Origin of the sequence: Micromonospora matsumotoense, from assembly GCF_900091525.1 — a bacterium.
GTDB lineage: Bacteria > Actinomycetota > Actinomycetes > Mycobacteriales > Micromonosporaceae > Micromonospora > Micromonospora matsumotoensis.
The window spans coordinates 112,723-340,612 of sequence record NZ_FMCU01000005.1 but is presented as its reverse complement, the minus strand read 5'-3'; the positions used below and the strand labels follow the sequence as shown (position 1 = coordinate 340,612).

General features: G+C 72.7%; 213 protein-coding genes, 1 tRNA gene, 5 pseudogenes and 1 riboswitch (2 of these 220 running past the window's edge). Of the genes and pseudogenes, 86 read left to right on the top strand and 133 right to left on the bottom strand.

The features are described 5' to 3' along the window. A protein-coding gene (locus GA0070216_RS13560) for an AfsR/SARP family transcriptional regulator (protein ID WP_141723072.1) crosses the window boundary here: on the bottom strand, positions 1-901 show its beginning. 1,997 nt of this gene lie to the left of the window's left edge; only the first 901 of its 2,898 coding nucleotides appear in the window; its start codon is at positions 899-901; its stop codon lies beyond the left edge, outside the window. A 299-nt stretch (positions 902-1,200) separates the two neighbouring features. Here GA0070216_RS13560 and GA0070216_RS13555 point away from each other — a divergent pair, with 299 nt between their 5' ends. After that, positions 1,201-2,346 carry a hypothetical protein gene (locus GA0070216_RS13555; RefSeq protein WP_141723071.1) on the top strand — a complete coding sequence of 382 codons (1,146 nt, stop codon included), beginning with the start codon at positions 1,201-1,203 and terminating at the stop codon, positions 2,344-2,346. Between the two features lie 325 nt (positions 2,347-2,671). Here GA0070216_RS13555 and GA0070216_RS13550 read toward each other — a convergent pair whose 3' ends face one another. The 3 genes from GA0070216_RS13550 to GA0070216_RS13545 form a co-directional block, all read right to left on the bottom strand. Continuing rightward, complete coding sequence (locus GA0070216_RS13550; RefSeq protein WP_176738951.1) at positions 2,672-4,567, bottom strand: tetratricopeptide repeat protein; 1,896 nt, start codon at positions 4,565-4,567, stop codon at positions 2,672-2,674. Positions 4,568-4,883: 316 nt separating this feature from the next. Next, entirely contained in the window at positions 4,884-5,264 is a 381-nt protein-coding gene (locus tag GA0070216_RS34515; RefSeq protein ID WP_176738950.1) for a hypothetical protein, read from the bottom strand. A 563-nt stretch (positions 5,265-5,827) separates the two neighbouring features. Beyond that, positions 5,828-7,042, bottom strand: a complete 1,215-nt coding sequence (locus tag GA0070216_RS13545; RefSeq protein WP_091244914.1) for a PP2C family protein-serine/threonine phosphatase — start codon at positions 7,040-7,042, stop codon at positions 5,828-5,830. A 135-nt stretch (positions 7,043-7,177) separates the two neighbouring features. Here GA0070216_RS13545 and GA0070216_RS13540 point away from each other — a divergent pair, with 135 nt between their 5' ends. Continuing rightward, on the top strand, positions 7,178-7,567 hold the full coding sequence (locus GA0070216_RS13540) for a DUF1304 domain-containing protein (RefSeq protein ID WP_091244910.1): 390 nt from the start codon (positions 7,178-7,180) through the stop codon (positions 7,565-7,567). A gap of 276 nt (positions 7,568-7,843) precedes the next feature. Here GA0070216_RS13540 and GA0070216_RS13535 read toward each other — a convergent pair. From GA0070216_RS13535 to GA0070216_RS13525, 3 genes and pseudogenes are all read right to left on the bottom strand, one after another. After that, positions 7,844-8,503, bottom strand: a pseudogene (locus GA0070216_RS13535) (potassium-transporting ATPase subunit KdpA); the annotation flags it as partial. 26 nt (positions 8,504-8,529) lie between these two features. After that, a complete protein-coding gene (locus tag GA0070216_RS13530; RefSeq protein WP_091244907.1) occupies positions 8,530-8,619 on the bottom strand; it encodes a potassium-transporting ATPase subunit F in 90 nt (29 codons plus the stop codon). 470 nt (positions 8,620-9,089) lie between these two features. Then, positions 9,090-10,625: a glycosyltransferase family A protein gene (locus GA0070216_RS13525; RefSeq protein WP_091244903.1), complete on the bottom strand. Its 1,536-nt coding sequence runs from the start codon at positions 10,623-10,625 to the stop codon at positions 9,090-9,092. Between the two features lie 383 nt (positions 10,626-11,008). On the opposite strand from GA0070216_RS13525, the gene GA0070216_RS13520 reads away from it, so the two are divergent. After that, entirely contained in the window at positions 11,009-11,437 is a 429-nt protein-coding gene (locus GA0070216_RS13520) for an ATP-binding protein (protein ID WP_091244899.1), read from the top strand. A gap of 218 nt (positions 11,438-11,655) precedes the next feature. On the opposite strand, the gene GA0070216_RS35450 is transcribed toward GA0070216_RS13520, so the two are convergent. Beyond that, positions 11,656-12,534 carry a DUF3152 domain-containing protein gene (locus tag GA0070216_RS35450; RefSeq protein WP_342670724.1) on the bottom strand — a complete coding sequence of 293 codons (879 nt, stop codon included), beginning with the start codon at positions 12,532-12,534 and terminating at the stop codon, positions 11,656-11,658. Positions 12,535-12,703: 169 nt separating this feature from the next. On the opposite strand from GA0070216_RS35450, the gene GA0070216_RS13510 reads away from it, so the two are divergent. Further along, positions 12,704-13,951, top strand: a complete 1,248-nt coding sequence (locus tag GA0070216_RS13510) for a DUF2786 domain-containing protein (protein ID WP_091244894.1) — start codon at positions 12,704-12,706, stop codon at positions 13,949-13,951. A 113-nt stretch (positions 13,952-14,064) separates the two neighbouring features. On the opposite strand, the gene GA0070216_RS13505 is transcribed toward GA0070216_RS13510, so the two are convergent. The 5 genes from GA0070216_RS13505 to GA0070216_RS13485 all read right to left on the bottom strand — a co-directional run bounded on the left by GA0070216_RS13505 (position 14,065) and on the right by GA0070216_RS13485 (position 17,813). Beyond that, a complete protein-coding gene (locus GA0070216_RS13505; RefSeq protein WP_091244891.1) occupies positions 14,065-14,583 on the bottom strand; it encodes a hypothetical protein in 519 nt (172 codons plus the stop codon). Positions 14,584-14,737: 154 nt separating this feature from the next. Then, entirely contained in the window at positions 14,738-14,911 is a 174-nt protein-coding gene (locus GA0070216_RS13500) for a CsbD family protein (protein WP_091244888.1), read from the bottom strand. Positions 14,912-15,053: 142 nt separating this feature from the next. Next, the gene (locus GA0070216_RS13495) at positions 15,054-17,330 is read right to left on the bottom strand and encodes a heavy metal translocating P-type ATPase (RefSeq protein ID WP_091244887.1); all 2,277 of its coding nucleotides are present in this window, start codon (positions 17,328-17,330) and stop codon (positions 15,054-15,056) included. A 14-nt stretch (positions 17,331-17,344) separates the two neighbouring features. Continuing rightward, positions 17,345-17,572, bottom strand: a complete 228-nt coding sequence (locus GA0070216_RS13490; RefSeq protein WP_091244883.1) for a hypothetical protein — start codon at positions 17,570-17,572, stop codon at positions 17,345-17,347. 34 nt (positions 17,573-17,606) lie between these two features. Next, the gene (locus GA0070216_RS13485; RefSeq protein ID WP_091244881.1) at positions 17,607-17,813 is read right to left on the bottom strand and encodes a heavy-metal-associated domain-containing protein; all 207 of its coding nucleotides are present in this window, start codon (positions 17,811-17,813) and stop codon (positions 17,607-17,609) included. Positions 17,814-17,906: 93 nt separating this feature from the next. On the opposite strand from GA0070216_RS13485, the gene GA0070216_RS13480 reads away from it, so the two are divergent. Further along, complete coding sequence (locus GA0070216_RS13480; RefSeq protein WP_091244878.1) at positions 17,907-18,206, top strand: metal-sensitive transcriptional regulator; 300 nt, start codon at positions 17,907-17,909, stop codon at positions 18,204-18,206. An 82-nt stretch (positions 18,207-18,288) separates the two neighbouring features. On the opposite strand, the gene GA0070216_RS13475 is transcribed toward GA0070216_RS13480, so the two are convergent. Both GA0070216_RS13475 and GA0070216_RS13470 read right to left on the bottom strand, forming a co-directional pair. Next, a complete protein-coding gene (locus GA0070216_RS13475) occupies positions 18,289-18,912 on the bottom strand; it encodes a DUF305 domain-containing protein (RefSeq protein WP_091244875.1) in 624 nt (207 codons plus the stop codon). Positions 18,913-18,982: 70 nt separating this feature from the next. After that, a complete protein-coding gene (locus tag GA0070216_RS13470; protein ID WP_091244873.1) occupies positions 18,983-19,621 on the bottom strand; it encodes a hypothetical protein in 639 nt (212 codons plus the stop codon). Positions 19,622-19,904: 283 nt separating this feature from the next. On the opposite strand from GA0070216_RS13470, the gene GA0070216_RS13465 reads away from it, so the two are divergent. After that, the gene (locus tag GA0070216_RS13465) at positions 19,905-21,248 is read left to right on the top strand and encodes a YibE/F family protein (protein WP_091244870.1); all 1,344 of its coding nucleotides are present in this window, start codon (positions 19,905-19,907) and stop codon (positions 21,246-21,248) included. Positions 21,249-21,414: 166 nt separating this feature from the next. Next, a riboswitch (cyclic di-AMP (ydaO/yuaA leader) is annotated at positions 21,415-21,546 on the top strand. 3 nt (positions 21,547-21,549) lie between these two features. Further along, the gene (locus GA0070216_RS13460; RefSeq protein ID WP_091244867.1) at positions 21,550-22,575 is read left to right on the top strand and encodes a coiled-coil domain-containing protein; all 1,026 of its coding nucleotides are present in this window, start codon (positions 21,550-21,552) and stop codon (positions 22,573-22,575) included. Between the two features lie 139 nt (positions 22,576-22,714). Here GA0070216_RS13460 and GA0070216_RS13455 read toward each other — a convergent pair whose 3' ends face one another. Further along, positions 22,715-23,470 (bottom strand): carbonic anhydrase, encoded by a 756-nt coding sequence (locus tag GA0070216_RS13455; protein WP_091244863.1) that lies wholly within the window; start codon positions 23,468-23,470, stop codon positions 22,715-22,717. 204 nt (positions 23,471-23,674) lie between these two features. On the opposite strand from GA0070216_RS13455, the gene GA0070216_RS13450 reads away from it, so the two are divergent. The 6 genes from GA0070216_RS13450 (at position 23,675) to GA0070216_RS13425 (ending at position 27,375) form a co-directional block, all read left to right on the top strand. Continuing rightward, positions 23,675-24,004 carry a helix-turn-helix transcriptional regulator gene (locus GA0070216_RS13450; RefSeq protein ID WP_091244860.1) on the top strand — a complete coding sequence of 110 codons (330 nt, stop codon included), beginning with the start codon at positions 23,675-23,677 and terminating at the stop codon, positions 24,002-24,004. A 386-nt stretch (positions 24,005-24,390) separates the two neighbouring features. Further along, positions 24,391-24,762 (top strand): hypothetical protein, encoded by a 372-nt coding sequence (locus GA0070216_RS13445; protein ID WP_141723069.1) that lies wholly within the window; start codon positions 24,391-24,393, stop codon positions 24,760-24,762. Positions 24,763-24,943: 181 nt separating this feature from the next. Further along, on the top strand, positions 24,944-25,741 hold the full coding sequence (locus GA0070216_RS13440) for a hypothetical protein (RefSeq protein WP_091245294.1): 798 nt from the start codon (positions 24,944-24,946) through the stop codon (positions 25,739-25,741). A 78-nt stretch (positions 25,742-25,819) separates the two neighbouring features. Beyond that, on the top strand, positions 25,820-26,182 hold the full coding sequence (locus GA0070216_RS13435) for a YkvA family protein (protein WP_245722473.1): 363 nt from the start codon (positions 25,820-25,822) through the stop codon (positions 26,180-26,182). Between the two features lie 46 nt (positions 26,183-26,228). Next, positions 26,229-26,654, top strand: coding sequence for a pyridoxamine 5'-phosphate oxidase family protein (locus GA0070216_RS13430; RefSeq protein WP_091244852.1), 426 nt, complete (start codon positions 26,229-26,231; stop codon positions 26,652-26,654). 118 nt (positions 26,655-26,772) lie between these two features. Further along, positions 26,773-27,375: a hemerythrin domain-containing protein gene (locus GA0070216_RS13425; protein ID WP_091244848.1), complete on the top strand. Its 603-nt coding sequence runs from the start codon at positions 26,773-26,775 to the stop codon at positions 27,373-27,375. Positions 27,376-27,427: 52 nt separating this feature from the next. Here GA0070216_RS13425 and GA0070216_RS13420 read toward each other — a convergent pair whose 3' ends face one another. The 3 genes from GA0070216_RS13420 to GA0070216_RS13410 all read right to left on the bottom strand — a co-directional run bounded on the left by GA0070216_RS13420 (position 27,428) and on the right by GA0070216_RS13410 (position 29,256). After that, positions 27,428-27,658, bottom strand: coding sequence for a ferredoxin (locus tag GA0070216_RS13420; RefSeq protein WP_091244845.1), 231 nt, complete (start codon positions 27,656-27,658; stop codon positions 27,428-27,430). Between the two features lie 19 nt (positions 27,659-27,677). Beyond that, the gene (locus GA0070216_RS13415) at positions 27,678-28,889 is read right to left on the bottom strand and encodes a cytochrome P450 (RefSeq protein ID WP_091244842.1); all 1,212 of its coding nucleotides are present in this window, start codon (positions 28,887-28,889) and stop codon (positions 27,678-27,680) included. Positions 28,890-29,073: 184 nt separating this feature from the next. After that, positions 29,074-29,256, bottom strand: coding sequence for an antitoxin (locus tag GA0070216_RS13410; RefSeq protein WP_091244839.1), 183 nt, complete (start codon positions 29,254-29,256; stop codon positions 29,074-29,076). A gap of 346 nt (positions 29,257-29,602) precedes the next feature. Between GA0070216_RS13410 and GA0070216_RS13405 the strand changes: the two genes are divergently transcribed. Beyond that, positions 29,603-30,772 carry an AI-2E family transporter gene (locus GA0070216_RS13405; protein ID WP_245722472.1) on the top strand — a complete coding sequence of 390 codons (1,170 nt, stop codon included), beginning with the start codon at positions 29,603-29,605 and terminating at the stop codon, positions 30,770-30,772. Positions 30,773-30,926: 154 nt separating this feature from the next. Here GA0070216_RS13405 and GA0070216_RS13400 read toward each other — a convergent pair whose 3' ends face one another. Continuing rightward, on the bottom strand, positions 30,927-31,583 hold the full coding sequence (locus tag GA0070216_RS13400; protein ID WP_091244834.1) for a dienelactone hydrolase family protein: 657 nt from the start codon (positions 31,581-31,583) through the stop codon (positions 30,927-30,929). Positions 31,584-31,705: 122 nt separating this feature from the next. Here GA0070216_RS13400 and GA0070216_RS13395 point away from each other — a divergent pair, with 122 nt between their 5' ends. The 3 genes from GA0070216_RS13395 (at position 31,706) to GA0070216_RS13385 (ending at position 32,831) form a co-directional block, all read left to right on the top strand. Then, the gene (locus GA0070216_RS13395) at positions 31,706-32,098 is read left to right on the top strand and encodes a MerR family transcriptional regulator (RefSeq protein WP_091244832.1); all 393 of its coding nucleotides are present in this window, start codon (positions 31,706-31,708) and stop codon (positions 32,096-32,098) included. Continuing rightward, on the top strand, positions 32,068-32,415 hold the full coding sequence (locus GA0070216_RS13390) for a thioredoxin family protein (protein WP_091244829.1): 348 nt from the start codon (positions 32,068-32,070) through the stop codon (positions 32,413-32,415). Before GA0070216_RS13395 ends, GA0070216_RS13390 begins: the two co-directional genes overlap by 31 nt. Before the next feature lie 236 nt (positions 32,416-32,651). Then, positions 32,652-32,831: a hypothetical protein gene (locus GA0070216_RS13385; RefSeq protein WP_091244826.1), complete on the top strand. Its 180-nt coding sequence runs from the start codon at positions 32,652-32,654 to the stop codon at positions 32,829-32,831. 130 nt (positions 32,832-32,961) lie between these two features. Here the strand turns inward: GA0070216_RS13385 and GA0070216_RS13380 are convergent, their stop codons facing one another. From GA0070216_RS13380 to GA0070216_RS13340, 9 genes are all read right to left on the bottom strand, one after another. Then, entirely contained in the window at positions 32,962-35,334 is a 2,373-nt protein-coding gene (locus GA0070216_RS13380; protein WP_091244822.1) for a glycoside hydrolase family 65 protein, read from the bottom strand. Continuing rightward, on the bottom strand, positions 35,331-36,080 hold the full coding sequence (locus GA0070216_RS13375; protein ID WP_091244820.1) for a beta-phosphoglucomutase family hydrolase: 750 nt from the start codon (positions 36,078-36,080) through the stop codon (positions 35,331-35,333). The genes GA0070216_RS13380 and GA0070216_RS13375 overlap by 4 nt, the downstream gene beginning before the upstream one ends. A 138-nt stretch (positions 36,081-36,218) precedes the next feature. Next, entirely contained in the window at positions 36,219-36,530 is a 312-nt protein-coding gene (locus tag GA0070216_RS13370) for a hypothetical protein (RefSeq protein ID WP_091244816.1), read from the bottom strand. A 147-nt stretch (positions 36,531-36,677) separates the two neighbouring features. Continuing rightward, positions 36,678-37,982, bottom strand: a complete 1,305-nt coding sequence (locus GA0070216_RS13365) for an ABC transporter ATP-binding protein (protein ID WP_091244813.1) — start codon at positions 37,980-37,982, stop codon at positions 36,678-36,680. Between the two features lie 134 nt (positions 37,983-38,116). Beyond that, positions 38,117-40,291 carry a bifunctional glycosyltransferase/CDP-glycerol:glycerophosphate glycerophosphotransferase gene (locus tag GA0070216_RS13360; protein ID WP_091244808.1) on the bottom strand — a complete coding sequence of 725 codons (2,175 nt, stop codon included), beginning with the start codon at positions 40,289-40,291 and terminating at the stop codon, positions 38,117-38,119. Between the two features lie 16 nt (positions 40,292-40,307). Continuing rightward, positions 40,308-42,308, bottom strand: a complete 2,001-nt coding sequence (locus GA0070216_RS13355) for a DUF5941 domain-containing protein (protein WP_091244805.1) — start codon at positions 42,306-42,308, stop codon at positions 40,308-40,310. Next, complete coding sequence (locus tag GA0070216_RS13350) at positions 42,305-43,045, bottom strand: ABC transporter ATP-binding protein (RefSeq protein WP_091244802.1); 741 nt, start codon at positions 43,043-43,045, stop codon at positions 42,305-42,307. Before GA0070216_RS13350 ends, GA0070216_RS13355 begins: the two co-directional genes overlap by 4 nt. After that, complete coding sequence (locus GA0070216_RS13345) at positions 43,046-43,873, bottom strand: ABC transporter permease (protein ID WP_091244798.1); 828 nt, start codon at positions 43,871-43,873, stop codon at positions 43,046-43,048. It lies immediately after the preceding gene. A gap of 59 nt (positions 43,874-43,932) precedes the next feature. Next, positions 43,933-45,303 (bottom strand): L-serine ammonia-lyase, encoded by a 1,371-nt coding sequence (locus GA0070216_RS13340; protein WP_091244794.1) that lies wholly within the window; start codon positions 45,301-45,303, stop codon positions 43,933-43,935. A gap of 312 nt (positions 45,304-45,615) precedes the next feature. On the opposite strand from GA0070216_RS13340, the gene GA0070216_RS13335 reads away from it, so the two are divergent. Next, a complete protein-coding gene (locus GA0070216_RS13335; protein ID WP_091244791.1) occupies positions 45,616-45,822 on the top strand; it encodes a PspC domain-containing protein in 207 nt (68 codons plus the stop codon). Positions 45,823-46,039: 217 nt separating this feature from the next. Here the strand turns inward: GA0070216_RS13335 and GA0070216_RS13330 are convergent, their stop codons facing one another. The 7 genes from GA0070216_RS13330 to pdxH form a co-directional block, all read right to left on the bottom strand. Beyond that, positions 46,040-46,807: a DUF4230 domain-containing protein gene (locus tag GA0070216_RS13330; RefSeq protein WP_091244787.1), complete on the bottom strand. Its 768-nt coding sequence runs from the start codon at positions 46,805-46,807 to the stop codon at positions 46,040-46,042. Between the two features lie 100 nt (positions 46,808-46,907). Then, positions 46,908-48,071, bottom strand: a complete 1,164-nt coding sequence (locus GA0070216_RS13325) for an acyl-CoA dehydrogenase family protein (protein WP_091244784.1) — start codon at positions 48,069-48,071, stop codon at positions 46,908-46,910. A gap of 32 nt (positions 48,072-48,103) precedes the next feature. Beyond that, positions 48,104-48,409, bottom strand: coding sequence for a type II toxin-antitoxin system VapB family antitoxin (locus GA0070216_RS13320; RefSeq protein WP_091244782.1), 306 nt, complete (start codon positions 48,407-48,409; stop codon positions 48,104-48,106). Positions 48,410-48,588: 179 nt separating this feature from the next. Further along, complete coding sequence (locus GA0070216_RS13315; RefSeq protein WP_091244779.1) at positions 48,589-49,191, bottom strand: nitroreductase family protein; 603 nt, start codon at positions 49,189-49,191, stop codon at positions 48,589-48,591. Positions 49,192-49,193: 2 nt separating this feature from the next. Then, complete coding sequence (locus GA0070216_RS13310) at positions 49,194-50,123, bottom strand: aldose 1-epimerase family protein (RefSeq protein WP_091244777.1); 930 nt, start codon at positions 50,121-50,123, stop codon at positions 49,194-49,196. A 68-nt stretch (positions 50,124-50,191) separates the two neighbouring features. Further along, positions 50,192-51,487 (bottom strand): MFS transporter, encoded by a 1,296-nt coding sequence (locus GA0070216_RS13305; protein ID WP_091244774.1) that lies wholly within the window; start codon positions 51,485-51,487, stop codon positions 50,192-50,194. After that, positions 51,484-52,113 (bottom strand): pyridoxamine 5'-phosphate oxidase, encoded by a 630-nt coding sequence (gene pdxH, locus GA0070216_RS13300; protein WP_091244770.1) that lies wholly within the window; start codon positions 52,111-52,113, stop codon positions 51,484-51,486. The genes GA0070216_RS13305 and pdxH overlap by 4 nt, the downstream gene beginning before the upstream one ends. Before the next feature lie 269 nt (positions 52,114-52,382). Here pdxH and GA0070216_RS13295 point away from each other — a divergent pair, with 269 nt between their 5' ends. From GA0070216_RS13295 to GA0070216_RS13280, 4 genes are all read left to right on the top strand, one after another. Then, positions 52,383-53,489, top strand: a complete 1,107-nt coding sequence (locus GA0070216_RS13295) for a citrate synthase 2 (RefSeq protein ID WP_091244766.1) — start codon at positions 52,383-52,385, stop codon at positions 53,487-53,489. Positions 53,490-53,868: 379 nt separating this feature from the next. Then, positions 53,869-54,996 carry a phosphoserine transaminase gene (gene serC, locus GA0070216_RS13290; RefSeq protein ID WP_091244763.1) on the top strand — a complete coding sequence of 376 codons (1,128 nt, stop codon included), beginning with the start codon at positions 53,869-53,871 and terminating at the stop codon, positions 54,994-54,996. Between the two features lie 189 nt (positions 54,997-55,185). Continuing rightward, positions 55,186-56,265: a septation protein SepH gene (sepH, locus tag GA0070216_RS13285; protein ID WP_091244757.1), complete on the top strand. Its 1,080-nt coding sequence runs from the start codon at positions 55,186-55,188 to the stop codon at positions 56,263-56,265. Between the two features lie 60 nt (positions 56,266-56,325). After that, entirely contained in the window at positions 56,326-57,312 is a 987-nt protein-coding gene (locus GA0070216_RS13280; RefSeq protein ID WP_091244752.1) for an aldo/keto reductase, read from the top strand. A 186-nt stretch (positions 57,313-57,498) separates the two neighbouring features. On the opposite strand, the gene thpR is transcribed toward GA0070216_RS13280, so the two are convergent. The 5 genes from thpR to GA0070216_RS13255 form a co-directional block, all read right to left on the bottom strand. Beyond that, positions 57,499-58,071, bottom strand: coding sequence for an RNA 2',3'-cyclic phosphodiesterase (gene thpR, locus GA0070216_RS13275; protein WP_091244748.1), 573 nt, complete (start codon positions 58,069-58,071; stop codon positions 57,499-57,501). Further along, on the bottom strand, positions 58,068-58,583 hold the full coding sequence (locus tag GA0070216_RS13270; RefSeq protein WP_091244743.1) for a hypothetical protein: 516 nt from the start codon (positions 58,581-58,583) through the stop codon (positions 58,068-58,070). Before GA0070216_RS13270 ends, thpR begins: the two co-directional genes overlap by 4 nt. Positions 58,584-58,762: 179 nt before the next feature. Then, on the bottom strand, positions 58,763-60,067 hold the full coding sequence (locus tag GA0070216_RS13265) for an MFS transporter (RefSeq protein WP_091244738.1): 1,305 nt from the start codon (positions 60,065-60,067) through the stop codon (positions 58,763-58,765). Between the two features lie 66 nt (positions 60,068-60,133). Continuing rightward, entirely contained in the window at positions 60,134-60,583 is a 450-nt protein-coding gene (locus GA0070216_RS13260) for a MarR family winged helix-turn-helix transcriptional regulator (protein ID WP_176738949.1), read from the bottom strand. Between the two features lie 124 nt (positions 60,584-60,707). After that, positions 60,708-62,186, bottom strand: a complete 1,479-nt coding sequence (locus tag GA0070216_RS13255; protein WP_091244735.1) for an NCS2 family permease — start codon at positions 62,184-62,186, stop codon at positions 60,708-60,710. Positions 62,187-62,275: 89 nt separating this feature from the next. On the opposite strand from GA0070216_RS13255, the gene GA0070216_RS13250 reads away from it, so the two are divergent. Beyond that, positions 62,276-62,533 carry a DUF2530 domain-containing protein gene (locus GA0070216_RS13250; protein ID WP_091244731.1) on the top strand — a complete coding sequence of 86 codons (258 nt, stop codon included), beginning with the start codon at positions 62,276-62,278 and terminating at the stop codon, positions 62,531-62,533. Positions 62,534-62,603: 70 nt separating this feature from the next. On the opposite strand, the gene GA0070216_RS13245 is transcribed toward GA0070216_RS13250, so the two are convergent. Then, positions 62,604-63,479 (bottom strand): DUF3027 domain-containing protein, encoded by an 876-nt coding sequence (locus tag GA0070216_RS13245; RefSeq protein WP_091244728.1) that lies wholly within the window; start codon positions 63,477-63,479, stop codon positions 62,604-62,606. 86 nt (positions 63,480-63,565) lie between these two features. On the opposite strand from GA0070216_RS13245, the gene GA0070216_RS13240 reads away from it, so the two are divergent. Together GA0070216_RS13240 and GA0070216_RS13235 are read left to right on the top strand one after the other, a co-directional pair. Then, on the top strand, positions 63,566-65,320 hold the full coding sequence (locus GA0070216_RS13240; RefSeq protein ID WP_091244725.1) for an MFS transporter: 1,755 nt from the start codon (positions 63,566-63,568) through the stop codon (positions 65,318-65,320). After that, positions 65,317-65,967 (top strand): futalosine hydrolase, encoded by a 651-nt coding sequence (locus tag GA0070216_RS13235; RefSeq protein ID WP_091244721.1) that lies wholly within the window; start codon positions 65,317-65,319, stop codon positions 65,965-65,967. Before GA0070216_RS13240 ends, GA0070216_RS13235 begins: the two co-directional genes overlap by 4 nt. A 99-nt stretch (positions 65,968-66,066) precedes the next feature. On the opposite strand, the gene GA0070216_RS13230 is transcribed toward GA0070216_RS13235, so the two are convergent. Next, complete coding sequence (locus tag GA0070216_RS13230; protein ID WP_091244717.1) at positions 66,067-67,077, bottom strand: GNAT family N-acetyltransferase; 1,011 nt, start codon at positions 67,075-67,077, stop codon at positions 66,067-66,069. 365 nt (positions 67,078-67,442) lie between these two features. Here GA0070216_RS13230 and GA0070216_RS13225 point away from each other — a divergent pair, with 365 nt between their 5' ends. Then, a complete protein-coding gene (locus GA0070216_RS13225; protein WP_425413150.1) occupies positions 67,443-68,576 on the top strand; it encodes a 1,4-dihydroxy-6-naphtoate synthase in 1,134 nt (377 codons plus the stop codon). On the opposite strand, the gene GA0070216_RS13220 is transcribed toward GA0070216_RS13225, so the two are convergent. Together GA0070216_RS13220 and GA0070216_RS13215 are read right to left on the bottom strand one after the other, a co-directional pair. Further along, positions 68,537-68,923 carry a cold-shock protein gene (locus tag GA0070216_RS13220; protein ID WP_091244711.1) on the bottom strand — a complete coding sequence of 129 codons (387 nt, stop codon included), beginning with the start codon at positions 68,921-68,923 and terminating at the stop codon, positions 68,537-68,539. The genes GA0070216_RS13225 and GA0070216_RS13220 overlap by 40 nt on opposite strands. Positions 68,924-68,951: 28 nt before the next feature. Then, positions 68,952-69,575 (bottom strand): HAD family hydrolase, encoded by a 624-nt coding sequence (locus GA0070216_RS13215; protein WP_091245282.1) that lies wholly within the window; start codon positions 69,573-69,575, stop codon positions 68,952-68,954. 84 nt (positions 69,576-69,659) lie between these two features. On the opposite strand from GA0070216_RS13215, the gene GA0070216_RS13210 reads away from it, so the two are divergent. Further along, positions 69,660-72,125 carry a helicase-associated domain-containing protein gene (locus GA0070216_RS13210; protein WP_091244708.1) on the top strand — a complete coding sequence of 822 codons (2,466 nt, stop codon included), beginning with the start codon at positions 69,660-69,662 and terminating at the stop codon, positions 72,123-72,125. 89 nt (positions 72,126-72,214) lie between these two features. Here GA0070216_RS13210 and GA0070216_RS13205 read toward each other — a convergent pair whose 3' ends face one another. Both GA0070216_RS13205 and GA0070216_RS13200 read right to left on the bottom strand, forming a co-directional pair. Further along, positions 72,215-72,475, bottom strand: a complete 261-nt coding sequence (locus GA0070216_RS13205) for a hypothetical protein (protein ID WP_091244705.1) — start codon at positions 72,473-72,475, stop codon at positions 72,215-72,217. Between the two features lie 142 nt (positions 72,476-72,617). Next, positions 72,618-73,508, bottom strand: coding sequence for a L,D-transpeptidase family protein (locus GA0070216_RS13200; protein WP_091244700.1), 891 nt, complete (start codon positions 73,506-73,508; stop codon positions 72,618-72,620). A 167-nt stretch (positions 73,509-73,675) separates the two neighbouring features. On the opposite strand from GA0070216_RS13200, the gene GA0070216_RS13195 reads away from it, so the two are divergent. Both GA0070216_RS13195 and GA0070216_RS13190 read left to right on the top strand, forming a co-directional pair. Continuing rightward, complete coding sequence (locus GA0070216_RS13195) at positions 73,676-75,355, top strand: DNA repair helicase XPB (RefSeq protein WP_091244697.1); 1,680 nt, start codon at positions 73,676-73,678, stop codon at positions 75,353-75,355. Positions 75,356-75,455: 100 nt separating this feature from the next. Further along, positions 75,456-75,752 carry a hypothetical protein gene (locus GA0070216_RS13190; protein WP_091244693.1) on the top strand — a complete coding sequence of 99 codons (297 nt, stop codon included), beginning with the start codon at positions 75,456-75,458 and terminating at the stop codon, positions 75,750-75,752. Positions 75,753-75,840: 88 nt separating this feature from the next. Here GA0070216_RS13190 and GA0070216_RS13185 read toward each other — a convergent pair whose 3' ends face one another. Then, positions 75,841-76,581, bottom strand: coding sequence for a hypothetical protein (locus GA0070216_RS13185; RefSeq protein ID WP_218108195.1), 741 nt, complete (start codon positions 76,579-76,581; stop codon positions 75,841-75,843). A gap of 110 nt (positions 76,582-76,691) precedes the next feature. After that, complete coding sequence (locus GA0070216_RS13180; protein ID WP_091244690.1) at positions 76,692-77,447, bottom strand: TIGR03089 family protein; 756 nt, start codon at positions 77,445-77,447, stop codon at positions 76,692-76,694. 242 nt (positions 77,448-77,689) lie between these two features. Between GA0070216_RS13180 and GA0070216_RS13175 the strand changes: the two genes are divergently transcribed. Together GA0070216_RS13175 and GA0070216_RS13170 are read left to right on the top strand one after the other, a co-directional pair. Next, positions 77,690-77,953, top strand: coding sequence for a hypothetical protein (locus tag GA0070216_RS13175; protein WP_091244687.1), 264 nt, complete (start codon positions 77,690-77,692; stop codon positions 77,951-77,953). A gap of 177 nt (positions 77,954-78,130) precedes the next feature. Beyond that, positions 78,131-78,412, top strand: a complete 282-nt coding sequence (locus tag GA0070216_RS13170; RefSeq protein WP_176738948.1) for an SCO0607 family lipoprotein — start codon at positions 78,131-78,133, stop codon at positions 78,410-78,412. Positions 78,413-78,678: 266 nt separating this feature from the next. On the opposite strand, the gene GA0070216_RS13165 is transcribed toward GA0070216_RS13170, so the two are convergent. The 3 genes from GA0070216_RS13165 to ligD (GA0070216_RS13155) form a co-directional block, all read right to left on the bottom strand. Then, positions 78,679-78,873, bottom strand: coding sequence for a hypothetical protein (locus GA0070216_RS13165; protein WP_091244681.1), 195 nt, complete (start codon positions 78,871-78,873; stop codon positions 78,679-78,681). A 112-nt stretch (positions 78,874-78,985) separates the two neighbouring features. Beyond that, positions 78,986-79,906, bottom strand: a complete 921-nt coding sequence (gene ligD, locus GA0070216_RS13160) for a non-homologous end-joining DNA ligase (RefSeq protein WP_091244678.1) — start codon at positions 79,904-79,906, stop codon at positions 78,986-78,988. Further along, positions 79,899-80,837: a non-homologous end-joining DNA ligase gene (ligD, locus tag GA0070216_RS13155; protein ID WP_091244676.1), complete on the bottom strand. Its 939-nt coding sequence runs from the start codon at positions 80,835-80,837 to the stop codon at positions 79,899-79,901. The genes ligD (GA0070216_RS13160) and ligD (GA0070216_RS13155) overlap by 8 nt, the downstream gene beginning before the upstream one ends. An 85-nt stretch (positions 80,838-80,922) precedes the next feature. On the opposite strand from ligD (GA0070216_RS13155), the gene ku reads away from it, so the two are divergent. Continuing rightward, the gene (ku, locus tag GA0070216_RS13150) at positions 80,923-81,963 is read left to right on the top strand and encodes a non-homologous end joining protein Ku (RefSeq protein WP_091244674.1); all 1,041 of its coding nucleotides are present in this window, start codon (positions 80,923-80,925) and stop codon (positions 81,961-81,963) included. 65 nt (positions 81,964-82,028) lie between these two features. On the opposite strand, the gene GA0070216_RS13145 is transcribed toward ku, so the two are convergent. Further along, a complete protein-coding gene (locus tag GA0070216_RS13145; protein ID WP_245722471.1) occupies positions 82,029-82,217 on the bottom strand; it encodes a pyridoxamine 5'-phosphate oxidase family protein in 189 nt (62 codons plus the stop codon). 154 nt (positions 82,218-82,371) lie between these two features. Between GA0070216_RS13145 and GA0070216_RS13140 the strand changes: the two genes are divergently transcribed. From GA0070216_RS13140 to GA0070216_RS13110, 7 genes are all read left to right on the top strand, one after another. Further along, positions 82,372-83,019: an FKBP-type peptidyl-prolyl cis-trans isomerase gene (locus tag GA0070216_RS13140; protein ID WP_245722470.1), complete on the top strand. Its 648-nt coding sequence runs from the start codon at positions 82,372-82,374 to the stop codon at positions 83,017-83,019. A gap of 142 nt (positions 83,020-83,161) precedes the next feature. Continuing rightward, the gene (locus GA0070216_RS13135; protein ID WP_091245278.1) at positions 83,162-83,986 is read left to right on the top strand and encodes an SCO6745 family protein; all 825 of its coding nucleotides are present in this window, start codon (positions 83,162-83,164) and stop codon (positions 83,984-83,986) included. Positions 83,987-84,290: 304 nt separating this feature from the next. Continuing rightward, positions 84,291-86,078 (top strand): hypothetical protein, encoded by a 1,788-nt coding sequence (locus GA0070216_RS13130; protein ID WP_091244666.1) that lies wholly within the window; start codon positions 84,291-84,293, stop codon positions 86,076-86,078. Next, positions 86,075-89,524 (top strand): AMP-binding protein, encoded by a 3,450-nt coding sequence (locus GA0070216_RS13125; RefSeq protein ID WP_091244663.1) that lies wholly within the window; start codon positions 86,075-86,077, stop codon positions 89,522-89,524. The genes GA0070216_RS13130 and GA0070216_RS13125 overlap by 4 nt, the downstream gene beginning before the upstream one ends. Positions 89,525-89,552: 28 nt before the next feature. Further along, positions 89,553-90,527: a hypothetical protein gene (locus GA0070216_RS13120; RefSeq protein ID WP_091244660.1), complete on the top strand. Its 975-nt coding sequence runs from the start codon at positions 89,553-89,555 to the stop codon at positions 90,525-90,527. A gap of 5 nt (positions 90,528-90,532) precedes the next feature. Continuing rightward, positions 90,533-92,416 (top strand): ABC transporter ATP-binding protein, encoded by a 1,884-nt coding sequence (locus tag GA0070216_RS13115; protein ID WP_091244657.1) that lies wholly within the window; start codon positions 90,533-90,535, stop codon positions 92,414-92,416. 4 nt (positions 92,417-92,420) lie between these two features. Next, on the top strand, positions 92,421-94,208 hold the full coding sequence (locus tag GA0070216_RS13110; protein ID WP_218108194.1) for an ABC transporter ATP-binding protein: 1,788 nt from the start codon (positions 92,421-92,423) through the stop codon (positions 94,206-94,208). Positions 94,209-94,210: 2 nt separating this feature from the next. Here GA0070216_RS13110 and GA0070216_RS13105 read toward each other — a convergent pair whose 3' ends face one another. Continuing rightward, positions 94,211-94,483 (bottom strand): hypothetical protein, encoded by a 273-nt coding sequence (locus GA0070216_RS13105; protein WP_091244648.1) that lies wholly within the window; start codon positions 94,481-94,483, stop codon positions 94,211-94,213. A 405-nt stretch (positions 94,484-94,888) separates the two neighbouring features. Here GA0070216_RS13105 and GA0070216_RS13095 point away from each other — a divergent pair, with 405 nt between their 5' ends. The 6 genes from GA0070216_RS13095 to GA0070216_RS13070 all read left to right on the top strand — a co-directional run bounded on the left by GA0070216_RS13095 (position 94,889) and on the right by GA0070216_RS13070 (position 98,898). Next, positions 94,889-95,080 carry a hypothetical protein gene (locus GA0070216_RS13095; RefSeq protein ID WP_091244640.1) on the top strand — a complete coding sequence of 64 codons (192 nt, stop codon included), beginning with the start codon at positions 94,889-94,891 and terminating at the stop codon, positions 95,078-95,080. Between the two features lie 422 nt (positions 95,081-95,502). Continuing rightward, entirely contained in the window at positions 95,503-95,721 is a 219-nt protein-coding gene (locus tag GA0070216_RS13090; protein WP_245722469.1) for a helix-turn-helix transcriptional regulator, read from the top strand. A gap of 10 nt (positions 95,722-95,731) precedes the next feature. Further along, the gene (locus GA0070216_RS13085) at positions 95,732-95,956 is read left to right on the top strand and encodes a helix-turn-helix transcriptional regulator (RefSeq protein ID WP_091244637.1); all 225 of its coding nucleotides are present in this window, start codon (positions 95,732-95,734) and stop codon (positions 95,954-95,956) included. An 83-nt stretch (positions 95,957-96,039) separates the two neighbouring features. Continuing rightward, positions 96,040-96,696 (top strand): HAD family hydrolase, encoded by a 657-nt coding sequence (locus GA0070216_RS13080; RefSeq protein ID WP_091244634.1) that lies wholly within the window; start codon positions 96,040-96,042, stop codon positions 96,694-96,696. 41 nt (positions 96,697-96,737) lie between these two features. Further along, on the top strand, positions 96,738-97,874 hold the full coding sequence (locus tag GA0070216_RS13075) for a glutathione-independent formaldehyde dehydrogenase (RefSeq protein ID WP_176738947.1): 1,137 nt from the start codon (positions 96,738-96,740) through the stop codon (positions 97,872-97,874). A gap of 10 nt (positions 97,875-97,884) precedes the next feature. Further along, entirely contained in the window at positions 97,885-98,898 is a 1,014-nt protein-coding gene (locus GA0070216_RS13070; RefSeq protein ID WP_091244630.1) for an NADPH:quinone reductase, read from the top strand. A 178-nt stretch (positions 98,899-99,076) separates the two neighbouring features. On the opposite strand, the gene GA0070216_RS13065 is transcribed toward GA0070216_RS13070, so the two are convergent. Further along, positions 99,077-100,726, bottom strand: coding sequence for a fatty acid--CoA ligase (locus GA0070216_RS13065; protein ID WP_091244627.1), 1,650 nt, complete (start codon positions 100,724-100,726; stop codon positions 99,077-99,079). 84 nt (positions 100,727-100,810) lie between these two features. On the opposite strand from GA0070216_RS13065, the gene GA0070216_RS13060 reads away from it, so the two are divergent. Then, complete coding sequence (locus tag GA0070216_RS13060) at positions 100,811-101,302, top strand: NUDIX domain-containing protein (protein WP_091244624.1); 492 nt, start codon at positions 100,811-100,813, stop codon at positions 101,300-101,302. A 278-nt stretch (positions 101,303-101,580) separates the two neighbouring features. Here the strand turns inward: GA0070216_RS13060 and GA0070216_RS13055 are convergent, their stop codons facing one another. Together GA0070216_RS13055 and GA0070216_RS13050 are read right to left on the bottom strand one after the other, a co-directional pair. Continuing rightward, a complete protein-coding gene (locus tag GA0070216_RS13055; protein ID WP_091244621.1) occupies positions 101,581-103,257 on the bottom strand; it encodes an MDR family MFS transporter in 1,677 nt (558 codons plus the stop codon). Positions 103,258-103,397: 140 nt separating this feature from the next. Continuing rightward, a complete protein-coding gene (locus GA0070216_RS13050) occupies positions 103,398-103,946 on the bottom strand; it encodes a type 1 glutamine amidotransferase domain-containing protein (RefSeq protein ID WP_091244618.1) in 549 nt (182 codons plus the stop codon). A gap of 197 nt (positions 103,947-104,143) precedes the next feature. On the opposite strand from GA0070216_RS13050, the pseudogene rfaE2 reads away from it, so the two are divergent. Together rfaE2 and GA0070216_RS13040 are read left to right on the top strand one after the other, a co-directional pair. Further along, a pseudogene (rfaE2, locus tag GA0070216_RS13045) lies at positions 104,144-105,919 on the top strand (D-glycero-beta-D-manno-heptose 1-phosphate adenylyltransferase); the annotation flags it as partial. A gap of 161 nt (positions 105,920-106,080) precedes the next feature. Further along, positions 106,081-106,953, top strand: coding sequence for a glycosyltransferase family 2 protein (locus tag GA0070216_RS13040; RefSeq protein WP_091244611.1), 873 nt, complete (start codon positions 106,081-106,083; stop codon positions 106,951-106,953). 173 nt (positions 106,954-107,126) lie between these two features. Here GA0070216_RS13040 and GA0070216_RS13035 read toward each other — a convergent pair whose 3' ends face one another. Genes GA0070216_RS13035 through GA0070216_RS13025 form a run of 3 tightly spaced genes read right to left on the bottom strand, consistent with a single transcriptional unit; the run spans position 107,127 to position 109,298 of the window. Continuing rightward, positions 107,127-108,254, bottom strand: a complete 1,128-nt coding sequence (locus tag GA0070216_RS13035) for a glycosyltransferase family 9 protein (protein ID WP_091244608.1) — start codon at positions 108,252-108,254, stop codon at positions 107,127-107,129. Positions 108,255-108,261: 7 nt separating this feature from the next. Continuing rightward, a complete protein-coding gene (locus tag GA0070216_RS13030) occupies positions 108,262-108,795 on the bottom strand; it encodes an Hsp20/alpha crystallin family protein (protein WP_091244606.1) in 534 nt (177 codons plus the stop codon). Continuing rightward, positions 108,792-109,298 (bottom strand): DUF2231 domain-containing protein, encoded by a 507-nt coding sequence (locus GA0070216_RS13025; protein ID WP_091244602.1) that lies wholly within the window; start codon positions 109,296-109,298, stop codon positions 108,792-108,794. Before GA0070216_RS13025 ends, GA0070216_RS13030 begins: the two co-directional genes overlap by 4 nt. A 148-nt stretch (positions 109,299-109,446) precedes the next feature. On the opposite strand from GA0070216_RS13025, the gene GA0070216_RS13020 reads away from it, so the two are divergent. Further along, positions 109,447-110,067 (top strand): pyridoxamine 5'-phosphate oxidase family protein, encoded by a 621-nt coding sequence (locus GA0070216_RS13020; protein ID WP_091244599.1) that lies wholly within the window; start codon positions 109,447-109,449, stop codon positions 110,065-110,067. Between the two features lie 37 nt (positions 110,068-110,104). Here the strand turns inward: GA0070216_RS13020 and GA0070216_RS13015 are convergent, their stop codons facing one another. From GA0070216_RS13015 to GA0070216_RS13010, 3 genes are all read right to left on the bottom strand, one after another. After that, positions 110,105-110,692: an HAD family hydrolase gene (locus tag GA0070216_RS13015; RefSeq protein WP_342670722.1), complete on the bottom strand. Its 588-nt coding sequence runs from the start codon at positions 110,690-110,692 to the stop codon at positions 110,105-110,107. A 124-nt stretch (positions 110,693-110,816) separates the two neighbouring features. Further along, a complete protein-coding gene (locus GA0070216_RS34510) occupies positions 110,817-110,969 on the bottom strand; it encodes a hypothetical protein (protein ID WP_176738946.1) in 153 nt (50 codons plus the stop codon). A gap of 190 nt (positions 110,970-111,159) precedes the next feature. Then, a complete protein-coding gene (locus GA0070216_RS13010; RefSeq protein WP_091244593.1) occupies positions 111,160-111,804 on the bottom strand; it encodes a TetR/AcrR family transcriptional regulator in 645 nt (214 codons plus the stop codon). A gap of 129 nt (positions 111,805-111,933) precedes the next feature. On the opposite strand from GA0070216_RS13010, the gene GA0070216_RS13005 reads away from it, so the two are divergent. Next, positions 111,934-112,491 (top strand): SRPBCC family protein, encoded by a 558-nt coding sequence (locus GA0070216_RS13005; protein ID WP_091244590.1) that lies wholly within the window; start codon positions 111,934-111,936, stop codon positions 112,489-112,491. A 122-nt stretch (positions 112,492-112,613) separates the two neighbouring features. Beyond that, a complete protein-coding gene (locus tag GA0070216_RS13000; protein ID WP_091244587.1) occupies positions 112,614-112,976 on the top strand; it encodes a hypothetical protein in 363 nt (120 codons plus the stop codon). Positions 112,977-113,034: 58 nt separating this feature from the next. Here the strand turns inward: GA0070216_RS13000 and GA0070216_RS12995 are convergent, their stop codons facing one another. The 4 genes from GA0070216_RS12995 to GA0070216_RS12980 all read right to left on the bottom strand — a co-directional run bounded on the left by GA0070216_RS12995 (position 113,035) and on the right by GA0070216_RS12980 (position 115,313). After that, on the bottom strand, positions 113,035-113,532 hold the full coding sequence (locus GA0070216_RS12995) for a hypothetical protein (protein WP_091244584.1): 498 nt from the start codon (positions 113,530-113,532) through the stop codon (positions 113,035-113,037). Next, positions 113,532-114,050, bottom strand: coding sequence for a SigE family RNA polymerase sigma factor (locus GA0070216_RS12990; protein WP_091244581.1), 519 nt, complete (start codon positions 114,048-114,050; stop codon positions 113,532-113,534). Before GA0070216_RS12990 ends, GA0070216_RS12995 begins: the two co-directional genes overlap by 1 nt. Positions 114,051-114,174: 124 nt before the next feature. Continuing rightward, positions 114,175-114,753 (bottom strand): hypothetical protein, encoded by a 579-nt coding sequence (locus GA0070216_RS12985; RefSeq protein WP_141723068.1) that lies wholly within the window; start codon positions 114,751-114,753, stop codon positions 114,175-114,177. Positions 114,754-115,239: 486 nt separating this feature from the next. Beyond that, positions 115,240-115,313, bottom strand: a tRNA-Thr gene (locus tag GA0070216_RS12980). 110 nt (positions 115,314-115,423) lie between these two features. On the opposite strand from GA0070216_RS12980, the gene GA0070216_RS12975 reads away from it, so the two are divergent. Beyond that, entirely contained in the window at positions 115,424-117,277 is a 1,854-nt protein-coding gene (locus GA0070216_RS12975; RefSeq protein ID WP_091244574.1) for a metallophosphoesterase family protein, read from the top strand. A gap of 102 nt (positions 117,278-117,379) precedes the next feature. Here the strand turns inward: GA0070216_RS12975 and GA0070216_RS12970 are convergent, their stop codons facing one another. Next, positions 117,380-117,850, bottom strand: coding sequence for a MarR family winged helix-turn-helix transcriptional regulator (locus tag GA0070216_RS12970; RefSeq protein WP_091244571.1), 471 nt, complete (start codon positions 117,848-117,850; stop codon positions 117,380-117,382). Between the two features lie 65 nt (positions 117,851-117,915). Between GA0070216_RS12970 and GA0070216_RS12965 the strand changes: the two genes are divergently transcribed. Next, positions 117,916-118,284 carry a VOC family protein gene (locus GA0070216_RS12965; RefSeq protein ID WP_091244568.1) on the top strand — a complete coding sequence of 123 codons (369 nt, stop codon included), beginning with the start codon at positions 117,916-117,918 and terminating at the stop codon, positions 118,282-118,284. A 61-nt stretch (positions 118,285-118,345) separates the two neighbouring features. On the opposite strand, the gene GA0070216_RS12960 is transcribed toward GA0070216_RS12965, so the two are convergent. The 6 genes from GA0070216_RS12960 to tmk form a co-directional block, all read right to left on the bottom strand. Continuing rightward, complete coding sequence (locus GA0070216_RS12960) at positions 118,346-119,206, bottom strand: PSP1 domain-containing protein (RefSeq protein WP_091244564.1); 861 nt, start codon at positions 119,204-119,206, stop codon at positions 118,346-118,348. A gap of 81 nt (positions 119,207-119,287) precedes the next feature. After that, on the bottom strand, positions 119,288-119,947 hold the full coding sequence (locus GA0070216_RS12955) for a hypothetical protein (RefSeq protein ID WP_091244561.1): 660 nt from the start codon (positions 119,945-119,947) through the stop codon (positions 119,288-119,290). Continuing rightward, positions 119,947-120,252 carry a hypothetical protein gene (locus GA0070216_RS12950; protein WP_091244558.1) on the bottom strand — a complete coding sequence of 102 codons (306 nt, stop codon included), beginning with the start codon at positions 120,250-120,252 and terminating at the stop codon, positions 119,947-119,949. Before GA0070216_RS12950 ends, GA0070216_RS12955 begins: the two co-directional genes overlap by 1 nt. Position 120,253: 1 nt before the next feature. Then, entirely contained in the window at positions 120,254-120,583 is a 330-nt protein-coding gene (locus tag GA0070216_RS12945) for a YbaB/EbfC family nucleoid-associated protein (RefSeq protein WP_091244555.1), read from the bottom strand. Positions 120,584-120,690: 107 nt separating this feature from the next. Further along, positions 120,691-122,010, bottom strand: a complete 1,320-nt coding sequence (locus GA0070216_RS12940; RefSeq protein WP_091244552.1) for a DNA polymerase III subunit delta' — start codon at positions 122,008-122,010, stop codon at positions 120,691-120,693. Further along, positions 122,010-124,076 carry a dTMP kinase gene (gene tmk / locus GA0070216_RS12935; RefSeq protein WP_091244549.1) on the bottom strand — a complete coding sequence of 689 codons (2,067 nt, stop codon included), beginning with the start codon at positions 124,074-124,076 and terminating at the stop codon, positions 122,010-122,012. The genes GA0070216_RS12940 and tmk overlap by 1 nt, the downstream gene beginning before the upstream one ends. 325 nt (positions 124,077-124,401) lie before the next feature. On the opposite strand from tmk, the gene GA0070216_RS12930 reads away from it, so the two are divergent. Continuing rightward, positions 124,402-125,610, top strand: a complete 1,209-nt coding sequence (locus tag GA0070216_RS12930; protein WP_091244545.1) for an alanine racemase — start codon at positions 124,402-124,404, stop codon at positions 125,608-125,610. A gap of 96 nt (positions 125,611-125,706) precedes the next feature. Here the strand turns inward: GA0070216_RS12930 and GA0070216_RS12925 are convergent, their stop codons facing one another. Beyond that, entirely contained in the window at positions 125,707-126,282 is a 576-nt protein-coding gene (locus GA0070216_RS12925; protein ID WP_091244542.1) for a TetR/AcrR family transcriptional regulator, read from the bottom strand. Between the two features lie 225 nt (positions 126,283-126,507). Here GA0070216_RS12925 and GA0070216_RS12920 point away from each other — a divergent pair, with 225 nt between their 5' ends. Then, positions 126,508-127,815 carry a D-arabinono-1,4-lactone oxidase gene (locus GA0070216_RS12920; protein WP_091244539.1) on the top strand — a complete coding sequence of 436 codons (1,308 nt, stop codon included), beginning with the start codon at positions 126,508-126,510 and terminating at the stop codon, positions 127,813-127,815. A 248-nt stretch (positions 127,816-128,063) separates the two neighbouring features. On the opposite strand, the gene GA0070216_RS12915 is transcribed toward GA0070216_RS12920, so the two are convergent. The 7 genes from GA0070216_RS12915 to GA0070216_RS12885 all read right to left on the bottom strand — a co-directional run bounded on the left by GA0070216_RS12915 (position 128,064) and on the right by GA0070216_RS12885 (position 136,852). After that, complete coding sequence (locus tag GA0070216_RS12915) at positions 128,064-128,744, bottom strand: DUF559 domain-containing protein (RefSeq protein WP_091244537.1); 681 nt, start codon at positions 128,742-128,744, stop codon at positions 128,064-128,066. Between the two features lie 151 nt (positions 128,745-128,895). Next, positions 128,896-131,769: a type I DNA topoisomerase gene (gene topA, locus GA0070216_RS12910; protein WP_091244534.1), complete on the bottom strand. Its 2,874-nt coding sequence runs from the start codon at positions 131,767-131,769 to the stop codon at positions 128,896-128,898. Between the two features lie 348 nt (positions 131,770-132,117). Beyond that, a complete protein-coding gene (locus tag GA0070216_RS12905) occupies positions 132,118-132,720 on the bottom strand; it encodes a hypothetical protein (RefSeq protein ID WP_176738945.1) in 603 nt (200 codons plus the stop codon). Beyond that, positions 132,711-133,253, bottom strand: a complete 543-nt coding sequence (locus GA0070216_RS12900) for a hypothetical protein (protein WP_091244530.1) — start codon at positions 133,251-133,253, stop codon at positions 132,711-132,713. Before GA0070216_RS12900 ends, GA0070216_RS12905 begins: the two co-directional genes overlap by 10 nt. Before the next feature lie 105 nt (positions 133,254-133,358). Then, on the bottom strand, positions 133,359-135,746 hold the full coding sequence (locus GA0070216_RS12895) for a sodium-translocating pyrophosphatase (RefSeq protein ID WP_091244527.1): 2,388 nt from the start codon (positions 135,744-135,746) through the stop codon (positions 133,359-133,361). 315 nt (positions 135,747-136,061) lie between these two features. Then, a complete protein-coding gene (locus GA0070216_RS12890; protein WP_091244524.1) occupies positions 136,062-136,499 on the bottom strand; it encodes an ATP-binding protein in 438 nt (145 codons plus the stop codon). Next, positions 136,496-136,852: an STAS domain-containing protein gene (locus GA0070216_RS12885; RefSeq protein WP_091244521.1), complete on the bottom strand. Its 357-nt coding sequence runs from the start codon at positions 136,850-136,852 to the stop codon at positions 136,496-136,498. Before GA0070216_RS12885 ends, GA0070216_RS12890 begins: the two co-directional genes overlap by 4 nt. A gap of 132 nt (positions 136,853-136,984) precedes the next feature. Here GA0070216_RS12885 and GA0070216_RS12880 point away from each other — a divergent pair, with 132 nt between their 5' ends. From GA0070216_RS12880 to GA0070216_RS12870, 3 genes are all read left to right on the top strand, one after another. Beyond that, positions 136,985-139,480: a DEAD/DEAH box helicase gene (locus tag GA0070216_RS12880; protein ID WP_245722468.1), complete on the top strand. Its 2,496-nt coding sequence runs from the start codon at positions 136,985-136,987 to the stop codon at positions 139,478-139,480. 166 nt (positions 139,481-139,646) lie between these two features. Then, positions 139,647-139,853 (top strand): hypothetical protein, encoded by a 207-nt coding sequence (locus GA0070216_RS12875; RefSeq protein WP_091244518.1) that lies wholly within the window; start codon positions 139,647-139,649, stop codon positions 139,851-139,853. A 46-nt stretch (positions 139,854-139,899) separates the two neighbouring features. Then, positions 139,900-140,478: an LURP-one-related family protein gene (locus GA0070216_RS12870; RefSeq protein ID WP_091244515.1), complete on the top strand. Its 579-nt coding sequence runs from the start codon at positions 139,900-139,902 to the stop codon at positions 140,476-140,478. A 95-nt stretch (positions 140,479-140,573) separates the two neighbouring features. Here the strand turns inward: GA0070216_RS12870 and GA0070216_RS12865 are convergent, their stop codons facing one another. From GA0070216_RS12865 to ssd, 7 genes and pseudogenes are all read right to left on the bottom strand, one after another. Further along, positions 140,574-141,065 (bottom strand): Rv3654c family TadE-like protein, encoded by a 492-nt coding sequence (locus tag GA0070216_RS12865; RefSeq protein ID WP_281190417.1) that lies wholly within the window; start codon positions 141,063-141,065, stop codon positions 140,574-140,576. Continuing rightward, on the bottom strand, positions 141,062-141,475 hold the full coding sequence (locus tag GA0070216_RS12860; protein ID WP_091244512.1) for a TadE family type IV pilus minor pilin: 414 nt from the start codon (positions 141,473-141,475) through the stop codon (positions 141,062-141,064). The genes GA0070216_RS12865 and GA0070216_RS12860 overlap by 4 nt, the downstream gene beginning before the upstream one ends. Further along, on the bottom strand, positions 141,472-141,651 hold the full coding sequence (locus GA0070216_RS12855; protein WP_091244508.1) for a DUF4244 domain-containing protein: 180 nt from the start codon (positions 141,649-141,651) through the stop codon (positions 141,472-141,474). Before GA0070216_RS12855 ends, GA0070216_RS12860 begins: the two co-directional genes overlap by 4 nt. A 27-nt stretch (positions 141,652-141,678) precedes the next feature. Further along, positions 141,679-142,404, bottom strand: a complete 726-nt coding sequence (locus GA0070216_RS12850; RefSeq protein WP_091244507.1) for a type II secretion system F family protein — start codon at positions 142,402-142,404, stop codon at positions 141,679-141,681. After that, positions 142,404-142,757, bottom strand: a pseudogene (locus tag GA0070216_RS36590) (hypothetical protein); the annotation flags it as partial. The pseudogene GA0070216_RS36590 and the gene GA0070216_RS12850, both read right to left, overlap by 1 nt. Before the next feature lie 824 nt (positions 142,758-143,581). After that, positions 143,582-144,787: a TadA family conjugal transfer-associated ATPase gene (locus tag GA0070216_RS12840; protein WP_091244504.1), complete on the bottom strand. Its 1,206-nt coding sequence runs from the start codon at positions 144,785-144,787 to the stop codon at positions 143,582-143,584. Continuing rightward, entirely contained in the window at positions 144,784-145,887 is a 1,104-nt protein-coding gene (gene ssd, locus GA0070216_RS12835; RefSeq protein ID WP_091244500.1) for a septum site-determining protein Ssd, read from the bottom strand. Before ssd ends, GA0070216_RS12840 begins: the two co-directional genes overlap by 4 nt. 434 nt (positions 145,888-146,321) lie before the next feature. Between ssd and GA0070216_RS35440 the strand changes: the two genes are divergently transcribed. The 5 genes from GA0070216_RS35440 to GA0070216_RS12810 all read left to right on the top strand — a co-directional run bounded on the left by GA0070216_RS35440 (position 146,322) and on the right by GA0070216_RS12810 (position 151,547). Then, positions 146,322-147,149: a VHL beta domain-containing protein gene (locus GA0070216_RS35440; RefSeq protein WP_245722466.1), complete on the top strand. Its 828-nt coding sequence runs from the start codon at positions 146,322-146,324 to the stop codon at positions 147,147-147,149. Between the two features lie 399 nt (positions 147,150-147,548). Next, a complete protein-coding gene (locus GA0070216_RS12825) occupies positions 147,549-148,352 on the top strand; it encodes an HAD family hydrolase (protein WP_091244497.1) in 804 nt (267 codons plus the stop codon). Between the two features lie 413 nt (positions 148,353-148,765). Next, entirely contained in the window at positions 148,766-149,659 is an 894-nt protein-coding gene (locus GA0070216_RS12820) for a hypothetical protein (RefSeq protein ID WP_091244496.1), read from the top strand. Then, positions 149,656-151,020, top strand: coding sequence for a methyltransferase family protein (locus tag GA0070216_RS12815; RefSeq protein WP_091244493.1), 1,365 nt, complete (start codon positions 149,656-149,658; stop codon positions 151,018-151,020). Before GA0070216_RS12820 ends, GA0070216_RS12815 begins: the two co-directional genes overlap by 4 nt. After that, the gene (locus GA0070216_RS12810) at positions 150,915-151,547 is read left to right on the top strand and encodes a TetR/AcrR family transcriptional regulator (RefSeq protein ID WP_091244489.1); all 633 of its coding nucleotides are present in this window, start codon (positions 150,915-150,917) and stop codon (positions 151,545-151,547) included. The genes GA0070216_RS12815 and GA0070216_RS12810 overlap by 106 nt, the downstream gene beginning before the upstream one ends. A gap of 44 nt (positions 151,548-151,591) precedes the next feature. Here GA0070216_RS12810 and GA0070216_RS12805 read toward each other — a convergent pair whose 3' ends face one another. After that, a complete protein-coding gene (locus GA0070216_RS12805) occupies positions 151,592-152,338 on the bottom strand; it encodes a Fic family protein (protein ID WP_091244487.1) in 747 nt (248 codons plus the stop codon). Between the two features lie 315 nt (positions 152,339-152,653). On the opposite strand from GA0070216_RS12805, the gene acs reads away from it, so the two are divergent. The 5 genes from acs (at position 152,654) to GA0070216_RS12780 (ending at position 162,074) form a co-directional block, all read left to right on the top strand. Then, a complete protein-coding gene (acs, locus tag GA0070216_RS12800) occupies positions 152,654-154,618 on the top strand; it encodes an acetate--CoA ligase (protein WP_091244484.1) in 1,965 nt (654 codons plus the stop codon). 224 nt (positions 154,619-154,842) lie between these two features. Then, on the top strand, positions 154,843-157,638 hold the full coding sequence (locus GA0070216_RS12795) for an immune inhibitor A domain-containing protein (RefSeq protein ID WP_091244479.1): 2,796 nt from the start codon (positions 154,843-154,845) through the stop codon (positions 157,636-157,638). A gap of 370 nt (positions 157,639-158,008) precedes the next feature. Beyond that, positions 158,009-160,402 carry an immune inhibitor A domain-containing protein gene (locus tag GA0070216_RS12790; RefSeq protein ID WP_091244475.1) on the top strand — a complete coding sequence of 798 codons (2,394 nt, stop codon included), beginning with the start codon at positions 158,009-158,011 and terminating at the stop codon, positions 160,400-160,402. A gap of 187 nt (positions 160,403-160,589) precedes the next feature. Further along, entirely contained in the window at positions 160,590-160,979 is a 390-nt protein-coding gene (locus GA0070216_RS12785; RefSeq protein ID WP_091244472.1) for a hypothetical protein, read from the top strand. Positions 160,980-161,141: 162 nt separating this feature from the next. Further along, positions 161,142-162,074, top strand: coding sequence for an alpha/beta fold hydrolase (locus GA0070216_RS12780; RefSeq protein ID WP_091244468.1), 933 nt, complete (start codon positions 161,142-161,144; stop codon positions 162,072-162,074). A gap of 34 nt (positions 162,075-162,108) precedes the next feature. On the opposite strand, the gene GA0070216_RS12775 is transcribed toward GA0070216_RS12780, so the two are convergent. Continuing rightward, positions 162,109-162,474, bottom strand: coding sequence for a hypothetical protein (locus GA0070216_RS12775; protein WP_091244465.1), 366 nt, complete (start codon positions 162,472-162,474; stop codon positions 162,109-162,111). Beyond that, positions 162,471-165,626: an SseB family protein gene (locus GA0070216_RS34505; protein WP_245722465.1), complete on the bottom strand. Its 3,156-nt coding sequence runs from the start codon at positions 165,624-165,626 to the stop codon at positions 162,471-162,473. Before GA0070216_RS34505 ends, GA0070216_RS12775 begins: the two co-directional genes overlap by 4 nt. Before the next feature lie 153 nt (positions 165,627-165,779). On the opposite strand from GA0070216_RS34505, the gene mycP reads away from it, so the two are divergent. Further along, a complete protein-coding gene (gene mycP, locus GA0070216_RS12760) occupies positions 165,780-167,000 on the top strand; it encodes a type VII secretion-associated serine protease mycosin (protein WP_091244462.1) in 1,221 nt (406 codons plus the stop codon). A 51-nt stretch (positions 167,001-167,051) separates the two neighbouring features. Here mycP and GA0070216_RS12755 read toward each other — a convergent pair whose 3' ends face one another. Together GA0070216_RS12755 and GA0070216_RS12750 are read right to left on the bottom strand one after the other, a co-directional pair. Beyond that, positions 167,052-167,345 carry a WXG100 family type VII secretion target gene (locus GA0070216_RS12755; RefSeq protein WP_091244459.1) on the bottom strand — a complete coding sequence of 98 codons (294 nt, stop codon included), beginning with the start codon at positions 167,343-167,345 and terminating at the stop codon, positions 167,052-167,054. A 25-nt stretch (positions 167,346-167,370) separates the two neighbouring features. Further along, positions 167,371-167,688: a WXG100 family type VII secretion target gene (locus GA0070216_RS12750; protein ID WP_091244456.1), complete on the bottom strand. Its 318-nt coding sequence runs from the start codon at positions 167,686-167,688 to the stop codon at positions 167,371-167,373. 242 nt (positions 167,689-167,930) lie between these two features. Here GA0070216_RS12750 and eccE point away from each other — a divergent pair. The 4 genes and pseudogenes from eccE (at position 167,931) to rarD (ending at position 171,878) form a co-directional block, all read left to right on the top strand. Further along, positions 167,931-169,791 (top strand): annotated as a pseudogene (gene eccE / locus GA0070216_RS12745) (type VII secretion protein EccE). Between the two features lie 126 nt (positions 169,792-169,917). Further along, positions 169,918-170,304, top strand: coding sequence for a phage holin family protein (locus GA0070216_RS12740; protein ID WP_091244450.1), 387 nt, complete (start codon positions 169,918-169,920; stop codon positions 170,302-170,304). 163 nt (positions 170,305-170,467) lie between these two features. Continuing rightward, on the top strand, positions 170,468-170,902 hold the full coding sequence (locus tag GA0070216_RS12735) for a GNAT family N-acetyltransferase (RefSeq protein ID WP_091244447.1): 435 nt from the start codon (positions 170,468-170,470) through the stop codon (positions 170,900-170,902). A 52-nt stretch (positions 170,903-170,954) separates the two neighbouring features. Beyond that, positions 170,955-171,878, top strand: a complete 924-nt coding sequence (gene rarD, locus GA0070216_RS12730; RefSeq protein WP_091244444.1) for an EamA family transporter RarD — start codon at positions 170,955-170,957, stop codon at positions 171,876-171,878. A 237-nt stretch (positions 171,879-172,115) separates the two neighbouring features. On the opposite strand, the gene GA0070216_RS12725 is transcribed toward rarD, so the two are convergent. Further along, on the bottom strand, positions 172,116-172,817 hold the full coding sequence (locus GA0070216_RS12725; protein ID WP_091244441.1) for an anti-sigma factor family protein: 702 nt from the start codon (positions 172,815-172,817) through the stop codon (positions 172,116-172,118). Further along, complete coding sequence (locus tag GA0070216_RS12720) at positions 172,814-173,308, bottom strand: sigma-70 family RNA polymerase sigma factor (protein WP_245722490.1); 495 nt, start codon at positions 173,306-173,308, stop codon at positions 172,814-172,816. Before GA0070216_RS12720 ends, GA0070216_RS12725 begins: the two co-directional genes overlap by 4 nt. 236 nt (positions 173,309-173,544) lie before the next feature. Between GA0070216_RS12720 and GA0070216_RS12715 the strand changes: the two genes are divergently transcribed. Then, positions 173,545-175,671 carry a PhoX family protein gene (locus GA0070216_RS12715; protein ID WP_091244439.1) on the top strand — a complete coding sequence of 709 codons (2,127 nt, stop codon included), beginning with the start codon at positions 173,545-173,547 and terminating at the stop codon, positions 175,669-175,671. A gap of 88 nt (positions 175,672-175,759) precedes the next feature. On the opposite strand, the gene GA0070216_RS12710 is transcribed toward GA0070216_RS12715, so the two are convergent. Continuing rightward, positions 175,760-176,542, bottom strand: a complete 783-nt coding sequence (locus tag GA0070216_RS12710) for an IclR family transcriptional regulator (RefSeq protein WP_091244435.1) — start codon at positions 176,540-176,542, stop codon at positions 175,760-175,762. A 158-nt stretch (positions 176,543-176,700) separates the two neighbouring features. On the opposite strand from GA0070216_RS12710, the gene GA0070216_RS12705 reads away from it, so the two are divergent. Further along, on the top strand, positions 176,701-177,912 hold the full coding sequence (locus GA0070216_RS12705) for an MFS transporter (RefSeq protein WP_091244430.1): 1,212 nt from the start codon (positions 176,701-176,703) through the stop codon (positions 177,910-177,912). On the opposite strand, the gene GA0070216_RS12700 is transcribed toward GA0070216_RS12705, so the two are convergent. The 20 genes from GA0070216_RS12700 to mqnC all read right to left on the bottom strand — a co-directional run bounded on the left by GA0070216_RS12700 (position 177,888) and on the right by mqnC (position 201,308). Continuing rightward, positions 177,888-178,970 (bottom strand): polyprenyl synthetase family protein, encoded by a 1,083-nt coding sequence (locus GA0070216_RS12700; protein WP_091244427.1) that lies wholly within the window; start codon positions 178,968-178,970, stop codon positions 177,888-177,890. The two genes, GA0070216_RS12705 and GA0070216_RS12700, sit on opposite strands and share 25 nt — an antisense overlap. A gap of 92 nt (positions 178,971-179,062) precedes the next feature. Further along, positions 179,063-180,616 carry an NADH-quinone oxidoreductase subunit NuoN gene (nuoN, locus tag GA0070216_RS12695; RefSeq protein ID WP_091244424.1) on the bottom strand — a complete coding sequence of 518 codons (1,554 nt, stop codon included), beginning with the start codon at positions 180,614-180,616 and terminating at the stop codon, positions 179,063-179,065. After that, on the bottom strand, positions 180,613-182,145 hold the full coding sequence (locus tag GA0070216_RS12690; RefSeq protein WP_091244421.1) for an NADH-quinone oxidoreductase subunit M: 1,533 nt from the start codon (positions 182,143-182,145) through the stop codon (positions 180,613-180,615). The genes nuoN and GA0070216_RS12690 overlap by 4 nt, the downstream gene beginning before the upstream one ends. Positions 182,146-182,209: 64 nt before the next feature. Continuing rightward, entirely contained in the window at positions 182,210-184,168 is a 1,959-nt protein-coding gene (gene nuoL, locus GA0070216_RS12685; RefSeq protein WP_091244418.1) for an NADH-quinone oxidoreductase subunit L, read from the bottom strand. A 12-nt stretch (positions 184,169-184,180) separates the two neighbouring features. Then, the gene (nuoK, locus tag GA0070216_RS12680; RefSeq protein WP_091244416.1) at positions 184,181-184,480 is read right to left on the bottom strand and encodes an NADH-quinone oxidoreductase subunit NuoK; all 300 of its coding nucleotides are present in this window, start codon (positions 184,478-184,480) and stop codon (positions 184,181-184,183) included. 115 nt (positions 184,481-184,595) lie between these two features. Further along, the gene (locus GA0070216_RS12675; protein ID WP_091244413.1) at positions 184,596-185,366 is read right to left on the bottom strand and encodes an NADH-quinone oxidoreductase subunit J; all 771 of its coding nucleotides are present in this window, start codon (positions 185,364-185,366) and stop codon (positions 184,596-184,598) included. Beyond that, positions 185,363-186,022 (bottom strand): NADH-quinone oxidoreductase subunit NuoI, encoded by a 660-nt coding sequence (gene nuoI / locus GA0070216_RS12670; protein ID WP_091244410.1) that lies wholly within the window; start codon positions 186,020-186,022, stop codon positions 185,363-185,365. The genes GA0070216_RS12675 and nuoI overlap by 4 nt, the downstream gene beginning before the upstream one ends. A gap of 1 nt (position 186,023) precedes the next feature. Further along, on the bottom strand, positions 186,024-187,376 hold the full coding sequence (gene nuoH / locus GA0070216_RS12665) for an NADH-quinone oxidoreductase subunit NuoH (RefSeq protein ID WP_091244407.1): 1,353 nt from the start codon (positions 187,374-187,376) through the stop codon (positions 186,024-186,026). Next, complete coding sequence (locus GA0070216_RS12660) at positions 187,373-189,799, bottom strand: NADH-quinone oxidoreductase subunit G (protein ID WP_091244404.1); 2,427 nt, start codon at positions 189,797-189,799, stop codon at positions 187,373-187,375. The genes nuoH and GA0070216_RS12660 overlap by 4 nt, the downstream gene beginning before the upstream one ends. 40 nt (positions 189,800-189,839) lie before the next feature. Further along, positions 189,840-191,156, bottom strand: coding sequence for an NADH-quinone oxidoreductase subunit NuoF (gene nuoF, locus GA0070216_RS12655; protein WP_091244401.1), 1,317 nt, complete (start codon positions 191,154-191,156; stop codon positions 189,840-189,842). Continuing rightward, positions 191,153-192,253, bottom strand: a complete 1,101-nt coding sequence (nuoE, locus tag GA0070216_RS12650) for an NADH-quinone oxidoreductase subunit NuoE (RefSeq protein WP_091244398.1) — start codon at positions 192,251-192,253, stop codon at positions 191,153-191,155. Before nuoE ends, nuoF begins: the two co-directional genes overlap by 4 nt. Beyond that, a complete protein-coding gene (locus tag GA0070216_RS12645) occupies positions 192,250-193,575 on the bottom strand; it encodes an NADH-quinone oxidoreductase subunit D (RefSeq protein ID WP_091244395.1) in 1,326 nt (441 codons plus the stop codon). The genes nuoE and GA0070216_RS12645 overlap by 4 nt, the downstream gene beginning before the upstream one ends. Continuing rightward, entirely contained in the window at positions 193,572-194,309 is a 738-nt protein-coding gene (locus GA0070216_RS12640) for an NADH-quinone oxidoreductase subunit C (protein WP_091244392.1), read from the bottom strand. Before GA0070216_RS12640 ends, GA0070216_RS12645 begins: the two co-directional genes overlap by 4 nt. A gap of 46 nt (positions 194,310-194,355) precedes the next feature. Further along, positions 194,356-195,033, bottom strand: coding sequence for a NuoB/complex I 20 kDa subunit family protein (locus GA0070216_RS12635; protein ID WP_091244389.1), 678 nt, complete (start codon positions 195,031-195,033; stop codon positions 194,356-194,358). A gap of 14 nt (positions 195,034-195,047) precedes the next feature. Beyond that, positions 195,048-195,413 (bottom strand): NADH-quinone oxidoreductase subunit A, encoded by a 366-nt coding sequence (locus GA0070216_RS12630; RefSeq protein WP_067300536.1) that lies wholly within the window; start codon positions 195,411-195,413, stop codon positions 195,048-195,050. A gap of 135 nt (positions 195,414-195,548) precedes the next feature. Further along, positions 195,549-196,823 (bottom strand): geranylgeranyl reductase family protein, encoded by a 1,275-nt coding sequence (locus GA0070216_RS12625; protein WP_091244386.1) that lies wholly within the window; start codon positions 196,821-196,823, stop codon positions 195,549-195,551. Between the two features lie 135 nt (positions 196,824-196,958). Continuing rightward, positions 196,959-197,180, bottom strand: a complete 222-nt coding sequence (locus GA0070216_RS12620; RefSeq protein WP_091244383.1) for a hypothetical protein — start codon at positions 197,178-197,180, stop codon at positions 196,959-196,961. A gap of 67 nt (positions 197,181-197,247) precedes the next feature. Then, a complete protein-coding gene (locus GA0070216_RS12615) occupies positions 197,248-197,958 on the bottom strand; it encodes a demethylmenaquinone methyltransferase (RefSeq protein WP_091244380.1) in 711 nt (236 codons plus the stop codon). A 300-nt stretch (positions 197,959-198,258) separates the two neighbouring features. Further along, positions 198,259-199,503, bottom strand: coding sequence for an LPXTG cell wall anchor domain-containing protein (locus GA0070216_RS12610; RefSeq protein WP_091244377.1), 1,245 nt, complete (start codon positions 199,501-199,503; stop codon positions 198,259-198,261). Positions 199,504-200,117: 614 nt separating this feature from the next. Then, positions 200,118-201,308, bottom strand: coding sequence for a cyclic dehypoxanthinyl futalosine synthase (gene mqnC, locus GA0070216_RS12605; protein WP_091244374.1), 1,191 nt, complete (start codon positions 201,306-201,308; stop codon positions 200,118-200,120). A 193-nt stretch (positions 201,309-201,501) separates the two neighbouring features. Between mqnC and GA0070216_RS12600 the strand changes: the two genes are divergently transcribed. Next, complete coding sequence (locus GA0070216_RS12600) at positions 201,502-202,635, top strand: Fic family protein (RefSeq protein ID WP_245722464.1); 1,134 nt, start codon at positions 201,502-201,504, stop codon at positions 202,633-202,635. A 286-nt stretch (positions 202,636-202,921) separates the two neighbouring features. Here the strand turns inward: GA0070216_RS12600 and GA0070216_RS12595 are convergent, their stop codons facing one another. After that, a complete protein-coding gene (locus GA0070216_RS12595; RefSeq protein WP_091244371.1) occupies positions 202,922-203,122 on the bottom strand; it encodes a DUF397 domain-containing protein in 201 nt (66 codons plus the stop codon). A gap of 7 nt (positions 203,123-203,129) precedes the next feature. Further along, positions 203,130-203,981 (bottom strand): helix-turn-helix domain-containing protein, encoded by an 852-nt coding sequence (locus GA0070216_RS12590; RefSeq protein WP_218108193.1) that lies wholly within the window; start codon positions 203,979-203,981, stop codon positions 203,130-203,132. 107 nt (positions 203,982-204,088) lie between these two features. Here GA0070216_RS12590 and GA0070216_RS12585 point away from each other — a divergent pair, with 107 nt between their 5' ends. Beyond that, positions 204,089-204,469, top strand: coding sequence for a hypothetical protein (locus GA0070216_RS12585; RefSeq protein WP_091244368.1), 381 nt, complete (start codon positions 204,089-204,091; stop codon positions 204,467-204,469). Positions 204,470-204,629: 160 nt separating this feature from the next. Here GA0070216_RS12585 and GA0070216_RS12580 read toward each other — a convergent pair whose 3' ends face one another. The 6 genes from GA0070216_RS12580 to paaA all read right to left on the bottom strand — a co-directional run bounded on the left by GA0070216_RS12580 (position 204,630) and on the right by paaA (position 209,376). After that, complete coding sequence (locus GA0070216_RS12580) at positions 204,630-205,259, bottom strand: hypothetical protein (RefSeq protein ID WP_141723066.1); 630 nt, start codon at positions 205,257-205,259, stop codon at positions 204,630-204,632. Positions 205,260-205,481: 222 nt separating this feature from the next. After that, positions 205,482-206,696: a 2Fe-2S iron-sulfur cluster-binding protein gene (locus GA0070216_RS12575; protein WP_091244364.1), complete on the bottom strand. Its 1,215-nt coding sequence runs from the start codon at positions 206,694-206,696 to the stop codon at positions 205,482-205,484. After that, positions 206,693-207,247 (bottom strand): PaaD-like zinc ribbon domain-containing protein, encoded by a 555-nt coding sequence (locus GA0070216_RS12570; RefSeq protein ID WP_091245242.1) that lies wholly within the window; start codon positions 207,245-207,247, stop codon positions 206,693-206,695. The genes GA0070216_RS12575 and GA0070216_RS12570 overlap by 4 nt, the downstream gene beginning before the upstream one ends. A gap of 25 nt (positions 207,248-207,272) precedes the next feature. After that, on the bottom strand, positions 207,273-207,998 hold the full coding sequence (paaC, locus tag GA0070216_RS12565) for a 1,2-phenylacetyl-CoA epoxidase subunit PaaC (protein ID WP_091244362.1): 726 nt from the start codon (positions 207,996-207,998) through the stop codon (positions 207,273-207,275). Continuing rightward, complete coding sequence (gene paaB / locus GA0070216_RS12560) at positions 207,995-208,306, bottom strand: 1,2-phenylacetyl-CoA epoxidase subunit PaaB (RefSeq protein ID WP_091244361.1); 312 nt, start codon at positions 208,304-208,306, stop codon at positions 207,995-207,997. The genes paaC and paaB overlap by 4 nt, the downstream gene beginning before the upstream one ends. After that, the gene (paaA, locus tag GA0070216_RS12555; RefSeq protein WP_091244356.1) at positions 208,303-209,376 is read right to left on the bottom strand and encodes a 1,2-phenylacetyl-CoA epoxidase subunit PaaA; all 1,074 of its coding nucleotides are present in this window, start codon (positions 209,374-209,376) and stop codon (positions 208,303-208,305) included. Before paaA ends, paaB begins: the two co-directional genes overlap by 4 nt. A 371-nt stretch (positions 209,377-209,747) precedes the next feature. On the opposite strand from paaA, the gene GA0070216_RS12550 reads away from it, so the two are divergent. Both GA0070216_RS12550 and GA0070216_RS12545 read left to right on the top strand, forming a co-directional pair. Continuing rightward, entirely contained in the window at positions 209,748-210,734 is a 987-nt protein-coding gene (locus GA0070216_RS12550; RefSeq protein ID WP_091244348.1) for a hypothetical protein, read from the top strand. Continuing rightward, entirely contained in the window at positions 210,734-211,681 is a 948-nt protein-coding gene (locus GA0070216_RS12545) for a serine hydrolase (protein WP_091244344.1), read from the top strand. The genes GA0070216_RS12550 and GA0070216_RS12545 overlap by 1 nt, the downstream gene beginning before the upstream one ends. A 160-nt stretch (positions 211,682-211,841) precedes the next feature. On the opposite strand, the gene GA0070216_RS12540 is transcribed toward GA0070216_RS12545, so the two are convergent. From GA0070216_RS12540 to GA0070216_RS12530, 3 genes are all read right to left on the bottom strand, one after another. Beyond that, on the bottom strand, positions 211,842-212,693 hold the full coding sequence (locus GA0070216_RS12540) for a menaquinone biosynthetic enzyme MqnA/MqnD family protein (protein WP_091244341.1): 852 nt from the start codon (positions 212,691-212,693) through the stop codon (positions 211,842-211,844). Between the two features lie 33 nt (positions 212,694-212,726). Further along, a complete protein-coding gene (locus GA0070216_RS12535; protein ID WP_091244335.1) occupies positions 212,727-214,169 on the bottom strand; it encodes an MFS transporter in 1,443 nt (480 codons plus the stop codon). Positions 214,170-214,320: 151 nt separating this feature from the next. Continuing rightward, entirely contained in the window at positions 214,321-214,902 is a 582-nt protein-coding gene (locus GA0070216_RS12530) for an ArsR/SmtB family transcription factor (RefSeq protein WP_091244332.1), read from the bottom strand. A 336-nt stretch (positions 214,903-215,238) separates the two neighbouring features. Between GA0070216_RS12530 and GA0070216_RS12525 the strand changes: the two genes are divergently transcribed. From GA0070216_RS12525 to GA0070216_RS12500, 6 genes are all read left to right on the top strand, one after another. Then, the gene (locus tag GA0070216_RS12525) at positions 215,239-217,326 is read left to right on the top strand and encodes a HelD family protein (protein WP_091244329.1); all 2,088 of its coding nucleotides are present in this window, start codon (positions 215,239-215,241) and stop codon (positions 217,324-217,326) included. Between the two features lie 217 nt (positions 217,327-217,543). Next, complete coding sequence (locus GA0070216_RS12520; protein ID WP_091244326.1) at positions 217,544-218,173, top strand: transporter; 630 nt, start codon at positions 217,544-217,546, stop codon at positions 218,171-218,173. Continuing rightward, positions 218,170-218,481, top strand: coding sequence for a winged helix-turn-helix domain-containing protein (locus tag GA0070216_RS12515; protein ID WP_091244322.1), 312 nt, complete (start codon positions 218,170-218,172; stop codon positions 218,479-218,481). The genes GA0070216_RS12520 and GA0070216_RS12515 overlap by 4 nt, the downstream gene beginning before the upstream one ends. Next, entirely contained in the window at positions 218,478-219,455 is a 978-nt protein-coding gene (locus tag GA0070216_RS36085; RefSeq protein WP_176738943.1) for an ABC transporter ATP-binding protein, read from the top strand. Before GA0070216_RS12515 ends, GA0070216_RS36085 begins: the two co-directional genes overlap by 4 nt. A 12-nt stretch (positions 219,456-219,467) precedes the next feature. Continuing rightward, positions 219,468-220,205: an ABC transporter permease gene (locus GA0070216_RS12505; RefSeq protein WP_091244319.1), complete on the top strand. Its 738-nt coding sequence runs from the start codon at positions 219,468-219,470 to the stop codon at positions 220,203-220,205. A 42-nt stretch (positions 220,206-220,247) separates the two neighbouring features. Beyond that, a complete protein-coding gene (locus tag GA0070216_RS12500) occupies positions 220,248-221,075 on the top strand; it encodes a VOC family protein (protein WP_425413149.1) in 828 nt (275 codons plus the stop codon). 3 nt (positions 221,076-221,078) lie between these two features. On the opposite strand, the gene GA0070216_RS12495 is transcribed toward GA0070216_RS12500, so the two are convergent. From GA0070216_RS12495 to GA0070216_RS12480, 4 genes and pseudogenes are all read right to left on the bottom strand, one after another. Next, positions 221,079-221,864: an ABC transporter ATP-binding protein gene (locus GA0070216_RS12495; protein ID WP_091244313.1), complete on the bottom strand. Its 786-nt coding sequence runs from the start codon at positions 221,862-221,864 to the stop codon at positions 221,079-221,081. A gap of 100 nt (positions 221,865-221,964) precedes the next feature. Beyond that, positions 221,965-222,999, bottom strand: a complete 1,035-nt coding sequence (locus GA0070216_RS12490; RefSeq protein ID WP_091245239.1) for a FecCD family ABC transporter permease — start codon at positions 222,997-222,999, stop codon at positions 221,965-221,967. A gap of 235 nt (positions 223,000-223,234) precedes the next feature. Continuing rightward, positions 223,235-224,173 (bottom strand): ABC transporter substrate-binding protein, encoded by a 939-nt coding sequence (locus GA0070216_RS12485; RefSeq protein WP_091244310.1) that lies wholly within the window; start codon positions 224,171-224,173, stop codon positions 223,235-223,237. A 358-nt stretch (positions 224,174-224,531) separates the two neighbouring features. Continuing rightward, positions 224,532-225,839, bottom strand: a pseudogene (locus GA0070216_RS12480) (M14 family metallopeptidase); the annotation flags it as partial. 204 nt (positions 225,840-226,043) lie between these two features. On the opposite strand from GA0070216_RS12480, the gene GA0070216_RS36080 reads away from it, so the two are divergent. Next, entirely contained in the window at positions 226,044-227,420 is a 1,377-nt protein-coding gene (locus tag GA0070216_RS36080) for a C39 family peptidase (protein WP_091244304.1), read from the top strand. Positions 227,421-227,675: 255 nt separating this feature from the next. On the opposite strand, the gene GA0070216_RS12470 is transcribed toward GA0070216_RS36080, so the two are convergent. Then, positions 227,676-227,890: the 3' portion of a DUF4229 domain-containing protein gene (locus GA0070216_RS12470; RefSeq protein ID WP_091244301.1), read on the bottom strand. The gene runs 58 nt beyond the window's last position; only the last 215 of its 273 coding nucleotides appear in the window; its start codon lies beyond the right edge, outside the window; the stop codon is at positions 227,676-227,678.

The window sequence follows — 227,890 nt, the reverse complement described above, 5'->3', positions numbered from 1 at the left end:
CCCCGGGCATCCCGGTCAGCACGACCACCTTTGCCTTACCACCGTCGGCAGCGAGGGCGTCCAACTCGTCCAGCAGCCCGGTGTTCCCGGTGTAGTCGGGCACGTCGTTCGGCAACTGCCGGGGCACCGGCACCGCCGCCCCGTCCACAGCGGCAAGGTGGTTTCTGGCCGGCGCACCGGGCAGGAGATCCGCGACGTCCAGCACAGGGTCAGTGCGCATCGTCCGGCGATAGCGGCGACGGTAGGCCATCAGAAAGTCGTGCGCATCGTAGGTACGACCGGCCGCGTTCAGGGCGGTGGCCCACAATCGGGCCAGGCCCTCGTCGAGCGGGTTCTCGATCAGCATCGGCTCCAGTCGGGTCAACACGCGGTTGTGTTGCCCGGTGGACAACTCGCTCTCCGCCAAGAGCTTCGCTGCCCTGAATTGCTTCTCCCGCATATCCCGCCGAAGGTGTTCGCACCGCGCGCCACGCAGGTCGGCAAGGGGGTCGTCCCGCCACAACTCGATCGCTCTGCTGAGCAGGGCGACACACCGATCATGTTGATCCCGACCAATTGCCTGCTGCGCCTCGGCGGTCAATCGCAGGAAGCGGTGGTAGTCAACCAACTCCGGATCAACGGTCAGCCGATAGGCGCCGGTTCCGGGCACCCGTACCAGGGCGTCCTGTAGGCCGACGGTTCGCAGGACCGCCCGCAACCGACTGGCCAGCGTGTAGAGCAGCGGGCGGCGGGCGTCGACACCGGAGCCCTGCCATAGAAATTCCACGATCGTCTCGATCCGTACCGGATCTCCGGCGTGATAGAGAAGGATGGCGAGCAGGCCGCGTTGCTTCGCCGCACCCAGCGGGATCGACCGCCCCTCGACTGTGAGTTCGGTAGGACCCAGAATCGAGAACTCCATCAGCACCGCCCCCGCATATTCTTGATCGACACCTGACTATTTAATTCTTGTTCCATCCGAGCAAGGTCATCAGATATTTCTACGTAGAGTCCAAAATCAGACATTCCACTTCCCAGCTCACTGCAAGGCCACTGCAAGGCGATCGGCAAGGTGATCCGCAACCAGCTCCTCGACGCTGAATCCCGTCCACATTCAGTGCAGGAGGGACACCAATGACGTCGCTGGAATGGCCATCCACCCCCGTCGGCATCGACGCCAACCGTTGGGTAAGCCGGGCGGGCTGCCGGACGGTGCTCGTGGTGACCCATACGATCGCGAGCTGCCAGCGGTTGCTGGACGTGGTCGAGTACGTCGAGAGCGACCCCCGGGTGCAGTTGGTCTTCACCGTGGCGCCGGACGTCTTCAACCATCAGGTGAAGGGGTTCCTCGACCGGCTGGGCGCGTTCGTCCTGCCCTGGCACCAGGCTGTCCGGGAGCGCTTCGACCTCGGCATCGCCGCCGCCTACGGCGGACTGCACCAACTGCACGCGCCCCTACTGGTGATGGCCCACGGCGCCGGACACGGCAAACGGGTGAGACCCGGGCCGTACGGCGGACCGGTGCTCGCGGACCCGCCGGTGTACGGCCTCGACGCGCAGCGGCTGACCCATGGCGGGCGGGTGCTCCCGACCGCCCTCGCCCTCTCCCACGACCACGAGCTGGACGTGCTGCGCCGACAGTGCCCGGAAGCGGTCGAGGCGGCGGTGGTCGTCGGCGACCCCTGCATCGACCGGCTCGTCGCCAGCCTTCCCTGGCGACCGGATTACCGACGCCGCATGGGGGTGGACGAGCAGCACGAACTCGTCGTGGTCTCCTCCACCTGGGGTCGGGACGGCGTCTTCGGGCACTGGCCCGATCTGCTTCCACAGTTGATGGCGCAGCTACCACCGGACCGGTACCGGGTCGCCGCGCTGCTGCACCCGGCGGTCTGGGACGCACACGGACACCGCCAGATCCGGGCCTGGCTCCGCGACTGCCTCGACGTCGGGTTGCTGCTGCCCGATCCGACCGAGGACTGGCGCGGACCGGTGGTCGCCGCCGACCACGTCATCGGCGACCACGGTTCCGTCAGCGCCTATGCCGCCGCGATCGGACGACGGGTCCTGTTGCTACCCGGGCTGCGCTCACTGCCCGCCGCCGGCACGCCCCAGCATCTGCTCGACGCCACCGCCGCCCGACTGGACCCACACCGCCCGCTGGCACCCCAACTCGCCCCGGCCGGCGAGATCGACCAGCAGGCGGTGATGGCCGCGCTGACCGGCCGGCCGGGGGAGGCCGGCGTGCTGTTACGGCGCACCATGTACCGCCTGCTCCGACTCATCGAACCCGGCCGGCACCGGCAGAGCGGCCCGGTGCCGGTGCCGCAACCGAATTGTGGGAGGGTCGGCCATGACCTCGCCAGCTGAAGCCGTCGTCGTGGCGCTCCTGACCGGTCGGCCGGCACCCCGCTCGGCGCGGCTGGCCGACGTCGTGGTGACCGTCATCGACTCCGAGAACCCGGCCGAGGTCGGCGCGAGCCTCCTCACGGTGTACCCCGGGCTGGCCCTCGCCGTCGTCGGCACCTCGTCGGGCGACGTCGCCGTCGGCGTACGCAACGGCCCACCGCTGCGCCTCGGCCGGTTGGCCGCCACCGGCCCACCGACCGTCGGACTGCTCACCGCCACGGCTCAACTGCTCCACGCCCGCTGGGTCGCCGGAACCCTGTACCACCAGCGCACCATCCTGGACGCGCTACTGCTCGCCCACGCCGCCGGCCAGTTCGTCGAGCCGACGGAGCACGTCGGGCAGCCGGGGCGAGTCGAGCGCGGTGAAGACATCGGCGGCCTCCCGGAAGTGCCGGCGGGCGGCCTCGACGTCGCCGCGTCGCCCGGCGACGCGGCCGAGCAGGTACACCGCCTCTGCCCGCTCGCTGTCCGTGCCGAGTTCGGCCATCCGCACTGCCGCCTCGGTGGCGGACTTCTCGGCGGCGTCCAGGTCACCGGTGCCGAGGTGGGCATCAGCCAGCGCAACCAGCACCCGGGCGGTGTTGTAGGGGTCGACCTCGGCCAGCTCGGCGAAGATCCCCCCGGCCTCCACTAGCAGCGGTAGCGCGTCGGTCGGCCGGCCGGTCTGGGTCCGGAGCATGCCCAGGTTGAGACAGGACAGCCCCACGCTCCGCACGTCCGGCAGCGCCCGCCGTTCGGTCAGGACCCGGGCGTACGCCTCCGCCGCGAGTTCCTCCCGGCCGGTCTCGGCGTAGAGGGTGGCCAACCCCTCCTCCGCGTCGATCACACCCTGAACGTCGCCCGCCTGCCGATACCGGTCGACCGCCGCCCGCCCGTGCCGCTCGGCCGCCTCCTGGTCACCGACGTGGCCACACGCCCGGCTCAGCCGCTTGAGCATGTCCGCCTCGGCCCACACGTTCCCCCAGGCCCGGGCGGCCTGCACCCCGCGCTCGTCGATCTCCAGCCGGTCCCGGTAGTTCTTCACATAGAGCAGCAGGGGCCACATCACGTCGCTGAGCTGCCAGGCCAGCTCGTGGTGGCCCAGGCCGAGGGCTACCCGGCCGGCCTCCATCAGGTTGCTCTGCTCCCGCTCCAACCAGCCGAGCGCAGCGGCCCGGTCGGAGAACTCGGGTGGCCCCGCAAAGGTCCGTTGATAGCTGTACGGCAGCCGCCGTCGGTAGGGGGTCACCACCAGGTCCGCGCGGTGGGCAGCGGCAAGGTAGAACTCCAGCATCGTGCGTACCGTCGCCTGCCGACTGTCCTGCGGGTCATGCTGCTCCGCCAGCTCACGGGCATGCAGTTGGATCAGGTCGTGGTACCTGAATCGATCCTCGGCGACCTCCTCCAGCAAACTCGCGTCCAGCAGCTCGCCCACCACCGCACCGACCCGGGGCACCTGGTCCCGATCCGGCCCGACCACTGCCGTGATCAGATCCATGCCGAACTCCGTCCCCGGGTGCAGGGCCAGCCTCCGGTACAACGCCGACGCCTCCGACGTCAGCGCCTGGTACGAGAAATTGAACATCGTTCTGATCGACATACCGTCCTCCAACGACAGGCCGACCAGTCGCTGTGCCTCGTCGGCCAACTCGGCGACCATCCGGCGAACTGTCAACTTGGGACGGGAGGCCAGTCGCCCCGCCGCCACCAGGAGCGCGACGGGCAAGCCGCCGCAGATTCCCGCCAACTCCTCGGCCGGCTCGGACTCCCTGAGAATCCGCTCCCGGCCCACCGCCCGGCCCAACAACTCGACCGCCTGCCGGGCCGACAACGGACCCACGTCGAGCAGCCGCGCACCCTCGGGCAGCAACCCGGTCAACCGGCGGCGGCTGGTCACCAGGACCACCGCCGACGTCGAAGCGGGCAACAACGGCCTGACCTGACCCGCCGAGAAGGCGTCGTCCAGCAGCACCAACAGGGACTTGTTCGCGGTCACCGTGCGGTACAGCGCGACCTGCTCGGCCAGGTCCAGCGGAATCCGGTCCGGCGCCACCCCCAAGGCCCGCAGGAGGGCCGCCAGCGCCACCCCCGGGTCCAACGGCTGATCATCACTGAACCCGCGCAGCCCGACGTACAGCTGCCCGTCAGGGAAACTGGCCTGCCTGCCGTGGGCCCACTGCCTCGCCAGGGCCGATTTACCCACGCCACTCGGCCCACACAGCACGGCGACGACATTTCCCCCCTGATCGAGAAGGTCGTCCAACTCCGACAGCTCACGCCCCCGGTCGGTGAAATTCGGCGACGGGGTAGGTAGCTGTCGGGGGATCGGCAGACGCTCCACGGCACCACCGATGAAATGCACTCCGCCGTGAATGGCACCGGCCTGGACACTCAGGCCGGTCACGCTTCCCGACTGCTCGTTCGAGGTGCCGAACGGCAGCACGCTTTCGGCTCCGTAGGAATTCTGTGCCAATCGTCCGCGCCCCCACCCGCCCCGCCGCAAATCCCATCGGTGGGAGCTAGAAAACGATGTCCCCCCGCACGTCGCGGGCCTGCACCACTTTCTCGGCTGTCCCGCTGAAGTGGTTGGCCACCTGCCCCTGAGCAGCGATGATGCTCGGTCCAGCGAGCCGGTGCCATTCACTCTTGAGAGCCGTGGCGAATTGCGGGTCGCGAGCCATCACCTCAGCCAGGGCCGAGGCAAGCGCGGTTTGCCGCCACTGCTCCTCCGGATGTTCCACCGCACCGTCGAGCACTACCGACTCCCGGGTGCCCGCACCGAACCGGTCGCGGACCAGACGGAACAAGGAAGCGATCGCCTCCCGAGCCCCTGCTCCGAACGCCTCGGCACCCTTGGTCGCCAGCGCCGTCGCGACCGCGAGGGCTATTTGCTCCTCCACGCCCGACCTCCCACGATTCAGACATAGATGATTCGCGTTGCCGTTGCTGGCGAGCCTAGCGCGCTGGGGCAACGCCTTCGAGGCACTCCCGCCAGATAGGGAGACCCACTAGAAACATATTTCCCCATTTTTTGTACATCAATGCATAACAGTATTTTACTCATTTTAATTACCAATAAAAGGGATATGTTGGACAATAGCCTTAAAGTGAGGGCTCTTCCCTTTCATGTTCAATGCCCTCTAGGATCTTGCTTCATGTTCAGCCTCTGGGTCATGGGATTCGCGGTCGCCCTTGACCTTCTCGCCGCCGCCTCTTCACTCCACCTTTTGGAGTCGCTGAACGACTCCATCCTTGCCGTCATCACCTCTCACTGCGCAGGTTGGGGTGATCTGGCAATGTCCGTCCTCTGGCTTAAATGGGTCGCCTAATCTCACTCAACGTGTAAATAGCCAACGCGTTACGTGTGCGCCGCTGGATTCCCATCCGCGGCGCACACGCCGCCCCGGTCAGCGCACTGTGTTCAGCAGGCCGCCTGCCTGGAAGGACCTGGGGAACGGCAGAATCACAGGCCGGTCGTCGTGCGGTCGCGCAGGTGGGACAGCGGTGCGTGCGGTGGACGCCACTCCAGCAACAGCGCCGTCGCGTCGTCGTCGAGCTGTCCCGACTGGTAGGCGACCACCGCGCGCACCAGCCGGCGCATCGTCTCCGGGGTGGCCAGCTGGTCGTTGAGGGCCCGGTTGACGAAGTCGACGAGACGCGTCAACCCGAACCGCTCCCCGTCGACGCCACGCGCGTCGGTGATGCCGTCGGTGTAGGCGAGGATGCGGTCGCCCGGGTGCAGCTCCTCCTCGTACACCTCGGGGCGGTGGGTCGCCAGGTGGCCCAGGCCGAGCGGGAGCGCGGTCGGGCCCGGCAGCTCCCGGATCGCCTTGCCGTCGCGCAGCAGCAACGCGCCCGGGTGACCGGCGTTGATCACTCGGAGCCGGCCGGTGCTCCGCTCCAGCTCGACCAGGAGCGCCGTGGCGAACATGTGCGGGTGCTCGGAGCGCACCCACCTGTCGATGCTGGTCGCCGTGTCGACCAGGTCGAGGCCACAGCGGCGCGCGTTGCGGTAGGCGCTCACCACCAGGGAGGCCAGGGTGCTCGCCTTGATGCCGTGCCCGCAGGTGTCGAACAGCCCGACGCTGAGCACGTCACCGTTGAGCGCGTAGTCGAAGATGTCCCCGCCGACGTCGTAGCACGGTTCGAGGATGGTGGTGAGCAGCATGTCGTCGGTGGCGAAGGTCAACGGAGGCAGCAGGCCCCAGACGATCTCGGCGGCGACCTGCATCGGCAGCCGACGCCGCAGCCGCTCGACCACATCGCCGTACGGTCGGCGGTTCACCACGAGTTGCGCGACGCAGGTCGCCAACTCCCAGGCCGCCTCGTTCATCGCCGGGTCCCCGGCGGCCGACGAGACGATCTCCAGCACGCCCATCCGCTCGCACCCGACCAGCAGTGGGACCCAGATCCGGTCCGGGCTGTCGGCCGCGCGTTGCACGTCGAGACCGGTGAACGCCCGACCGGCGAGGGTCGTCTCGATCGGCAGCGCCTCGCGGTCCAGGCCGGCATCGAGCAGCGGTACGAGGCTGGCCTGCTGGTAGTCCGCCAGGTAGATCACGATCTCGGTGGCGTCAACGGCCGGCGCGGCCCGGTTCACCAGCAGAGGCAGGTCGTCCGGCCCACCGCGAGGCGCGGCGAGCTGGAGCCAACGCACCGCGTCACCCGCGTCGACCAATCTGAACCTCCCCCACGTCTCCCCCACCGTAGGAGGCGCACGGGAAACCCGCCACCACCTGATTCGGGGATACGGCGGGCAGGAAGAATGACGGTGGCGGACATCTCCGTCCGCGCGTACCAAGGAGGCAGCGTCATGGTCGTCGCAGGGCTCATCCTGGCCGGCATCGCCGGCCTCATCCACGTCTACATCTTCTACCTGGAGTCCGTCGTCTGGACGACCGCCCGCGCCCGCGCGGTCTTCGGCACCAGCCGCGAGGAGGCGGAGACGACCCGGCAGCTCGCCTTCAACCAGGGCTTCTACAACCTCTTCCTGGCCGTCGCGATCGTCGTTGGCATCGTCGCCTACGCCGTCGGCGCGCACACCGTCGGCGCGACCCTGGTCTTCGTCGGCGCCGGTTCGATGGTCGCCGCCGGCCTGGTGCTGCTGATCTCGGCACCCACGAAGGCGAGCGCCGCGCTCAAGCAGCTCGTCCCCCCGCTCCTGGCCGTCGTCGCCCTGGCGATCGGGCTCAGCCTCGGATAGGAAGGGGGACAGCGACGCTCGGTGATGTCTTCGTACGATGCTGCCTTACGTACGACTGACAGGAGCGCTCCATGTCCTCTGCACGCCCACGGAGCGGGCCAGCGGGACGGACTTCGTCGCCTGCGACGCCTTCCTCGCCCGGGGCAACCTGGTGTCGTCCGTGATGGTGATCCGGGGGTCGAGCCGCAAGAGCAACACCGACGGTCTGGTGGTCGTCGGGGCGGTGGCGGCCGAGGCGCTCGGCCGGGGCGCGGCCTGAGAGCGGCGCGGCCACTCAGGGCCGCCGGTGACGGTCTGACCGCCGCCGGTCAGGGTGGTCACGTCGGTGCCGACGGAGAGGTTCTGCACCACGCCGCCGAGCATCAGCACGAGCGCGCCGAGCACCGCCACCGGCAGCAGCACCCGCAGCGTGATCCGGACCAGGTCCACCCAGAAGTCGCCCAGTTCGCCGGTACGGCTGCGGGCGAACCCCCGGACCAGGGCCACCGCCACCGCGATGCCCACCGCGGCGGAGAGGAAGTTCTGCACCGCCAGCCCGGCCATCTGCACCAGGTGGCCCATGGTCGACTCACCCGGGTACCACTGCCAGTTCGTGTTGGTCACGAACGACACGGCGGTGTTCCAGGCGCCGTGCGGACCGACCGGGCCGAAGCCCAGCGACAGCCACAGGTGGTCCTGCCACCGCGGGAAGGCGTGGAGGAACAGGACCGAGACGGCGGAGAAGGCCGGCAGGCTGCGGGCGTAGACGCCCCACGACTGCTCGGCGGCCGGGTTCACCCCGACCAGCCGGACCACCCCGCGCTCGACCCGGGACTGCCGGGTGCCGGCGACCACCCGGTAGATCTGGTCGCCGACCGGGCGGTACGCGGCGACCAGCGCCACCACGAGGGACAACACGAAGACGACACCGGCTGTCGTCGTACCCGGGGTGGCCATGGGTGTCATGACAGTGGCCGTGGTCATCAGAAGCGCTCCGGGAACAGCGGCGCGACGACCATGAACACCGCCAGACCGATCGCCAGCACCAGGCCGACGGCGTTGACGGCGTTCACCGCTTCTCCACGCCCCTCACCACGAGGGCGAGCGCCGCGAACAGCACCACCGTCACCAGCACGAACACCACGTCAGACACGCGGACTCCCTCCACCGGACCCGAACGCCGTGACCGCCTTCCGGCCACGCCGGGCAATCACCACGCGCTGTCGTCCGATGGGGCAGGGTCCATAACGCGACCGTGACGGGCAGCCACGGTTTCTTGACGTGTTCTTCACGCCGACCGGCGGACCGGTGACGGCGGTCACGGTGTGCTGCCCGATCCGCCGGTCCGGCGCGACGGACGCCTTCCGGACCGGTTCCCGGGCGCGGCTCGGAGCACGAGGGCGGTGGGACGCGGTGATCAGGCCGACCGACGAGGTCGGCCGCGAGGAGGCGGCCCGGTACACGCGGGCGGGCGGTACGCACGGCCGCGAGAAGCTGGCCCGGTACACGCGGGCGGGTGGCCCGCGCGGTCGTACCCGCCGGGTCAGCGGCGGATCGCCCGCCGGATCGACTCGGGTACCCGCCGGGCCACCGCCCGGCGCAGCCGGAAGCGCAGGCTGTCCTGGTGCGCCACGGCGACCGGGCGGGCACCGTCGGCGGTGCAGCGGAAGGCCACCGGCAGGGCGGCGTCCTCGGTCCAGCCACAGCAGGTGACCCGGGCCTTCAGGTCCCAGGTGCCCCTGCTCCGGCCGCCGTTGAGCGCGCCGACGTCGAGCCGGGCGGTGCCGTGCTGGACCAGCCGCAGCGTGCCGTCGCCCGCCGGGACCAGCTCGACGGTGCCGGTGACCGGCACGAAGAACTCCTCCCGGGTGTCCCGCCGCCGGGCGATGACGTCGAGCTTGGACTGCTTGATCCGGCTCGTCGCGTCCCGCAGGTCGGCCGGCACGTCGTCGACCGGCATCACCAGCAGCCGCTGCTCACCGTCGGCGGTGAGGACGAGCGGCTGATCGCCGAAGAACAGCTCGGCGGTGAGGGTGACGGTCAGGGTGCTGCCGTCCTGCACGACCCGTTGCACGGTGGGGGCCGCCCGGACGGCCGCCTCCCACTGGGCGAGCCGACGCAGGTCGGGGGTGCGCCCCTCCTCGATGAGCCGGGAGATGATCCGTTGCAGCGGCGGCAGACCGGCGGCGACGCCCGGGGCGAACCGGTCCCGGATCACCCGCTGCGCCTCGCCGACCAACTGGTCCACCCAGTCGGCGGGCGCGTCGAGCAACCGCCGGCCGCGCAGCCGGGAGACCATCTCGTTGCGCAGCCACCGCCGGTGCAGCCGGTCCCGCAGCGGGCCGGGCTCGGTGTGCGCGTCGACGATGTCGAGCGCCTCGCGCAGGTTGACGAAGTATCCGGCCGGCTCCAGCGCGGTGGCCGTGACGTTGCCGGCGTCGACCCGCCGCTGGTGGTGGTAGCAGACGTAGTCGGCCAGCACGCAGGTGCGCCGGGACAGGAAGAAGGCCCGGGTGACCAGGACGTGGTCCTCCAGCCGCCGCTTGCCCTCCGGGAAGCGCAGGTCGTGCGCGACGAGGAAGGAGCGCCGGAACAGCTTGTGCGCGGTCAGGCTGTCGATCAGCGGCGTGTTCTCCAGGGTGGCGTCGAACCGGTTGCGCCGGAACAGCTCGCGCGGCACCGAACGGCGGTGCCCGGCCATCTTGCCGACCACCAGGTCCGCGTCGTGGGCGGTGGCGCAGGCGTACAGGCGTTCCAGCGCCTCCTCGCCGAACCAGTCGTCGTCGTCGGCGAAGAAGACGTACTCGCCCCGGGCGTGTTGGACGCCGAGGTTGCGGGGGCGTGACGGCCAGCCGGAGTTGTCGATGTGCAGCACCCGGAAGTGCGGGTGGGCGGCAGCCAGTTCGTCGAGCCGGGCGCCGGTCGAGTCGGTGGAGCCGTCGTCGACGAACATGACCTCGAACTCGCCGGCCGGCAGTGACTGGCTCAGCAACGAGGTGACGAGCTTCTCGATGTGCGGTCCGGAGTTGTACGCCGGGACCACGACGGTCACCTTGGGGGCATTCGTACTGGCGGTCATGGCTCTTCCTGAGGCGGTCCGCGAGCCGGCGCGGGGATGCGCCCAACCGTGCGGACGGGCACCCGTTAGCGGGGCGTTCCGTCGCCGACATGGCCCGTTCAGTTTGCGGACTTTACGCGACCGCAAGGGCTGACGCAGGCCCCGAATCGGATGATTTCTCGATCCTCGGCGCGGTGGCGCAGGGCGACCCGTTCCCGCCTGGCACACCACCTTCGACAGTGGCCCGAACCACACTCCACCCGGCACCGGGCCGGGGCCCCGGGTCACCGCGCAGCGGGCTCCGACGTGGGCTTGTGCGGTGGCGCGTTCCGGTGCGCCCGAAAGGACGAATCCCCGACAGCGGGCCGGGCATAGGTGACCGCTACGCAGGGTAAACCGAGATCATGGCACCGCTTCTCACCTCGCCGCCCCCGCCTGAGGCCATCGAGTTGCGCCGGTGGGAACTGGCCGATCCCGCCGGCCTGCGGGCCCTGCGGGCCTCCCTGCACGAGGCCGTCACCGGTGAGGAGCTCCTCGACGGGCAGAGCCTCGACGAGGTCCCCGAGTTGATCGCCCTGGTCGCCACCGAACTGGCCACGAATGCCCTCAAACACGGCATCCCGCCCACGGTCATTCGGCTGCTCACCATCGACGAGTCGCTCATCCTCGACGTCGCCGACCACGACCTCAGCACCATCCCCGAATTGTCCGACACCCGGCCGATGGGGGCCGGCGGCCGGGGACTCCAGATCGCCATGGCGGTCTCCCTGGAGGTCGGCTGGTACGCCACCGACCGCACCAAGAACATCTGGGCCTCCTTCCCCCGCCGCTGACCCGGCCGCACGGGACGTCCGCCCTGGCCCGCCGGCCGGCGCTGATCGCCTGCAGGGGGCCGATGTTGCGGTGTCCGATCGCTCAGAACACCGCAACATCGGCCCACCTGAGTTGATCAGCGCCCGGCTCAGACACGCTCAGCCCTGTCCGGTCGACGTCGGCCGTGCCCCGCTCGGCTCGGGGCCGGCGCGCTCGGGCTCGGGCTCGGCGGGAGGGGTCAGTCGCCGGCCGGGATCGGGTCGTCGTATTCGCCGGCGGGGCCGGTGAACAGGGTGCCACCCGCCATCGGCCAGGCGTTCGGCCGGCAGCCGTGCAGGCCGAGGGTCTGCTGCTGCATCACCGGCGCCGGCCCGCCCGCTGCCGGGCACCGCTCGTGACCCCGGCCCAGCCGGTGCCCCACCTCGTGGTTCAGCACGTACGACCGGTAGGTGGCGAGGTCGCCGCGGAAGTCCGGTACGCCCCGTGCCCAGCGCGCCACGTTGATCACGACCCGGTCGCCGTTGCGGCAGGAGGTGTACCGGTCCGAGGGGTCCCCGCACAGCTCACCCCGGGTGACCGGGGTGGTCAGCAGCACGGTGAAGTCGGCCGGGCTGTCGGCACCGACCCGTTGCAACCGCCACCGGCCGTCGGCGGTCCAGCCCCGGCGATCGGCGAGCACCACCGCCACCTCCCGGCCGAACCGCTCCGGGTCGACGGCGTCGATGCCGCCCTCCACCGCCACCCGGTAGCGCAGCAGTTGGCCGTCCCGCCCGGCGACCGCGCCCTGGGCGGTCGCCGTCCGCCAGGTGCCGGTCCCCCGTTGTGGATAGCGCAGCGCCGCCGGGGCGGGCGCGGCGGCGGACCCGAGCGGGACGGGCGCCTCCGCCCGGGTCGGCACGGGCGGCACCGCGGCGGCGGGCGGCCGGACCGGCTCCCGCCGGACGTCACCGATGAGAGCGCCCAGGTCGACGCCCTGCCGCTGGGCCACCACCGCACCGCCGGCAGCCAGCCCAGCCACCACCAGCACCACCGTCAGGACACCGGCCGGGGTCACGCCCCGGCGTCGCCCCCGGTGCCGGCCCCGGTCGGTGGCCTCGCTCACCGTCAGGGTGCTCACCGTTCGCCTCCCCCGTCCACCTCGGTCCACTCCAGGCAGGAGTACGGGCGCGAGGCGCGTACGGATGAGTGCCCGGGAGGAGCAATCCGGGCCCGGGTACCGTTGCCGGGCAGACACTCCCGACGATCCGGACACCTTCCGGCCGTCACCCCCCGAGGAAGGACCACCCGTGCCGGACGCCGATGCCCTCATCACCGCCGCGGTCGCGGCGGTGCGCGGCACCGACGTACGCGATGCGGAGCGGAAGCTGGACCGGCTCGTGGTCGGCGGTGACGGTGGCCGGCCGACGCCCGACGGCCCGGCAACGGTGGACGCCGCGCTGCTCGGCCGGCTGGTGGCCGCCCTGGGCCGGCTCTGGCCACGGGGCTGGCAGCCGGCCGACGTGGCCCGGATCGTGACCCGTCGGCTGGGCGCACGCCCGGGGCGGCTGGTCGCCGAGGCCCTCGCCGCCGACCGGGCGGCCCAGCCCGGCCCGGTGCCGCCGTGGTGGGACGACCAGTTGGCCGGCCTGGACGCCCGGGTCCACGGCGATGACGACGCCGGGTGGCTGAGCGGTTGGACGACCCGGGAGGGTACGGACCGGATCACCGCCCTGCGCGACGCGATCGAGGTGCTGGCGCTGCTGGCCGGCCTGCCGCCGGTCGCGGTGCTCCGGCCCCCGCCCGGCGGCGTCGGTGGCCCGGCCACGACCGCGCCGGGCGGGCCGAGCGGGTCCCGGGTGCTCGACCGGGTACGGGCGTTGCTGGCCAAGGCGGAGTCCACCACCTTCCCGGCCGAGGCGGAGGCGTTCACCGGCAAGGCGCAGGAGCTGATCGCCCGGCACAGCCTGGAACGGGCCCTGGTCGAGGCGACCGCCGCCCACCCGGACCGGCCCGGCGGTGTCCGGATCAGCACCGACGCCCCGTACGCGGGCGCGAAGGCGTTGCTGGTGCAGGAGGTGGCGGCGGCGAACCGGTGCGAGTCGGTCTGGTCGGACGATCTCGGTTTCGCCACCGTGCTCGGCTTCCCCGCCGACCTGGAGGCCGTCGAACTGCTGCACACCTCACTGCTGGTGCAGGCCACCGCCGCCATGCTGCGCGGACGCCGGGAGCGTCAGGGCGGCGGCCGACGCACCAAGGCGTACGACGAGGCTTTCCTGCACGCCTTCGCCCGGCGCATCGGGGAGCGGCTGCGGACCGCGACCGACGAGGCGAACCGGCAGGCGGCGGAGGCCGCCGGGCCGGAGCGGCTGCTGCCGGTGCTCGCCGCCCGCTCCGGCGCGGTGCGGGAGCGGATGGACACCCTCTTCCCCGGCGTCACCCGGGCCCGGTTGACCGTGCGGGACGCCGAGGGTTGGCAGTCCGGCACCTCCGCCGCCGATCGTGCCCTGCTCGCCGGCACCGCCCCACCGACCCGGTCGCTGCCCGGCCGACGCTGACCCCGGCGGTCTTCCCACCCCGCCCGGGTATCCGCGCCCGGCCTGCTGCGCCCGCGTGTCCGCGCCCGGCCTGCTGCGACCGACCGGGCGGAGCGGCCGGGGCCCGGGCCGGCTCAGACGTGGCAGTCGCGGGTGAGCCGGGGCGGGATCTCGACGAACTCGCTGCCCATCCAGCTCGCCGGGCTCTTGGCCGCCGCACCGTTCTCGATCTTGGTGGCGGTCTCGTTCACCAGCTTCTTGATCCGGGCGTCCTTGGCCTTGCGGGCCTGCTCACGGACGTCGTCGGCGAGTCGGCTCAGCCGCCCCTTGAGCTTGCCGTTGAGCTGTTCCGGGGTGAGTTCCTCCCGGGTCGCGTCGGCCGAGTCGGCGGCGATCTGCCGACTGCCGTCGATGATCAGCTGGTCGACGGCGCGGCAGACCTGCGCGGTGTTCGCGGCGGTGCCGGCGGTCGGGGTGGTGGTGGCGGTCGCGGTGCTCGTCACCGGGTCGGGCGTGGCCTCCCCGGTGGGAGCGCCGGCGGCGCTGGTCGGCGTGCCGGGCACGGCGTCGGTGTCGCTCCCGTCGTCCGAGCAGCCGGTCGCGAGGACGGCGAGGACTGCGAGGGTGAGCGCGGTGGCGGAGCTACGGTGCATCGACTTCCCCGTTTCGATGGGTCGGGCGGTACCGCGGAGTGGTGTCGTGCGGTACCACGGACACGATGCCGCACGGCCCGCCCGGCCGACTTTTCACCCCCGACACGCCTCACGCCGGGCCGACGAGGTCGGTCCGGCGTGACGGGTGGCGCGGTCAGCTCTTGAAAGCGTCCTTGACCTTCTCGGCGGCCTGCTTGAGGCTGGACTTGGCCTGGTCGTTGCGACCCTCGGCCTCCAGGCGCTCGTTGTCGGTCACCCGACCCACGCCCTCCTTGACCTTGCCGGCGGTGTTCTCGGTCGTGTTTTCGATCTTGTCGTCGAACCCCATGAGAGCCTCCCGTATAAGCATTTCTTCCAACGCCCCTCAACTACCCCCACCCCCCATACCCAAAACACCGCACCCCCGCTTCAGCGCGTTGATCAAGAGGTTTGCGTCACCCTTTCCCGCAGAACTGACGTAAACCTCTTGATCAACGCGGCTGGTCGGCGGGGAGGGTGACGGAGGAGAAGCGGCGGAGGCGGAGGCTGTTGGCCACCACGAAGACCGAGGAGAAGGCCATCGCCGCGCCGGCGATCATCGGGTTGAGCAGGCCGGCGGCGGCCAGTGGGAGGGCCGCCACGTTGTAGGCGAACGCCCAGAACAGGTTGCCCTTGATCACCGCGAGGGTGCGCCGGGAGAGCCGGATGGCGTCCACCGCGGCGGTCAGGTCACCCCGGACCAGGGTCAGGTCGGACGCCTCGATCGCCACGTCGGTGCCGGTACCCATGGCCAACCCCAGGTCGGCCTGGGCCAGGGCCGGGGCGTCGTTGATCCCGTCGCCGACCATGGCGACCGTCCGGCCCTGCGCCTGGAGCCGGCGGACGACCTCCACCTTGTCGGCCGGCAGCACCTCGGCGGTCACCTGGTCGATGCCCACCTCGGCGGCCACCGCCCGGGCGACGGTGACGTTGTCCCCGGTGAGCAGCACCGGAGTGAGGCCCAACTCCCGCAGGCCGGCGATCGCCGCCCGGCTGGTGGGCCGGACCACGTCGGCGACCGCGAGGACGCCCCGGGCCCGCCCGGACCAGCCCGCCACCACCGCCGTACGACCGGCGGCCTCCGCCTCGGCCACCGCCCGCACGACCTCCCCGGGTACGTCCAGACCCCGCTCGCGGAGCAGCCCCGGTCGCCCGACGACGATCTCGTGGCCGTCGACGGTGCCGGTGACGCCCAACCCCTCGGCGGCGGCGAACCCGGTGACCGGCGGCAGCACGCCCGCCTCGGCGGCGCCCGCCGCGACGGCCCGGGCGATCGGGTGCTCCGAGCCGGTCTCCACCGCCCCGGCGAGCCGGAGCAACTCGGCCCGGTCCTGCCCCTCGGCGGGGCGGACGTCGACCAGGGTCATCCGGCCGGTGGTGACCGTGCCGGTCTTGTCCAGCACCACGGTGTCGACCTGCCGGGTGGACTCCAGCATCTCCGGCCCCTTGATCAGGATGCCGAGCTGGGCGCCCCGCCCGGTGCCGACCAGCAGCGCGGTCGGGGTGGCCAGACCGAGGGCGCACGGGCAGGCGATGATCAGCACGGCCACCGCGGCGGTGAAGGCGGCGGTCGGGCCGGCCCCGCTGCCCAGCCACCAGCCCAGCGTGCCGACGGCCAGCACGATCACGGCCGGCACGAAGACCCCGGAGATCCGGTCGGCCAACCGCTGCACGGCGGCCTTGCCGGTCTGCGCCGCCTCCACCAGCCTGGCCATCTGGGCGAGCTGGGTGTCCGCACCGACCCGGGTGGCGGTGACGACCAGCCGGCCGGCCGCGTTCACGGTGGCACCCGCCACCGGGTCACCGGGTCCCACCTCGACCGGCACCGACTCGCCGGTGAGCATGCTGGCGTCGACCGCCGAGGTGCCCTCCTCGACCCGCCCGTCGGTAGCGATCTTCTCGCCCGGTCGGACCACGAACCGGTCGCCCACCACGAGCCGGTCGACCGGGATCCGGGTTTCCGTGCCGCCGCGCAGCACGGCGACGTCACGCGCGCCGAGTTCGAGCAGGGCCCGCAGGGCCGCACCGGCGGTCCGCTTTGACCGGGCCTCGAAGTAGCGGCCGGCCAGCAGGAATACGGTCACCCCGGCGGCGGCTTCCAGATAGATGTTGCCGGCCCCGTCGGTGCGGGTGATGTCCAGCCGGAACGGGTGGGTCATCCCGGGCACCCCGGCGTCGCCGAGAAAGAGCGCCCAGAGCGACCAGCCGAACGCGGCGAGGGTGCCGAGCGAGACGAGGGTGTCCATGGTCGCCGCGCCGTGCCGCAGGTTGGTCCAGGCGGCCCGGTGGAACGGCAGCCCGCCGTACGCCACCACCGGGGCGGCCAGGGTCAGCGACAGCCACTGCCAGTAGGTGAACTGCCAGGCCGGCACCATCGCCAGCACGATCACCGGCACGGTCAGCACGGCCGACACCCGCAGCCGGGTACGCAGCGCGGTCAACTCGTCCACCGGCCCACCGGTCGGTGCCGCCCCGGTGGGGGCGGGCGGTGGCGGCACGACGGCGGTGTAGCCGGTCTTCTCGACGGTCGCGATCAGCTCGTCCGGGGTGATCGCGTCGGCGTACCGGACGGTGGCCTTCTCGGTGGCGTAGTTGACGGTCGCCTCGACGCCGTCCAGCCGGTTGAGCTTCTTCTCGATCCGGGCGGCACAGGACGCGCAGGTCATCCCACCGATGGCGAGTTCGATCAGGTGGGGTGCGGTGGGCGGGTTCGTGGTGGGTGGGGTCATCGGGGCGCCTCCGGTCAACCGTGGGTGTGACCGGCCCCGCCGGTGCCGGTCACGGTCGGTGTCGGGTCGGTGGTGGGGTCAGGGACGGCGGGACTCCGGGTGGGCTCCGAAGTGTGCGCGGGGTCGTGGCGGGTCTCGGCGGGCGGGCGTACGGGGCCGGTCAGCTGACCGGCCCCGTACGTCGCGCCGAACACCACCGCGAGACCAAGGGCGAAGCCGCCCAGCCTGGTCGCCGTGTTCATCGGTCACCTCGGTTTCCGGTGGGCCGGTAACCCGTCACGCCTCGACGAGGTCGTAGCCGGCCTCGTCGACGGCGGCGCGCACCGACCCGGTGTCGAGCGGACGGTCACTGGTGACGGCGACCCGGCCGGAGGCCAGGTCCACCTGGACGTCGGTGACGCCGTCGAGGGCGCCCACCTCGCCGCTCACCGCGTTGACGCAGTGTCCGCAGGTCATGCCCTTCACCTGGTAGTTCGTGATCATGTCGCGCTCCCTCCCACGCTCCACCATACCCCCCAGGGGTACTCTTCCCGGCGAGAGTAGCATACCCCCCGGGGGTACGCTATCGTGGTCGCCATGACCACACCGAGCACCCCGGTCCGGGGCTACACCGCCAGCAAGGACCAACTGCTCGCGCGGCTGCGCCGGGTGGAGGGGCAGGTCCGGGGCATCGAGAAGATGGTCGACGACGACCGGTACTGCATCGACGTGCTCACCCAGATCTCCGCCGTACAGGCCGCCCTGGACAAGGTCGCCCTCGGCCTGCTCGACGGCCACGCCCGGCACTGCATGCACGAGGGGGCCGCCGAGGGCCGGGCCGACGAGATGGCCGCCGAGATGATGGCCGCCGTCGGCCGCCTGATGAAGCGCGGCTGATCCACCCCCGACGGGTGGACGGGAGCGTCACGGTGGGAGGACCGGTCGGGACCGGCCCACCCGCCGCGCGCCGGGACGGGGGTCAGCGCCGGGCGAGGATCTTCCGCATGGTGTCGATCTCGCCCTGCTGGCTGGTGACGATCTGCTGGGCCAGGGCCCTGGCCCCGGCGTGCCGGCCGTCCGCCAACTCCTGCCGGGCCATGGTGACGGCACCCTCGTGGTGGGCGACCATCATGGTGAGGAACCAGCGGTCGAAGTCCCCACCGGTCGCGCCCTCCAGCCGGGCCAGGTCGGCGTCGGACATCATGCCCGGCATGCCGTGGTCCGTCCCGGGCAGGTGACCACCCGCCGGGCCGTCGGACGGGACGGGCCGGCCCCACCCGGTGAGCCAGCCGGTCATGGTGGCGATCTCCGGGGCCTGGGCGGCCCGAATCTGCGCGGCCAGCCGGGAGACCTCCGGATCGGCGGCCCGGCTCCCGGCCAGCTCCGACATCCGTACCGCCTGCTGGTGGTGCGGGATCATCATCTGGGCGAACAACACGTCGGCCGAGTCGACGGCGGAAGCGCCGGCCGATGCGGCCCCGGCGGCCGGACGGCCGTGACCGCCGTCGGTGGGGTGGCCACCGCCGCAGGCGGCCAGGGCGACGACGGCGGTGAGAGCGACGCCGGCCAGGGCGGCACGACGCGCGAGGGTACGAGTGGACACGAGCGACCTTTCGGTGGGCGGATACGTACGCGACGGACGGTGGACGCGGCGAAGCCGCACCCGGGGAGTCCTATCTGCGCAGTACCGACACCGTGGCGAGCCGCAGCCGGAGCGGGCGGGGTGGCGGGGCGCGCGGCTCCCGGGGTCGCGACGGCGGGCGGGCCACCCCGGCCGGCCGGGACCGGACGACGAAGAGCAGCACCAGCACCGTCACGGTGAGCGCGCCGAGCACCGCCAGGCAGACGCTCCACGCGGTGGGTGGTGGGCCGGACGGCCCGGCGGGCAGCGCCACCGCGCACCCGTCCCCGCACCCGAGGTGGAGGGCCGTCACCGTCGCGAGCCGTACCGGACCGGTCAGGTCCGGCCGGTCCGTCACCGGCACGGCGGACGTCTGCCCGGGGCGGTCGATGGACGTCCGGTCCGGGCCGCCGACCGGGGTGTCGTGCCCGACGGAGGTCTGGTGGGCGCGGTCCGCCGAGGTGCCGTGGCCGGCCGGACGCCCGTCGGCACGGTGGCCGCCGGCCAGCTCCGCGTCATGGCCGCCGGTCAACTCCGCCTCGTGGCCGCCGGTCAACTCCGCCTCGTGGCCGCCGGCCAGCTCCGCATGGTGGCCGAGAGTGTGCATCGCGGACAGCCCCAGCAGGGTGCCGACGAGCAGCAGCAGCCGCAGCCACCGCCCGGTCGTCGTCGCCGTCCTCGCCCGCCGCACGGCTCCACGCTAGCTGTCCCGGCGGGCCGGGACAGCGAGGTCACCGACATCGGGACGGACCAGGGGCAGCGGTGGGGAGGCCGCGCGGCGGTGGGCGGGAGGCCGCGCGGCGGTGGGGGTGCCCGCGCGGCGGTGGGGCATCGAGCGCCGCCACCACCAGCACCTGGGCGGGGCGGCGCGACCCGGGTGCTGGCTACCATCGTCCGACGACCCGCCGCCCGCGGTGAACCGGTTGGCCGGCTGACACGTATCCCGTCCCGGATCGTTGGGAGAACTCGCACACATGGGCGCCGACCACACCCGTCCCGCTCCGTCCACCCCACCCCGGGTGCGGCGGATCCTCGTCATGACGGTGGTGCCGCTCATCGTCGTCACGGTGATCGCCACGCTGCTGCTCTGGCCGGGCGAGACCCTGCGGATCGACCAGGGCGACCAGGTGCCCCGCTACCACGGCACGGTGACCCGGGTGGTGACCGAGCCGTGCCCGCCCGCCCCGCAGACCCCCGATGGCCCGTCGGGGGTGGCCGACGGGCCGTGCGGGACGGTGACGGTCGCCGTCACGCAGGGGCCGGACAACGGTGGGCAGGTCGAGACACCGGTCCCGTCCGGGCCGGGGGCGCCGACGGTCGCGGTCGGCGACGAGGTGGTGCTGGTCGCGTTGGCCGACCCGAGCGACCCGTCGGTGAGCAGCTACCACATCGCCGAGCACCAGCGGGGCATGCCGTTGCTCTGGCTGGTCGCCCTGTTCGCGGCGGCGATCGTGGCGTTCGGCCGGCTGCGCGGGCTGGCCGCCCTGGCGGGTCTCGGCGCCAGCTTCGCCATCCTGCTGACCTTCGTGGTGCCGGGCATCTCCGCCGGGGGCGCGCCGCTGCCGATCGCGATCACCGGCGCCGCGCTGATCATGTTCGTGGTGCTGTACCTGACCCACGGGGTCACCGCGCAGACCTCGGTGGCGGTGCTCGGCACGCTGGGCAGCCTGGTGCTGACCGGCGTCCTGGGCACGCTGGCCACCGCCGCCACCCACCTGACCGGGTACGGCAGCGAGGAGGCCACCACGCTGTCGATGTACCAGCGTGACGTGGACCTGCACGGCCTGCTGCTGGCCGGGATCATCATCGGCTCGCTCGGCGTCCTGGACGATGTCACGGTCACCCAGTCGGCCACCGTCACCGAGCTGGCGCACGCCAATCCGGGGTTGTCCCGGTTGCAGCTCTACCGGGCGGCGACCCGGGTCGGTCGGGCGCACATCGCCTCCACGGTCAACACGATCGTGCTGGCGTACGCGGGGGCCTCGCTGCCGTTGCTGCTCCTGCTGACCGCCGACAGTCGACCGGTGGGCCAGATCCTCACCAGCGAGTTCCTGGCCCAGGAGATCGTCCGCAGCGCGGTGGCGACCCTGGGCCTGGTGGCGGCGGTGCCGCTGACCACCGGGTTGGCCGCACTGGTCACCACCGCCGGGCGCGGTCCCGCCGACGCCGACGCCACCGGGCCGACGCCCACCCCACGGCCCGCCCCCGACCGCGCCGAGGCGCTGGAGGCGCTGAGCGCGCCCCGGCACGGCGAACCGTCCACCCCGGCCCCCGCACGGTGGCCAGACCCGGAGAGGAGCACGGACCCCGCATGGTGACACTGCGCTGCGTGACCGGAGGCGAGGTCGCGATTGTCGGCCGCATCACTGGTCACCCGTTGTTATCGGGAAAATACGCATTTTGCCGGGTTGTGACCGTAGATCCCCGGTACGACTCTCGGGTAACCTCGCTGCCGGTCACCGCCGAAGGCGCCCACCGGAGCCAGCGGTACCACCGCCCAATCGCCGTACGGCGAGCCGGGGAACCGAGCACCTGGGGTGAATCCGCGCCAGCGGTAGGGGCCACTTCCGTCCCGAACCCGTCAGCTAACCCGGTCGGCGGTCGACGGAAGGGACAACTGTGACGGCACCCCTACGCCACTGGTGGACTCCGGTGGTGGCCGTACTCGCCGCCCTGGCGATCGTCGCCGGGCCGGCCGCCGCCCCCGCGGTGGCCGCACCCACCCCGCCCACCCCCTCGGGGCACGAGGAGGATGACGAGCCGAAGCTGCTCACCGACGTCATCGAGGCGACCAACCGGGAGTACTCGGCGGCGAAGAGCCGGCTGGAGAAGTCCAAGAAGCGCCAACTCGAGTACGCCATCGAGGTGGAGAAGGCGGAGCAGGAGCTGGCGGCGCTGGCCCCGCAGGTCACCGAGATCGCCGCCCAGTCGTACCGGACGGGTCGGGTCGGCGCGGTCGCCGCGCTGCTGGAGAGCGACGCCCCGGACACCTTCGTCCGGCGGGCCGCCGCCCTGGACGAGCTGAACATGGTCAACGCCGGCAAGCTGGCCGAGGTCAACAAGGTCAAGGCGCGGGCCGAGCAGGCCAAGCTCGCCGTCGACACCGAGGTCCGTGAGCAGCAGAAGCAGACCAACCTGATGGCCAAAAAGAAGACCGAGGCCGACAAGGCGCTGGCCCTGGTCGGCGGGCGGGGCTTCACCGGTGGCCTGGTCGACGCGACGTCCCCGGTGGCCCGCATCGCCCCGGGCCAGACCGCCGACGGCGAATGGCGCGGCGAGTCGTGCAGCGAGAACGACCCCACCACGTCCGGCTGCGTCACACCGCGCACGCTGCACATGTACAAGGAGGTCAAGCGGGCCGGCTTCAGCCGGTTCGTCGGCTGCTACCGCCCCGGCGGGCCGTGGGAGCACCCCAAGGGCAAGGCGTGCGACTGGTCGTTGCAGAAGAGCGGCTTCAGCCCGTGGCACAACAACGACACCCGGATGTACGGCAACAACCTCGCCGCGTTCCTGATCCGCAACGCGGACCGGTTGGGCATCTACTACGTGATCTGGAACCGGCAGATCTGGTTCCCGGCCAACGGCTGGAGTTCGTACTCCGGACCGTCCAACCACACCGACCACGTCCACGTGTCGCTGCTGTAGCCGGACATGATCGACACGGTGGCGTCGTTGATGCGGTATCCGAGACCCCTGAACACCGCATCATCGCCCCCGGCGAGTTGATCGCGCACCACGCGAAGGCCGCCCGGTCCAGCCGGGCGGCCTACGTCGTGACCAGGTCTCAGCCGGCGACGGTCGCCGGCTCGCCGGTCGCCGGGACAGCGGACCCGACCGGCCCGGCGTCGACGCCCGCCAGCACCCCGGCGGCATCGGCCGTCGCCCCGGCAGGCCCGGACACCGTGGCGGTGAGCGTGGGCACCTCGGCAGCCGGAGCGTGGGCCGGGGCCACCTGGCGGACCTCACCGGCGGCGAGCCGGTAGGACATCCCGACCACCGCACACCGCCCGGCGGCCACCTCGGCGGCGATCACCGGGGAGTTGCCGAGCAGCACCTCGACGGTCTGCGCGATGTGGATGTCGACGATCCCGTCGATGTCGTGCACCCCCTCCTGGGCCGCCCGGCGCAGGCTGGGCCCGACGGCGGCGACCACCGAGTAGAGGTGCCCCGGGGGCTGGGTGCCGGTGCGGGCGGCGTCCCGGGCGGCCTGCACCGCCCCGCAGGAGTCGTGCCCGAGGACCACCACCAGCGGGGTGCCGAGGATCGTCACCGCGTACTCGACGCTGCCGAGCACCTCCGGCCCGGCGGTGTGCCCGGCCGTCCGGACCACGAAGAGATCACCCAGACCCCGGTCAAAGATGATCTCGGCGGCGAGCCGGGAGTCGGAGCAGCCGACGATGACGGCGAAGGGATGCTGGCCGTCGGCGACGGCGGCCCGGTGGCCGGCGCCCTGATTGGGGTGGCGCGGCTCCCCGGCGACGAAACGCCGGTTGCCGGCAGACAGCTCGGCCAGCGCCTGGGTCGGAGTGATCGGGGCCATTGCCTCACCTCGGTCCGGAATCGCACCTGGTCACGCCGGCCGGCGGCGACGACGGCCGTGTTCCCACGGTCACACGCAGCGAAAGGTACGTCAAGATTTCGTGATACACGTTTCAGGCTTCGGTCGGAACGATGTCGACGGCGGGTCGAGACCGACGGCCAGACCCGACGGCCGACGACGGGCCTCCCAGGGACGCGCCATACGATGACCGTCATGGCGACGACAGGCGGCACCGGGAGCACCCGGAACTGGACGTTCCTCACCAACCACGGTCACGTGCTGCTCGCCATCGCCCGCAACCCCACCGCCCGGCTGCGGGACGTCGCCGAGGAGGTCGGGGTGACCGAACGGGCCGCCCAGGCGATCGTCGCGGACCTGGAGACCGGCGGCTACCTGCGGCGTACCCGGGTCGGTCGGCGCAACGAGTACACCATCAACCCGAGCGGCCATTTCCGGCATCCCGCCGAGGCCGACCGCCACGTCGGTGACCTGCTCGCCCTCTTCACCCCGGACCACGCCGACCACGACGCCTGAGCCGACGACCCGCCCCGCCCCGGACGGACCGTCGGGTGTAGACGGGGACGGCCGTCGGTTGCCCGGCCGCTCACCGGCCGCCGCGCGAGACAGCACCGCCGCGCGAGACAGCGACCCGGCCGCAGCGACCTGACGACGTACTCCCATGGTGTCTCCTCCGGTCGGTCGGTTCCGGCGCGGCAGGGCGTCGCGCCGTCGGCGAAGTGCCCCGACCGGTCGGCGGGAAACTGACGGCACTCTCATCCCCGTCGATACATCCAGGAGCAGGTCAGCGGGCGCATCCCGGAGGGGAACGGTCCGTCCACAGGGCACACCGTGCCCCGGGTCACTCGTCCGGTCGGGTCGCCGACGCTGCGCGGACGGTCGGCGGGGGATAGGTTGGACGGGTGATCCGCGTAGCTTCCACCCCGCCCGTCTGGGTGTCGAGGCTGCGCGACCTGACCCGGCTGGCGGTCACCGCGCTGGTGCTCACCGTCGGCCTCGGCGGGCTGTTCGCCGCCGCCGGTGGCCCGGCCGCCGCCGCCCGACCGCCCGTGGTGACCTCCCGGGTGGCGACGCTACCGGCCGACACCCGGCCCGGGGACGACGGGCTCGTCGACACCCGCGCCGGGCACGAGCGGCTCACCGAGGAGCACTCCCGGCCGCTGCCCGCCGGCTCCGCCCACGAGCCCACGGTACGGCCCGCCGCGCGGGTCGACGTGGCGACGCCAGACCCGGCCCGGGACGCCACCGGCCGGCGCGGCCCGCCCCGGGGCTGAGCGGCGCGGCACCACTCGGTGCCCGGCCGACCGTCGCCGTCCGTCCACTCCCGACCGCGACCCGGCCCGAAGCGAGCCGGTCCGACCCGGACCGGTCCTCTCCGGACCCGCCGCCCACAGCTCCCGCCCCCTGCCGGGCTCCCGTCCGTCCACATCGTTGTTCCACCGTGAGGTGCTGGTGATGCAGACCGTCTTCTCCGCCGTCCTGCCCGACGTCCCCGCCGCCGCCGTCATCTGGCTGATCCTGCTCGCCGTCGCGGCCGTCGCCGTCGCGGCCCTGGTGGTCCGTCCCGGCCGGCTGCGGCTGGCGGTGGCCGGCCGGTTCCGGGAGGCCGCCCTGCCGACCGACCCGGACCGCGCCGAGCAGGACCGGGAGCACACCCGGTACGCCGGGGAGGTCGCCGTGGCTGCCGACCGGGCGGGCACCACCGCCGGCCGGCTGCGCGCCGAGTGGCTGGCCGCCCAGGACGAGGTCGAGTCGGCCTGGACGACCCTGGAGTCGGCCGAGGCGCACCTGCGCCGGCTCGTCGCCGCCGCGGCCATGCCGCTGCCGCACACCGGCCAGACCCCGGCCGAGTACGCCGACCGGGAGCGGTGGCTGCACCGGGCCGCCGTGGACGCGCACCGCCGGGGCGACCTGTCGGACGCGCAGCTCGACGACGTCTTCGCGCGCCGCGCCGGTTGGGACCCGCGCCGGCACCCCGTGGAGCAGGAACTGGTGCTGCGCCGCGCGACGCGGGACCACCTGGCGGCCCGGCACCGGGCGGCGGTAGCGCGGGAGCAGGCGGCCTGGCGGGCCGCCGACATGGCCGGTGCGGCGGCCCGCAGCCTGCGGGACGAGGCGTTCGCCGCGCGGGACCGCCGACCGGAGCGGGCCGAGTCGGTGCTGCCGATGCCGGAGAGCCCGCGCCCGTCGACGGAAGCCACCCGGGAGAACACCGTCGTGGCACGCGGCCGGGCCGCCGTCGCCGCCTACTGACCCGACCACCACCGCTCGACCCGCCGGGTCGGCGACGCAGACCGGCGCGGCGGGCGGGGCTGGGTTAGCGTTGCGGACATGTCCCGGGAGATGTGGGCGCTCGTGGTCGTCGGCGGCATCCTGGCGCTGGCGACGTTGGTCGGCGCGGTCCTGCTGGCGGTACGGGTGATCCGCACCCGGCGGCTGCTCGGCTCGCTCGGCGTCGGCGGCAAGGTGGCCTTCTACGGCGCGCTGATCTACACGGTCCTTCCGGTCGACGTGCTGCCCGACCCGATCTACCTGGACGACATGGGTGTGCTGGCCGGGGCACTGATCTACCTGGGTCGCCTGGCCCACCGCCGCCGGGCCGCCGATCGGCCGCCGCCCGGCCACGCGGGGGCGCTGCCCGACGGCTCGGGCACCGCGCCCGGCCAGGGCCAGTCCCGCCAGATCGTGTCATGATCAGGGCCGAGCCGGGGCGACACCGGCCACGGGACGGGGAACGGACATGGCCGGCAGGCATCGGTTGGACCCGTACGACGAGCGTGTCCTCGCCTTCTGCCGGGAGCGGCACCTGGCGACGCTGACCACTCCGCGTCCCGACGGCACGCCGCACGTCGTACCGGTCGGGTTGACCTACGACGCGGCGGCCGGGCTGGCCCGGGTGATCACCTCCGGTGGTTCGGCCAAGGCCCGGTACGTCGCCGCCGCCGGCCCGGCGGGCGTCCCGGTCGCGGCCTGTCACCTCGACGGCCGCTGGTGGCTGACCGTCGAGGGGCGGGCGGTACTGCGCACCGACCCCGAAGCGGTGGCCGAGGCGGAGCGCCGGTACGCCGAGCGCTACCGCCAGCCGCGTCCGAACCCCGAGCGGGTGGTCATCGAGATCACCGTGACCCGTCTGCTGGGTTCCCTCCCGCCCGCCGAGTCCGCTTAGGACCCCGCACCGCCGGTGTCCGGCACCCTCCCATCGACGGCGGTGGGTTCGGGTGGCGCCGGGCGGGTACAGGCCCCGCCAGGAGCCGATCCGTCCGCAACCGGTAAGGGGCACCGAGATGAGCAACGCACAGGCCGCCACGGGTCAGGACGTCGTGGACATCCTGACCGCCGACCACCACGAGATCGAGGCGATCTTCGGGGAGCTGGAGACCGGACAGGGCACCGCCGAGCATCGTCGCCGGCTGGCCGACGTGCTGATCGCCGAGTTGGTCCGGCACGCGGTCGCCGAGGAGATGTACGTCTACCCGACCGCCCGCCGGGCGTTGCCCGACGGCGATCAGCTGACCGAACACGAGATCGCCGAGCATGCCGCCGCCGAGCGGACGCTGAAGGAGTTGGAGCCACTGGAGCCGTCCGACGTCCGCTTCGCGCCGCTGATCTCCCACCTGACGAAGAGCATCCGGCACCACGTGAAGGAGGAGGAGGCGGAGCTCTTTCCCCGGTTGCGGGCTGCGGTGGCCCACGAGGAACTGGTCGAGCTGGCCGACCGGGTGCAGGCGGCGAAGCGGCACCTGCCGACCCGCCCGCATCCCGGCGCTCCGGACCACCCGCCGGCGAACCGGCTCTTCAACCCCGGCACGGGTCTGGTGGACCGGATCAGGGACACGCTGAGCGGGCGGCCCACCACCATGGCGGAGCTGCACGACGACCAGGGTTGAGCGGGGGCGGTGGCCGGCTCCGGGTACCCCGCCGGAGCCGGCCACCGCCCGGTCACGGTTCCGGGGCGATCCGGCTGTCGTCCGCGGCGTCGGACACCACGATCGCCTCCATCGGACAGGACTCGGCGGCGTCCAGCACCGCGTCCGCCGGGTCGATCCGCTCGGCCAACGGCCGGGACAACCCGTTCACCAGTACGAAGTGGGCCGGGGCGTAGCTCGCGCAGATCCCCGCCCCGATGCACCGGGTCGGGTCCACGTGCACCCGCCAGCCGTGCTCCCCCATCTGCCCTCCGCCTTTCCGTCTACCAGCTGACGGGCAACGCCGTCAGGCCCCGGACCAACAGGCCGCTCTTCCAGGTGAGCGCCGACTCGGGCACCGCCAGCCGCAGGCCCGGGGTACGGGCCAGCAGCGTCTCCAGGACCACCTGAAGCTCCACCCGGACCAGTTGGGCGCCGATGCAGTGGTGCGGGCCGTGCCCGAAGGCGAGGTGCGGGTTCGCCTCCCGGTCGAGGTCCAACCGGTCGGCGTCGGGGAAGATGCTCTCGTCCCGGTTGGCCGAGGGGATGGAGACCAGCACCGGTTCACCGGCGCGGACCAGCACCCCACCGAGTTCGATGTCCTCCAGGGCGTACCGGGGGAACGCGGAGCTGGCACCGAGCGGGATGAAACGCAGCAGTTCCTCCACGGCGGACGGCACCAGGGCCGGCTCGGTGAGCAGCCGCTGCCAGACCTCCGGCTCGGTGAGCAGGACGTAGACCAGGTTGGGAATCTGGGTCACGGTGGTCTCGTGGCCGGCGGCCAGCAGCCCCGCCGCCAGGTGTACCACCTCGTTCTCGGTGAGCCGGTCGGCGTTCTCGTCGCGGGCCCGGACCATCGCCCCGAGCAGGTCGTCGGTGGGGGTCACCCGCCGCTGGGCGATCAGCCCCGCCATGTACGACAGCAGCTGGTCGAGGTAGCTCTCCGCCACCTCCGGCCGCAGCGAGGTGGTCGACACGATCGCCTCGGACCAGGTGTGGAACCGGTCCTGGTCGGCGACCGGCACGCCGAGCAGGTCGCAGATGACCCGGATCGGCAGCGGGGTGGCGATGTGGGCGACCAGGTCGGCCGGCGACCCGGCGGCGATCATGCCGGTCACCAGTTCGTCGGCCAACTCCCGGGTGCGCGGGCGCAGTTCCTCGACCCTCCGGGCGGTGAACGCCTTGGCTGCCAACCGGCGCAACCGGCTGTGCTCGGGCGGGTCCATCCCGATGATGCCGACATCCCGCTGATAGGGGACGCTGCGCGGCTCGTCCCGGCCGACGGCGGCGGCCCGACTGAACCGGGGATCACCCAACACGGTGCGCACATCGGCGTGCCGGGTGGCGAGCCAGGCCGGCTCCCCGAACGGGAGTTGCACCCGGACCAGCGGCTCGTCGCGGCGCAGCCCGGCGAAGCAGGGGTCGACCTCGAGCCGGTTCGGCTCGCTGAACGGAAATGGCCGGGCCTTCGTGGTGTGCGTCGTCGTCTCGGTCACCGGGGATGCTCCCTCTCGTCGACGGCCTGCGGAGTCGCGGGCCGATCCACCCGCATGACCCAACAGTGAGTCATGCCATGACTGCGGATGGTAGCGAGAGTCCTCGATGGTTACCAGAGGTGATCAGTCCTTGACACAGGACTGCCGGGCCACCCCGTTCGGGGGACCCGGCAGTGGGAACCGCTCAGCGACCCTGGTCGCCCTCACCGGTGCGCGCCTGGGCCGCGTCGACACCCTTGTCGATCTGCTCGTCGTACTTGCCGCCGGTCCGCTTGTCGGCGTAGTCGCCGGCCTTGTCCAGGCCCTGATCGACCTGCTTGTCGTGCTTGTCGGCGAAGTCCCTGGCCTTGTTCATGAAATCGCTCATGATGTCCTCCTCGTCGTCGGCCTGTTGCGTTCCCCGACCACCCGGGCGCAAACACCGCGGCGCGCGCCGCAGCACGACGGCAGCAGGCGGGCCGGAGCGGGGGGGCCGACCGGACCACGAAGGACCCGGCGCGACACCCCGCTGAACGGCGCGACAGGACAGTTCAGGCGACACCGCGCGGGCGGCACCGCGCGGGCGGCACCGTGCCGGCGTCGTCCGGCGGGGCGTTGCCGTCCGGGTGCGACCGTCCTGAGCGGAACCGACCAGCCGGCACGGCGTTGAGCCACCGGGTGTCGATGTCGACCGGGTCGGGTATCGACCCCGCCGAGACCGAGGAGGATCCGACGTGGTCGAGGACGGTACCGGGCGTACGCCCGAGGTGACGGCCGCAGGCGCCCGCCCCACCCCACGGCAGGCCTGGGCGACGCTGCCCTGGCTGGTCCGCACGGCGGTGGTGTGGAGCGCCTGCCTGGTGGTCGTGGTGTCCGGGTGCTACCTGCTGGGCAAGGTGGCGGTGCTGCTGGCGCCGCTGGCGATCGCCGTGGCGGTGACCCTGTTCCTCACCGCGCTGCTGGACCCGGTGCTGCTGGGTCTGCGCCGGTTGCGGGTGCCGGCCGCGCTGGCCGCGCTGCTGACCGTCCTGCTGCTGCTCGGCGTGCTGGTCGGGGTGGGGGTGCTGGTGTGGAACCTGACCGCCGCCCAGTTCGGGGAGCTGAGCCAGCAGCTCGACGAGGGGCTGCAACGCTCCCGCGACTTCGTCACCGAGACCCTGCCGGTCAGCGACGCCCAGCTCGACAAGCTGGTCCAGCAGGTCCGCGACGGCCTGGGCGGCAGCGCCCCGGACCCGGTCGGCGGGGCCCGGACGGCGGCCGAGGCGGCCGGCTCCGCCCTGCTCGCCCTGGTGCTGCTGTTCTTCCTGCTCAAGGACGGCCGGTCGATGTGGCACTGGGTGCTGCGCCGGATGACCGGCCCGAACCGTACGGTGACCGCCGAGGCGGGCCGGGCCGGTTGGCGCACCCTCGGCTCGTACAGTCGGGGCACGATGCTCATCGCGGCCATCGACGCGCTCGGCATCGGGCTGGCGCTGGTGCTGCTCGGGGTGCCGTTGGCGCTGCCACTGGCGCTGATCACCTTCCTGGGCGGCTTCGTCCCGATCATCGGGGCGACGGTGGCCGGCGCGGTCGCCGTCCTGGTGGCGCTGGCCGCCAACGGCCCGACCACGGCGCTGCTGGTGCTGGCGGCGGTGATCGCCGTCCAGCAGATCGAGGGCAACCTGCTGGAGCCGTTGGTCATGAAGCGGCAGGTGCAGCTGCACCCGGCGGTGATCCTGGTGGTGGTCACGGCGGGCACGCTGATCGCCGGCATCGCGGGGGCGTTCGTCTCGGTGCCGATCGCGGCGGTCGCCTATCGGGTGGTCGACACCGTCCAGCGGCACCGGGAGCAGGCCGCGTCGACCCCGCCGGCCTACCGCCCGCACCACCGCCACGACGACGACCCACCCGCCACCCCGACCTGACGCGCCCAGCGCCTTTGCGCATTCGCCAAGATCGTCGCAAGGGGGGGCGATGTAGCGGTGTCCGAGCCCTCGGGACACCGCTACATCGCCCCCCCTTGCCTGCCGGCCTCCACCCGAGGACGGCCGGGGCGTGGCCGGGCGGAAGGGGTGGCCGTCAGGCCGGGACGGGGAGGTGGTGGGTGAACCACCCGGCAGCGGCGTCGGCCACCTGGTCGAGCGTGCCCGGCTCCTCGAACAGGTGGCCGGCGCCGGGCACCACGCGCAGCTCGTACGGGGCGACCAGCACCTCGGCGGCCTGCTCGTTCAGCGTGATCACCTGATCGTCGAGCCCACCCACCAGCAGCAGCGTCGGCGCGCGGACCTCGGACAGGGCAGGGCCGGCCAGGTCGGGCCGGCCGCCCCGGGACACCACCGCGGCGACCCGTTGCGGACGTACGGCGGCGGCCACCAGGGCGGCGGCGGCACCGGTGCTCGCCCCGAACAGGCCGATCGGCAGGCGACCCAGCGCGGGTTCGGCAGCGAGCCAGTCGACGACGCCGGTGAGCCGACCGGCGAGCAGGTCGATGTCGAAGCGCAACTCGGCGGTACGGGCGTCGACCGCGTCCTCCTCGGCGGTGAGCAGGTCCACCAGCACGGTCGCCAACCTCCGGCGCTGGAGCACCCGGGCCACCGCCACGTTGCGCGGGCTGTGCCGGGAGCTGCCGCTGCCGTGGGCGAAGAGCACCACACCCACGGCGTCGTCCGGCCCGTCGACGTCCGCCGGCAGCCTGGCGTCCCGCAGCGACACCGTCGCCTCGGCGCGTACCCCCATGTGGTGCTCCTTCCGCTCGTGCGGTCGCTGGCGGATACCCGCCCGGTGGCCGCTCTCACCCGTTGCCTTGACACCGGCGACAAGGTCTAGCGTGACGCCAGGAACTCCGCCGGGGAGGTCGGATGCTGATCGGTGAGCTGGCGCAACGGGCCGGCACGAGCACCCGCACGCTGCGGTACTACGAGACGCACGGGCTGGTCCGGCCACGCCGCTCGGCCAACGGCTACCGGGTGTACGACGAGGCCGAGCTGCGGGTGGTGCACGAGATCCGGGCGCTGCTGGCGGTCGGCTTCGGCCTCGACGACATCCGGCCGTTCGTGGCCTGCCTGCGGGCCGGCCACGCCTCCGGGGACGTCTGCCCGGACTCGGTCGCCGTGCTGCGTCGCAAGCTGGCCGAGGTGGACGCCTACCTCGACCGGCTGGGCACGGTACGGCGGCAGCTGCACGACCAGCTCGCCCAGGCCATCATCCAACGGGAGGAAGCATGCCTCAGGACACGGCAGCGGGACGGCTGACCGCCGTCACCGACGCCACCTTCGCCGACACGGTGCTCGCCGCCGACCGGCCGGTGGTGGTCGACTTCTGGGCGGACTGGTGCCCGCCCTGCGTCGGGACCTCCCGGCACCTCGCCGAGTTGGCCGGGGAGTTCGGTGACCGGCTGCGGGTGGTCACCGTGGACACCGACGCCAACCCCGCCACCGCCCGCACCTACGGGGTGATGTCGCTGCCCACCCTGCTGGTGTTCGTCGGCGGCGAGGTGGTCGGCTCGATCGTCGGCGCCCGACCGAAGAACCACCTGCGCCTCGCCTTCATCCGGCACCTCGACTCCTGACGACCGGACCGGACGGCCGGCGTCGGCTCGCGGCGGCGGAACGGAGCCGCCCTCGGCCCCGACGGGCACCGCCTCGGTCACGGAGGCGTCGACCGCGGCGGACGTCGGGGGTGCAGGGCATCGTGGTGCGGGATGTCGGGGGTCGGAGGGCGGGAGGTCGTTTGCGGGGGCGTCGGGCGGGAAGACGCGCGGGACACCGGCGCAGCCGCGCCCCGCACGGATCACGAGGTTCAGCCATGGCCAAGCGGAAGGCACGTCAGCAGACCCGGACCATCGAGCAGGACCGCCCCGAACAGGACGCCGAGCGCGGTCCCGACTGGGCGGACGAGGCGGCGCAGGCCCGTACCCCGGACGATCCACGGGCGGTCGCGCCGCGCGACGCCGGTGGCCGCCCCTCCAACGGCCCCCAGTTCTAGCGCCGGCCGACCGGCCCGACGCTGCGGCCGGCAGGTGTTGTGGAGATTTGTTGTCGCTCTAGCGACAACAAATCTCCACAACCGGTCTGGGCCACCGATCAGCGTGGCCCCGCCTCGGGACGGGCGGGGATCAGGCGCGGGACTCCGGGAGGCGCAGCAGCGGGGCCCGGCCGGGCGGCTGTTCCGGCGCGGGGACCTGCTCGTGGGTCTGCGGTACGGGCACGGTGACCGGCGCGGCGGCGGTGACCCGGACGGTCTCCCCGTGGTGTCGCAGCTCCACCGCCGTGTCCGGGCCGCCGTTGCGCAGCGAGTAGGTCGTCTGGTGCGGTCGGACGTCCACCCGCAGCCGCATCGACCGCCACTGCAACGAGAACTCCAACCGGCTCAACCCGCTGGACAGCCGGGGCGCGAACGACAGCTCGCCGTCGTGGTCGCGCAGCCCGCCGAAGCCGGCCACCAACGCGATCCAGGCCCCCGCCAACGACGCCATGTGTACGCCGTCGCGGGTGTTCTCGTTGAGGTCGTGCAGGTCCATCAGCGCGGCTTCCCGCAGATAGCTGTGGGCCAGTTCGGGGTGACCCACCTCGGCCGCGAGCACCGCCTGGGTGCAGGCCGACAGGGACGAGTCCCGCACGGTGCGCCGCTCGTAGTAGAGGAAGTTGCGCAGCTTCTGCGCCTCGGTGAAGGCGTCCCCCCGCCAGTGCATCGCCAGCACCAGGTCGGCCTGCTTGACCACCTGCTTGCGGTACAGGTCGAAGTACGGGTAGTGCAGCAGCAGCGGGTACTTCTCGGCCGGGGTGCGGGCGAAGTCCCACTCCTGGAGCCGGGTGAAGCCCTCCACCTGCTCGTGCACGTCGAGGTCCCCGTCGTACGGGACGTGCATGGCCTGGGCGGCGTCACGCCACTCGGCCGCCTCCTCCTCGGTCACCCCGAGGTCGAGCGCCTCGTCGCGCAGGCGCATCGCGCAGTCGGCGGCGGTGAGCAGGTTCCGCTGCGCCATCAGGTTGGTGTAGATGTTGTCGTTCTTGACCGCGGTGTACTCGTCGGGGCCGGTCACCCCGTCGATGTGGAACCGGCCGTCGCGGTCGTGATGGCCCAGCGAGCGCCACAGCCGGGCGGTCTCCACCAGCAGTTCCAGGCCGATGTCCCGCTCCAGTTGCTGGTCGCCGGTGACCAGGACGTAGCGGCGCAGCGCGTCGGCGATGTCGGCGGCGATGTGGAAGGCGGCGGTGCCGGCCGGCCAGTACGCCGAGGACTCCGGCCCCTCGATGGTCCGCCACGGGAACGCCGCCCCGGCCAGGTTCAACGTACGGGCCCGCTCCTGGGCCTTCTCCAGCGTGGCGTGCCGCCAGTACAGGGCGTCGCGTACCGCGCCGGGCTGGGTGTACGTCAGCACCGGCAGGACGAACATCTCGGTGTCCCAGAAGGCGTGCCCGTCGTATCCGGGGCCGGTGAGCCCCTTGGCGGAGATCGGCCGCCGCTCGGCCCGCGCCCCGGCCTGGAGCACGTGGAACAGTCCGAACCGGACCGCCTGCTGCACCTCCGGGTCCCCCTCGACCCGGACGTCGGCGGCGTCCCAGAACTCGTCGAGGTACGTGCGCTGTTCCCGGTGCAGCCCGTCCCAGCCGGTCAGCCGGGCGGCAGCGAGCGCCGCGCCGACCTGGTCGCGCAGCGCGGGCAGCGACCGCCGACTGGACCAGCCGTACGCGAAGTACTTGACCACCCGCATCGTCTCGCCGGGCTGGAGCACGCCCCCGATGGTGGTCCGGACCCAGTCCTCGTACCCCTCGGACTCGATGGTGGTCTTGCCCGGGGCGTCCACGTCGTGCCCCATCCCGGCGGCCACCCGCAGCCCGCTGACCTTGGTGCGGTGGATGAGCAGCCCGCCGTCGCCGGTGGTCAGCTCCTCCTCGGCCTGCAACGGCGACTCCAGCACGGCGGCGACCCGGGGGTCGCGGCTCTGCGCCGGCAGGCTCTCGTTGGCGACCAGCTCGGACTGGAGGATGAGCCGCAGCGGGCCGCTGACCGCCTCCACCTCGTAGTGGATCGCGGCGACCGACCGCTGGGTGAAGGAGACCAGCCGGGTGCTGCGGACCTTCACCTCCCGACCGGCGGGCGACCGCCAGTGCATCTCCCGGTAGAGGGTGCCGCCCCGCAGGTCGAGGACCCGTTCGTGGCTGATCAGCTCGCCGTAGCGCAGGTCGAGGGGTTCGTCGTCGACGAGCAGCCGGATCAGCTTGCCGTTGGTGACGTTGACGATGGTCTGCCCCGACTCGGGGAAGCCGAACCCGGCCTCCGCGTACGGCAGCGGACGCAGCTCGTAGAAGGAGTTCAGGTAGGTGCCGGGCAGCCCGTGCGGCTCACCCTCGTCGAGGTTGCCGCGCAGCCCGATGTGACCGTTGGAGAGCGCGAAGACCGACTCGGACTGGGCCAGCACGTCCATGTCGAGGCGGGTCTCCCGGATGTGCCAGGGCTCGACCGGATAGGCGCGCTCCCGGATCATGCGGCCGGCCCGGTCAGCAGGTCGGCGAGGTCGGTGACGACCACGTCCGCGCCGTGGGCGCGCAGCTCGTCGGCCTGGCCGGCCCGGTCGACACCGATCACGTGCCCGAAGCCACCGGCCCGGCCGGCGGCCACCCCGGCCAGCGCGTCCTCGAAGACGGCGGCGTCGGCGGGGGCCACACCGAGCAACTCGGCGGCGGCGAGGAAGGTGTCCGGGTGCGGTTTGCCGCGCAGCCCCTCGGCGCGGGCGACCAGTCCGTCGACGCGTACCTCGAGCATCGGTTCCAGGCCGGCGGCGGCGACCACGTCGCGGCAGTTGGCGCTGGCCGAGACCACCGCGCGGCGCAACCCGGCCCGCTCGGCCGCCTTCAGGTAGGCCACCGAGCCCGGGTACGCCTCGACGCCGTCGTGGTGGATCCGGTCGAGCAGCAGCACGTTCTTGCGGTTGCCGACACCGTTGACGGTGTCCGCGTCCGGCGAGTCGTCCGGGCTCCCCTCGGGCAGCACGATCCCGCGCGAGGCGAGGAAGCTGCGCACCCCGTCGGCGCGGGGTCGGCCGTCGACGTAGCGGTGGTAGTCGGGGCCGGGGTCGAAGGGGCGGAACGGCTCCCCGGTGGCGCCGGCGCGCCGGCGCAGGAAGTCATCGAAGGTCTGCCGCCATGCAGCGTTATGGACCTTGGCGGTCTGCGTCAGCACACCGTCGAGGTCGAAGAGGCAGGCGGTCACGTGAGCAGGTAGCCCCAGCACGGTACGAATCTATCCACCCGGCCGAGCGGGCAAACCTCTTTCTGGCCCGCCACGCGGGCAGCGGTGCGGGTGCCCGGGCGGCAGGGGCCCACCCGACGACGCCGGACGCACCCCCGCCGCGCTCGACGAGCGGTGCCGTCAGTTCAGGTTGTAGCAGTAGAGCTGCACGTTGGCGGTGTAGTAGTAGTCGCTGATCTTCGTGCTGTAGCTGGAGGTCGTGCGACAGTCGAGGAACGTGTTGAAGCCGCCCAACTGGGCCTTCCACTTGGCGTCGTTCTCCGCCGACCAGATGGCGAACGAGGCCGAGGAGCCCGAACCGTAACCCGTGTACCAGCCGAACGCGTTGGCTCCGGCGGCGTCGGCGGACGCGGGGGCCGCACCGGCCAGCAGGGACACCGCGGTCGCACCGGTGACGGCGGTGGCCGCGAGGATCTTGCGGATCGCGCGCATGACAGCTCCGTTCTGCGTGAGGGGGATACCTGAAGCCTCACAAGAATCTATACGGGTGTCAATATCTTGACGGGTAGCTGCCAACCCGTTGACGGTGCGAACGAGACCCGTCCGCAGGGCGGGCCCCACTCCTGATCATCGGTCGGGTCAGCGCCAGCCGACGTCGATGCGGTCGCCGCGTTCGTCGAAGAAGTGCAGGGCGTCCATCCGGACCGCGACCGCCATCGGGTGCCCCGCCGAGATCGCCGGGTACGGGGCCAGCCGGACCGCCAGCTCGGCCGGGCGGCGGTGGTGCCGGCCGGGGTCGTTCAGCACGCTGGTCCGGTTGCCGCCGGGCGGCTGGGGGGCCTCCTCCGGGTCGCCGGCCCGCCCGGTGAGCCGGGACATGACCTGGCCGAACCGGCGCAGCCCACGCTGACCCGGGACCGCGTCCTCGGCGGGGGCGCTCATCTCGTCGACCATGATGGCGGTGGCGCCGATGTCGAGGAAGGCCAGCGACTCGTGCCCGTGGTGCTCCAGGTAGCGGACCCGGCCCTGGAGCACGTCGCCGGGGGTGTCCGGGGCGACCGGGGTGAGCGCCTCGGCCCGCATCCCGACCACGATCCGCTCGCCGTGGTAGTGCGCCACCGCCCGGCTGCGGATGTCGTCCCAGGGCAGATAGAGCGCCTGGTCACCGAGGGTGAGCGTGACGTACCGGTCGAGGTGGACGTAGACCGACGCCTCCAGCAGGTTCATCCGGGGGCTACCGAGGAAGGCGGCGACGTAGAGGGTCGCCGGCCGGCCGTACACCTGGGTGGGGGTCCCGACGTCCTGGAGCACGCCCTTGCGCATGATGGCCACCCGGTCGGCCATGGTCAGCGCCTCGGCCTGGTCGTGGGTGACGTAGATGGTGGTGACGCCCAGCTCGCGGGTGAGCGCGGAGATCTCGGCGCGCAACTCGGCGCGCAGGCCGCTGTCCAGGTTGGACAGCGGCTCGTCCATCAGGAAGAGCCCCGGCCGGCGGACGATCGCCCGGCCCATCGCGACCCGCTGCCGCTGGCCGCCGGAGAGCTGGCTCGGCTTGCGGGCGAGCACGTCGCCGATGCCGAGCGCGCTCGCCACGTCCTGCACCCGCTCGCCCCGGGGGACCGGCTCGACCCCGGAGAGCTTGAGCGGGAAGCCGATGTTGTCGCCGACGGACATGTGCGGATAGAGCGCGAAGTCCTGGAAGACCATGGCGATCTTCCGGTCGCGCGGTGGCAGGTCGTTGGCGACCTCACCGTCGAGCATCACCGCGCCGGTGGTCGGCTCCGCCAGGCCCGCGATCATCCGCAACACGGTTGACTTCCCGCAACCGGACGGGCCGAGCAGCACCATGAACTCCCCGTCGACCACGTCCAGGCTGACGTTGTCGACGGCGACTGTGCCGTCCGGGAAAACCTTTGTGACGTCCTTCAGCGCGACGGTGGTCACCGTCTCCTCCCCCAGCTTGACCGAACCCCGGGTTGACTGTGACGAGGATCATCGGGTTAGCACATCGGGTAAACGTGCCATGTTCGACTGATGACAGCCCTATTACGGCCCAGTACGGCGATCCGCCCGGAACATCACCCTGGTTCGCCGAGGAAGACCCGGCGGACCAGCCGTTCCGCCGCGTGCCCGTCGTCCCAGCGGCAGAACCGCTCCCGGAACGCCTGCCGTGCCCGCTCGGCCGGCTCCCCGGTCTCCGCGCCACCACGGAAGACCTCCCGCAACTCCTCGAAGGTCAGCGCGACCGCACCCGGCGGCTCGGCGGTGACGTCGAAGTAGACCCCCCGGGCCAGCCGGTAGGCGTCCCGGTCCGGCGCGTAGATCACGATCGGCCGGTCCAGCACCGCGTAGTCGAACATCGCCGACGAGTAGTCGGTGACCAGCACGTCGGCGGCCAGATAGAGGTCCTCGACGCTGGCGACGGCGCTGACGTCGACCACCCGCCCCTCGGCCCGTCGCCGGGCCCGGCCGTCCCGGTCGTGGAAGTAGTGGCTGCGCACCAGCAGCCGGCCGGCCGGCCCGAGCACGTCCAGCAGCCGGTACGGGTCGAACGGCGGCCGGTAGCCGGGCAGGTGCTCCCGGTGGGTCGGCGCATAGAGCACCACCCGCTCGTCCGGGGTGATGCCGAGCCCGGCCCGTACCGCGCGTACCTCTTCGGCGGTGGCGGTGACCAGCCGGTCGTTGCGCGGGTAGCCCACCTCCAGCCGGACGTAGTCCGCCGGATAGGCGCGGTCCCACATCTGGGTGGAGAAGGCGTTCGAGGTGACGCTGTAGTCCCACCGCTCCACCCGGCGCAGCAGCCCGGCGAAGTCCATCCCGACCGCGCCGAGCGGATACCGCTGCTGGTCCAGCCCCATCACCTTGACCGGGGTGCCGTGGTGGGTCTGCACGTGCACCTGACCGGGGCGCTTGCGGACGAAGTCCGGGAAGTTGACGTTGTTGACCAGCCAACGGGCCCGCGCCAGCACCCGTTGACAGTCCCGGGTGCCGGCGACGACGTACTCGATGCCGGGTGGGAGGGTGTCGACCCGGTCCCGACGGACGATCCACACCCCGCGCACCTGCGGGGCGAGCCGGCGGGCGGCGGCGTGGACCGCCGCCGGGTTGCAGGCGTAACCGCGGTACCAGTAGGCGGCGTAGACGGCCAACGTCGGGTCGATCGGCCGGCGCAGTTCGGCCCGGTAGTACTCGTGCAGCAGCGCGTCCCGGGCCCCCCGGGCGGTCCGTCGGGCCACCGGCCGGGCCCGCCGGCCGGCGCTGCGGGCGGTCTCCCGCGCCTGGTTGGCGGTGCGCAGCGCGCTGAAGGTGTGCCACCCGCCGGCGGCGACCAGCCGGTGCTTGAGCCCGTCCCACCCGTCCGGCACCGGATAGCCCCCGGCGGGTCGGAAGTGCCGGTGGTCGGCGGTGATCCGCTGAAAGAACGCCGGCCGCAGCGCGGGGGCGATCCGGTCGCCGTTGCCGAGCACCGTCAGGTAGTGCCAGATCATCCGCTCGAAGACCGCCGGGCGCAGGCCGACCAGGTCGGGCCGCTCGTCGAGGAACCGGAACACCCGGTGCCACTGGTCGAAGACCTCGAAGTGCCGGTCGTCGAGGGTCCGGGTGATCGCGCCGGCCCGGCGCTGCCGGTAGTTGACGCAGACCCGGTCGAGGACCCCGATCCGCCCGGCGGCCAGCAGCACCGGGTAGCTGAACGCGACGTCCTCGTACCAGCCGGGGGCGAAGCGCAGCCCGAGGCCGGTCAGGAACTCCCGGCGGACCAGCCGGTTCCAGGCGGTGTGCAGCAGGCGCAGTGCCTCCGGCCGCTCCGCCAGCCGGAACGTCGCCGCGCCGGGCGGCTCGGGGAAGACCTCCGGCAGGGCGCTGCGGGTGGCGCGTTCGTCCCAGTGCACCCGGACGTGGTCCACCAGCAGCACGTCCGGGCGGGTGGCGGTAAGCCGGTCGGCGACCTCGGGCAGGCAGTCGGGGGCGAGCCAGTCGTCGCCGTCGAGGAACCAGACGTACTCGCCGGTGGCCCGGTCCAGCCCGGCGTTGCGGGCCGGACCGAGGCCGGCGTTGGCCGGCAGCAGAAGCGCCCGTACCCGGGGGTCGCGGGCGGCGTACTCGGTGAGGATGTCGCCGCAGGCGTCCGGAGAGCCGTCGTCGACCCCGATCACCTCGATGTCCCGCACCGGCTGGTCGAGCAGCGAGTCCAGGCACTCGCGCAGGTAACCCTGCACCCGGAAGGCCGGTACGACGAAGCTGATCAGCGTCATCCGGCCGCCCCTGTCGTCAGCCCGGCGAACCACCCCGCGCCGGTACGGCCGCCGCCCGGGTGGCCCGGGCCGGCAGGACGACCCAGGCCAGGACGACACTCGCCACGAAAACCACAAGAAGGTACGCACCGAGTGTAGCCATCACAGGGCTGGCAAATCCGGCGATCGCCGCCACTGCCAACAGCACCGAGCGTCCCTCCCAGCCCAGCGTCCACGGGTGCAGCGGCGGGGCCGCCTGCCGCTTCTCCAACCGGGCGGTCAGGTCGTAGTGGTGCACGGTCAGCACGAAGACGTACCCGAAGACCAGCCAGGCCGGCACCCCGCCGACCACCCCGACCACGGCGGCGAAGAGATACTCGCCGGCCCGTAGCGCCGCCGGCACCAGCCAGTCCAACGGGCCGTTGTGCGCCGCGCCTGCGCCCAGCCCAGCGACCAGTAGCACCAGCAGCGCCACCGGCAGCCACCAGCGCAGGCCACCCGGGTCACCGTCACCGGCCAACCGGAACAGCCCCACCACCAGCAGCACCGCCGGCCCGAGCGCCCCGAGCACCGCCAGGGTCAGCGGGCCCATCGGGCGGACCACCGGCAGTCGGGCCGCCAGCGGACCGTCGTCACGGTGCAGCGTCGCATCGACCGTGTCCAGCACCGGCACCCACATCCAGCGGGCCCGCAGCGTCCGCAACGCGCCCGTGTAGCCGAACGCCAGCAGCCCCCACACCAGCACCGAGACCAGGCTGACCAGCGGTCCGAACAGCGCGGCGGTGACCGCGATCAGTGCCCACCGCTCGCCGATCGGGAAGACCACCGTCCGCTTCAGCCAGTACGACACCGAGCCGGTGTCCGCCTGCACCCGGGTCGAGGCGGCGTTCAGCCTCCCCCCGATCCCCCCGGCGGTCGGGGTGGCCGGGCGGGGTCGCCGGGCCGCCTCGTCGTGCAGCACCCCGTACCAGGCGTCGGTCATGTGCCGGACGGTCTGCAACGTCATCGCGGCGATGGCCAGCGCCCAGCCGTAGCGGAACCCGGCGTGCGTCGCGCCGTAACCCAGCCCCGCATAGACCAGGTACTCCTTCGCCCGGTCGGCCATCGTGTCCAGCCAGCCGCCCCAGGCGCTGAAGTGCCGGGTGTAGCGGGCCAACTGCCCGTCCACGCAGTCCAGCACGAAACCCAGATAGAGCAGCACCCCGCCGGCCACCAGGGCGACTCGGCCACCGGCCCCGAAGAGCACCGCCGCGACCACCGCGAACAGCACCGAGATCATGGTGACCCCGGTCGGCGTCAGACCCAGCCGGGCACACACCTTCGTCACGTACGGCGACCAGGTGCTGACGAAGTAGGTGGTGAAGAAGTCGTCCCGCTCCTTCACCGACAACCGCAGCTCCGCCCGGTCCTCGTCCACCCCGGCCAGTGCCGCCTCGGCGGCGGCCAGTCCGGCCGGATCGGCGACCCGGTGCGCCACGAGCAGGCGTACCCGGTGGGCGAAGGTCAGGGTGCCGAGGTCGGTGAGCGCCGCGAACAGCCGGTCCACGGTGGCCGGGCTGCCGCCCACCCCCGCCACGTCCCGGGCGGCCGACGTCACCCCTGGGCCACCGGCGGCGCGGGCCGCGGCGGCCAGGGCCGGCAGGTCGTCCCGGCCGACCCGCAGCGCACCGCCGAAGACGCCGGTGGCGTCGGGCAGCTCCGGGCCGGCGTCGACCACCTGCCCGCGCTCCTCGCGCACCACCGTCTGGCCGGCGGCCGGCGGGTCGGTGAGCACCAGGGCCACCGTCGGGCCGACCGGGCTGGTCACCAGATGCTTCAGTACGGCCGTGTGCGCGACCAGATCGGCCCCGGTGACCAGCACCGGGCCGGTGGTGGTGTCGACCAGGGCGGCCAGCTCGGCCAGGCCGGCGACGGTGTGCACCCGGTCCGCCCCGGCCCGGCGCAACTGGTCGGCGAGCCGGTCGATGCGGGGTTCGCCCGGGCCGGTGGGCAGGCCCGCGGCCGGCGCACCGACGGCGAGCACGATCGCCAGGGTCACCTCGGCACCGCGGCGTGGTACGCGTCGAGCGCCTCCGCGACCGTCCCGTCCACGGTCAGCCGCCCACCGTCGAGGTAGAGCCCCCGACGGCAGAACCGGGTCAGGTCCTTCTCGTTGTGTGACACCAGCACCAAGGTGCGCCCCTCCGCGAGCAGTCGGTCGATCGTCGAATAACACTTCTGGCGGAACTCCGCGTCGCCCACCGCGGTCACCTCGTCCATCAGCAGGATCGGGTGCGGCAGGTGCGAGATGATCGCGAACCCCAGCCGGACCTTCATCCCGGACGAGTAGTGCCGGACCGAGGTGTCGATGGCCCGTTCCACCTGCTCACCGGCGAACGCGACGATGTCGTCGAAGTGCCGCCGCAGGTAGCCCGGGGACAGCCCGTGCAGCCCGCCGACCAGGTAGAGGTTCTCCCGCCCGGTCAGGTCGTTGGAGAAGCCGGCGGAGAGTTCCAGCAGCGGCGCGACGTCACCGTGGACCCGGATCCGTCCCTCGTCGGGGATGAGCACCCCGGCGATCAGCCGCAGCAGGGTGCTCTTGCCGGTGCCGTTGCGCCCGATCACGCCGAGCGTGTCGCCCGGCGCGACGGTGAACGAGACGTCCCGCAGCGGCCAGAACTGGCCGGTGGTGGCCCGGCCGCCCCGGTGGATGAAGAGCTCGCGCAGGCGAAGCTGCCGACGCCGGTTGCGGACGAAGCGGATGCCGAGACCCTGCGCCTCGATGATCGGCGGCACCTACAGTTCCTTCAGCACGGCCGGTTCGAGCCGGCGGAACGCCCACCAGCCGGCCACCAGCACCAGCAGGCTGCCGGCAACCGTGGTGGTCAGCAGCCGGGCGTCCGGGAACTCGTCCGGATACCAGATGGCGTGCTGGAGCTGGAAGATGCCGACCAGCGGGTTCAGCTCGTACGCCACCTTGACCCAGCCCGGCATGCCGGACTCCCGGACCAGGCTCAACGGGTAGATGATCGGGGTGGCATAGAACAGCACCCGGATGACCAGCCGCATGAACCGCTCCACGTCGCGCATCAGCACGTTGACCGCCGAGAGCAGCAGGGCCAGCCCGATCAGCAGGGTGCCCTGCACGGCGACGGCCAGCGGCAGGCTCAGCAGCGACCAGCCCAGCTCGATCCGGCCGCGTGCGGCGTAGCCGGCGGCGACGGCCAGCAGGATCGGCAGGCCGGCGACGTACTCGGCGAACCGGCCGGTGACCCGGCCGATCGGGAAGACCTGCCGGGGCAGGTTCATCGTGGTGATCAGGCGGGACTGCCCGGTCAGCGCGTTGGTCGCCTCGCTCAGCGCCGAACTGGTCCACATCCAGGCGAAGATGCCGGTGATCAGGAAGAGCGGGTAGGAGCCGGCGGCCTCGCCGAGGTGCCGGTTGGTCGGCCCGGAATAGAGCACCCCGAAGACGAAGAAGTAGATCGCGCCCATCCCCAGCGGCTCGATCAGCGACCAGAAGTAACCGAGCACGGACTGCTGGTACTTCACCGCGAGATCGCGCCTGACCAGGATGCGCAGCGAGTTGCGGTGCGACCACAACGCCGTGACGCCTGCGGTCACCGTCGCCTCCCGCCTGACAACAACGGACGACAGGTTAGCAGTCGGTGAACGAACGCCCCTCAGCACTCGATCACGTTGACGGCCAGGCCGCCGCGTGCCGTCTCCTTGTACTTGACCTTCATGTCCGCCCCGGTCTCGCGCATGGTCTTGATGACCTTGTCGAGCGAGACGTGGTGCACCCCGTCGCCGCGCAACGCCAACCGGGCCGCCGTGATCGCCTTGATGCTAGCCACCGCGTTGCGCTCGATGCAGGGGATCTGCACCAGCCCCCCGACCGGGTCGCAGGTCAACCCGAGGTTGTGCTCCATGCCGATCTCGGCGGCGTTCTCCACCTGCTCGGGGGTGCCGCCGAGCGCCTCGGCCAGGCCGGCGGCGGCCATCGAGCAGGCCGATCCGACCTCCCCCTGGCAGCCCACCTCGGCGCCGGAGATCGAGGCGTTCTCCTTGAACAGCACTCCGATCGCCCCGGCGGCCAGCAGGAAACGGACCACCCCCTCGTCGGAGGCGCCCGGCACGAACCGGGTGTAGTAGTGCAGCACCGCCGGGATGATCCCGGCCGCGCCGTTCGTCGGGGCGGTGACCACCCGGCCACCGGCGGCGTTCTCCTCGTTGACCGCGAGCGCGAACAGGGTCACCCAGTCCATCGCGCGCAGCGGGTCGGTCGAGCCGGCGTCGGCCTCCAGGCTGCGACGCAGCTCGGCGGCGCGGCGACGGACCCGCAACCCGCCCGGCAGCACGCCGTCGCGCTCGCCGCCGTGGGCCACGCACTCCCGCATCACCCGCCAGATGTCCAGCAACCCGGCCCGGACGTCTGCCTCGCTGCGCCAGGACAGCTCGTTGGCGAGCATCACCGCGCTGATCGACAGGCCGGTGCCGGTGGTGACGCCGAGCAGTTCGGCACCGGTCGAGAAGGGGTGCCGCACGGCGGTGGTGTCCGGCGTGATCCGGTCCGCCCCGGCCGCCGCCTCGTCGACCACGAACCCACCACCGACCGAGTAGTACGTCCGGGTGCGCACCGTCGATCCCGCCGCGTCCCAGGCCGAGAAGACCATCCCGTTCGGGTGGTACGGCAGCGACCGACGGCGGTGCAGCACCAGGTCCAGGTCCGGCTCGAAGTCGATCTCCTGGGTGCCGAGCAGGGCGAGCCGACGCCGGTCGCGGATCTCGGCGACCCGGGGGCCGACGCTGTCGGTGTCCACCGTCTCCGGGCTCTCGCCGGCCAGCCCGAGCAGCACCGCCCGGTCGCTGCCGTGCCCGTGGCCGGTGGCGCCCAGCGACCCGAACAACTCGGCCCGGACCCGGGTGACGGTGTGCAGCAGCCCGTCGGCCTTCAGTCCGGTGACGAAGGTGCGCGCGGCCCGCATCGGGCCCACCGTGTGGGAGCTGGACGGGCCGATGCCGACACTGAAGAGGTCGAAGACACTGATCATCGCTGCGCTTCCTCGCCGTCGCCCGGGTGGTGCCGGGTCCGGCCGGGTCCGTGGCCGCCCGGGGTCCCCGGTGACCTGCTGATCCCGCCCGGGGTGGGGGCGGTGTCGACCGGCGAGCCTACCCGCCCAGCTCACCCCCGTCGCGTCCTCCCGCGTCGGACCCTCCCGCCGGGAGGCGTCGGCCGGGGCCGACTCGGGTAACCACCTACGGGTACGGGGTCACCGGATCACCCTCGGGACTGAGGGCACGGTGGCCGCCCCTTCCTACCGTGGAATGCAGCGCGGCGGATCGCCGCAGAGTGGAGTTAGACGATGAGTCGCAAACTGGTCCGACCCCGCGAGGGGCGCATGCTCGCCGGTGTCTGTGCCGGCCTGGCCCGCCGGTTCAACACCTCGGCCACCCTGGTCCGGCTGCTGTTCCTGCTGTCCCTGCTGCTGCCCGGCACCCAGGTGATCGTCTACCTGGTGATGTGGATCCTGATGCCCAACGAGGACCGGTACGCCACCACCAGCCACTGACCACGCCGGCCGTCACCCGGCGGCACTGCGCCCGGCGGCACCACGCCCAGCGGGACTGCGCCCGGTGATCAAGAGGTTTGCGTCAACTTGAAGATCAAGACTGACGCAAACCTCTTGATCACCAAGACCGCCGTCACACCCCCTACAGCGCCACCACCGCGCGGCCCGGTGGCGCGTGGTGGTCTGCCCGGAACCCGAGCGGTGGTGGCGCTCCGGGTCAGGGGGCCGTGTAGGTGATGGTGACCTTCTCGTAGCCGAGCGAGCGGAGCAGGCCCTCCAGCATCTTGCGGGTGTTCTCCTCGGCGCGCTGGGCCAGCCCGCTGTCCCGGGCCGCCGCGGTGATCCGCTCCTCGGCCATCCGGTAGACCTGCTGCTGCCGGTTGGGGTCGCCCTTGACCAGCTCACCGATCCGGTTGAACAGGCCGCGCTCCTCGGCGAAGACGTAGCTCTTGTCCAGGTCGAGGTTGGTCTGACCGAACTGCGGCGCGGGCAGCTTGACCTCGACGGACTTGCCGTCCGCGGACGGCACCACCGCCCCCTCGGAGATCTTGCCGAAGTCCACGTACGCCTCGACGCTGCCCGCCCCGACAAAGAGGGTCCGCTGGTTGAGCAGGAACTCCGGCACGTTGTTGCGGTCGTTCTGGAGGTCGACCACGACCTGGAAGTTGCCCTCCGCCGCGACGTAGCGGCTGAGGTCCTGGATCGACTTGAGCAGCGGCGGCTGGCTGCGGTCGGTCTGCTCCTTGGCGAACGGGTTGCGGAAGTCCGGGAAGATCCCGGTCACCTGCGTGCCGAGCAGCACCACCACCACGAGCGCCGCCGCGCCGAGCACCCAGAGCAGGCCCCGGGCCGGGCCGCCGCCGCTGCGGGGCGGGTCGGCCGGTGGGGTGTCAGGGTCGGCCGGGTCGGCCGACCGGGTGCGCAGTGTGTCGGCGGTCGGGTAGCCGGGGAACTCACTCTGGGGGGTCTCACCGTCGCGGGCCATCGCCCTCACCGTCCTCGTCAGACACGTGCTTCTGTCGATGACGGTACGGCTACCGTGCGACGCGCGCGCGGCGAGCGCCCCGAACGGGTGACGGGCGGCCTCAGCCGAAGGCGGACAACCCGGTGAGCCGCTGCCCGATGACGAGCTGGTGGATCTCGGAGGTGCCCTCGTAGGTGAGCACGCTCTCCAGGTTGTTGGCGTGCCGCATCACCGGGTACTCGCCGGAGACCCCGTTCGCGCCGAGGATCGTCCGGCACTGCCGGGCGATCGTCAGCGCCTCCCGGACGTTGTTCAGCTTGCCCACGCTGACCTGCTCCGGCCGCAGCGTCCCGGCGTCGGCCAGCCGGCCCAGGTGCAGGGCGAGTAGCAGGCCCTTGTTCCACTCCACGGCCATGTCGGCGAGCTTGGCCTGGGTGAGCTGGAACCCGGCCAGCGGCCGGCCGAACTGGGTCCGGGTGGCGGCGTACGACAGGGCGGTCTCCAGGCAGTCGCGGGCCGCGCCGAGCGCGCCCCAGACGATGCCCTGCCGGGCCTCGGTCAGGCAGCTCAGCGGCGCCCGCAGCCCGACCGCCTCCGGCAGGAGGGCGTCCGCCGGCAGCCGGACCCCGTCGAGGACGATCTCGCCGGTCACCGAGGCGCGCAGCGACATCTTGCGCCGGATCTCCCGCGCGCCCACCCCGGGGGCGTCCATCGGTACGAGGAAACCCCGCACCCCCTCGTCGGTACGCGCCCAGACCACCCCGACGTCGGCGACCGGCGCATTGGTGATCCACATCTTCGCGCCGTCGAGGACCCAGTCGTCGCCGTCGCGGCGGGCCCGGGTCGTCATCGAGGCCGGGTCGGAGCCGTGGTCGGGCTCGGTCAGACCGAAGCAGCCGATCGCCTCGCCGGCCGCCATCGCGGGCAGCCAGCGCCGCTTCTGCTCCTCGCCGCCGAAGCGCCAGATGGCGTACATGGCCAGCGAACCCTGCACCGAGACCAGGGACCGGACGCCGGAGTCGCCGGCCTCCAGCTCCAGACAGGCCAGCCCGTACGCGACCGCCGAGGCGCCGGCGCAGCCGTACCCGGTCAGGTGCATGCCGAGCAGGCCGAGCCGGCCGAACTCCCGGGCCAGCTCGCGCGCCGGGACCTGGCCGTCCTCGTACCAGCCGGCGACGTGCGGGCGGACCCGGTCGTCGACGAGCTGGCGGACGACGGCCCGGATCTGCCGCTCCTCCTCGCTCAGCGAGGCGTCGACGTCCAGCAGGTCCAGTGCGGTGCCCATGACCGCCACCTTAACGAGTGCTCAGGCGGGCGTCACTCGGGCTGACCGGTGAAGACCAGCACCCGGGCGTGGATCTGGTTGCGCTGCTGCAACGCCGCGCGCAGCGCCCGGTGCAGGCCGTCCTCCAGGTAGAGGCCGCCACTCCACTCCACCACGTGCGGGAACAGGTCGCCATAGAAGGTGGAGTCCTCGGCGAGGAGCTTGTCCAGCGCCAGCTCGCGCTTGGTGGTGATGAGCTGGTCCAGTCGCAGCGGACGCGGCGGGATCTCCGCCCACTGCTTGAGAGTCAGGTTATGTTCCGGGTAGGGACGCCCGTCCCGGACCGCTCTGAAAATCACGGCACGCTCCCCTCCCCGTGGTCAGGCCGACCCTCGGCGTGGTGCCGGGCCACGCCGAAGTGCCGCACCGTGCGGCACCGATGACGGTGCCAGCCTATCCGCCCCTGCCACACCGCGTTTTGCTCCCTGTTGTCGGTTTCCCTCGCCCCGCTACCCACTGCGCAGGGTACGAACCGACATCAACTCCACCGACCGCGCCGGACCACCTCGTCCACCGGACGACGTCCCCGTCGCAACGACGGTGACCGATGGTCCACCGCCCGGTAACCCACAGTGATCGCACCGATCGGGTGGTACTCCGGCGGCACCCCGAACGCCTCCCGGTACGGCGACAACCGGTCGGGCGGAATGCCGAAGAAACACGCCCCCAACCCCTCGTCCACGACGGTCAGCAGCATCAGCAGCGCGGCGAAGCCCGTGTCGACGTACCAGTAGGGCACCGGCCAGCGGTCCTCCGAGCGATCCGCCCAGCCCTTGTCCGGCTCCGCGTACCGCTCCAGGTAGACCGACCGGTTGGCGTGCGGCACCACGATCAGCGGGGCCCGCCGCATCCCCGCCAGCCACCGGTCCCGGCCACCCCCCGAGGGGGTGGCCGCCGCCCAGAACCGCTCCCGGTCCGCCGGCTCCTCCAGCACCAGAAAGCCCCAGCCCTGGGCGAAGCCCGCCGACGGCGCCCGGACCGCGTGGTCGAGCAGCCGGTCCACCACGTCCGGCGGGACCGGACGGTCCGGGTCGTAGTTGCGCACCATCCGGCGACGCCGGACCACCTCGCCGAACTCCACGCTCAGACCCCGGGCCGGATGCCCCAGGTGCCCCGCCAGGTCTCCCCCGGGCCCAGCGTGAGCACGTCCCGGCCGGACCGGAACGCGTCCGGCGGGCAGGTCATCGGCTCCACCGCCACCGACCGGCGGTGCCGCTCGCCGGTGAGCGCGTCGCCGGTGAAGACCTGCCACCAGCCGAACTCGCGGTCCGCCCAGAGGTGCACCCCGTCCGCGTCGTCGGGGGCGGTCAGGGTGACCGACGAGCCGCCGTCCTCGTCCCGGATCACGTCACCGAAGCAGAGGTCGAGCTGCGCGTCACCGATCGGTCGGGGGCTGGTCCAGTCGTACTCGGTGCCGGCCACCGGGGTCGCCCCGATCGGCAGCAGCCGGGCGTCGACCTGCAACCGGCTGCGGGCCGGCAACCGCATCGTGAGGTCGTCCACCGCCACCCCGGCCAGCCGCAGGTAGGGGTGCACGGAGAAGCCGAACGGCGCGGCCTCGGCCCCGGTGTTGGTCACCTCGTGCGCGCCGCGCAACCCGTCCGCCCCCACACTCCACCGGGTACGCAGCCGCAACGGCCACGGGTAACCGGGGGTCGGCGGCAGGTCGTAACCGAGGGTGACCGCGTCGGCGGACTCCTCGATCAGCTGCCAGCGCACCCAGTTGACCAGGCCGTGCAGGGCCACGCCCCGGGCCGGCTCGGTCAGGTCGAGCTGCAACGCGCGGCCGCCGAAGGTGTACTTCCCGTCCCTGATCCGGTTCGGCCAGGGGGCCAGCACGTGCCCGGCGCTACCGGGGCTGATCTCGTCCTCGGCGTACCCGTCGAGGTAGTCCACCCCGTCCCGCCGGTACGTGCGTACCCCACCGCCGACCTCGACGATGACGGCCTCGTGGCCGTCGGCGGCGATGGTCCACTGTGTACCCGAGGGCGGGCGGTGCGTGCCGTTGTCCATATCGTGACCTTAGTCGGTGCCCTGGCCCGCCCGCCGGGCCCGGCGCAGCCGTCCCACATGGCGCGGGGTCAGCGGCGGTCCCCCGCCACCACGGTGCCGGCCCGGTAGCGCAGCAGGGCCGGGAAGCACGCCACCAGCAGCAGTGCCAGCCCGGCCGAGAGCAGCCCGCCACCGACCCAGGCGACGCCACCACCGAACCCGGCGGCCATCGCCCCGGCCCGCAGGTCGCCCAGCCGTGGCCCGCCGGCCACCACCACCGTGTTCACCCCCTGGAGCCGGCCGCGCATCCGGTCCGGTGCGTAGACCAGCAGCATCGACTGCCGCAGCACCGCGCTGACCAGGTCGGCCGCCCCGGCCACCGCGAGCAGCAGCACCACCAGCCAGAGCTGCCGGGCCAGCCCGGCCGCCGCGATGGCCAGCCCCCAGCCGACCACCGCCACCACCAGGGCCAGCCCCTGCCGACGCAGCCGGCCGATCCAGCCGGAGGTCAGGCCACCCAGCATCGCCCCGATCGCGATGGCGCTGTAGAGCCAGCCCACCGCCGCCCCACCGCCGAACCGCTCCTGCGCCACCTCGGGAAAGAGCGCCCGGGGCATGGCCATGATCATCGCGATCAGGTCGATGGCGAACGAGGAGAGCAGCACCGGTGTGGTCGCCAGGTAGCGGAAGCCGTCGAGGATGCCGGCCAGGCCGCCCCGACGCGCCTCGCCCTCGGCGGGCGGGGCCGGCGGCATCGCGGGCAACCGCAGCGTCGCCACCACCAGCGCGGTGAACAGCAGCGCGTCCGCGGCGTACGCGATGGGTAGCCCGGTGTCGGTGCCGAAGGTGGCGAAGATCAGGCCGGCGGCCAGCGGGCCGACCACCGACGCGGCGGTGAAGGTGGTGTAGTTCAACGTGGTGCCCGCCGGGACCAGCTCCGGCGGCAGCAGCCGGGGCAGGATCGCCGAGCGGGCCGGCGAGCTGATCGCGAACGCGATCGAGTGCACGGTCACCAGCGTCAGCAGCAGCACCGGGCTGCCGACCCCGGACAGCGCGTGCCCGAGCAGGCCGAGCATCGACACCCAGAGCAGCGCCGAGCCGACCAGCAGCACCCGCCGCCGGTCCCGGGCGTCGGCGACCGCCCCGCCCCACAGCCCGAAGACCAGCAGCGGCAGGAAACCCGCCACCCCGAGCAGGCCGACCCAGAAGGAGTCCCGGGTCAGCGCGTACATCTCCACCGGCACGGCGACCGCGGTGAACTGGAACCCGAACATCGCCACCGTGTTGCCGAGCCACAGCCGGCGGTACGCGGGAACCCGCAGCGGGCGCAGGTCGATGGCCAGCCGACGGGCCCGCCCCGACCGGGCCGGTGTGACGGCGGTCACGGGGCCAGCCGCTCGACGACCCAGTCGCCCCCCTCGACCCGGCGGAACCGCAGCCGGTCGTGCAGCCGGCCGGCCCGGCCCTGCCAGAACTCCACCGCCTCCGGCCGGACCCGGAACCCACCCCAGTGCGGGGGCGCCGGGACCGGCGTGGCGGCCGGGAAGCGCTCGGCTGCCGCCCGGTACGCCTCCTCCAGCGCGGCCCGGTCCGACACCACCTCGGACTGGGTGCTGGCCCAGGCCCCGAGCTGGGAGCCGCGCGGCCGGGTGGCGAAGTACGCCTCGGTCTCGGCCCGGTCGACCGGGCGGACCCGGCCGGTCACCACCACCTGCCGCTGCATCGCGAACCAGGGGAAGACCAGGCTGGCCCACGGGTTGACGGCCAGTTCCCCGCCCTTGCGCGACCCGTGGTTGGTGTAGAAGACGAAACCCTCCCGGTCGTACTCCTTGAGCAGCACCGTCCGACCGCTGGGCCGGCCGGCGGCGTCGGCGGTGCCGAGGACCATCGCGTTCGGCTCGGGCAGCCCGGCCGCCACCGCGTCGGCGAGCCAGCAGCCGAACTGGGTGGCCCAGTCGGCGGCCAGCTCCGCCTCGGAAAGGCCCCGGTCGGCGGCGTACTCGTTACGCATGGCCGCCAGGGCGGGTGTGTCGCCCGTCACGTCGTTCTCCCTCCGGGGCGTCCGGCGCCCTGGAGACGCTGGCCAGCCCACTGATCAGTCTCACGGAGAGCACCCCGGCGTCCAGCGGCGGGGATGTCGCGTGCAGCACAGTCGCGGCGGGTCGCGCGCTTGGTTACTCACCAGGCAAGATGGCGAGAACACATCCCTGAGGGTCGCCTAAGGTACCGGGCCGGACCGAGCCCGTGGCGGGCGCACCGAGCCGGAAGCCAGGAGACGACATGGCCGACTTCAAACCGGGCCTCGAAGGCGTCGTGGCCTTTGAGACCGAGATCGCCGAACCGGACCGCGAGGGTGGCGCGCTGCGCTACCGGGGCGTGGATATCGAGGATCTGATCGGTCAGGTCTCCTTCGGCAACGTCTGGGCGCTGCTGGTCGACGGACGCTTCGGCCCCGGCCTGCCGCCCGCCGAGCCGTTCCCGGTGCCGGTGCACTCCGGCGACATCCGCGTCGACGTGCAGTCCGCGGTCGCCATGCTCGCCCCGTACTGGGGGCTCAGTCAGCTGCTGGACATCTCCGACACCCAGGCCCGTGCCGACCTGGCCCGGGTCTCGGTCACCGCGCTCTCCTTCGTCGCCCAGTCCGCCCGCGGCCTGGGTCTGCCGGCGGTGCCGCAGAAGGAGATCGACAAGGCCGAGACGATCGTCGAGCGCTTCATGAAGCGCTGGCGGGGCGAGCCGGACCCCCGGCACGTCAAGGCCGTCGACGCGTACTTCATCTCGGCCGCCGAGCACGGGCTGAACGCCTCCACCTTCACCGCCCGGATCGTCGCCTCCACCGGCGCCGACGCCGCGGCCTGCATCTCCTCCGGCATCGGCGCGCTCTCCGGCCCGCTGCACGGTGGCGCGCCGTCGCGGGTGCTCACCATGCTGGAGGCCGTCGAGCGCAGCGGCGACGCCGAGGGGTACGTCAAGGGCGTCCTCGACCGGGGCGAGCGGCTGATGGGCTTCGGCCACCGCGTCTACCGGGCCGAGGACCCGCGCGCCCGGGTGCTCCGGCGCACCGCCCGGGAGCTGGGCGCACCGCGTTTCGAGGTCGCGGAGGCGCTGGAGAAGGCCGCCCTGGCGGAGCTCCAGGCCCGCCGCCCGGACCGCGTCCTCGCCACCAACGTCGAGTTCTGGTCGGCCGTGGTGCTGGACTTCGCCGAGGTCCCGGCGCACATGTTCACCTCGATGTTCACCTGTGCCCGGATGGGCGGCTGGTCCGCGCACATCCTGGAGCAGAAGAAGCTCCAGCGACTGGTCCGGCCGTCCGCCCGCTACATCGGGCCGAACACCCGCAAGCCGCAGCAGGTCGAAGGCTGGGACGCCATCCCGCACGGCGTCTGATCCCGTTCCGCACCGAGGGGCGTCGACCGGTCGGTCGACGCCCCTCATGCGTGCCACCCGGGTCCGGCCCGACGGACGATTCAGCGACGCGCAACCCGGCCGGCCGCGACCACCGGCCGGCCGCCCGGCGATGGGTGGGTGATCAGGAGCAGCCCGGCCGGCGGCCGACGGTTGATCATGTGGCGGTGTGGCCGACGCCTCAGGTCCGGGCCTGGGACCAGCCGGCATCCGGGCCGCCACGGGTGCGAGGATGAAGGCCGGCAGTGTCGCCGGACCGGGCCCGGACCCGGCCACGTCGTGCGCCCGCGCACACGTCCGCCGCGGTTCCGCGTCCGTTGAAGGGCCCGCCCTCGCCCCATGCGGAAGGATCGAGAAAACCGTGGCTGACGCACCGACCATCCGGATTCCCGACGACATCAAGCCCGCCGACGGGCGGTTCGGCTGCGGGCCGTCCAAGGTCCGTCCGGCGGCGGTGTCCGCACTCGCCGACGTGGCGACCAGCTACCTGGGCACCTCGCACCGGCAGCAGACCGTCCGCGCCGAGGTCGCCCGGCTGCGCCGGGGCATCGCCGAGTTCTTCTCCCTCCCCGAGGGCTACGAGGTGGTCATCGGCAACGGTGGCGCCACCGCCTTCTGGGAGGTCGCCACCTTCGGTCTGGTCCGCGACCGGGCCCAGTTCGCCAGCTTCGGCGAGTTCGGCGCGAAGTTCGCCAAGTCGGTCAAGGATGCGCCGTTCCTCGGTGAGCCGAGCGTCCGCAAGGCCGAGCCGGGCAGCGCCCCGGGCCTGTTGGCCGAGGCCGGGGTGGACGTCTACGCCACCCCGCACAACGAGACCTCCACCGGTGTCGCGGTGCCGATCAACCGGGTGGCCGACGCCGACCCGGGCTCGCTGCTGCTGGTGGACGCCACCTCCGGCGCGGGCGGCCTGGACGTCAACGTCGGCGAGACCGACGTCTACTACTTCGCCCCGCAGAAGTGCTTCGGCTCCGACGGCGGTCTCTGGCTGGCCCTGATGTCGCCGGCCGCACTGGAGCGGGCCACCGAGATCAAGGGCTCCGGCCGCTACATCCCGGCCTTCCTCGACCTGGTCACCGCGATCGACAACTCGCGGCTGGAGCAGACGTACAACACCCCGGCGCTGGCGACCGTCTTCCTGGCCGCCGAGCAGACCGACTGGATGAACTCGCAGGGCGGCCTGAGCTGGGCGGCCAAGCGCACCGCCGAGAGCGCCGGGATCGTCTACGGCTGGGCCGAGCGGGCCGAGTTCGCCACCCCGTTCGTCACCGACCCGGCGCTGCGCTCCAACGTGGTCGCCACCATCGACTTCGCCGACGGGGTGGACGCCGCCGCGATCGCGAAGGTGCTGCGGGCCAACGGGATCGTCGACACCGAGCCCTACCGCAAGCTCGGTCGCAACCAGCTGCGGGTCGCGCTCTTCCCGGCGGTGGAGCCGGCCGACGTGGAGGCGCTCACCGCCGCCGTCGACTACGTGGTCGAGCGGCTCTAGCCACACCCGTCACGGTGGGTGGTCGCAGCGGCTGCTGCGACCACCCACCGTGATCATCGCCGCAGCTCAGTCGCGACATGCGCACGTCGCATCCCCCACCTGTGGGCAGATGCGCGTACGGTGGTGCGAGGACGCCCGGGTGGCCGGCTCGTGGCGTGACGGCCAGCGAAGCGGGACGGAGGCTACGCCATGCGCCCAGTACGCTTCGTCGCCCTCTCCGAGGACGGCCAGGCACTGGTGCTCGCCGACGAGGTCGGGCGCCTACTCGCCCTCCCCATAGACGAACGCATCGCGACCGTGCTGCACGCGGAGCCCGGTGCGCCGCCGCTCACCGTGGTCCCCACCGGGGTCGACCCGACCCCGTCACTGTCCCCTCGGGACATCCAGGCCCGCATCCGTTCGGGCGAGTCCGCCGAGGACGTCGCCCGGATCGCCGGCGTGCCCGTCGACCGGGTGCTGCGCTACGCCGGCCCGGTGCTCCAGGAGCGGGCCATGCTCGCCCAGCACGCCCGGCGCACCCGGCTCAAGGGCGCCGAGAAGGCCACCCCGCTGGCCGAGGTGGTCAACGGCCGGCTGGCCCAGCACGGCATCGACACCGAGAAGATCTCCTGGGACGCGTTCCGGCGCGACGACGGCACCTGGCGGATCATCGCCACCTGGCCGTCCGGCAAGGCCACCGCGCAGGCCGTCTGGGATCTCGACAAGCTCCGGCAGAACGTCACCCCGCACGACGACATGGCGCAGTACCTGTGCGCCGAGCGTCCGACGCCGATCCTCGGCCAGGAGCCGGCACCGGAACGCGGCGGCCACGCGCTGCCCGGCCCGTCGCGTGGTGAGCCGAGTCGGGGCGGGCACGGCCTGCCGGCCGCCAGCGAGCAGGCCCGTCCGGGCCGGGACCCGATCCGGGCCGGGCGGGACGCCCTGCTCGCGTCGCTGGACCGTCCGCTCGGCGGCACCTCGGGGCGGGGTCTCGACCCGCGCTCCCCGGCCGCGCTGGCCGGCTCCGACGCACCCCGTCAGCGGGCCGTCGGCGGTGGCGCCGCCGCGCTGCTCGGCGGTGGGCAGGGTTCCGCCTTCGACGACGACTCGGACGCGCCCAAGGAGGTCCCGGCCGTGCCGTCCCTGGCCGTGCTCCGGCCGCGCCGCACGGGTGCGGCCGCTGCTGCGGGTGGCGAGTCGACGGACGCCTCGGGCAAGCCGCGCAAGCGCCTGCCCAGCTGGGACGACGTCCTCTTCGGCACCGGCCCGGCGGCCCGCGAGTCCTCCTGATCTTCGCGGCCACCCTGGCAGCGCGAGGCACTCCAGGTCCGCGCGTGTCAGGGTGGTCGGATGGAGTACACGAATCTGGGACGCACCGGACTGTCGGTGAGCCGGCTCTGCCTCGGCACGATGAACTTCGGGCCGCAGACCTCCGAGCCGGACAGCTTCGCCATCATGGACCGGGCGCTCGAACACGGCATCAACTTCTTCGACACCGCCAACGTGTACGGCTGGCAGACCGGTGAGGGGCTCACCGAGCAGATCATCGGTCGCTGGTTCGCCCAGGGCGCGGGCCGGCGGGACAAGGTCGTCCTGGCCACCAAGGTCTACGGCAAGATGGGCGAATGGCCCAACGACCAGGGCCTGAGCGCCCGACACATCGTCCGGGCCTGCGAGGACTCGCTGCGTCGGCTGCAGACCGACGTGATCGACCTCTACCAGATGCACCACGTCTCCCGGAGCACCCCGTGGGAGGAGATCTGGCAGGCGATGGAGACCCTGGTCGCCCAGGGCAAGGTGATCTACGTCGGGTCGTCCAACTTCGCCGGTTGGCACATCGCCCAGGCGCAGGCCGCCGCCGGGAAGCGCAACTTCCTCGGCCTGGTCGCCGAGCAGTCCATCTACAATCTGCTCACCCGGCACGTCGAGATGGAGGTGATCCCGGCCGCGCAGCACTACGGCCTGGGGGTCATCCCGTGGTCGCCGCTGCACGGCGGGTTGCTCTCCGGCGTGCTGCGCAAGATGGCCGAGGGCGGGGCCGCGCGGGGCACCAGTGGTCGCGCCGCCGACGGGCTCGCCGCACACCGGCCGGCCATCGAGGCGTACGAGAAGTGCTGTGCGGAGTGGGGCCACGACCCGGCCGACGTGGCGTTGGCCTGGTTGCTCTCCCGGCCCGGGGTGACCGCCCCGATCATCGGCCCGCGCACCGTCGCCCAACTCGACAACACCCTGGGCGCGCTCACCGTGGAGATCGACGAGGCGACGGAGCAGCGGCTCGACGAGTTGTTCCCGCCGGTCGGCAACGGCGGTCCCGGCCCGGAGGCCTGGGCCTGGTGACCCGAACACCCGCCTGACCGGGCAGCGACCCGCCCACCGTCCGGTCGCCCCGCCCATTCCCACCGGGCCACCTGCCCCGCCGGGTGGCCCGGTCGGCGATGATCCACTCAATGGGGGCGACGTTGCGGTGTCCGAGCGCCTCGGACACCGCAACGTCGCCCCCGTGGCACCGGCTCTCGGGGCGGGTCAGAGGGGCCAGGTGGTCAGGTGGGTGTAGCGGGGGCCGGGGCGGCTGTGGACCAGCACCAGTTCGGTGGCCGGCCACTGCGGGCCGCGGTGGGCGGCGAGGGCGAGCCGGTCGGCGTCCACCTCGGACGGGTCGAGCCGGTCACCGGGACGGGCCACCGTCAGATGTGGACGCCACGGTTTCCCGTCGTACGGCTGGCCGGCCCGATCCAGCTCGGCACGGATCAGCCCGGCCAGCGTCCGCAGCGCGGGCACCTCGCCCCGCACGTCCGCCCACAGCACGGTGGACCGACCCTGCCCGAACACACCCCCGCCGCCCAGCCACAGCCGGGGTGGGTGCGTCCAGCCGGCGCGGGCGGCCCCGGCGGCCGACCCGAGGGCGTCCGTCACCTCGGGCAGCCGGCCGGACTCGACCTCACCGAGGAAGGCCAGCGTGACGTGCAGGTGTGCCGGCTGCGCCAGGCGTACGTCGAGGCCGACGGCGCTGGCCGCACCGACCCGGAGCCGGGACACCCGGTCGGTGAGGTCGGCGACGGCGGGCGGCGGCGGGTAGACCGCGACGAAGAGTCTCACGCCCGCCGGTCACGGGGGCGGCGATCGGCGCGGGTGGTCGGCAGCGTGAGCCCCGCCCCGGCCAGCACCCCCTCGACCCGGACCCGTTCGATCTCCCGGTCGACCCCGGTCAGCTCGGCCAGGTGCTCGGGGATGCCCAACGCCCGGCAGGCGGCGCGGAGCCGGTCGTCGTACGCCTCGATCACCGAGCTGTGCCAGACCACCGAGCGACCGCCTGCGGCGAGCCGGTGTCGGCCCAGTCGACGCAGGTCGGCGGCGAGGAGTTCGAGGGGTCGGCGGTCGGGGTGGTCCAGGGCGGAGAGGTCGATGTCCCGGCCGGGCAGGTCGGCGGCGAGGGCGCGGTCGAGCCGGGCGATGGTGCGGCGTTCCCGGCGGCGTTCCCGCCACTCCGCCCAGCCACAGGCCACCCGGTCGGCGATCTCGTCGAGGCAGAAGAGCAGGGCGAACGCCAACGGCAGGCAGGTCAGGGCGAGGATAGCCAGTATCAGCGTCAGTGCGCTCCCGCCTGCCACACCTCGACGCTAAGGCCCGGCGGGGCCGCGCGCCACCGCTTTGTTGCTATCCGCACACCGTCCGTGCCGGCCCACCGGCAGCGGGACCCCGGTCCACCGGCGGCGGGACCCCGGTCCACCGGCAGCGAAACCCGCCCGCCGGCAGCGGGACCCCGGCTCACCGGGCTGCGGGGCCCGGCTCATCTACCGCTGGGGGTGAGCAGGCGGGGGCGGGAGACCACGTAGAAGCGGGGCATCGGCAGGACCCGGAAGCGCAGTCGGGCACCCGAGCGCCGCAGTTGCCAGGTGAGCGCGAGCAGGGCGGTGGCCAGCGAGATGAGTCCACCCATCCAGATGCTCGCCCCGGCGCCCCAGGTCTCGGCGACCCAGCCGATGATCGGTGCGCCGACCGGGTTGGTGCCGAGGAAGACCAGCACCCACAGCGCCATCACCCGGCCCCGGAACGCGGCGTCGGTGCCGAGCTGCACCCGCTGGTTGGCCGCCTGGGCGAAGAAGACCATGAAGAAACCGGTCGGCAGGAGCAGGGTCACCACCAGCCAGTACGCCGGAGCGAGGCCGACCAGGGTGCCGAAGGCCGCGCAGCCGACCGCCGCGCCGAGCACCAGCCAGACCGAGGGGCGGCTGCGCCGTCCGGTGCCGGCGAGCGCCCCGACCAGCGCGCCGACCGCCAGCGCGGTGCTGAACAGGCCGAACGAGGCGGCCCCGGTGTGGAAGACCGTCTTGGCCAGCGCGGCGAGGGTGAGCTGGAAGTTGAACAGCGACATCCCGATCACCGACATGACCACCATCGGCAACAGCAGGTCGGGACGCTGCCGGACGTAGCGCAGCCCGTCGATGATCTTTGCCGAGTCCCGTTCGCCGATCGGGAGCAGGTCCTTGCGGTACAGCTCGGCCGGGCGCATCCGGACCACGTTGGCCAGTGGCGCGATGGAGCTGACGGCGGTGAACAGGAAGACCGGGCCGACGTCGAAGGCGGCGATGGCCAGACCGGCGACGGCCGGGCCGATGATCCGGGCCGAGTTGAACACCGCCGCGTTGAGGGAGAGCGCGTTGGGCAGCAGGGTGGTGCCGACCAGTTCGCTGACGAACGCCTGCCGGACCGGGGTCTCCACCGCGTTGGCGGTGCCGAGCAGCGCGGCGAACGCGAAGACGTGCCACAGCTCGACCAGGCCGGTGAGCACCAGCAGGCTCATCCCCAGGGCCAGCACCGTCCAGAAGGTGTTGGCGACGAAGAGCAGCATCCGCTTGTCGTACCGGTCGGCGAGCCGGCCGGAGAGCAGGGTGAGCAGCAGCACCGGGGTGAACTGGAGCGCGGTGACGATGCCCAGCGCGGTGGCGGAGTTGTCCGAGAGCTCAAGGACGAGCCAGTCCTGGGCGATGAACATCATCCAGACGCCGATCAGTTTGACCAGCTGTCCGGTGGCGAAGAGTCGGTAGTTGCGGACTCGTAGGGACTGGAACATCGTGCTCAGCTTCGCCTGCACTCTTGGTGCGCCTCCTCGGGCCGGGTACGCGTCATCGACGGCGGACGGCGCGGACCCGGTGGGGCGTCAGGCGCGGGCGAGCTGCTGGAGGATCTCGGCGGCCCGCCGTAGCGTGTCGCGTTCGTCCTCCGCGAGCGCGGCCAGCCGGCTGGCCAGCCACTCGTCGCGGGCCCGCTCGAACTGGTCGAGCACGGCCCGGCCTCCCTCGGTGGCCGCCAGGATGACCTGCCGGCCGTCGGTCGGGTGGGGGGTGCGCTGCACCAGGCCGCGCTCCTCCAGCTTCGCGACGATCTTGGTCATCGTCGGTGGCTGGACCCGTTCGACGTCGGCCAACTCCCGGGGCGTCAGCGCGCCCGCCAGCCGGAGGCTGGTGAGCGCGGAGAGCTGGGTGACCGTCAGGTCGCCCACCGGGCGGGCCTGCCGGACCCGCCGGTTGAGTCGGGTGATCGCATCACGCAGCTGGGGTGCCAGCTGCGCCGGTGGCACGCGGTTCGCCGTCACCGTCCGCTCCGTCACAGTCGTTAGCTTAACTAATGAGCCTGGCTAACGACATGCGATATGACCATGCTCACGAGGGGAATTCCCTGCTCCGGGCCAGGCAGTCCCGAGGGTTGCCCGGCCCGGAGGCCGACGGGTGAAGCTACAGCACCGCGGACTCGATCGGCCCGCGCAGGAAGTACAGCACGAACAGCACCGCCACCGCGTAGAGCAGCGGATGGATCTCCCGCGCCTTCCCCTTCGCCAGCTTGAGCAGCACGTAGCTGATGATGCCCGCGCCGATGCCGTTCGAGATCGAATAGGTGAAGGGCATCAGGGTGATGGTGAGGAACGCCGGGATGGCGATCTCGTAGTCGGTCCAGTCGATGGTCCGCACCGCGGTCATCATCAGGAACCCGACCACCACCAGCGCCGTCGAGGCCGCCTCGAACGGGATCACCGTGGACAGCGGCGACAGGAACATCGCCAGCAGGAACAGACCGCCGGCGACCAGGTTGGCCACCCCGGTCCGGGCACCCTCCGCGACCCCCGAGGCGCTCTCGATGTACGACGTGTTGCTGGAGACGCTCGCCGCGCCACCCGCCGCCGCGGCGATCGAGTCGACCAGCAGGATCTCCTTCGCCCGGGGCGGGGTGCCCTGCTCGTCGAGCATGTCCCCCTCCTGGCCGATCGCGACCATCGTGCCCATCGTGTCGAAGAAGTCCGTGATCAACAGGGTGAAGACGAACATCAGCGGGATCAGCCAGCCGGCCCGGCTCCACGAGCCCAGCACGTTGAAGTTGCCCAGCAGCGACAGGTCGGGGATGTCGACGATCCGCTCGGGCAACTTCGGCACGTTCAACGACCAGCCGTGGGGGTTGGGCTTGCCGTCGACGAAGGACGGGCCCACCTTGGCGACCGCCTCCACGATGATCGCCAGTACGGTCGAGGCGAGGATGCCGATCAGGATCGCGCCGCGCACCCGGCGCACCACCAGCACCAGCGTCACCAGCAGGCCGACCACGAAGACCAGCATCGGCCAGCTGACGATCTTGCCGTTGATGCCGAGCCCCACCGGCACGGTGCTGTTCGCCGCGTCCGGCACCCGCCGGACGAAACCGGCGTCGACCAGCCCGATGATGGTCAGGAACAGCCCGATGCCCACCCCGATCGCAGTCTTGAGCTGCGTCGGGACCGAGCGGAACACCGCCGTACGCAGACCGGTGAGCACGAGGATCGCGATGAGCACACCCTCGATCACCACCAGCCCCATCGCGTCCGCCCAGGTCATCTGCGGGGCGATCTCGAACGCGACCAGCGCGTTCACCCCCAGGCCGGCGGCCAGCGCCATCGGGAACCGCCCGACGACCCCCATCAGGATCGTCATCAGGCCGGCCACCAGCGCGGTCGCCGCGGCCAACGCGGGAATCGAGAGCTTCTGGTCGTCGCCGTCGACGGCACCGCCCAGGATCAGCGGGTTCAGCACCACGATGTACGCCATCGTGAAGAAGGTCGCCAGGCCACCCCGTACCTCGCGGCTCATCGTCGAGCCACGGGCGGAGATCTCGAAGAACCGGTCGAAACCGTTCCGGGGGTGGGTGGGATCAGAGGGAATGCCGTTGTCCGGCGGCGCAATGGCCATCAGGTCCTCGCAGGTGATCTACCGTTGTCGCGCGCATCGTCCCAGATCAACGGCAGGCCGGGAAAGTGCTTCGCGGTACGCTTCTGCCCGTGCCGCAGGAGCAACCACCCCGACCCGAGCCACTCGACCCGTCGATGGTCCCGCTCGCGGTGGCCGGACTGATCGCCTGGGCGGTGGTCGGCCTGCTGATGCTGGTCTTCTTCCGTGACTGGCTCACCGAACACGGCCACCAGGACTGGCTCTGGACCTGTCTGGCCGGGTTCCTGTGGGGCTTTCCCGGTCTGGCCGTGATGATGCGGCACGACGCACACCGCCGTCGCCGTCGGGCGTCCGCCCGGCAGGACTGACCGGTCCGCGCACCGGCGACCGGAACGCCGAAACCACGCCGACCCACCAGCCTGCGGGCCGGCCCTGTGGTCAGGAGTGGCGCGAAGGCTCCACCGGCTCGGACGGCTCCATCAGCTCGTACGGCTCCACCGAGTCCGACAGCTCCACCGGGTCGGCCGGCCCGCTGACCGTCATCGACTCGACCGCGCTGTCGTCGTACACCGTCGGGAGCTCGTCGATCGCCGGCTCGGCGGTCTCCACCAGGGTCTCCGAGTGCGCGCCGCAGCCGTGCTCGGCGCTGACCACCCGACCGTCGTCCGGGGCGTAGAAGTTGCCACAGGCCCCGAACGCCTGCCGCAGCGCACCGGCCAGCGGCAGATAGAAGCCGCAGGTGCCGCAGCGCGCCGAAGCGGGGGCAGCGGTGGAGATCGGCGCGGACGGGCCGTGGTCCCCGTCGTACCAGCGCTGGGCGGCCTCGGCCCGGCCCTCGCGGGACAGCACCCGGGGGCGGCCGAGGCCCAACTCCCAGGAGGTCTCCTCGACCGCCGGGTCGTCGGAGAGCAGGTAGCCGGGGGCGAGCCGGTCGTCGTCCGACGGGGTGAGGAGCAGGTCGCCGGGGCCGAGGTCGCCCGGCTGGAGGCGTTCCTGCCACGGCAGCCAGCCGGGCGCGAGCAGCGCGTCCGAGCCGGGCAGCAGCACGGTCTCACAGACGGTGACCTGCCGGCTGCGCGCGACCCGGGTGACGGTCACCGCCCAGCGCCAACCCCGGTAACCACCGAGCAGACATTCGAAATAGTGGGTGACGACCCGGTCACCTTCGGCGACGACCCGCAGGTGGTCACCGATGTCGGCGGGCTCCACCTCGGTGATGGCGTCGCGGGCCACCTCGACGGCGGCGGCGCAGACCTGGTCGAGGCGGGCGGCACGGGCGGGAGCGGGCCTGGTCACCAGACCATTGTTCCCCATGCACGACACGCGCCGACAGGCACTCCCCGAGTGAGTCTTCCCCCGTGGTGCGGCACACCTGGATCAGATGGGCAAGGATGGTGCACATGCCGCTGTTCTCCCGCTCCGGGCGGTCCGTAATGGGACGGACCGTCGGCACCGGCATCCGCGCCACCCGCCTGCTGCTGCGCGGCTCGGTCAACGGCGGACGCTGGATGACCCGACGGGCCGGTTCGGCCCGCGCGAAGGGCGCCGGCGGCGAGACCGGCATGGTCCGCCTCTTCGACCTGCACGCCGTCTCCTGCGCCGGGGACACGTTGATCGCCATCGGCCTGGCCGGGACCATCTTCTTCGACGTCCCGCTCGGTGAGGCACGCAGCAAGGTGGCGCTGTACCTGCTGGTCACGATGGTGCCGTTCGCGATGCTGGCACCCGTGGTCGGCCCACTGCTCGACCATTTCCGGCACGGCCGCCGGTACGCGCTGGCCACCACCATGCTCGGTCGGGCGTTCCTGGCCTGGCTGATCTCGGACTACATCGGCAGCCTGGGGCTCTACCCCGCCGCATTCGGGGTGCTGGCGCTGTCCCGGGCGTACGGGGTGGCCCGTTCCGCCGCCGTACCCCGGTTGCTGCCGGAGGGCCTCGGACTCTCCCAGGTGGGGGCGCGGGCCAGCGTCTACGGCACGGTGGCCGGGGCGTTGGTGGTCCCGCTGGGGCTGGCGGCGTTCTGGTTCGGGCCGCAGTGGCCGCTCCGGGTCGCCTCGGTCATCTTCCTGGTCGGCATGGTGATCGCGCTGCGGCTGCCGCCCCGCGCGGACTCCGAACCGCCGGAGCGGGTGCCCCGACCGCTGCGGGCGCTGCGCCGCAAGGGGGACCGCCCGTTGGGCCGGGGGCGGCCGGCGGGCCGGCTGGTCATCGCCACCCTGATCGGTGCCGCGGGGGTCCGCGCGCTCTACGGTTTCCTCCTGCTCTTCCTGGCGTTCGCGCTCAAGAAGGGCGACCTGACCAATGACCTCTTCGGTCGCCAGCTCAGCGACCAGGCGGCCCTGGGCATCATCGGCGGGGCGCTGGCGATCGGCGGCTTCCTGGCCACCGCGGTCGGCACCCGGCTGCGTATCCACCGGCCGGCGGCGATCCAGTCCAGCACGATGATCATCGTGGCCGGGGTGGGCATCCTGACCGTGCTGAAGTTCTCACTGCCGATGGTGGCGCTGTTCTGCCTGGTCGCAGCCCTGTCCAGCGGAATCGCCAAGCTCGCCGTCGACGCCTCGATCCAGGAGCGGATTCCCGAACGGCTGCGGGCCAGTTCCTTCGCCCACTCCGAGACCGCGCTGATGCTCGCCTTCGTCGCCGGTGGTGGGCTCGGCCTCGTGCCGTTCGAGGGCCGGATCGGCATCGCCGTCGCCGCCGGGGTGGGCGTCCTCGCCGCGGTGCGCGGGGTCGTCGTCGCCGGCCGGCTGCGCGCCGAACAACTGCTGGGCCGGCCGTTGACCGACGAGGAGTTGGCCGCCCAGGACCGGACCGACGCTGCTGCCGCGCGGACGGCCGACCCGGCCCCCGGGGTGACCGCACCGGCCGACACCGCCGCCGGCTCCACCGACACCACTGCCGGTCGTTCCGCCGGCGCTCGGGCCGACCTGACCGCCGGTCACCTGGCCGACAGCGCCGCCGACGAGGCGACCGAGGCGGCGGCCCGGGCCGCACCGACCTCACCGGCACCGAGCGGGGCGGCCGGCGTCGAACGTCACGACGACGGGCTGGCCCCGCCGGGATATCACATCTACCGCCCGTCCTCGGCGGTCCCGGGCAACGGCAGCAGTGCCGATGACCAGCCACGGCAGTCGCCGGGGTCGGTGTCGTGACGGGTCTGCTGGTGCTGACCGCCGTACCGGCCGAGGCGGAGGCCGTCCGGGCCGGGCTGACCGATCCGACGGTGACGGTCCGGGCGATCGGCGTGGGCCCGGCCGTGGCCGGCGCCACCACGGCCCGGCTGCTGGCCCTGGCCGAGGCCGCCGGCCGCCCGTACCGTGCGGTGGTCAGCGCGGGGATCGCCGGCGGCTTCGCCGGTCGGGCCCCGGTCGGCGGAACGGTGCTCGCCTCCCGCAGCGTCGCCGCGGACCTCGGGGCCGAGTCGCCGACCGGCTTCATCCCCGTCGACGAGCTGGGCATGCCCCCGGAACTGCTCGGTGGCGGCCCCACCATCGACGCCGATCCGGCACTGCTGGGCGCGCTACGCGCCGCCCTCCCGGCGGCCGTCGTCGGGGCGGTGCTCACGGTCAGCACGGTCACCGGCACCGCCGCGAGCACCACCGCCCTGGCGGACCGGCACCCCGACGCGGTGGCCGAGGCCATGGAGGGGTACGCGGTGGCGGTCGCCGCCGCGCAGGCCGGCATCCCCTTCGCCGAGCTGCGTACCGTCTCGAACCCGATCGGCCCTCGGGACCGCGACGGCTGGCGGATGCGCGAGGCGTTCACCGCCCTGACCGAGGCGGCCCGCGCGCTGTCCTGACGGATGCGCCCCCGAGCCCTGTACCGGGCGGGCGCGGAGCGGGAGGCGGCCCGGCGGGCGCGCGACCTGGGCGGTGGCCCGGGGGACGCGGCCGGGGGCCTACGCCGGTCGGGGTCGTCGGGGCGCTGGGCCGGTCGGGCGTTCCAGAGACATGGCGAGGGGACGACCGGCGGCCACGCGGAAGCCGCAGGCTGTCAGGAGTTGGATGCCGGAGTGCGCCTCGACCACCGCGCGGACCAGGCCGATGCCTACCCCCTGCATCCGCTGTGTCATGGCCGCCACCAGCCGGCCACCGATGCCGACCCGACGATGCCCGGCCGCGACCAGCACCCCGTCGAGCACCAGTTCGCGCGGCCCGTCCAGGCCGTCGCCGTAGAGCAGGTGCAGGTCACGCTCGTGGGCGCGCAACTCCCCCAGCAGAGTGCCGTCGGGAAGCTCAGCCACGAATCGCCAGGCCGTCGCGGGCCGGCCGTCGCCCACCACCCACCGGACCGTGGCGTCCCGACGGACCCGCTCCGCCGTCCGCCGCCGGTCCCGGTAACCCCGATTGCGTTCGTACGCCGCCGGCGGCAACCGCAGCGGCCACAGTGGGGGCGGCAGGTTGTACCAGTCCGCCCACCAGGCACCCGGCCAGTCCTTCGGCTCCCGAACCGGCCAGACGTCGAGGTGGGCCGGGTAGCGCCGCCCGGCGGTGTCCCGCAGGTCGTCGTGCGGCACCGGCGGTAGTGCACACGTCACCTCGGCAGTCGATGCCTCAGCGGCCGCGGTCACAGCCGTGGCGACGGTCACAGCGCCGGTGCCAGCGCCAGCGCGGGTGCCCGGGGCTGAGGTCGGGGCCGGGGCTGAGGTCGGGGCCGGGGCTGAGGTCGGGGCCGGGGCTGAGGGTGGCGTGATGGGCAGTGAGATCGTCAGGGTCCCGCCGACCGCCCGCACCAGTCGCTCGACCGTGTGGAACCGCGGGTCGGTTGCCCTGCCGGACTCGATCCGGGCGATGGTCGCCTGGGGCACCCCGGAGCGCAGGGCCAGCTCCCGCTGACTCAGGTCGGCCTCCCGGCGCAGCGCCCGGACCGTCCGGCCCAGGTCGGCGAGCAGGGCATCCTCCGTCGTCACCCCACCATGTTCCCGTTGCCCCGGCGCAGTTTCAACAGGCCCACCCGGGCTGTGGATAACCCTGTGGAAACCCGCTGGAGATGGGGACAAGGTACTGAGGTCGCGCCCTTTCGAGCTGATGACGCCAGCGATTCAGGGATCGGCTCGTACGCCTCGGAGGATCTACCACGCGGTGTTGCCGGCTCCTCCGTGACTCGTTGACGTCATCAGCTCGAAAGGGCGCGTAGGCACATTCCTCGCCCCGTTCGAGTCTGATGGGATCTTGATCCTGACCGGCCTCTGGAGCGCCCGGATGGTGCTGTGGGCGGTCACACCCCCATGGCGTGCCGCCGACGGCGTAGCTGTCACCCGCATGGTGCTGGCCGGTGCTAGGCACAGGTCCACCACACGCCGCGGCCACTGTGCCGCCCACCGGGCCGAGCGAGGCGGCGACGATCAGCAGCGCACCAGGCCCTCCCGCACCGGACCAGGCCCGCCCATCCACGAGCGGCAGGGGCGGGGTCACATCGGGTGGGCGCGGTGGAAGGGGAGGTCGGCAGCGGGGTTACCGTGAGGGCGTGGCGCTCTCCCTGGCGATCTCGCCCTGCCCCAACGACACCTTCGTCTTCGACGCGCTGGTGCACGGCCGGGTGCCGGGTGCGCCGCCGGTCAAGGTGACCTTCGCCGACGTCGACGTCACCAACACCGCCGCCGAACGGGGCGCCTTCGATCTGGTGAAAGTCAGCTACGCCGCGCTTCCGTGGCTGCTCGACGACTACCACCTGCTGCCCTGCGGCGGCGCGCTCGGCCGGGGCTGCGGCCCCCTCGTGCTCACCCGCACCGCCGAGACCCACCAGGCAGGCAGCGCCACCCGCGAAAGCGGCCACACCGCCCCCGAAACCCGCGATGCCTGGATCGCCGGGACAACCGGGACCGCCGGGACAGGGCAGGCGGACCGGGTCGACCTGAGCGGGGCCACGGTGGCGGTGCCGGGCGACCGGACCACCGCGTACCTGCTGTTCCGGCTCTGGTCGGCGGGTCGGCCGCCGGCCCGGATCGAGGTGGTGCCGTTCCACGAGATCATGCCCGGCGTCGCGGCCGGCCGCTACGACGCCGGGCTGGTGATCCACGAGGCCCGGTTCACCTATCACCGGCACGGGTTGACCGCGCTGGTGGACCTGGGCGAGTGGTGGGAGGCCGACACCGGCCTGCCCATCCCGCTCGGGGCGATCCTGGCCCGCAAGGGTGCGGTCGACCCGGTGGCCGCCGCCGGCTGGATCCGCGAGTCGGTACGCCAGGCGTGGGCCGACCCGTCGGCCAGCCGTGGGTACGTGCTCGCGCACGCGCAGGAGATGGAACCCGACGTGGTGGACCGGCACATCGGCCTCTACGTCAACGAGTTCACCGCCGACCTGGGGGACGCGGGGTTCGCCGCCGTGCAGGCGCTGTTGGGCCGGGCCGCCGACGCCGGGCTGGTGCCTCAGACCTCCAACTCGCTGGCCACCGCGTGGACCAACTGAGCGACCTTCTGCGCCGTCTTGCGGTCGGGGAAGCGGCCCCGGCGCAGGTCCGGCTGGACCTTCGCCTCCAGCACCTTGATCATGTCTTCGACCAGACCGTGCAGCTCCTCGGCCGGCCGGCGGCGCAACTCCGCCATGGACGGCGGGGCGTCCAGCAGCTTGACCCCCATCGCCTGGGCGCCCCGTCGGCTGTCCACCACGCTGAAGTCGACCCGTTGACCACCCTTGAGGTCGGTGACACCCGCCGGCAGCGCGCCCTTCGGCAGGAACACGTCGCCACCCTCGTCGCTGGTGACGAACCCGTATCCCTTGGCCGCGTCATACCACTTCACTCGACCCGTCGGCACCTTGGAACCCCTGCTTCACTCGATACGACTACTGCTCCAAGGCTAGCCCGATGATCCGGTCGAGCGCCGCCGGGAATCCGGTGAGGTCGTCGAGCACGACCTGCGCCCCGGCGGCGCGCAGGTCGTCCGCCGGGCAGGGGCCGGTGGCCACCGCCACCCCCGGGATGCCGGCCGCCCCGGCCGCCACCATGTCCGCCACGTGGTCACCGACGTAGAGGGCGGCACCGTGCTCCCGCAACGACGTCGCCTTCTCCTCGGCGAACAGGTCCCCGGCCAACTCGTCGACCGCCAGCCCGAGGTGGTCCAGGTGCAGCCGGGCCAACCGGCCGATCTTGGAGGTGACGACCATCACCCGGCCGCCGTGTGCGTGCACCGCGTCGACCGCCTCCCGGGCGCCGGGCATCGGCACCGACGGGGTGATCGCGTACGCCGGGTACAGCTCCCGGTAGAGGGTCACCGCCTCCTCGACCCGCTCGGCCGGGAACCAGTGGGCGAGCTCGGTGCGCAGCGGCGGGCCGAGCCGGGAGACGGCCAGTTCGGCGTCGACCGGCACGCCCGTGCGGGCGGTGAGCGCCCGGTAGGCGGCGGCGATGCCGGGGCGGGAGTCGATCAGGGTCATGTCGAGGTCGAAACCGACCATCAGCGCGGACATCATGCGAAGGTACCCGGACAGGTCAGCCCGAGCCGGACGTCCGGGGGGCGCAATCGCCCGACTGCGGGCTAGCGTGGAACGACGATGACCACCTCACTCGCCGACCAGCTGCGCGCGCTGCCCGACGAGGCGCTCGCCGCACTGCTCCAACTGCGGCCCGACCTCGTCGTACCGGTGCCGGCCGACGTCTCCGCGCTCGCCCTGCGGGCCGAGTCGCGGGTGTCGGTCGCCCGCGCGCTCGACGGGCTGGACCAGTTCACCCTCCAGATCCTCGACGCCGCCCGACTCACCCGGGATCCCTCGGACGGCACCACCTCCACCGACGCGGTGCTCGCCATGGCCACCGCCGGACCGCACCCGCCCGCCCCGACCACCGTCCGGAGCGCGGTCGACCGGCTCCGCGCCCGGTTCCTGCTGTACGGCCCGGAGCAGGCGCTCCGGGTCGCCGGCAGCGTGGACGAACTCGCCCCGTACCCGGCAGGTCTGGGTCGGTCGGCACAGGAGCTGGACCTACGGACGGCGGCGCTCTGCGCGGACGCCGCGAAGCTGCGCCGGACGCTGCTCGCCGCGCCCCCGTCGGCGCGGGCGATCCTGGACCGGCTCGCCGCCGGCCCGCCGGTCGGCAGCGTGCCGCCGGGCTCGCTCCAGGCACCGGCGCTCGGCGCGGAGGGCGACCTACCGCCGGACCCCACCAACGGTGGCGCCCCGACCGGGTCGCCGGTGCGCTGGCTGGTCGAGGCCCGGCTGCTGGTGGCGGTCTCCCCCGGGACGGTCGAGCTGCCCCGCGAAGTGGGGTTGCTGTTGCGCCGGGACACCGGCCCGCTCGGGTCGCTGCGGGCCAGCCCGCCGCCGGTCGACGCACCTCCCCGGGAAGCGAAGGCCGCCGACTCCGCCGGGGTCGGGCAGACCATGGAGGTGGTACGGCACACCGAGGCGCTGCTGGAGGCGCTGGCCACCGAGCCGGCACCGGTGCTGCGGTCCGGCGGGGTCGGGGTCCGCGACCTGCGCCGCCTGGCCCGCTCGGTGGCCCTGGACGAGCCGACGACCGCGCTACTGGTCGAGGTGGCGTACGCGGCCGGCCTCCTGGGTGAGCTGGACCTGCCCGCCGCCGCCAGCCGGTACGGCGGCGAGCAGCAGGTGCTGCCCACCGGGGCGTACGAGGTGTGGCGGGCGATGTCGCTGGCGCACCGCTGGGAGCAGTTGGCCCGGGCGTGGTTGACGATGAGCCGGCAGGCTGGCCTGGTGGGGCAGCGCGACGACCGGGACCGGCCGATCAGTGTGCTCTCCGCCGAGGCGGAACGGGCCGGTGCGCCGGCCGCCCGCCGGGCGGTGCTCGGGGTGCTGGCCGATCTGGAACCGGCCACCGCCCCCACCGCCGAGGAGGTGCTGGCGCTGCTCGACTGGCGGGCGCCCCGGCGCAGCAGGGGGCGGGAGGCCGCGCACCGGGAGGTGCTGACCGAGGCGGCCCGGCTCGGGGTGACCGGCCTCGGCGCGCTCACCTCGTACGGGCGGCTGCTGCTCGCCGGGGTCACGGAGCCCGATGAGCGGGGCGGGGACGACCCGCTGGGGTTGCGCGCCGACACCGAGAGCGGCGACCCGTCGGGCACGGTGCGGGCGCTCGACGCCCTGCTTCCCGCCCCGGTCGACCATTTCCTGGTGCAGGCCGACCTGAGCGTGGTGGTGCCCGGCCCGCCGGACCCGACGCTGGCCGGCGAACTGGAGGCGGTGACCGAGCCGGAGTCCGCAGGTGGGGCCAGCGTGCACCGGGTCACCACGGCCAGCATCCGGCGGGCCCTGGACGCCGGTTACACCGCCGACGACCTGCACGAACTGTTCCGCCGTCGGTCGCGTACCCCGATCCCGCAGGGGTTGACCTATCTGGTGGACGACGTGGCCCGTCAGCACGGCGGGCTGCGGGTCGGCTCCGCCGGTGGGTACGTGCGCAGTGACGACGAGGCGCTCCTCGCGGAGGTGCTGGCCGACCGGCGGTTGACGCCGTTGGCGTTCCGCCGGCTGGCCCCGACGGTGCTCTGCACCTCGTACCAGGTGGGGCGGATGCTGACCGCGCTGCGCGACGCCGGTTACGCCCCGGTGCCGGAGGACGCCAGCGGCACGATGGTGCTGTCCCGGCCTCGGGTCCGGCGGGCCCCGGCCCGGGTGCCGCTGACCGGCCGGGCAGTGGACCCGCTGGCCACGCCCCGGTTGGCGCTGCCCCGGCTGCGCGGTGTGGTGGAGCAGATCCGGCGGGGTGAGGCGGCGGCGCGGGCGGCCCGGCGGGCCCCGGCGGTGGTACGCGGCGGCGCGGCCCGCGCGGCGGCCGGCCCGCTGCCCGCGCACGGTCACGCCGAGGCCCTGGCGGTGCTCCAGCAGGCGGTCCGGGACAAGGCGCTGGTCTGGGTCGGTTATGTCGACGCGCACGGGGCGACGCTGTCCCGGCTGCTGCGGCCGGTGTCGATCGGCGCCGGCTACCTGCGCGCCGAGGATGAGCGGACCGAGATGCTGCACACCTTCGCCCTGCACCGGATCACCGCGGCCGTGCGGGAGGACTGACCGCCCGGCGGCACCGGGCCCGCCCGCCGGACGGCGCTTGCCGGTCGCCTGCCGCCGGTCGCCGCGCCCGGCCACCGGGCGCAGCCGGGTCAGCGGCGGCTGCGGCGGCTGCGGCGTACGGTGCCGATGACGGAGACGATGAGCAGCAGGGCGAAGGTGGTGCCGGCGGCCTCACCGACCGAGTCGATGAAGCCCTGCCGTTGCACCAGCCAGCCGAAGAGGAACCAACCGACGACGGCGATCCCGGCGACGGCGTACCCGACCATGGTGGCCGTGGAGACCTCGTCGGTCGGTGTCACCCGGTCGCCGTGCGACGCGTCCTCGGCGATCATCTCGTGATCGACGGTCATCCCAGCCCTCCCACCCCGTCCGGCCCCCGGCTTCCAGGGTGGCACCCGGTTGCCAGGACGGACAGGGGGAAACACCCCCATCCGGCCCCTATGGACAACTGCCGACGGGCCGGACCGAGACGGGCGGGGTGGGACGGGCGGATCAGGTGCCGGGACGGCGGCCGACCAGGACGACCCGGGAGCCGACCTTGCCCAACTCCCACCAGCGCACCGCGTCGGCGTGCAGCAGGTTGACGCAGCCGTGCGAGCCGATCCCCGCGTTGTGCAGGTAGGTGGTGGTCTCGTGGAAGCCGATCCCGCCGTTGAAGCGCTGCCAGTAGGGCAGCCACACCTCGTACGGGTTGGACCACTCCTTGAGGTTGCGCAGGTTCACCTTGTAGGTGCCGGCGGGGGTGGCGTAGCCGGCCATTCCGGTCCGGGTGACGGTGGGCTTGGCGACCACCTTGCCGTCGCGCATCACCCAGGTGGTCTGCCGGGTCAGGTCGATGCAGAAGGTGGTGCCGGAGCCGGCGGTGCAGCGCTTGACGTCGGTGGTGGCCAGGCGCTTCGCCACGTCGAGCGTCAACGGGCCGGCGCGACCCTCGGCCGGACGGATGTCGTACCGCTGCTGGAACTTCTTGATCGCGGCGCAGTCGGCGTCGGTCTGCCGACCGTCCACGGTGAGCGTGCCGAACCCGCCCAGCCGGGCCAGGTACGTCTCCACCTCACGCTGGTGTTCGCCCAGTTGGCAGCGGGTCAGGTTGGCCTTCGTCGGGGTGGGCGCGCGGCGTCCCTTCGACGGTTTCGGGGTCTTGGTGGCACGGGCCTTCGGCTGTGACTTCACCTTGGGCCGGGGCTTCTTGTCGGACCCGGTCAGCTGGTCGGGCAGGGAGGCGGCACCCGCCCCCGTTACCTGTTCCGCACTGCCGACCGGGGCGAGCCCTCCTCCAGTGCCACCCGGGTCGGCCTGCGGATCGGACGCGCACCCACCGGCGCCGACCAGCATGACCATGGCCAGGGCGACGACCCGGGCTCTGTGGCGGACCTGCATCATGTGCCTCCCCGGATCGGTCGTCCCACTGGTAGACGTGTGTCCTCTGGGAAACGTTGCACCCATTGCGAAGATTTTCTGGCAGTCTCCCACCCCGTGCAACACTGGATGGTCGACCTGCGGCGGGATTCGCCGCTGATCGGGGAATCCGGCCGAGGAGAGGACCTGGCGTGAGCGGTGGACCACTGATCGTGCAGTCCGACAAGACGCTGTTGCTGGAAATCGACCACCCGGACGCGCAGTCCTGCCGGATGGCGATCGCGCCCTTCGCCGAGTTGGAGCGTTCCCCGGAGCACGTGCACACCTACCGGCTCACCCCGTTGGGCCTGTGGAACGCCCGCGCCGCCGGCCACGACGCCGAGGCGGTGGTCGACGCGCTGTTGAAGTACTCCCGCTATCCGGTGCCGCACGCCCTGCTGGTGGACGTGGCCGACACGATGGACCGGTACGGCCGCCTCCAGCTCGCCAACGACCCGGCGTACGGCCTGGTGCTGCGCGGGTTGGACCGGATGGTGCTGATCGAGGTCGCCAAGAGCAAGAAGCTCGCCGGGATGCTCGGCGACAAGATCGACGACGACACGATCCGGGTGCACCCGTCCGAGCGGGGTCGACTCAAGCAGGCGCTGCTCAAGCTGGGCTGGCCGGCGGAGGACCTGGCCGGGTACGTCGACGGCGAGGCGCACCCGATCGAGCTGGCCGAGGCCGGCAAGGACGGCGGCAAGCCGTGGACGCTGCGGTCGTACCAGCGGGAGGCGGTGGAGGCGTTCTGGGCCGGCGGGTCCGGGGTGGTGGTGCTGCCCTGCGGCGCGGGCAAGACCATGGTCGGCGCGGCGGCGATGGCCGAGGCGAAGGCGACCACGCTGATCCTGGTCACCAACACGGTCGCCGGCCGGCAGTGGAAGCGGGAGCTGATCGCCCGCACCTCGCTCACCGAGGAGGAGATCGGGGAATACTCCGGCGAGCGCAAGGAGATCCGTCCGGTCACCATCGCCACGTACCAGGTGCTCACCTCGCGGCGCGGCGGCGCGTTCACCCACCTGGACCTGTTCGGGGCCCGCGACTGGGGCCTGGTCGTCTATGACGAGGTGCACCTGCTGCCCGCGCCGATCTTCCGGTTCACCGCCGACCTCCAGGCCCGCCGCCGGCTGGGCCTCACGGCCACCCTGGTACGCGAGGACGGCCGGGAGGGCGACGTGTTCAGCCTGATCGGCCCCAAGCGGTACGACGCGCCGTGGAAGGACATCGAGTCGCAGGGCTGGATCGCGCCGGCCGAGTGCACCGAGGTCAGGGTCACCCTGACCGACGCGGAGCGGATGTCGTACGCGACTGCGGAGGCCGAGGAGCGCTACCGGATGGCGGCGACCGCCCGCACGAAGCTGCCGGTGGTGCGCGCGCTGGTGCAGCGGCACCCCGACGACCAGGTGCTGGTGATCGGCGCCTACATCGACCAGCTCCACCAGCTCGGCGAATACCTGGACGCGCCGATCATCCAGGGTTCCACCACCAACAAGGAGCGGGAGCGGCTGTTCGACGCGTTCCGGTCCGGCGAGCTGCGCACCCTGGTCATCTCGAAGGTGGGCAACTTCTCCATCGACCTGCCCGAGGCGGCGGTGGCGATCCAGGTGTCCGGGACGTTCGGCTCCCGGCAGGAGGAGGCGCAGCGGCTGGGTCGGGTGCTCCGCCCGAAGGCCGACGGGCGGCAGGCGCACTTCTACACGGTGGTCTCCCGGGACACCATCGACACCGAGTACGCCGCGCACCGTCAGCGCTTCCTCGCCGAGCAGGGGTACGCGTACACGATCGTGGACGCCGACGACGTCCTCGGCCCGCCCCTGCCCACTGTCGACTGACCCCCGCCCTCGATCCGCGCCTCCTTCGACAGGTTCTGTCTCCCCCGGCGGGTACTGTCCACAGTCGACGCTGGACATCGACCTGTCGAAGGGAATCCGTGTGAAACGCCGACTTCTGCACGCACTGGCGATCGCGATCGTCGTCGTCCCGGGCACGGCCGTGGCCGCCTCGCCGGCCTCGGCGAGCGACGCGCCCGGCTACCTGTGCAACCTCACCCAGAACACCTGGCTGCGCGCGGCACCGCACTCCCACGTGCTCCGTACCCTGACCGCCGGGCGTGGGTTCCGCTGGCACGGCCAGGGCTGGTCCGAGGACAACGACACCTGGATCTACGGCCACGGCGCCGAGGACCCGTCGATGGACGGCTGGGTGCCGGCGAGCAACACCACCTGCTGAGGCCGCCCACCCCTTGATCGCCACCTCGGGGGCGATATGGCGGTGTCGCACGACGTCGGACACCGCCATATCGCCTCCATTGAGTCGATCAAGGGTGCCGACGCGTCGGTGACGCCAACTTCCTGGTGAACTCATCGGTCCGCGTCGTCGAGTCATCAGTCCGGGGCGCCGGCGGGGGTGGTGTCGGGCGGCGGCGCAGCACCAGCCAGGTTGCCAGGATCGCCAGCGAGACCAGCGGGGCCGGATGGCCGAGGACCGTGGCGACGGTGAGATCCACCACGACGCCGACGACGGTGGCCACGAACACCCAACGGGGTGCCGTCCCGGCGGAGACCTGCCGGCGGTCCGCCGGCATCCACCGGGTCGTCGACCAGGGCTTGGCGATCGACACCCACGCCTGGAAGGCGATCGCGCCGGCCATCAGGCCCGAGCCCACGGCCATCGGCAGGGTCGGCCCGGTGGCTCCGGTGGCCGCCGCCGACGCGCTGTCGGCCAGCGCCCCGCTCAGCACGAAGATGCCCAGGTAGAGCTGGACCAGGGTGATCACGAACTTCACCAGCACCCACCGGTGCCGGAAGAACCCCCACGGGGTCGCGGCGGCGAGCATGAAACCGGTGAACGCCGAGGCGTTGGCGAGCGGGGCGAGCAGTCGGCCGTCGAGCAGGTGGGCCATCGAGGTGGCGCTCACCGCCACCGTCGGGCTCCGGGTGGTCAGGGTGGTGACCAGCAGCACCAACAGCACCAGGGCCAGGGTCATCCACCCCACCGAGGTGACGACGTGCAGCCAGACGACGAGCTGACGCCACCGGCGTACGGGTCGGGAAGCCATGGGGAGACGCTGCCACCGTCGTACCGCGCCGGCCATCGGTGAAAACCCGCGTCGTCACCACCGACCGTCCTCAGGGGACCCCCTAGGGCGTCGGCCGGCACGCCCCACGGTCAGAGAACCCGGGTGATCCCCTCGGCGTCGAGGCGGGCGTCGAGACGGGACCGGTCCAGGTGGCCGCAGACCACCACCGACGCACCCACCGACAGCGGCGCGAGCAGCCACTTCACCGGTTGCTCGTGCTCGGCCGCGTCGACCAGCAGCCGGTCACCGGCGCGCAGGTCGAGTTGCCCGGCGAGTTCTCGGGCGAGCCGCCCCCAGACGGCGTAACTCGTGCCGTCCGGAGTGGCCGGGGCGGCCGGGTGGACGGCGGCGTAGTCGGGCGGGGTGTCGGTGTGCCGGAGCACCTCGACGGACCAGTCGAGCCAGCCCATCGGCACGTCGGCCAGCGCCCCAGGGCCGGTGCCGACGAGGTAGCGGTGCACCCCGTCGGGCACGTCCTCCAGCCAGTCGTCGAGGCGTTGCGGGGTGACGAACACCGCGTCGTACGGCCGGTCGCCGCCCGGTTCGAGCACCGGTAACCCGGCGGTGGCGCGCGGCCGGAACGACACCGCCATCCCCACCGACCAGGCCCCGAGCAACACCGCAGCGGTACGCCAGTGCGGCGGCAGCAGCACCGCGACCCGACTGCCCGGCCCCAGCCCGCACCCGTCGCGCAGCAGGCCGGCGGTGCGCGCCGCCCAACCACCGAGCTGGCCGGCGGTCAGCACGGTCCGCTCGCCGGTCGCGTCGTCGTGGTAGGTCAGCAGCGGCCGATCCACCTGCTCAGGCACATCGGTCGACGGGGTGACGGCAAGCGGGGCAGCCATCGGGCCTCCTGTCCGGACGGATCGCCTCACCCTACCGGGCCCACCCGCCACCGAAAGGCCCAGCGACGGCCGCCACCAGAGCCGGGTTGCCGGGTTGGTGAACGGTTCCGCGACCGGCGGACAGCAACGGGGAGATTCCCCGACACCGACCGTTCCGGGCTGCCCGAATGGCGGATCACCGATCGCTGGACGTCAATCTACGATCGTCGGGCAGGCTCCTCACCACTCCGGAAGGACTCGCCATGCCACAGCCGTTCCGCCGCAGGCTCACCCGCCTCGCGGTGGTCGCCACCGCAGCCGCAGCCGTCAGTTTCACGGTCCAGCCGGCCCCGGCCGCCGCCGTGCCATTCGATTGGAACGGCGCTTTCGCCACCTACGACGAGTGCGAACTCTTCCGCCAGGATGTCGTCAGCGCGGGTGGTGAGGTCATGGGCGGCTGCGTGTACCGCACCCTGCCCGACAGCCAGTACAACGGCTGGTACTTCCGGGCCTGGCAGCCCGGCTAGGACCACCGGGCGACCGGATCAGGGCGCGGCACCGGCGAATCCGAGGAATCGTCCCCGCGTGCGAGGGAGCAGGACCGGACCGACCGGGACACCCCTCGCACGCGGGGGATCTCCGGCCCACCGGGTTGAGTACGCGTACGTATGACAGTGGTCGTCACCGCGACCAGGATGGACCACATGCGAATGCGGATCATGATGGCTCTTGCCGGGGTCGGACTGAGCGGGCTGATGGTGACCAGCGGCTGCGGCTATCGGGAGAACATCTGTGGCGATGGCCAGTACCCGGCGATCGCGGTGGGCGGGCAGGGCGGCAGCGCCTGCTTCCCGGACGGGCAGGAACCGACCTCCCCCTACGTCCGCTATCCGGAGGGCAAGGTGCCGCAGCACGTCGACGACGAGTGGGACGTCTACTGGCGGGACCACGGCATCGACGCGAACGGCGCCGTCATCGACAGGTGACCCGGTCGGCCCCGCCCGGCCACCGCTTCGACCAGGGAAGACGGGCCGAAACGACGAGGCCGGCGAGCCAGCTCGGGCCCGCTGCCGGTGCTGCCCAAGACGCTCGCCGTCGACGTGCTGCCGGCGCTGCGGTACGGCCGGGACGATCCGTCAATGGCGGCTCGGTCAGCCGGGCTCGTCATCGCCGCCGGGCTCACCCGACCGACGAGCCGAATCGCTCCCGCATGCACAGGGATCAGGTACTTCGTCCGCGCATATGGGCCACGCTAACCCTTGACGATCACTGTGATCTCTCGCCGCTCGGCGTACACGAACCGCGCGAGCATGACCTCCAGCATCCCGTAGTCGACCTTCGTCAGCTCCGGAAACCCGCGCTTCATCAGCGCGGTCCGCACGTCACAGATGAGGTCGTCGTCCAGCCGCTGGTCATCGTCGTTGTACGGGACCGGGTAGTTCGCCACAGGCCGCCTCAGCTCGCATCGCTCGGGTCGGAGAGGTCCGGGAGGATGCCGGTTGCGAGGAACCGGGCGATCTCGGTGTCTGCAACCACCAGCCGTCAAGCGCTGACCCGGCTCACTTCGCCCGCACCCCCGGTAGCTCGGGGCCGCCGTCGAGCAGTGGGGCGAGCAGGTCCCCCCACTTCTCCACCCGTCGCAGCACCTCCCCCGCCGCGTACGGCTTCGCCGAAGGTCGCTTCCCCGCCGCCCCCGCCTCGACCTCGTCCCAGGTCAACGGCGTGGACACCGCCGGGCTCGACTGCGCCCGCAGCGAGTACGGCGCGACAGTCGTCTTCGCCGCGTTGTTCTGACTCCAGTCGATGAAGACCTTCCCCGGGCGCAGGTTCTTCGCCATCCGGGAGACGACCAGCGTCGGGTGTGCCTGCTCCAGTTCCTGCGCGATCCGCTTCGCGTAGTCGGAGACGACCTCGGCGTCCTGGGTGGCGCTGATCGGGCAGCAGAGCTGCATGCCCTTCTTGCCGGAGGTCTTCGGATACGCGGACACCCCGTCGAGGGCGAGCCGGTCGCGCAGCAGGATCGCCACCTGGCAGCACTGCCGCAGGGTGGCCGGCGGGCCGGGATCGAGGTCGACCACCATCAGGTCCGGGTGGGTGCCGATCCGCCACTGCGGGGTGTGCAGTTCGAGGGCGGCCAGGTTGGCCAGCCAGACCAGGGTGGGCAGGTCGTCGGCGACCACGTAGTCGATGGTCTCCCGGCCCTTGCTCGACCCGGGCACGGGCAGCGTCTCGGTGCGTACCCAGTCGGGGGTGGCGGCGGGGGCGTTCTTCTCGAAGAACGAGCCGCCGGTGACGCCGTTGGGGAAGCGGATCCGGGTCAATGCCCGGTCGGCCAGGTGCGGCAGCAGCACCGGCGCGATCCGGGTGTAGTAGTCGATCACCTCGCCCTTGGTGAAGCCGGCCTCCGGATAGAGCACCTTGTCCAGGTTGGACAGGTCCAGCGCCCGGCCGTCCACCTCGACCCACACCCGCTCAGGCATCCTCGACCTCCCCGGGCGGCTTGTCGGGGCGCAGCCGCAGCACCCGGGGGAACCGCAGCCGCCCGTCCGGGGTGCGCTGGCCGTACTTGACCTCCACCACGATGAGGGGGGTTACCCAGATCGCCCCCCGGGCATCCTCGCGCGGCACGTCCCCGGCGAACGGCGACCCGTCGACGCGCAGCGGTTCGAGTGCGCCCAGCAGGTCCCGTTCCAGGGCCGCGCCGATCCCGCCGCCGACCCGCCCCCGGTAGGTGAGTCGCCCGTCCGGGCCGGGCACCCCGACCAGCAGCCCGCCGATCTTCCGTGCCCCGGGCCGCCAACCGCCGACCACGAAGTCGCCGGTCACCTCCAGTTTGACCTTGACCCAGTCCGGCGAGCGCACCCCGGGCCGGTAGACCGAGTCGGCCCGCTTGGCCAGCACCCCTTCCAGACCGTGCTCCCCGGCTGCCTGGTAGGTCGCCGCACCGTCGGGGAAGGAGGGTGGCACCGCCCACCGCGCCGCCCCCAGCCCCAGGCCGTCGAGCGCCGCCCGCCGTTCGTGGTACGGCCACCCGGTGAGGTCCTCGCCCCGCAACCGCAGCAGGTCGAAGATCATGTAGGTGACCGGGATCGTCGCCGCCAGCCGGGCTGCCTTCGCCCGGTCCCGCACGTGCATCCGCTCCGCCAGGGCGGTGAAGGAAGGCTGCCCGGCCGGGTCGAAGAGGACCACCTCACCGTCGAGCAGCGCGTCGTCGACCTGCTCGGCCAGGGTCACCAGCTCGGGGTACGCGGCGGTGATCGTCACGCCGGAGCGGGCGTACAGGTGCGGGTGGCCGCCGACCAGGTCGGCGAGCGCGCGTACCCCGTCCCACTTGAACTCGTAGGCCCAGCCGGCACCCACCGGGAGCGGCCCGGTCATCGCGAGCATCGGCTTCAACGGCGCGCCGGGCACCTGTCCGACTGTAGTTGCGCACGGAAGCGCGTGCGGGGGCTTCGATCGTTTGCGATCCTGGTCAGATCGGGGAGAGGAGCAGGGGATGCGGGCGATCTGGAAGGGAGCGGTGTCGTTCGGGCTGGTCTCGATCGGAGTGAAGCTCTACTCGGCCACCGAGGAGAAGGACATCCGGTTCCACCAGGTGCACCGGGACGACGGCGGCCGGATCCGCTACAAGCGCACCTGCTCGGTCTGCGGCGAGGAGGTCAGCTACGACGACATCGCCAAGGGGTACGACCTCGGCGGCGGCGAGCTGGTGATCCTGACCGACGCCGACTTCGCCGACCTGCCGCTGACCAGTTCCCGGGCGATCGACGTGCTGGAGTTCGTCCCCGCCGAGCAGGTCGACCCGATCCTCTACAACAAGGCGTACTTCCTGGAGCCCGAGGGCACCGCCACCAAGCCGTACGTGCTGCTGCGGGACGCGCTGGCCGACTCGGAGCGGGTGGCGATCGTCAAGGTGGCGCTGCGCCAACGGGAGCAGTTGGCCACCCTGCGGGTCCGCGACGGGGTGCTGCTGCTCAACACGATGCTCTGGCCCGACGAGGTGCGTACCCCCGACTTCGGTTTCCTGGACGAGGACCTCAAGGTCCGCCCGCCGGAGCTGGCGATGGCCGCCTCGCTGATCGACTCGATGGCCGGGGAGTTCCAGCCGGACGCCTTCACCGACGACTACCGGGCGGCGTTGCAGGAGGTCATCGACGCCAAGGTGGAGGGCCGTGAGGTGGTCCAGCCGGCGGAGGAGGAGGCCGCGCCGGCCGCCGCGGTGGACCTGATGGCGGCGTTGAAGGCGTCCGTCGAGCGGGCCCGGGTCGCCCGGGGCGAAGCACCGGCGGGCGGGGCCGGTGAGCCGACGCCGATCTCGTCGGCCCGGTCGGCCAAGCAGGCGGCGAAGGCCCCGGGGTCGAAGTCCGCACCGGCCAAGAAGACCCCCGCCCGCAAGGCCGCCGCCGGCAGGACCCCGGCGAAGAAGACGGAACCGGCGAAGAAGACCGCCGCAAAGAAGACCACGGAGAAGAAGGCCACCAAGGCCCCGGCCAAGAAGACCGCCGAGAAGAAGACGGCCCCGCGCAAGAGCGCCTGACCGGGCCGGTTGCGCCGTTGCCCCGGCACGGCGGGGAGCCGTCCCGCCGGGGTCCACCCCGTCGGTCAGCCCATGCCGAGCTTCCGGGTGCGGATGATCCGGACGATCACCCGCTCCTCGCCCGGTCGCCGGAACGGGTAGCTGTCCTGCCCGAGGTATTTCCTGGCCAGCCGGTCGATGTGCGCGTCCGCGCCCGCGGTGACGAACTCGGCGGGGCCCTGGTCGAGAACCCGCCGCCGGACGACGCCCGCCACCCGGAAAGCAGGGAGGGAACGGGAGGCCCCGGCCCATTCGAGGGCACGACGGGCGGGCGACGGCCCACTCACGGCATCGATCCGGGTACCGTGTGCGCTGGCCACGGAACCGGGTCGCCGGGCCGGCCACCCACATCAGCAGGGAGTCGAGGACGTGAGCGAGCGTACGGAGAACCGTTCGGCGGGCCAGGGCCAGGGCTCGGAGACGAAGGCACAGCGGCGGCTCGCCGCCCAGTTGGCGGCGCAGAAGGCCGCCGAGGCGCGCAAGCGCCGGCAGGCGTGGCTGGGCGCGGTGGCCGGCGTGGCCGTCATCGCGGTGATCGTCGGGGTGTTCGTGGTGGTGCGCAACGGTGAGAAGGAGGACCCGAAGCCGGCTGCTGCTCCGGTCGGCTGCGCGGGTGACTTCCCCAAGCTGCCCGAGGGGGCCGACCAGGCGCTCTGCACCAAGCCGCAGGCCACCAAGGGCGAGGGCGAGCTGAGCGGGCTGAAGGCCACCCCGCTGATCCGGGGCACCGGCCCGGCCGCCCAGGCCGGCCAGCAGATCACCGTGAACTACGTGGGCGTGTCGTACAAGACCGGTGAGGAGTTCGACGCCTCCTGGAAGCGGTCCGAGCCGTTCTCCTTCGGCCTCGGCCAGGGCAACGTCATCCCGGGCTGGGACCAGGGCATGCAGGGCCAGACCGTGGGCAGCCGGGTCCAGCTCGACATCCCCGCCGACCTGGCGTACGGCGACAAGCCGCAGCGTCCGGGAGCGCCGTCCGGCCCGCTGCGGTTCATCGTCGACGTGCTGGCGGTGCAGTAGACCACAGGGGTCTTCCGGCCCGACACCTACCGGCAGTAGGTTCGGGGTCACCGTGGGCGGCCGGTCCGTGCCACGGTGACCCCCCACCGACCCGGAGGTGTGCGTGCCGGCGCTGGACGTTCCCGGGCGGACCGCCCGGGTGATGTGGACGCACGTCGAACCCCTGCACGCGATCACCTACTTCCACCCCCGGGCCCGCGCCGCCCACGAGGCGATCGGGCTGCGCGGCTACTGGCGGGGGTACTTCGCCGGTCGGGCCGCCCCGCTGGGCCCGGTGGACGCCGCACCGGTGATCGCGGCCTTCTTCACCTTCGCCCCGCCGATGGTGAGCCGCGCGCTGCCGGCGGTGTGGCAGTTGGCCGCCCCCGAGGAGGCGTTGCGTGCCCGGCTCACCGGGGCCGTGCAGGCGCTGGCGGAACTCACCTACGAGCTGCCCGAGGCGCACCTGGCCGAGGCGGCCGAGCTGCTGGAGGCGGCGACCGTCGGGGCGGACACCGCCGGCCGGGTGCTCGGCGCGGCCAATGCCGCCCTGCCCCGGGGCGACTACCCGTTGGCCCGGCTCTGGCAGGCGGCCACCACGCTGCGTGAGCACCGGGGCGACGGGCACGTGGCCGCCCTGGTCGCCGCCGGTCTCGACCCGGTCGAGACGTTGGCCTTCCGGGTGGCCGGGGACATGCCGGCGGAGCACCTGCTCGGCCGGGGTTGGACGCCGGAGCAGTGGGCGCAGGCCCGGGCCCGGCTGGTCGACCGGGGTTGGCTGACCGGCGACGGCGAGCCCACCGAGGCCGGCCGTAGCGGCTTCCAGACGGTGGAGGACGCCACCGACCGGGCCGCCACCCGCCCCTGGCGGGCCCTCGGCCCGGACGGCACCGAGCGGCTCCGGGAGTTGCTCGTCCCGGTCGCCCGCGCCTGCCACACGATCATCCCTGCGGACAGCCCGATCGGGCTGCCCGCCCTGCGCCCCTGACCACGCCGGTCCCGGCCGCTCGGACGGGTCGCGGTTGATCGTGCCGGTCCGGGCCGGTCGCGACCCCTGCCCGCCCGGTCGGCGCGATATTGACACACCTATTAACCTCAGGATTACCGCGACATCGGGAGCGCTCCCACGCCGTGGTGGAGAGCCGTCCCCCAATCCCCGTGGCACCGCCACGCACCCACCACTCTCCAGGTCGGCTGCCGGTCGCCGCCGCCCCATCGACCACCGCAACGACGACCGTCGTGCGGGCCGGCTCCTGTGCGCCGCAGCCTGCCCGGTCGCGAAAGGTAGGAACGTGCGACGTACGAAGACCGACCAGTGGAGCCAGGAACTGCGCGACGTACGAGACCCCGCCGAGCTGTTCGGTGGGAGCGCACAGACGGCGGTTCTCCGCCTGCTCACCATGGCGGGCAAGGTGCCCTTCCGGTCCGCCTTCGACGGGCTGACCCTGCGCGAGCAGGCGTTCGTCCGGCACCTGCTCGGCCGGCAGCAACTGCGGCTGACCCCGCCCGGCGTCGACGCGCCGGCCGCCCGGTTCGTGCTGGCCCACTCGATGCTCGGCAAGCTGACCGTGCACGAACCCGCGCGGGGCGACCTCCCGACCGAGGAGGTCGTGGCCGAGATCGCGCTGCCCGGGTGGATGACCGAGATGCTCGACGAGGAGTGCCTGACGGCCGAGGCCGAGGAGGAGCACCAGCGTTACGAGCTGGACCAACTGCTGCACACCTGGCACACCGACGGCAGCCTGTCGGAGCGGCTGGAGGAGGTCATCGACTGGGTCGAGCGGGTCGAGACCGTGCTGGTCTACGTCCAGCGCCGGGTGTTCTCCCGCTCCGACTCCGGTTCCAGCACCCTGATCCGCGACGGCGTACTGCCCGCGCTGCGGGATCGCGCGCCGGCCGACTGGAGCCCGGAGGAGCGGCTGTTCGTGGCCGCGATCCAACTGCTGTTCCGCACCGGCCGGGCGGTCCGGTTCGAGGAGTTCAACGGCCGCCAGCTCAGCGCCGTCGGCCTGCGGCGGGTGCTGACCACCCGGTGCGCGGCGTACCTGCGGGCGCTCGGCGAGCCGGTCACCGGGCAGGTGAGCACCGCGGCCCTGGCCGAGCTGGCCGCGTTCGCGGGTGACCTGGTGGAACTCGTCGACGGCGGCGACCACATGCGGTACCGGCGCGTCAACGGGCTGACCTACGCCAAGGACGAGTACCTGCTGCCGTGGGCGCAGGACCAGCGCAGTCAGGCCGAGTTGCCCCGCACGCTGCGCACTCTCACCGACACCCTGACCGGGCCGGTCGACGACGGGGACCCCTCCACCTGGGTGCGGCACGCCACCGCCGCCGCACTGCGTACCGCGCACCACGGTGGTGACGAGCACGGGCTGACCCGGATCCTGGAGGGCATCGTGCTGGGCGCGGTCGTCGACGCCCACGCCGACTACGGCATGTCCAGTGGCATCCGGGACCTGTCCCGGCTGAGCGGGCCGGCCGGGCAGTACGGCGAGGAGGTGGCGGGCCTGAAGAAGCCGGACTTCTTCTGCTGTGTGCTGCCCAGCCCCGAGATGGCCGCCGAACTGCCCGGCGACGCCGTCACCGACATCCTGTGGCAGGTCGCCCAACGGATGATGTACAACCGCTGGCACTTCGTGCCCGGCAACTTCGACCGGATCGAGGTGCCCCGGCAACGGCACTACTTCTTCCCGCCGCTGGTGCCCGACATCGGCGAGTGGGGCGATCTTCGCCACGGCGGTCACAGCACCGCCCGGGTCCGCTACACCCTGCGCGCCCCCGGCGCGGCGATGTGGAAGCAGCCGCTCACCGTCGCCGGCCGGCAGTACCGGGGCGCGTTCGACATCCGGCTGGTACGCATGGACGGCCCACCGTTCACCCTGGACGACCTGCGCATCGCCTGCCGGTACTCCGCCCTGGTGGACGTGTTCTGGCGGGAGATCGCCCGCTACGCCGACGCCCACGACGGCTGGACCCCGACGATCAGCTCGTTCGGCGCCGACTGGTACACGAAGCACACCTGGCACGAACCCGTCGGGCGACTGGTCGCGAGCACTCAGACGGTCGGCGGGCGCGCATGAGCGCCGGCCCGCACCAGGTCGTCGTCAACGAGGAGGACCAGTACTCCCTGTGGCCGACGGACCGGCCCGTGCCGGGCGGCTGGGCGACGGTGTTCACCGGACCGACCGAGGCGTGCCTGGCGCACATCGCCGCGCACTGGACCGACCTGCGGCCCGCCTCGCTGCGTACCACCGGGGTGGCCCCCTCGCCCGACGGACGGCGGGGACTCGCCACCGTGGACGCCGCGCGGTCGGTCGCCACCGGGCCGCGCGGTCCGATCGACCAGGTGCCGCTGCACGTGCTCATCGACGAGGCGCTGGCGGCCGATCCGGGGCGGATCGCGGTGCGCTGGGCAGGGGTCGAGGTCACCGCGGGCGACCTGCTGGCCCGGGTCCGGCACACCGCACGGGTGCTGCGGGCCCACGGCGCGGGGCCGGAGACACCGGTCGCGGTGCTGCTGCCCCGGTCGGTGGACGCGGTGGTGGCGATCCTCGCGGTGCTGGCGGCCGGGTCGGCGTACCTGCCGCTGTCCGTCCACGATCCGGCGGACCGGCGGGCCCGGATCCTGGCCGACGCGGGTGACCCCGTGCTGCTGACCGGACCGGAACACCGGGGGTTCGCGCCCGCCGGTTACCCGGCGGCCGTGCTCGACGTGTCGGCCCTGCCCGACGCGCCCGACGGTGACGGCGGTGACGGCGGCTGCCGGGTGGAGAACCTGGCGTTCATCATGTACACCTCCGGCACCAGCGGAGCCCCCAAGGGCGTCCTCGGCACCCATCGCCAGCTGGTCAACTACGTGCGCTGGTGCGCCGGGGAGTTCGCGTTCCAGCCGCAGGAACGGGCGGTGCTGCACGCCCCGCTGTACTTCGTCGGCTCGGTGATGACCCTGTTCACCGCCCTGGTCGCGGGCTGGGAGCTGGAGGTCGCCCCGGAGCCGGTCGCCTTCGACGACCTGATCGCGCTGACCGCCGCCGCGCCGTGCGGATTCCTGAAACTCACCCCGTCGCACGTGCGGGCGATGACCGCCCTGGGCGGCGTGGACGACGTCGCCCGTCAGGTCATGATCGGCAGTGAGCCGCTGTACCTGACCCCCGAGTTCGACAGGTGGATCAGCAACAGCCCGAAGTCCGGCTTCGGCAACCACTACGGCATGAGCGAGACCGTCGGCGCCACCTGGTACTGGATCGGCGCGGACCGTACGGTCGGGCGACGGCTGCCGGTCGGCGCGCCCATCCCCAACGCCGAGGTGCACATCCTCGACGAGCAGGGGCTGCCCGCGCCGCTCGGCGAGACCGGCGAGATCTGCCTGGGCGGGGCCGTCATCGGCCGTGGCTACCACGGCCAGCCGGTGCTGACCGCCCAACGGTGGATCCCCCACCCGGCGGGCGGCGGTGCGCGGTTGCTGCGCACCGGGGACCTCGGCCGGTTGGGGCCCGACGGGGTGCTGGACGTGCTCGGCCGCGCCGACCGGCAGGTGAAGATCCGTGGTCAGCGCGTCGAACCACCTGCGGTCGAGGACGCGCTGCGCCGCTGCACCGGTGTCGCCGAGGCGGTGGTGATCGCCGAACCGGCCGGCCACGACCTGCACCTGGTCGCCTACCTGCGGTCCGAGGAGGAGTCACGGCCGACCGAGGCGCAGCTGCGGGCCCACGCCGCCGGTCTGCTGCCGGAGGCGTCCGTCCCGAGCCGGTTCCACTACGTCGCGCAGTACCCCCTCACCCCGAACGGCAAGGTCGACACCCGTCGGCTGCCCGCCACCCCGACGGTGCGGCCCGCGCTGAGCACCGCGTACGCCGCGCCCTCCGGCGAGCTGGAGACGGCGGTGGCGGCCGTGATCGCCGGGGTGCTGCGGGTGGAGCGGCTCGGCGTCGACGACGACTTCTTCGAGCTGGGCGGCGACTCCATGCAGGTCGTCGAGGTCGTCACCCGGCTCGACGAGGAGCTGGGCCTGCCGGTGGGCATCGCCGACCTGTTCGACCGCCGCACGGTGCGCGCCCTGGCCGTCGTGCTGGACGGCCACGACACCCCGACCGCCGGGCCCCCGACGGTCCACCCGGTCGACCCGGCGGATCAGTCGACCCCGTCCGGGGTCGGTCAGCCGGCGGCCCCGGACACGGCGATCCAGGCGCGGTTCTCCGGAGCGCCCGCCGCCTCCGCGCCGCTGACCTGGGGTCAGGCGGCCATGTACCGGCCCATGCAGTGGTTCGGGGAAGCCAGCAGGGACTTCAACATCAGGCGGGTGCTGCGGCTGACCGCCCCCGTCCCGGCCGGGCGGGTCACCGCGGCCTGGTCGGAGCTGGTGCTGCGGCACCAGGTGCTGCGGACCCTGATGACCGACGACGGTGACGGTCCCCGCCAGTACCTGCGGACCGACGGGACGTACCCGCCGCTGGTGCGTGACACCACCGCCGACGCGCTGACGGAGGCCGCCGACGCCGCCGCCGCCGAGCTGGCCGGCACCGCGTTCCAGCTGGACCGGGAGTGGCCGGTCCGGTGGGCGCTGCTGCGCGTCGACGGTCTGGTCGAGGCCGTCGCCGTGGCCGCGTCGCACGTGTCGCTGGACGGCTGGTCGCTGGAGCTGCTGCTGGCCGAGCTGCGCACCCTGGTCGACGGCGAACGTGCCCTGCCCGCACCGGGCTGGCAGCCGTTGGACCAGGCCACCTACGAGGCCTCACCCGCCGGGCAGCGCCGGGCCCGCCAGTCGCTGGCCTACTGGCAGGCCCGGCTGCCCGCGGTGCCGCACCGGATCTTCGACGGACCGGAGCAGGACGGGGGCACGCTGCCGGTCGTGACCTGGCGGATGGAGTCCACCGCCGTGGCCGCTGCCGCCGCCACGCTGGCCCAGCGCACCGGCGCGTCGTCGTCCACGGTGGTGCTGACCGCCGCCCTGCTGGTCCAGGCGGCGCTGACCGGCCGGGACCGGGCCGTGGTGAAGCTGATCGCGGGCAACCGGAACACTCCCCGCCAGCGGCAGCTCGCCACCGGCATCGCCCAGAACGCGCTGCTGATCTTCGACGTCGGCGACGGCGATGTCGAGGACGCCGTCCAGCGCTGCTACCGCGACTCGACCGAGTCCTACTTCCACGCCACCTACCCGCCCGACGCGTTGGACGACCTGATCGCGGCCGAGGGCGCCCAGGCCGACCTGTCGGTGTACTTCAACGACTCCCGGATGGGCCGGGACTTCGACGTGCCGGCGGGCCCGCCCGACCGTGCCGCGCTGAAGGAACTGGCCGCGCACACCACCGTGCGGCAGGTCGCCGCCGTCGCCCGCCACGACATGACCTTCTTCCTGGCCATGCCCCACCTCGCCGGCGGCTGCGCGCTGCACCTGCTGGCCGACACCCGACGCGTACCCGCGGCCACCTGCGTGCGGGCGCTGCGGGGCATCGAGACGCTGCTGTGCGAGGCGGTGCTGCGGCCGGTGCCGGTCCGGGACCTCGCCGCGCTGCTGGACCTCGGTTGACCCGCCCACCCCACCGCAAGGAGCCTCGATGACCGACCCGTACCCGCTGCTGCACCGGTTGGCCGCCGCCGACGACGACGCGCTCACCAGCACCCCGCTGCCGCCCGACGGTCGCTACCAGGTCGTCACCACCACCGTCGACGAGGTCACCGCCCAGATCGTGCGCACCCTCCGGGACGGGTTCGCCGGCCGCAGCCCGGCCGACTACCCGCTGCTGGTGCTCGGCTGGGGGCGCTGCCGGGTCGGTTCGACGGCCGTGACCAACCTGTTCGGGATGGCCCAGGCGGCCGCCTACTACCAGCCGGTCAAGACCATCGGCCGGTTCGCGCTCACCGGCGGCGAGGGCTCGCCCTGGAAGCTGCCCGACGGCGAGCCGGTGCTGTTCGCCAAGGAGATGGCCGGGCCGTACGTGCCGTTCGAGGCGCTGTTCAACCCGGCCCGCTGCCTCATCGAAGCAGGGTGGCCGGTCGACCGGCTGCGCCTGCTGGTGCTCGACCGGCAGCCGCGTGCCTCGCTGGACTCGTGGATGGCCAAGTGGGTCGGCAAGATCGGCCGTGCGCGGGTGGTGGAGAACTTCGTGCTCAGCACCCTCAACTACGCGCGGATGCGCCGCTACGCCGCCGCCGAGGGGCTGGCGGTGACGCACTTCCCCTACGAGTGCAGCCGGCTCCCCGAGGAGACGGTGTCGCGGTTGTTCGCCCGCCTCGACATCGGTCACCTGTACCGGCCGGAGATGCTCACCGGCTGGGGTGCCGCCGGTGATCTCAACTCCGACCAGTCGAAGATCCACAATCCGGTCGAACCGGAGCCGTACGTCGTGCCCGGCCTGCACGGCAACGCCGACGAGTACCGCTTCCGGGACCGCCAGGTCACGGCCCTCACCGAGGCGGAGCTGGCCGTGGCGGACAGCCCCGAGGTGGTCCATTCGTACCAGGTCTCGGTGACCAGCTGCGTCCAGGAGCTGGACCTGCCCGTGCCGCTGCGGGACAAGGTCTTCGGCTGACCTTGATGGCCACCCCCACCACCGGCACCGGGCAGCTGCGCGAGGCCGCCGCCGCCCGACTGCGCATCGCCCGGCAGTTCCCCGCCGCCGGACCAGGCTGGAGTGCCGTCGCGCTCGCGCTCAGCGTGTCCCGGGGGGTGCTGCCGGTGGTGTTCGCGATCGCCGTCAGCACCACCGTCGGGCGGATCGGGCCGGTGCTGCACGGCACCGCCGGGCAGGCCCAGGTGTGGTGGCCGCTGGCCGTCGCCGGAGCGGCGCTGGTCGCGCTGCAACTGGCCGAGGCGGCGCAGAAGGCCGTCGCCGAGCAGCTCGCCCGACGCGTCGACGGGCACATGTACCGGCGACTCATCGCCGCGTCGCTGTCGACCCGGGAGATCACCCCGCTGGAGGACCCGGCGGTCCTGGACGAGCTGGGCGAGGCCGGGCACGAGCTGCGGTTCGCGTTCCGCACCCCCGGCGCGGCGTACGCCGGGCTGATCGCGCTGGTCGGGCCGTACACCCAGGTCGTCGGGTTCACGGTGGTGGTCGCGGTGGTGCTGGGCCCGTGGGCGGCCCTGGCGATGCTGGTGGTGGTGCTGCTGTTCCGCCACGGCCAGCGGGGTGGACTGCGCCGCTACGCCCGGGTCATCCGCGACGTAGCGGCACTGCGTCGGGAGAGCCGCTACCTGCGCGGGCTGGCGATGGGTCCGGCCGCGGCCAAGGAGCTGCGCATCTTCGGCCTGACCGGCTGGCTGACCGAGCGCTACCGGCAGGTCTACCGCCGGGCGCTGGCCCCGGTCTGGGCCGAGCGGCGGCGCATCTACCTGCGGCCGTACCTGGTGTACACGGCCGTCGGGCTGGTCGGCGTCGCCGCCGTGCTGGCGCTGTCCGGGGTCCGCGCCGCCGACGGGACAATCGACCTGGCCGGGCTGGCGCTGGTGTTGCAGGCGGTCATGGCGTTGATCCGGCTCGGGGAGTTCTATCCGGACTCCGACACCCAGACCCAGTACGGCATGAACGCCGAGACCGCCGTCACGGCGTTCGAGCGGGCCATGGCCCGCTACGCCGAACCCGCCGATACCGGCCGGGCCGGACCACCCGCCACCGCCGCCCCGGCGATCGACTTCGCCGGGGTGCGCTTCGGCTACCCCGGTGCGGCCCGGCCGGTGCTCAGCGATCTTGACCTGCACATCCCCGCCGGGCGGTGCACCGCCCTGGTGGGGGTGAACGGCGCGGGCAAGACCACCCTGGTGAAGCTCCTGGCCCGGCTGTACTCACCCGGCGCCGGCACGGTACGCGCCGACGGCGTCGACCTCGCCGACCTGCCCGCCCGGGACTGGCAGCGCCGGATCGCCGTGGTGTTCCAGGACTTCGTGCGCTACGAACTCTCCGCCGCCGCCAACATCAGCTTCGGCGCGGTCGAGCACCTCGACGACCGGGCCGGCGTACGCCGCGCGGCGCAGGCGGCGGGGCTGCTCGACACCCTCGACGCGTTGCCGAACGGCCTGGACACGGTGTTGTCGCGGGCCTACGAGGGCGGCCTGGACCTGTCCGGCGGTCAGTGGCAGCGCATCGCCATCGCGCGCGCCCTGTTCGCGCTCTACCACGGCAGCACCGTGCTCGTGCTCGACGAGCCCACCGCGGCGCTGGACGTACGCGCCGAAGCCGAGTTCTTCGCCCGGTTCGCCGAGCTGACCCGGGGCCGGACGACCATCCTCATCTCGCACCGGTTGTCCAGCGTCCGGCTGGCCGACCGGATCGTCCTGCTCGACCAGGGGCAGGTCGTCGAGCAGGGCAGCCACGACGAGCTGATGGCCGCGGACGGCCGGTACGCCGCCATGTTCACCCTGCAGGCGGAGCGCTTCGCCGACGACGCCGACAGCGGCCCGCAGACAGAGGTGGTGAGGTGAGGCGGTGTTGAGGGCGATCAGCGGGTTGATGCGGCTGTCATGGCGGCAGGACCGGCGCAAGATGACCGTGGCGTTGGCGCTGATGGCGGGCAACGCGGTCGCGGTGCCGCTGGCCGCCGTGGCGCTCAGACACCTCACCAACGCGGCGGCGGCGGGTCGCGCCGAGCCGGCCGCCTGGTCCGGCCTGGCCGTCGCGGTGGCCGCGATCGCGGCGCTGACCTGCGCGCACTTCGCGCACATCGGGTACTTCGAGGTGTCCGAACTCAACGTGCTCACCACCGACGAGCAGCTCATCGAGATCAGCAACGGCACGCCCTACCTCGACCACCACGAGCGGCCCGACAGCGCCGACCGGATGGCCCTGGCCCAGGACGAGTTGCAGCGGATCGGCGAGGGCCTGCAGGCGTTGCTGACCGGCGGCTCGCTGGCGGTCAGCCTGTTGCTGACCACCGTGCTGCTCACCCTGGTCCACCCGGCGCTGGTGGCACTGCCGTTGCTGGCCGCCCTGCCGGTGCTGGCGGCGCGGCGGGCCCAGGCCGCCGCCGACCGGGCCCGCGAGGACAGCATCGTCGACACCCGGCAGGCCCGACACCTGTTCGAGCTGACCACCGACGCGGCCTCGGCCAAGGAGCTGCGGCTGCTGGGCCTGGTCGAGCACCTGCAACAGCGCTACGCCGAGCACTGGCAGCGGGCCACCGCCCGGATCTGGCGGGGCGAGCTGGCCGCCGGGTGGTGGCGGGCGGCCGGGCAGGGCGTGTTCGGCCTCGGCTACGTCGCCGCGCTGGTCCTGGTCGTCCGTGACGCGACCCGCGGCCACGCAGACGTCGGCGACGTGGTGCTGGCCATCCTGCTCGCCTCGCAGCTCAACCAGCAGGTGGCCGCTGCGGTGACGATCACGCAGCAGCTCGTGCGCAGCGGCCGGTCGCTGCGCCGGCTCGACGAGGTGCGTGACCTGGTGCCGCAGCCGGTCGGGCCACCCGACGCGCCCGGCACCCCGCTGCGCCCGCCCGAGCGCCTGCTGGAGGGCATCCGCCTGCGCGGGGTCACCTTCGGCTATCCCGGCGCGGACGGGCCGGTGCTGCGCGACGTCGACCTGCTGCTGCCCGCCGGCAGCACCGTGGCGATCGTCGGCGAGAACGGGGCGGGCAAGACCACGCTGGTCAAGCTCCTCAACCGGTTCTACGAACCCGACCGGGGCACGATCCTGATCGACGGCGTCGACCTGCGCCACTTCGACCTTCCCGCCTGGCGGGAGCGGACCACGGCCGCGTTCCAGGACTACGCCCGCCCGGAGCTGACCGCCCGGCTGGCGGTGGGCATCGGCGACCTGCCCCGCGCGACCGACGACGACGCGGTGCGCACCGGCCTGGCCCGCGCGCACAGCAGCGTCGTCGACCGGCTGCCCCACGGGCTGGACACCCGGCTGGGCCGCAGCCACGCCGACGGCGGGGTGGACGCCTCCGGCGGGCAGTGGCAGCAGCTCGCGCTCGGCCGGGCGATGATGCGCGACGCGCCGCTGCTGATGGTGCTGGACGAGCCGGCGTCGGCGCTGGATGCCGCGGCCGAGCACCGGCTGTTCGCGCGGTTCACCGACGGCGCGGCCCGGGTCGCCGCCGACAGCGGCGGGGTGACGGTGTTCGTGTCGCACCGGCTGTCCACCGTCCGCAGCGCGGACCTGATCATCGTGATCGGCGACGGCGGGGTACGCGAGATGGGCACCCACGACGAACTGATCCGGCTCGACGGGATCTACGCCACCCTCTACGCCACCCAGGCCACCGCCTACCGCTGAGTTCATGGCCGCACCTTCGAGCTGGACCGCCGCTGCTGCCCGACCGGCACGGGGACGGTCCGTCGGTGGACGACCAACCCCGCCGGCTGCACGAAGATGGACCGTCGGGCCACCGCGTCTCCCTTGTCGTCCAGTTGGTAGACGTCGAGCCAGCACCACCCGTCGTAGGTGATCCAGTCCAGCACCCGGATGACCCGGCACCGGATGGGCTTGACGAACTGCACGCTGGCAGCGCGGGTCACCTGGATCAGGTCACCCGCGCGGAGCGTGGTCATCGCAGGTCCCTTACCTGCCCGGTCACGACTCACCACCCGGCCACGGCCTTTGGTTGATCATGAATCGGTGGGCCGACCGGTGGGGCCTGGGCAGCCAACCGAGGAACCTGCGGTGAAGAGCGCCAGCCGGAGCCCAGCCCATGTCCTGCGTGGCTGACACCAGATGCGCGCCCAGGTAGAGGGCAAGGGACACCGGAGCGCGGTCGTACTCCGCGATCAACTCCCGTCGGCGGGTGGGACATGGCCAGGGCGATTCACACCCGGTGCACGTCCAGACAGGCAGAACAGGTCCGTGGCGCGTCATCGGTCCACCACACCACGCACAGTTGCATGAGGGCAACCCCTTGAGGCATTGCCTTTCCCCCTACCGGCTGATGCAAGCCCGCCAGACCATAGCGTCAGGTCGTGGAGTTGCTTGGGCTGGATGAGATCCGCGACCTGCTCGGCGGGATCAGCAAGCAGCGCGCCACGATCATCGTGGGCCGCAAGGGATTCCCCGACCCCTTCGTCACCTTGAAGATGGGCCGCGTCTGGGATGGCAAGGCCGTCCGGGCCTGGATCGCCACGAACCGCCCCAGCCCCGCCGACGAGGACTGACCCCCCACCGGGACCACCACGCTCTCCGTACGAACCTGGCAAGGCTGGCGAGCCACAGACAGCGGCGCCCCCATCAGCGCCAACCGAACACACTGCGGTACCTGCGCCACGCCCTGATCCGGGTGCGGGCGGCCTCCAGCACCGAGCAGAAGCCGCTGTCGGTGATGCACTTCCCCGCACCGTTCGTAGCGGTGGCACTCCAGGCAGCACCACGCCAACTCCACCAGCAACGGCACCTCACGCGTCACAGCCGCCTCCCAGGGCTCGGGCCACTGCGGCACCCCGCCCCGCCGAGCCCAGCTCCACCAGGGCGGGGGCACCGCGTCACCGATTCCACACCGTCAGACACGGGGGTGTCAAATTGGGGACCCCCAATCAGGGATCTCCGGTCGGGGAGAAAAAACCGTGCATACGTTCGGGACATGGACCGAGGGCCGGGCGACCTGATGGGGCCCTACGAGATCGCCCAACGCCTGAACGTCTCCCGGTCGCGGTTTCAGCAGATCGCGAACCGGCCCACCTTCCCGAGGCCCTACCGGGAGCTGCGTGGCATGAAGGTGTGGCTGGCCGAGGACGTCGAAGAGTGGATCAGGGAACACCGCCGCCCCAAGCCACCACCGGACGAAGATGATCAAAACTGACCGAACGCGCATGGGTGAGCCGGAGGTTCCGGGACCGCTCGTTGGTCCGGGCGAGATCATTGACATGCTCGGCGTGAGCCGGTCGCGGTTCAGGCAGATCATCTTGCAGCCGTACTTCCCGCGCCCGTTCCAGATCCTGCAGGCCGGCGCGATCTGGCTGCGGTCGGACGTCGAGGCGTACATCCGGGACTACCGCCGCCCCAAGCCGCCAGCCGACGAGGACGAGCAGGGCTGACTCGACCGGGGGCCACCACGGGACCGGCGGGCGCTGCCGACACCGGGCGACCGGGGTGGGGCGGGGTCGGGGAGGATGTCGGGGTGACTGTGGATGCGGTGGTGTTCGACCTGGACGGCGTGATCGTGGATTCGGAGCCGGTCTGGGAGGAGGTGCGCCGGGCCTACGTGGCGGCGCGGGGCGGTACCTGGCAGCCCGACACCCAACGGCGGCTGATGGGGATGAGCACCGGCGAGTGGGCCGAATACCTCAGCGGTGAGCTGGGCGTCGACCGGAGCGCCGCGCAGGTCGCCGCCGAGGTGGTCGAGGAGATGGCCCGGCGGTACGCGGTGCGCGTACCGCTGATCGACGACGCCGACCTGGTGGTGCGCCGGTTGGCCGCGCGGTGGCCGCTGGGGTTGGCCAGCTCCTCGCCGACCCGGCTGATCGCCGCGGCGCTGACCGCCGCGGACCTCACCGCCGACTTCCGGGTGACCCTGTCGACCGAGCAGACCGCCCGGGGCAAGCCCGCACCCGACGTCTATCTGGCCGTCGCCGAACGGCTCGGGGTCGACCCGACCCGGTGCGCCGCCGTGGAGGACTCCTCCAACGGGGTCCGCTCGGCCGCCGCCGCCGGGATGCGGGTGGTCGCGGTGCCGCACGGGTCGTACCCGCTGGACCCGGACGCGGCGGAGCTGGCCGCCGTGGTGCTCTCCTCGGTGCACGAACTCACCCCCGAGGTGGTGGACCGGCTCGGCTGAACCGCCCCCACGACCCGGCCGGCCCGCCTAGCGTCGGGACCATGAGAGCTGTGGTGTACCAGGGGCCGCATGAGGTGGCCGTCAACGAGGTCGAGGACCCGCGCATCGAGCACCCGGACGACGTGGTCGTGCAGATCACCACGACCGCGATCTGCGGTTCGGACCTGCACATGTACGAGGGGCGCACGCTCGCCGAACCGGGCATCGTCTTCGGCCACGAGAACATGGGCACGGTGGTCGAGGCCGGCACCGGGGTACGCGGGATCAAGGTCGGCGACCGGGTGTCGATGCCGTTCAACGTGGGGTGCGGGTTCTGCCGCAACTGCCGGGAGCAGAAGACCGGTTTCTGCCTCACCGTCAACCCCGGCTTCGCCGGTGGCGCGTACGGCTATGTGGCGATGGGGCCGTACCGGGGTGGTCAGGCGGAGTACCTGCGGGTGCCGTTCGCCGACTTCAACTGCCTGAAGCTGCCGCCCGGCACCGAGCACGAGAACGACTACGCGATGCTCGCCGACATCTTCCCCACCGGCTACCACGGGGTGGCGATGACCGGGTTGCGGCCCGGCGAGCGGATCACCGTGATGGGTGGCGGGCCGGTCGGGCTGATGGCCGCGTACTCGGCGGTCCTGATGGGCGCCGCCGAGGTGTTCCTGGTGGACCGGGTGCCGGACCGGTTGCGGCTGGCCGAGTCGATCGGCGCGACCCCGATCGACTTCTCGGCCGGCGACCCGGTGGCGCAGATCCTCGACCGGACCGACGGGGTGGGCACCGACCACGGGGTGGACGCGGTCGGCTACCAGGCCACCGGGGCAGGCGGCGCGGAGCAGCCGGCGTCGGTGCTGAACAGCCTGGTCGAGGTGGTGCGGGCGACCGGCGCGATCGGCGTGGTCGGCCTCTATCTGGCGCACGACCCGGGTGCCCCGGACGAGCACTCCGGCAAGGGTGAGCTGCTGTTCAAGATGGGCAAGCTCTTCGAGAAGGGCCTGCGGATGGGGACCGGGCAGGCCAACGTGAAGACCTACAACGAGTACCTGCGGAACCTGATCATGGCGGGGCGGGCCACCCCGGGCTTCGTGGTGAGCAAGGAGTTGCCGCTGGACGCGGCGCCGGACGCGTACCAACGTTTCGACCGCCGCGAGGAGGGCTACTCGAAGGTGGTGCTCAAACCGGCGGCCTGAGGAGACGGCGATGAAGACGATCGTGTACGAGCGCACCGGCGACCCGTCGGTGCTCCGGTTGGTCGACCGGCCGGTGCCGGAGCCGGGTCCGGGCGAGGTGCTGGTCCGGGTGGCGGTGGCCGGGGTGAACCCGACCGACTGGAAGAGCCGACGACAGCAGCCGTTGCCGGCCGGCTGGCAGACCCCGGGGCAGGACGGCGCGGGGGTGGTGGAGGCGGTCGGCGCGGGGGTCGACCGGAACCTTGTCGGCGAACGGGTGTGGATCTGGGAGGCCGCCTGGCAACGGCCCTGGGGCACCGCCGCCGAGTACACCGTGGTGCCGGTCCGGCAGGTGGTGCCGCTCGGGGACGCCTCGTTCGACCTCGGTGCCTGCCTGGGCATTCCGTTCCTCACCGCGCACCGTTGCCTGACCGCCGGCGAGTACATGCCGGACACGCTGCACGCCGGGGCGCTCAGCGACCAGGTGGTGCTGGTGCAGGGCGGGGCGGGCGCGGTCGGCAACGCGGCGATCCAACTGGCCCGCTGGGGAGACGCCTGTGTGATCGCGACGGTGAGCAGCCCGGAGAAGGCGCAGCTCGCGGCGGCGGCCGGCGCGTCCTTCGTGATCAACTACCGGGACCAGGACGTGGTCGAGGAGGTCCGCAAGATCACACCCGACGGGGTGCACACCATCGTCGAGGTCTCGGCCGCCCGCAACGCGGCCGTCGACGTGCAGGTGCTGCGTACCGGTGGGGCGGTCTGCGTCTACGCCGACGACGGCGGCGACGAGCTGACTCTGCCGATCCGGCCGCTGATGGCGCCCAACGCCCGCTGGCAGTTCGTGCTGGTCTACACGGAACCCAAGGCGGCCAAGGCGCAGGCGGTGACCGACGTGGCGGCGGCGGCCGCCCAGGGGGCGTTCCGGGTGGGCGAGGCGGCCGGCCTGCCGCTGCACCGCTATCCGTTGGCCCAGGCCGCCGCCGCCCACCAGGCGGTGGAGGACGCGGTGGTGGGGAAGGTCCTGATCGATACCAGCGGACAGTAATTCCGAGGACATTTCGCAATCACCCGGACAGAGGCGAGCAAGTTTCGCAACAATGACATGGCGGGTCGCCCGCGAGGAAGGGCGGCCCCGGCGCGGTGCGAACGCCGGGGCCGCCCCTGGGGAGGGATGTTGCAGGAGTGACGTCCCTACCCCATCGGCGACGAGTCGCCGAATAGTGTTACGGCCCCGCCAGCTCCCGTACCTCCAGGTCGCCGTCGGCGTACCGCGCACGCACCACCTTCTTGTCGAACTTGCCGACGCTGGTCTTGGGCACCGCGTCGATGACCGCCCAGCGCTCCGGCACCTGCCAGTGCACCACCGAGCCGGCGAGGAACGCACGGAGCTGCTCCACACTGGTCGACGCGCCCTCGCGGACCACCACCGTGGCCAGCGGGCGCTCACCCCAACGCTGGTCCGGCACCCCGACCACGCAGGCCTCCTGCACGTCCGGGTGGGCCATCAACGCATTCTCCAGCTCCACCGAGGAGATCCACTCCCCACCCGACTTGATCACGTCCTTGGCCCGGTCGGTGAGGGTGAGGAACCCGTCCGGCGAGAGCATGCCCACATCTCCGGTACGCAGCCAGCCGTCGTGGAACTTCTCCGGGTCGGGGGCGTCCTCGCCGACGTACCGCGCGGTCACCCACGGCCCGCGTACCTCCAGCTCACCCACGGACGTCCCGTCGGCGGGCAGCGGCTCACCCAGCGGGTCGACGATCCGGGCCGCCACCCCGGCCGGAATCCGGCCCTGCGTGTAGCGGTACCGCCAGGCGTCTTCCCCGGTCGCCCCGGCCGGAGCCCGGGACACCGAACCCAGCGGGGACATCTCGGTCATCCCCCAGGCGTGGATCACCTCGATGCCGTGCCGCTCGGCGAACGCGTGCATCAGCGCGGGCGGGCAGGCCGAGCCGCCGACGATCACCTCCTTGAGCGACGAGGTGTCCACGTCGTGGGCGTCCAGGTGGGCCAGCAGGTCGTTCCAGATGGTCGGCACCGCGCCGGCCAGGGTGGGCCGCTCGGTGGCGATCATCTCGGCGATCGGCGCGGCCTGCAGGAACCGGTCCGGCATGATCAGTGACGCGCCGGAGAGGAACGCCGCGTACGGCAAGCCCCACGACATCGCGTGGAACATCGGCACGATGGCCAGCTCCCGGTCGCCCGGCCCGAGCCCGAACCCCTCCGGCAGGCACACCTGCAACGAGTGCAGATAGATCGACCGGTGCGAGTAGGCGACGCCTTTGGGGTTGCCGGTGGTGCCGGAGGTGTAGCAGAGCGCGGCGGCGTCCCGCTCGTCCAGCTCCGGCCAGTCGTAGTGCTCGGGACGGCCGGCCAGCAGCTCGTCCCACTGATGGAAGGTGACCCGGTCACCGGCGACCGCCCGCAGCGGCCCGGGGTCCGCACCGCCCACCACCACCACGTGCCGCACGGTGGTCAGCTCGCCGAGCACCCGGGCCAGCAGCGGGATCAGCGTCGAGTCGACCAGCACCACCCGGTCCTGCGCGTGGTTGGCGATGTAGGCGACCTGATCGGGAAAGAGCCGCAGGTTGAGCGTGTGCAACACCGCCCCCATGCTCGGCACCGCGAAGTACGCCACCAGGTGCTCGTTGTTGTTCCACATGAAGGTGGCGACCCGTTCGTCGCCGGTCACCCCGCACTCGTCGCGCAGCGCGTGGGCGAGCCGGGCCGCCGTGCGACCCACCTCGGCGTACGACATCCGGCGCGGCTCGGCCCCGGTCCAGGTGACGACCTCGGCCGTGCCGTGCACCGTGGCGCCGTGTTCGAGGATCCGGGAGACCTGGAGCGGGGCGTCCATCATCGTGCTACGCATGGGTGACAAGCTAGTGTCGCCGGTCACACGTTGGGAACCCCCGGAACGTCGAACCGTCCCGGGGATGCTGCGTAGATTGTCCGGGTGAGTATCTCCTGGGCCGACTCGTACGTGGGACAGCTACGCGCCCTGGCCGGCGATCGGACGCTGATGTTCGTCGGGGCGCGGGCCGTGGTGCGCGACAACGCCAGCCGGGTGCTGCTGATCCGGCGCTCGGACAACGGCCAGTGGGCGCTGCCGGCGGGCGCGATGGAACTCGGCGAGTCGATCGCCGACTGCGCGGTCCGCGAGGTCCGCGAGGAGACCGGGCTGCGCGCCCTACGGGTCAGCGCCTTCGCCCTCTACACCGGCCCGGACCGCACCCACACCAACATGTACGGCCACACCTACCAGATCTTCACCACCGCGTTCCGGGTCGACGACTGGGACGGCGAACTCACCCGCGTCACCGACGAGACGACCGACGCCGCCTTCCTGCACCCGCACGAGTTCCCCGCTCCGCTCTCCCTCTCGGTCCCCGAAACCCTCGCCGACCTCTCCGTCTTCGACCAGACCAACCGCCTGATCCTCAAATAGTCCGTCCCCTCCTCCCCACCCACCGGCTCGCCGCCCGCCCCCGCCCCGCCTCGGTGATCAAGAAGTTTGCGTCACCCGGCGCGCGATTTTTGACCTAAACCTCTTGATCACCGAGGCGAGGCGAGGCGGGGCGGCCGAGGCGGGCGAGGCGGGGCGGGCCGAGGCGGGCGAGGCGGGGCGGGCCGAGGCGGGCGGGGCGGGGCGGGGCGGGGCGGGGACAGCCGGGGCAAGGCCGGCCGGCCGGGCAAGGTGGGGCGGGCAAGGCGGGGCGGGTGGGGTTAGAGCATGGTTTGGGATTTGGCGTTGAGGTCGGCGGCGGCTTCGTCCTTGGACTCCTTGGTGAGGGGTTTGCCGCCGGGGGCGGGGGCCTTGCCGCCGAGCGGGTCGGCACCGCCGGTCGCGCCCTGCGGGCCGGCACCCCGGAGCTGGTCGTTCGGCAAGGCCAGGGTGACCAGCACGGCGACCAGGGCGATCAGGCCGGTGGTCAGGAACACCAGGTGCAGCGACTCGACGAAGGACGCCTGGATGGCCGCCCGGACCGGACCGGGCAGGGCCAGGATGGTCGCCGGGTCGTTGATCGAGATGTTGGTGCCGCCGCTGGCCGCGACCGCCGCCTGCTGCTCGGCCGGGAGCTGGGCGATCGCGCCGGGCAGCCGGTCGGCGAGGCCGCTGGCGAGCCGGGTGGAGAGCACCGCGCCCAGGATGGCCACCCCGAACGAACCGCCCAGCGACCGGAAGAACGTCGCCGAGGAGGTCGCCGCGCCGAGGTTCCGGACGTCGACCGCGTTCTGCACGCCGAGGATCAGCGACTGCATGCACAGGCCCAGCCCGACGCCGATCACCACCATGTAGCCGAACGCCGCCCAGAGTGAGCTGTCCACCTGGAGCCGGGTGAACAGCAGCATCCCGACGACCAGCACCACCGAGCCGGCCACCGGGAACCACTTGTACCGGCCGATCCGGCTCATCGCCCGGCCGGTGACGATCGAGGTGACGATGATGCCGGCCATCATCGGCAGCATCAGCAGGCCGCTGCGGGTGGGCGAGGCGCCCTTGACGATCTGCAGGTAGAGCGGGATGAAGATGATCGACCCGAACATCACCAGACCGAGTACGAAGCCCGCCGAGTTGGCCAGCGCGAACGTCGCGGAGCGGAACAGCCCCAACGGCAGGATCGGCTCGGTGACCCGGGCCTCCTGGAGCACGAACGCCACCCCGAGCACCGCGCCCGCCACGAACAGCCCGATGATCGTCGGCGAGCCCCAGGCGTACGAGTTGCCGCCCCAGCTCAGCGCCAGCAGCAGCGCGCTCACCCCGGCGACCAGCAGCCCCGCGCCCAGCCAGTCGACGGTGTGTTCCCGCCGCTCGAACGGGATCAACCGCAGCACGTGGTAGCAGACCACGATCGCCAGCAGCGCCAGCGGCACGTTCAGATAGAAGATCCACCGCCAGTTGGTCTCGGCGAAATAGCCGCCGACCAGCGGGCCGGCCACCGACGAGACCCCGAAGACCGCGCCGAACAACCCCTGGTAGCGGCCGCGCTCCCGGGGGGAGACCACGTCCGAGATGATGGTGAACGCCAGCGTCATCAGGCCGCCCGCGCCGATGCCCTGCACCCCCCGGGTGACGATCAGCTGGGTCATATCCTGCGACAGCCCGGCCAGCAGCGAGCCGAGCAGGAACGTACCGATCGAGAAGAGGAAGACCGGTCGGCGGCCGTACAGGTCGGCCATCTTGCCGTAGAGCGGGGTGGAGGCGGTCGAGGCGAGCAGGTAGGCGGTCACCACCCACGAGTAGTGGTCGATCCCGCCCAACTCACCGACGATGGTGGGCAGTGCCGTACCGACGATGGTCTGGTCCAGCGCGGCCAGCAGCATGCCGGTCATCAGGCCGAACATCAACAGGCGGAGCTGGCGGGCCTGGAGCACCGGGCTGCCGTGGGTCTGGGCGGTCATCCCGCCTTCTTTCCCGGCTCACCCCGAACATGCCTCCGCGCCCGGGAAAACCGCCCCGCGCGCGATGATCGGACCGGCCGCGGTCGCGTCGGCACCCACCCGGTGGACGTACGGTGGGGGGTGCCGACACCCGCCGGGGATCAGTCGACGGCGGCGAACCGGTCGACGAGCGCGGCGCAGAAGGCCGGGAGGTCGTCGGGGTTGCGGCTGCTGATCAGGCCGCCGTCGGTCACCACCTGCTCGTCCACCCAGGTCGCACCGGCGTTGGTCAGGTCGGTACGCAGGCTCGGCCAGCTGGTGATCCGGCGACCCGACACCACGCCCGCCTCGATCAGCGTCCACGGGCCGTGGCAGATCACCCCGACCGGCTTGCCGGCCGCGAAGAACGCCTGGACGAACCGGACCGCGTCCGGGTCGGTGCGCAGGAAGTCCGGGTTCGCCACCCCGCCGGGCAGCACCAGCGCGTCGTAGCCGGCGGCGTCCGCGTCGGCCGCCGTCACGTCCACGTCGTACGTCTTGCCCTGGTCCAGGTGATTGAACGCCTGGATGGTGCCGGGCTTGAGCGACACCAGCTCGGCGGTCGCCCCGGCGTTCTCCACGGCCTCGCGCGGCTGGACGTACTCGACCTCCTCCACTCCGTCGGTGGCGAGGAACGCGATCCGCTTGCCCTGCAATGTGGTCGTTGCCATGTCGAATTTCTCCTCTCCGGGTCTCTCTGGTCGGTTCCCGGGGCCGGTGACCCGAAACGTGACGCCCCTCGCCCGGCCGCCGGGGGCGGACCACCCGCGCCACCACATCAGCCGTGCCATCCCGCTGCTCCGCCGGCCCTCGTGCCGGCCCCCCGCGACCAGGTTTGGCCTGGTCGGGGCGGGGGACCCCGGTGGGCATGGCAGGAGCAGCAGCGGAACAGCGCCGGCTCGCCACCGTGGTGGAGAGCTGGCGGGAACGGGCCGTTCTCGTCGTCGGCGACGCCATGCTCGACGAGTGGCGCTTCGCCGAGTCGGAGCGGCTGTGCCGGGAGGCGCCCGCGCCGATCCTCACCCTGCGTCGACGGATCACCGCCGCCGGCGGGGCCGCGAACACCGCGGTCAACGTCGCCACCCTGGGCGGGCGGGCGTTGCTGGTCGCCCCGGTCGGGGCGGACGTGGCCGGCGACGAACTGCACGACTGCCTGGACCGGGCCGGCGTGTGGGACCGTACGGTCAGCGAGCCGCACCGGCCGACCCCGGTGAAGCGCCGGATGCTGGCCGGCAACCAGATCCTGCTGCGGGAGGACTCCGGCGAACCGGACGAACCGCTCGACGACGACGGCGTCGCCCGGCTGCTCACCGCCCTGAGCTGCGCCACCGAGGAACTGCGGGCGGTGGCCGGTGGGGCCGCGCCCACCCTGGTGGTCTGCGACTACGGCCTCGGCGCACTGCCCGCACCGGTACGCGCCTGGCTGGTCGCCCACCGGCACCGGTATGCCACGGTCGCCCTGGACGCCCACGACCTGGCCGACTGGCGGGGGTTGAACCCGACGGTGGTCACCCCCAGCTTCGCCGAGGCGACCCGGCTGCTGGCGCGGGCCGCGGCCGGCTTCGGCGCACCGCCCGTCCCGCCCCGGGCCGGCAGCCCCGGTCTGCACCTGGACCACCCGCCGAGCGACCTGGCGGACGGGCCGTCGGAGCTGGTCGTCGGCACCGCACCGGGTGGGGTCGGCCGGGCCCCTACCGGGCCGACCGGCGAGCCGACCCCCGGTGAGGGGCGGGTCGCGATGACCGGCGACGGGCTGAGCGTGACCGGGGCCGGGGTGACCGTCAACGCCACCGTCGGCGAGGGCATCGACCGGGCCGAACTGGCGCAGGCGCGACTGGCCGAGTTGCGCGCGCACACCGGCGCGGACGTGGTCGCGGTGACCCTGGACACCGAGGGCGCCATCGTCGGGGGCGCGGACGGGACGCCCCGACGCAGCCACAGCACCCCCGTCCCGGCCAGTCACGCCGTCGGCGCGGGGGACGCGTACCTGGCGGCGATGACCCTCGCCCTGGCCGCCGAGGCGTCGCTGCCGACCGCCGCCCAACTGGCCCAGCTCGCCGCCACCATCACCGTCTCCGACACCGGCACCTGCGTCTGCCGCCGGGAGGACCTGCTCGACGCGATCGGCGGCGCACCCGACGGCACCGCCCATCCGACGCTGGTCGGCACCGGCGAGCTGGACGCGATCGTCGCCGACCACCGGCGGGCCGGCCGGTCGGTGGTCTTCACCAACGGCTGCTTCGACGTGCTGCACCCCGGTCACGTGCGCTACCTGGAACAGGCCCGGGCCCTCGGGGACCTGCTGGTGGTCGCGGTCAACTCCGACTCCAGCGTCCGCCGGCTCAAGGGCGCCGACCGGCCGGTCAACCCGGTCGAGGACCGGATCACCCTGCTCGCCGCGTTGTCCTGCGTGGACCATGTGGTGGTCTTCGAGGAGGATTCGCCGGTCGGCCTGATCGAGGCGGTCCGACCCGACGTGTACGTCAAGGGCGGCGACTACCCGCCGGAGATGGTCCCGGAAGCGCCCCTGGTCCGCCGGCTCGGCGGCCAGGTGCGCACCCTCGGCTACGTGCCGGACCGGTCCACCTCGGCGATCATCGACCGGATCCGCGCCCAGTCCGTCGGGACCGCCGCGGGCCAGGCCACCCGGACCACCGCCGGCCAGGCCACCCAGACCGTCGGCCGGGCCGCCGCCGACGGTCGTGCCGAGGCGGTACGACCCGCCGCCGACCCGTCGGCGGCACCCGGACGGGACACGACGACGGCCCACCCGACCCCGCCCGCAGAGAGTACGGGCAGGACCCCGTGAACCGACCGCTCGACCTCGGCACGACCGGGGAGTTCCGCCGACCCCGTCGGCTCGACGTGCTGATCCCCACCCGCAACCGGCCGGCGGAACTGTCGGTCACCCTCGCCGGGCTGGCCGCCCAGGTCGAGGTGCCCGACTTCGGGGTGGTGGTCAGCGACCAGTCCGACGACGACCCGGCGTACGCGCACCCGGCGGCGGCCACCATGGTCCGGGCGTTGCGCCAGCGGGGGCACCCCGTGCTGCTCACCCGCCGGCTGCCCCGGCGCGGGCTGGCCGAACACCGGGCGTACCTGCTGGGCCGGTCGGTGGCCCGCTACGTGCTCTGCCTCGACGACGACGTCTGGCTGGAACCGGGCACCCTGGGCCGGCTGGTCACCGCAATCGGGGAGCTGGGCTGCGGGTTCGTCGGCAACGCGGTGCACGGCCTGTCGTACGTCGACGACGTGCGCCCCGAGACGCACGGGCACTACGAGGAGTGGGACGGGCCGGTCGTGCCGGAAGTGGTCCGCCCCGACACCCCGCAGTGGCACCGCTCGGCCATCCATCCGGCCGCGAACCTGCTGCACATCCAACAGAAGCTGGCCCTGCCGTCGGGGGCCTGGCGGGCCTACAAGGTCTCCTGGATCGGTGGCTGCGTGCTCTACGACCGCGCGTCACTGGTCGACGCGGGCGGTTTCGACTTCTGGCGGCGGGTGCCGGCGAACCACCAGGGCGAGGACGTCGCCGCCCAACTCGCGGTGCTGGCCCGGTACGGCGGCGCGGGTGTGCTGCCCAGCGGGGCGTACCACCTGGAGTCGCCGACCACGGTCACCGACCGCGCCGTCGAGGCGTGGGAGGTCGCCGCCGCCGACACCCCCCAGCCGGCCTGAGCCCTTGCCGGTTCCGGCCGCCGACCCGCCAGGTCGTCCCGGCCCGGCCCGTCGACCGGCGGCACTGCCCGGCCCGAGCCGTCGACCGGCGGCACTGCCCGGCCCGAGCCGTCAGCCGGCGGCACTGCCCGGCCCGGTGCCCGTCGATCGGCGGCACTGCCCGGCCCGGGCCGTCAGCCGGCGGCACTGCCCGGTTCCGGGCGGAGCAGGTCGGCGGCGGCTTCCAGCACCTCGGCCACCGGCACGTCGGCGACGAACGAGTCCCGGTGCGGGCAGTTGCCGTCGCCGGGTCGGTGCGGATAGATCCCCGGCGTGCAGTCGACCCCGCAGACCGGGCAGCGCGTCGTCCAGGCGGCGATCGGGCGGTGCCGGGCGCGCAGCGGCGTCGCCCCGTTGATCATGTTGCCGACCCAGTAGACACCCACCGTCGGGGTGCCCACCGCACCGGCCAGGTGCAACGGGCCGGTGTCGTTGGAGACCACCAGCCCGCAGCCGGCGTACGCGGCGGCCAGCCCGCCGAGGCTGAGCGTGCCGACCTGCGGACGGACCGGCACCCCGGCCGCCGCGACCACCTCGTCCACCACCGTTCGCTCGGCGGGGGTGCCGGTGACCAGCACCTCGTACCCGTCGTCGTGCAGGGCCCGGGCGACCTCGGCGAACCGCCGCGCCGGCCAACGCCGCCGGGTGTCGCTCGCCCCGGGGTGCAGCGCCACCCGGGGCCGGTCCGGCTCGCCCAGCACCGCCCGCGCCTGCGCCCGGTCCGCGTCGGTCACCGCCAGCGTCGGTACGACGGTGACGGCGTCCGCCCCGACCAGACCCACCACCTCCAGGTAGCGGATCACCTCGGGCTGGTAGTAGACGTAGCGGAGCCAGCGGTCCAGCGGTGGGGCGTCCTCGGCGCGCAGCCCGGCGGTGACCCGGGCACCCAACCGGCTCATGATCGGGTTCGAGTTGGCCCCGCCGCCGTGCACCTGCAACGCCAGGTCGTAGCCCTCCCGGGCCGCGTCGGCCAGGAAGTCGTCCAGCGATCCCGGCGGCTCGTCGGGGTCGGGCCCACGGATACCGGGGGCTGGCGGGACGACCAGCACCCGGTCGACCGGGCCGGGCCGGTCGCGCCAGAACGCCGCGTGCCAGGGCGCACCGAACAGCACGATCTCCGCCGCCGGATATGCCGCCCGCAGCGACTCCAGGGCGGGCAGCAGAAAGATGAGGTCGCCGAGCGCGTTGGCCCGCAGCACGGCGATCCGGGCCACGTCGGGCACCCGCTCACCTCGCGGGCCACCCAGGGCCGGGCTGGCCACCGGGGCCCTACGGCCGGTCGTGCGGGTCGACGGCGGTGTGCGGGTGGTGCAGTTCCCGGTCCGCCGCCGGGTCCACGCCGGTGGGCGTACCGCTGCGGGTGGGACCGGGTGGGTAGCCGCTGCGGCCGACGGTGATGGTGCGCGGCGTGGGCCGGGACGCCCGGGGCAGGTGTACCCGGAGCAGGCCGTGGTCCATCACCGCGTCGATGCTCCCGGGGTCCACCCGGGACGGCAGGTCCACCCGGTAGTCGAAGCCCCGGGTCTCGACACCGCCGGGAACGCCCTGGTCGGCGTTGACCTCGGCCTCCGACCGGGCCCGGACGCGCAGTTCCCGGTCGTCCAGCTCGACGGCGACCTCCTCCGGCGCCACCCCGGGCAGCCGGACGATCACCTCCCAGCCGTCGGCGACCTCGGTCAGCGCGACGTCCGGCGAGGCGCCCCGGCCGCCGACCAGCCGGCTCAGCTCGGCGCGCAGCGACTGGAGTTCACCCATCGGGTCCCAGCCCTGCTGGCGGCTGCGTCGGCCCGGCTGCCCGGTCATCGCACCTCTCCCATCGGTCGGCTGGCCGCGGCGGGCCGCAGTGAGCTGGGGGCGTCCAGGCCGGCGTCCCGGTCGACCCCGACCCCCAGCCGGTCGACCAGTTCCCCACCGAGCCAGGCGCTGATGCCGAGGATGGCCACGCCGACCACCTCGATGGCGATCAGCGCGCCGCCGGCCGCCCGGGATTCGGCGTTCAGCCGGACCGCCCAGACGGCGGCGAAGAGCAGGATCACCGCGACGTTCGCCGCCGCGTGGGTCAGCGCCACCCGCTTGGCCCGGGTGCCGGCCGGGATGGCCAGCAGGTCGAACGCGCCGGCCGCCGCGGCCAGCAGGCCACCGACCAGACCGACGGTGATGTTCCAGTACGCCACCTCGGCGAGGAAGTCGGGGCCGCCGACCGTGTCGACGACGTCGAAGAGGGTGCCGGTGACCAGCAGCGCGACCGGGAACATCACCAGCATCGGGTGCACCGGGTGCCCGAGCACCTTCAGTCGGCTCTCCATCGCGGGCCCTCCACTGCTCGGTCCGGGGGCAGGGTGCGCCGGTGCCCGCCGTCGGGGACAGACCAGCTCGCCACGCCCGCCTAGGCTGACGTTCGGCGGCCGGTGAGTCACCGCCCGCCACCGAGATCAACGGACGGGGGAGGCGGACGTGACGGCGGAGATCACCTCGCATGAGGAGCTACGCGCGCTGCTGGGGGCACCGATGCCCCGGGCGGCGGCCAAGGAACGCACCGTGCTGCACGAACGGGACCGCGAGTGGTTGGCCGCCTCGCCGTTCTGCCTGGTCGCCACGGCCGGTGCGGACGGGAGTTGCGACGTCTCCCCCAAGGGCGACCCGGCCGGCTTCGCGCTGGTGCTCGACGAGCGGACGATCGCCGTCCCGGAGCGGCCGGGCAACCGGCGGGCCGACGGCTACCGCAACATCCTCGACAACCCGCACGTCGGGCTGATCTTCCTGATCCCGGGCCGGACCGACACCCTGCGGATCAACGGACGGGCCAGGCTGGTCCGCGACGCGCCCTACTTCGACGACATGCTGGTCCAGGGGCACCGACCGGTGCTCGCTGTCGAGGTGGCCGTCGCGCAGATCTTCTACCACTGCGCGAAGGCGTTCCTCCGTTCCGAGCTGTGGCAGCCCGAAACCTGGCAGCCGGACGCGCTGCCGTCCCGCGCCCGGCTGATCAAGGAGGTGGAGACGCCGGCCGAGAGCCTGGCCGACCTGGAGCGCTACTACGGCCCGGCGTACGCGGAAAAGCTCTACCGGGGCTGACCCGCCGGCACCCCCGGCCGGCGCGGCCGGCCCGGGTTCAGCGCTGCCACGGCGGCGGGACGCGGACCGAGGCCATGCCCGCCGCCGTCGCCGCCGCGACGCCCAGGTCGGTGTCCTCGAACACCAGACAGTGCTCCGGCGGTACGTCGAGCAGCCGGGCCGCCAGCAGGTAGCACTCCGGGTCCGGCTTGGCCCGTGCGTAGTCCTCCGCGCAGACCAGCACGTCGAACCGGTCGAGCAGGTCGAGCGCGGACAGCGAGGCGGTCACCGACTCCCGGGTGCTGCCGGAGACGACGGCGAACGGCACCCGCCGGTGTGCCCGCTCGATGTGCGCCAGCACCCCCGGCACGGCGGTGAGCTGCGGCAGGAAGGTCTGGTAGGCGTCCTCCCGGCGACGGGCCACCACGTCGACCGGCATCGCCAGCCCGTGCCGCGCATTGAGATCGACGACGATGTCGGCCACCGGCCGGCCGCCCCAGGCATAGAAGAGGTCCTCGGGCAGGTCGCAGCCCCACTCGCCGAGCGCGGCCCGCCAGGCCAGGTGGTGCACCGGCATGGAGTCGACGATGGTGCCGTCGCAGTCGAACAGGTAGGCCCGGAAGTCACCGGGCGGCAGGGGCAGCACCGGCCCAGGATAGCCACGGCGGATCTTTCCCGCCGACGCCGACGCCGACGGCATGGCTGCCGGGTGGCCGACGGCGGGCAAGCCGGCGGTGAGGGTCGGCCGGTCAGCGGTGAGGGTCGGCCGGTCAGCGGTCCGGGTCGGTGCGGGTCATGTCGCGCAGCGCGTCCTGCGGGGCGGCGCGGCGCAGGTAGTCGCGGCGCATCCGGCGACGGTCACGCCGGCACCGGCCACACGCCCAGGGCAGCGGCCACCACCGGCCACAGAAGGCACATCTCATCGAGGGGTCCCATCCTCGCAAGCGTACGGTGGCCGACTGCTGACCTTAGCCATGCCGGGCCACGGATACCGCCCCGTGCCGTCGCGGCGGCGGGAGCGGACCGCCGTACCGGCGTCGGCGGCACGGCCCGCACGGCGGCACGGCCCGCACGGCGGCACGGCCCGCACGGCGGCACGGCCCGCGTCGGCGGTCAGCGGCCGAGTAGGTCGTCGATCTCGTCGTCGAACAGCAGCGCGGGGTCGAACCCCATGCCGGCGAAGTGGCCGGCGAGTTCGAGCGACAGGACGCCGTGCACCCGGGTCCAGAAGGCCAGCGCCTGCCGCAGCGTGGCGGCCGGCACGGCCGGGTCCACGGCCCAGCCGCGATGGCCGTCGAGGTGGGCCTCGATCCGTCGCCCGGTGGGCGGGACGTCGCGCCTGTGGTAGGCGTCGACGATCGTCGCCATGATCTCGGTCGAGATCGCGGTGGTGTCGTCGGGGGCGTGGTAGCCGGGCACGGGCGTACCCCAGATCAGCAGGTAGCGCTGCGGGTCGTCCAGGGCCCAGGCCCGCACGGTGTCCGCCAGTCCGGCGACGTCGGCACCGGCGTCGGCGGCGGTCCGGAGCGCGTCGGCGAGGCTGCGGTACGCGTCGCGGATCAGGGCGGTGATCAGCTCGTCCCGACTGGAGAAGTACCGGTAGAGGGCCGGACCGCTCATCCCCAACTGCTCGGCGATCGCTTTGAGGGACAACGCCGACACCCCGGTCGTGGCGAGCTGCTCCCAGGCCCGTTGCTTGATCTCCGCCCGCACCTGGGCGCGGTAGCGCTCGCGCGGACCGGTCACGTCGGCACCCATGGCCCACCCTCCTCACACCCGCCATCACAATAGTTACAGGCTATCACCATCACTATTGACCGCAGTTCACCTTAGTTATAGGCTCTAACTAGAGCGACAGATCGTCGCAGAAGTGAGAGAGGTGGAGAGATGGCATCGACCGCGAACCAACCGGTGATCACCTGCGACGGGCAGGGCGTCGACCCGACCGCCCAGATCCGGTATCGCGCCGAGACGCTGATCAACGCGTCGCTGCACACCGTCTGGCACCTCCAGACCGACGTCGAGAACTGGCCCTCCTGGCAGGCCCCGGTCACCACCGCCACGCGCCTCGACGACGGCGCACTGCACGCGGGGTCGGCGTTCCGCTGGACCACGCCCGTCCCGGAAACCCCGATGACCCCGGCCACGACGCTGACCATCACCTCGACCGTCGCCCACCTGACGCCCTACCGGTGCATCCGCTGGGCCGGCCCGGGGACCGGCGACGGACTGCACATCGACAACGGCGTCCACGTCTGGACCTTCACCGAGGTTCCCGGCGGCGTGCTGGTCCGCACCGAGGAGACCTGGACCGGCGCCCAGGTGGAGGCCGACGCGGCGACCTCCACCACCTACCTCGGCTACGGGCTGGAGGCGTGGCTCGCCGACCTCAGGACCGCCGCCGAGGAGGCGGACGCCGAGCGGAACACCCAGACCCACCGCTGAGCCGACCGGGTGCCATGAATGCCGGCGACGGCGACCACCCCGTCGCCCGGCCCGTTTCCGCCCGCCCCGACCCCGCTGCCCACCCCTCGCCACCCGACCCCTCGTGCCGGAAGGAATACCAGATGTCCCACGCACCGTCGATGCTCGCGCCCCGGGGTCCGTTGCCCCGCTCACGACCCCTCGTCATCAGCGCCTGGGCGGTCACCGTCCTCGTCGCCGTCCAGTTCGCCATGGTGGCTGTCGTCCCGGTGGCGATCACGCTGGTCACCGTGCTGCGCAACGACGCCCTCCGCCCGCTACGGTGGTGGGCCGTCACGCTCGGTACGGCCTACGGCGCGGGCCTGGCGCTCTGGGCGATCGGCCCGGACCGCGCCCCCAGCCTGTCGAAGAACCTCCACCCGGGGCACGAGGTCGCCATCGTCGTCCTCGGCATCGCCCTCGCGATCGCCTACCACGCCCTGCGCAGACGACCTTGCGCCCGGTGACCGGGGCCGACCGCGTGCGACGGGGCCGGTCAGGCCTTCCCGGGCAGGTGGCAGGGGGTCAGGAGGTGCAGAACGGTGCCGGCCGGGTCAGGCCAAGCTCCGCGCAGTCCCACTCGGTGCCCTGGTCCTGGTATCGCCAGCCCGTATCGGGGGTGTAGTGGAACAGGTAGCGGACGTTGCCGCCGGCCGGGCGCTTCACGTCGGCTGCCGCCCACGTCTGCGCGCACTGCACCCCGGTCGGCGCGAAGGACCAGTCCGACGGCAGTTCGACCAGGTCCCCGAGGGTTTCGATCGACGGACAGTCGGGTTGCCCGGGTCCGGCACCGCTGGGGGCGGCTGCGGGTGTCGACGAGGTGCCGGGCCGCTGGCTGACGGCGAAGGCGACCGTACCGCCGATGGCGAACACCATCGCGGCGGCGGCGACGCCGGTGGCGACCGTCGCCCGTCGTTGCGACTGCCGCGACTTACGCAGGGCCCGCTCGTACAGGTCGGCGCTGCCGCCGTGCTCGCTCAGGTCGGTCAGGGCCTGACGCAGCGGTCCGAGGTTGTCGGTCATCAGGCCTCCTCCATCACAGCCGAGAGCAGCTCGGGCGCCATCTCCCGCATGCGGGCCAGTGCCTTGCTGGTCTGACTCTTGATCGTGCCGACCGAACACTGCAACAGGTTCGCGGCCTCGGCCTCGCTGCGGTCCTCGAAGAAGCGGACCACCAGCACCGCACGCTGCCGCGGCGTGAGCTTGGCGAGAGCCTGGTGCAGGGCGAGCTTGAGATCGGTACGGCCGGCGTGATCACTGCCGGGCTGCGCCACGTCGGCCAGTTCCCCGGGCAGGGACTCGGCCACCCTGCGACGTCGCCACCAGCTCACCTGCTGGTGGTACATCGCGGTGCGGGTGTACGCCTCGAAGTGCCCCGGGTCGTTCAGCCGCCGCCGGCCCCGATGGGTGCGGGCCAGAGCGTCCTGCACCAGATCCTCGGCGAGGTGCCGGTCGCCGGTCAGCAGGAACGCCGTCCGGAGCAGCGCCGGCGAGCGGGTGCGGACGAACTCCCGGAACTGATCGTCGATCGAATCCGTCATGCCCCGCTCGTGCCCCCCACGTACCCCGAAGGTTGTCAGGGCACGGCGGCATCGATGCGGCCGGCTGACTGTGGCGCACACCGTAGCTGGTGTGCGCCACAGCGCGCGACCGCGGTCACCCTGATCAGTCGGAGATGCAGAACGGCGCCGGCACGGTGAGGCCGAGGTCCTTGCAGTCGTAACCGCTGCCCTCGCCGTAGTACTTCCAGCCCGTACCGGCCGTGTAGTGGAACAGATAGACGCCGTCACCGACGTTCGAGCCCTGCGGGTCGGCACCCGCCCAGTCCTTCACGCACTCGACCTTGCCGAAGGTCACGCCCTTCGGCAGCTCGACCAGGGATCCCAGCGTCTTCGCCGAAGGACACGTGGGACTCGTGGTCACCGGCTTCGTCGTCGCCGGCTTGGCCGTCGCCGGCTTCGTCGTCGTGGTCGCCGGGTCCGAGATGCAGAAGGGTGCCGGCACGGTGAGGCCGAGGTCCTTGCAGTCGTAACCGCTGCCCTCGCCGTAGTACTTCCAGCCCGTACCGGCCGTGTAGTGGAACAGATAGACGCCGTCACCGGCCTTCGGGCCCTGCGGGTCGGCACCCGCCCAGTCCTTCACGCACTCGACCTTGCCGAAGGTCATGTCCTTCGGCAGCTCGACCAGCTTCTGCAGGGTCGCCCCGGAGGGACAGTCGGCGCTCTTGACATCCCCGGCCGTCATGGTGGTCACCGTGGACGTCGGACTCGGAGTGCCGTTCGCCGGAGCGGACGCGGTCGAGCCAGAGCCGGATTCCTCTGTGCCGCAGGCGGTCAGTGCGAGCAGAACGGTGACGGCGGGCAGCAGCAGAAGACGACGTGCGGACATATTCGGACCCCTATGGATCGTGGCGATCGTTGCTTACATCCGGGTACATGCGATCCACCGCCCGCAGGTTGCCGCCAACCAGAACTATTTTTCAGAATCTTCCGGCGACCCGTACGCCACGAGCCGGAGCCGTGGCGTGCCCACTGCTCGCCCCCACCCGGGCCGGGTCGGCCGGTTGCCGGTGCCGATGAAGTTCAGGACGTCGACCCAACTGCCGCCGCCGTGCGGTGCGCCACCGCAACCGGGCGGTGCAACGAAGCACCGGGCCAGGCAGTCCCAGCAGGTACGAGAAAGGCCCCGTGACCGAGGCATCCAGCCTGATCACGGGGCTTTTCGCTACCGAGCCGCCTGACGGAATCGAACCGTCGACCTACGCATTACGAGTGCGTCGCTCTAGCCGACTGAGCTAAGGCGGCAACGATCGTCGAGTATACGGCACGCCCCCCGGCGGAACCGAGAGGGTTCCCACCGGCAGACCCGGACATCAAGGGACATCGGTGCCGCGCGGGACGGTTAGGCTGCCCCGGTGAGCGACGACCACGTCACCCCCGACGGCCCCGCCACTCCCGACCGCCCCACCACCCCGGACGGCGGCGGACAGACCCCCGGCGACCGGGCGTCGACCGGTCCCGCCGACGCCCCGGCGCATCCTGCCGCACGGCAGCCGGCGACGGACCCGGACGCCGAGCACGCCCCCGGCGAGCGGGCCGTACGCAGACCACGCAGCACCGATCCGGTGGAGCTGGGCTTCACACCCCGCAAACCGGTCCCCTGGCTCGCGCCGTTCCTGTTGATCAGCACCGGCATCCGTACCCTGCTGGCGATGTTGTTCGGGGCATACCTCGACAAGCGGGAGTTGCAGAACGCACTCGACGCGCGGATCGGCGAGCAGGTCGGCCCGGACGGTGGGCTCTGGCTCGACTACGTGGCCGACCTGGGCGACGGCTTCGACGCGACGTACTCGGTGGCGTACCTGCTGGCCCAGCCGGAGCTGACGGTCGACGGGCACCGGCTGCCCCGGGCGCAGACCCTGGTGATGGGGGGCGACCAGGTCTACCCGTCGGCGGCCTACGAGGCGTACGAGGACCGGTGCAAGGGGCCGTACCAGGCGGCGCTGCCGGTGGCCCCGCCGCAGCGGCCGACGCTGTTCGCCGTACCCGGCAATCATGACTGGTACGACGGGCTGACCGCGTTCCTGCGGCTCTTCGTCCGCTCCCGGGACCGGAACTTCGGCGGTTGGGGGACCGGTCAGTCCCGGTCGTACTTCGCGGTGCAACTGCCGGCGGGGTGGTGGCTGCTCGGCCTGGACGACCAGTCGGGGTCCTACCTGGACGATCCACAGCTCGCCTACTTCGACGAGGTGGCCCGCCGGCTCGGCCCCGACTCCCGGGTGATCCTGGCGGTGCCGGCGCCGACCTGGGTGAAGTCCGTCGACCATCCCACCGCGTACGACTCGGTCGACTATTTCGTCCGGACGATCATCGCGCCCACCGGCGCGCACGTCCGGCTGCTGGTCTCCGGCGACCTGCACCACTACGCCCGGTACGCCGGCCCGGAGCGGCAGCTGATCACCTGCGGCGGGGGCGGCGCGTACCTCTATCCGACGCACACCCTGCCGGAGCGGATCGAGGTGCCGGCGAAGGACACCCTCTCCCGCCGGGCCAGCCGCACCCGCGCGTACGACCTGGTGGCCCGGTTCCCGGACGCGGCCCGCTCCCGCCGCTACGGCTGGGGGATCTTCCACCGGCTGCCCCGGCGCAACCCGGGCTTCGGCACCCTGCTCGGCACCCTGCACACGCTGTTGATGCTCGCCATGGCGGGCGTCGCGGCCAACCGGACCAGCACCGAGCAGCGGCTGTTCAGCATCCCGTTGGTGCTCATGTTGGCGGTGACGCTGCTCGGCGCGGCCTTCTTCGCCAAGCCGCCCAGCGCCGGTGGGAAACGGCACGTCCGGCACTGGCTGCTCGGCGTCGGTCACGGGCTCACGCACGTGGCGCTCGCCGTCGCCGGCACGTGGGCCTGGCTGCACCTGCCGTTCTACCACTGGCCGTGGCCACTGCCGGCGGTCGCCGCCGCCGTGCTCTACGGCCCGGTGATCGGGCTGGTCGCCACCCAGTTGGTGGCCGGGTACCTGCTGGTGGCGGGGGCCTTCGGGGTCAACGTCAACGAACTCTTCGCCGGCCAGGGCATCGAGGACTCGAAGTCGTTCCTGCGGATGCGCATCGACCCGGACGGCACGCTCACCATCTATCCGATCGCCGTCGACCGGGTCTGCCACGACTGGCAGCTCAACCCCGACCAGTCCCCCACCGCCTCCTGGCTGACCCCCCGCACCCCCCTCACCCCCCACCTGGCCGAACCCCCGGTAACCCTCACCTGACTCTCTCCCGCCCAGCCCACCCACGCCGCCCGCCCCGTCCCGCCCGCGTTGATCAAGAGGTTTACGTCACCAGGCGCGATCAATCTGACGCAAACCTCTTGATCAACCCCGACCCGAGGGGGGTGGGGGTGGGGAGGTCAGGGAGTGGATCATGGATTTCAGGGCGTGGAAGGCGGTTGAGCGCTCGGCCTCGGTCATGCCGGAGAGCATCCTGACCTCGACCGAGCGGACCGCTGCGGTTGCCTGGTCCAGGCTGCGTCGACCACTCGGCGTGAGCCGCGTGGGCAGCGCCTTGCCCACGGGGGCCTCGGCGGGCCTGGTCACGTAGCCCTCCCGTTCCAGGTTCTGGAGCAGGACGTTCATCGTCTGTCGGGTCACGAATGCGCCCCGCGCGAGTTCGGAGTTCGACAGGCCCGGTCGCTGCGCCAGCAGTTCGAGGCAGGCGTAGTGCGTCACGCCCATCCCGAGCGGCCGTAGCACCTCCTCCATGGCCGCCCGCAGGGCGCTCGACGCCTCTTTCAACAGGTAGCCCAGGGACGTGTTCAGGTCGATGCCGGCATCACCTTGACTCATGTCAGGATTCTGACATAGGTTGAGCTGTGTCAGGAACCTGACATGGAAGAAGGAGTATCGCCACCATGCCCGTCACCGGCCCGGACTTCATCTCGCTCCAGGCGCGCGACCTCGCCGCCTCGCAGGCGTTCTACGAGCGTTATCTCGGCCTCGTCCGCTCGCCGGCCGGCCCCCCGCACGCCGTCGTCTTCGCGACCAAACCGATCGCGTTCGCCCTGCGTGACGTCGTCCCCGGCACCGATCTCGACTCCGTCGCCCAGCCCGGCATCGGTGCCGCGATCTGGCTCCACGCCACGGACGTGCAGGCCATCCACGACGCCCTCGTCACCGATGGACACCCCATCGTCGCCGCACCGGTCGACGGCCCCTTCGGCCGGACGTTCACCTTCGCCGACCCCGACGGCTACCAGGTCACCCTGCACGACCGCGCCTGAAGCGCCGGCCCCTGGCGGCAGGCGAGCGACACCTGCGAACCGGCAGACGGGGGCACGTCGATCAGCGCGCCGCCCCGTCGGGGCCGGACAGGTCACGGCTCTCGTAGGCGCTGCGGGAGCCGCAGACGTCGGCGCGGGAGCACAGGGAGCGCGAGCCGTCGGCGTCCAGGCGGACGGTCACCGCGTCTCTCGGGACGCTGTGGCCGACCACCCGGCCCTCCCCTTCCGGCGTGGTGACGCGGCTGCCGACCGCCGGGGCGGACTCGGTGAATTTGGCATACAACGGGTGCTCGTACTTGAGGCAGCACATCAGCCGGCCACAGGCGCCGGAGATCCGCAGCGGGTTCAACGGGAGATCCTGATCCTTGGCCATCCGGATGGTCACCGGCTCGAAGTCGTTGAGGAAGGTGGCACAGCACAGGTCCCGACCGCAGGAGCCGATGCCACCCTGCACCCGGGCCGAGTCCCGGGCGGAGAGCTGCCGCAGCTCCACCCGACAGTGCAGGGTCGCGCCCAGGTCCCGGACCAGGGACCGGAAGTCCACCCGGTGCGGGGCGGTGAAATAGACAGTGGTCCGGTCCCCGGTGCCCTCCGCGGCGGCGAGGACGTGATCCACCGCGACCACCTTCATCGGCAGGCCATGCTCCCGGATCAGCCGCTTCGCGGCCACCTTCGCCTCGGCCTTGCGCCGCCGCAGCAGTTCGTCGCGGCGTAGGTCGTCGTCGCCGGCCAGCCCGGCCAGCTTCGGGAAGCCGTCGGTCTCCTCGGTGACCCACTGCGCCGCCCAGACGCACTCCGCCACCTCGGGGCCGTCGTCGGTGGGGACGAGCACCCGGTCGCCGACCTGCGGGCGGAACTCCCCCGGGTCGAGGTAGTAGAGCCGCCCGTACCGGTTGAAGCTGACCGCGCAGAGCATGCCCATGCCATCAGCCTACGACGGATCGACGGGGCCCGGCCGGGCACGGAGGGCGGGCATCCCGCCGGGGAGCAGACCCGGTCACGGTCAGCCGATCCGCAGGGGTCCGCTGTGGTACGACGACCCGCTGGTCGACCGCCAGGTCGACTCGGCCAGGCTCGGCGTCCACTGGCGCAGCAGCGTCTCGGCCCCGTCGTAGGCCACCCCCAGCACCGAGAGCACCCGGGTGGCGATCTCGGCCGCCGCACCGGACCCGACGGCGGGCCCGGCACCGGGGGCGGTCGCCGCCCGGACCCGGACCGCCTCGGTGGAGCCGAGCACCTCGGCCAGCACCCGGGCCACCGCCCACCGGCTGCCCTCCACCCAGTCGGCCAGCGCGTCGGCATAACCGGCGGTCGACTCCAACCGGCCCACCAGGCTCTCCGGACCCTCGTCCAGGTGGCGCAGCAGGGCGGTGCGGGCCTCGTCGTAGGACGAGCCGGCCGGCCCGGACCAGACGCCCGGGTCGGTGAGGGCGGCGCAGGCGTCGTCGTACCCCCGGATGAGCCGGCGCACGGCGTGCCCGGCGGTCGCCAGCGGTGCGGGGTGCAGGTCGAGGAAGGCGCGCAGGGCCTCCCCCGGCAGCAGTTGCATCCGGCGCAGCAACGGCCAGACCGGATGCCCCTCGGGGGCACCGGCGGCGAGCAGCGTGTCGACCCGGGCGAGCAGGTCCAGGCCGGGCTCGGCGAGCCGATCCAGCGGGTCCATCACGCCTCCCCGGCCAGCCGGCGGCGGGCGGCGTCGTCGGCCGTGGCGTAGCGGTCGGCGGCGCTGCGGACGGCCGACGCCGCGGCGGCCAACCGGGCGGCGGCGGCACCCGCCTCGCGGGCCCGGCCGTCGGTGGCGGCGGTCCACTGCCGGTGCAGGGCCCGACCGACCTCGCCGGGACGGCCGGCGGCGTGCGCGCCGAACGCCGGGTGCGGCGGATCACTCACCGTGACCGTACGGGCCAGGGCGGCGAGCGTGGCGCTGGCCTCGTCGAGACGGGCGGCGAGGGCGCGCAGGGCGTCCATCTCAGGCCCCCGCGAGCGGGCGGTAGGCGGTGAAGGTCTCGTTGTGCAGCTTTTCCCGGGCCCACTGGGCGGCGTCGGCGGCGGCGGTGACAGCGGCCTGCACCGAGCCGGCCACGTCCCGGGGGTGGCGGGTGTGCAGCGGCCCGAGGAAACGCACGTCGGTGATCCGGCCCCCCGCCGTCACCACCACCTCGACCAGCCCGTCGGGCGATCGGACGGTCACCTCGACGGTCTCGACCGCCCGGTCGAACTCGGCCTGGAGGGACTCGATCCGGCGGTACCGCCGCACCGCCTCCTCGATCCACGCCTCGTCGATCTCGCCGCGCGGCATCCGATCTCCCCCCAGGTCGACCTCACCCTGCGTGCCACCACGATCACCGCGGCCCACCGGGACCGTACCGCACGCCGTCAACACGTGTCGATGGGCGGAAACGGGGGTCAGCCGCGCCAGAGGGAGAGCATCATCGCCTCCACGGCGATGCGGGGTTTCACGTTCGCCTCGATCGCCGCCCGGCACTCCAGCACCGCCTCCAACCGGCGCAGCGAGCCCTCGGGGGCCCACTTCTGCCCACCCGCCTCGGCCAGCGGGGCGGTGTCGGTGTGCACCGGGGCGACCGGCGCGCGCCACGCCGAGGTGAGCGCGTCCCGGTAGAACCCGGCCAGGTCCACCAGGGCCCGGTCCAGGGCGTCCCGCTGGGCCCGGGTGGCCCGGGACTTCTGCCGCTTCTCCAGGTCCTTGAGCTGGCCGGCGGAGCCACGCGTCGCGCCCGCCGCGCCCCGGCCGGTGCCGCCGGCGCCCAGCGCGGTCTGCAAGGCGGCCCGCTCGGCCGCGTCGGACTCCGCCACCGAGGCCGCCGCCTCCGCCTCGGCCGCCTCGATCAGCGCCGACGCCGCGTCGAGCGCGGTGCCCACCCCGGTCAGCCGACGCGGCACCGCCAGCACCGCGTCCCGGCGCTGGCGCGCCTCGGGGTCGCGGGCCAACCGCCGGGCCCGCCCCACGTGCCCCTGCGCGGCGGCTGCCGCCCACTGCGCCACGTCGGGCGCGATGCCGTCCCGTCGGACCAGCACCTCGGCGACCGCCACCGCCGAGGGCTGCCGCAGCGGTACGACCCGACAGCGCGACCGGATCGTCACCGAGACGTCCTCCGGGTGGGTGGACGGGGCGCAGAGCAGGAAGACCGTGCGGGGCGGTGGCTCCTCGACCGCCTTGAGCAACGCGTTGCCGGCCGCCTCGGTGAGCCGGTCGGCATCCTCGATGATCACCACCTGCCAGCGCCCGCCGGACGGGGTGCTCGCCGCCCGCAGCACCAGGGCGCGCATCTCGCCGACGCCGATGGAGAGCCCCTCGGGGGCCACCAGCCGTACGTCGGCATGGGTGCCGGTGAGTGTGGTGTGGCAGCCGGGGCAGACGCCGCAGCCGGTGCCGTGCACGCACTGGAGGGCGGCGGCGAAGGCGCGGGCGGCCACCGAACGGCCGGAGCCGGGCGGACCGGTGAAGATCCAGGCGTGGGTCATCCCGGCCGCCGGGTCGACGACCGTCGCGTCCGGGGCGGCAGTGCCCCCGACCACGTCGGCGTCGGCGTCGGCGTCGGCGTCGGCGTCGGCGTGATCGTCCAGGGCGTCGTGCTCCGGGCCACCGGTGGCGGCGGGCGGGGGGAGGTGGGCGGCGTGGAGCACGGCGGCGGCGGACGCGGCGGCCCGGCGCAGCGTGTCGACCGCGTCGTCCTGACCGACCAGGTCGGCGAAGACGTCCGACATCAGGTGCGGTGCTCCATGCCCACCAGCTCCGTGTCGGATAACTCGGGCTGGACCGAGGTGTCCGGTCCCTGCGCCGGGCGGGGGTGCACGATGCCGGCCGGGTCCACCAGGAGTTCCTGGACCCGGCGACCGACCAGACCCGAGATCTCCTCGACCGGGCGGGCGGCGTCGAGCACCAGGTAACGCTTCGGATCGTTGGCCGCGAGGTCGAGGAAGGCGTAGCGGACCCGCTCGTGGAAGGCGACGGATTCGGCCTCCAGCCGGTCGGCCCCCTGATTGCGGGCGGCCACCCGGGACAGGCCGGTACGCGGGTCGACGTCGAGCAGCACCACCAGGTCGGGCTTGAGCCCACCGGTGGCCCAGGAGGAGAGCCAGGAGACCTCCTCGACCGGCAGCGTACGGCCGGCGCCCTGGTAGGCCAGGGACGAGTCGACGTACCGGTCGCTGATCACCACCGCACCCCGGATCAGGGCGGGCCGGACCACGGTGGCGACGTGGTGGGCGCGGTCGGCGGCGTACAGCAGCGCCTCGGCGCGCGGGGACGGCGCGTCCGCGCCGGAGTCCTCCAGCACCATGGCCCGGATCCGCTCCCCCACCACGGTGGCGCCCGGCTCGCGGGTCATCACCACGTCGCGGCCCTGCTCGCGCAGGCGGGCGGCGAGCGCTTCCAGTTGGGTGGACTTGCCGCCCCCCTCACCACCCTCGAAGACCACGAAGAGCCCGTTGGAGACGAACGGCTCGGCCGGCATCAGGGGCCGGCCGCGCATCGAACCCCAGAGGTCGGCCAGGACCGGCACGCCCTTCTTGTCGTCCATCTGCCCGAACGCGCTGATCCCGGCGAAGATGCCGGCCAGGCCGGCGGCGAGCAGCAACAGCCGGGTGGAGGAGACGGAGATGCCGAGGTCGGCGATAGCGAGCTGGCGCGAGCCACCGACCCCGACCAGCAGGCTGCTCAGCGCGATGGCCAGGATCAGCACCAGCCGGGTGCCGATCTGCACCACGGCGAACACCCGGCCGCGTACCTCGTCGGCGACCTCGCCGCCGAGCAGCGTGGTGCCGGCGAGGAAGGCCATGCCGGCACCCGCGCCGACCATGATCGCGCCGAGGATGGCCATCGACAGGTGGATGGCGAAGGCCAGCACCAGCACGGAGGCGCTGGCCAGCACGATGCTCATGCCGAACCAGCGTCGGCGGGACATGTCCCGCACGATCATCGGGCCGAGCCCGATGCCGATCGCCAGACCGATGAAGATCGCGCCGAACAGCATGTAGAAGGCGGCGTCACCGGCGCCCAGCGAGGCGGCGAAGAACTTGGCCGTGCCGATCACGATGCCGCCGCCGGCGAACGCGCCGAAGATACCCAGCACCAGGCCCCGGACCAGCGGGGTCTGGCCGATGAACTTCCAGCCCTCGGTGAACTGGCTGAACATGCCCTGCTCGGCGCGTTCACCCCGCTCCCGCGCCTGGGCCTGGCTGATCTCCTTGATGCCGAAGGTCACCACCAGCGCGGTGGCCAGCCGGGAGAAGGCGTTGAACCAGAGGGCGAGCTGGGCCGGCTCGGCCCAGCCGGGCATCTCCCCGCCGGTGATCCCCCGCACGGTGCGGTCCAGCACCGCCAGGGCGATCGCGGCGGCGACCGGGGTCAGGCCGTACGTGGTGATCAGGGTGAGCTGGTTGGCCGTCTCCAGCCGGGCGCGCGGAATGAGGTTGGGGACCGCGGCCTCCTTGGCCGGAATCCAGAGCAGGGTGATCGACTCGATGAGGAAGGTGGCGATCGCCGCCCAGGTGACCACCACGCCGCCCTGGACACCGAGCAGCGCGACCAGCGGGATCGAGGCGAAGAGCACGAACCGCAGCAGGTCGCAGATGACCATCGTCCAGCGCCGGTCGAACCGGTCGGCGAGCAAGCCGGCAACCGGCCCCAGCACCAGCGCCGGAAACAGCCGGATCGCGATCACGCCACCGAACACGGCGCCCTGGGCGGTGCTGCCGGACACCTGCGCGGCGGCGAAGACGGAGGTGGCGAGCAGGCCGAGCCAGTCGCCGAAGGAGGCCGCGCCGAGCACGATCCAGAGCCGCCGGAACGGCCTGATGCGCAACACGGACCGGATCGCCGCCGCGCCGGACCGATCGGTCTGGGCGGAGCCGCCGGGCGGTGGGCCGGATGACGACGCGCCGGACGACTCGCCGTTCTGCTGGCTTTCGATGGCCGTACCTCCACGTGCCGGCCCAACACTGGGCAGTCCCGGTGGAACACTCTAGACCCGGTGGGAGCCTCCCCACCGGCGACATTCTCCTGCTCGCCGAGCCTAGGCCGCGAACACCACCGACCGCAGCCCGGTAGGACGTGAGGAGCTTTCGCATTTCCGTCCGGACAGTTAGCGTGCATTCGTGGCCATCGACAGCGACACCCTGCGCGAACGCCTCGACAAGGCGACCGCCCACCTCGACCCGCCCTACGCCGTGGTGGACCTCACCGCCTACGACGCCAACGCCGCCGCGCTGGCCGCCCGCGCCACCGGCAAGCCGGTCCGCGCCGCCAGCAAGTCGATCCGGGCCCGCGACCTGCTCACCCGGGCGCTCCGGCAACCCGGGTGGGCCGGCGTGATGGCCTTCACCCTGCCCGAGGCGAACTGGCTGGTCCGCTCCGGCGTCACCCACGACGCGCTGGTGGCCTACCCGACCGCCGACCGGGGGGCGCTCGCCGAACTGGCCACCGACCCGCAGCTCGCCGCGGCGGTCACCCTCATGATCGACAGCACCGAACAACTGGACCTGATCGACGGGGTGTGCCCGCCGGGCCGCCGCCCCGAGCTGCGGGTCTGCCTCGACCTGGACGCCTCCTGGCGACCGCTGCGCGGGCGGGTGCACGTCGGCGTTCGCCGCTCGCCGGTGCACAGCGCCCGGGCGGCCGGCGCGCTGGCCGCCGCCGTCGCCCGCCGACCCGGCTTCCGGCTGGTCGGCCTGATGTCGTACGAGGCACAGATCGCCGGTCTCGGGGACGCCCCGCCCGGGCAGGCCGCGCTCAGCGCCGCGATCCGGATCGCCCAACGCGGGTCGTACCGGGAACTGCTGGCCCGCCGGGGCGCGGCGGTGGCCGCCGTCCGGGAACACGCCGACCTGGAGTTCGTCAACGGCGGTGGCACCGGCAGCGTGGCCGCTACCAGCGCCGACCCCGCGGTCACCGAGGTCACCGCCGGATCGGGGCTGTACGGGCCGACGCTGTTCGACGCCTACCGGGCCTGGCGGCCGGCCCCCGCGGCGTTCTTCGCCTGCGCGGTGGTCCGTCGGCCGACGCCGGAGATCGCCACCGTGCTGGGCGGCGGTTGGATCGCCTCCGGTCCCGCCGCCACGAGCCGGCTGCCCCGGCCGTGGCTGCCGGCCGGGCTGAAGCTGGTCGGCAGCGAGGGCGCGGGCGAGGTGCAGACCCCGCTCACCGGCGCCGCCGCAGCCGGGCTGCGGATCGGCGACCGGGTCTGGTTCCGCCACGCCAAGGCGGGCGAACTCTGCGAACGGGTCAACGAACTGCACCTGGTCGACGGGGACACGGTCGTCGGCACGGTGCCCACCTACCGGGGCGAGGGGCACGCCTTCCTCTGACCGCGTCCCACGCCCTGGGCTGGACGCGGCTCAGGGCTGGACGCGGCTCAGGGCTGGACGCGGCTCAGGGCTGACGCGGCTCAGGGCTGACGCGGGTCAGGGCTGGGCGACGGGCGCGGTGGGGGCCTCGACATGCCGGTGCAGGTATTCGCGGATGAGCGCCTTGGCCTCGGCCAGGACCCGCTCGTCGCCCTCCTGCTTGCGGCGGAACGCCAGCTTGATCAGGGCGTCCGCGGCCTCGACGGCGATCTCCAGGCAGAACCGCAGGCGCGGCTCGTCGGCCATGCCGAACCGCTCGGTGAGCACCCGGGCCAACTGGTCGGCGATCACCCCGTTGTTGTCGCGCTGCTCGTCGAGCAGGTGCAGGTCGACCACGTCGCCGAAGTGCAGGGTCCGGAACCCGGGGACGGTGCGGTGCATCGAGATGTACTCGTCGATGCCCGCGCCGACGCCGTCCCACCAGTGGGCCAGGTCGTCCGAGGCGAACCGCTCGTCGAGGCGCTGGAGGTAGGACTCCATGGTGCGCAGGGTCAACGCCTGCACGATCGCCCGCTTGTCCGGGAAGAACTGGTAGACCGACCCGATCGCCACCTCGGCCCGCTCGGCGAGCAACGTGGTGGTCAACCCCTCGTAACCCACCTCGTCGACGAGTTCGGCACAGGCGTCCAACATCCGTTGGACGCGCGCGACACTTCGACCCTGCACCGGAACGCGGCGCAGCGGCCCGGTCGTGGCGGCTGGTGTGGACACTCGACGCCACCCCCCTTCGACGGAAGAACATATCCACATGTCACGAGACCGTGACTACCGGTACAACGAGCGGACCTCGATTGCGGTATTTACCAGGCACAACGTTCCTGATATGAAGGCAGTTCACATTCATGTCGAGGAGCGCCGATGGCCGGTACCGCCACCGCTTGGTCCAACTGGGCTGGCAACCAACACAGCGTCGCCACCGCCATCCTGCGCCCTACCACCGTCGAGGACATAGCCGAGGCGGTCCTGGACGTGGCGGGCGCGGGTGAGCGGATCAGGGTGGTCGGCAGCGGCCACTCGTTCACCCCCATCGCCCTGTCCGACGGGCGGCGGATGGAGCTGTCCGCCCTGCGGACCGAGGTCCGGGTCGACCGGGACGCCCGACTGGTCACCGTGCCCGCCGGAACCACCCTGCGGGCGCTCAACGCACTGCTGGCCGGGCACGGCCTGGCGATGCCCAACCTGGGCGACATCGACGCGCAGACCATCGCCGGGGCGATCTCCACCGGCACCCACGGCACCGGCGCGGCGTACGGCTGCCTCTCCACCTTCGTCGAGGCGCTCACCCTGGTCACCGGCACCGGCGAGGTGCTGCGCTGCTCGGCCGGGGAGCACCCGGAGATCTTCGCCGCCGCCCGGGTCGGGCTGGGGGCGCTCGGGGTGCTCGTGGACGTCACGTTGCGCTGCGTGGACGCCTTCACCCTGCGCGCGCACGAACGCCCCGCCCCGCTGGACGAGGTGCTGGGGGATCTGACCGGACTCGTCGGCCGGCACGACCACGTCGAGTTCTACTGGTTCCCGTACACCGACCGGGTGCAGCTCAAGACCAACGACCGGGTGCCGGCCGACGACCGGCCGCTGCCGCGCTGGCGGGGCTGGCTGGACGACGAACTCCTCGCCAACACGGTCTTCGCCGGGGCCTGCCGGCTGGGCCGGGCCGTGCCGCCGCTGGTCCCCACCATCAGCGCGGTGTCCGCGCGGGCGCTGACCGAACGCACCTACACCGGCCGCTCCGACACCGTCTTCTGCACCCCGCGCCGGGTCCGCTTCGTGGAGATGGAGTACGGCATCCCGCGCGCCGCCCTGCCGCAGGCGCTGGCAGAGCTGCGCCGCATCGTCGACCGGCTGCCGTTCAAGGTGCTCTTCCCGGTCGAGGTGCGGTTCACCGCCGCCGACGACATCTGGCTGTCCCACGGCTACGGGCGTGACTCGGCCTACCTCGCCGTCCACCAGTACGTCGGGATGCCGTACGAGCCGTACTTCCGGGCCTTCGAGGAGGTCGCTGCGGGGCTGGGGGGCCGACCCCACTGGGGCAAGCTGCACTACCGGGACGCGGCGTCCCTGGCGACCGCGTACCCGAGGTTCGCCGACTTCCAGGACCTCCGCGCCCGCCTCGACCCCGGCCGGGTCCTCACCAACGCGCACCTGGACCACATCCTCGGCCCCTAACCAACCCCACCCCACCGCCCACTCACCCACTCACCCACTCACCCGCTGCCCGCTGCCCGCTGCCCGCTGCGATCTTGGAAGGACGTGGCCCCCAAGAGGGTTGTTTCTTTCCAAGATCTCTGCGCGAAGACCGGGCAGGACAGGACGGTGGCCGCCGGGGAGATCACCGCCGCCATCGGTTTGCACTTCATCGTGGCAGCACGCGGGCCAGGGGTGAGCGGGCATGGGCCCTCTGGGGTGGGGGTGGATCAGCCGGGCCAGCTTGCGGCGCGGAGAGCGGCACGGAGTTGAGCGACGACCTCGTCGGGCCGGCTACGCAGTGCCCAGGAGGGGAAACGGAGGACACGTTCGCCCTCGATCCAGAGGGCGTTCTGCCGGCGCAGGTCGGCCCAGGCGTGGGCCGGGTCGAGATGCTGTCCACCGTCGATCTCGACATGCACCCGCCACTGTGCGAAGTACGCGTCGAGGTAGCGGCGTCGCCCGGCAGAGTCGTACCGGATCTGTTGCCGGGTTGGCAGCGGCAGGCCGGCGCGGCGCACCAGATCGGGGAAGTCCAATTCGCTCAACGAATGGGAGCCGCCGATCGCATCGGCGGCGGTCGCCACGATCAGGGCCCGGCGACGCACCCGAGGCAGCCGGGCAATCACCTCGTCGATCTCCTCGTCCGCCACCAGGCGCTGCTGGAAGGCGGCGGCCACGATGGCGCGCGCCTCGTCACCGCTGGCCGCCCACCGGGCCGCGTCGACGATCGACCGGGCCGGCACCGGACGCGGAGGCTGTCCGACGGCGCGTACGTCCCGACGGGTCAGCAGCGTGGTCCGGTGCGCCCGTACCCCCTGCGGCAACGTGTCACGGCGTGCCGACGCCGGCAGCAACAGGTCGATCGGTGGGGTGGAAAACCGCGCAGACCACCCGCCCCGAACTCTCACCCTTCAACCCTGCCCACCCACAGCTTCCGCGCGCCACCCCTGTGGACAACGGCTAGATCTTGGAAGAATCTGGCCCCTCTGGGGGCCGTTTCCTTCCAAGATCCGCAGAACCTGCCGGACCCCGCCGGGCGGAGTGGGTGGGGTGGGTGGGTTACTCGGCGGCGGTGGTGGCCTTGCGGGGGGTGGCCTTCTTGGCCGGGGCCTTCTTCGCCGTGGTGGCCTTGGCGGTGGTGGTGGTCTTGGCGGTGGTCGTCTTCTTGGCGGCCGTGGACTTCGCGGCGGCCGCGGTCTTCTTCGCCGCCGTCGCCTTGGTCGCCGTGGCCTTCTTGGCCGCCGTCTTCTTGGCGGGGGCCTTCTTCGCCGCCGCCTTCTTCGGTGCCGGACCCTTCGCCCGCTTCTCGGCGAGCATCTCCGACGCCTGCGCGATGGTCAGCTCCTCGGGGGTCTGCCCGCGCCGCAGCGACGCGTTGAACTCCCCGTCGGTGACGTACGGCCCGAACCGGCCGTCCTTGATCACCAGTGGCTTCTCGGTCAGCGGGTCGACGCCCATCTCGCGCAGCGGGGGCGCGGCGGCCCGACGCTGGCGGGCCTTCGGGGCGGCCAGCAGGGCCAGCGCCTCGTCCAGCGTGACGGTGAACATCTTGTCTTCGGAGTCCAGCGAGCGGAACTCGTCACCCCGCTTGACGTACGGGCCGTAGCGGCCGTTGTTGGCCACCACCTCACCGCCGTCCGGGGCGACGCCGAGCAGCCGGGGCAGGCTGAGCAGCTTCAACGCCTCGTCGAGGGTGAGCGAGTCCGGGGTCTGCGTCCGCAGCAGCGACGACTTCCGCTCGCCGCTGGCGACGTACGGGCCGAACCGGCCGGACTTGAGCACGATCGGTTCCCCGGTGGCCGGGTCGTCGCCGAGCTTGCGCTCGCCGCCACCGCCGAGGAACAGCTCGTGCACCTTCTCCGGGGTCAGCTCGTCGGGGGCCAGCCCCTCCGGGATCGGCGCCCGGTCACCCGGGCTGCCGCCCTCCTCGCCGTCGACCTTCGGCGTCGGCTGCTCGCCGGGCAGGGCCCGCTGCAGGTACGGCCCGAACCGGCCGACCCGGACGACGACCTCGCGCCCCTCGTCGTCGGTGTGCAGCGGGATCGAGTTGACGCTGCGCGCGTCGATGTCGCTGAGGTTCTCGGTGACCAGCTTCTTCAGCCCGCCCGCGTGGGCGATGGCCTGGTCACCGGTGCCGTTGCTGCTGCCGAAGTAGAACGCGGTGAGGAAGTCGACGGCGGCGTGGTCGCCCCCGGCGATCTCGTCCAGCTCGTTTTCCATACTGGCGGTGAAGTCGTAGTCGACCAGGCGGGGGTAGTGCTGTTCCAGCAGCCCGATCACCGCGAACGCCAGGAACGTCGGGATCATCGCCTGGCCGCGCTTGGTGACGTAGCCGCGGTCCTGGATCGTCTGCATGATCGACGCGTACGTCGACGGGCGGCCGATGCCCAGCTCCTCCAGCGACTTGACCAGCGACGCCTCGGTGTAGCGCGACGGCGGCTGGGTGTGGTGGCCCTGTGCGGTCAGCTCGTCGGCGGCCAGCGGCTGGTCCTTGACCAGGGTGGGCAGCCGCCGCTCGGCGTCCTCCGCCTCGGCGTTCTCGTCGTCGCTGGACTCGACGTACGCGCGCAGGAAGCCCGGGTCGGTGATGGTCTTGCCGGTCGCGCCGAAGTCCGCCTCCTCCTGCGCGGCGGAGACCGCCCGGATGCGCACCGAGACGCTGGAGCCGACCGCGTCGGTCATCTGCGAGGCGATGGTGCGCCGCCAGATCAACTCGTAGAGCTTGAACTCCTCGCCGGACAGCTCCTTGGCCACGTCGCCCGGGGTGCGGAAGTTGTCCCCCGCCGGGCGGATCGCCTCGTGTGCCTCCTGGGCGTTCTTCACCTTGCCGGTGTAGCGGCGCGGCTCCGGCGGCACGCTGTGCTCGCCGTACAGCTCGACGATCTGCCGGCGGGCCGCCGTGATGGCGGTCTCCGACAGGTTCACCGAGTCGGTACGCATGTAGGTGATGTAGCCGTTCTCGTAGAGCCGCTGCGCGGTGCGCATCGTCTGCTGCGACGAGAACCGCATCTTGCGGGCCGCCTCCTGCTGGAGGGTGGAGGTGATGAACGGCGCGTACGGGCGACGACGGTAGGGCTTCTCCTCGACCCGGGTGACGGTGAACGGCCGCTCCGCCAGGCGGGCCGCCAGGCCCCGGGCGCCGCTCTCGTCGAGGTGCACCACGCCCGCACCGGGGCGGACCTTGCCGGTGGTCGGTTCGAAGTCCTTGCCGGTGGCGATCCGGTCACCGTTCAGGGCGACCAGGGTGGCGTTGAACGTGCGCGGGCCCTCGCCCGGCTTCGCCACCGCCAGGGTGGCGAGGATGTCCCAGTACTCCGCGGTGCGGAAGGCCATCCGCTGGCGCTCCCGCTCGACCACGATCCGGGTCGCCACGGACTGCACCCGGCCCGCCGAGAGCCTCGGCATGACCTTCTTCCACAGCACCGGGGAGACCTCGTAGCCGTACAGCCGGTCGAGGATGCGGCGGGCCTCCTGGGCGTCGACCAGGTCCCGGTCGATCTCCCGGGGGTTGGCCACCGCGGCCTGGATGGCCGGCTTGGTGATCTCGTGGAAGACCATCCGCTTGACCGGCACCTTGGGCTTGAGGGTCTCCACCAGGTGCCAGGCGATCGCCTCGCCCTCCCGGTCCTCATCCGTGGCCAGGAAGATCTCGTCGACCTCCTTGGCGAGCTTCACCAGCTTGCTGATCTGCTGCTTACGGTCGGCGGAGACGACATAGAGGGCGTGGAAACCGTTGTCGACGTCCACCCCGAGCCGGGCCCACGGCTCACCCTTGTACTTGGCCGGCACGTCGGCGGCGTTACGGGGGAGGTCCCGGACGTGGCCGAAGCTGGCCTCCACGACGTACCCCGGGCCGAGATAGCCCGAGATCGTCTTGGCCTTCGCCGGTGACTCGACGATGACCAGACGGGTGGTTCCAGCTTTGCTCGGCACGTCTCTCCCCGACCCCACTCCTGCTCCAGGCCCGATTCGGGCCCGTGGTGGGCCCGCCGGACCGCTGTTGGTCCGGATGTCCAACGTAACGCGCCGCCCAGGTTCCGGGTCCCGGGGGCGGCAATCAGCGTCCGCGCGGCGGCAGCGCCGACGCCGCGCCGGCCGCAGCGGCCGGACGGCGCCACCGTACACCGTGGGTAGGCCCCGAAGTGGGCCACGGTGACGATGACGGCCCCCCGACCTGGGCAAATCCCGCTGTTCACGGAGTGAGACGGCGGGCGCACCGTCCGCAACACTGTCCGCGATCGGACACTTGGCGGCCTCGGCTGCTCGACTCCCCTGGACCGGTCACGGCCAGAGCTGGGTGGGGGCGGTGGACGGGCGGTCACCGACCAGTTCGGCGAGCCGGGCCAGCCGCCGCCCGCCGATCCGGAACGCCGGGCCACCCGCCTCCGCCTCCAGCAGCGCCGCCGGCAGGCCCACCACGGCGAGCGCCGCCCGCACCACCGGCCACCACGGCTCGTCCCGGGGGTGCAGGCGCAGCAGCAGACCGGCGTCGTCGGCCGCCCCCGCGGCGGCCAGCCACAGGCGCAGCCGCCGGCCGTGCAGATGGAAGTGCGTCGGTGGACGCTTCACCCCACCGGCCAGCCAGGCCGTCGCCAGCGGAGCGAGAGTCGTCAGGTACGAGGTACGCACGACGTAGCGCTGGTCCCCCGTCGGCTCCCAGCCCGCCGCGAGCCCCCGCCTGGCCAGCTCGGCGACGAGCACGTGCACCCGCCAGGCCGCATCGACCTCGACGGACAACCGGGCGGTACGGCCCATCCGGTGCACCTCCCCCGGGCCGGCCAACAGCCCGGACAGATCGGCGACGGACGGATCGGCCGCCTCGGTGCCGAACAGCGACAACTGACGCACCGGCTCTCCGGGCGGGTCGGCACGACTCAGCGACACTCCGGGACCTCGTCGAAGGCCTGCTTGAGTTCCTCCGAGTTGAGCCGCCCGGTGTCCAGCGCGCTCGCGTCGTACTCCTTGTTGAGCTTGTCCACCGCCGCCTGGACACCGTCGTAGAACGCGGTGGCCTGCCCGGTGTCCAGGGTGTCGATGGTGTCCCCGGCGCGCCCGTAGGCGTCCCTGATCTTCTCCAGCGACGTCCGGAAGCCCTTCGACACCTCGTCGCCGTGGTCGGTCTCCGGGATGCCCGCGTCGGCGATCCGGCGGCGGGCCGTCTCGCTCGCCTGCTCGGCACCGGCGAAGAGCCGCACCAGGTTCTCCTTCGCCTGTGCCGGGGTGGTCTGGGCGGTCATCTGCTGGTGGGTGCTGCTGGTGAGCTTGCTGATCTCGGCCCGCCACGGGGTGAGCGCCTCACAGACCGAGGCCGCCCAGGCCCGCGGGCTGGGACCCCCACCACAGCCGGCGACGACGAGTACGAGCGTGGTGACCACCACCGTGAGCTTCCCGGCGGCACTCGCCCGACACCTACGCATGCGATGCAGCGTACGGCCTCGGGGCGATTGCGCCAGCCGTCAGGATTCCCGCTCGCCGCCCGGCACGGCGGGCCCCCGGGACGACCGGGGACCCGCTGCCGTCACTCAGACGTTGGCCGGTTCGACCTGTTTCGGATCGTTGCCCGCGCCGGTGCCCCCACCGTCCGGGGTGGAGTCCATCACCACGCCCTTGCGCTTGCTGAACACCACCGCCGCGACCACGATCAGGGTGGCGGCCGCCGCGATCGTCAGGCGCAGCGGGGTGTTCCGGTCGTCACCGACGCTCCAGGCCACCACGGCCGGCGCGATCAGCAGCGAGACCAGGTTCATCACCTTGATCAGCGGGTTGATCGCCGGGCCGGCGGTGTCCTTGAACGGGTCACCGACGGTGTCCCCGATGACCGTCGCCTCGTGCGACTCGGAGCCCTTGCCGCCGTACGCGCCGTCCTCGACGAGCTTCTTGGCGTTGTCCCAGGCCCCACCGGAGTTGGACAGGAAGACCGCCATCAGGGTGCCCGCCCCGATCGCCCCGGCGAGGTAGGAGGCCAGCGCGCCCGGCCCGAGGCCGAAGCCGACCGCGATCGGGGCGAGGATGGCCAGCAGGCCGGGGGTCATCAGCTCGCGCTGCGCGTCCCGGGTGCAGATGTCGACGACCTTGCCGTACTCGGGGCGCTGGGTGCCGTCCATGATCCCGGGCAGCTCGCGGAACTGCCGGCGGACCTCCATCACGACCGCGCCGGCCGAGCGGGAGACCGCGTTGATGGCCAGCCCGGAGAAGAGGAAGACCACCGCCGCACCGATGATCAGGCCGACCAGGTTGCGCGGGTTGGCGACGTTGAGCGCGTTGAGGATCTCGGTGCCGACATCACCCACGCCCGCGTCGGAGTAGGCGGTGCGCAGCGTGTCGGTGTACGAGCCGAACAGCGCGGTGGCCGCGAGCACGGCGGTGGCGATCGCGATGCCCTTGGTGATCGCCTTGGTGGTGTTACCGACCGCGTCCAGCTCGGTGAGGATCTTCGCGCCGTCGGCGTCGATGTCGCCGGACATCTCGGCCACGCCCTGCGCGTTGTCGGAGATCGGGCCGAAGGTGTCCATCGCGACGATCACGCCGACGGTGGTGAGCAAACCGGTGCCGGCCAGCGCCACCGCGAACAGCGACAGGGTGATGGAGCCGCCGCCGAGCAGGAACGCGCCGAAGACCCCGGCAGCGATCAGCAGCGCCGAGTAGACCGCCGACTCCAGGCCGACGCTGATGCCGGCGAGGATGACGGTGGCGGCACCGGTCTGCGAGCTCTTGCCGATGTCCTGGACCGGGCGGCGGGTGGTCTCGGTGAAGTAGCCGGTCAGCGCCTGGATCGCGGCGGCCAGCCCGATGCCGATGACGACCGCGGCGATGGTCACCCCGCGCGGGCCGAGCGGCGGGTCGCCGCCGTCCACGCCGAGGCTGGCCCGCCACTCGGGGCCGAGCAGGTCGGCCCAGGTCGGCTGGAGGTAGAAGTAGGAGGCGATCGCGACCAGCACCGCGGAGAACAGGGCGGAGAGATAGAAGGCCCGGTTGATGGCGGTGAGGCCGTTGCGGTCGGAGGCGCGCAGCCGGGTGATGAAGACCCCGACGATCGCCACCAGGACGCCGATCGTGGAGATGATCAGCGGGAGGACCAGGCCGTCCTCGCCGAACGCGGCGCGGCCGAGGATCAGCGCGGCGACCAGCGTCACCGCGTACGACTCGAAGAGGTCGGCGGCCATGCCGGCGCAGTCGCCGACGTTGTCGCCCACGTTGTCGGCGATGGTGGCGGCGTTGCGCGGGTCGTCCTCGGGGATGCCCTGCTCCACCTTGCCGACCAGGTCGGCACCGACGTCGGCGGCCTTGGTGAAGATGCCGCCGCCGACCCGCATGAACATGGCGAGCAGGGCGGCGCCGAAGCCGAAGCCCTCCAGCACGGTCGGTGCGTCGCCCTTGAAGAAGACGACCACCATGGCCGCGCCGAACAGGCCGAGCCCGACGGTGAGGAAGCCGACCACACCACCGGTGCGGAAGGCGATCTTCATGGCGGCTTCCCGGCCGCCGACCGCCTCCCGGGCCGCCGCGGCGACCCGTAGGTTGGCGCGGGTGGCCAGCCACATGCCGGCACCGCCGATGAACGCGCTGAACAGGGCGCCGACCACGAAGAACGCCGATCGGCCGATCTTCACCGCCAGCTCGCTGCCGTCGGTGTCGTGCACCGGCAGCAGGAAGAGCAGCACGACGGCGACGACCACGAAGATCGCCAACGTCCTGAACTGCCGGAGCAGATAGGCGGAGGCGCCCTCCTGCACCGCGCCGGAGATCTCCTGCATGTTGGTGGTGCCCTTACCGGCTGCCAGCACGGCCTTGGTCAAGGCGGCGGCGAAGACGAGTGCCACCAGCGCGATAACCGCGGCGATGACGACGTACGTCAGGTTCTCTCCGGTGAGGGACAGCGCGCCGCTATCGGCGGCCAAGATCCCGGACATCTATGTCCTCCTGTACCGAACACTGTCGCGCCGGCCAGTGGACGTATGGCCGACGCCTGGATGCGGTGGCGCACCTGCTCCGACCCGCCCCGACGGCAGATGATCAACATCTATGTTCGCTGGCTGCGGGAAGAATCACGTGCTGACAACCCACAGACTGTAGCCCTGGCCAGTGTTGGAGGTCACACCTGGGGGACGCCGTGTCCGGATGATCTCCGTAACTGTGTTATGAGGAAAAATCTGATATAGGAGGCCATCAACACCACGAGACGGCGACCCACCAAGGGTCACCGCCTCATGTACGGAAAGTAGCGATCAGCGGCCGACCGGCCACACCATCCGGACCTCGGTCCCGACGCCCTCGGCCACCGGGCGGACCTGGAGGTCCTCCACGAAACCGGCGAGCAGCGCGAAGCCCACCCCCGTGGTCAGCGCCTCGTCGGTCAACGCCTCGTTGGCCAACTCGTCGGCGTTCAACGCGGCCAGGCCCAGCCCCGCCTCGATCGGCGCCCGGTCCACCACCCGCACCGAATACGCTCCGGAGTCGGACATCTCCACCAGGACCGGATCGGCCAGCCCGTACTGGTGGTGCAGAGCGACCGCCCGGGTGCACGCCTCACCGATGGCCAACCGCACCTCGTCGAGCAGATCCTCCCGGACCCCGGCCCGACGGGCCACCGCGACACCGACCAGGCGGGCGGTGCGCACGTGCACCGGCGCCGGCGAGAAGGAGAGCCGGACCGTCGCCATCACGCGCCGGGGGCGGTGGGGTCGGCGGAGATCGCCGCGTCCACCGTCGGGTGCAGGGGGAAGACCTGGTCCAGAGCGGTGATCCGGAAGATCTTCAGCAGCGGCTCCTTGTCGCAGACCAGGGCGAACGACCCTCCGGCCGAGCGCAGCCGCTTCAGGGCACCGACCAGCACGCCCAGACCCGTGGAGTCGAGGAAGTCCACCCGTCCCAGGTCGACGACCACCCGTCGGGCGCCACCGTCGATCAACTCCAGGAGCCGTTCGCGCAGTCGGGGTGCGGTGTAGACGTCCACCTCACCACCGACCTCGAGCACCGTGTGCTCCCCCACGGTGCGGGTCGCCAGCGCCAGCTCCATCAGTCCTCCTCCGAGAGCCGTAAACTCTCCTGGGCATCTAACCATCCCCGCCGGACGGCCCGACGAGGTCACCGGTGAGGGCTCCCCCATACCCACCGGCCCGGTTGTTCAGCACCGAACACCAGTGCGAGAGTGCAGGACGTGAACCCCGCAGCCACCGCGACCGCAGGCCCCGGCACCGGGCGAGGCCCGGCCGAACTGCTGCGCAGGCTGCGCGCCCGGCACCGGGCCGACCCGGTCACCCACGTCGAGCGGGTGCCGGCCCGCGCCGGGCAGCAGGCGCCCTGGCCGCAGTGGGCCCCCGAGGAGCTCCGGGCGGCGTTCGCCCGACGCGGCGTACTCGCCCCGTGGCGGCACCAGGCCGAGGCCGCCGAGCTGGCGTACGCCGGGCAGCACGTCGTGGTGGCCACCGGCACCGCGTCCGGCAAGTCCCTGGCGTACCAACTTCCGGCGCTGGCCACGCTGCTCGCCGACCCCCGGGCCACGGTGCTCTACCTGGCCCCCACCAAGGCGCTGGCCGCCGACCAGCTCCGCGCCGTCGCCGGCCTGGACCTGGAAGGGGTACGCCCCGCCTGCTACGACGGGGACACCCCGCGCACCGAACGGGAGTGGGTCCGCCGGCACTCCCGGTTCGTGCTCACCAACCCGGACATGCTGCACCACGGCATCCTCCCCGGGCACGCGCACTGGTCGGGGTTCCTGCGCCGGCTGACCTACGTGATCGTCGACGAGTGCCACACCTACCGGGGCGTCTTCGGCTCGCACGTGGCGCACGTGCTGCGTCGGCTGCGCCGCCGGTGCGACCAGTTCGGGCGTACCCCCGTCTTCCTGCTGGCCTCGGCGACGTCGGGCGATCCGGCGGTGACCGCCGGGCGGCTCACCGGCCTGCCGGTCACCGCCGTCACCGAGGACACCTCGCCGCGCGGCGGGGTCACCTTCGCGCTCTGGGAGCCGCCGCTGCTGCCGCCCCCGGCCGACGCCGTCGCCGTCGCCGACGACCTGACCCAGGTCCGCCGGTCGGCCCTGCGGGAGACCGCCGACCTGCTCGCCGACACCGTCGCCGAGGGGGTACGCACGCTCGCCTTCGTCCGGTCCCGACGCGGCGCGGAGGTGGTCGCCGCGAACGCCCGACGGGCCCTGGACGAGGCGGTGCCCGGCCTCGGCGACCGGGTGGCCGCCTACCGGGCCGGCTACCTACGCGAGGAACGGCGGGAACTGGAACGGGCCCTGCTGCACGGCGACCTGCTGGGGCTGGCCTCCACCAACGCGCTGGAGCTCGGCGTCGACCTGGTCGGGCTGGACGCGGTGCTGATCTGCGGCTGGCCCGGCACCCGGGCGTCGCTCTGGCAGCAGGCCGGCCGGGCCGGACGCTCCGGCGACGAGGCGCTCGCCGTGCTGGTGGCCCGGGACGACCCGCTCGACACCTACCTGGTGCACCACCCGGAGGCGTTGTTCGGCCGGCCCGTCGAGGCGACGGTGCTCGACCCGGCCAACCCGTACGTGCTCACCCCGCAGCTCGCCTGCGCCGCCGCCGAGTCCCCGCTCACCCCGGCCGACCTGGAACTCTTCGGCGACGGGGCGAAGGAGGCAGTCGACCACCTGGTCCAGGCCGGCGACCTGCGGCAGCGGCCCACCGGCTGGTACTGGCGGCACCGGGAACGACCCGAGGTGGACCTGCGCGGTCAGGGTGGGGCACCGATCTGCGTGGTGGAGGCGTCCACCGGGCGGCTGCTCGGCACCGTCGACGGAGGCTCGGCGCATTTCCTCGTCCACCCCGGGGCGGTCTATCTCCACCAGGGCGTCTCGTACGTGGTCGACGCGCTGGACCTCGACGACGGGTGCGCGCTGGTACACGCCGAGGAACCCGACTGGTCCACCCACGCCCGGGACGTCACCTCGCTCTCCGTGGTGTCGGTCCGCTCCTACCGGGACGCCGGGCCGGTCGGGCTCTTCCTCGGCGAGGTGGACGTGACCAGCCAGGTGGTCTCCTACCAGCGCCGCCGGATCGCCTCCGGCGAGGTGATCGACACCCGACCGTTGGACCTGCCGGCCCGGGAGCTGCGGACCGTCGCGGTCTGGTTCACGCTCTCCCTGCGGTCGCTGGCGGCGGCCGGCGTCGAGGCGGCGGACGTGCCGGGTGCCCTGCACGCCGCCGAGCACGCCGGGATCGGGCTGCTGCCCCTGATGGCCACCTGCGACCGGTGGGACATCGGCGGGCTGTCCACCGCCCTGCACCCGGACACCGAGGCGCCCACGGTGTTCGTCTACGACGGCCACCCCGGCGGGGCCGGCTTCGCCGAGCGGGCCTACCGGACGGCGGCGGCCTGGCTGGGCGCCACCCGGGACGCCATCGTCGAGTGCGGCTGCGAATCGGGGTGCCCCTCCTGCGTGCAGTCCCCCAAGTGCGGCAACGGCAACAACCCGCTGTCCAAGCCGGGCGCGGTCCGGGTCCTCGACGTGGTCCTGACCAACCTCCCCAGCGGGATGCCCGTCCCCGCCCAATCGGCCCCCGCCCAATCGGCTCTTGCCCAGCCGACCCCCGCCCAACCGGCTCCCACCCAGCCGACCCCCGCCCAACCGGCTCCTGCCCAGCCCACCTCTGCCCAGCCGGCTTCTGTCGACCGGTAGCGGGGTCCGGTCGGCGGTCGCTGCGGGTGTCGTCCGATCCGAGGGCGAGGATCGCGCTTGAGTCGGGGGACAACTGGGCATTGATGCATGGGAGCGCTTCCATCGATAATGGGGAGTGCCGCCTCACCGCCGACCCTGCCGTTCTTCCCGCCCTGGAGGAGAAGCCGTGGCCGACACCATCGCCGAGACCGTCGACCTGCTCTACACCATCGACCAGGAGAATCTCACCCCTGACCAACTGATCGCGCTGGGTGCCGCCCTGGCCAGCCTGGCCCAGGCGGAACGCCTGGACCAGATCAACGAGCGGCTGCGGGGCATCCACCAGGTGCTCAATACCTGGGCACTCAAGGCGGCCGCCGACGGCGGGCGTTGACTGTCGGGCTGTGCGAGACTCCGGCGCACCCTTCGGAGGAGTTCTCATGCAGCTAGACAGTTTGCAGACGCAGCACCAGTTCCACGTCCGGCAGCGGATCCGGATGATGGTCAACCAGTACGAGGTCCGGGCGGTGGCTGCCGACGGCACCGAGGGCGAGTTGTTGGCGTTCGCGCAGCAGAAGCGACTCGCCTTCAAGGAGCAGGTCACCATCTACACAGACGACTCGAAGCAGCAACCACTGCTCGGCTTCAAGGCCCGTCAACGGCTCGACCTCGGTGCCACGTACGACGTGACCGACCACGCCGGCACCCCGATCGGGTTGTTCCGCAAGGACTTCGCCCAGTCCCTGCTCCGCTCGACCTGGCACGTCGAGCAGGCCGGCCTGCCGCAGATCACCGGCCAGGAGCGCAGCATGCCGGTGGCGCTGCTGCGCCGGTTCGTCGACTCGCTGTCGTGGCTGCCGTACCACTTCGACTTCACCGCCGGCGGTCAGCCGGTGTTTTCCGTGATCAAGAAGTGGGGGCTGCGGGACCGCTACGTCGTCGAGGTTCCGCACCCGCAGATCGACCGGCGGCTGGTGATCGCCATGGCGATCGGCCTGGACGCGCTCCAGGGTCGCTGAGCCACCGGCCGTCCCAGGGGCGTGTCTTCTGCCGCAGCCCCGGGACGGCCGTCGTTCGGCTCCACCGGGATTCGTGGCGGGCCGTTCTTCTGGCGTCAGCCACGGACCGGTCCGGCGCGGGCGGTGGCGGTGGCGAACCGCCGGAGTCCCGGCAGCGGGCTGACCGCCACCTCGACCGTCACCACCACATCGAGCCCGTCCACCTGGCAGGTGATCATTCGGGCGGCGTTGGCGCGGACGAACTCGTCGGCGGTCGCGCAGGCCGGCGCGGCACCCTGCCACACCTGACCGGCCCCCGCCAGCGCCCCGAAGTCGGCGCCGACCCGGGCCTGGTGCCGGGCCAGGCGGGCCGCGCCGATCGCCGCCCCGAACCCCCCGACCAGCACGAAGACCATGCCGATGGCGAGCAACAGCACCGTGGCCCCACCCCGATCCGAGGTGTGCTCCCCGGCGCGGTCCGAGACACCGTTCCCGGCGCGCTCCGAGGCACGGTCCCCGGCCCAGTCTGAGACACCGTCCCCGGCGCGATCCGAGACACGGTCCCCGGCGCGGTCCGAGGCACGGTCGGGCCGGCAGGCGTGGCTCACGAGCCGGTTCCCGGTGCTCCCGATGCCGGTGAGCCGGTCCCCGGTACGTCCGGTGCAGGTGAACCGGGTTCGAGCGCGGCGACCGTGCTGGCCTCTACGGTCAGCCGGGGCAGCCGGGCCCCGAGCGCCCGGACGGGAGCACGGACCGTCGCGGTGACCCGGTCCCCCTGCACCGAGATCGAGACGACCGCCGCCTCGGGTGCTATCCGGGTGCCCGCGCTGGTGCCGTCCCCGCCCCGGGCGGCGGCGAGCGCCGCCTCCCGGGCCGCGTCCAGGCAGGTCGCCTTCGTAGTGACCGCGTCAACGGCGGTGAGCCCGGCGAACAGGAGCACGAGCAGCGCCGGCAGGCCGGCCGCCAGTTCGGCGGTGAACGAACCCCGGTCCCGACCGGCCGGCCGGCGCAGTCTCACTTCAACGCCCGATCAATGACGGCCGTCAGGGCCGACTGCACGTTGCCCGAGGTGAGCACCTTGAGCAGGATGCCGGCGAAGGCCACGGCCGCGAGGGTGCCCACGGCGTACTCGGCGGTGTTCATCCCCGCGTCGCCGCGCAGCCGGGTGTGGAGCCGGCGGAGGAGTTTGCGCATCTGTCGTTTCCCTTTCTCGATGAGGGGTCACAGCACGTCGCCGAGGACGGCGACGATCACCGGCACGAGGCCGGCGAGAATGAAGGCCGGCAGGAAGCACAGGCCCAGCGGCAGCACGATCAGCACGCCGGCCCGTCGGGCGGATGCCTCCGCCGCCGTGGAGCGATCGGCCCGAAGGTCGTCGGCGACGCGGGTGAGGGCACCGGCCAGCGCCGCACCGCTGCGGGAGGAGCGCAGCGCGGCACCCACCACCCGGTCCGCCCCGGGCACCGGAGCGAGGTGTACCCACGCTTCGGGCGGCTCCCCGCCGAGCAGCAGCGTCCGCCCGATCCGGCCGAACCGGACCGCCAGTGGGCCGTCCAGCGCGTCGGCCACCGCGAGCACCGACCGGTCCACCGGTGCACCCGCCCGCATGGCCGCTGCCAGCAGGTCGGCAGCCAGCGGCAGGTCAGCGGCCTCCCGCAACCGGCTCTCCCGGACGGCGCGCGGTTCGATCCGACGGAGCAACCGATCCGCCACCAAGGTGGTCAGTGCCCCGCCCAGTGCTCCGGACCAGCCGCCGGCCAGCAGCAGGACCGCCAGACCCGCCAGCGCGGCGCCGAGCCGTACCCGGTCCGGCCACCAGCCCGGCCGGCGGCTGCCCGTCCGCCGGCCGGTCAGGACCTCCCACCTCCGGCCGGCCCGGTTGCCGCGCACCACGATCAGCAGGGCGGCCACGACCAGGCAACCGGCTGACACATTCGCCGGTGACATCAGCCGCCCTCACCCGGTGTGGCGCCCAGCCGCTCGGCCCAGAGCAGGCCGCCAGCCTGGAGACCCATCGCGACGAGGGCACACGCGGCGCCTACCGGGGTGTGCAGCAACACCGCCAGCGGGTCGACACCGATGCCGTAGCCGAGGGCGACACCACCGAGCGGAAGCGCAGCCAGCAGCAGCGCGGTGGCGTTGGCACCCGCCGACTGGGCGGCGGCAGCGGCCATTCCCCGGTCGAACGCCCGCGCGTCGGCCTCGACCCGTTCGAGAAGCTCGGCCAGTGGTGCTCCGGTCCGGTCCGCGAGCCGGACCGCCGCGCGAGCCAACCGTTCGAGCCGGTCCGTCCCGGCCGGATCGCCGTTCGGTCCGCCGGAGCCGCGCCCCGGGCTCGGGCTCGGGCTCGGTAGACCGTCGCCTGACCGGGATGCCGTGGGAAGACGCACCTGAGTGCCGATACCGACGCCATGGTCGGTGGCGAGCGCGCGGTCGGCATCCAAAGAGCGGCCGGCAGTCACCGGGGCCAGCGCGGTCGCGGTCCGGCCGGTGCCGGTCAGGCCATCCGCGCCCGCCGGGGCATCGACCCGGTCGAGCGTCGGGACGGGCAGACCGGCACGCAGATCGGCGGCGAGCGCCCCGAGCCGGTCCAATTGGCGGCGGCGCTCCTGGCCGACCTGCCCCGCTGCCCGCCTGCGGTGCACGGCGCGGGCCCCGAGCATCCCGTAGCCGGCCAGGAGCGCGGCGGCGACCGGCCCGGCGGCGACGCCACCCGCACCCGCTCCCACCAGCCCGACCAGCAGCACGGCCCGTCGCGGACGACCGGACGCCCGCCACCGCAACGAACCTCCACCGGTTGCCGACCGGTCGACGGCTGCGGGTGCCTGCCGGACTGGATCACCGCCGGCCGCACCGACCGGCTGCCCGGCCTCCGCCGGACTCACGGGGCCGCGCCACCCGAGGAGGCCCGGGCCGTGCCACCCGAGGAGGCCCCTCCACCGACTGAGGCCGGTGGAGGCCGGCGAGCCCGCACTTCCCATTGAGCCAGGGGAACTCATCGGGCCCGGGATGCCCGGCGGTGCGGCGAGCAGGCTGCGGCGGCGACGTCGGCTGGAGCGTGCCGGCCAGGCGACCACCAGAGCCGCACCGGTCAGCAGGACCGTGACCAGCCATAATGGGGGTGTCACGCCGTCCCCGTCGAGCGGGACCGGGGTTCCCGGAGCAGTGGCGGCACCGGCACTCCCCGATCCCGCAGCAGGGTGGCCAGCGAGTGCCCGGCCGGCCCGACGCCATGCCCCCGCATCCAGGCCGGCACCACTGTCACCAGGCGATCGGGCCCCTCCGCCAGCAGCAGACAGATCGACTCCAACAGCCGGCCGTGGGGGCCTCGACGGACCTGCACCAGCACCTGGAGCGCGGCGGTGACCTGGGCGTGCAGCGCCGCCCGGGGCAGGCCACCGAGCAATCCGAGAGCCTCCAGCCGGGCCGGTACGTCGGCCGGGGTGTTGGCGTGCAGGGTGCCCGCCCCGCCGTCGTGGCCGGTGTTGAGTGCAGCCAACAGGTCCACCACCTCCGCGCCCCGGCACTCGCCGACGACCAGCCGGTCGGGACGCATCCGCAACGCCTGCCGGACCAGCTCGCTCAGCCCGACCACGCCCGCCCCCTCCACGTTGGCCGTCCGGGCCTGGAGACCGACCACGTGCGGGTGTACCGGATGCAGTTCGGCGGCGTCCTCGACCAGCACGATGCGTTCCGTCGTCGGCACCAGGCCCAGCATCGTGTTGAGCAGGGTGGTCTTGCCCGAGCCGGTGCCGCCGGTGACCAGGTACGCCAGCCGGGCGGCGACCACCGCGGCGAGCACCGGCGCCACCGGGTGCGGCACGGTGCCCTGCTGGACCAGCTCGTCGAGGGTGAACGGGCGGTGCCGGAAGGTCCGCAGGGACAGGTACGGCCCGTCGGTCGCCACCGGAGGCAGTACGGCGTGCAGCCGGGTGCCGTCGGGCAGCCGCGCGTCCGCGTACGGCGAACCGTCGTCGAGCCGACGTCCGGCGGCAGCGGTGAGCCGTTGCGCCAGCCGGCGTACGTCGTCGACCGTGCCGAGCGGCACCGCCACCTGGTGCAGCCCGGCACCCCGGTCGACCCAGACCCAGACACCGTTGACGAGTACGTCGGTGACCTGCGGATCGTCGAGCAGTGGAGCGAGCGGTCCGGCACCCACCAGGTCGTCGTGGACGCGGTTGGCGATCCGCAGCACGGCGGTGTCACCGAGGACGGCGGCGGACGGTTCGGCGCGGACGGCGGAGACGATCGCCGCCGGGGTGACCGGGGTCGCCGCCTCGGCCATCCGTTGCCGGACCCGGGCGGCGAACCCGTCGGGCCGGTCGGTCATGCCGCACCCGGCACGGGCAGCCCGGTCAGCTCGGTGACCAGTCGACGGCAGAGCGCGGCGAGGGGGCCACGGCCGGCGGCGGCCGGTGCCTCACCGCGTTCCAACCCTCGGCACAGCGCCGGTTCGGGGCGCAGTGTCCCGGCGAGCGGCAGCCCCAGTGCCCGAGCCACCTCGGTCGCTCGCAACCGGCCGGGGGCGGGCCCCCGGACGATCACCCCCAGGGTGGCGCAGTGCGGGGCCGCCGCAGCGACCACCCGGGCCGCCGCCGCGGTGGCCCGCAGCTCCGCCGGCACCACCACGTACGCCTGGTCGGCTGCCTGTAACGCGATCACGGCGGCGTCGTCGAGCTGGCGCGGCAGGTCGACCACCACGAAGTCCCGACCCCGCCGGGCCGCGTCCACGGTGGCGGCCATCGCCTGCGCGGGCAGGGCCAGCGGCTCGCCCCGGTCCCAGGAGAGGACGACCAGGTCGCCCCGGTGCGGCAGGGCGCGGACCAGGGCGGGCGCGTCGACCCGGCCGTCGGCGTCGGTGAGTGACGGCCAGCGCAACCCGTCCAGTTCCTCCCAGCCGAGCACCAGGTCGAGCCCGCCGCCGAGCGGGTCCGCGTCGACCAGCAGGGTCCGCAGGTGAGCGCGGGCGGCGGTGACCGCCAGACCACCGGCGAGGACGCTCGCCCCGGCTCCGCCCCGACCGCCGAGCACCGCGACCGTGCGGGCCGGGCCGGCCTGGTCGCCACCCGGAGCACACTCGGTGAACCGGTCGACCAGCCACGGCTCGGCGGCGGGCAGGACGGCGACGTGCTCGGCGCCGATCAGCTCGGCGATCTCCCAGCCCGGGTCGAGTTCACCCGACCGCCCCACCAGCACCGTCCGGGGCCGGTGGGGCAGCCGGGCCCGCAGGCAGGCCTGCGCCTGATCGCTGCCGATGAGCACCAGGGGCGCGGGGAGCCAACGGGATCGGGCGGCAGCCGGGTCGGCGGCCACCTGCACCTCGGTGCCGCCCGCTGCGGCGAGCCGCAGCAGCTCGTCGAGGAGGTCACCGTCGGAGGTGACCAGCAACGGCAGTCGTCGGTACGGCGGAAGGGAGGTACGGGGTGGCATCACGGCCTCCAGCGCTCGGGGGTGCTGGTCAGACCCTGCGCCGACTCCCCCGGTGCGTGCCGCCCGTGACGCCTCGCCTGTGGACAACGGGACGGCCTGTGGACAGCCACCACCGCCGCCGGTGATCTGCTAAGACGACCGGGCGGTGGGACCACGGGTCACGCTGACCGTGGGATGGTCCCCGACCGCCCGTTCGACACCCGTCCGGGCCCGGTCGGAGGGCGGTGACCAGCGCGGGAGCCACCTCCGGCACGCCGTCCGGAGGGCCGGAGCGGCCGAACGACGCCAGCATCCGGGTGACGTCCCGGCGAGGAACGCGAAAAAATGTCCTGTTCACCCCGCCCGAGTGATTGACGGCATACGGCGTCGTACGTCGATAATCGTGACCGCACGCCACCGCGAAGGTGGCATCCGCCGCTCTCGGAACCGGGGCTATGGCCGACTCACCCGACGAAACACCCCCCACCCTGCGCATCGGTGGCTGGCTGCCGGCACCCCGGCACCACCAGACACTGCCGCCATACCTCGTCCCCCCGGCCGGCCGGCATCTGATCGACGCCTCCCCCGCCGGGTCACCAACCGGCCCGCTGCTGTCACCCGTCCACGCCGTCGAATCCGCCGGCATCGGACGGACCCTGCTGTTGGCCGGAGTGGCATTCGGCCTGGTCACCAGCCTCGTCCTCGCGCTGTCGCCGTTGTGGTCGGGACCGAGGCGGAACGACGCGGCGCTCCCGATGACGCCGTCGTGGATCGCGGACCGCCCGGACCTCGCGGCCGTGGAGAGCCCCACGCCGGTCGCCGCACACTCGCCCGCGCCGGCCTCGCTCGCCACCCGCGCCGCAGCCCCGGTCGCGGCGCCCCCGGCACCGCCCCGCCACCCCGCCACGGGTACGACGTCCCGCCCCGCCCCGACGACCACCCCACCGCGGCCCGCCCCGACGACCACCCCACCGCGCCCGACGACGAACCAGCCCGGACCAGGCGAGTTGACGCCGCTGCCGGCATCCCAGGAACGCTCGCTGAGGTCCAGTTCGAACGGACCCTCGACGTACGTCGAGTTCGTCAACGCCCGCAGTTCGCAGGTCGTCGTCTACTGGCTCGACCACCAGGGGCAGCGCCGGCAGTACAAGGTGCTCGACGCCGGCAGGTCCTACCGCCAGCAGACGTACCTGGGGCACCCGTGGGTGGTCACCGACCGGCACGGCCGGGCCCTGGCCTGCTTCCTGCCCGCCCGTACGACGATGAAGGCCGTGGCGCGGTAACCCGTCGGCGGGTCAGCGGCGCGCGGGTCACCGGTCACTGCCGGCTCAGGGGCGGAGCGCTCCCACCCGGAAAGGGACGACCCCCGTCGGGGGGAGACGGGGGTCGTCGAATGGTTCGGCTCCGGGGGGGTTGAGCCGAACCGGCCCGGCGGTCGCGGGGGGTGCGACCGCCGAGGGTCTGTCAGTTTCCGGGACATGAATCGTTGTCGTGCGGACAAGTCTGCCCGAGCGGAGTGTTCACGTCGAGTGTTGTCGACCCCACTCCCTGCGAAATTATGACCGCAGCGTGTGACTGCGATCACGTTGAGCATTCGTGGTGGAGGTGCTCCCGCAGGTCGGGTGGGGTATTGGCCCCGGGGCACCCGCCGACCCTAGACCATCGGACTAGACTTGCGCGCCGTGGGCCGAAGTGCCGCTTTCTTCGATCTGGACAAGACCGTCATCGCCAAGTCGAGCGCCTTGGCATTCGGTCGGCCGTTCTACCGGGACGGGCTGATCACGCGACGGGATGTCGTGAAGTCGGCGTACGCGCAGCTGATGTTCCGGCTGGGCGGCACCGACGAGCAGACCATGGCCAGGACCAGGGACTATCTCGCCGCGCTCTGCAAGGGCTGGCGGGTGGAACAGGTCCGCCAGATCGTCGCGGAGACGCTCCACGAGCTGATCAACCCCTACGTGTACGCCGAAGCCGCCGTGCTGATCGAGGAGCACCAGGCGGCCGGCCGGGACGTCGTGCTGGTCTCCGCCTCCGGCGAGGAGATGGTCCGCCCGATCGGCGCACTGCTCGGGGTGACCGACGTGATCGCCACCCGGATGAGCGTGCAGGACGGGCGTTACAGCGGCGAGGTGGAGTTCTACGCGGCCGGCCCGAGCAAGGTCGAGGCGGTCAACGAGTTGGCGGCCGCCCGGGGGTACGACCTGGCCGATTCGTACGCCTACTCCGACTCGTACAGTGACCGGCCGTTGTTGGAGTGCGTGGGTCACCCGAGCGTGGTCAATCCGGACCGGGCGCTGCGCCGGCTCGCGGTGGAGAACGCCTGGCCGGTGCTGGAGTTCCGGCATCCGATCCCCCTGGGCCGGCGGCTGCGGGAGCGCCCGGCGGTCCCGGTGGCCGCAGCGGCGCTCGGCGTCGGCGTCGGGGTGGCGATCGGCATCGCCTGGTACGGCCGACACCGTCGGACCCGCGCCGTCCAGGCCGCCTGACCGACCCCGCTGCTTAGCCGGCCCCGCCGCCTGACGGGCCCTGCCGCCTGACGGACCCTGCCGCCTGACGGACCCTGCCGCGCGGGACACGCGGCCCGCGCAGGCAGCGTGACCGATCCAGCCGGCCTGGCCGCCCGACCAACCGCTGCCGCCCAGGCCGCCTGACCCACTGCTGCCGCCCCTGACAGCCGGGCCTGACCGGCCCATCGGACGTGACCGGCCCATCGGGCCTGACCGGCCCGTCGCACCCGGGTCCCGCACCGCCCCCGCCGGAATGACGCCGGGGCGGCAGCCGGCGGCCGAGCGGATGACCTCATGATCCAGGTCACGGCTCCTGCGAAGCCATGTTTGAGCGTTCGCTCAAATGCGCCTATGCTCAGTTTTGAGCACACGCCCAAAACTGGGAGGTATGGATGATCGAGCAGGATGGACCGCCCCGGCGGACCGCCGCGAACTGGGTGCTCGCCGGCCTGATCTCGGCCTTCGGACTGGTGGTCTTCGTCGCCACGGTGCGCGGTGGACGCGCCGACAGCGCCCTGCTCTTCGTGGTGCTCCCGACGACCCTCGCCGCCGCACTCGCCCTGCTGCCCGGTCGCACCGCGCACGGCCGGGTCTTCGTGATCACCACGATCGCCCTGCTGCTGGCGGCGGTCGCGCTGCACGAGGGGGCGATCTGCGTCATCCTCGCCGCCCCCCTGGTCTACGCGGTGTCCCACGGCACCACCGCCCTGATCCGCGCGCTGCGCGACGCCTCCCGCTCGTACGCCGTCCTCGCGGTGCCGTTGCTGCTCCTGCCGGGGCTGGAGGGCAGCGGCCTGGCCCCACGGCTGGTGCCTGACCAGTCCGTCGAGGTGGTGCGGGTGGTGACCCTCCCGGCCGACGAGGTGGCCGCCCGGCTCGCTGCCGGTCCCCGTCCCGTGCCGGTCCGGTCGGTGCCGCTGCGGCTGCTCGGCGTGCCCACGCCCGGCCAGGTCAGCGGGGACGGGCTCGACCCGGGTGACCGGTGGATGTTCGGCTACCACGGCAGCGCCCACGGCCCCGGCGGGCACCTGCTCGCCGAGGTGGAGACGGTGGCCGCGCAGCGGGTGGGATTCCGGTTCGTCGAGGACAGCGCGATCACCGCGCGCTGGTTGCGTTGGCGGCACGCCGAGCTGACCTGGCGGGCCGTCGACGAGCGGCACACCGAGGTACGCATCCGGGTGGACTACACCCGGGGGCTCGACCCCTCCTGGTATTTCGGGCCGATCCAGCAAGTCCTGCTCAGCGCGGGGGTGGGGCACCTGCTGGACATGATGACGCTGCGATGATCGCCGCCCGCTACCTCAGCCTGGCGGTGCCGTTGCTGGCCGTGCTCGCCGCCATCCGGGTCGACCGGAGCCGCGCCGGTCGGGCGGCGGCGCTGCTGGCCTTCCTCGCCGCCGGCATCGGCATCGCCGCCCTCGACGAGGTGGCCCGGTGCACCGGTTGGTACGCGTTCGCCCCGGTGCGGGGAAGCTACCGGGGCATGCCGGTCGACCTGTGGATCGGTTGGGCCGCGCTCTGGGGCCCCCTGCCCGTGCTGCTGCGCCGGACGCTGCCACTGCCGGTGACGCTGGGCCTGCTGCTCTGGGTCGACGCGGTGGCCATGCCGGCGCTGCACCCGCTGGTCAGGCTCGGCCCGAACTGGCTGGTCGGGGAGCTGGTCGGGCTGCTCGTGGTGGCCCTGCCGGCGCAACTGCTCGGTCGCTGGTGCGCCGACCGGCGGCACCTGGCGGCGCGCACGCTGCTCCAGGTCGGGGTCTTCACCGCCCTGCTGCTGTGGCTCGTCCCCAGCCTGGCCTTCGAGGTCGGCGACGGGTCGTGGACGGCGGTCACCGGGCTGCCCCGGCCCGCCCTGCTCCTCCTCGCCCAGGTGGCGCTGGTGCTGGCCGCCCCGGCACTCGCCGCGGTCCGCGAGTTCGTCACCCACGGCGGCGGTACGCCGTACCCGTGGGATCCGCCCGAGCGGCTGGTCACCACCGGGCCGTACGCCTATCTGGCCAACCCGATGCAGGCTTGCGCCGTGGCCCTGGTGCTGCTCACCGCCGCGCTCACCCGGAGTTCCGCGCTGGTGCTGGCCGCCGTGGTGGCGGTCGCCTTCAGCGTGGCGGTCGCCCGACCGCACGAGGAGCACGACCTGGCCGGCAGGTACGGCGAGGCGTGGCACGCGTACCGGCGGCAGGTGCGGGACTGGTGGCCGCGCCGGCGGCCGTACCACGCGGGGCCGGCGGCGGTGCTCCTGCTCGACGACGGCTGCGGCCCGTGCACTGCGACCTGGCGTTTCCTGGCCCGCCGCCACCCGGTGGGCCTGCGGATACGTCCCGCCACCGCCGCCGAGGAGGTGCTGTGGCGGGCGGAGTACGTGGACGGCGACGGTCGCTCGGCACGGGGGGTGGCCGCCGTCGCCCGCGCACTCGTACACCTGCATCTCGGCTGGGCCGTGGTCGGCTGGACCCTGCGACTGCCCGGGGTCACCTGGCTGGCGCAGCTGGTGACCGATGCGATGATCACACCGCCGCACCCGGCGGGCCCACGAGGAGGACGATGTCCGGCACCAAGCAGCGCCTCCTGGACGGCGCCATCACCGCCATCCGTACGCACGGCATCGCCGGTGTGTCCGCCCGCACCATCGCCGCCGCCGCCGGGGTGAACCAGGCGCTGGTCTTCTACCACTTCGGCACGGTCGACGACCTGCTCACCGCCGCCTGCCGGGCCAGCACCGCCGACCGGCTCGCGCACTGGTCGACCCGGCTGACCGAGGTGGGCTCGCTGCGGGAACTGCTCGCCGTCGGGCAGGAGCTGCACGAGCAGGAACGCGAGCTGGGCAACGTCTCCTTCCTGGCCCAACTGCTGGCCGGGGCGCAGACCGACGAACGGCTCGCCGCGCCCACCGCCGCCGCGCTCCAGCTCTGGGTGGACGAGATCGAGTCGGTGCTGCGCCGGCTGCTCGCCGGTTCACCGTTCGCCGAGATCGCCGACGTGCCCGGCCTGGCCCGCGCCGTCTGCGCCGCGTTCGTCGGGCTGGAACTCTATGACGGGGTGGACCGGGCGGCCACCCGGCAGGCGATGTCGGCCCTCGACCAGCTCGCCGTGCTCATCGAGATCGTCGACGACCTCGGACCGATCGCCCGCCGGGCGCTGCGGTCCCGGGTGAACCGGGCCACCCGCCGGGACTGACCAACAACCGGGACCGGACGGGACCGGTACGCGGATGGCACCGGTCAGGCGGTCGCGATGATCTCGTCGCCGATGAGGGTGAGCTGGTCCGCGCCGACCTCGACGGCGCTCAGGTAGTGCCGCAGCCAGGAGCGCAGGCCGTCCGGGGTGCCGGTGGCGAAGGCCCCGGCCGCGCCGACGTACTCCGGTTCCCGCTCCCGGTGGCCGACGTCGACGGCGACCAGGCCGCGCGGGTCGAACCCCCGGGACATCAGCACCAGCCGGGCGGCGGCGCGGGCGACCACCCCGGAGGGGCCGGCGAAGGGCCGCAGGTTGAGCAGCTCACCGTGCACCACGGCGGCGAGGATCAGCGGGGGGACCGTCGTCCCGCCGGCGACCAGGCCGGCCAGCCCGTCGAGCCGGGCGGCCACCACCGGGTCGGCGACCGGACGCCCCAGCTCGGCCTCGGCGACCACGTCCCGGGCGGCGAGCACGTGCAGCCGGGCCAGCGCCTGCCGGGGGGCCTTCGCCCACCGGTCGGTCAACCCGGGCAGCGCCCCGGCCACCCGCAGCGCCCCCTGGAGCACCGGCTCGGTGACGGTGCCGGCACGGACCGCCTCGCGTTCGTGGTCGTACCCCTCCAGGGCGGCGCTGGCCACCGCGCAGCGCAGGCCGACCTCGGCCGCGACCTGGCCACCGTGGCGGCGCAGCGCGCGGTGCCGCATCGCCTGGTCGACCCGCTCGCGGGCCTGCTCGACGGCGGGGGCGATGTCGGCGAGCGCGAGCAGCGGCGCGAGCGGGTCGGTGGTCACCTCGCCACGCTAGCGACCCGGCGGCCCGCGCCGGACGGCACCCGCCGGGAGGGCGACCGGGGCCTCCCACCTGCCCGGCGGGCCAGCCGGCGCACCGAACCGGCCGGGATCGACCGGTGACTGCCAAGATCAGCGCGTCGGGCCGTCGAGTCCGATCCTGATCAGGTCGGCGCAGGTCGGGGCGGGTGGGCCGTCGAGCGCGCCGGGACGGCCGCTGAGCGCGCCGGCCGGCACCGGGGGTGTCGCGGTCCACAACCGCCCGGACTAACCTCGGCCAGGTAGGAGACGCAGGTCACCCGACGAAGGAGTCACCGCATGAGCGAGGCCTTGGCCAACCTGCTGAACGAGACGCGCCAGTTCCCACCGCCGGCCGCACTCGCCGCGGAGGCCAACGTCACCGCCGGCGCGTACGACGAGGCCGGCGCGGACCGGCTCGCCTTCTGGGAGCGGCAGGCCGGCCGGTTGGCCTGGGCCAAGCCGTGGGACGAGGTGCTCGACTGGTCGAACCCACCGTTCGCGAAGTGGTTCGTCGGCGGCCAGCTCAACGTGGCGTACAACTGCCTGGACCGGCACGTGGAGGCCGGCAACGGTGACCGGGTGGCGATCCACTGGGAGGGTGAGCCGGGCGACACCCGCACCCTGACCTACGCCGACCTGCACCGGCTGACCTGCCAGGCGGCGAACGCGCTGACCGACCTGGGGGTGGTCGCCGGTGACCGGGTGGCGATCTACCTGCCGATGATCCCCGAGGCGGCGGTGGCGATGCTGGCCTGCGCCCGGATCGGCGCCACCCACAGCGTGGTCTTCGGCGGCTTCTCCGCCGACGCGTTGAGCAACCGGATCTCCGACGCCAGTGCCAAGGTGGTGATCACCGCCGACGGCGGCTACCGCCGGGGAAAGCCGTCGGCGTTGAAGCCGACGGTGGACGAGGCGGTGGCGAACTGCCCGTCGATCGACCACGTGCTGGTGGTCCGGCGCACCGGTGAGGAGGTCGCCTGGTCGGCGAAGGACCACTGGTGGCACGAGGCGGTGGAGGCGGCGTCGGCGGAGCACGTCGCGCAGCCGTTCGACGCCGAGCACCCGCTGTTCATCCTTTACACCAGCGGCACCACGGCCCGCCCGAAGGGCATCCTGCACACCACCGGCGGCTACCTGACCCAGGCCGCGTGGACGGCGCACGCGGTGTTCGACCTGAAGCCGGAGACCGACGTCTACTGGTGCACCGCCGACATCGGCTGGGTCACCGGGCACTCCTACATCGTGTACGGGCCACTGGCCAACGGCGCCACCCAGGTGATGTACGAGGGCACCCCGGACACCCCGCACAAGGGCCGGTTCTGGGAGATCGTCGACAAGTACCGGGTGAGCATCCTCTACACCGCGCCGACGCTGATCCGCACCATGATGAAGTGGGGCGAGGACATCCCGGCGGGCTTCGACCTGTCGTCGCTGCGCCTGCTGGGCAGCGTCGGTGAGCCGATCAACCCGGAGGCGTGGATGTGGTACCGCCAGCACGTCGGCCGGGACGAGCTGCCGATCGTGGACACCTGGTGGCAGACCGAGACCGGCGCGATCATGATCTCCCCGCTGCCCGGGGTGACCGCGACCAAGCCCGGCTCGGCGATGACCGCGCTGCCCGGTGTCGTCGCCGACGTGGTGGACGACCAGGGTCAGTCGGTGCCGAACGGCGGTGGTGGCTACCTGGTGCTGCGCGAGCCGTGGCCGTCGATGCTGCGCACCATCTGGGGCGACGACAACCGGTTCATCGAGACGTACTGGTCCCGGTTCGAGGGGATGTACTTCGCCGGTGACGGGGCCAAGAAGGACGACGACGGGCACATCTGGCTGCTCGGCCGGGTCGACGACGTGATGCTGGTGTCCGGGCACAACATCTCCACCACCGAGGTCGAGTCGGCGCTGGTGTCGCACCCGGCGGTGGCCGAGGCGGCGGTGGTCGGCGCGACCGACCCGACCACCGGGCAGGCGATCGTCGCGTTCGCCATCCCGCGCGGCACCGCCGACGTCTCGGGCGAGGCGGGCGAGCGGCTGATCACCGAACTGCGCAACCACGTGGCCAAGACGCTCGGCCCGATCGCCAAGCCCCGGCAGATCATGCTGGTGCCGGAGCTGCCCAAGACCCGGTCCGGCAAGATCATGCGCCGGTTGCTGCGGGACGTGGCCGAGAACCGGTCGCTCGGTGACGTGACCACGCTCCAGGACTCCTCGGTGATGGAGCTGATCTCCTCCGGACTCAGCGGCGGGAAGTCCGACGAGGACTGACCAGCGCCGTACCCGACGGTGGGTGCCGGTCCACGTGGACCGGCACCCACCGTCTTTTCAGGGGCACGAATGGGTCGGTAGGCGGAGCCGACGCGGGCTGAACGGGCAGAGGCGTCGGTGCCCCCTTCCGGTGGTGAACCTTCCTCATCTAGGTTCAGCAATATCGACTCGGTTCGACGTAGGTCACCGGCGATCCCTCTCCCATGCCCGAGAAACGGAGTGGCATGAACATTTTCCCGCCCACCGGCGCACGCCGACGCCTACTCGTCGCGTTGCCCACCCTCGCCCTCGTCGCCACGTCGCTGACCGTGACCGGCAGCGCGGCGGCCCAGCCCGCCGGGCCGGCCACCCCGACCCGGATCGGGGCCGACGAGCACTACCTCAACTACGCCGAACCGGAGGTGCAGCCGGACACCGCCGGTAAGGAGGTGCGCGGCGCCGACGGTATCCGCACCCCGGCGGCGGACGAGGCCCGCGCGTACGACCGCAAGTTCGCCGGCGGCAACCCGCTGGCCGCCCGGGAACTGGCCCGCAACGAGGCGCGGGCGATCCGCACCGGGCAGAGCCCGCGCACGTTCAAGAAGGCCAAGAGCACCCAGACGGCCAAGCTGCTCACCCTGCTGGTCGAGTTCAACGACCAGGCCAACGACGACTTCACCGGGGTGATGGTCCCCAAGACGGTCTTCGAGGACCGCACCTGCGTCCCCGGCACCGTGCAGAACGGGCCGAAGCACAACACCATCCCCAACCCGGCGACCCTGCCGCACGAGGACAACAACTCGATGTGGGTGCCGGACTTCTCCCCCGCCCACTTCGACAAGATGCTCTACACCAAGAAGGGCATCACCGAGCGGGTCCGCAAGGACCTCAAGGGCCCGGACGGCAAGAAGGGCATCGACCTGTCCGGCCGCACCATGCACAACATGTACCTGGAGATGTCCAAGGGCGCCTACACGGTGGACGGGCAGGCCAGCCCGTGGATCACCGTGCCGCACTCGGAGGGCTGGTACGCGGCCTCGCGCTGCTTCCAGGACGAGACCGGCGCCTGGGTCGCCGGCCGGGAGCAGGCGATGAACGGCCACCCGGACAACCCGCAGGGCGCGGGGCGGCTCGCCACCGACGCGATCGACTCGCTGGCCGCGACCGACCCGAACTTCCCCTGGGCCGACTACGACATCGAGGACCAGGGCGACCGCGACGGCGACGGCAACGTCAACGAGCCGGACGGGGTGATCGACCACCTGGTGCTGGTGCACGCCGGTCAGGGCAAGTCCCGCGGCGGCGGCGACCAGGGCGTGTACGCCGTCTGGGCGCACTCCTCCACGGTCGCCGGCGGCTACACCATCCCCGGCACCAGCCTGAAGGTGTCCAACTACATCGTGCAGCCGGAGGACGCCGGGGTCGGCGTCTTCGCCCACGAGTTCGGTCACGACCTGGGCCTGCCGGACCTCTACGACACCTCCGGCAACGCCGACTCGGACGTCGACTTCTGGGACCTGATGGCGTCCGGCTCGCACAGCGGGGAGATCTTCCAGGCGCTGCCCACGCACATGGGCATCTGGGACAAGTGGGTGCTGGGCTGGGCCGATCCGTTGACGATCACCCCCGGCACGCGGAACCGGACGGCGACGCTCGGGCAGACCTCGCGGACCCCGGTGGGCACCCAGGACGGCATCAAGATCGACCTGCCGGACAAGGTGGTCACCCTCGCCCAGCCGCACAGCGGCACCGGGATGTGGTACAGCGGTTCCGACCAGGAGTGGGCGGACGTGAAGCTCGGTCGGCAGGTCGCCGTCCCGAACGCCGCCGACGCGAAGTTCTGGATGTGGAACAACTACGTCATCGAGGAGGACTGGGACTACGGCTTCGTCGAGGTCTCCACCGACGGCGGCGCCACCTGGGCCGAGCAGAAGGTGTACGACGCGGCCGGGGCGCTGGTCTCCACGAACGACGGTTACGCCGACCCGAACGGCCGCATGGTCGACTTCGGCAACAAGAAGTACGGCCTGACCGGCAGCACCGACGGCTGGCGGCACGACTGGATCGACCTGTCGGCGTACGCCGGGACGACCGTGCAGGTGCGGCTGCGGTACGCCACCGACGAGGCGTTCCAGGAGCGGGGCTGGTTCGCCGACGACCTCTCGGTCACCGGCGGTGGGGCCACCACGTTCAGCGACGACGTGGAGAGCGGCACGAACGGCTGGACGCTGACCGGTGGCACGTTCACCGACACCACCGGCGCGGGGTGGCACATCGACCCGGGCACCCAGGTCAAGGCGCAGTACTACCTGGCCGAGTGGCGCAACTTCGACGGCTTCGACATGGGCCTGAAGTACACCTACGACACCATCTACTCGCACGAGGCGTGGAAGGTGGACCGGGTCTCGTACAACGCGCCGGGGATGCTGGTCTGGTACCGGGACACGATGCTGGGCGACGTCAACCACGTCACCGGCCAGATGACCGCGCTGCCCAGCTACGGGGCCAAGGGCGGACTGCTGATCGTGGACTCGCACTACGATCCGCTCCGGCGGACCGGTGAGGCGGCGACGAAGGACCCGTCGGTGCTGGACAACCTGCCGAGCCGGCCGCAGTCGGCGAACGCGGCGTTCTCGCTGAACCCGACGTACCCGTTCACCGAGTGCCTGGAGGCGGCGGACGAGCCGTACAGCGCGTACTGCACGAAGTTCGGGCGGCAGCACCCGGTGTCGGGCTTCCACGACGCCAAGGGCTGGTACCCGGGCATCGAGATGCGCGACGGTGCGCCGTACGCCCGCGACAACGACGCCTCGGTGGTGGTCCCGTCGCGGGGCAACAAGCCGTACACCACCCGGGTGGTGAACCCGGACGGCACGCCGGCCACCGAGTTCTACGGGGTGACGCTGGGCGGTGGGGCGATCGTGCTCGGCACGGGCAACCCCTCCGACGCCAAGGTCCGGTACGGCGTTTCCATCAAGATCGAGTCGGCCGCGCCGGACAACTCGTACGCGGTTGTCCGGATCACTCCGGCGAAGTTCTGAACCCCGTGTCGGGTACGCCCGGCGATGCGGTGGTAAAGGTCAGCAACTGACCGTTTGGTGAACAGTGGGCCGGTGGCGGAGATGCCACCGGCCCACTGTTTCACGCATCGCGGCAATCCAATCGAAATACATCACTGCGATTCCCTGCCGGGGCGTCCGCGCTGCTCATGACCGTTGATGAACATGCGGTGTGTGACGGTGAAAAGCGATCTCATCAAAATCTTGCAACAAATCGACGCGGACATCTTCCCACCCGTCCCGGCAGTGTCTATGTTCACCATGGGTCCCACTAGTGGGACGTCTTACGCCGGCCCGTACCCCCGTTGGGCCGGTTCCCTCACACCGGAGGTACCACGTGCGCAAAGTCGCAGTGGGTCTGCTCGGGCTCTCGCTGACGGCGACAGGTCTGGTGACGGGTACGTCCGCCAGCGCCGCGCCGACGCCGAAGCTCCCGACGGCCGCCCCGTCGATCGCGGAGCCCGCTAACGCGGACCACGATCTGCCCAACCCGCTCGAAACCAAGCGGCGGGCACTGCGCCAGGAGGGCCTCAGCGAGGTCATCTCGGGCAAGACCAAGGCGCAGAAGATCAACGGCAGCACGGTCGTCAAGGTTGGCAAGACCCAGGCTGCGGGGCGGAACAACGCCCGGACGACGACCTCGGGCGTCGCCCAGACGCAGGACCAGTACGTCGAACTCGGCCGCGAGAAGACCGACAAGATCTTCGTCATCCTCGCGGAGTTCGGCAACGAGCGGCACCCGAGCTACCCGGACCAGGACACGGCCCCGGCCGTTCCCGGCCCGACCCGGTTCGACGGACCGCTGCACAACGAGATCCCGGCGCCCAACCGGGCGGTGGACAACTCCACCGTCTGGCAGGCCGACTACAACGCCGACTACTTCCGCAAGATGTACTTCGGCACCGGGCAGGGTGACGAGTCGCTGAAGCAGTACTACGAGGCCCAGTCCTCGGGTCGCTACAGCGTCGACGGTGAGGTCACCGACTGGGTCAAGGTGAAGTACAACGAGGCCCGGTACGGCCGCTCCAACGGCTACCCCTGCGCCACGAACACCTGCAACAACACCTGGAACCTGGTCCGGGACGCCGCCAACCAGTGGGTTGCCGACCAGAAGACCGCCGGCCGCACCGACGCCCAGATCGCCGCCGACGTCAAGTCGATGGACGAGTGGGACCGGTACGACTTCGACGGTGACGGCAACTTCAACGAGTCGGACGGCTACATCGACCACTTCCAGATCGTCCACTCCGGCGGCGACCAGGCCGACGGTGACCCGATCCAGGGTGAGGACGCCATCTGGAGCCACCGGTGGTACGCCTTCGCCTCGGACCAGGGCAGCACGGGCCCGTCGACCTTCCCGGGCGGCGGCACCCAGATCGGCAACACCGGCGTCTGGATCGGTGACTACACGATCCAGCCGGAGAACGGTGGCCGGAGCGTCTTCTACCACGAGTACGGTCACGACCTCGGTCTGCCGGACGACTACAACGTCACCAGTGGTGGGGACAACAACAACGAGCACTGGACCCTGATGGCCCAGAGCCGGCTCGGTGCCAAGAACGACCAGGGCATCGGTGACCGGGGCGGCGACCTCGGCGCGTGGAACAAGCTCCAGCTCGGCTGGCTCGACTACGAGACCGTGGTGGCCGGCCAGCAGAAGACCCTCAACCTGGGCCCGCAGGAGTACAACTCCGACAAGGCGCAGGGTGCCGTGGTGGTGCTCCCGCAGCGGGAGTACTCCTTCCAGAACGGCAAGCCGTTCGAGGGGACGAAGCAGTTCTTCTCCGGCAACGACGACGACCTGAACACCACGATGACGCGGACGATCGACCTCACCGGGAAGACCGCCGCCGCGCTCACCATGAAGGGTCGTTACTCGATCGAAGAGGACTACGACTACCTCTTCTTCGAGGCCAGCACCGACGGTGGCCAGACCTGGTCCACCCTGCCGGGTACCGCCAACGGCAAGGCCCTCAAGGAGATCTCCCCCGGGCGCTTCGCCCTGGACGGCTCCAGCGGTGGCCAGTGGGTCGACGTCAACATCCCGATGAACGCGGCGGCCGGCAAGGTGGTGCAGTTCCGGCTGCGCTACCAGACCGACGGCGGCGTCTCCGACGGCGGCTTCTACGGTGACGCGATCACCATCACCGCCGACGGGCAGACCGTGCTCAGCGATGGTGCCGAGGCCGGTGCCGCCGGTTGGACCCTGAACGGGTTCACCGTGGCGGCCGAGACCTACATCCGCAAGTTCGACAACTACTACATCGCCGGCAACCGGACGTACGTGTCGTACGACCAGTACCTCAAGACCGGCCCGTACTACTTCGGTTACGCGAACACCCGCCCGGACTACGTGGACCACTACGCGTACCAGGAGGGTCTGCTGATCTCCTACTGGAACCTCCGGTGGGCCGACAACGACACCTTCGTCCACCCGGGCGAGGGTCGGAACATGGTCATCGACGCGCACCCGGAGCCGCTGTACAACCTGACCGGTGCCCCCTGGAGGGCCCGCGTCCAGGTGTACGACGCGCCGTTCGGCCTGAAGAAGGCGGACTCGTTCACGCTGCACATCAACAGCGTGCCGCAGTACGTCCGTGGCCAGGCCGCGCAGCCGCTGTTCGACGACACCAAGCAGTACTGGTACCCGGAGCTGCCGAACCACGGCGTCAAGCTGCCGGCGACCGGCGCCAAGATCAAGGTTGTGGAGCAGAACGGCACCTCGGTGAAGGTCCGCTTCTCCTGATCCACTGATCAACGCACCACCCGCTACACCCGATGCCCGGGCAGGTCTCCTGCCCGGGCATCGGCCCTTTTTGAGCGCTCTGGTGTCCGCCGCCCCGGCCCCGCACGAGTGGTGGGCCGGCCCACCGACGACGTGGCACGCTGGCCCTGCGCGTACCCACGCCGGGTGCGCCGGGAACGGAGGCACCGTGACCGACGACCGGACCCCGACCGCCCCGCCCGCCGGCCCGCCGCCCGGCACGCGGCCACCGACCACCGGCCCGGCCGCATCCGCCGGCCGACCAGCACCCCTCTCCGCCACCCCGCCGCCGGCCCGGCGGCGACCGGCCGCGCCCCCACGGCACCCCACCGACCAGCGCCGACCGGACCTGCTCGCCGGCCGGATCACCCGGGGCGGCGACGGCCCGTGCTACGGCCTGGTCACCGACGATGGCCGGGAGTACGCGCTGCACGGCACCGGCATGGGCACCTTCGCCACCGGCACCACCGTCCTGGTCACCGTCGGGCCGGCCGACCCGGCCGCCACCTGCGGTCCCGGCACCCCGCTGGGCATCGTCAGGATCAGCGTGGTGCGCTGAGCCCGCTCAGGGTGCGCTGAGCCGGCTCAACCGTCGCGGCGCTGCCGACGGTCCGATTCCACCCGATCCGGCCGGCCCCGGTCGACCGCGCCCCGCCGGTCGGGCCGTGCCGTCCGGGTCGGCAGGGCGATCGACCGGTGCCGAGGTCCTAGGCTGTGCCCCATGACCGAGCAGCGTGGCGGACCCGTCGACGAGTCCTGCGTCCTCACCGAAGGACCGTGGACGCACCGGTTCGTCGGCGCGAACGGCAGCCGGTTCCACGTCGTCGAGGCGGGCACCGGCCCGATGGTGCTCTTCCTGCACGGCTTCCCCGAGCACTGGTGGGCCTGGCACACCATGCTGCCGGCCGTCGCCGACGCCGGCTTCCGGGCCGTCGCGGTGGACCTGCGCGGCTACGGCGCCAGCGACAAACCACCCCGGGGGTACGACGGCTACACCCTCGCCGCTGACGTCGCCGGTCTGATCCGCGCCCTCGGGGAACGTTCCGCCACCGTGGTCGGCGCCGGCTCGGGCGGGCTGATCGGCTGGACGGCCGCCTCGTTCCACCCCACCCTGGTACGCCGGCTGGTGGTGCTCGGTGCACCCCACCCGCTGCGGCTGCGCGCGGCCATCTTCGCCGACCCACGCGGCCAGTTCGCCGCCGCCACCCCGGCGCTGAAGTTCCAGCTTCCCCGGTACGAGCACGTGCTCACCCGGGACGACGCCGCCGAGGTGACGCAGATGCTGCGCCGCTGGGGTGGACCCCGGTGGGTGGCCGGCCCGGAGTTCGCCGACTACGCGCAACGCTGCCGGGAGGCGATGCTGATTCCGCAGGCCGCCTTCTGCGCCCTGGAGGGCTACCGGTGGGCCTTCCGCTCGGTGCTCCGACTGCACGGCTACCGCTTCGTCCGGCTGATGCAGAAGCCCCTGGTCACCCCCACCCTGCAACTGCACGGGGCGGTCGACGTCGCCTCCCTGCCGCGCACCGCGCAGGGCTCCGGCCGGTACGTCAGCGCCCCCTACGAGTGGCGGCTGCTCGACGGCGTGGGCCACTTCCCCCACGTGGAAGCCGGCGACATGGTGCTCGGCGAGATCCTGCGCTGGACGAAGTCCTGACGTCACCGGTCCCGGCGGTGGTCACGCCCCGGGGTCAGACCCGCTGTTCGCGGAGGTCAGCGACCCCGGCGGCCGGTGCCCAACCCTGGTAGACGCCGAAGTCGAAGACCTCCAGCCCCATCGCCTGCGCCACCGGCCAACGACCGCCGGTGTACTCGACCCGCAGCCAGCCGTCATGCTCGCCGAGCACGATGAACGGTTGCCCCTGCCAGGTGCAGGTGGTCCGCACGTACGCCAACTCCTCGACCTCGCCGGCCGGGACGACCCGCACGTACCGGCCGGGGCGTACCTCCTCGAAGCCGTCGGCGGGCTCCGGCTGGTAGATCCGCACGTGGTCGCCGTCCGGGCTGACCTGGTATTCCCGCCCCTGCCAGCGGGCCACGTAGCCGTCGCGCATCACGACTCGCCCACCCGTCGCCAGACCAGCGCGTCGGTGTCCAGGACGGCGATCACCCGTTCGGTGCCCTCCGCGCCGATCCGCCAGAGCTGCGCCCCGTGCGGCAGCCGGGCGCTGTCCACCTTGAACTCGGCCACCACGTCGCTGCTCTCCCCCGGCGCGAACCCGTTGCCCCGGAACGGCGCGCGTTCGATGACCCAGCCCTCCATGGCCCGCATCGCCGCCTCGTTCTGCCCGCCGTACGGGATGCGGTAGAGACTCGGCCGGTACGCCGGCCAGCGCAACACGTAGGCCGCCTCGGCGTCCCGCGCGAAGGGGGAGTCCGGGTAGCCCAGTCCCAGGGCGTCGTGCAGCTCGGCCGGGGTGGTCAGGTGGGCCAACTCGCCGGCCCGGTGCACGAAACCGGAGACCCGGTCGTAGCCGCGCTCCAGGTAGTAGGCGAGCTGGCTCGGGGCGATCGCCTTCTGCATCACCACCGGACGGGACGGATCGGTGACCGGCGGGGCGTACCGGGTGCGTTCGGCCGGTGCCTCGGCGGCGGCCACCGGTTCGAGGTCCGCCTCGTCACCGAGCCCGACGTCGGCCGCCCAACTGGCCAGGGCGACGATCTGCTCGCCGGGGAGCTTGGCCCCGACCGGGGTGCCCGGATTGACGGCGAACGCCCAGCTCGGGTCCGGCCAACGCCGGATCAGTTGGACGAAGCGGACCTCGATCGTCTCGACCGGTGGCACGTCGTGCTCGGCCAGCCGCTCCGGTGAGGTGTAGACCACCACGAACGTCTCACCGTCCGTCGTGCCGGTGCGCCACTCGAAACCGGGCTCGCCGGGCCGGCTGCCGGTCACCGAGTCGGGATTGACCGGCAGCAGCACCCGGGCCAGCAGCAGGGTGGAGAGGAAGCCGTCGGTGCTGCCGGTGCCGACGGCCTCCAGCAGGTTTTCCTCGACCTCGTTGGCCGGCAGGAACAGCGCGTCGACGGGGTCGGTGGCCGGGTCGTCCGCGCCGACCACGGGCGGGGCGGCCACCGGCATGGGCGTCGTGGGCGTCATGCCGACCTCGGCTGGCGGAACGGTGGCCGGACCCGCCGCCGGGGAGGTCGATGCGGCCCGTTCGGCAGCGGGCGTCCACAGGTCGCCCGGGTCGGCACCGCGTGCCACCGGCGCGGCCGGCGACGCCGGTGTCCCGGCGGCAGCCGTCGGGGTGGGCTGGCCGGTGGCCGCCGGGTCGGGTGTAACCCCTGCGGTCGGGGCCGGGCCGGCCAGCGGCGGACCGTCCGCAGCCGGGCTGTCGGCCGACGGCACGGCGCTGCCGGCCGGTGCGGGCCGGGTGCCCGGCCCGGGTGCCGGGGCGGGCGGACCTGCCGGGGCGGGTGCCGCAACCGGCATCGCACCCCACGCCTGCGGCGCATCCGGTCCGCCGGCCGGCGGGCCCGGGGCGGTGGGTGCCGTGCCGGGCACAGCAACCGAGGGAGCTACCGGCGCAGCGGGGGGCGTCGCCGGTGGGGCTGTCGACGCGGTCCGCTCGGCGGCCGGAGTCCACAGGTCATCGGGAGCAGGCCGGGGGCGGGCGGCCGTCTCCGTGTCGGGCGTCGGGAAGACCGGTCCCGCTGCGGCCGGCCGAACGGGCGGGGCGAACAGTCCGGCGTTCCCGTTCAGGTTGACCGTGTCCTCGGCAGCCGGACCGCCCGAAGGCGGCACCGGGCCGACCGGCGGCGCGGATACGACCGGCGGCGCGGGAACGGGCGGTGGGGCCGGGACGCCGGGTGGTGCCGGGGCCGGCGCGGGAACGACGGGTATGTCGCGGGACTCCAGGATCACCCCCTCTATCACGATGGGCGTGAACCCCCGGCGCGATGCCGGCGGCCCGGAGACCGGTTCGGCGGCGATGGGCGGCAACTCCTCCGCCTCGTTCGGCACCGGACCGGCCGCGCCGGCCGTACCGCCGGAAGTGCCGTTCGGACCGGCGAACGCGTCGGCCGGGCCGCTGAAGGAGCCGGCCGGCGGCTGCCGCGTGCCCGACGACACGTCCGGAGCCGGCTGCCGACGGGGCAGCGCCTGGGTGGCCTCCGCAGCCGGCGGGCCCACCCGGAACGCCCGGGTCGGCTCATCGGCCAGCGGGTCCGGGGTCCGGCCGGCGGTCGCCGCGCCGTTGCCCGGCACGGGCCGGGTCGGCTGGCCGGGCGGACCGACCCGGAACGCCCGGGTGGCCTCGTCCGCGACCGGCGGGGCGGGTGCCGGGCGTCGCCGGGGGAAGGGCTGACCGCCCAGGCCCGGTCGGGCCGGTGGAGTCGCCCGCTCGCCGGCTCGCAGTGGATTGTCCCGTGGCGACCGGGAGGCACCCCGGGCGGCGGAGGGTTCGAAGAACGAGGTGCGCCCGTTGGCCGGGCCGACGGGTTCCTCGCCCAGGACCCGACGGCGGGGGACCGCCGGCCAGCCGCCGTTGTGCTGGCCGGGCGCTGCGGCGACGTCGGGGGATGGCGGGCCGGCGGGCCGACCGTGATCGGGCGGCCCGGCGGCGACGTCCCGCGGGCCACCGGGTGCAGCGACCGGACGACCCCGTTCGTCGGTCAGCGGCGCGCCCCCCGCCGGTCGGGTGCCACCACCGGCGGGTGGGACCGGGGCGGCTGGCGGGGCCGGTCGGGGCGGGGCCCAGTCGGCGGGGCCGGCGGAGAGGTCGGCGGTCGCTTCGACGTCGGACGTCGCCTCGGCCGGGGTCCGGCCCGACGGCTGGTCGGCCTCCGGACGGGACCGCACACCCGGGGCTCGGCCGGGCAGCCGGACGTCGCCCCGGGAGAGCTGGGAGACGAACCAGGCGGGCAGGTAGCCCTCGATCGGCAACCCGGGATTCACCGCCAGCCACCACTCGTGGTTGGGCCACTCGGTGGCCAGGTCGGCGTAGCGGCTGCGTCGGCACGGACCGGCGGAGGCACCGAGGCAGGCGTGCATCGCGGCGGCCGAGGTGAAGGCCAGCACATGGGTCCGGCCACCGGTGGTCCAGGTGCCCCAGCCCAGCGGCGCCGCCCCGGCCAGCGCCTGCCCGGAAACCGGGAGGAACAGGTCCGTACCAGCAAGAATCCGGAAGTAGCGCTCCTGGTCGCTGGCCCGCAGCGCGTCGCGCATCGCCGTCTCGGCCTCGGTAGCCGGCTCCCAGTCGGTCACGGCCACCTCTCCTCCCCGGATCAGGCCACAGGCGTCGCGTACAACCTACAAGGTGAAAACAAGATCACAATAAGTCGGTCACCGGCGGCCCACCCGGCAGCCGGCCAGGCGCTAACATCCCGTTCCGGAGTCGACACGATACGGAGGCGGTCGATGTCCCGACCCGGCAGCCGACAAGCGCCCATCATCCTGGCGGCAGCCCTGCTCGCCGCGCTGCCGGCGGTCACCGTGTCGTCGGTCACCCCGGCCCGCGCCGCACCCGCCTGCGCCAGCCCGCCCGCGCCGGCCCGGCCGGTCGCCGCCCTCCCCTGGCCCCAGCGACGGTACGCCCCGGAGCGGATCGCCCCCCTGACCACCGGCACCGGCGTCACCGTGGCGGTGATCGACTCTGGCGTCGACCGGCGGCATCCCCAGCTGCGCGGCCGGGTGCTCGACGGCGCGGACTTCCTCGACCCGGGCGGCGACGGCACCCGCGACTGCGCCGGTCACGGCACCGGAGTGGCCAGCATCATCGCCGCCGGGGAGGGTGCCGGGGTCGCCTTCCGGGGGCTCGCGCCCGGGGCCCGCATCCTGCCGGTACGGGTGAGCGAGCAGCAGGTCGTCGAGGGGCGCGAGTCGGGGCGTACGGTCAGCGCCGCCGATTTCGCCCGAGCCGTCCGGTGGGCCGTGGACCACGACGCCGACGTGCTCAACCTCTCCGTCGTCCTGTACGCCGACAACCCGGCCGTGCGGGACGCGATCGACTATGCGGTCCGGCGGGACGTGCTCGTGGTGGCCGCCGCCGGCAACCTGCACGACGGTGGCGACCCGCTGCCCTACCCTGCGGCCTACGACGGGGTGCTCGGCGTCGGGGCGGTCACCCCGGCGGGCGCCCGCGCCCAGTTCTCGCAGGTCGGCACGTACGTCGACCTGGTCGCTCCGGGCAGCGACGTGCTGATGGCCGCGCCGGGGCAGGGCCACCAGCGTGCCGAGGGGACCAGTTACGCCGCCCCGTTCGTGGCGGGCACCGCAGCGCTCCTGCGGCAGTACCGGCCGGAACTCAGCGCCGCCGAGGTGGCCCGCCGGATCGTGGGCACCGCCGACCCGGCACCGGGCGGGCGGCGCAGTGGGTACGGGGCCGGCGTGCTCAATCCGTACCGGGCGGTGGTGGAGACCGGCACCGGTCCCGGACCGGCCGTCCGGTCGACGCTGGCCCTGCCGGCGGAGCGGGCCGACCCGGTGCTGCTGGCCCGGCAGCACCGCCGGGCGGCGACCCGGGACCGGGCGCTGCTGGTCGCCACGGTCACCGGCGGGGTGCTGACGGTGGTGGTGCTGCTGGCCGTGGTGCTCCCCCGGGGCGTCCGCCGCCGCTGGCACCCGGCCGGGTCCGCCTGACGGCAGCGCTCGACCGGTGGATCGTCGAACGCCGCCGCCGGGGCGGACGGCTCACTGGAACAGGCCGACGTTCCGCTTCTCGGTGTTGAGGTAGTCGGCGGCGGAGTCGTCCACCGCGAGCTTGATGTCGCGCAGCATCGCCTGGAGGTCCTGTGAGGCGGAACGCCATCGCGCCTGCCGCTGCTCGTACGCCTGCCGGGCCTCGCCGTCCCAGCCGGCGATCAGTGGGGCGGCATCCCGTTCCAGCTGACCGAGCTGTGAGTCGAGGGTGTTCAACGCCTTCTGGATGTCCGCGCCGGCCTGGTGCAACGCGGCGAAGTTGACGACCAGCACACCGTGGTCCATCGGATGGTCCCTCCCCGGATCTGGTTCAGAGCGGCAGTTGGATGCCGCGACTGGTGCCGGCGACCCGGCTGGCGGCCTCGGTGTCCGAGGCGTCGTACTGCCGGCCGGCGGTGCGGATGGCCGTGGCGGTCTCCCGCAGGGCCCGCTGCAGCGCGGCCTGGTCCTTTCCCCACTGCTGCTTGACCTGCGCGAACGACCGCCCACCGGCACCCCGCCAGGCCTGCTGCAACACCTCCAACTCGGTCATCAGGCCGGTCAGCATGGCCTGCAACGACTGGTCGACCTGCTCGAACTTCGCGGCGGTGCGCTGCATCACCGCAGCCTCTGCCTGGGTCTGGGCCATCCGGACGTCACCTCGTCTCGTCGGTCGGCGCCGACCTCACGCCGTCCATCGGGGACGGTGTCCACCGGCACCGGGCCTGGCGGGACATGGTCGGCAAAACTCGTCGCTGACGGTAGTCGCACGATCGCGGTTGTGCTACCCCGCACATCTCCCCTGTGGACAACCGCGCCACGGGCGGCCGACCAGGGTCCCCATCGGACCGACCGGGCCACTACCATGGGTCACGCCTCCGTCGCGTTCAGATCCGATCTGATCGAACCGGCGGCGAGAACGTGACGGAGGAGTGCGGTGACGGCGAGCACGACCGATCGTCCGGTCCGGCGTCAGCCGCCGGGAGCCCACGGGGTCCCGACCCGGGCCCGCACCGGCTTCGCCGTACGCGCCGGCCAGGTGGTCGCCGCGCAGGTCGCGCTCGCGTTGCCGCTCGCCGCGTACGGGCACGGGCCGGGGCCGGCCGCGCTCGCCGCGGTCGGGGCGGTCGTCCTGGCCGGCCTCGCCTGGGGGCGCTGGCGCGGGCGGTGGCTCTTCGACTGGTGGGGCGCCCTCGCCGGCTACGTCACCCGACGACGCGGGCTGCCCGCCGAGGCCGCCCCGACGGCCCTGCTGGGCCTGGTGCTCCCCGGTGCGGTGCTGGGCCCGGTGGAGCTGGCCGACGGGACGGCGGGGGTGATCGACGACGCCACCGGGCTGACCGTCCTGCTCGACCTGGGTGACCCGGGTGACCTGCTCGGCGACCGGTCCCACCCGCTGCCGGCACCCGGCACGCTGCTGCCGCCGGCCGGGACGGCGCAACCACCCGTGCGGGTGCAGGTGCTGCTGCACGCCGTGCCCGCTCCGCCGGTGGAGGTGGCCGGTGGCGCGGCGGGCACGTCCTACCGGCAGTTGACCGAGGGGCGGCTCCCGGGACAGGAGCGGGCCCTGCTCGCGGTCCGGGTGCTGCGGGTGCCCGGCTGGTCCGACAGCGACCTGCGCCGGGCGCTGGCCGGCACGGTACGTCGGATCGTCCGCCGGATCGGGCCGGTGCCGGCCCGACCGCTCGGCGAGCACGCGGCGCTGCGGGTGCTGGGGGAACTCGCCCACCACGACGCGGGCCAGCCCGTGCGGGAGACCTGGTCGACGGTGCGCACCGGCAGCCTACACCAGGCCGCCTTCCGGGTGGTCCGGTGGCCGGACGCCCGGGTCGATCCGGGCCGCCGGCTGGTGGCCCGGGTGCTGGCGCTGCCGGCGACCGCCACCAGCGTGTCACTCTGCGCCGGCCCGCAGGCCGGCGGCGACACCGCACCCCCACCGGCCGAGCTGACGGTACGGCTGGCCGCCTCGTCGCCGGCCGGGTTGGCACTCGCCGCCGAGGGGTTGTGCCGGCTCGCCGCCGATGCCGGCGGTGAGCTGCGCCGGCTCGACGGCGCACAACTGCCCGGCCTGACCGCCACGCTGCCGGTGGCGGTGCCCGTGGTGGCGAAGGCGACCGCGCCGGAGACGGAGCCACCGGAGCTGACCCTGGGCGGGGCCGGGCTGATGGTGGGGGCCAACCGGCACGGTGGCGCGGTGACCATCCGGCTGTTCCGCGCCGAGGGCACCCGGCTGGTGCTGGTCGGCGGACTGGCGGCGGCCCAACTGCTGGTGCTGCGGGCATTGGCGTTGGGCGCGGGGGTGCTGGTGCAGACCGGTCGACCGCGCGCCTGGGAGCCGTTCGTGCGGGGGATCGGCGGGCAGCCGGGCGGCGTCGTGGTGGTCCCGACCGGGCGGGCGGTGGGTGCCACCGGCTCGCCGCTGCGCCCACTGCTGGTGGTGGTCGACGCGGGTACGGTGGCCGGCGAGCCGCCGCCGGGGGCGGGTTGGGTGTCCACCCTGGTGGTTCGGGACGAGCTGACCCCGGCGGACGTCGACACCCTGGGCCGGGCCGACCTGGCGGTGCTGCAGCCCCTCGACCCGGCGGAGGCCGCCCTGGCGGGCACGGCGTTGGGGCTGGGTGGTTCGGCGCAGTGGTTGACCCGGATCCGGGACGACATGGTCGCGGTGGTCAACCGGCGGGCGCTGCGGTGGGCGCTGCTGTCGCCCACCCCGATCGAGTCACAGCTGGTCGGCCGGCCCGGCCGCCGCTGACCGGAGGCCATGGCCGCCGACCGACGGATCGGGCGGTCGAACCCGCCACCGGCACCGGCCGGCGGGCCCGGATCGGGAGGCCATGGTGGTTTCCCCAGGTGGACCAGGCGTGGCACGATCCCGGCCATGGGTTTTCTGAAGGGTCTTCTGATCCGGTTGGGCTCCACGGCGGTGGCCTTCTGGCTGGCGACACTGCTCATCCCGGGCATCACGCTCGACACCAGCTCAGCCGGCGAGGCGATCGTCACCCTGGTGCTGGTCTCGGTGATCTTCGGCGTGGTCAACGCGGTGCTCCAGCCGATCATCAAGACCGTCGGCTGCGGTTTCTACCTACTCACCCTCGGCCTGATCGCGCTGGTCGTCAACGGCCTGTTGTTCCTGCTCACCAGCTGGATCGCCGACCAGGCGGACCTGCCGTTCCATGTGGACGGGTTCTGGCCCGAGGCGGTGCTGGGCGCGCTCCTCGTCGGCATCGTGACCTGGATCCTGGGCGCCATCCTCGATCGCGACTGACCCGGCCCCCGGCCCCCGGCTCCTGCCTGCGCCTGCGCGCCTGACGGCGGGGGCAGGGCTGGGGCTGGGGCTGGGGCTGGGGCCATCGTCCGGCCGACGGGATGCGGCCACCGGGCGGGAATTGGCTGGCGGTGCCGGCCCCGGACGGGGCTAGCGTGGCCGGGTGTTCTCGCTGACCCACCCCGACGGCTACCAGCTCAGCACCGACCCGGAACGGATCGACCGGGACCGGGTGCACCACTGGCTCTGCACCGACGCCTACTGGGCGCTCGGCCGCAGTCGGGAGACGACGGACCGGGCCTTCGCCGGGTCGATCCCGTACGGCGTCTACCGGCCGGAGGACGGCGCGCAGGTGGCGGTCGCCCGGGTAGTCACCGACCGGGCCACCTTCGGTTGGCTCTGCGACGTCTATGTCGCCCCCGAGGCGCGGGGGCGCGGGCTGGGCACCTGGCTGGTCGGCGCGGTCCGCGACCACCTCGCCGCGTTCGGCGTACGCCGGATCGCCCTGGCCACCCTCGACGCCCACGGGGTGTACGCGAAGCTGGGCTTCACACCGGCCCCGCCGCAGCGGTGGATGGAGTGGGTGAACGGCCGGTGACCCCGCTCACCGGCAAGGAGCCCGAGCACGCCACACCCCTTACGGTGGGGACGTGACTCCGCTGCGGCTCGGCTATCTCTACGGCGTCGGCGCGTACCTGATCTGGGGCTTCTTCCCGATCTATCTGAAGCTGCTGCGCCCGGCGGGGCCGGTGGAGATCCTGGCCCACCGGATCATCTGGTCGGTGCTGTTCGTCGCGCTGCTGCTCGCCGCGCTGCGCAACATCGGCTTCCTGCGCTCGCTGGCCCGCCGCCCCCGGACGCTGGCCGGGATCGGTGTCGCGGCGGCGCTGATCGCGGTGAACTGGGGCACCTACATCTACGGGGTGAACTCCGACCGGGTGGTGGAGACCGCCCTCGGCTACTTCATCAACCCGCTGGTGTCGGTGCTGCTCGGGGTGTTCGTGCTGCGGGAGCGGCTGCGCCCTGCGCAGTGGGTGGCGCTCGGGGTGGGTGCGGCGGCGGTCGCGGTGCTCACCGTCGACTACGGCCGGCTGCCCTACCTGGCGTTGGCCCTGGCGGTCAGCTTCGCCGGCTACGGATTGGCCAAGAAACGGCTCGGACTGCCGGCGGTGGAGGGGCTGTTCGTCGAGTCGGCGGTGCTGGCGCTGCCGGCCCTGGCCTACCTGGGCTGGCTGGCGAGTCGGGGCGGTTCGACGTTCGGGCAGGTCTCGGTGGGGCACACCGCGTTGCTGGTGTCGGCCGGGGCGGCGACCGCCATCCCGCTGCTGCTCTTCGCGGGCGCGGCCAACCGGTTGCCGCTGACCGCGCTCGGCATGCTCCAGTACGTGGCCCCGATCCTCCAGCTCGGCTGCGGCGTGCTGATCTTCCACGAGCCGATGCCCCCGGCCCGGCTGGCCGGCTTCACCCTGGTCTGGCTGGCCCTGTTGATCTTCACCCTGGACGCGTTGCGGCACGGCCGACGGAACCGGGTCGCCGCCCGCGCCGACACACCACTCCCGGCCACCGCCCACTGAGCACGTCGCGGCGCAGCATCCGCCGACCGCCGCACCACCCCCAGCGATCGGGCACGGACCGCAGCACCAGCAGCGACCGGGTGCGGACCGCAGCACCAGCACACCCGGCCGGCCGGCCCACCACCGAAGCGCCGGTGACCGTCGACGGCGACCCGGTCCAGCGACCGGGCGCGGGCCGCACCTCCACGGCCCGGCCGAGCCGGCCCACCACAGGGGTGCCGGTCGGCGGGCCCGGGATCAGCGGACGTCGTAGCTGAGGACGAGGGTCCCGTCGGCGCGCAGGAGTTCGAGGCGGACCAGGTCGGCGTCGGTGAACCGGGTCGCGCCACGCAGGTTCACGTCGTCACCGGGGGCGGCCAGCCAGGAGGCGATCTGCTCCGTCACGTCGCCCGGGCCGCGCGCCACCAGCCGGAACGTGTTCGCCTTGCCGTAGCCCGCCGTCGCGTCGTACCCGCAGTGCATGGTGACCTCGGTGCCCCACTTGGTGCCGTTCAGGCCGATCTCCGCGTGCAACGCCGGGGTCTTCGCCGACACCGGTGCCATGGACACCATCCGCACCGCCTGGGTGCTCGGCGCGGGCGGGCCGGCCGGGCGCAGGGCGAAGGCCCCGCCGATGCCCAGCACCAGGGCGAACGCGGCGGCGACGAGCGCGGTCACGGCGTACCGTCGGCGGTTGCGGGTCCGCTCGCGACGGCGGCGGTCCCGGGCGGTGGCGATCAGGTCGGGCATCCGGCTGATCTCCGGCGGCGGCGGGAGGAACTCCTCCAGCGTCGTCGGGTCGAGCCGGCCCAGCAGGCCCGGCAGCACGGCGACCTCGGCCACCGCCTCCCGGCACGGCGCGCAGCCGGACAGGTGCCGCTCGTAGGCGGCCCGGTCGGCGGGAGCGAGCGCGCCCAGCACGTACGCGCCGTCGTCGTGTGCGAACTCGCAGCGGGTCATCCGGTCACCCCCATCTCGGCCAGGGCCAGCCGCAGTGAACGCAGCGCGTAGTGGGTACGGGACTTGACCGTCCCCGCCGGCACCCCCAGCCGGGCCGCCGCCTCGGCCACCGATCGACCCTGGTAGAAGCACTCCACCAGCACCTCCCGGTGGGTGGGGCTGAGTCGGCTCAGCGCCTCGGCGATGGTCCAGGCCTCCACCGCGCGCTCCGCCTCGTCGATCGTCTCCGGCGGCTCGGGCAGGTCGTCGGTGAACACCTCGCCGACCCGGGTCGACCGCCGCCGCCAGGCGTCGATCGCCAGGTTCCGGGCGGTCGTGAAGAGCCATGCGCGGACCGAGCCGCGTCGTGGATCCAGCGACTCCGGGTGACGCCAGGCCCGCAGCAGGGTCTCCTGCACCAGGTCCTCGGCCCGGGTGCGGTCCCCGTTGACCAACCGCAACGCGTGCGTGTAGAGCGCCTCGGCATGCTCGTCGTGCAGCGCGCGCAGCAGTTGGGCGTCGTGGTCGCTGATGGTGATCCCCTCGCTTCCCGCGCGACGAGTCCGGCGGATGTGTCCGCCCGTTACTACGCGCCGTGACGCTGATCGGTTCACCGGCCACTGCTGTTCACATCCGGTTCACACCGCGTCCGGTGGCCGCTCACCCCGTCCTGGCAGCGTCCGCCCGGTACGCACGTCGAGCAGGTGAAAACGGCGTGCCACCGACCTGTTTCCAGGAGGCTCCTTCCATGAGCGACCGTCCTCGGCTGCTCCCGCTGCTCGGTGCCACCCGGCACGGCAGCCGCGATGCGATGACCTGTCTGTACCGCTGCGGCAACGCCTGCGACCACCCGGTGCCCAACACCTCCGACAACACCTACTTCGGTGACCTGGTCGAGGGCGAGGTGTCCCGCCGGGGCGTGGTCCGGGCGGGTGCCGTGGGCGCCCTGGTGCTCGGCTTCGGCAGCACCGCCGTTGGCGCGCTGGCCGGGGCCGCCCCCGCCGCCGCCGCGCCGGCCACCCCCGTGGTGCCGGAGGTCGGCAACCCGACCGCACCGCAGCGCGGTGTCGGCAGCGGAGCGCTGACCTTCAAGCCGATCCCGCCGAACCAGCTCGACACGCTGGTCGTCCCCAACGGGTACGACCACCACGTGGTCATCCGCTGGGGCGACCCGGTGCTGCCCGGTGCGCCCCGCTTCGACCTGCGCGGGCAGACCGCCGCCGCCCAGGCCAAGCAGTTCGGTTACAACAACGACTTCGTCGGGGTGCTGCCGCTGGACCGGCGGGGCAAGCGGGCGCTGCTCGTGGTCAACCACGAGTACACCAACGAGGACCTGATGTTCCCCGGCTTCACCGGCCTGGACAACCTCACCGTCGAGCAGGTCCGCACCGCGATGGCCGCGCACGGCATGTCCGTGGTGGAGCTGGAGCGGGTGGACGGCACCGGGCAGTGGCGGCCGGTGGGCCAGGGCCGGCGGCCGTACAACCGGCGGGTCACCGCGCTGGGCACGAAGTTCGAGCTGACCGGCCCGGCCGCCGGCTCGGCCTGGCTGCGGACCGCCGCCGACCCGAAGGGCCGCACGGTGGTCGGCACGCTGAACAACTGCGCGGGTGGGGTCACCCCGTGGGGGACGGTGCTCTCCGGCGAGGAGAACTTCAACCAGTACTTCGTCGGCGCCGACGCCGCGCCCGCCGAGCTGAAGCCGAGGTTCGACCGGTACGGCATCACCACCGCCGCCCGCTACCCGAGCGGCAGCCGCAAGTGGGAGCGGGCCGACGAGCGGTTCGACCTGGCGAAGCACCCGAACGAGGCGCACCGGTTCGGGTGGATCGTGGAGATCGACCCGTTCGACCCGGAGAGTCGGCCGCGCAAGCACACCGCGCTGGGCCGGTTCAAGCACGAGGGCGCCAACGTGATCGTGGCCCGGGACAAGCGGGTCGTCGCGTACATGGGTGACGACGAGCGCTTCGACTACCTCTACAAGTTCGTCTCGGACAAGAAGTACCTGCCGGGCGACTCCTGGGTGGCCCGCAAGAACAACCTGACCCTGCTGGAGTCGGGCACCCTCTACGTGGCGCAGTTCGCCCAGACCAGCGCCGCCGAGATCGACGGCTCGGGCAAGCTGCCCGCCGACGGCGCGTTCAACGGCACCGGCCGGTGGATCAAACTGGTCAGCGGCAACCGCTCGTACGTCGACGGGATGACCGCCGCGGACGTGCTCACCTTCACCCGGCTCGCCGGGGACAAGGTCGGCGCGACCAAGATGGACCGCCCGGAGGACGTCGAGCCGAGCCTGCTCACCGGCAAGGTGTACGTGGCGCTGACCAACAACTCCGACCGGGGCAAGGCCGGCAAGCCGGCGGCCGACGAGATCAACCCGCGCAACCTCAACAAGCACGGGCAGATCCTGGAGCTGGTCGAGGACCGGGGTGACAACACGGCGGAGTCGTTCTCCTGGTCGCTGCCGATCGTCGCCGGTGACCCGGCCGACCCGTCGACCTACTTCGCCGGGTACGACAAGACCAAGGTGTCGCCGATCTCCTGCCCGGACAACGTCGCCTTCGACGCCACCGGCAACCTCTGGATCTCGACCGACGGCAACGCGCTGGGCAGCAACGACGGCCTCTTCGCCACCGCCGTCGAGGGGCCGGAGCGGGGGCACCTCAAGCAGTTCCTCACCGTGCCGCTGGGTGCGGAGACCTGCGGGCCGTTCATCACCGGCGACAACCGGTCGGTGTTCGTGGCCGTACAGCACCCCGGCGAGATCACCGGCGCGTCGGTGGAGAAGCCGGCGTCGACCTGGCCGGACGGCGACTACGCCAAGCCGGGCGTGGTGGTCACCTGGCGGCTCGACGGCGGCCCGATCGGCAGCTGACGCGTCTCCCCGGGTCGGTCCGCCGCCGGACCGGCCACGAGGGCCCTCTCCCGCTTCGGTCCGGGAGGGGGCCTTCGCCCGTGGCGGGTCAGACGTCGGCGGCGATGCCGTCGGCAACGGCACGGGCGGCGGTGAGCAGCTTGGCCCGTACCACCCGGGCCGAGGTCATCATCTCGCTGGCCGGCAGCGCGCAGGCCAGCACCACCCGCCGTTCCATGTCCTTGTCCGGGGTGACCAGGACGGCGGCACAGGCCACCCCCTGCCGGAACTGCCCCAGCTCCAACTGCATGCCCCGCCGGTCACCCGCGGCCAGGTCCGCCTCGAACGCCTCGGGGCTGGTGAGGGTGGCGGTGGTGAACGGGCGCATGCCGTACTCGCGCAGGTAGCGGAAGCGCTGCTCGGAGGTGAGGGTGGCCAGCAGCGCCTTGCCCAGGGCCGTCGCGTGCGCACCCTCGTCGAAGCCGGGGACTATGTCCTCCAGGTACGGCGAGCGGGCCCCCTCGGCGACGGCGGTGACCGCCACCTGGCCGCCGACGAACCGGCCCAGGTAGTGGCTCCACCCGGTGTCGACGGCGGCCCGCCGCAGCGACTCCCCGACGGCGGCCGGCCCCCGGAACGCGGTGACCAGTTCGCGGTACCGGGCGGCGATCTCCAGGCCGACGATGTAGGTGCCGTCCTCCCGACGGATCACGTAACCCTCGTAGGCCAGGGTGCGGACCAGGTGGTAAGTGGTGGCGACGGTCAGCTCGCACCGCCGGGCGATCTGCTTGACGGTCAGCCCCTTGGGGGCACGACCGACCGACTCGAGCACGCGTAGCGCGCGGGAAACGCTCCGGATCAGGTCCGAAGGTTCCGCCAGGGGGTCACGCACAACCACCTCCGCAGCCGGGGACTTACACCATATGAAAAACCCGGCCAGGACGGAACGCCCGTTCGGGTGGAGGATGCCAGATCAGGCGGTATACGGCGGGTCCCCGGGCGACACGCCGGGGGTTGTCAGGAAGTCGACTCGCGTAGGTTGAGCCCACGATGACCGACACCGTGCTCAGCCCCTCGCCGAGCCGGCCGACCGTACGCCCCCTGCGGGCCGGCGCCGGAGCGGTCGCGACCACCATCGCCAGCGTCCTGCCGGTCTTCCTGGTCGGCGGGCTCGCCGTGCAGATGGGGGACGACCTGGGCTTTTCCCCCGCCGGGCTGGGACTGGCCGTGTCGGTCTACTTCGGCGTCAGCGCGCTCGCCTCGATGCCGTCCGGCCGGCTGGTGGAACGGGTCGGCCCGGCCGTGGTGGCCCGGGTCGCCATCGCACTCGCCGCCGGCTGCCTGCTCGCCATCGCCGGGCTGGCCCGCTCGTACCCCGTGCTGGTCGGTCTGCTCGCGCTGAGCGCCACCGCCAACGCGTTGGGCCAACTGGCCAGCAACGCGGCGCTGGCCCGGCACGTGCCCGCCCGACGGCAGGGCCTGTCGTTCGGGGTGAAACAGGCCGCCATCCCCGCCTCCACGCTGCTGGCCGGGGCGGCGGTGCCGGCGATCGCCCTCACCGCCGGGTGGCGCTGGGCGTTCGTGGCTGCGGCCGGTGCCGCGCTGGCCGCGCTGCCGGCCGTACCACCGCAGGCGGCCGGACCGGCGCGGGAGCGCGCGGCGCAGCGCGGTGGCGGGGCCACCACGGCGCTGGTGGTGGTCGGGGCGGCGGCCACCCTCGCGGCGGGGGCCGCCAATGCGCTGGGCACCTTCGTGGTGGACTCGTCGGTGCACCGGGGGCTCACCCCCGGCCCGGCCGGGCTGGTGCTCACCCTGGGCGGCGCGGTCTGCGTGGCCGCCCGGATCGGCGTCGGCTGGCTGGCCGACCGGCGGGACACCGGCCACGTCGCGCTGATCGCCGCGATGCTGGTGGTCGGGGCCGTCGGGCTGGGACTGCTGGCCGTGGCCGGCCCGGTGCCGCTGACCGTGGGGGTGGTGCTCGGCTTCGGGCTGGGCTGGGCCTGGCCCGGCCTGATGAACTTCGCGGTGGTCCGGCTGCACCCGCAGGCCCCGGCCGCCGCCACCTCGATCACCCAGACCGGCGTGTACGCCGGCGGCTGTCTCGGCCCGCTCGCGCTCGGCGCGCTCGCCGGTGCCCGTGGCTACCCGGCGATGTGGCTGGCCGCCGCAGTCGCCATGGTCCTCGCCGCCGTCCTCATGCTCACCGGCAGCAGACTGCTCCGGCGGGCGGCGCGGGATCAGCTGGTGCGGTCGGCGATGTAGTCGCAGAGGGATTCGAGCGCCCGGCGGGCCGGGATCTGCGGGAGCGGGGCCAACTGCGCACGGGCGTCCTCGGCATAGCTGCGGACGGTCTCCCGGGCCCGCTTGAGCGCGGGGGACTCCCGCAGCAGGCCGAGCGCCTCGGCGTGCAGCGCGTCGTCGACGAGCGGGCCGGTGGCCAGGATCTCCCGCAGCCGCACCGAGGCCGCGTCGGAGTCGTCGCCGGCCAGCGCGTAGAGCACCGGCAGGGTCGGCACCCCCTCCCGCAGGTCGGTGCCGGGTGTCTTGCCCGACTGGGTCGACTCGGAGGCGATGTCGAGCAGGTCGTCGGAGAGCTGGAAGGCCACCCCGATGGTCTCCCCGTAACCGGCGAGGGCGTCGGTGTGCGCCTCGGACGCCCCACCGAACATCCCGCCGAAGCGGGCCGAGGTGGCGATCAGCGACCCCGTCTTGTCGGCGATCACCCGCAGGTAGTGGTCGACCGGGTCCTCCGCGCGGGGACCGACGGTCTCGGCGATCTGGCCGTGCACCAGCCGGGCGAAGGTGCGGGCCTGGAGACGCACCGCCGCCGGGCCCAGGTCGGCGGCGATGTCGGCGGCCCGCGCGAAGAGGTAGTCGCCGACCAGGATGGCCACCGAGTTGGTCCAGCGGGAGTTGGCGCTCGGCGCGCCCCGCCGCACGGCCGCCTCGTCCATCACGTCGTCGTGGTAGAGGGTGGCCAGGTGGGTGAGCTCCATCACCACGGCGGCCGGCACCACCTGGGTGCCCGCCGGGTCACCGAACTGCGCGCCCAGGGCCACCAGCAGCGGACGGAACCGCTTGCCGCCCGCCTCGACCAGGTGCCGGGCGGCCTCGGTGACGAGCGGGTCGGCGCTGGCCACGCTGGCCCGCAGCTCGACCTCGACGTCGTCCAGCAGGCCCAGCACGGACGCCTCGACCCGCGGATCGGCCAGATGCACGCCGAGCGCGCCGATCTGACCCGTGCCCGCCCGGCCCCGACGACCGCCGGAGCCGACGCCGCCTGAACGCTCCCCCGCCGGAATCACCACACCATCAACCATGCCACACCCGTTCGACCTGCTCCGGACGGGGGATACGGCCGTGGGACCGGCGCGCTTCAGCGCACCGGCCCCACGATCCGGGAAAACGAGAATCACCTGACGAATGCTGCGGCATCCGTCGCCAGGTCGAGCAGGGGTGCCGGCACCACACCGAGGATCAGCGTGGCGGCCACCCCGATCATCAGCGCGGTGGCGGTCAGCCCACCCGGCACCGCGACGGTCGGGGTGGACTCACCCGGCTCGGAGAGCCACATCATCACCACGACCCGCAGGTACGGGAAGGCCAGCACCATGCTGGTCAGCACACCGGCCACCACCAGCCAGGCGTGCCCGCTCTCCAGCGCCGGGCCGAAGACCGCGAACTTGCTCATGAAGCCGCTGGTCAACGGGATGCCGGCGAAGGCCAGCAGGATGAAGGTGAAGACCCCGGCGTAGAACGGCGAGCGGCGGCCCAGCCCGGCCCAGCGGGACAGGTGGGTGGCCTCCCCGTCGGCGTCCCGGACCAGGGTCACCACGGCGAACGCGGCGAGCACCGAGAAGCCGTACGCGGCCAGGTAGAACATCGTGCCGGAGACGCCTGCCCCGGTCGGGGCGAGCACCCCGACCAGGAGGTAACCGGCGTTGGCGATCGACGAGTACGCCAGCAGCCGCTTGATGTCGGTCTGGGTGACCGCCAGCACCGCGCCGACCAGCATGGTGAGCACCGCCACCACCCCGAGGACCGGGGTGAAGTCCCAGGCGGCCCGGTCGAACGCCACGTGGAAGACCCGCAGCAGCGCACCGAACGCGGCCACCTTCGTGCAGGCCGCCATGAAGCCGGTGACCGGGGTCGGCGCGCCCTGGTATACGTCCGGGGTCCAGACGTGGAACGGGGCGGCGGCGGCCTTGAACAGCAGGCCGATGGCGATCAGCGCCATCCCGGCGTAGAGCAGGACGTCGCTGGCCGGGGACTCGCTCACCGCGGCGTGCACGGTGGCGAAGTCGACCCCGGCCGAGCGGCCCGGGATGCCGGCGGTGAAGCCGTACACCAGGGCCACGCCGAACAGGAAGAACGCCGAGGCGTACGCCCCGAGCAGGAAGTACTTCATCGCCGCTTCCTGGCTGAGCAACCGCCGGCGACGGGCCAGCGCGCAGAGCAGGTAGAGCGGCAGGGAGAAGACCTCCAGCGCGATGAACATGGTCAGCAGGTCGTTCGCCGCCACGAAGATCAGCATGCCGCCGATCGCGAAGCTGGTCAGCGGGTAGACCTCGGTGGCCCCGTTGCGCCCCTCGGCCTGCTGCCGGTCGTCGGCCGACTCGGCGGTCACCGCCGCCTGGGCGACGAACGCGCCGCCGCGCTCCACCGACCGCTCGCCGATCAGCAACAACGACATGGCGGCGAGCACCAGGATGGTGCCCTGCAGGAACAGGGTGGGACCGTCCACGGCCAGCGCCCCGCCCGCCGTGACCAGCCGGGCGTCGGCGTTGAGCACCACCATCACCAGGGCGGCGAGCACCGCCAGCAGAGACAGCGTCAGCTGCACCAGGTGCCGGCGGCGGCGCGGCACGAACGCCTCCACCAGGACGCCCAGCAGGGCCACCCCCAGCATGATCAGGATCGGGGCGATCGCCGGGTAGTCGATCGACGGCAACTTGAGTTCGGTCACTTTGCAGCCTCCTGGACGCTGCCGACCTCAGGGGCGGGATCGGTCTTGCCGACGTCCTGCATGGTCGCCTGGACGGCGGGGTTGATCACATCGGTGACCGGCTTGGGATAGAAGCCGAGCAGCAAGATCAGGGCGATCAGCGGGGCGACCACGGCCTTCTCGCGCAGGGTGAGGTCGCGGTGCATCGCCTTGACCTCGGTCAACTCCGGGTTGAGCGTGCCCTGGGTGGTGCGTTGCACCATCCACAGCACGTACGCGGCGGCCAGGATGATGCCCAGGGTGGCGATCACCGCGACCGGCTTGTTCACCGTGAAGGTGCCGATCAGCACCAGGAACTCGGAGACGAACGGCGCGGTGCCGGGCAGCGCCAGCGAGGCCAGACCGGCGAAGAAGAGCACCCCGGCCAGCAGCGGCACCAGCTTGCCCGCCCCGCCGAAGTCGGAGATCAGCGACGAGCCCCGACGGGCGATGAGCATCCCGACGACCAGGAAGAGCAGGCCGGTGGCGAGCCCGTGGTTGAGCATGTAGAGGACCGCGCCGGTGCCCGCCTGGGTGGTGAAGGCGAAGATGCCGACCCCGATGAACCCGAAGTGCGCGATCGAGGTGTAGGACACCAGCCGCTTCAGGTCCGACTGGCCGACGGCGAGCAACGCGGCGTAGAGGATGCCGATCAACCCCAGCGCCAGCGCCCACGGCGCGAACCACTTCGACGCCTCGGGGAACAGCGGCAGGCAGTAGCGCAGGATGCCGAAGGTGCCGACCTTGTCCAGCACCCCGACCAGCAGCGCGGCGGCACCCGCCGGAGCGGCCCGACCGGCGTCCGGCAGCCAGGTGTGGAACGGGAAGAACGGCGCCTTGATCGCGAAGGCGAGGAAGAAGCCGAGGAACAGCCACCGCTCGGTGCCGGTGGAGATGTCCACCTGGGTCAGCGTCTGCCAGTCGAAGGTCTTGCCGCCGACCACCCACAGGCCGATCACCGCGGCCAGCATGAACAGGCCGCCGACCAGCGAGTAGAGGAAGAACTTCACCGCCGCGTACTGCCGCTGGTGGCCGCCGTAGCTGCCGATCAGGAAGTACATCGGCACCAGCATGACCTCGAAGAACACATAGAACAGGAAGACGTCGGCGGCGGCGAAGACGCCGATCATCGTGGATTCGAGGACGAGCAGCAGGGCGAAGTAGGCCGGCACCGACCGCTTCGACGCGTCGGCGTCGTGCCAGGAGGCCAGGATCACCAACGGCACCAGCACCGCGATCAGCATCAGCATGACCAGCGCGATGCCGTCGACGGCGAAGGTGAAGTTGACGTCCCAGGTGGGGATCCACGGGTACGACTCGCGGAACTGGAGCCGGTCACCGTCGGCCTGGAACGCGACCCACATCACCACCGACAGCGCCAGCACCAGCAGCGACCAGCCGAACGCCACCTGCTTGGCCAGGTCGGGCCGGCGACGCGGCAGGAAGGCCACGACCAGGGCGCCGACCAGCGGTGCCACGGTCAGCACCGAGAGGAACGGGAAGTTGGACATTATGCGGCCTTACCTCCGTCGTGGATGCGGGGTCCGCCGGCGGGGGCGGTCGCCTTGAGGTCGATCACGCCAGCCACCCCGCCTGCACCGCCAGGAACGCCGCCACCACGAGCAGCGCGCCGGTCAGGATCGAGGTCGCGTACGACCGGACGAAGCCGGTCTGCCAGCGCCGGAGCCGACCCGAACCGCCCCCGACCCCGGCGGCCAGGCCGTTGACCAGCCCGTCGATGCCCCGGTTGTCCAGGTAGACCAGCGCCCGGGTGAGGAAGATGCCCGGCTTCTCGAAGACCACCTCGTTGAAGGCGTCCGTGTAGAGGTTGCGCCGGGCGGCGGTGACCAGCACCCCGGCCGGCTGCGGCGCGGTGGCCGTGCCGTTGCGGAACAGCGCCCAGGCCAGCCCGGCACCGAGCACCGTCACCACCAGCGACAGCGCGGTGAGCAGCCAGTGCGGCAGCACGGCGGCGTGCTCGGCGTGCTCGCCGCCCAGCCCGGCGGTGGCGGTGAGCCAGTCCGGTACGGAGGTGGCGAGCAGGAAGCCGGCGCCGACCGAGCCGACCGCCAGCAGGATCAGCGGGATGGTCATCAGCTTCGGCGACTCGTGCGGGTGCTCGATGTCCTCGGTCCACCGCTTCGGGCCGTGGAAGGTGAGGACGAACAGCCGGGTCATGTAGAAGGCGGTCAGCCCGGCACCGAGCAGCGCCGCCCCGCCGAACAGCCAGGCCGTCCAGCCCTCCCGCTCGAACGCGGCCACGATGATCGGCTCCTTGGAGAAGAAGCCGGAGAACGGGAACATGCCGATGATGGCGAGCCAACCCATCATGAAGGTGATCCAGGTGACCTTCATGTACTTCGACAGCCCGCCGAAGCGGCGGATGTCCACCTGGTCGTTCATGCCGTGCATGACCGAGCCGGCACCGAGGAACATGTTGGCCTTGAAGAAGCCGTGCGCCAGCAGGTGCACGATGGCCAGCGCGTACGCCGCGCCGCCGAGGCCGACACCGAGGAACATGTAGCCGATCTGGCTGACGGTCGACCAGGCCAGCACCCGCTTGATGTCGTCCTTGGCCGCGCCGATGATGCAGCCCATCAGCAGGGTCAGCGCGCCGACGCTGACCACCACGAGTTGCAGGGTCTCGTTGGCCGAGAAGATCGGGTTGGACCGGGCGATCAGGTAGACACCCGCGGTGACCATGGTGGCGGCGTGGATGAGCGCCGACACCGGGGTCGGGCCCTCCATCGCGTCCGGCAGCCACGCCTGGAGCGGGAACTGACCGGACTTGCCGGCCGCCCCGAGCAGCAGCAGCAGGCCCAACACCAGCACCGTGCCGCTGGCCAGCCCGCCGACGCCGGTGAAGACCTCGTCGTACTGAGTGGTGCCGAGGGTGGCGAACAGGATGAAGATGCCGATCGCCAGGCCGGCGTCGCCGACCCGGTTCATCAGGAACGCCTTCTTGCCGGCGGTGGCCGCGCTCGGCCGCCCGTACCAGAAGGAGATCAGCAGGTACGACGCCAGGCCGACGCCCTCCCAGCCGAAGTAGAGCATCACGTAGTTGTTGCCGAGCACCAGCAGCAGCATCGCGGCGACGAAGAGGTTGAAGTACGCGAAGAACCGTCGCCGGCCCTCGTCGTGCGCCATGTACTCGACCGCGTAGAGGTGGATCAGGAAGCCCACCCCGGTGATCAGCAGGACGAAGACCGCGGCCAACGGGTCGAAGAGCAGACCGAAGTCCACCCTCAGGTTGCCGACGGTGATGAAGTCCCAGAGGCTCAGCTCGACGGACTTGTTCTCCAGCCCGCGCAGCTGGAAGAACGAGGTGAGCCCCAGCACGAACGCGGCACCGATCGCGGCCACGCCCAGCCAGTGTCCCCAGCGGTCGGCCCGCCGGCCGAGCAGCAGCAGGATCGCCGCGCTGACCAGCGGGATCGCCACCAGCAGCCAGACGCTGCTCAGCAGGCCGTCCGCCGCCGCGTAGGTGACGGCACCCGCCGGCTCTGCCTGGGCGTACGTCAGAATCTCATCCACCGCAGGGCCCCTTTAGTACTTCAGCAGGTTGGCGTCGTCGACGCTCGCGGAGCGTCGGGTCCGGAAGATCGACATGATGATCGCGAGCCCGACCACGACCTCGGCCGCCGCCACCACCATCACGAAGAACGCCATGATCTGTCCGTTGAGGTCACCGTTGATCCGGCTGAAGGTGACCAGCGTCAGGTTGGCCGCGTTGAGCATCAGCTCGACGCACATGAACAGCACGATCGCGTTGCGCCGCACCAGCACGCCGACCGCGCCGATGGTGAACAGCACCGCCGCCAGGATCAGGTAGTAGTCAGGGCTCACCGGACCGGCCTTTCGTTCGCGACTGCGGGGCTCCGCTTCGCTGCACTCCTCGCGCTCACCGAGGCCACGCTGCCGTTCGCGACTGCGGGGCTCCGCTTCGCTGCACTCCTCGCGCTCACCGTTCCGTCCCCTTCAGGGTGGTTTCCTCGGCGGTCAGCTCCCGCTGCGGCAGGATCGCCGGGGTGCTGCGGTCGGTCAGCCGGCCGTCGGGCAGCCGGGCCGGGGTGGCCACCGAGGAGGAGGTGGCGAAGATGCCCGGGCCGGGCTTCGGGCCCGGGTAGTTGCCGGGGCGGAACCGGGCCTTCATGGTGGCGACCTGGTCCATCTTGTCTTCCTTGCGCCGCTCGATGTGCGCCAGCACCATCGCGCCGATCGCCGCCGTGATCAGCAGCGCGGACGTCAGCTCGAAGGCGAGGACGTACTTGGTGAAGAGCAGCCGGGCGATGCCCTGCACGTTGCCCTCCGCGTTGGCCTGCTCCAGACCGACTGCGGCGACCCCGTTCAGCGCCCGGTAGAGGCCGGTGCCGACCAGCCCGGCGAAGCCGAGTCCGAGCACCACCGCGGCGACCCGCTGGCCGCGCAGCGTCTCGATCAGCGAGTCGGAGGCGTCCCGACCGACCAGCATCAGCACGAACAGGAACAGCATCATGATCGCGCCGGTGTAGACGATGATCTGCACCATGCCGATGAACGGCCCGGCCTGCAGGACGTAGAACACGCCCAGGCAGAGCATGGTGAGCACCAGGAAGAGCGCCGAGTGCACGGCGTTGCGTGCCCAGACCATGCCGATCGCGCCGATCAGCGCCAACGGGGCGAGGATCCAGAAGGTGACCTCCTCACCCCCGGTCACCTGGCCCGCCGCGGCGAGCACCGTGGACGTGTTCATGCTCCGGCTCCCTTGCCCGCTGCCGACCCGTCGGCCGCGCCGGCCCGTTGGGCCGCCTGCTCGGCACCCGGGAAGGTCACCCCGGGGTGCTCCTCGACCCGGTAGCCGCCGGACCCCATCGGCGACTGCTCGGCACCGGCCGAGGTGCCCGGGTTGGTCAGCGCGCCGACGTAGTAGTCCTTCTCGCTGTCACCGAGCCGCATCGGGTGCGGCGGCTGCTCCATGCCTTCGAGCAGCGGAGCGAGCAACTGCTCCTTGGTGAAGATCAGGTCCTGCCGGTTGTCCCGGGCCAGCTCGTACTCGTTGCTCATGGTCAGCGAACGGGTCGGGCAGGCCTCGATGCAGAGCCCGCAGAAGATGCACCGGGCGTAGTTGATCTGGTAGACGCTGGCGTACCGCTCGCCCGGCGAGAAGCGCTGCTCGTCGGTGTTGTCGCCACCCTCGACGAAGATCGCGTCCGCCGGGCAGGCCCAGGCGCACAGCTCGCAGCCGATGCACTTCTCCAGGCCGTCCGGGTGCCGGTTGAGGATGTGCCGCCCGTGGTAGCGCGGCGCCGAGACCGGCGGCTTGAACGGGTAGTCGGTGGTGACGACCTTCCTGAACATGTGCGAGAAGGTGACACCGAAGCCCTTGAACGTTCCGGTGATCGCGCCCACGTCACACCTCCTGAGAGTCGGAGCCGGTGGCGATGTTGGCCGGCTCCCGCTCGGCGACCACGCGCTTGGTGCGCGGGCTCGGCGGTACCTGTAGATCCAGCGGGGGCAGCGGGAAGCTGCCGTACGGCCGGCTGTCGGCCTGTTCCTGCGGGGTCGGCTTCGGGGCCGGCTTGCGGCTCGGCCACAGCAGCGTCGCCAGCAGCAGCACACCCGCGCCGACGGCGGTGGCGAGCAGCCGGTCGCGCGACTGCCAGTCCTCGATGGAGCGCAGCCCGGCCAGGACCAGGATCCAGACCAGGTTGATCGGGAGCAGCACCTTCCAGCCGAAGCGCATGAACTGGTCGTAGCGCAGCCGGGGCAGGGTGCCCCGGAGCCAGACGAAGACGAAGACCAGCAGCAGCACCTTGCCGAAGAACCAGAGCATCGGCCACCAGCCGGTGTTGGCGTCCCCCCACAGCGTGATCGGCCAGGGGGCCCGCCAACCACCGAGGAAGAGCGTCGTGGTGACCGCGGACATGGTCACCATGGCGACGTACTCGGAGAGCATGAAGAGCGCGAACTTCAGCGAGCTGTACTCGGTCATGAAGCCGGCGACCAGCTCCGACTCGGCCTCGGGCAGGTCGAACGGCGCCCGGTTGGTCTCCCCGACGGTGGCGATGAAGAAGATGATGAAGCTGGGCAGCAGCAGGATCGCGTACCAGCCCGGGGCCGGGATCTCGACGCCGGCGATGGTGAGCCGGGTGGCGTCCCCCTGGGCGGCGACGATCCCGCTGGTGGACATGGTGCCGGCGGTCATGAACACCGCGACGATGCTCAGCCCCATGGCGACCTCGTAGGAGATCATCTGGGCGCTGGAGCGCAGCCCGCCGAGCAGCGGGTACGTCGAGCCGGAGGCCCAGCCGCCGAGCACGATGCCGTAGACGGCCAGCGACGAGCAGGCCAGCAGCACCAGCACCGCCACCGGCACGTCGGTGACCTGCAACGGCGTCCGGTGGCCGAAGATGCTCACCATCGGGCCGAACGGGACCACCGACAGCGCGGTGACCGCACAGACCACCGAGATGACCGGCGCGAAGAAGTAGACCACCTTGTCGGCGGACTTCGGGAGGATGTCCTCCTTGAAGGCCATCTTGAGGCCGTCGGCGAGGGTCTGCAGCAGGCCGAACGGGCCGACCTGGTTCGGGCCGGGCCGGACCTGCATGTAGCCGACGACCCGCCGCTCGAACCAGACGCCGAGCAGGGTGGCGAGCAGACCGAAGACGAAGGCGAAGACGATCTTGATGAGGACCAGCCACCACGGGTCCCGACCGAAGTCGGCAAGCGTCGGGTCCTGCGCCAGGAGGAGGGTGTTCACTGTGCACCTCCGGAGATCCGGACCACCGTGCCGGACGCGGTGCCGAGGCTGCGCCGGACGGTCGAACCGGGCGAGTTGGTCGGCAGCCAGACGACGCCGTCGGGCATCTCGGTGATCGCCGCCGGCAGGGTGACCGCACCCCGGTCGGTGCCCACCGTGACCGGGTCACCGTCGGCCACGCCGAGCGTCTCGGCGGTGCCCTTGCCCAGCCGGACCACCGGCGGACGGGCGGTGCCGGCGAGGTGCTCGTCGCCGTCGGTGAGGCTGCCCAGGTCGATCAGCTGGTGCCAGGTGGCCAGCACCGCCTCGCCCGCGCCCGGCTGGGGCACGGCCCCCGGGGCCACCGAGGGGGTGACCGGCCGGTCGGCCCGGGTCGGCGGCAGCGCGCCCAACTCCCGGCGCACGCTCGACACGTCGCCGGTGCCGAGCCGCACGTCGAGCTGCGCGGCGATCGCGTCCAGCACCCGGCCGTCGGTCATCGCGGCGGTGTGCAGCACCGCCTCGAAGGTGCGCAGCCGGCCCTCCCAGTCCAGGAAGCTGCCGGCCTTCTCGACCACCGGCGCGACCGGGAGCACCACGTCCGCCCGGCGGGCCACCGCCGAGTTGCGCAGCTCCAGGCTGACCAGGAAGGGCACCGCGTCGAGGGCCTGTTCGGCCAGCCGCGGGTCGGCCAGGTCGGCCGGGTCCACCCCGGCCACCACCAGGGCGCCGAGCTGGCCGTTCGCGGCGGCGGCGAGGATCTGGTCGGTGTCCCGACCGGCCTGGCTGGGGATCACCCCGGCCGGGATGTCCCACGCCTCACCCAACTCGGCACGGGCCGAGGGCTCGGTCACCGGACGCCCGCCGGGCAGCAGGTTGGGCAGGCAGCCCGCGTCGACCGCACCCCGGTCACCCGCGCGGCGCGGCACCCAGGCCAGCTTCGCACCGGTACGCCGGGCGACGTCCGCGGCGGCGGAGAGGCCACCCGGCACGCCGGCCAGCCGCTCACCGACGAACAGGATCGCGCCCTCGGCGCTCAGCGCCTCGGCCACCGTGTCGTGCTCGGCGAGCACGCTCGCCTCCTCGCCCGGCACCACCCGGGCCAGCTTGGCCCCGAGCTTCTCCAGGCCACGGGTGGCGAACGGGGCGATCGCGTACACCGTCAGCTTCTTCTTCAGGTACGCCTTGCGCAGCCGCAGGAAGAGGATCGGGCACTCCTCCTCCGGCTCCAGGCCGACCAGCACCACCGTGGACGCCTTCTCCACGTCGGCGTAGGTCACGTCGGTGACCCCGGCGACGGTGCTGGCCAGGAAGTCGGCCTCCTCGCGGGAGACCGGCCGGGCCCGGAAGTCGATGTCGTTGGTGTTCAGGGCGACCCGGGCGAACTTCGCGTACGCGTAGGCGTCCTCGACGGTCAGCCGGCCACCGGTCAGCACCGCCGTCCCGCGACCCTCGTCGCGGGCGGCCCGCAGCCCGTCGGCGGCCCGGGTCAGCGCCTCGCTCCAGGACGCCTCGCGCAGCTCACCGGACTTCTCGTCGCGGACCAGCGGGGTGCTCAACCGGTCGAAGGCGCGGGTGTACTGGAAGCCCCACCGCCCCTTGTCGCAGTTCCACTCCTCGTTGACCTGCGGGTCGTCCCCGGCGAGCCGGCGCAGCACCTTGCCCCGCCGCCAGTCGGTGCGCTGGGCGCAGCCGGCCGAGCAGTGCTCGCAGACGCTCGGGCTGGAGACCAGGTCGAACGGGCGGGCCCGGAACCGGTACTGCGCCCCGGTGAGCGCGCCGACCGGGCAGATCTGCACGGTGTTGCCGGAGAAGTACGAGTTGAACGGGACGTCGCCCTCGTCGCCCTCCGCGCCGTACGCGTCGTCCCGGTAGATGTTGATCTCTTCGGCGGACGACCGGCCCATCAGGTCGATGAACTTGTCGCCGGCGATCTCCTCGGAGAACCGGGTGCAGCGCTGGCAGAGCACGCAGCGCTCCCGGTCCAGCAGCACCTGGGTGCTGATCTCCATCGGCTTGACGTACTCCCGCTTGTGCTCGTGGAAGCGGGAGTCGGTGCGGCCGGTGGACATCGCCTGGTTCTGCAGCGGGCACTCACCACCCTTGTCGCACATCGGGCAGTCCAGCGGGTGGTTGAGCAGCAGCAGCTCCATCACCCCCTCCTGCGCCTTCTTGGCGACCGGGGAGCTGAGCTGGGTGCGGACCACCATGCCCTGGGCGACGGTCTGGGTGCAGGAGGCGACCGGCTTGCGCTGCCCCTCCACCTCGACCAGGCACTGCCGGCAGGCGCCGGCCGGGGCCAGCAGCGGGTGGTCGCAGAAGCGGGGGATCTCGGTGCCCAACTGCTCGGCGACCCGGATCAGCAGCGCCCCCTTGGGGGCGGTGACCTCGACGCCGTCGATGGTGAGCGTGACCGTCTCGGTCTGCTTGGCTACGTCGGTCATCAGAGTCGCCTTCCATTCGCGACTGCGGGACTCGCGTTCATCAGTGCGCCCCCACCAGCTGCTTGTCCGACAGCTTCGGCGCGGTACGCCCCTCGATGTAGTCGAGGTAGTCCTGCTTGAAGTACTGCAACGACGAGGTCACCGAGCTGGTCGCACCGTCGCCCAGACCGCAGAACGAGCGGCCGAGGATGTTGTCGCAGGTGTCGAGCAGGGTGTCCAGGTCCTCGTGGGTGCCCTGGCCGGCCAGGATGCGCCGGTAGACCCGGACCATCCAGTAGTTGCCCTCGCGGCACGGGGTGCACTTGCCGCACGACTCGTGGTGGTAGAACTCCAGCCACCGGTAGGTCGCGTAGACCGGGCAGTCCTGGTCGGAGAAGATCTGGGTGGCCGTGGTGCCCAGGATCGAGCCGGCCGCCGCCACCCCCTCGAAGTCCAGCGGCACGTCCAGGTGCTCGGCGGTGAGCAGCGGGGTGGACGACCCCCCCGGCGTCCAGAACCTCAGCTGGTGACCGGGCTGCATCCCACCGGCCAGCTCGATCAGCTCGCGCAGGGTGACGCCCAGGCCGCACTCGAACTGGCCCGGGTTGACGATCCGGCCGGAGAGCGAGTAGATCATCGGCCCGGACGACTTCTCCGTGCCCATGGTCTTCCACCAGTCCACGCCGCCCAGCACGATGTAGGGCACGCTGGCGATGGTGCCGACGTTGTTGACCACCGTCGGGCTGGCGTACAGGCCGTGGGTGGCCGGGAACGGCGGGCGGAGCCGGGGCTGACCCCGGAACCCCTCCAGCGAGTCGAGCAGCGCCGTCTCCTCGCCGCAGATGTACGCCCCGGCGCCCGAGTGGACCACCAACTCCAGGTCGAACCCGGTGCCGAGGATGTTGCGTCCGAGGTAACCCTTGGCCTGCGCCTCGGCCACCGCGTTGCGCAGCCGGCGGGCGGCGTGCACCGCCTCGCCCCGGATGTAGATGTAGGCCCGGTTGGCCCGGATCGCGTACGAGGCGATGATGACGCCTTCGACCAGCGCGTGCGGGTCGTGGGTCATCAGCGGCAGGTCCTTGCAGGTGCCCGGCTCGCCCTCGTCGGCGTTGACCACCAGGTAGTGCGGCTTGCCGTCGCCCTGGGGGATGAAGCCCCACTTCAGGCCGGTGGGGAAGCCCGCACCACCTCGGCCGCGCAGCCCGGAGTCCTTGATCAGCTGGATCAGGTCGTCCGGGTGGGCCTTGAGGGCCTTGCGCAGCGCGGCGTAGCCGTCGAGCTTCTCGTAGGTGCCGATCCGCCAGGCGTCCGGCGAGATCCAGCGCCGGGTCAGCACGGGAGTCAGCTTGGCCAGGGTCTCCGGCCGGGGAGTGGTCACTTCTGGGCCCCCGTCTCGCTCGCGACGGCGGAGCCCGCGCCGGCAGCGCCCGTTTCCGCCTCGGCTTCCTTGAGGTTGCGCTGCTGCGCCCCGGCCTCGTCGCCGGCGGGCTTGCCGTCACCGGCGGGTGGGTTCGCGGCCACCCCGGCCGCCTGCGCCGCCTGGGCGTCGCGGGAGGCCGGCGGCGGGCCGTCCGTCGGGACCCGGGTGCCGGGTGCGTCCGGTACGGCGGTCGCCGCGTCGGGCTGCCGGGTCTCGGCGGTACGCACCTGCGGCGACTTGGCGTCCGGCGCCTTGACGTCCGGCGCGGTGCTGCCACCGACCGGTGCCGGCTTCGTCGCCGGGGCGGGCTCGACCGGCGCGGGGGCCTTGGCGGCCTCGGCCTTCGCCTCGGCGGCGGCCCGGTCGGCATCGGCCTTGCTGCGGATCGGGGTCTTCGGGTCGTAGCCCGGCGCCGCGATGCCGTGCTGCTCGGCCAGGCGCAGGCCGCGCAGGGTGGCCTCGCCCGGCCCGCCGTCCGCGACCGCGCCCTCACGCTCGTCGGCGAAGCCGGCGAGCTGCACCGCCATCTCCTTGAGCGTGCAGAGCCGGGCGCCCCGGGTCGGCATCGGCCGGCCCCCGGCGCGCAGTTCGTCCACCACGCCGAGCGCGCCCTGCGGGTCGACGCCGTCGAAGAAGTCGTAGTTGACGGTCATCACCGGGCCGTAGTCGCAGGCCGCCAGGCACTCGGCGTGCTCCAGGGTGATCTTCCCGTCGGCGGTGGTCTCGTCGTGCCCGACGCCCAGGTGCTCGACCAGGGTGTCGTAGACCTCCTGGCCACCGAGCACGTTGCACATCGTGTTGGTGCAGACGCTGACCAGGTAGTCACCGGTGGGCCGGCGCTTGTACATGGTGTAGAAGGTGGCCACCGCGCCGACCTGGGCCTTGTTCAGCCCCAGCACCTCGGCACAGAACGTCACCCCGGCCGGGGAGACGTAACCCTCCTCGGCCTGCACCAGGTGCAGCAGCGGCAGCAGCGCCGAGCGGGACCGGTCGGCCGGGTAGCGGGCGATGATCTCCCGCGCCCGGGCCCGGGTCTCTTCAGTAAACGTCGTCATCGGTCACAACCACCCATCACGGGGTCCAGCGAGGCGCCGCCGGCGATCACATCGGCGATCAGGCCGCCCTCGGCCATCGCCGGGAGGGCCTGGAGGTTGACGAAGCTCGGCTCCCGGTAGTGCACCCGGTACGGCCGGGTGCCGCCGTCGGAGACCGCGTGCACGCCCAACTCGCCCCGGGGCGACTCGATACCGACGTACACCTGGCCCGGTGGGACCCGGAAGCCCTCGGTGACCAGCTTGAAGTGGTGGATCAGCGACTCCATCGACTGACCCATGATCTTGGCGACGTGCTCCAGCGAGTTGCCCATGCCGTCCACGCCGATGGCCAGCTGCGCCGGCCAGGCGATCTTGCGGTCGGCCACCATCACCGGGCCCGGCTGCAACCGGTCCAGCGCCTGCTCGACCAGCTTGAGCGACTCCCGGATCTCGGCGAGCCGGACCAGGTAGCGGCCCCAGACGTCGCCGTCCGGGTGGGTCGGCACGTCGAACTCGTAGCTCTCGTAGCCGCAGTACGGCATGGTCTTGCGCAGGTCCCAGCCGAGGCCGGCGGAGCGCAGCACCGGGCCGGTCACGCCGAGCGCGAGGCAGGCGGTCGCGTCGAGCACCGCGACGCCCTGGGTCCGCTCGGTCCAGATCGGCTGACCGGAGAGCAGGTCCTCGTACTCCTTGAGCTTCTTCGGCATCATCGTGAGGAAGTCGCGGATCTTGACGATCGCCGCGTCCGGCACGTCCTGTGCCACCCCGCCCGGCCGGACGTACGCGTGGTTCATCCGCAGGCCGGTGATGGTCTCGAAGATGTCGAGGATGTACTCCCGCTCGCGGAAGCCGTACAGCATGATGGAGATCGCGCCCAGCTCCATGCCGGTGGTGGCCAGCCAGACCAGGTGCGAGGAGATCCGGTTCAGCTCCATCATCAGGACCCGGATCGTGGTGGCCCGCTCGGTGATGTCGTCGGTGATGCCGAGCAGCTTCTCCACCGCGAGGCTGTACGCCGTCTCGTTGAAGATCGGGGCGAGGTAATCCATCCGGGTCACGAACGTCGAGCCCTGCACCCAGTTGCGGTATTCGAGGTTCTTCTCGATGCCGGTGTGCAGGTAGCCGACGACCGAGCGGGCCTCGCGGACCGTCTCGCCCTCCAGCTCCAGGATCAGCCGGAGCACGCCGTGCGTCGACGGGTGCTGCGGGCCCATGTTCACGACGATCCGCTCGTCGTTGATCGGGTCGGTGCCGGAGACGACCTGGTCCCAGTCCCCACCGGTGACGGTGAAGACCCGCCCCTCGGTGGTCTCCCGTTCGGCCGCGTAGTTGGACGTGGTCACTGGTACGACCTCCTACGGTCCGGCGGCGGGATCTCCGCGCCCTTGTACTCGACGGGGACCCCGCCGAGCGGGTAGTCCTTGCGCTGCGGGTGGCCCTCCCAGTCGTCCGGCATCAGGATCCGGGTCAGGTTGGGGTGGCCGTCGAAGACGACACCGAACATGTCGTACGCCTCGCGCTCCTGCCAGTCGGCCGTCGGGTAGACGGCGGTGACGCTGGGCAGGTGCGGGTCCTCGACGGAGACGGCCGCCTCCAGCCGGACCCGACGCCGGTAGGTCATCGAGGTGAGCAGGTAGACCACGTGCAGCCGGCGCTCGTCTGCGCCGAGGTAGTCCACTCCGGACACCGAGGAGCACAGCTCGAAGCGCAGCGCCAGATCGTCCCGCATCACCTGGCAGACCTCGGCGATCCGCTCCGGGCGCACGTGCAGGGTCAGCTCGCCCCGGTCGACGACGACCTTCTCGATCGCGTCGGCGAAGTGCGGGTACGCCTCCTCCAGCGCGTCGCGCACCTCGTCGAAGTAGCCCCCGTAGGGTCGGGGGGCCTCCTCGATCGGGGTACGTCTCCGGACCAGGCCGCCGTAGCCGGAGACGTCGCCGCTGCCCTGCATGCCGAACATGCCCTGCCCGGCAGGGCTGGACGGCGGCAGTTCGGCGGGAGCGCCGCTGGTCGCACCGGCCGGGGTGACCGGCACCGGCACCCCGCCGTCGTTCTTCCTGTCGTTCGGCGCGGTCACCGTGCCTGCCCTCCGTTCACCACTGCGGGGCTGCGCTGCGCCGCGTTCACTTGGGACCAGCCTGGGTCTGGAGGTGGTTCTGGGCGTTCATCCAGTTCTCGATCCGCAGCTGCTCCTCGCGCCCCTCGCGGACCGCCTTCGTCCACTCGGCACGGCGGGCCTTGTCGTTGCGGTACGACGAGGGCATCGAGCCGTACGGCACCACGGGCACGTCACCGCGCTCCAGGCGGGCCGCCTGCATCTTGCGGCCGTTCGGACCGAGCGGCTCGTACATGATCTTCTCGCGGAGCTTGAGGATCGCGTCGATGAGCATCTCGGGGCGGGGCGGGCAGCCCGGCAGGTACATGTCGACCGGGACGATGTGGTCGACGCCCTGGACGATCGCGTAGTTGTTGAACATGCCGCCGCTGCTGGCGCAGACGCCCATGGAGAGCACCCAGCGGGGCTCGGCCATCTGGTCGTAGATCTGGCGCAGCACGGGGGCCATCTTCTGGCTGACCCGGCCGGCCACGATCATCAGGTCGGCCTGGCGCGGCGAGGCCCGGAAGACCTCCATGCCCCAGCGGCCCATGTCATAGTGCGGACCACCGGCCGCCATCATCTCGATGGCGCAGCAGGCCAGGCCGAAGGTGGCGCCCCAGACGGACGACTTCCGCGACCAGTTGACCAGCTTCTCCACGGAGGTGAGCAGGACGCCGGCGGGGAGTTTCTCCTCGATGCCCATCTGACGTTCCTCCCTCAGTCCCAGTCCAGCCCGCCGCGCCGCCACACATAGGCGTACGCGACGAAGACCGCGACGATGAACAGGACCATCTCCACGAAGCCGAAGATCGGCAGGGCGTCGAAGGAGACCGCCCAGGGGTAGAGGAAGATGATCTCGATGTCGAAGACGATGAAGAGCATCGCCGTCAGGTAGAACTTGATCGGGAACCGTCCGCCGCCCACGGGCTGCGGGCTGGGCTCGATCCCACACTCGTATGCCTCGAGCTTGGCCTTGTTGTAGCGCCGGGGACCGGCGAAGCGGGCGGCGGCCACGGAGAACAGCGAGAACGCCGCGGCGAGGGCGAACAGCCCGATGATCGGTGCGTAAGGCGAGAGCGACATCTTTTCTCCTGCTCGTCCTTCCCCTGCCCCAGGTGCTTGACAAAATTCACACTATTCACGTCCACCGTGACTGCCGTCAGCGGGGGTCGATCTCTTGTCCCGTCCGGGACCGTCGTTGGCCTCGGACGGGTCGGTCTAGACGGCCGGAGCCGCCTTCGTCATCGCGTTGATGACCCGGTCCATCGCGTCCCCGCCGCGCGGGTCGGTCAGGTTGGCCAGCAGCTTGAGGACGAAGCGCATCAGCAGCGGGTGCGGCATGCCGTGCTTGGTCGCCATCCGCATCACCTCGGGCCGGCCGATCAGCTTGACGAAGATCCCGCCGAGCCGGTAGTAGCCGCCGAACCGGGCCTTCAGCTCCTGCGGGTACGCGGTCAGCGCCCGCTCCCGCTCCGGGCCGGCCGGCCGGGCCAGCGCCTGCACGATAACCTCGGCGGCCAGTTCGCCGGACTCCATCGCGTACGCGATGCCCTCGCCGTTGAACGGGTTGACCATGCCGCCGGAGTCGCCGACCAGCAGGACCCCCCGGGTGTAGTGCGGCACCCGGTTGAAGCCCATCGGCAGCGCCGCGCCGAGGATCGGGCCGTCGGCGTTCGCCTCGTCGGTCATCCCCCAGTCCGCCGGGGTGTTGGCCAGCCAGTCGGTGAGCAGCCGCCGGTAGTTCGTCTTGCCGAACGCGGAGGAGGAGTTGAGCACGCCGAGGCCGACGTTGACCCGGCCGTCGCCCAGGCCGAATATCCAGCCGTAGCCGGGCAGCAGCGCGTCGCTGTCCTTGCTGCGCAGCTCCAGCCAGGATTCCAGGTAGTCGTCGTCGTGCTTGGCCGGCGAGTGGTAGTAGCGGCGGACGGCCACCCCGATCGGCCGGTCCTCCCGCTTGGCCAGGCCGAGAGCGAGCGGGAACCGGCCGGAGACGCCGTCGGCGGCGACCACCAGCGGGGCGTGGAAGGTGGCGGGTGCCCGGTCCGGGCCGACCTCGGCGGTCACCCCGACCACCCGGTCGTCGCCGTCGAGCACCGGGCCGATGACGTTGACGTTGGTCCGCAGCTCCGCGCCGGCCGCGACCGCGCGCTGAGCGAGCAGGTCGTCGAAGTCCAGCCGGGTCCGGACCAGGCCGTAGTTGGGGAAGCTGGCCAGGTCGGGCCAGTCCAGTTCGAGGCGTACCCCGCCGCCGATCACCCGCAGGCCCTTGTTGTGCAGCCAGCCGGCCTCGGGCGAGGTGTCCACGCCCATCCGGATGAGCTGCCGGGTCGCCCGGGGGGTGAGGCCGTCCCCGCACACCTTCTCGCGGGGGAACTCGGTCTTCTCCAACAGCAGCACGCGTACGCCGTGCCGCGCCAGGTGGTACGCCGTCGCCGATCCACCGGGACCAGCGCCCACCACGATCACGTCGGCGTCGTTCTCCACCGAAGTCATCTGCGCCTCCCTCCCGCACGCTCGTGAAATGCTTCACAAGCCGATCGGGTTGGAGTCTATGACCGTGGTTACCCCGCCGCCGGGTGAGGGGTACCTAACTTCTTGGAAACATGCGGGTCGGGGTCGGTTCGCCGCTCAGTTCCGGGCGGCGTCGAGCCCGGCGTCGGCCCGGATCGTCGCCGGCAGTTGGTCACGCAGCGCTCCGCCGGCCGCCCGGTCGAGTGCGCCGAGCACCTCGGCCACCACCTTTCGGACCTCGGCCGGATCCGCGCCGGCCAGCTCCCTGAGCTGGGCGACGAGCTCGATGGCGTCGTGGTCGGTGGTGCCCGGTGGGTCGCTCGGAGCTACTCCCGTCATGCAGGGGAGCATACGGGGCAAAGTAGACTTTAAGCGGACACTACTGAAAGTTGCCGTTCACCCACTGTCACCCGCGCACGGCCCGGTGCAGGGCCACCACCCCGCCGGTCAGGTTGCGCCACGCCACCCGGTCCCACCCGGCCGCGCCGATCCGCGCCGCCAGCGCCGCCTGGTCCGGCCAGGCCCGGATCGACTCGGCCAGATAGACGTACGCGTCGGGGTTGCTGGACACCGTCCGGGCCACCGCCGGCAACGACCGCATCAGATACGACAGGTAGACGGTACGGAAGGCCGGCTGCACCGGGCTGCTGAACTCGCAGACCACCAGCCGGCCGCCGGGCCGGGTCACCCGGGCCAGCTCCCGCAGCGCCGCATCGGTGTCGTTGACGTTGCGCAGGGCGAAGGAGATCGTCACCGCGTCGAAGGAGGCGTCGGCGAAGGGCAGCCGCAACGCGTCCCCGGCCAGCAGCGGCACCTCCGGCCGGACCCGCTTGCCGGCGTGCAGCATGCCCTGCGACAGATCCGCCCCCACCACGTACGCCCCGGAGCGGGCCAACTCCTGCGTCGACACGCCGGTGCCGGCACCCACGTCCAGCACCCGCTCCCCCGGGAGCAGCCCGAGCGCCGCCCGGGTGGCCCGCCGCCAGGACCGGTCCTGCCCGAAGGACAGCACCGTGTTCGTCAGGTCGTAACGGGCGGCCACCCCGTCGAACATCGCGGCGACCTCGTGCGGAGACTTGTCCAGGCCGGCGCGCTGGCCCTGCGGGGTACGACTCACCCCTCCACTCTGCCAGCCACCGCCCACCCGCCCGGCGCTGGGTCGCCACCCGCCCCGGCCGACCCCGTCACCTCGGACACCCCGGCCGGCACCGGCCCGCGTCACGTCACCCCGGGGCCGATCCGCCCGTCACGTCACCCCCCGGGGGGCCGGCCGTCCGGCGCATCCCCTCGGCGGCGGGTCTCCGGCGCGTCACCCCGGGTCGGGCCGGGCGGGTGACCCGGACGTGCGGCGGGCGGGGTGGATGACCACCCCGCCCGCTACGCCCTACCGCTCAGTGGTGCGACGACCCGCCGTCGTTCAGCTCCGCGGCTTCTCGTCGCCCGGGGTCACCAGCACGAGCCGACGCCGACGGGCGAGCATCAGCAGCGCCCCGCCCGCAAGCAGCACGACGGCACCGATGCCACCGATCAGGGTGGCCTGCGCGCCGGTCACCGGCAGACCGCCGTCGCCGCCACCCGTGCCGCCACTGGTGGTCGGGCTGGCGCTGGCGCTCGGGCTCGGCTGCCCGGTCGGGCTGGTGCTCGGGCTCGGCGACGGGCTCGGACCGGTGGTCAGGTCGACGAACACGTCGAACAGCGACTGGTTGTCGAGATCGTCGGACTCGGTGAAGGTCTTCCGCTGCGCCTTGCTGGCGACCTGCGGCTGCTCCTCCGGCGTGCCCTCGGCCTCGGTCAGGCCGGCGGCGAACAGGACGCCCGGGGTGAGCACCTTCTCGGTGACGTCCGCGCCGACCTTCACCCGCACGTCGGCGGTGTAGAACTCGCCCGGCCGCAGCACCGCGCCGGTGTCCTCGCAGTACGCCTGCGCGAAGCCGCCCAACTCCTGCTGCACGCAGCCCTCGGGCACCTCGACGAAGCTCACCCCGGCCGGCAGGAAGATGCCGTACGCGATGCCGGTGGCCCGGCGGCTGCCGCCGTTGTAGACCGCCCAGTCCAGCGGGGCGGTCCCGCCCGGCTTGACCCCGGTCAGTCCGCTCTCGCCGGCCTCGTCGCCGTCGACCACCACGTCGGCGTAGACGTCCTGCACCCAGGTGGTCAGGTCGTAGCCGGGCTTGACGACCATGATGTCGTGGTCGACCGAGTCCGAGGTGGCGTTGGGCGCACTGACGGTCACCTTCAGCACGCCTCCCTTGCCGCGCGTGTCGGTGCCGAACAGCGGGATGCCGAACTCCTCGGTGGTCCCGCCGGCGATGTCGTCGGTGGTGCCACCCAGGTCGGACAGGGAGCAGGTGAAGGCGGTGCCGGTGACGGCACAGCCGTCCGGCACGAGCACCCCGACCTTGTTCGGCTTGAGGCCCGCGGTCTCGACGGTGACCTTCACGTCCTTGGCGTCGACCGTGCCGCGGAGGTTCTGGACGGAGAACTTGAACGGCTTGGCCTTGGCCTCCTTGACCCCCAGCGCCAGCTGGGAGCTGAGCGGGACGAGGTCGAGCTTCGCCTGGTCGGCGGCGGTGGCCGGGGCGGCGACGGTGGCCAGGCCACCGACGGCGAGCAAAGCCACGGCGCCGACGCGGGCCAGGGCCGAGCGGTGGAACAGAGTCATCGATCCCCCGGGGGGCTAGGGACTGCTGGGAAAGGTGGGGCTGATGTGGCGAACCGAGCGGACGTTATCCGAGATCGACGCCGGTACGCCAGCCGTGACGTGCGTTTTTGTCCCAGACGGGCCCGAACGGATGAGGAGCGGGGGCGGGATGGTCACCCATCCCGCCCCCGTTTTATATGAACGGCCCTCCCGGGCCGATGGAGGACGTACGAAGTGTGTCCGGGCCTCCCACGCGGGAGACGAAGGTACGTCGGGCGCACGTTAGCGGGCACTGTCGCGCCGCGCCAACCCCCGCGCCGGACCATCGCGACCTGGGCATCCGCCCAGCGGGCCGTGCCCCGCCGGAATTGCCGCGTCTTGTGGTGGCTGATCCCCCGCCGCCTCCGCCGAACGGCGACCACGAATAGCCCCCGGGCCGACCACCGAACCCGATCAGCCAGTCACCCCGGCGACCCAATCAGTGACTCTGAGCGACAATCAGCGTGCTCCGGCCATCGCCGCCGCACCCGGGGGCGACCCGGCGGGCCTGGACGAGTGGCCGAGAGCGCCGTCGGCCGGTGACCGGGCGGGGCCTGGACGAGCGGCAGGGACCGCCGCCGGGCCCGGCCGGTGACTCAGCGGGCCTCGACGAGCGGCAGGGAACGGCCGGCACCGCCGCCGGGCATGGCGATCGAGGAGAAGTGCGACACCACCCGGTCGTCGGTCGGGTCGTCGGCCGGGGTGTGGTGCACCGCCAGCCGGCGGTAGAGGGTGTCGCGCTGGGCCGGAATCCGGTCGGCCGAGCGGATCATGCCGATCAGCTCGTGCAGGTTGGACCGGTGCCGCGCGCCGGCCGAGGAGATGACGTTCTCCTCCAGCATGATCGAACCGAGGTCGTCCACCCCCATGTGCAGGGCGAGCTGACCGACGTCCTTGCCGGTGGTCAGCCAGGACGCCTGCAGGTGCGGCACGGTCTCGAAGAAGAGCCGGGCCACCGCCACCAGCCGCAGGTATTCCAGCGTGGTGGCCTGGGTGCGACCCTTCAGGTGGTTGTTCTCCGGCTGGTACGTCCACGGGATGAACGCCCGGAACCCCCGGGTACGGTCCTGCACGTCGCGGATCATCCGCAGGTGCTCGATCCGCTCGGCGTTGGTCTCGCCGGTGCCCATCATCATCGTCGCGGTGGACTCCAGGCCCTGCCGGTGGGCCAGCTCCATGACCTCCAGCCAGCGCGCGCCGGACTCCTTCAGCGGGGCGATCGCCTTCCGCGGCCGGTCCGGGAGCATCTCGGCCCCGGCCCCGGCGATCGAGTCCAGCCCGGCCGTCTTGATCCGGGCGATGGCCTCGTCCAGGCTCACCTGGGAGACCTTCGCCATGTGCAGGATCTCGCTCGGCCCGATGGAGTGGATGACCAGCTGCGGGTACGCCTTCTTGACCGAGGAGAACAGCTCCTCGTAGTAATCCACCCCGTAGTCCGGGTGGTGGCCGCCCTGGAGCATGACCTGGGTGGCGCCCAGCTCGACCGCCTCGCCGCAGCGACGCAGGATCTCCTCGGTCGGGTGGGTCCACCCCTCGGCGTGCTTGGGCGCGCGGTAGAACGCGCAGAACTTGCACGCCGTCACGCAGACGTTGGTGTAGTTGATGTTGCGGTCGATCAGGTAGGTGACGATGTTGTCCGGGTAGCGCCGCCGGCGTACCGCGTCCGCCGCCTCGCCCAACGCGTGGAAGGGCGCCTCGGTGTAGAGCAGCAGCGCCTCCTCGGGCGTGATCCGCCCGCCGTCCGCGCCACGCTGCAGGATGTCGTCGATCTCCCGGTTCGCCGTCACGCCACCGAGCGTACGCCGACCTTCCGCCCTGGCCCCCAGTGGTGCGCCGACCCGTGACGCGCCCCGCACCACCAGCGTCGAGGGCTCGCCAAGCCCGATCGGGTCACCGACAACGAAGGCGGCCGCCGCGACATCCCACGCATGATGCCTGAATAATTCAAGTATCATGCCGGAATGATTATATGATTAACCCATGTTGTATTCGACGCCCACGTTGACGGGCGCGGACGAGCGCGTCCTCGCCGAGGTGGAGGCGATGCGGGAGGCCCTTCGCTACCAGGTCGCCGAGCCACGCCGGTGGAGCGGACACCTGCGGAGGTCCCTGATCGCCCACGCGATCCAGGGGTCCAACTCGATCGAGGGTTACCAGGTCGGGCTGGACGATGCCGTCGCCGCCGTGACCGGTGTAGACCCGATGGAAACCAGTCCGGGAACCTGGGACGTCATCACCGGCTACCGCGACGCACTCACCTACGTGCGACAACTGGGCCAGTCCCGGGAGTTCGCCTGGCAACACATGCTCCTCAACGCCCTGCATTTCATGATGATGCGACACGAACTGACCAAATGGCCCGGACGGTATCGACCCGGGGACAGCTATGTCGATGAAGCCAACACCGGCCGGCGCGTCTACACCGGGCCGGACGCCGACGAGGTGCCGTCCCTGGTCTCCGAGCTGATCGACTGGCTCGGCGGTGCGGAACCCGACATCCCCCTCCTCGTCCGCGCGTCGATGGCACACCTGAACCTGGTCAAGATCCATCCTTGGCGCGACGGGAACGGCCGGATGTCGCGGTGCCTGCACACTCTGGTGCTTGCCCGCGACGGCGTGCTCGCGCCCGAGTTCTCCTCGATCGAGGAGTGGCTCGGTGCCGGCCGGAACACCTACGCCTACTACGACGTGCTGGCCGAAGTGGGCGGCTCAACCTGGCAACCCGCGAACGACACCGGCCCGTGGATCCGATTCTGCCTGAGCGCGCACCACCAACAGGCACAGTTGGTCCGGCAACGTATCGACCAGGCCGCCCGGCTCTGGGAACTGCTCGACAACCGGGTACGCCAGGACGGGCTGCCCGAACGCGTGGTCAGCGCCCTGCAACTCGCGGCAACCGGCGGCAGGGTGCGCCGGACCGTCTATCAGCAGGACGAGTCCCTCACCGACGACCAAGCCGTCCGTGACCTCCGAGCACTGCTGCGATCGGGCCTGTTGGAACAACGCGGTCAGACCCGGGGTAGGTACTACGTCGCCTCGACCGCGCTGCGTGAGCACGCCACCCCGGCCCTACGCCCCACGGAGATCATCGACCCGTACGACCGACTCCGGTAGGGCCGGTGCTTCCACGTACCCCTGACTGGCTGCTCACAGGCCGCCATCCGCCACGACCGGCTGTCGAAGGCCAGCACCTGTCCGGGCGGCGCCTTGGCGTAGAGCAACAGCGCTTCCTCAGGCGTGATCCGCCCTCCGCACCGCGTTGCCGGATGTCGTCGATCTCCAGGAGAACTCGGCAACGGCGCAGGACGGAAGGAACGCGCATGATCGTGCTGCCAGGACTGTGCCTGCTCGGCCGTGTCGCGCTGCTGACCCAACGATCAGGACGCCGGAAGACCGGCCTTCAGACCCCGGAGCGCGCCGGCGGGTCGGCGACGAAGGCGGCCCAGGACCGCCGGTCGAAGGCCAGCACCGGACCGGACCGATCCTTGGAGTCCCGCACCCCCACCACATGCGCCACCGCAGCCACCTCGACACAGTTGGTGTCGGAGCCGCTGCGGGTCGACTTGCGCCACGTGGCCTCCGACAACTCTGCGATCACCATCTGCGGCTCACTCCCGCTCGTGCTCCACCGCGACCTGGGCTATCAACTTCACCGATTCGACCGGGCTCAACGCTGACCTCGCCAGGGTATCCGCCTCCCGACGGAACACGTCCACCTGATCGGGCTTCTCCAGGAAGATGCTGGAGATCCTGTGCTCCAGGTGCACCACCGGCGGGAGCCGGTCGAAGTCGAACAGGACGAACGCTCCATCCAACCCGGAGTGTCCGCCGCACGCAAGCGGGACCACCTGAAGGGTCAGATTCGGCCGATCGGCCATCTCGATCAGGTGGTGGAGCTGCCGGGCCATCAGACGGCGACCGCCGAGTGGCCGACGGAGCACCATCTCGTCGATGACCAGACTCAGCTCCGGCGGCTCGTCCCGGGCCAGGATCGCCTGCCGGCCCAGCCGGGCCGCGACCCGCGCCTGGGCGTCCGCCGGGGCCACCCCACACGCCTTCATCAGGGCGCTGGTGTACTCCGGCAACTGGAGCAGGCCCGGCACCAGCAACGGCTCCCAGCCCACGATCCGGGTCGCCTCGGCCTCGAACCGGATGAAGGTACGCGACCACGGGGTCAGGCCGACCGAGTGCGTCTCCCACCAGCCCGGCTCCCGGCCGCGTCTGGCCATGTCGAGCAACCGCTTGCGCTCCTCGCCGACGACACCGTAGATGGCCAGCAGCGCGGCGATCTCCTCCAGCCGGATGCCCTGCTGGCCGGTCTCGATCCGGGAGAGCTTCGACGGCTGCCAGCCGAGTTGGGTCGCCACCCCCGAGCCGGTCAGGCGTCTGGCCCGCCGCATCTGCCGCAGCTCGCCACCCAGCCCACGGCCCACCACGGTCGGCGCGCTCTGCTTCGCCACCAGGACTCCCCACCGATCGCTATTGACAGCTCACCCTATGCAACCCCACCATAATCGCAAATTGCTATTCGATCCAAGTCTTGCTCAGAAGATGAAGGAGCGTCGAAGTGACTGCCTCGAACACCGTCCGCCCCTCACCCGCCTGGTTACGGCCGTACGACCCGGACGACTCGCCCGGTCCCATCCCGTCCGTGGTCGAGCGGTTCCGGCGGCGCAGGCGCGACGAGCCGGAGCCGCCGAGCGAGGCCGAGCGGGAGGCCGCCCGCTACACGGTGGTGCTGGTGTCACCCGACGCGGCGCAGGCGCTCGGTGACGACCGGGGCGAGGTCGGGCTGCACCTGTTCCGCGACGAGGACTGGGACGGCAGTCCGGGGCACCTGGACGATGCGGTCCAGCTGATCGAGGAGGCTTGCGGCGAGCCGGTCGCCCTGACGGAGCACCACTCCGACCTCACCTACTGGACCGCACACCTACGCGAGGGCGACTGACCACCCCACACGCCGCCATGCCTACCGGCCGCCTGTGGGAACTGCTCGACGGCCGGACACGCCGGGCAGGGCTTCCCGAGCGCGTGGTCAGCGCCCTGCACCTCGCGACGACCTCACCGAGCCCTAGCGGCACTGACAGGGTGTCGGTGGTCGGGGCGGGTCAGCGCAGGGTGAGGCCGCTGGCGGGGAAGTCGTACCAGGACAGCTCGAAGGGCGAGCCGGCCTGCGGCGCCACCGGGAACACGGCCCAACTGGTCAGCTCGCGGCCGGGTGCGAGGTCGAACGACTCACCGGGCCGGGTGGTGGAGCAGTAGGTGCTCTCCGGGCGCACAGTCTTGCCGCCGGCCAGGGTGAGCTGCACCAACTCGCGGTCCTCGGCGACGGTCGGGCAGTTCAGCGTCCACGGGCTCACCGAGCTGTTGCGGTACCGCAGGTTCAGCCGCAGCTTGCTCCCGGTGACCTCGGCACTGACCACGGTGACCGTCATCGACGACTGGTCGTAGAGACCCCGGTCGAGCCGGTACGTCTGCGCTGGCCCGTCTCCCGACGAGCCGGACGGGCCCGTGGGAACGTCGGATGACGGCTGCGCCGGCGGCTCAGCCGGGGCGGCTCCCCCACTGGCCTCGGGGCCGCCCGTCTGCCGGCCGGCGTCCACGGTGCTGCCGGCATCCACGGTGCGGTCCGTCGCCGCGCTGTTGTTCCGGGTCGCCAGGTAGTTGCCGCCGACCGCGCCGACGACCGCCATGGCCGCCAGTACGACGACCAACGTGCCGACGTGTCTCTTTTCCATGATGCTCCTACCCCTGCCGGCGCTGCTGGCGTGACCGTAACACCGCCGGGCCAGTCGCCGTCGCGGGCGAACACGCCATGCCGCCGGACTCTCGGACCTCGACCTCCACCAGGGCGGAGGCGACCAGGGACCTGCCGGCGCGGTCGTTCCGCCAGTCGACGGTTCCTCGGTCTCCGCCACGCGACGAAGCGAAGTCCTGCACCCGCGGGACCGAAAGCCCGCCTACCCGTCGTAGTCGACGGTGAGGGTGTCGGTGACGGGGCTGGACTGGCAGGTCAGCACATAGCCGGCGGCCACCTCGTCCGGCTCCAGGGCATAGTTGCGGGCCATCGTCACCGCACCCGACACCACCTTCGCCCGGCAGGTCGAGCAGACCCCGCCCTTGCAGGCGTACGGCAGCTCGCCGCGCACCTTGAGCGCCGCGTCCAGCACCCGCTCGTCCCGGCCCATGGTGAACCGCGACGACCGGCCGTCCAGCATGATCGTCACCTCCGCGCCACCGGCCGCCGCGTCGGCCCGGCGGACCGGCTCCGGTGGGGCGTCGACGTGGAACAACTCGGTGTGCACCGCCGACTCCGGCCGCCCCCGGTCGGTCAGCACCGCCTTCGCGTCCAGCACCAGCTGGTAGGGGCCGCAGAGGAACCACTCGGAGATCGCGTCGCCGGGCACGATGGTGTCCAGCAGCCGACCCAGCCGGTCGGCGTCGATCCGACCGGACAGCAGCGGTGACTCGCCCGGCTCGCGGGACAGCACGTGCACCAGGTGCAGCCGGGTCGGGTAGCGGTCCTTCAGGTCGGCCAACTCCTCGGCGAACATCACCGTGTTGGCCGTACGGTTGCCGTACACCAGGGTGAAGGTGCTGGCCTGCTCGACGGCCAGGGCGGTCGCGACCAGCGCGAGCACCGGGGTGATGCCGGAACCGGCGACCACCGCGCCGTAGTGCCGCGCCCGCTCCGGCGCGAACGCGGTGGTGAAGTGCCCCAGCGGGGGCAGCACGTCGACGGTGTCGCCGTGCCGCAGCGCGCCGCAGGCGTAGCTGGAGAACGCGCCGCCGGGGATCTCCCGCACCCCGATCCGCAACCGGCCGTGCCGGGCCAACTCGTCGGGCGTCGAGCAGATCGAGTACGACCGCCGCACGTCCGCACCGGCGGCGACGTCCGCAGCCGGGCCGCCGGTCGGGTCGGCCACGGCACCGGCCGGCACGGCGGTGGTCGCACCGGCTGTCCCGGCTGCACCCGGTGCGGCGGGGGGCGCGGCTGCGGCGGGCAGGCGGACGGTCAGGTGCTGGCCGGCGGCGAAGGCGAACGTCGCCCGCAACTCATCGGGCACCGCGAAGGTGATCGCCACGGCGTCGTCGGTGAGCCGGTCGACGGCGCTGACCGCCAGCGGGTGGAAGGCCGGTCGGCGACGGACCGGGCGGGTGATGGTGACAGTCACAGCGCCTTCAGGTGGTCGAAGGGTTCGGAGCAGGAACGGCAGCGCCAGAGCGCCTTGCACGCGGTGGAACCGAACCGGCTGACCTGCTCGGTCTCCGGTGACCCGCAGCGCGGGCAGCGGACCGCCAGGGTCAGCGGCACGACGCCCGCCGAGCGACCCGGTGCCGGCCCACCGCCGACCGGCCCGACACGGGCCGCCGACACGGCCGACGCCGGCACACCACCGACCGAGCCGACCGGGGCCGGCGGGGCGATGCCGGCGGCGGCGAGTTTCGCCCGCCCCTCGGCGGAGATCCAGTCGGTGCTCCAGGCCGGGCTGAAGACGGTACGGACCTCGGCCCCGGGATGACCGGCGGCGGCGAGCGCCCGGCGGATGTCGGCCCGGATCACGTCCATCGCCGGGCAGCCGGTGTAGGTGGGGGTGATCGTGACGAGCACCCGGCCGGTGGTCGGGTCCTCGTCGACCGCCCGCAGGATGCCCAACTCGTCGATGGTGATCACCCGGATCTCCGGGTCCACCACCGCCGCCACGGCCGCCCTGGGGTCGGTCACCGGTGCCACCCCCGGCCCGGTCGGCTCACCACTGCGCCCCGGGATGCGCCCGGTGCAGCACCTGCATCTCGGCCAGCAGGAACGACAGGTGCTCGGTGTGGACGCCGTCCCGGCCACCGCCCGGCGTCCAGCCGGTCGCCGGCCGGGTCAGGGTGGCCTCGGCCAGCACCGGGGAGACCACCGCGTCGAAGTCGGCCCGCAGGGTGGCCGGGTCCACCGGCGCCGCCGGGTCCGCCGTGAACAGCTCGTGGTGGTACGGCCAGAGCTGGTCCACCGCAGCCTGGGCGCGACGGTGCGACTCGTCGGTGCCGTCGCCGAGCCGCTTCACCCACAGCGCGGAGTGGTCCAGGTGGTAGGCCGACTCCTTGCGGGCCTTCGCGCCGATCGCGGCGAGCCGCTCGTCGGCGCAGCCGGCCAGCGCGGTGTAGAGCGGCACCTGGTAGGCCGAGAGCAGCAGCAGCTTGACCATGCTCATCGCGAAGTCGCCGTTGGGCAGCTCGACCAGGAGACAGTTGCGGAACTCCCGGTCGTCGCGCAGGAACGCCAACGCGTCCTCGTCCCGGCCGGCGCCCTCCAGCTCACCCGCGTACGACAGCAGCAGGCGGGCCGCGCCGAGTTGGTCGAGGGCGATGTTGGCCAGCGCGATGTCCTCCTCCATCTCGGGCGCGCGGGTGGCCCACTCGCCGAGCCGCTGGGCGGCCACCAGCGCGTCGTCGCCGAGGGCGAGGGCGAACTCGAACGGGCCGTTCACAGGTGGTCCACCCCGTCCGGCACCTCGTAGAAGGTGGGATGGCGGTAGACCTTGTCGGCGGCCGGGTCGAAGAAGGAGTCCTTCTCGTCGGGGCTGGACGCGATGATCGCGCCGGCCGGCACCACCCAGATGGAGACCCCCTCCTGCCGGCGGGTGTAGAGGTCGCGGGCGTTGTGCAGGGCCAGCTCGGCGTCGGGGGCGTGCAGGCTGCCGACGTGGGTGTGTGACAGCCCACGTCGGGCCCGGACGAAGACCTCCCACAGCGGCGAGGTCACCGGGACCCGGGGTGGTTCGCTGGGCGCGCTCACGCGGCCACCTTCTCCCGCTGCGACTCGGCCCGCTGCTTCGCGGCGTACGCCGTGGCAGCCTCGCGTACCCACGCGCCGTCGGCGTGCGCGCGGCGGCGGTGTTCCATCCGCTGCCGGTTGCACGGGCCCTCCCCCTTGATCACCCGCATCAGCTCGTCGTAGTCCGGCTGGGTGAAGTCGTACGCCTGCCGCTCGTCGTTCCAGCGCAGGTCAGGGTCGGGGATGGTGAGGCCGAGGATCTCCGCCTGCTGCACGCACATGTCGACGAAGCGCTGCCGCAGCTCGTCGTTGGAGAACCGCTTGATCTTCCAGGCCATCGACTGCGCCGAGTGGGTGGAGTCACCGTCCGGCGGGCCGAACATCGCCAGCGACGGGTACCACCAGCGGTCGAGCGCGTCCTGTGCCATCGCCCGCTGCGCCGGGGTGCCGTGCGACAGGGTGTGCAGGATCTCGAAGCCCTGCCGCTGGTGGAACGACTCCTCCTTGCAGACCCGGATCATCGCCCGCGCGTACGGCCCGTAGGAGCAGCGGCAGAGCGGGACCTGGTTGACGATCGCCGCGCCGTCCACCAGCCAGCCGATCGCCCCCACGTCAGCCCAGGTGAGGGTGGGGTAGTTGAAGATCGAGCTGTACTTCTGCCGGCCGTCGAGCAGCAACTCCACCAACTCGTCCCGGCTGACGCCCAGGGTCTCGGCGGCGGCGTACAGGTAGAGGCCGTGACCGGCCTCGTCCTGCACCTTGGCCAGCAGGATGGCCTTGCGCTTGAGCGAGGGGGCCCGGCTGATCCAGTTCCCCTCCGGCTGCATGCCGATGATCTCCGAGTGGGCGTGCTGGGCGATCTGCCGGACCAGGGTCCGGCGGTAGGCGTCGGGCATCCAGTCGCGCGGTTCGATCTTCTGGTCGGCGTCGATCACGTCGGCGAAGTACGCCGCCGGATCCTCGCCGGGCGCGGGGGCAGCCTCCCGGGTGCGGGCCGCCGCCTCGCGCAGCGCCACCTCGGCGGCCTCGACCTGACCGAGCAGGCCACCACCGGGCGCGTCCTCCTCCGGGGCGAAGTCGTTGCCATACATTCGTCAAGTGTTACAGCTCGCTGCCCGTGACACCAGAGGGTGTAACAGGATTTGCGAAGCCCCTTCCGTTACCAGGCGAACACTCTCGGTCGACACCAGGGCACGCTTCCCGCTATGACTTGGGTCACTGATCAAAGATGAATGCTACAAAGCGCCGCATATCATGCCTTTATCTCGACTTACCGGCAGTTTGCCGTGCGTCGGATTCTGGCGCGTCGGCTGTCCGGACGTAGACTTCCCCGGTCACCACCGATCGGCTGCCGACGATCGCCACCCGAGACAGAGGCCATACCCCCCGGCCTCGGCGATCGAGCCGACACCCTCGGAAACAGCCGGTCCCCCCGGCCCTGACATCTGGAGTTCACCCACTCATGCGATCTCGCGTGATCATGGTGCTCGCCGTTCTGGCGGTACTGCTCGGCACCGGCCTGCTGGTGCCGGCCGCGTACGCCAAGCTCTCCGGCGACGACGCGACCGGCGGCATCGGCGGCGGCACGGCGGAGAAGGTGCCCGCCCCCGCGCCCACCGCGCCGCCGGCCCCCACCCTGGCCGCCGCTCCGGTCGCGGTGGACTTCAAGGGGGCGTTCTTCAGCTGGGCCCTGATGGACCGCAAGACCGGCGAGCTCTCGGGCTCGAGGAACATGACCTCGACCAGCTCCACCGAGTCGATGTTCAAGGTCTGGATCGTCGCCGACTACCTGCGCCAACTCGGCGACAAGGAGCCGCCGGCGGCGATGAAGAAGAACGCCAGCCTGGCCATCCGGGACAGCAACGACGACGCGGCCAACCGGGTCTACTCGGCGGCCGGCGGGTCGTACAAGCCCCTGCCGGGTGGCCAGCCCAGCCAGGTGCTCATTCGGGCGATCAGGATCTGCGGCCTCACCGACACCAAGCGCGGCAACGTCCCCGGTTACGAGGGCTGGTGGAGCTTCACCCGGATGTCCCCCCGCGACGCCACCCGACTCGGTGACTGCATCGCCGACGGCAAGGCCGCCGGCCCCAAGTGGACCAAGTGGGTGCTGAACGAGATGGCCCAGGTCCGGGGCAGCGTGACCAAGCAGCAGGCCCGCTCCGGCGGCGGCAGGTGGGGGGTCATCGACGGCCTGCCCGCCGAGATCAAGGCGCAGGGTCCGGTCGCCATGAAGAACGGCTGGACCGTCCTCAGCTACGACGGCAACTGGCACGTCAGCTGCCTCGCCGTCACCGACAAGTGGAGCCTCGCCGTGATGTTGCGATACCCCCGCTCGCGCGGACTGGCGTACGGTGCGAAGGTGTGCGCCAGCGTCGCCACCCAGTTGGTCACCCCGCAGCCCGGTGCCGCGCTCAAGGTGCCGCAGCAACCCGTCGGGAAGCTCTGATGGCGGGCAGCCGGCGGGGCAGGCGGCGCGGCCGGCACGACAACCAGCCGGTGAAGCTGGTCGCCGTGGCCGCGATCCTGATCGGTCTGGTGCTGGTCTCGCTGCGGTTGCTGCCCGGCTCGCCGCTGGAGTCCACCGCCGCCTCGCGCTGGGGTGACTCGTCCAGCGCGGCCCGCTCCGACTCGGCGGCCGACCGGCACGACCGCCCCACCCCCGCACCGTCCCCGACTCCCTCGCTGACGCCGCTGCCCTTCGCCGACCGGGACCTCGACCTCGACATCCGGGGCTGGTACGCCTGGAGCGTCCTGGACCGCCGGACCGGCAAGATCATCGGCTCGGACAACATGGGCGAGACCAGCACCACCGCCTCGCTGATCAAGTCGTGGATCGTCGCCGACTACCTGCGCCGGGCGGCCGAGGCGGGGCAGACCCCGAGCGACGCCAAGCTCGCCGACGCCACCAAGATCATCCGGGACAGCGACAACACCCGGGCCGAGCAGTTCTACAACGGCGTCGGCCGGTCCGCGTCGATCAAGCGGCTGATCTCGACCTGCAAGCTGACCGACAGCAGCGTGGCCGCCGACGGCGGCTGGAGCCGGACCAACCTCTCCCCCCGCGACGCCGCCCGGCTCGGCAACTGCATCGCCGACGGCCGCGCCGCCGGCCCCACCTGGACCAAGTGGCTGATCAACGAGATGAAGCTGGTCCGGGGCTCCGGTGACTTCGGCATCCGCAAGGCGTTCCCGGCGGCCGAGCAGAAGAAGATCGCCATCAAGAACGGCTGGATCGACCGGACCCGCGAGCAGGAGATGCACATCAACTGCCTGGCCATCGGCAGCACCTGGACGATGGGCGTGATGGTCCGCTACCCGATCAACCTGGGCTACGACTACGGCATGAAGAACTGCCAGAAGATCACCGAGGCCCTGCTCCAGCCCGCCACCTGAACCGGGTCGACCGACCCACGGTCGCTGCCGCTGATCGACTCCGGTTCGCTGAAGTAGCGGTATCCCCGATCGTGGATACCGCTATGGCGCCCCACAAGACCGTCAGGGCACGCCGGGTCGACGAGGGGCCGGGGCGGAGACCGTCGGCCTGGCCGGGAAGTCAGCCGGCGAAGAACTCCGGGCCGTCCTCGGGCAGGGCGGGGGCCTCGCCGGTCGCCGCCGCGCGGCGGGCGAACTCGCGCAGGCCGGCGACCTGCCGCGCACCCAGCGAGAAGTCGAGGGTACGGAAGTACGTGGCCAGGGTCGCCGCGTCGAACGGCTCCCACCGGGCCGCCGCCTCGGCCACCTGGTCCAACTCGGCCAGGCACAGGTCACGGGAGCGCAGGAACGCCTCGTGCACCTCCTTGACCAGGCCCGGATGGGCGGCGGCGAAGTCGCGGCGGACCGCCCAGACGGCGAAGACCATCGGCAGACCGGTCCACTCCCGCCACGCCTGACCGAGGTCGGTCACCTCCAACCCCCGACGGGGCGCCTCGTAGAGGGCGCGCAGCGCGACATCGCCGATGAGCACCCCGGCGTCGGCCTCCAGCAGCATCTGGGTCAGGTCCGGCGGGCAGCGGAAGTACTCGGGGTGGACGCCGTACCGGTCGGCGAGCAGGAGCTGGGCCAGGAGCACCCCGGTACGCGAGGTCGAGCCCAGGGCGACCCGCCCACCTTCCAGCTCCGCCAGCGGCCTGGTGGAGACCACGTTGACCGAGAGCACCGGCCCGTCGCTGCCCACCGCCAGGTCCGGCAGGAGCAGCAGTTCGTCGGCGTGCCGCAGGTATTCCACCTGGGAGATCGGGCCGATGTCCAGGTCACCGGCGATCAACGCGGCGCTGAGCCGGTCCGGCGAGTCCTTGTGCAGGTCGACGTCGAGCAGCGCGCCGGAGCGCATCAGCCCCCAGTAGATCGGCAGGCAGTTGAGGAACTGGATGTGCCCGACCCGGGGGCGTGCCACGCGCTCAGCCATGACCCGACCGTATCCTCGCCGGTCCCTCCCGGCTCACCGGGAGCCCCGGGGAGTGGCCAAGCCCGCACCGTCTCCCCTCGTCGGAGGGCCTGCCTCGACCGGCGGGCCCGCCCCCACCGCACCGACGTCCCCCGGCGTCGGCCCACCGTTCCCGGCCCGCGCCGGCCCCACGCCCCCGGCCGACACCGCCCCCGGGCCCCCGACCCGCGTCGGTTCGACGGTCCCCGACAGCGGTGGCCCGTCCCCGATCCACGTCGAGGTGAGCGGGTCGGGGCGGGAGCGACGCACCGCCCGGGTGACCACCGGCACGCACGCCAGCACCACCAGCAGACCGGCGATCCCGAAGGCGGCGATCAGCGGGCGCGATGGGAGCACCGCCAGCAACGCGCCGCCGATCAGATAGCCGGCCATCGAGCCGCCCTGGACGGCCGCGCCGATGACGGCGTACGCGCGGGCCCGCAGCGCCTCGGGTACCCGCCGGGCGGTCAGCACGTTGGTGAAGACGTTGTCACCGCCGTTGGCCGCGCCGCCGATCAGCCAGAGCGGCACCAGCAGCGCCGCCGTCGGCACGGTCGCGGCGAGCACCACCACCAGGCTGCACCCGGCGAGCGTGGCGAGCACCCCCTGGACGAGTGCACCGTCGTCGGTGAGCCGGCGGGCCACCCGCGCGGCCAGCCAACTGCCGGGCAGCATGCCGGCCATCCAGGCCGCCCCGACCAGGCCGTAGACGGTGGCCGAGGAGTCCAGCGTCTCCCGGATGAAGAACACCTCGACCACGTTGATGCCGCCGATGGCGGTGATCACCGCCGCCGTGCTGACCACCAGGGCGAGCATCAGCGGGTCCGCGCGCAGCCGCCAGGCCGGGGCGGGACCGGTGCCGACGGTCGCGGTCACCGTCCGTCGGCCACCCCGCCGGGTGCGCAGCAGCAGGCCCGCGCCGACCAGCGCCAGGTAACTGACGGCGTCCAACAGCAGCGGTACGCGGGTGCCGAACTCCCCGACCAGCAGCCCGGCGAGCACCGGCCCGGCGAGGGCACCGAGCGAGCCGGCGGTCTGGCTGACGGCGCTGGCCCGGGGCAGGTCGCCGGGGCGGACCATCGCCGGCAGCAGCGCCGCCAGGCAGGGCTGGGTGACGGCGAGCCCGCAGGCGAGCAGGGCGACCAGCCCGATGACGACCACCGGTTGCGTGGCGAAGGCGAGCAGGACGCAGATCACCGTCTGGATCGCCCCGACGGTGACCAGCAGGGTACGGCTGTCGACCCGGTCCGCGAGCCGACCGGCCAGCGGCGCGCACAGCACCAGCGGCAGGGTGGCCGCCAGCAGCAGCCCGGAGACGGCCAGGCCGCTCGCCCCGGCGGACTGGAGAGCCAGCGCCAGGGCGGTGGCGGCGAGGAAGTCCCCGCAGATGGTGGTGCCGCGGGCGGTCGCGGCGATCCAGACGTCGGACCAGCGCGACCCGTCAATCGTGAAGGACATACTTCGAAAATAATCCTTCACAACTGATCGAAGCAACCCCTATCCATGGTTGATCAACTCTTGGTCATCGATGTAGCGGTATTCGACGGCCCCGATACCGCTACATCAGCGACATGGCGAACCGAGCCAGGGCGGAGGCGGAGGCGGGTCTCTAGAGGGGGATCGTGCGGTACTGGGCCGCGACGGCACGGGCGTCGGACGGCGGGTCGGCCAACCGGTTCCGCTGCCGGTACGGCTCGAACAACGCCATCACCGCGTCGTTCAGCCCGGCCAGTTCCTCGGCGGTGAGCAGCAGCAACGAGTCACTGAACAGGGCACCGCGATACCACTCGGCGGGCTCGTCGGCAGCGTGCCGCAGCCACGTCCGCATCCGCTCGGCGTCCCGGGCCGAGTGCGCCTCGACCAGCGCCTGCTCGGCCGCCCGTGCCTCCGGGCCGGCCCCCTGCCCGGCCTCGACCAGCCAACTCTGGCTGAACGCGCGCCACACCCGTTCCCGCGCGTCGCCCCGGCTGGGTGCCTGCTCGACCAGGCCGAACTTCGCCAAGGCCCGCAGGTGGTAGCTGGTCGCGCTCGGCGACAGCCCGGTGATCTCGGCCAACTCGGTGGCCGTCCCGCCCTCCGCGCGCGTGCTCAGGTACTCCATGATCGCAATTCGGGCCGGATGGGCCAGCGCCCGCATCACCTGTGGGTCGCTGATCGTCATCCGGCGCGGCTCGGGGTGCGGCTCGGTCATGACCCCATGATCCCGCCTGCCCGGGACCCCGGCCAGCACCCGGTCGCCCCACCAGGGGCGGGCGTCCCCCTACCGGCGACGCAGCAGGGCGCGGGTGTCGATCTCGAACGGAAACGGGCGGTCACCGGTCAGCGCCTCGCCGCCTTTTGCCACCGCATGCTCGACGTGACCGGCCCGGACGGAGGAAATTGGGTGGAGCGGGAGGCTGGGCAGGGCGTACGCTGGTTGACCGCTCGACGGCCGTGGTGAGGTAGCACCGCAGCGGACGTCCCCACGCGCCAAGGACCTGTCCTGGATACGCGGGCGAGCCGATCGCGACCGCCAAAGAGGATCACCGTGCCCGCAACCGACGAACGCGGCAGGACACACCCCGAACCGGCACAGCCGGCACCCACCCGCCTCGAAACAGAACTCAGTACCGAGCAGGCCCACCTGGAGACCTCCCGGCTCGCCCTGCGGCGGATGCGGGAACGCGCCCAGTCGCTCTTCGCCACCGGCGACAAGGTCGCCGGGGACGCGTACACCGCCGAGCAGCTCGGCCGGCACCTGGCCCGGCGGGTCGCCGAACTGGCCGACGACCCGGCCACCGCGCTCTTCTTCGGCCGGCTGGACTTCGGCCCCACCGACCCCGAGCACGCCGGCCGGGGTTACCACGTCGGCCGGCGGCACGTCACCGACGAGCGGGGCGAGCCGCTGGTGCTGGACTGGCGGGCCCCGGTGTCCCGCGCGTTCTACCGGGCCAGCGCCCGCGACCCGCAGGGGATCGCCGTACGACGGCGGTTCGGGTTCAGCGCCGGGGCGCTGACCAGCTTCGAGGACGAGCACCTGGACCGGGGCGAGGAGCTGGGCACCGCCAGCCGGATCCTCACCGCCGAGATCGAACGTCCCCGGGTCGGGCCGATGCGGGACATCGTCGCCACCATCCAGCCCGAGCAGGACGAGCTGGTCCGGGCCGACCTGGCCGACTCGATCTGCGTCCAGGGTGCGCCGGGCACCGGCAAGACGGCGGTCGGGCTGCACCGCGCCGCGTACCTGCTCTATCTGCACCGGGAGCGGCTGCGCCGGGCCGGGGTGCTGATCGTCGGCCCGAACCGGGCGTTCCTGTCGTACATCGCGGCGGTGCTGCCCGCCCTCGGCGAGGTCGAGGTGGCCCAGGCCACCGTGGAGGACCTGGTCGCCCGGGTGCCCGTCCGGGCGGTCGACGACCCGGCGGTGGCCGCCCTCAAGCACGACCCCCGGATGGCCGGGGTGCTCCGGCGCGCGGCGGACGCCCTGATCACCGCGCCCACCGAACCGATCATGGTGTCGGACGGCTCGTTCCGCTGGCGGATCGGCCTGGACCCGCTGCACCGGGTGATCGAGGAGACCCGCCGGGAGGGCCTGCCGTACGACACCGGGCGGGAGCGGGTCCGGGCCCGGGTGGTCGGGTTGCTGCAACGCCAGGCCGAGGCCCGCCGGGCCGAGTCGCCGGGCGACGCCTGGCTGCGCCGGATGGGGAAGGCCCGCCCGGTGACCGCCTTCCTCGACGCGGCCTGGCCGGCGCTCACCCCGGAGGGGCTGGTGCACTCCGTGCTCGGCGATCCGGACGTCCTGGCCACCGCCGCCGACGGGCTGCTCACCGACGGGGAACAGGCCCTGTTGCGCGGCACGAAGCTGGGCCGGACGCCGAAGGCGACCCGGTGGACGGCCGCCGACACGGTGCTGATCGACGAGGCTGCCGGGCTGATCGAAAGGACCACCGGCTTCGGGCACGTGGTCGTCGACGAGGCGCAGGATCTCTCCCCGATGCAGTGCCGGGCCATCGCCCGCCGCAGCGAGCACGGCTCGATCACCCTGCTCGGCGACCTGGCCCAGGGCACCGCCCCGTGGGCGGCCACCGACTGGCGGGAATCCCTGGCCCACCTGGGCAAGCCGGACGCGGTGGTGGTGCCGCTGAGCGTCGGCTTCCGGGTGCCCGCCGTGGTGGTCGCGTTCGCCAACCGGTTGCTGCCGGCGCTGGCTGTCGACGTACCCCCGGCGGTGTCGTTGCGCCACGACGGCGCGCTCGACGTGCGTGCCGTGGCCGATCTGGCGGCGGCGACGGTGGCCGAGGTGCGCGCGGCGCTCGGGCACGACGGCTCGGTCGGGGTGATCGCCGCCGACGACGCGGTGGACGGGCTGCGCGCGGCGCTCGCCGCCGCCGGGGTGCCGACCGCGACCGCCGACGACGTGGCGGCCTCGGCGCGGGTCACCGTGGTCCCCGCGACCCTGGTCAAGGGCCTGGAGTACGACCACGTGGTGGTTGTGGAGCCGGCCGCGATCGTGGCCGCCGAGCAGCGTGGCCTGCACCGCCTCTATGTGGCGCTGACCCGGGCCGTGTCCGGGTTGTCGGTGCTGCACACCGCACCGCTGCCCGGCCCGCTGGCCGAGCCACCGGCGGCCTGACCCCGACCGGCGTCCCCTGACAGTGCCGGCGTCGGCGACGGCCCGCCCACCCGGACATCCTCCGCCGTGCCGGTCGGCCCGCCGTGCCGATCGGCCCGCAGCACTGCCACCGCACCGGTCGGCCCACCGCGCTGCCGCCGCGTCGGGGTGGGCAGCCGCTGTCCGGTGGCGGACCCGGCGTGCCAGCGGCTGGACTTTGTGTTTTAAAGTAGTTTGCATGACCACGGATGGCGACACCGCCCCGCTCGACGCCGCCGACGCGATGCGACTGATCCGCGAGCAACGGGCCAGCACCGCCCGACGGCTGGAACCCGACCCCCGGGTGCACTACTGGCCGTGGGGGTTCGCCTGGCTGATCGGCTTCGGGATCTACTTCCTGCGCTTCTCCCCCGACGGCCGGACGCTTGTCGCCATGCCCGCCTGGCTGCCGCTGACCCTGCTCTTCGTGCTGCTCGCCGCCGCGGCGGCGGTCTTCGGGGTGGGCAGCGCCCGCGCCTACCGGCACGTCGCCGGTGAGTCGGCCCGACGCGGCAGCTGGTACGGCGCATCCTGGGGGCTCGGGTTCCTGAGCCTGTCGCTGATCCTCGGCCGGGTCACCGACAGCCTGCCGCACGACCTCGCCGGGCTGCTCTGGTCGGCGCTGTCGGTGGCGCTGACCGGCGCGCTGCACATGGCCGGCGGCGCGATCTGGCTCGACCGCACGCTGTTCCGCCTCGGCGTCTGGCTCACCGCCGTCAACATCGTCGGGGTGCTCGCCGGCCCCGGCTGGCACGCCCTGGTGGTCTCGGTGGCCGGCGGCGGCGGGATGCTGGTGGCAGGTGCGCTCGCCCGGCAGCGCCACGGATGAGCGAACTGGACCCGGTCATCCACGCCCAGGCCCGGCTGCGGGTGGTGGTCACCCTGGCCACCCTCGCCGACGGCGACCGGATCACCTTTCCCCGCCTCCAGGAACTGCTCGCGATGACCCCCGGCAACCTCTCCGTCCACCTGCGCAAGCTGGAGGACGCCGGCTACGTCGAGATCGACAAGACCCACCGCGGACGCACCCCGACCACCCTGGTCCGGCTCAGCCGGCGCGGGCGGCGGGCGTTCGAGGAGTACACCGAGAACATCCGCGCCCTGCTCGACCCGCCCGCCCCCAGGGAGACCCGATGATCCTCGCCCACGCCGACCAGGCCACCCGCCGGTACGGCGACGTCCTTGCCCTCGACCGGGTCGACCTGACCGTCCACGCCGGCGAACTCGTCGGCCTACTCGGGCCCAACGGCGCCGGCAAGAGCACCCTGATCAACATGCTGGTCGGGCTGCGCCGGCCCACCGCCGGCCGGGTCGAGCTCTTCGGCGGCGACCCCCGCCAGCCGGCCGCCCGGCGGCAGCTCGGGGTCACCCCGCAGGAGACCGGCCTGCCCGGCACCCTCCGGGTCGGCGAGGTGATCGACTTCGTCGCCGCGCACTTCCCCGACCCGGTGCCCCGGGCCGAACTGCTCGACCGGTTCGGCCTCACCGACCAGGTGCGACGACAGACCGGCGGGCTCTCCGGCGGGCAACGGCGGCGGCTCGCCGTCGCGCTGGCGTTCGTCGGCCGGCCCCGGCTGGTCATCCTGGACGAGCCCACCACCGGGCTGGACGTCGAGGCCCGGCACACCCTGTGGGAGGCGATCCGGTCGTTCCACGCCGACGGCGGGACGGTGCTGCTGAGCAGCCACTACCTCGAAGAGGTGGAGGCGCTGGCGCAGCGGGTGGTGGTGCTCGGGCAGGGCCGGGTGCTCGCCGACGACACCGTCGATGCGATCCGGGGCATCGTCGGCGTCCGCCGGGTCAGCCTGACCGCCGACGACCTGCCCACGCTGCCCGGTGTGGTCGCCACCGAGCGCACCGACGGGCGGACCCACCTACTCACCACCGACGCCGACCAACTGGTCCGTGACCTGGTCACCGCCGGGGTCGCGTTCCGCGAACTGGAGGTCCGCCCCACCTCGCTGGAGGAGGCGTTCCTCGCCATCACCACCACCGGCACCGGCCCGGCCGGCACCACCACCAGCACCGCCACCGGGGCCGCCGCCGGCCCGGCCGGCGCCGCCCGGACCACCGCCACCAGCGCCGCCGCCGGCGGCCGACCCACCGCCTGAGGAGTCGACGCCGTGCCGCTCACCCTGGTCCACGCCCGCTACCAGCTACTGGAGATCATCCGCATCCCGGTCGCCGTGGTCGGCAGCGCCTTCTTCCCCGCCGCCGCGATGCTCTTCTTCGTCGTCCCGTTCGCCGGGGACGACCCGACCGGCGCCACCTACGCCACCGCCGCGATGGTCACCTTCGCGGTGATGAGCGCCAACATCTTCCAGTACGGCATCGGCGTCGCCGAGGACCGCGACCAACCCTGGAACCCGTACACCCGCACCCTGCCCGCCGGGCCGGGACCCCGACTGGCCGGGCGGATCCTGGCCGGGCTGGTGCTGACCTACCTGTCGATGCTGCCCGTCGTGATCATCGCGACGGTCGCCACGGCCGCCCGGGTCACCCCGGTCGGGCTGCTGCTCGGCGCGCTCACCGTGGCGGTCGTGTCGGTGCCGTTCACCCTGCTGGGTCTCGCCATCGGCTACTCGCTGCCGAGCAAGGCGGCGATCGTGGTCGCGCAGGTCATCTTCTTCCCGCTGGCCTTCGGCGGCGGCCTGCTCTCCGCCCCCGGCGACGCCCCCGGCTTCATCCAGGTGATCGCGCCGTTCCTGCCCACCCGGGGGGCGGTCGAGCTGATGTGGGCGGCGGTCGGCGACTGGCGACCCGACCCGCTCGCCCTGACCATGCTCGGCGTCTGGATCGTGCTGCTCGCCGCGGTCTCCGGCTGGGCGTACCGGCGCGACGAGGGTCGCCGGTTCAGTTGACCTTTCGCCGGTTCGGCCCGGTGGCCGGCGACCGGTGCCACGATGCCGGCAGGGCGTCCCACCGGCACGCCCCCGCAGCCGAGAGGGGCCGACGTGAGCACCGTCGCCGCGGGCACGCCCTGCTGGACCGACCTGGCGACCCCCGACCTGGACGCCGCCCGGCGGTTCTACCCCGAACTGTTCGGCTGGACCGGCCGGATCGCGCCGGAACCCGAGGCCGCCGGCTACACCACCTTCCGCCGGGACGGCCGGGCGGTGGCGGGCGCCGGCCCACCGGCCGACCCGGACCAGGTGCCGGTCTGGTCGACGTACGTGGCGACCGACGACGCCGATCTGGTCACCACCCGGGTCGAGGCAGCCGGCGGGCAGGTGCTGGTCGCCCCGTTCGACGTACTCGACGCCGGCCGGATGGCGGTCTTCACCGACCCGGCCGGCGCGGTGTTCAGCGTCTGGCAGCCCATGCGGATGCCCGGGGCGGAGTTGCGCGACGCTCCCGGGGCGATGTGCTGGAACGAGTTGGTCAGCCCGGACCCGGAGGGTGCGGTGCTCTTCTACGAGCTGGTCTTCGGCTGGCATCCCCAGGAGCAGTCCAGTGCCGGGCCCGGCTACACCGGCTGGCGGTGCGGGACACGGATCGTGGCCGGAATGCTGCCGACGCCCGGCGGCGACCCGCCTACCGACCGGCCCGCGTACTGGTCGGTGTTCTTCGCGGTGGCCGACGTGGACGCGACCGCCGCCCGCGCCACCACCCTCGGCGGCACCATCCTCACCCCACCCCGGGACACCCTCCTGGGCCGCCGCACCACCCTCCGCGACCCCCAGGGCGCCCGCTTCTCCCTGCTCCAGACGGGTGCTGCCGGACAGCGGTGAGCTTCACGACCGTGGCGATTCGGGACGGATGGGGACCACCAGGGGGCCGCGGTCGCCGGGGATGACCCGGACCCGGGCCCGGTAGTGGCGGGACAGCAACTCCTCGGTGAGCACCTCGTCGGGCGGGCCCGCCGCGACGACCCGGCCGTCGGCGAGCAGCACCATCCGGTCGGCGTACTCACCGGCCACGGAGAGGTCGTGCATGGTGGCCAGCACGGTCAGGCCGTGCGCCCGGCGGAGCTGGTCCACCAACTCCAGCACCTCCTGCTGGTGGCCGATGTCCAACGCGCTGGTCGGCTCGTCCAGCAGCAGCAGGGTGGCACCCTGGGCCAGCGCCCGGGCCAGGAAGACCCGCTGGCGCTCCCCGCCGGAGAGGGTGGCCAGCTCCCGCCGGGGGAACCCGGTCAGATCCAACCGGTCGAGTACGTCGTGCACGGCGGCCAGGTCGGCCGCCGACTCCCGACCCAGCGGCGCGATGTACGGGGTCCGCCCCAGCAGGACGTAGTCGAACACCGACATGCCCGCCGGCACCACCGGGGACTGCGCCACCGTCGCCACCACCCGGGCCCGGTCGCGGCGACGCAGCGCGCCGGACGGCGTACCGAACAGCGAGACCGCGCCGGGGGCGGGCAGCAGGCCGCCGACGGCACGCAGCAGCGTCGACTTGCCGGCGCCGTTCGGCCCGATCACCGTGACCCACTCGCCCGGGGTGACCGTCAGGTCGACGCCGGCCAGGATCACCGCCCCACCCAGCCGCACGTGCAGCCCCCGCACCTCGACCGCCGGCACCCCCGCCTGTGGGGTCCGCAAACCCGGCTCACTCCTCGCGCTCACGGGGCCACCTCTGTTCGCGACTGCGGGGCTCGCAAACCCGGCTCACTCCTCGCGCTCACGGGAAGACCCGGCGGGCGGTGCGCAGGACCAGGACGAAGAACGGGCCGCCGAGCAGGGCGGTCACCACGCCGATCGGGATCTCGGCGGGGGCGGCGGCGGTCCGGGCGACCACGTCGGTCAGCGCCAGGAACGCCCCGCCGAAGAGCATCGACAGCGGCAGGATCACCCGGTAGCTCGACCCGGCCAGCAGCCGTACGGTGTGCGGCACGATGATCCCGACGAAGCCGATCAGCCCGGAGGCGGAGACGGCGGCGGCGGTGCCGAGTGAGGCGGCGGCGATCAGCAGGTAGCGGGAGCGCTGCGGGTGCAGGCCGAGGCTGGCCGCCTCGTCGTCGCCGACGGAGAGCACGTCGAGTTCCCGCCGGTGCAGCAGCACCACGACGGCGGTCAGCACGAAGTAGGGCAGGATCAGCCGGACGTCGCCCCAGCCGGCGGTGCCCAGCCGCCCGAGCAACCAGGAGTAGACCTGCTGGATGCTGTCGGAGTGCCGTTGCAGCAGGTACGTCTGCCCGGCGGCGAGGAACGCCGACACCGCCACCCCGGCCAGGATCAGGGTCGCCGGTGACCGGTCCCGTCCGCCGGCCGCCCCGAGCAGGTACGTCAGGGCGACCGCCCCGAGCGAACCGACGAACGCGGCGAGCGGGATGGTGACCGGCATCCCGGTCAGCGCCCCGCCCGCCCCGACGCCGCCCAGCGTGATCACGGCGGTCACCGCGAGCCCCGCGCCGGCCGCCACCCCCAGCAGGTACGGGTCGGCCAACGGGTTGCGGAACACACCCTGGTAGCAGCCGCCGGCCAGGGCGAGCAGACCACCGACGAGCAGGCCGAGCACCACCCGGGGCAGCCGCAGCTCGGTGACGATGGCGATCTCGCGTTCGGTCAGCCCGCTGTCCAGGCGTACCCCGGGCAGCAGGTTGAGCAGTTCGGCGGCGACGCTGCCGGGCGGCAGGCCGACCGGGCCGAGGGACACCCCGGCGACCAGGGCGACCAGCACGGCGAGCACCCCGGCGGCGAGCCAGCGCTTACGCAGCCCGGCCGGTCGGGGCGTACCGGCGGCGACCTTCGGGGTGCGGACCCACCCGGCGGCGGTCCGTCGACCCGGGGCGGACGCGGACCCGGCCGGCTCGGACCCGGCCGGCTCGGACCCGGCCGGGGAGATTGCGGCGGCGGCCGGGCCGGGGGCGGGCACGCCGGGCGGCCGGGGCGCGTCGGGCGTCCCGGCCGGGCCGGGGTCGGTGGAGCGCACGGTCACCGGTGGTGGACCGTCACGCCGGCACCTTGGCGGTGGCGTCGACGATCGACCGGAGCAGGTCGACCACGCGCGGCCCCCAGCGCGAGGCGACGTCGTCGTCGAGGGCGACGACCTGGTTGTTCTTGACGGCGGTGACGCCGGCCCAGCCGCTGCGGGCCTTGACCGTGTCGGCGCTCTGCTGGCAGCACTTCACGTCGGCCAGGAAGACGAAGTCCGGGTTCGCCTTGACGATGACCTCCTGGGAGAGCTGCGGGTAGCCGCCGTTCTTGCCGTCGGCGTCGGAGGCGTCGGCGATGTTCTCCAGACCGGCCAGCGCGTAGATCGAACCGATGAAGGTCTTGCTGGTCGCGCTGTACAGCTCCGGCCCCAGCTCGTGGTAGTAGGTCAGCTTGGTGGACCGCTGCGGCAGGTCCTTGGTGAGCTTGCCGATCTCGTCCTTCATCCGGGCGGTGACGTCGGCCGCCTCGGTCGGGTGGCCGGTGAGCGTGCCCAGGTCGGTGAGCTGCCGGTACGAGTCGTCGAGGGTGGCCGCCGCCGGGGTGAGCAGCACCGGGACCTTCAGCGCGGTGAGCTGGGCGACGATCTTGTTGGTGTCGTTGGCGAGCAGCACCAGGTCGGGGTTCTTGCCGGCGATCGCCTCGGCGTTGGGCTGGAAGCCGGACAGCTCGCTCTTGGGCGCGTCGGCCGGGTAGTTCGACTGGTCGTCGACGGCGGTGACCTGCTTGCCGGCCCCGATGGCGAAGAGCATCTCGGTCGCGGTGGGCGACAGCGAGATGATCTTCTCGGGCCGCTTGTCCAGGGTGAGGTTGCCCACCGTGGCCGGGAAGGCCGCCGCGCCGGAGCTGCTGCCGGCGGCGGGGGCGTCGTCGGAGGTCTTCTCGGCGCACGCGCCGAGGGCGAGGGCGGCCACCGCGAGGGTCGCGGCGAACAGCCGGGGGGTACGTCGGGACATCGGTCCTCCTGTCGGTCGAGGAGCGTGGTGCTTCGCCGACAGGGCCGCTGGCGTACCCGTCCACGAGGCGCCCTTCCTCGAGAGCGCGTGTCGCGACCGACCGCAGGCGACCTGGCTCGTCCCCACACACGACGACGCCGGCCACTCGGGCCGGGCGCCGGGTGGGTCCCCGGCGGGGCCGGGAACCACGGTGGGGCATCTCAGTTGCGGGACAGCGCCGGTTTCGCACCGGCTTCGCTGCGGGTCGATCGGGTGCCACGGTAGCGCACGACCAGCGAAGATCGTCTGGTCGGGCGGGGCGGGTGGGGTCCCGTCGGGGGCTTACAGGACCCCACCCGGAGTCACGTCCGACGGGTCAGCAGTAGGTGCTCTGCTTGTTGATGACCCGGTAGGGACAGTCGGCGTACTCCGACAGGAGCAGCACCGCCTCCTTGTTGCGGGAGGTCTGGGCGGGGATCACCTCGTCGGGCGGGTAGAAGCCGCCACCGGCCCCGGACGACCCGGGATACATCTCGAAGGTGTACGCCCAGATCTTGTGCGTCGCCCACATCCAGTCGAGGCTGTCGCCGTCGGTGATGTAGAGGTCGCTGGACTGCTCGGGGGTGTAGCCGTTGGTGGCCGCCATCCGCTGCCCGAGGGTGGCGAAGGTGTTGTACTGGTCGGCGGTCATCCCGCTGGGGGTGTTGGCCGTGGTGTAGCCGAACGGCCAGAGCACCAGCTGCGAGTAGGTGTGCCAGTCGATGTTGGCCTTGATCTGCTGCACCCCGCCGACGACCCGGCTGTTGACGAAGTCCCGCATCGCCTTGGTCTCCGGGGCGGAGAAGGCCGACGGCCCCCGGTAGGTGGTCGACGACGGCGAGCCGGACGAGCCACCGCAGCAGCCCCAGTTGTAGCCCCAGTTGCGGTTCAGGTCGGTGCCGACCGCCGCAGCGCCGCTGTTGGGCTGCCGGTTCTTGCGCCAGGACCGGTAGGAGCCGGTGGCAATGTCGTACTCGCTGCCGTCCGGGTTGACGGTGGGGACGATCCAGATCTCCCGGGAGTTGACGATGCTGGTGATCCGCGAGTCGCTGCCGTAGCTGTCGGTGAACAGGTTGAGCAGGTAGATCGCCATCTCGACGGTCAGGTGCTCGCGGGCGTGCTGCTGGGAGTTGAACAGGATCTCCGGTTCGGCCTCGTCGGTGCCGACGTTGTCCGAGATCTTCACCGCCATCAGGTCACGGCCCTCGTACGACCGACCGATGCTGATCTTGCGGGCGATGGCCGGGTGGTCGGCGACCACCTGGTTGACCACGGTCGTCAGCTCGGCGTAGTCGTGGTAGTTCGAGTCGGCCGGCGGGAAGGCGTAGGTGCCGGCCCCCTCGGCGGGAGCCGGTGTGGTCTCCCGCTCCAGCCGGAAACCGAGCCGGGTGATCGCGGCAGCCTCGGACCGGGTCGCCGAGACGTACAGCACGCCGTGTTCGGCGGAGTCGATGGCCGCGCCGGTGCGGGCGACGGCGTTGCGGTCGGCGAGGGTACGCGGGCCGAGCACCCGGTATTCGGCGGCGGCGGGCTCGGGGTCCGGGGCCGGGCGCGCGGAGACCGGCCCGGTGGCGACGGCGGTGAGGCCGAGGCCGGCGACGACGGCGAGCGCCAGGCGACGCCGGAAGGGGGAGGTGCGGAAGGCCATGGACATCCTCCTCGGGGTACGGGAGATCCCGTTGTGCGCCCACTTCACCAGGAGTCACATGGTCATATCAATATCCGTGACTATCTCCAACCATCCCGACCGGATCGTCACATCGGCAATGATTTTCTCATCCACAGGCTCTGGCGAAACTTCCTGCCGAGCGGGACAGTGAACGGCAACGATCCCCCACCCTGCGGAGTTGCCATGTCCAGCAGAGCACTGCGCGCGGTCGCCCTGGTCGGCGTCGCCACCCTCACCCTGCTCGCCAGCACCGCCCCCGTCCACGCCGGCGGCCCGTCACCCGCCGGGACGCCCCCACCCGCCGGGGACCGCCCACCCCCGGGCGGACACGACGAGCAGATCACCTTCCAGGAGTGGTCCCGGCACCCCGACTGGCGGGCCGGCACCCACCGGGGCACGTACGCCGCACCCGGGCACCGCGCCGGCCTCGCCATCGGCCGTCCGGCCGGCACCACCGAGTTCACCGACCCGCACACCGGCACCACCCGCACCTGGGAGTACGCCACCTGGACCTCGCCGCGCACCCCGATCGGCTTCGACGCCACCGAACTCGTCGCCTCCTGGAACGCCGACACCCCCGCCGGCACCTGGCTCCAGGTCGAACTCCAGGGCACCTACACCACCGACGACCACACCCCGTGGTACGTGATGGCCCGGTGGGCCGCCGGTGACCAGGACATCGCCCGGGCCACCCTGGACGGTCAGGGCGACCCCTGGTCGAACGTCTGGACCGACACCCTCGTCATCGACGACGCCGACGCCGGGGTGCTGCTGCGGTCGTACCAGCTGCGGCTCACCCTCTACCGCGCGCCCGGCCGGGCCGCCTCGCCCCGGGTCCGGATGCTCGGCGCGATGAGTTCGCACGTGCCGGACCGGTTCACCGTCGCACCGAGCCGGGGCGGCATCGCCTGGGGCACCGAGTTGCCGGTGCCGGCCCGCTCCCAGATGGTCCACCGGGGCAGCTACCCGGAGTGGGGCGGCGGCGGCCAGGTCTGGTGCAGCCCGACGTCCACCACGATGGTGCTGGAGTACTACGGCAAACTGCCGTCGGCGGCCGACCTGTCCTGGATCGACCCCGACCACCCCCACCCGCAGGTCGTCCACGCCGCCCGGATGACCTGGGACAACGAGTACGAGGGCGCGGGCAACTGGCCGTTCAACACCGCGTACGCGGCCAGCTTCCCCGGCATCGAGGCGCGGGTGACCCGGCTGCACTCGCTCGACGAGGCGGAACGGTTCATCCGGGCCGGCATCCCCGTGGTCACCTCGCAGTCCTTCCTCGACACCGAGCTGGACGGGTCGAACTACGGCACCTCCGGGCACCTCTTCGTGATCGTCGGCTTCACCGCCGACGGGGACGTGATCGTCAACGACCCGGCGTCGGCGTCCAACGCCGAGGTGCGCAACGTCTACCGGCGGGACCAGTTCGAGCAGATCTGGCTGCGGACCAAGCGCTACCGGGCCAACGGCACGGTGGCCGGCGGGTCGGGCGGCATCGCCTACCTGATCAAGCCGACCGACCGCCCGTGGCCGGTGGTCCCCGGCTCGACCAACTGGTGATCTCCTCCCCGACCGGCGTGATCCACTCCGGGAGGGGGCCGGCGTGATCCACTCCGGGGGCCGGCGTGATCCACTCCAGAGGGCCGAAGTAGCGGTATCACCGCGCCGCGGTACCGCTATGGGGCCGATCTGGAGTGGATCATGGCCGATCGGGTCGCGGGGCGGGCGCACGGCGCAGGGCGGGCGGGGTCAGGCGCGGGGCGAGCAACTGACGCGGGCGGACGCGGGGCGCGGGCGGACGGGGGTGCGCGGGGGTCAGTGGGGCCGGTCGCCCTCGGCGGGTTGGTCGTCGCCGGCCAGGGCGGAGCGGAGCCGCTCCTTCTCCGCGCGTCGCCGCTCGGCGGCGGCGGCCACCTCCTCGGCCATCTGGTCCCGCCAACCCCGGAGCAGGAAGAACGACGCGGCAGCGGAGAAGATCAACGCCACCATCAGCTTCAGGAAGAGGTTCATCCCGACCGGCCACAGCGCCG

Coding starts and splice junctions, on each gene's coding strand:
- GA0070216_RS13540 (WP_091244910.1), top strand. CDS start 7,178: ATGGTCGTCGCAGGGCTCATCCTGGCCGGCATCGCCGGCCTCATCCAC.
- GA0070216_RS13525 (WP_091244903.1), bottom strand. CDS start 10,625: ATGACCGCCAGTACGAATGCCCCCAAGGTGACCGTCGTGGTCCCGGCG.
- GA0070216_RS13520 (WP_091244899.1), top strand. CDS start 11,009: ATGGCACCGCTTCTCACCTCGCCGCCCCCGCCTGAGGCCATCGAGTTG.
- GA0070216_RS13505 (WP_091244891.1), bottom strand. CDS start 14,583: ATGCACCGTAGCTCCGCCACCGCGCTCACCCTCGCAGTCCTCGCCGTC.
- GA0070216_RS13500 (WP_091244888.1), bottom strand. CDS start 14,911: ATGGGGTTCGACGACAAGATCGAAAACACGACCGAGAACACCGCCGGC.
- GA0070216_RS13495 (WP_091244887.1), bottom strand. CDS start 17,330: ATGACCCCACCCACCACGAACCCGCCCACCGCACCCCACCTGATCGAA.
- GA0070216_RS13490 (WP_091244883.1), bottom strand. CDS start 17,572: ATGAACACGGCGACCAGGCTGGGCGGCTTCGCCCTTGGTCTCGCGGTG.
- GA0070216_RS13485 (WP_091244881.1), bottom strand. CDS start 17,813: ATGATCACGAACTACCAGGTGAAGGGCATGACCTGCGGACACTGCGTC.
- GA0070216_RS13480 (WP_091244878.1), top strand. CDS start 17,907: ATGACCACACCGAGCACCCCGGTCCGGGGCTACACCGCCAGCAAGGAC.
- GA0070216_RS13465 (WP_091244870.1), top strand. CDS start 19,905: ATGGGCGCCGACCACACCCGTCCCGCTCCGTCCACCCCACCCCGGGTG.
- GA0070216_RS13455 (WP_091244863.1), bottom strand. CDS start 23,470: ATGGCCCCGATCACTCCGACCCAGGCGCTGGCCGAGCTGTCTGCCGGC.
- GA0070216_RS13450 (WP_091244860.1), top strand. CDS start 23,675: ATGACCGTCATGGCGACGACAGGCGGCACCGGGAGCACCCGGAACTGG.
- GA0070216_RS13440 (WP_091245294.1), top strand. CDS start 24,944: ATGCAGACCGTCTTCTCCGCCGTCCTGCCCGACGTCCCCGCCGCCGCC.
- GA0070216_RS13435 (WP_245722473.1), top strand. CDS start 25,820: ATGTCCCGGGAGATGTGGGCGCTCGTGGTCGTCGGCGGCATCCTGGCG.
- GA0070216_RS13430 (WP_091244852.1), top strand. CDS start 26,229: ATGGCCGGCAGGCATCGGTTGGACCCGTACGACGAGCGTGTCCTCGCC.
- GA0070216_RS13425 (WP_091244848.1), top strand. CDS start 26,773: ATGAGCAACGCACAGGCCGCCACGGGTCAGGACGTCGTGGACATCCTG.
- GA0070216_RS13420 (WP_091244845.1), bottom strand. CDS start 27,658: ATGGGGGAGCACGGCTGGCGGGTGCACGTGGACCCGACCCGGTGCATC.
- GA0070216_RS13410 (WP_091244839.1), bottom strand. CDS start 29,256: ATGAGCGATTTCATGAACAAGGCCAGGGACTTCGCCGACAAGCACGAC.
- GA0070216_RS13400 (WP_091244834.1), bottom strand. CDS start 31,583: ATGGGGGTACGCGCCGAGGCGACGGTGTCGCTGCGGGACGCCAGGCTG.
- GA0070216_RS13395 (WP_091244832.1), top strand. CDS start 31,706: ATGCTGATCGGTGAGCTGGCGCAACGGGCCGGCACGAGCACCCGCACG.
- GA0070216_RS13390 (WP_091244829.1), top strand. CDS start 32,068: ATGCCTCAGGACACGGCAGCGGGACGGCTGACCGCCGTCACCGACGCC.
- GA0070216_RS13385 (WP_091244826.1), top strand. CDS start 32,652: ATGGCCAAGCGGAAGGCACGTCAGCAGACCCGGACCATCGAGCAGGAC.
- GA0070216_RS13380 (WP_091244822.1), bottom strand. CDS start 35,334: ATGATCCGGGAGCGCGCCTATCCGGTCGAGCCCTGGCACATCCGGGAG.
- GA0070216_RS13370 (WP_091244816.1), bottom strand. CDS start 36,530: ATGCGCGCGATCCGCAAGATCCTCGCGGCCACCGCCGTCACCGGTGCG.
- GA0070216_RS13360 (WP_091244808.1), bottom strand. CDS start 40,291: ATGACGCTGATCAGCTTCGTCGTACCGGCCTTCCGGGTGCAGGGTTAC.
- GA0070216_RS13340 (WP_091244794.1), bottom strand. CDS start 45,303: ATGATCAGTGTCTTCGACCTCTTCAGTGTCGGCATCGGCCCGTCCAGC.
- GA0070216_RS13335 (WP_091244791.1), top strand. CDS start 45,616: ATGAGTCGCAAACTGGTCCGACCCCGCGAGGGGCGCATGCTCGCCGGT.
- GA0070216_RS13330 (WP_091244787.1), bottom strand. CDS start 46,807: ATGGCCCGCGACGGTGAGACCCCCCAGAGTGAGTTCCCCGGCTACCCG.
- GA0070216_RS13325 (WP_091244784.1), bottom strand. CDS start 48,071: ATGGGCACCGCACTGGACCTGCTGGACGTCGACGCCTCGCTGAGCGAG.
- GA0070216_RS13310 (WP_091244777.1), bottom strand. CDS start 50,123: ATGGACAACGGCACGCACCGCCCGCCCTCGGGTACACAGTGGACCATC.
- pdxH (WP_091244770.1), bottom strand. CDS start 52,113: ATGCGTAACGAGTACGCCGCCGACCGGGGCCTTTCCGAGGCGGAGCTG.
- GA0070216_RS13295 (WP_091244766.1), top strand. CDS start 52,383: ATGGCCGACTTCAAACCGGGCCTCGAAGGCGTCGTGGCCTTTGAGACC.
- sepH (WP_091244757.1), top strand. CDS start 55,186: ATGCGCCCAGTACGCTTCGTCGCCCTCTCCGAGGACGGCCAGGCACTG.
- GA0070216_RS13280 (WP_091244752.1), top strand. CDS start 56,326: ATGGAGTACACGAATCTGGGACGCACCGGACTGTCGGTGAGCCGGCTC.
- GA0070216_RS13255 (WP_091244735.1), bottom strand. CDS start 62,186: ATGGCCATTGCGCCGCCGGACAACGGCATTCCCTCTGATCCCACCCAC.
- GA0070216_RS13245 (WP_091244728.1), bottom strand. CDS start 63,479: ATGGGGAACAATGGTCTGGTGACCAGGCCCGCTCCCGCCCGTGCCGCC.
- GA0070216_RS13240 (WP_091244725.1), top strand. CDS start 63,566: ATGCCGCTGTTCTCCCGCTCCGGGCGGTCCGTAATGGGACGGACCGTC.
- GA0070216_RS13215 (WP_091245282.1), bottom strand. CDS start 69,575: ATGTCCGCGCTGATGGTCGGTTTCGACCTCGACATGACCCTGATCGAC.
- GA0070216_RS13210 (WP_091244708.1), top strand. CDS start 69,660: ATGACCACCTCACTCGCCGACCAGCTGCGCGCGCTGCCCGACGAGGCG.
- GA0070216_RS13205 (WP_091244705.1), bottom strand. CDS start 72,475: ATGACCGTCGATCACGAGATGATCGCCGAGGACGCGTCGCACGGCGAC.
- GA0070216_RS13200 (WP_091244700.1), bottom strand. CDS start 73,508: ATGATGCAGGTCCGCCACAGAGCCCGGGTCGTCGCCCTGGCCATGGTC.
- GA0070216_RS13185 (WP_218108195.1), bottom strand. CDS start 76,581: ATGGCTTCCCGACCCGTACGCCGGTGGCGTCAGCTCGTCGTCTGGCTG.
- GA0070216_RS13180 (WP_091244690.1), bottom strand. CDS start 77,447: ATGGCTGCCCCGCTTGCCGTCACCCCGTCGACCGATGTGCCTGAGCAG.
- GA0070216_RS13175 (WP_091244687.1), top strand. CDS start 77,690: ATGCCACAGCCGTTCCGCCGCAGGCTCACCCGCCTCGCGGTGGTCGCC.
- GA0070216_RS13170 (WP_176738948.1), top strand. CDS start 78,131: ATGCGAATGCGGATCATGATGGCTCTTGCCGGGGTCGGACTGAGCGGG.
- ligD (WP_091244678.1), bottom strand. CDS start 79,906: ATGCCTGAGCGGGTGTGGGTCGAGGTGGACGGCCGGGCGCTGGACCTG.
- ku (WP_091244674.1), top strand. CDS start 80,923: ATGCGGGCGATCTGGAAGGGAGCGGTGTCGTTCGGGCTGGTCTCGATC.
- GA0070216_RS13135 (WP_091245278.1), top strand. CDS start 83,162: ATGTGGACGCACGTCGAACCCCTGCACGCGATCACCTACTTCCACCCC.
- GA0070216_RS13125 (WP_091244663.1), top strand. CDS start 86,075: ATGAGCGCCGGCCCGCACCAGGTCGTCGTCAACGAGGAGGACCAGTAC.
- GA0070216_RS13120 (WP_091244660.1), top strand. CDS start 89,553: ATGACCGACCCGTACCCGCTGCTGCACCGGTTGGCCGCCGCCGACGAC.
- GA0070216_RS13115 (WP_091244657.1), top strand. CDS start 90,533: ATGGCCACCCCCACCACCGGCACCGGGCAGCTGCGCGAGGCCGCCGCC.
- GA0070216_RS13105 (WP_091244648.1), bottom strand. CDS start 94,483: ATGACCACGCTCCGCGCGGGTGACCTGATCCAGGTGACCCGCGCTGCC.
- GA0070216_RS13090 (WP_245722469.1), top strand. CDS start 95,503: ATGGACCGAGGGCCGGGCGACCTGATGGGGCCCTACGAGATCGCCCAA.
- GA0070216_RS13085 (WP_091244637.1), top strand. CDS start 95,732: ATGGGTGAGCCGGAGGTTCCGGGACCGCTCGTTGGTCCGGGCGAGATC.
- GA0070216_RS13075 (WP_176738947.1), top strand. CDS start 96,738: ATGAGAGCTGTGGTGTACCAGGGGCCGCATGAGGTGGCCGTCAACGAG.
- GA0070216_RS13070 (WP_091244630.1), top strand. CDS start 97,885: ATGAAGACGATCGTGTACGAGCGCACCGGCGACCCGTCGGTGCTCCGG.
- GA0070216_RS13065 (WP_091244627.1), bottom strand. CDS start 100,726: ATGCGTAGCACGATGATGGACGCCCCGCTCCAGGTCTCCCGGATCCTC.
- GA0070216_RS13055 (WP_091244621.1), bottom strand. CDS start 103,257: ATGACCGCCCAGACCCACGGCAGCCCGGTGCTCCAGGCCCGCCAGCTC.
- GA0070216_RS13050 (WP_091244618.1), bottom strand. CDS start 103,946: ATGGCAACGACCACATTGCAGGGCAAGCGGATCGCGTTCCTCGCCACC.
- GA0070216_RS13030 (WP_091244606.1), bottom strand. CDS start 108,795: ATGACCGGGCAGCCGGGCCGACGCAGCCGCCAGCAGGGCTGGGACCCG.
- GA0070216_RS13025 (WP_091244602.1), bottom strand. CDS start 109,298: ATGGAGAGCCGACTGAAGGTGCTCGGGCACCCGGTGCACCCGATGCTG.
- GA0070216_RS34510 (WP_176738946.1), bottom strand. CDS start 110,969: ATGAGATGTGCCTTCTGTGGCCGGTGGTGGCCGCTGCCCTGGGCGTGT.
- GA0070216_RS13010 (WP_091244593.1), bottom strand. CDS start 111,804: ATGGGTGCCGACGTGACCGGTCCGCGCGAGCGCTACCGCGCCCAGGTG.
- GA0070216_RS13005 (WP_091244590.1), top strand. CDS start 111,934: ATGGCATCGACCGCGAACCAACCGGTGATCACCTGCGACGGGCAGGGC.
- GA0070216_RS13000 (WP_091244587.1), top strand. CDS start 112,614: ATGTCCCACGCACCGTCGATGCTCGCGCCCCGGGGTCCGTTGCCCCGC.
- GA0070216_RS12995 (WP_091244584.1), bottom strand. CDS start 113,532: ATGACCGACAACCTCGGACCGCTGCGTCAGGCCCTGACCGACCTGAGC.
- GA0070216_RS12990 (WP_091244581.1), bottom strand. CDS start 114,050: ATGACGGATTCGATCGACGATCAGTTCCGGGAGTTCGTCCGCACCCGC.
- GA0070216_RS12985 (WP_141723068.1), bottom strand. CDS start 114,753: ATGACGGCCGGGGATGTCAAGAGCGCCGACTGTCCCTCCGGGGCGACC.
- GA0070216_RS12970 (WP_091244571.1), bottom strand. CDS start 117,850: ATGAGTCAAGGTGATGCCGGCATCGACCTGAACACGTCCCTGGGCTAC.
- GA0070216_RS12965 (WP_091244568.1), top strand. CDS start 117,916: ATGCCCGTCACCGGCCCGGACTTCATCTCGCTCCAGGCGCGCGACCTC.
- GA0070216_RS12960 (WP_091244564.1), bottom strand. CDS start 119,206: ATGGGCATGCTCTGCGCGGTCAGCTTCAACCGGTACGGGCGGCTCTAC.
- GA0070216_RS12955 (WP_091244561.1), bottom strand. CDS start 119,947: ATGGACCCGCTGGATCGGCTCGCCGAGCCCGGCCTGGACCTGCTCGCC.
- GA0070216_RS12950 (WP_091244558.1), bottom strand. CDS start 120,252: ATGGACGCCCTGCGCGCCCTCGCCGCCCGTCTCGACGAGGCCAGCGCC.
- GA0070216_RS12945 (WP_091244555.1), bottom strand. CDS start 120,583: ATGCCGCGCGGCGAGATCGACGAGGCGTGGATCGAGGAGGCGGTGCGG.
- GA0070216_RS12940 (WP_091244552.1), bottom strand. CDS start 122,010: ATGTCGGACGTCTTCGCCGACCTGGTCGGTCAGGACGACGCGGTCGAC.
- GA0070216_RS12925 (WP_091244542.1), bottom strand. CDS start 126,282: ATGTTGGACGCCTGTGCCGAACTCGTCGACGAGGTGGGTTACGAGGGG.
- GA0070216_RS12920 (WP_091244539.1), top strand. CDS start 126,508: ATGGCCGGTACCGCCACCGCTTGGTCCAACTGGGCTGGCAACCAACAC.
- GA0070216_RS12900 (WP_091244530.1), bottom strand. CDS start 133,253: ATGCGTAGGTGTCGGGCGAGTGCCGCCGGGAAGCTCACGGTGGTGGTC.
- GA0070216_RS12895 (WP_091244527.1), bottom strand. CDS start 135,746: ATGTCCGGGATCTTGGCCGCCGATAGCGGCGCGCTGTCCCTCACCGGA.
- GA0070216_RS12885 (WP_091244521.1), bottom strand. CDS start 136,852: ATGGAGCTGGCGCTGGCGACCCGCACCGTGGGGGAGCACACGGTGCTC.
- GA0070216_RS12870 (WP_091244515.1), top strand. CDS start 139,900: ATGCAGCTAGACAGTTTGCAGACGCAGCACCAGTTCCACGTCCGGCAG.
- GA0070216_RS12855 (WP_091244508.1), bottom strand. CDS start 141,651: ATGCGCAAACTCCTCCGCCGGCTCCACACCCGGCTGCGCGGCGACGCG.
- GA0070216_RS12850 (WP_091244507.1), bottom strand. CDS start 142,404: ATGTCACCGGCGAATGTGTCAGCCGGTTGCCTGGTCGTGGCCGCCCTG.
- GA0070216_RS12840 (WP_091244504.1), bottom strand. CDS start 144,787: ATGACCGACCGGCCCGACGGGTTCGCCGCCCGGGTCCGGCAACGGATG.
- ssd (WP_091244500.1), bottom strand. CDS start 145,887: ATGCCACCCCGTACCTCCCTTCCGCCGTACCGACGACTGCCGTTGCTG.
- GA0070216_RS35440 (WP_245722466.1), top strand. CDS start 146,322: ATGGCCGACTCACCCGACGAAACACCCCCCACCCTGCGCATCGGTGGC.
- GA0070216_RS12820 (WP_091244496.1), top strand. CDS start 148,766: ATGATCGAGCAGGATGGACCGCCCCGGCGGACCGCCGCGAACTGGGTG.
- GA0070216_RS12815 (WP_091244493.1), top strand. CDS start 149,656: ATGATCGCCGCCCGCTACCTCAGCCTGGCGGTGCCGTTGCTGGCCGTG.
- GA0070216_RS12810 (WP_091244489.1), top strand. CDS start 150,915: ATGTCCGGCACCAAGCAGCGCCTCCTGGACGGCGCCATCACCGCCATC.
- acs (WP_091244484.1), top strand. CDS start 152,654: ATGAGCGAGGCCTTGGCCAACCTGCTGAACGAGACGCGCCAGTTCCCA.
- GA0070216_RS12795 (WP_091244479.1), top strand. CDS start 154,843: ATGAACATTTTCCCGCCCACCGGCGCACGCCGACGCCTACTCGTCGCG.
- GA0070216_RS12780 (WP_091244468.1), top strand. CDS start 161,142: ATGACCGAGCAGCGTGGCGGACCCGTCGACGAGTCCTGCGTCCTCACC.
- mycP (WP_091244462.1), top strand. CDS start 165,780: ATGTCCCGACCCGGCAGCCGACAAGCGCCCATCATCCTGGCGGCAGCC.
- GA0070216_RS12755 (WP_091244459.1), bottom strand. CDS start 167,345: ATGGACCACGGTGTGCTGGTCGTCAACTTCGCCGCGTTGCACCAGGCC.
- GA0070216_RS12750 (WP_091244456.1), bottom strand. CDS start 167,688: ATGGCCCAGACCCAGGCAGAGGCTGCGGTGATGCAGCGCACCGCCGCG.
- GA0070216_RS12740 (WP_091244450.1), top strand. CDS start 169,918: ATGGGTTTTCTGAAGGGTCTTCTGATCCGGTTGGGCTCCACGGCGGTG.
- GA0070216_RS12725 (WP_091244441.1), bottom strand. CDS start 172,817: ATGACCCGCTGCGAGTTCGCACACGACGACGGCGCGTACGTGCTGGGC.
- GA0070216_RS12715 (WP_091244439.1), top strand. CDS start 173,545: ATGAGCGACCGTCCTCGGCTGCTCCCGCTGCTCGGTGCCACCCGGCAC.
- GA0070216_RS12705 (WP_091244430.1), top strand. CDS start 176,701: ATGACCGACACCGTGCTCAGCCCCTCGCCGAGCCGGCCGACCGTACGC.
- GA0070216_RS12700 (WP_091244427.1), bottom strand. CDS start 178,970: ATGGTTGATGGTGTGGTGATTCCGGCGGGGGAGCGTTCAGGCGGCGTC.
- GA0070216_RS12690 (WP_091244421.1), bottom strand. CDS start 182,145: ATGTCCAACTTCCCGTTCCTCTCGGTGCTGACCGTGGCACCGCTGGTC.
- GA0070216_RS12675 (WP_091244413.1), bottom strand. CDS start 185,366: ATGAACACGTCCACGGTGCTCGCCGCGGCGGGCCAGGTGACCGGGGGT.
- GA0070216_RS12660 (WP_091244404.1), bottom strand. CDS start 189,799: ATGACCGACGTAGCCAAGCAGACCGAGACGGTCACGCTCACCATCGAC.
- nuoE (WP_091244398.1), bottom strand. CDS start 192,253: ATGACGACGTTTACTGAAGAGACCCGGGCCCGGGCGCGGGAGATCATC.
- GA0070216_RS12635 (WP_091244389.1), bottom strand. CDS start 195,033: ATGGGCATCGAGGAGAAACTCCCCGCCGGCGTCCTGCTCACCTCCGTG.
- GA0070216_RS12630 (WP_067300536.1), bottom strand. CDS start 195,413: ATGTCGCTCTCGCCTTACGCACCGATCATCGGGCTGTTCGCCCTCGCC.
- GA0070216_RS12625 (WP_091244386.1), bottom strand. CDS start 196,823: ATGACTTCGGTGGAGAACGACGCCGACGTGATCGTGGTGGGCGCTGGT.
- GA0070216_RS12620 (WP_091244383.1), bottom strand. CDS start 197,180: ATGACGGGAGTAGCTCCGAGCGACCCACCGGGCACCACCGACCACGAC.
- GA0070216_RS12610 (WP_091244377.1), bottom strand. CDS start 199,503: ATGACTCTGTTCCACCGCTCGGCCCTGGCCCGCGTCGGCGCCGTGGCT.
- GA0070216_RS12600 (WP_245722464.1), top strand. CDS start 201,502: ATGTTGTATTCGACGCCCACGTTGACGGGCGCGGACGAGCGCGTCCTC.
- GA0070216_RS12595 (WP_091244371.1), bottom strand. CDS start 203,122: ATGGTGATCGCAGAGTTGTCGGAGGCCACGTGGCGCAAGTCGACCCGC.
- GA0070216_RS12580 (WP_141723066.1), bottom strand. CDS start 205,259: ATGGAAAAGAGACACGTCGGCACGTTGGTCGTCGTACTGGCGGCCATG.
- paaA (WP_091244356.1), bottom strand. CDS start 209,376: ATGTATGGCAACGACTTCGCCCCGGAGGAGGACGCGCCCGGTGGTGGC.
- GA0070216_RS12550 (WP_091244348.1), top strand. CDS start 209,748: ATGCGATCTCGCGTGATCATGGTGCTCGCCGTTCTGGCGGTACTGCTC.
- GA0070216_RS12545 (WP_091244344.1), top strand. CDS start 210,734: ATGGCGGGCAGCCGGCGGGGCAGGCGGCGCGGCCGGCACGACAACCAG.
- GA0070216_RS12540 (WP_091244341.1), bottom strand. CDS start 212,693: ATGGCTGAGCGCGTGGCACGCCCCCGGGTCGGGCACATCCAGTTCCTC.
- GA0070216_RS12535 (WP_091244335.1), bottom strand. CDS start 214,169: ATGTCCTTCACGATTGACGGGTCGCGCTGGTCCGACGTCTGGATCGCC.
- GA0070216_RS12530 (WP_091244332.1), bottom strand. CDS start 214,902: ATGACCGAGCCGCACCCCGAGCCGCGCCGGATGACGATCAGCGACCCA.
- GA0070216_RS12520 (WP_091244326.1), top strand. CDS start 217,544: ATGACCACGGATGGCGACACCGCCCCGCTCGACGCCGCCGACGCGATG.
- GA0070216_RS12515 (WP_091244322.1), top strand. CDS start 218,170: ATGAGCGAACTGGACCCGGTCATCCACGCCCAGGCCCGGCTGCGGGTG.
- GA0070216_RS36085 (WP_176738943.1), top strand. CDS start 218,478: ATGATCCTCGCCCACGCCGACCAGGCCACCCGCCGGTACGGCGACGTC.
- GA0070216_RS12500 (WP_425413149.1), top strand. CDS start 220,248: ATGCCGGCAGGGCGTCCCACCGGCACGCCCCCGCAGCCGAGAGGGGCC.
- GA0070216_RS12485 (WP_091244310.1), bottom strand. CDS start 224,173: ATGTCCCGACGTACCCCCCGGCTGTTCGCCGCGACCCTCGCGGTGGCC.
- GA0070216_RS36080 (WP_091244304.1), top strand. CDS start 226,044: ATGTCCAGCAGAGCACTGCGCGCGGTCGCCCTGGTCGGCGTCGCCACC.